Here is a 230,123-nt window from a genome sequence, read left to right as displayed (position 1 = left end):
AGCCGGATAGACAAAACATATTCTAGGACCTTGCCGTTTATTATTTTATAAAATAATAAACTCGAAGCAATGGAGTTTGATCTGTGAGAAAGCGTGCGGCGGCCCGGCAAGACGATGTCCTAAGTGTGCTGAAGGGCTGTGACAGGCCGATGACCGCATATCAGATACTTGAGCGGTTGCAGATTGGTGAGCCAGACATCGCACCCCCTACAGTGTATCGCACGCTCTCGGCTTTGACCGATCAAGGGCGTGCGCACCGTCTGGAATCCATCAAGGCCTTTGTGCCCTGCCGATGCAGTCACGTGGAAAGTGTGCCTGTCCTGGCCATTTGCGAAGACTGCGGATTGGTCGAAGAACATGACGGAAGCGAACTGCTGCCGCAACTGACCGCCCTGACCGACCAGAGTGCCTTTCAGGCGGATCGGCACATCGTTGAAATTCATGGGCATTGCGAAGCCTGCACTGCCTGATCTTCTCACATTCAATCAGATCGGATTCATCATGAAACAATCACTATCGCTCATCGCTCTTGTCGCCGCAGTTCCGGCACTTGCTGAAGACTCGCGCCAACTTGACGCCCATGAACATGGCGTTGGCGAGCTAAATATCGCGATCGATGGAACGACGGTGGCGATGGAATTCCATGCGCCTGGCGCAGATATCGTTGGGTTTGAATACGCTGCCGAAAGTGATGCCGATCTTGCCACGATTGATGCGGCAATCGCAACACTGGGCGCGCCGCTCGATCTTTTTGAAATGCCTGACGCAGCCAGCTGCAGTGTTACCGAAGCGCAAGCAAAACTCGAAAGTGAAGAGGATCATGACAAACACGGTGAAGAGCATGCTGAGGATGAGCACGACGACCATGGGGAAGAGAATCACGCAGAGCATGATGACGAAGCGGGCCATACCGAGTTCCACGCGGAGTACATGCTAACCTGCGATAACCCGGATGCACTGACCGAGGTTACCTTCGCCTATTTCAGTTTGTTCCCAAATGCCAAAGAAGTTGAGGTGCAGCTTATCACAGAATCCGGCGCGCAGGTATTCGAAGTGGAGCGTGATACGCCGATCCTGGAATTGGGGAGCTAGCGGCAGGTGACAGATACGATTCTTGCCCTTTCCGATGTTGGCTACCGCTGGTCGGGTCGCACGACTTTCTCGCTAAGCGTGCTTGAACTGACTGTTGCAGTGGGTGAGTCAGTTTTGCTACTGGGCGAGAGCGGTTCGGGCAAGTCGACACTTCTGTCACTGATCTGCGGCACCATTCAGCCTGATCGTGGGCTCGTGAGTGTTGCTGGCACAGACATCACAGAATTGCCGCGCGGTGCGCGTGATCGGTTCCGTGCCGAAATGATTGGGGTAATCTTTCAGCAGTTCAATCTGCTCCCTTTTGGAACTGTTATGGACAATATCCTGCTGCCGCTGCGGTTCGCGCCAGAAAGACGCAAACGTTTGGGTGATGCGACGATGGAAGCCGCGAGATCTATGCACAGCACTTAGTCTTCCGCGTGACGTTCTACATGCAAAGGCCAACACACTGAGTGTAGGCCAACAACAGCGTGTTGCAGTCGCCCGTGCCCTGATCGGGCAACCACCTCTGATCATCGCGGATGAACCAACTTCGGCACTTGATGCCAATAGTCAGGCCGCCTTTCTTGATCTGCTGTTTGCACAGACACAGGCGCACAAGACCTCGCTCTTGATGGTCAGCCATGATCCGCGTCTGGGCGAGCGCTTTGGTAGGGTGATCCGCATGGAAGACATTGCCCAGATTGAAAGGGTTGCGGCATGACCCTGCGGCTTGCCATCGCCTCGCTTCTTGCGCGCGCGCTGACTGTAGGCATGACAATCCTCGCAATCGCTTTGTCAGTGGCACTGTTTCTTGGCGTTGAAAAAGTGCGGACCGGGGCCAAGGCCAGTTTCGCCGATACCATCTCCGGAACAGACCTGATCGTCGGTGCGCGTTCGGGATCCGTGCAGTTGCTTCTCTATTCGGTTTTTCGCATCGGCAATGCGACCAATAACGTCACTTGGGAAAGCTATCAGGACATCGCCGGACGACCGGAAGTCGATTGGATCGTTCCGATCTCTCTGGGCGACAGCCATCGCCAATTCCGGGTGATGGGTACGACCCGGGCCTTCTTTGAGCATTACAAGTATCGGCAGGGCAGAGCGCTGGAGGTATCTGAGGGTGTCCTTATGGATGACCTTTTTGATACTGTGATCGGCACCGATGTCGCCGCGACACTAGGCTATGATATTGATGACCCGATTATCGTCGCCCATGGGCTCGCGTCCTTTACCGAACACAAAGATCAGCCGTTTCGCGTGACGGGCATCCTGGAAAAAACCGGCACACCAGTGGACCGCACAGTGATCGTCAGTATGGAAGCCATCGAGGCGATTCATGTCGACTGGCAGAGCGGTGCACAGATCCCCGGTCAATCGACACCGGTAGATTTGGTGCGTCAGATGGACCTGACACCCAAAGCGATTACAGCCGCGCTGGTTGGCGTTGAAAGCCCTCTTCAGACCTTTGCCCTGCAGCGCGCTATCAACGAATACCCGCAAGAGCCATTGCTTGCAATCCTACCCGGTGTCGCCTTGCAAGAGCTTTGGGGCATCGTCGGGATCGCCGAAAATGCGCTCTTGGCGGTCTCGGCTATGGTCGTCGTGACTGCGCTGATCGGCATGATGGCCACGATCTTTTCCAGCCTTAGTGAACGCCGCCGCGAGATGGCGATCTTTCGGGCCATGGGCGCCCGCCCCGCTACGATCCTTGGCATGCTGGTCCTTGAAGCCATGGTGATGGCCACGGTCGGGGCTTTGCTTGGATTGGTGCTGCTTTACATTGGGCTGATCATCGCGCAGCCCGTTGTTGATAGCGCCTTCGGCCTGTGGTTGCCGATCGATGCGCCAACAATACGGGAAGTCTGGCTGATCATCGGCGTTGTCTGCGCTGGCGCAATCGTGAGCCTGATGCCCGCATTTCGGGCTTACAAAATGTCTATTGCCGATGGTATGATGGTGAAAACATGACGCTAGGATTGAGGTCTCTGAAATGATGAATCGTAGATCAACATTGATGCTTTTGTCGGGTTCAGTGGTCGCACCAAACGTGGCGTTTGCAGCAACTCCGCGCGAGATCATATGGGACGACCTCATCCCTCCGGGTGTGCCATATTCGGAAATCATCGGCGAAGGTGAAATGAACCAAACCAATGATACCTGGAACCCGATCTACGATGCCAACGGGATCAAGCTGAACGAAGAGCTGAACGGCGCGTATATCAAAATGCCCGGGTTCATCATTCCGTTTGATATCAGCGCAGAGGGTGTGACGGAATTCATGCTTGTGCCTTACGTCGGAGCCTGCATCCACGTACCGCCCCCGCCTGCCAACCAGCTTGTCATGGTGAAAGCGGCAAACCCCTGGCCGGGTGATCAGCTTTGGGATGCTGTCTGGGTCACCGGGGTGATGCGCATACAACTGCAGTCGACCGATCTTGGCCAGACGGGTTATACCATCACCGCTGATGAAATGGAGGTCTATGTATGGTGAGGCGATGTCTTGACCGCCGCGCGGTTCTGGCTGGCATGGCAGCAACAACACTTGTGCCCGGAATAGCGCAAGCCGAAGACTATATTAACCTCGGCTGGGATGACCTGCTGCCGGAAAATGAAACAGCCATCCCCGACGTGTTGCGCCAAATAATTGACCATGACAGTGCCCCACTCTCCAGCCAACAGCCTGCATCCAGCGGCGTCAGGACAGATTGGAACGGTCAAGTGGTTCGTCTCCCGGGATTTATTGTCCCCATCAACTACAAGGGCACCGGGGTCACCGCTTTTATCCTCGTGCCTTATGTCGGCGCCTGCGTGCATGTGCCGCCCCCTCCCGCCAATCAACTTGTCTTCGTCACAACAGAGGATCCTTATGAAAGCGATGGGCTGTTCGAACCGGTTAACGTGATTGGCATGTTCGGTGTCTCATCGATCTCAACCCATCTTGCAGAGATTGGCTATGCTTTGTCAGCGGACAGGATCGAACCGTATCGGGCTTAGCAAGGGAGCCGGTTCATTGGAAAAGTAATGTCGCGCTGAGTTCAGCTGGCGCACTTGACTGGTTTCCAAATCATCTCAGGTAGACATTCGCTGCATCACAACAATTTGGTGGATTTGGGTTCGCTGCCGTCGAGTGCTGCAAGGATACCCTGTGTCCAGGTTGGATTTGCGAACGGCGCTACCGTTCACCAACAAGCCTCAGATGTCGATTTTCGGCTATACACGAATGGCCGCTTCTCCCGCTGCGCTGAGTTCTTCGCTAATGCTGCATTTTTTACGCTGCGAGAAAATGTAATTCACAAGTTGGGCTCCCTACTGATATTCGCCCACATAAAAAATACCATGCTGGACGGTGGCGCGGCTAACTGCTGCGATGTCGGAACATTCCAAACAAAGGAATTTCCAGCATGGTAAAGAAAACAACACGTATTTCGCGGTTTGCGGCGGCAGTTGAAGATCAGCCTGTCGTCGGGCTTGATGTTCACAAGAAGACCTATTCGGTTGCGCTATTTTCAAAAGAAGACGGATTGGTAGAGAGCTACACCTGTTCAGCTGGTGAAACTACGCTGGCCCACCAACTGGCAGAGTTGGGCATCAACATCGAGCATATCGTGTATGAGTCTGGTCCAACGGGCTTCGCGCTGTCGCGGATTTTGACGGATGCAGGTTTCGATGTTTCCGTCATTGCGCCTCACGCATTCCACGTGGATACGCGGCGGCGGCCAAGAATGACTTCTGTGGATGGCTCCTGCATTGCAAGACATTTTTGACGTTTATTGCGGCGTTTAATCAGTACAGTCGTCTGTCCGGCCTGTTCATGTGGTGATCTGCCACTGGCCTTGATGATTTCCGCAAGCGAGGTTCCAATCGGCTTCACGGCCTTCGAGGGCCAACGTCATTCCCGGAGTGTCCTCGCTCTTGGTTGACTTAGTCCGCATCATCACGTCATGCGCCTTGCATCTCTGGCAGGTGTCCCGATCAGGTGACCGGCTGCCGGTAATTCTCCTGTCTCGTCAACATTGCCCAGATCACGCGCGCGGTTTTGTTTGCCATGGCAACTGTTGCAAGTCGAACCGGCTTTCCAGCGAGCATCCTCGCTGTCCAGATATCGACTTTCTCGGGATGGAGTTTTGCCATCAATGCGCGCGATGTCATGCCAACGATAAGAAGTTTCCTGAGGTAATGATCACCTTTCTTGGTAATCCGCCCAAGCCTCTCTTTGCCGCCACTGGACTTGTTGAGCGGGGTTAAGCCCAGCCAAGCGGCCAGATCTCGTCCGGTTTTGAACTGTTTGGCGTCGCCGACGGTCGCCACGATGGCCGACGCCGTAATTGGACCAATCCCAGGCACCTGCATCAGTCGGCGTGCGTTGGCATCTCGCCGAGCATGGCTCTCGATCAACTTGGAAAAGCCTTCAATTCGGGCGCTGAGCCCAAGGAGTTGATAACACAAGGTGCCGAGAACCCCGTTCGCCAGTTCGGGAATTTTAGGTTGATCACCGTCCAGGTGGCTTTTGGAAAAGCGGGCCACAGCCTCAACCCCGGTTGGGAGAACATAGCCAAACTCACGCAGCATCCCCCGTATCATGTTTGAGACCTGGGTTCTCTGGCGGACGATGAGTTCGCGCGTGCGGTGGGCGGTCAAAAGAGCTGGCTGGTCTTCGGTCTTGATCTCAACAAATCTCATCGTCGGGCGGCCAACCGCTTCGCAGATTGCCTCTGCATCCACTGCGTCGGTCTTTCCGCGTTTGACATATGGCTTGACGTAAGTTGCTGGCATCAAACGGACATCGTGCCCTAACTTGCGAAGTTCACGGCCCCAATGATGGGCCGAACCGCAGGCTTCCATACCGACCACACAAGGCGGTAGGCCCTCAAAGAACTCTAACAGTTTTGCGCGTTTGATCTTCTTGTTGAAGACCTTGTCGCCAGTCACAGAAACTCCGTGAACCTGAAAAACATTCTTGGCCAGATCCAGTCCTATGGTTTTTACTTGCATTGGGTGGCTCCTCTCAAAAGCAGATTTCGACACCTGCATTATGGCGCATTGCGACGCCGGGTGGAGCAGGAGCCATCCACTTCATCCGCTTTTGGATAACTGCACGAAGAATACGTATCTGCCACAAATGACCGCTTCCCGCCCACGCTACTGTTCGCTGGGTTCGCGAGGCGCATACCGAACTGGTGCTTCGCCCCGCATGACAGCCATTATCACCGCGCGCAATGAATGGCTGATTTGGGTCAGGAATGTTTGACGTTTGGGCCAACAATACCTGATGCGGCACTCTGTTAGCATTGAGAAATCGGGGGCATCGGGTCAAAGATGCGCGACGTTCCACACCAGGGCTTAGTTAGCGCAACCCACTATGGTGGCGGCCATGTCGCTTATGAGTTGAGGGTACAGATTCGGGCCGATGGCGATGTTCACCCCAAGCGGGTCGATCACGGCGAAATGGGCGTTCTGATCTGCGAAGACTGTTTTGAGCAGGTCGGGGTTGAACTGCGGCTCGGCAAAGACGCAGGCGACATTGCGGTCCTGAATGATGCCTTGAATTTCCGCGATCCGCGCAGCACTTGGCGAGGCCGCGTCCCCAAGCGAGATTGCACCGGCAGAGGCAACATCAAAGCGGGTTTCGAAATATTGATAGGCATCGTGGAACACGATGAAATTTGTCCCTTTGAACGCGGCAAGCTGCGCACGGGTATCGGCGATCAACTGGTCCAGCTCGGCTTGGGCCATCTTGGCATTGGCATGATAGGTTTTCGCATTCTCGCTATCTATATCTGATAAAGCATTCGCGATTGCCTCAACCCAGATTTTGGCGTTTTCCGGATCAAGCCATGCGTGAGGGTCATCGCTGTGATCAGCCCCGTGGTCGTCATGGTCATGATCGTCGTGATGATCATGGTCAGCCGTCTGGCGAAACGGCAATTGCCGCGTCCCTTTGAGGTGCAATAAGGCCAGATGCCCGGCATTTGGCGCAAGCTGTGTCATGGACCTGTCCAGCCATGGGGTCAGCTCCGGCCCGATCCAGATCACCAGATCAGCATTTTGCAAAATGCGCGCCTCTGACGGGCGCATGGCGTAGCCATGGGGGCTGGCGCCCGGCGACATGATAAGCTGAGGTTCGTCGACCCCATCCATCACGCGGGCAACAAGGGAATGTACGGGCGGAATATCCGTTGCAACGCGCGGGGCTTCGGAAAATGCCGGGGTGGTGAACATCAGGATGAGGAAGGCAAACAGGTGTCTGGTCATTGTATCGCACTGTAATGTTATAACAGTTGCCTGTCGTATATATAATGTTATATTATATCAAGTGGCATTCTTCACATTATGACAGGCATCGGGCATGACAGGCATCGGTTTTGAACAACACAATCACGCGGTCTGCGTGGAATCGGCCCTGAAAGCGGCTGATATGCGGTGTGCCGAAAAGAGTTTGCAGTTTACCCCCACCCGTCGGCGCGTGTTGGAGATCTTGTTGGACGAACATAAGGCAATGGGGGCCTATGACATTCTTGCAAGGCTCAATTCCGAAGGTATGGGGTCACAACCACCCGTTGTGTATCGCGCGTTGGACTTTCTGGTGCCGAACGGCTTCGTCCACAAGATCGAGAAGCTGAATGCCTATATAGCTTGTTCCCGCCCGGGCGAGGTGCATTCCCCTGCGTTCATGATCTGCCGTGTCTGCGATGCGGTGGCCGAAGCACAGGTGCCGCCGCAAGGTGGGCTTGCGGCGACGGCAAAGGATGTGGGGTTTCAAATTGAACAAACGGTCATTGAGGCCGAGGGCCTTTGCCCATCCTGTCAGGATGGCAAAGCTGCATGACATTGATCGAAGCCAAAGACCTGACGGTTAAAATGGGCGGGCGCACGACGCTCAGCCATGTGGATTTCACTATTGATGAGGGTGAGATCGTTACCGTTGTGGGTCCTAACGGGTCCGGCAAAACGACATTATTGCGCGCCTTGATTGGTGCGGTGCGCACCGAAAGCGGGCAAGTGACGCGGGCCAAAGGCTTAAGCATTGGATATGTGCCGCAAAGTCTGCATATCGATCCGACGCTGCCCCTGACGGTAGAGCGGTTTTTATCCCTGCCGCAACACCGTGCCCCTGACGAGATTACCGCAGCTCTGGCGCAGGCAGGGGCCGAAGGGCTGGAGCAACGGCAAATGTCGGCCCTGTCCGGTGGACAATTCCAAAGGGCTTTGCTGGCGCGCGCATTGTTGAACAAACCCAAGCTGCTTATTCTGGATGAGCCGACAACCGGGCTGGATCAGCCGGGCTCTGCCGCGTTTTATCGCCAGATCGAACAGGTGCGCAGCACGCTTGGCTATGCCGTGCTTATGGTCAGCCATGAGCTGCATGTGGTGATGAGCGCCTCTGACAGAGTGGTCTGTCTGAACGGCCATGTCTGCTGCCACGGCACGCCGGATGTGGTGGCCTCGGCCCCTGAATATCGGGCACTGTTTGGATCGGGGACAATGGGGGCACTGGCGCTCTATCGGCATGACCACGATCACCACCATGACCATGAAGCGGCCGAATGATGCTGGACGATTTTCTCATACGCGCCATGTTGGCGGGTGTTGGGGTTGCCCTTGCGGCGGCCCCTTTGGGATGTTTTGTCGTCTGGCGACGCATGGCCTATTTTGGCGACGCAACAGCCCATGCTGCCATTCTGGGGATTGCACTGTCGCTGGCATTGTCGATGTCAGTCTTTGTGGGGGCGCTTGCAGTGTCGCTGATTATGGCGCTTGTGATCTCGGGGCTGAGCGGACGAGGCTTTGCCATGGATACACTGTTGGGCGTGTTGGCCCATTCTGCTTTGGCGATCGGTCTGGTTGCGACCTCGTTTCTGCAAGGCGTGCGACTGGACCTGATGGCCTATCTTTTTGGCGATATTCTTGCGGTTGGGCATACGGATCTTGCGATTGTCTGGGCGGGTGCGGGGCTGGTCTTTGCGCTTGTGGCCTGGCGGTGGTCGGCGTTGCTGACATCGACGCTGAACGAGGATCTGGCCTATGCCAGCGGGATTGATCCAAAGCGCGAACGGATCGTGTTGACCGTGTGTCTGGCTGTTGTGGTAGCAGTGGCTATCAAGATTGTGGGCGTTCTGCTGATTGCCGCCATGCTGGTTATCCCGGCAGCTGCGGCCCGACCTTTGAGCAAAACGCCAGAAATGATGGCATGTTTCGCAGCCGCGATAGGGGCTTTCTCGGCGGTGTCGGGCTTGCAGATGTCTTACCTTTACGACACGCCTGCGGGACCAAGCATTGTCTGTATGACCGCAGCGGTCTTTGCGCTGTCAAACTTGTACAGGGCCGTCAAACCCGCTTGAGCGCGCTAGTGTGAAATGTTGTGCATCTTTGACTTGATGCCACGGGTTTTCTGAATTTACCTGCGTATGTCTATCAGACGATATTGGCCCAAACGTCAAGAAACGCATCAAAGATGGAAAGTATAAAAGCAAGATCATTCGCTGCTTAAAACGCTACATCATCCGGGAAATTTACAACCAGTTCTGTGTCTCAAAATCGCTGCAGAAAGCGGCTTTACGAATATAAAAACCTCAATGCACTCGCCGAAACCATCAATGGCCTATTCAAAGTTAAGGTCATCTCCCTGTTCTCTATGCTGTGCTTACGGTGGAAAATGCGGGACATAACTGCCGTTTTACCCATAGGCTCCTACATCTGCTTTGGACACTTGCTTCAGTAGAAAAGCTTTATAGACGGGTAGCGCATTAAGCCATTTGTCATGATGGCTGCAGCTTGCTTATTCCGGCGAAATTTGAACTTTCGGTCGTAAACCCTTAAGTTAGCTATCAATCAAAAAAATATCTGAGCGGTTTCTAAATGCTACGTCTTATTAAATCCCTCTGGGGGGCTTTCCTGGCCCCTATGCTTCAGCGCCCAAGGCAGTTGCAGATGGCAGCCCTTTGTCATCGTGGCAAAGGCAATAACAAAGAATACCTTTTGGTGACCAGCAGAGATACGGGGCGCTGGATCATTCCGAAGGGGTGGCCGGTCCGCGGTCTTAAATCGAACGAGACAGCTTTGCGCGAAGCATGGGAAGAAGCCGGGGTGAGAAATAGCGAAGCCGCAGCAGACCCTATCGGCAGCTACAGCTACAATAAAAGACGGGGCAATGGCTTTGAGGTGCCTGTCACAACGCTGGTATATTCCGTTGCGGTCAACGACCTGTCAGAGGATTTTCCCGAAGCCCATGAACGCACCCGAAAATGGGTAAGCGCGGATACAGCAGCTGAGTTGGTCAACGAGGCAGAACTGAAATCAATTTTCCGCGCCCAGTAAGTCGCGCAGTAAGCAAAGTCACCTTTTCACATGAACGGTTGATTTCTCGTCCATGAGAGCATTAAAGCTCTCCCCCAAACGGGGGGGATGACTTAATGACCGAACAGCAAGGTGATCCACGCCATCTGGAAACGCTCGACCGCGATCTGGCGCGCTTTTCCAATCTAGAGATGGCCACCGGCATGGTGGCACGCCCAATGGTGGGGATGGGCATATCGCTTGTCTTTGTCCTGCTGGCCGGCATTGCCGCGATGCTGTTCTTTGGCCAAGAAAACAACACGCTGATCGTTGTCCTTGCCGCCTGTCTTGGAGCCTATATGGCGTTGAATATCGGCGCGAATGATGTGGCCAATAATATGGGGCCTGCCGTTGGCGCGAATGCGTTGTCTATGGGCGGCGCCATTGCTATTGCGGTGATCTTTGAAAGTGCTGGCGCGTTGATTGCAGGGGGCGATGTTGTCTCCACCATCGCAAAGGGCATTATCGCGCCTGAAAGCATGGGCACCGCGTCGGTCTTCATCTGGGCGATGATGGCGGCACTGTTATCTGCGGCACTTTGGGTCAATCTCGCAACGTGGATCGGTGCGCCGGTCTCCACCACACACTCCGTTGTTGGCGGCGTTATGGGGGCCGGTATTGCTGCGGCTGGGTTTGCAGCTGTGAATTGGCCGACAATGGGCAAGATTGCCGCCAGCTGGGTGATTTCACCGGTTCTGGGGGGTGTTATTGCGGCCTTGTTCCTTTGGCTCATCAAATCGCGCATCATTTACCGCGACGACAAGATCGCCGCTGCCCGCACTTGGGTGCCTGTTCTTGTCGGCATCATGGCGGGGGCTTTTGCATCCTATCTTGCCCTGAAGGGGCTGAAGAAAATCATCAAGATTGACCTGCCTATGGCGTTGATGATCGGTGCCGCTATCGGCGTGCTGGTTTGGTTCGTGATGATCCCGTTGATCCGCAAGCAATCTGAAGGGCTGGAAAACCGCAACAAATCTTTGAAAGTGCTGTTTGGTATTCCACTTGTTGTGTCCGCCGCATTGCTCAGTTTTGCGCATGGCGCGAATGATGTGGCAAACGCCGTTGGACCGCTTGCGGCGATTGTACAGGCCTCACAATCGGGCGACTTCACCCATGCCGTGTCGATTCCGTTCTGGGTCATGGTGATCGGAGCCTTCGGCATTTCGTTTGGCCTGTTCCTGTTTGGCCCAAAGCTGATCCGAATGGTCGGGGGGCAGATCACAAAGCTGAACCCGATGCGGGCCTATTGTGTGGCGTTGTCTGCAGCGATCACTGTGATCGTCGCAAGCTGGCTTGGTCTGCCGGTCAGCTCGACACATATTGCGGTGGGTGCTGTGTTCGGTGTTGGCTTCTTTCGGGAATGGGATGCAGAACGGCGTATTCGCAATGCACGCCTTACGATGCCCGATCGTGCAAACTACGCACCGGAAGAGCGTCGTCGTCGCAAACTGGTGCGACGGTCTCATTTCATGACGATCATCGCGGCTTGGATCATTACCGTTCCAGCGGCCGCGATTTTATCGGGCGTCATTTTCTTCTTGATAAGCACGGCCATCGGGTAAGCGCGAGATCGAGAGGTATCCACCCATCAGCGGCAGTAAGTGATCCTACGGGACGTGATCCTCCAACGAGAATTCGTAGAACAGCGCCGCCTGCACTTCCTGCTTATTTGGAGCCAATCATCATCCAAAACGGCTGTTAGACACTGCTCAAGCGGTCCGGGAAAGATCATTTACCTGCGTTGTCCCCATAATACTGCAATTAGAGGCACATGGGGGGAAACAGATCAAGAGGTGGTCATTGCTGTCACAGGACCAGGGACTTGAGAAACTCCGCTTCTCTGCGGCCGGGTGCGGGCCATTAGGCCCGATGACGCCTAGCACCTTATTCTGGCTTACGTCCTGTCCACACAACAATGGAGACACCAAACAACAAGAGAACACCTTTGATTATAGAAAAGCTCGCATCGCTCCACCCCAAAAGCGCGCCTCCGCGGATCAACACGGCAATGATTGCGACACCCACAATTGTACCCAATATGTTTGGCTTGCCGATTTTCAGCATTGTCCCGCCCAGCAGGACTGCGGTCAGGCCATCGAGGAACAGAGACTGCGCGATAGACGGTTGGCCCGAGGACAGTTGCACGGCCAACAGTATTCCTGCCGCTCCGCTGCACAGGGATGCGAATATACACAGCAGAATTGTAATGCGCGCGGTTGGGATGCCTGCCTCTCGTGCGGCGCGGGAATTTGTTGCCATGGCAAAGATATAGTGGCCTAACGTCAGGCGTTCCTGCACGTACCAGCAGAGCACGATCAGCGCGGTGATCAGGATCACAAGCAATGAAATGATGCCAAATTTGACATCAAACAGCACTTGCAGATAGCCGACTTGATTTATCCCCATAGATGACCCTTTGCCAATCGCTGCAGCCAGTGCAGAGGCCATGCCTCCAGTGGCGATGGTTGTGACAAGAGACGGCAGACCTAGCTTTGCGATCAAGACACCATTGAACAAGCCAATGACAAAAGCCGCCAGCATCGCCAACCCCGTGGCGACCCCCCAGGAATAGCCGGCAATCACCAGCCCCGCAGTGATCATGTTCGCCAAAGCCGCAACAGCAACAAAACTGACGTCCATCTCGCCGATAGCAAAGATCCAGGTTAGCCCCAGAAACATAAATGCCGAAATGGCGAAAGACAGGATCATGCCTTCGAGATTGGTGGCTGTCAGGAAGCTGTCCGACAGCCCCGTAAACACCAGAAAGGCAATCATCAGGATAGCTGGCAGCCCGAAGGTGCTGAAGGCGCGTTCCAAGCTCATCCAGTCACCAAACGGCGCGGAGATTTCAGATATGTCAGGATGCGCGGATCAAACGCGACGATAGAAGTAATCAAAACGAGGCTCACGACCGCGTCGCTGTAGTAATAAGGCACAGACATCAGGGTAAAGCCGTTCAAGAGCATCGTCATGATGAGCGACCCCACCAGCGTTGCGGGAATGGATGCGCGTCCCATAAGCGCAGCACCTAGGTAAACAGATGTGTAGGCTGGTAGCAGGATTTGCCCGCCAGCGGTTACACGGCTGGACCCGATGCCAGAGATTTGAATCAACATCGCAAGACCAACAAGCGCACCGCAAATTGCAAAGCCTGCAATCATCATCCGGTTCACGGAAATACCTGAGTAGCGCGTCGCGACCGGGTTTTCTCCTGCTGCATAGAAGGCTTGTCCAAAGCGCGTCATATGAAGCAGGAACCCGGTTACGAGCGCCGTCATCAGTAACAAAAAGATAGGCACTTTCATCCCAAGAAGTTTTGTGTAGTTCAGTGCTACAATGCCTGAAGAAAAGAAGTTCTTCGAAAAGTCTGCACCACCGTTGTAAACGAAGGCCATGCCGTAGGCGATGGAACCCACGGCGATTGTTGTGACCACATCCGGCAAGCGACCATAGCCCACAAGCAAACCATTAATTGCCCCACAGACAATACCGACGCCCACGCAGGCAAAGACTGCAATCCACAGGTTGCCATAGACAAACAACGCAAAGCCGAGGGTCATCGCCGATAGCGACGCGACCCCAGCCAGTGACAGGTCGAATTTACGCAGCACAATCACGAAGGTCAGGCCCATGGCGACAATGCCCGAGATCGCCATTGCGCTGAGGATACCTCCGAGATTACGGACGGACAGATAGTTGGGCGTAAGACTTTGGAACACAATCGCTATCAGTGTGACCAACCCGATCAGCGTGAGAATTCTGAGGCTCAATACCTTCTTCATGCTGCCGTTCCCATCAGCCCGGCTGACAGAACCGTATCGCGCGCGACATCGCGCGAGGGTGGCATTGTCATCTGGCCACGATAGAGCGATGTAACCCGATCCGAGACACCAAAGGCCTCGTCACAATCCGACGACATGACGATTATGGCAGCCATTTTGCTGAGTTCGCGCATCAAGCGGTAAATCGTAGCGCGTGCGCCAACATCAACGCCGACTGTTGGTTCGACAAAAATGTAGATGTCGCTTTGGGAATAAAGGCCCTTGGCGATGACGATCTTCTGCTGGTTGCCGCCGGAAAATTCTTGTGCGGGTCGGTTCGGCGACGGAGGCGAAAGCTCTACCTTGCCCGATAGGTCTTTTGTGTCGAGCAAGGCCTGTCGCAAGCGTCGAACCCCAAAGCTTGAGGCGCGATCATGATTGGCAAGTGTGGTGTTGAATGTGACGTCATCCGTCAGGACTAACCCTTCTGTGCGGCGATCACCGGGCACCAGGAAGATTCCCGCATTCAAGGCGTCGGAAGGGTTGGCGAAGGTCTGCAGATCTCCCTTCAGACGTATCTCACCCAGATCAGGTTTAAGCGCCCCAAAGAGAGTTTTTCCTAGCTCGTCAATGCCCGAGCCGACGAGCCCGTAAAACCCGAGGATTTCCCCTTTGCGTGCCTCAAAACTGATGTCTTGAAACGCGCCCGTCAGGCTAAGTCCAGAAACACTTAGCAACACATCGCCAGCCTTATCTAAGGCCTTCGGTGGGAACAGTGCGCCCATCTCTTCATTCAGCATCAGCTGCGGAATCGAAACGTCAGTGTCTCGGGCAGCATCGGACGTCATTGTCGTGATGTTCTTGCCGCCGCGAAAGACGGTAAAGCGGTCTGCAATCTCGAAAACTTCTTCAAGGCGGTGCGTAATGTAGATGATCGCAACACCTACGTCTTTCAGGACGCGCATCATCTTAAACAACTGTTCTTTCTCTACCCGTGTCAGGGTTGAGGTTGGTTCATCAAGGATGAGGACTTTGGCATCTTCCTGTTTGAGCGCGTGCAGAACCGCGATGATCTCCTTCTCGACACTGGTAAGGTCCTGCACCTTCACGTCGAGGTCTATTGGCACCGGCAGACGTTTCAGCAACTCGCCCGCTTTTTCGCGCATCGCAGTGCGGTCAATGCGGCGGAACAAGCCGAAGCGCTTGGACTCGTTTCCCAGGAAAATATTCTCGTAGCCTGTCAGATCACCAACCAACTCTGGGTGTTGCTGGACGGATGCGATACCTGCTTCGATTGCATCAGCGGGGCTTTGGATTGATACCGGCTGACCTGCAATCTCGATAATCCCTGCATCCGCCTGATAGAGACCAGATAGGATCTTGATCAACGTGGACTTCCCGGCCCCGTTTACGCCCAGAAGAGCATGGATTTCTCCATGCTCTACGCTGAAATCCACGTTGTCCAAGGCCGTCACGGGACCGAAGCGTTTTTCGATCCCGCGCATGTTCAGAACGGTTGTCATATTGACCTCAGCTTACAACGCGCGAGTCCAGCCCAGCTCCGCTGCGACACCGACCTTATCATAGTTGTCAGCCTCTGGCCCGGACGCATCCAACAGTGCCTTGTCGACCGCATAGACCGGGTTGATGACCATACGCGGCACAGCCTCACCCTGAAGGTGCTGATGGGCGAACGCAAGCAGGTCATAGGCCTGAGCGTAAAAGGATTGTGCACAGGTAAAGGCGAATGGCCCGCCCGAGCGCAGAACCTCAAACGCCGCTGGGCCGCCGTCGGTGCCTGTGGTAAAAACCTTGTCCCCAAGACCGGCGGCGAGCACGGCAAGCGATGCTTCCATCGCGGCATTGTCCCATGCACACCAGATGGCATCAAGATCAGGATGTGCCGCAAGGAAACCATCAGCCGCAGAGCGCGGCGTGATCTTACCTGTTGGATCAAACGCCCATGTCGCGACGATCTCAATGTCAGGGTAGCGTTTCAGCACCGCACGGCGGCCCAAATCCCGCGCGCCCCATGCTTCGTTGATGGGCAGTTCCATCACTGCGATCTTGCCTTTGCCACCAAGGCGGTTGGCCATGTATTCCATGGTAATTTCGCCCATGCCGAAATTATTGTGGAACCCGGCCGTCACAGCCGTCGCATTTGGAACGTAGCTGTCCATCAGGAAAATGGGAACGCCAGACTTGGCGGCGGCATCCACTGCATTGGACACCCCGACCGGGTCCACGGGGAGAATAATGAGCGCGTCAGGCTTTGAGGCTGCAAGCGCTGCAATCTGGTCGTTCTGTTTCTTCAGATCAAAGCTTGCATCCGCGATGGTGAGTTCACCACCGAAATCCTCGATGCCCTGATTGAGACCACCGATCTGGCCCGAAAACGAGTCCTGTCCCGAGAAGGGTGTGGAGAAGGCGAACTTCATATCAGCCGCATTCTTGGTCTGCGCGCGCGCAATGCCAGGCGTGAATAGCCCCACGCCGCCTGCGGATGCAGCAGCGGTAGCAACAGATGCAGCCGTCAGAAATGTTCTGCGGCTTACCCTCATCGCTTCGGCCGTTTCTAGTGTATCAGTCATATTTTCCTCCCTTGGTATTTTGCTTATTCGCCCGACAAGGCGGCCTTTAGTCCCCGAATGCCGATTGCGCTGTGGTTTTTGTCGCGCATAGCCTCTCCTCCAAAGAGATAAATGGCCTCAGGTTTGGTCTTTTCCGGCGCAATATTTCTGGCCCACTCATAGGCATTGGACGGGTTGTCAGCCTTGAATTCGTATGTCCCCAAAAACCGGCCATCGATTTATTCGTCACCCCTGAAATTCAATGTCTTGAAAAAGAGATCAACAAATGATCTTTTTTTTGTCAAATACATTTTGCATTTGTAAACCGGAAAAGAGGGTCGCTTTGAAGCTACGACAAGAGGCCATTACGCGACTTGACCGTTTACGCACGCCTGATGTGGTCATCTTGGGCGGCGGCGTGAATGGTGTCGCGATCCTGCGCGATTTAGCCTTGAACGATGTGTCAGCAGTTCTTATCGAACGTGGTGATTTTTGCCGTGGGGCAAGCGGGGCCTCCAGCCGCATGGCCCATGGAGGGCTCCGCTATCTGGAGAACCGCGAGTTCGACCTGGTCCGGAATGCGCTGGAAGAACGCGACTTGTTGCTAAAACACGCCCCGCACGCCGTCGCCCCACAGGAATTTCTTTTGCCGGTAGAGCATCGGTTGCGTGGCACATTTGGTGCCGCCATGCATTTCCTCGGGTTGGGCCGAGGAAAACCCCAACCCTCTGCGCTTGGCATGAAAGCGGCGCTGATGATGTATGATCGGTTCCGAAGCTCATCTGCCTTGGAAAGTCATCATACGACCCTATCGCGCGCTGGTTTGCCTGAAGGTACGCAGGCGCGCTTTGGCGCATCGCTAAGTTACTTTGATGGGAAATTCACCAATCCAGAGGCCTTTGTGTTTGAGATGCTTGAAGAGGCAATCCAGACCACGTCGCAGGTGACGGCCCTAAACCATGTCGACTTTGACATGGGTCAGGACGGCACGTTTATGCTGAAAGGCGATGGTGTGACCGCAAGTATTGTTCCCAAAGTGATCATCAACGCGACGGGTGCATGGCTTGATAAAACGAACGCGCTATTGGGTGTGCCAACGGATTATGTCACTGCGGTAAAAGGTGCGCAGATTGTGCTCGGACGACCGGATTTATTGCAACGGCTCGCGGGTCGCGCGCTTTATTTTCCAGATCTGCAAGGCCGATTTGTGATCTGTGCGCCTCTTGGTCAAACGGTGCTGGTCGGCACCAGTGAAGTGGTTGTACCGGATGCGTCAGACACGTCGATTGCGCCTGATGAAATCGAATACCTTCTTGGCGCGATGAATACGATATTTGACGATCTGAAGTTTGGGCAAGAGGATGTTCTTGTCGCGACAACCGGTGCGCGGCCCTTGCAAAAGGTGACTGGCACAAACGTCACTGCAGCCCCGCGTGGCCATGCGATCCACGTTGATAAAACACCAGCCGAACAGCCGCTGGTTTCGTTGGCAGGCGGGAAATGGACAACCTTTAGAAGCTTCGCAGAGCAGGCTTCGGATCAGGCCCTGCAGCAACTTTCCAAGGAAAGGCAGGTGACGACCCGGCACCGGGACTATCCTGGGAAGCCAACAGCGGCTCCGGCAACTGATCCGCGATCCCGACAGCTTGCAGAGAGATACGGCGCGCGTTGGCAAATCGTTGCGGATTTTTGTGCCAGGGAGGCTGACACCCCTGTAGAGAATGCGCCCGCTTATTCACGTCGTGAAATGATCTGGCAGATCCATGCCCGCGGCGCGCTCTTTCTCGATGATCTTATCTTGCGCCGGACCCGTTTGGCGATTGAGCACCCGATAGATGACGCGCTGCTGCAGGAGTTGGCACAGATTATGGCGCAAGCACTAGGCCAAACCACAGCCTGGGCCACCGAGGAAGTTCGCCGACTTTCGGCAATGCCAACAATCAACTACCGTCGCGCTGTCTTGCTTGCGGTGGAAAACCGCAAAGCTATCATTGCGCGATGACCGCCAAACCTCATCGCCCTTTGCTAAAATAAGCTGCGCGCAATACGCAGCCATCAGGCGCGAGAATCCTGTGTTCAAATTGGAAAGCAGTATTCGCTACCACACAGAGGCTTTGTATTCACTCTACAACGGCAAAAGGTTCCAGAACTTCAACCCGGATTCTTTCAACCCGTGCAAATCGTTCGCTTGGGTCGTCAGTGACAATCCAGGTATGCGCAGTCTTTGCAGTCATGCGCGTTTCATCGGGCCGGATGCCCTGCCAGTCAAAGCCAACGGTCAACTCATAGCGACCAGCGTCAAGCTTGGTGTAGGAAATGGGCCCAATCACATGGCGTGTTGCGGGCAGACTGGACACCGGACCCGCCACCCATGCAGCAATGCCTTCATAGCTGCTGATGGTGTCACCGTCCGCAGAAAACTTGATGTCCAATTCGGGCGCTAGTATTTCCTTGAACGGTTCCGAGTTCCTACTTGGATGCTCCACAAGATGGATCCAATGGGCCACTAAGGCGGTCAGCCTGTTCTTTACATAGGTATCTTCAAATGCCGCCACCTCAGCAGGACCAACCGGCGTGATGGTCATGTCGGTGAACTTCGGCAGCGTATCGCCGTCGCCATAGGCCAAGGTCGCTTCATAGCCCATGCGTTGTGCGACAAGGCTATCCGTCATTCCGAGGTTTGCGTAGATGATCTCGGCCGTTAGTCCAAGGGTGCCATCATCATTCACGGTTACAGCCATGTTTTGCAAATCATGCGCATTCTGCCAGCTCGTTGGGAACTGTTTCACGGCGGCTTCGTATTCCGCATGTCCGTTTGCGGTGCCCGACGGTGAGGTAACAGAGAAGTCTTCAGCAAGAATATCGAGCTGGTTTTCGATCCCAACATCAGCATTTTCGTAGTATTGATACCACCGAAGCAATTGTGTCATGACCGCTTTCTCATGGTAGGAATTCTGGATGTCGGCGTCTGTCACTTCGGCCATCACTGACGTTGTGGCCGCAAGGCTCGTGCTAAATATGATCGTCTTAAAAGTATGTGGCATGATACGCCTCCGGCAGAGCTTTGGATTTATAAATGAGTATGTGCTCACCTACCATTCATTCGCAAACATGTATACAGGATTAGGCTCGGTGAAGAGGATACTATATGGCCCGCCCTAAGACTGGTGACAAACCGAGAGACATTCGCGAAGCGACGGTTGCAGAGATAGCAGCCGTTGGCTCTACTGCTGTCTCCGTCAACAAGATTGCCAAGCGAGCGGGCCTTAGCGTTGGTACAATCTATCGTTATCACAAGACCAAAGACGATCTGCTTTTCGCCATCTTTTTAGAGATCAAACACGACATTCACCACGAAATGATGAACGCAGCATCCGAAAAGACTGGCGCAACCAATCGCCTGCGTGCCATGTGGTTTGCCTTGGTGGACTATGGTTTCAGTGCACCTTCGGATTTCCAGCTTGTTGAAATGATGAGTGCAGAAATCCGACCTGAATTCCAAGGCAACGCCGCGTTGCAGGCGCTACAGTCCGAAGTGCTGGCAGAAATCCAGGCTGGTATCGATCAAGACGTGTTGGCGGATGTGCCTGTACGCACCATTGAGACGGTTTTAGCATCGCCTTCAATTACGCTCGCTCGCCGCGCATCGCTGAGCGGAAATCTTCCGGGAGAAGATGAAGTTCAGCAAATCTTTGATCTCATCTGGCGTGGTGTTTCTCGACGCTAGGTCGTTTGACCTGAACGGGATGCTGGTTGACCTATGATGATGAGTTGGATTCAGAGAGTGAATACTCATTAAATACTTAACCGCGCTATCTAAGAAGGTTAGGTTATTACTGCATCCAATGATGGCGCATGCGCAAATTTGTGAATCTCGCGATTGCCAACCCGGACACGAAAATCGTTCGCGGTGTTCGCGAAGGGGCCGTTTTACAATAACATCTACTTCGACATGTCAGCCATTGCAGAGTTCTACGCCAACTCGCCACGCAGCGAAGAACTGGTTTGGAATGATTGCATTAGAAAATGCCGTGACATGAAAGTCAAAGGTGGCTGCCGTTTAACACTATTCCAGCTCTTCCTCGGGTGGGTCGGCGATGATGCGGCCAGCGGACAGGTCCACGGTGGGCACGACGTCTTTGGTAAAGGGCAGCAGAACCGCACCTTTCAGCTTGGGGCCCCGAAGTTCCAGAATATCACCGGCGCCATGGTTCAGAACCGCGGCAACCTTGCCAAGCGCTGTGCCGCCTGTGTCCAGCACCTCAAGCCCGATCAGATCGGTATGATAGAACTCATCATCCGGCAGGGCAGGCAGTTGGTCGCGGTCGGTCAGTAATTTCACGCCGCGCAGCGCGTCGGCCTCATCCTTGAACCGAACACCGGACAGGCGCGCGGCGAAGCCATTCTTGATGGTGCGGGTAATTTTAAGCGTGTATTCTTTGCCCGCCTCGTCATAAAGCGGGCTATAGGTCGCAATATCCTCGGGGGTTGCGCAAAAGGATTTCAGACGTATCTCGCCCTTTACGCCAAAAGATCCGGCGATGGCGCCGACGACAATGCGATCTGTTTTACTCATGGTGCTTTCGCTCCGATACAAAGCCCGCGGGCGTTGATGGTGCCACCGGCATTATCACAGCGACCGCCATTCAGCGTGCGCTCTACCTTTATGCCGCCCCAGAATGCCAGTCCGCACAGGACAAATGTGATCGTGCGACGGATCATACGACCTCCAGATGTAGGACGGACGCACGGGTTTCCCAGTGGGCTGTTTCCAATTCGGGCGTGTCAGTCTGCGCTTCGGGCCAGCCCACACAGAGATATCCAGTCAGCGCCCAGCCTTGTGGCACACCCAGATCCCGCGCCAGCGCAACCGGGTCTAGGATCGACACCCACCCGACCCCCAGCCCTTCGGCCCGCGCGGCCAGCCAGAACAGCGTGATCGCCGCGACGACCGAGTAATGCCGCATCTCAGGCATGGACGCGACCCCAAGGCCCGCACCCTTATCGGTGGTCTCGTCACAGAAAACCGCCAGCTGCACCGGGGCTTCCTGCATCCCGGACAGTTTCAGGTTTGCATAGGTTTTTGCCTGATCGCCATCATAAGAGGCCAGCGCCTGCGCGTTGGCATCCTGAAAATTGGCCACTGCCTTGGCGCGTGCATCGGGGCTATCTACGCGGATCAGCCGCCATGGTTCTGACAGGCCGACCGACGGCGCATAGGAAAATGCGTCGAGGCACCGCATCAGCAGTGCCTCGGGAACCGGGTCGGTGCGGAACCGGCGCACATCGCGCCGCCACCGCATCAATTCGGTCAACTCGCTGCGAAACGCGGGCGAGAACTCACGCATGGGCGGGCTCAGGGGCAGATTACTCTGCCGCCTGTTCCTCGCTTGCTTCTTCTGCCGGGGCTTCCTCGGCGGGTGCAGCTTCTTCAGCAGGAGCGTTTGCAGCTTCCTCAAGGGCCGCGGCCTTGGCGGCCTTTTCCTCGGCGCGGTCGGTGGCTTTCTGGCCTGGAACGCCTTTTTTAAGGTTGGCACGCTCTTTCTTGGGCAGAACGCCAGCGGCTTCCAACATGCGCGAAATCCGGTCTGTTGGTTGCGCACCCTGAGACAGCCAGTGCTGCACACGTTCCATATTCATCTTGACGCGGTCTTCGCTGTCTTTGGGCAGAAGCGGATTATAGGTGCCCAGCTTTTCAACATAACGCCCATCCCGTGGCATGCGGCTGTCAGCAGCCACAATGCGATAAAAGGGACGCTTTTTAGAGCCGCCGCGGGCGAGTCTGATTTTCATAGCCATGTGAGTTTCTCCTTCAAAAATGGCGGGAGGCGGGGTGAGCCCCGCCCTACGGTTTGAGTTTCTTGTGGTTCTGGATGACTTCCCGAATGATGAAATTCAGGAAGGATTTGGCGAAATCAGGGTCAAGATCGGCGCGTTTAGCCAGATCTTCGAGGCGCGCAATCTGCTTTGCCTCGCGGTCAGGGTCGGATGGCGGCAAATCATGCGCAGCCTTCAGTTTGCCCACAGCCTGCGTGTGCTTGAACCGCTCGCCCAGCGTATAGACAAGGATCGCGTCCAGCCGGTCAATGCTGTCGCGGTGATCCTTCAGCAGCTCAGCGGCTTTTTGGGTCGTATTGGTCATGCGGCCTCCGGGGCGGGATGGCGGTAGATAAGACAAGGGCTGGTCGTCTCGGGCTTTGGGGCGTTTGGGTCTTGCACAGCGCCAAGCCGTTCGGCCAGCCGGATCGATGCCGCATTCTCGGGTGCGATGTAGCTGACGGCAGTATCCCAGTCTAAGGTTTTGTAGGCGTGTGCAATACATGCTTCAGCGGCTTCGCGCGCAATGCCTTTGCCTTCATCCCCGGCATTGAAAATCACCCAACCGATTTCCCGTTCAGCCCAACCATGGGGGAACCAATGGCCGACGATGCCCAAAGCCTTGTCATCGCCTTTGTGTGTGACGACGAACATCCCGAACTGGTTGATCATCCAATGTCCGATATTCGTCGCGAAATGTCGCCAAGCGGTTTTTGGAGTCATAGGGCCGCCTGTAAACTCTGCCCGGTCGCTACAGAAATACGTCACAAAGACATCTGCATCGGACGGTTTGAAACCACGCAGGATCAGGCGCTGTGTTTCAAGCACCGGGGTTTGGAGGGTTATGCTCATGCAACACCCCTGTGACGATAGACCAGCGTATCTTCGTAGCTTTCGCCGTCTGGCAGCGGTGCGTCAGGGTCGTGCTGCGCGCCAAGCCGTTCGGCAATCGCGATGGAGGCTGTGTTTCTGGGGTCGATATAGCTGACAACCGTATCCCAGCCGAGCGTCTCGAAGACATAGCGTTGTGCAGCTTTCGCGGCCTCCGTTGCAAGGCCAATCCCCCGTGCAGCTTTCACAAAGAGCCATCCAAGTTCCCGTTCAGGGTCGCCATATTCATGGTTGAGCGCGATGAACCCGGCCAGTGACCCGTCTGCCTTTTGATCAACGCTCCAGGTGCCGTGGCCGTAGAACGTCCAGCAGGCGACGCATTGGCAAAAGTCCAGCCACGCTTCCCTGCGTGAAAACGGCCCGCCCATATGGCCATCCACGTCATCGGCCAAAAGGGTCGCAAATGCGTCAAAGTCTGCAACCCGCGGGGCGCGGAGGATCAGACGATCTGTTTCGAGGGTCGGTATTTCAAGCGTTACGGTCACAGGCCCAGCTCCTGTGGGCTGGGATGGCGGTACAAATGCTCCGTGCCCATCTCAATATTCTCATATGTCTTTTCCAACACGGCACCCAAGCGCTCTGCCAGTGCGATAGATCGCGTGTTGCCGGGCACGATATTGCTCGTCAATGTGGTGAAACCCATATTGGTGTAAGCATAGTTGCGCACAGCCAAAGCGGCCTCTGTTGCGTATCCATAGCCTTCTGCCTGCGCAAACATTACCCAGCCTAGCTCGGGTTCAGGCCAACCTTCAGGGTTCCACAGACCGACAAAGCCAAGCTGTTCGCTCGTGTCCTTGGCCATGACGGTCCAAAAGCCGTAGCCACGAAGATGCCAATGGCCAATCGTCGACGCAAACCAACGCCACGCCTGATCTCGAGGCAGGGTGCCGCCAAACCCATGTGCACGCTCCTCGTCCGTAAAGAAGGTCGCAACCTTCTCAAAATCAGAAGCCTCTGGGCCTCGCAACGTCAGCCGCTCGGTATGAAGGGTCGGTGCCTTCATTTCTTCTTGCCAAACCCGCTTAGACCCGGCGGGAGCTGCATCCCACCGCCGAGGCCCGGCAAGCCGCCTGGCATACCCGCACCCATTTTCTTGGCAGCTTCCTCCATCGCGGCGGGGTCGTTCATGTCGGGCATACCGCCCTTGCCGAACATGCCGCGCATGGCTTGTTTCAGCATCCCGCCTTTGCCCATTTTGCCCATCTTCTTCATCATGTCGCTCATCTGGCGATGCATTTTCAGAAGTTTGTTGAGATCACTGACCTCCATCCCGGCACCGGCAGCGATACGTTTCTTGCGGGACGCCTGCAAAAGCTGCGGGTTGGCGCGTTCACGTTTCGTCATGGACTGAATCAGGGCAATCTGCTGCTTGAGCAGTTTGTCGTTCAGGCCGGCTTCTTCAGCTTTGCCCGCCATTTTCTTCATGCCGGGCAGCATGCCCATCATGCCTTCCATGCCACCCATCTTGAGCATCTGATCAAGCTGCATCTTCAGGTCGTTCATATTGAACTGACCCTTTTGGAAGCGCTTCATCATCTTTTCGGCCTGTTCGGCCTCGATGGTTTCCTGCGCTTTTTCGACCAGCGTAACGATGTCGCCCATGCCAAGGATGCGACCCGCGATGCGGTCGGGCTCAAACGTCTCAAGCGCGTCCATCTTTTCGCCCAAGCCAACGAACTTGATCGGCTTGCCGGTCACAGCGCGCATCGACAGCGCCGCACCGCCACGCCCGTCGCCATCCATCCGGGTGAGGACCACGCCGGAGATGCCGATCTTGTTGTCAAACTCTTCCGCGACCTCGACCGCGACCTGACCCGTCAGGCCGTCAACGACCAGAAGCGTTTCGCGCGGTTGCACAATATCGCGGACATCCTCGACCTCTTGCATAAGCATCTGGTCGATCTGCAAGCGGCCTGCGGTATCGAGCATGTAGACGTCATAACCGCCCAAAGTCGCTTGCTGTTTGGCGCGTTTGGCGATGTCGGTGGGCTTCTCGCCCTTCACAATAGGAAGGGTATCGACACCAATCTGAGTGCCGAGAATAGCAAGCTGTTCCATTGCGGCGGGGCGGTTGACGTCAAGCGAGGCCATCAGAACGCGCTTCTTTTCGCGCTCTGTCAGGCGTTTGGCCAGCTTGCCGGTTGTTGTCGTCTTACCAGAGCCTTGCAGACCGACCATCAGGATCGGCGCAGGCGGGTTGTCGATCTTCAGCGCACCGGGTTCGTCATTGTCACCGGCAAGAACGTGTTTCAGCTCGTCATGGACGATCTTGATGACCTGCTGACCGGGGGTCACGGATTTGGTGACGTTCTGACCCGTCGCCTTTTCCTGAACCGCTTTGACGAAATCACGTGCGACGGGCAGCGAAACATCAGCCTCAAGCAGGGCCACGCGGACCTCGCGCAGGGCGGTTTTCACGTCATCGTCAGATAGCGCGCCTTGCTTGGTCAGCTTGTCGAAGACGCCAGAGAGGCGTTCGGATAGGTTTTCAAACATGGCTCTCTCGTCCCTTCTGTTTCACTTTGATCTACATAGGTGCAGACCGCTCAAACGACAATTTCCCCCACGGGTGCAACGCACTGGTGGAGGTCGATCCCTGCATGGCGCAAGGACCGGAAGACTGATGCTTCCGGATGTTGAGAGGCGTTTAGGGGGCTGGCGTGTGGGAGTCAAGCCAGGTGTTGATGTCATCAACAAGGTGTTTGCGTTTGACGTCGGATGTATAGAGATAGGTCAGCGGGTGTAGGCCCACGCTTTCGCCAGTCAGGCGTAGGGCCACTCGGAAGGTCTCTGCGGTACTTTCGGTGTGACTGCAAGAGGCCATGTTGCCTTTGCAAAATGGCCTCTTGCACGTCAGCAAGATTATGCGTGACAGAGCTGTAGCCCCGGATCGACCGGCTGCGGATGGTGCATTCACTGTGATTGCGATCAAGGATCACCTGCGAACGGCGCATGATCACGAAACTGATCCCGAGAATGGCCAACCCAAACAGCCCGAATGGCAGGCTGAGATCGTCGTTAGAGCTACGGGGCGCAATGCCGATGCCAATAAAGGCGAGACCAAAGATGATCATGAAAGTGCTGATGAGCCAAGGATTGTTTTCGATGACCATTTGTTCGGGAGTGTTTCGGGTTATTTTCATGGGGCCAGTTTGAGCGGTAAATTGGGCGGTTTTTGGGAGAATACTCCGCAATTTTGGCAACAGCTTCGACCCTTTGACGCTTTATTAGCAAATTCCGCCTAGCCTGAGATGTGATTAGTATAAGGGTCTGATCATATGGCGACGATAAACGGTACATCAGGCAACGATAATCTTTCGGGCACATCTGATGACGATGACATTGATGCGCTGGAAGGTGACGATACAGTCGTTGCGGGCTCTGGCGACGATACCGTCAGTGGCGGTGATGGGAATGACACGATCTACGGAGATGACGTCAGTAACGACGTTGTCGGCCATGATACACTGCATGGCGGCGATGGGGATGATATCCTATATGGCGGGCGTGGAAGTGATCTACTGCATGGTGGTGCTGGCGCGGATTATCTGGATGGTCATTTCGGATATGACACAGTCGACTACCGGGACTCGTCAGAGGGCGTAACGGTTGATCTTTCCTCAAATTTAGGCTCTGGCGGCGATGCGGAAGGCGATACATTCCGCCATGTCGATGGCATTCTTGGATCGGGCCATGATGATACGCTGATTGGCAACGACTCTTTCACAATCAACACGCTTGAAGGTGGGGCAGGTAATGACATCCTCGATGGGCGCGGGGATGATGACATTCTGGATGGTGGAGCCGATAATGACCGACTGACCGGCGGGGAAGGTAATGATACGTTGACCGGTGGGGCCGGTGAAGACGTCTTTATTTTTGAAACAGGCAGTGGTGATGACGAAATCACTGATTTCGCCCTAGGTCAGGACCTTCTGGATACTTCTGAGCTGACAGGCGCAATGGGTGGGCTTGTCACTGCGTATGATGTCACGGTCGTTACAAACCCTGATATGACGCAGACGCTGATCTTTCCTGAAGGGGAAAGTGTGACTGTATCACCGGACACTGTTGATATAACCAATTCCGAAACTCAAATAGCGTCGCTTGTGGCCATGGGCGTTCCCCCCTGTTTTGCCTATGGCACACATATTCTGACCGATACAGGCGAGGTTGCGGTCGAAGATTTGCAGGTGGGCGACATGATCATGACGCAGGATCGTGGCTTGCAACCCTTGCGCTGGATCGGACGACGCAAACAGGTCTTTGACGACCCGGAATGCCCTCACAAACCTGTTCTGTTTCCACCGGGATGCCTGGGTCATGGGGTGCCAAAGCGTGGGTTGGCGGTATCGCCGCAACACCGGATGATCTTGTCGGGGGATGTGGTGCATCAGCATCTTGGTTCCTGCGAAGTGCTGGTGCCTGCAAAGGCGTTGAACGGATATCAAGGCACACGTCGAATGCGTGGCAAACGCGCCGTGACATATTTTGCGCTTCTGTTTGATCGCCATGAAATCGTCTTTGCCGAAGGTGCTGCGACCGAAAGTTTTCGACCGGGGCCTGTGGCTATGCAAAGCTTTACGCCAGATGTGCAGAAACAGATTCAGCGCATATATCCGCGCTTGCAACAGGACCCGATTGGTGGTCTGGGTCCCGCTGCCCGCCCCATGTTGGGCTGCAAACAGGCGGAAAAGCTGATCACACGGCTTCGAGAACATGTTTTGCAGGAACCGCTACTGGCCTGATCGCGTAATAAGCAACGCATTGCACAGACAGACCGGCCACCCTTGCATTATTGAACAAAATGACCTTGGATGAGGGTAACTTGTTTTTAGGTGCACAGAGCATGAACATAGACAATTGGGACGAAATCCGCACGGCCTACCAAGTGGCTCGGTTGCGAACTGTATCAGGGGCAGCGGATGTGTTGGGGGTCCATCATGCGACTGTGATCCGGCACATAGACTCGCTTGAGAAAAAGCTTGGTGCAAAATTATTTCAGCGCCATGCACGCGGTTACACGCCAACCGAGGCCGGTGAGGATTTGCTGACAGTTGCAGGTGCCACCGAGGATCAATTGACCCAGCTTGCAGGTCGTATCCATGGGCGTGGGGCCAAAATCTCGGGTGATCTGATCGTCACCTGTCTGCCGCAGATGTCACCTTTGATGGCGCGGGTGTTGACCAAATATCAGACCGAGCACCCTGAAATCCGCGCTCAGCTTATAGTTGATACCCGCCCCTTACGGCTGGAATATGGCGAGGCCCACGTTGCGTTGCGTGCTGGCGCGCCGGGGGATGAGCTTGACAATATCGTCGCGGAACTCGGGCAACTGCCAATGGGTCTTTTCGCCCACCGCGATTATATCTTCCGCCATGGGCCATTGAATGGGATCGAAGATATTCCCAATCATCGCTTTTGTCGGGTGATCAGTCTGGATGTGCGCGCACCGTTCATGAAGTGGATCGGCGAAATGGTCCCGGAAGAAAATGTGGTCTATAAATGTTCGGACACCAATACGGTTCAAGACGCCGTTTTGGCCGGTGCCGGTATCGGGTTTTTACCTGCCTATATCGGTCACGAACATGAGAATATGGTCGAGGTAATGCCGCCCGAGCAAAGCTGGTACTCAACCTTCTGGTGCGTCACCCATGTTGATCTGCATCGAACCGCCAAGGTGCATTCCTTCGTGACATTCCTGAAGCAAGAGGCAAAGAGCTGGCCGGATCTGTGAAGATGCATCGCGGGTGTTTATCAAAATTGCGCCGATAGAAAACACGCCAAACCGCCCCGCCAACCGCTTGGCGTTGGGGGAAGGGCGTTACATCTCATACTGGATATAGGCTGCCGGGGCATCTTGCCCCACGCTTAACCAAGATAGGCGGGCCCGCCGAGTTTGCGATCCCCATGGGGTTGCCCCCATACCTGAAACCGGGTCTTTAAGCCGGTGTTTTGCGCAAGATGATCAGGCGGTTCCTCGGCCCGATATGAGCTGGTGGCTCGGGGGCTGTCTTGAGAACCGGATCTCTGCTTGGGATGGTGAGGGTCTCTCACCGTTTGGACGTCCGAGGCGGGATATACGCCCGATTGGTTAAGAAGCCGTAGGACCACCGTGCGGTGGTCGGTCATACGACACTTCCTCAATGCCGAATGTCAGGCGGCACCCTGCGTGATCACGAAATCAGCGGCATAGCTATTTTCGAGGACAGTTTTTGCGTTTGGAAGATCATTCTCTGCAACGCGGCGCTGGGCAGTCTCGGGCGAAAACCGAAGGTCCAGCCAGCGCTGCGTCAGTCGCCGCTCAAGTTCCGGTAACGGGGTTTGGATCATGACAGTAAAGTTGAAATAACCCTTGATGTCTGACCAAGGATCTTGATTGAGAAGAAGATAGTTTCCTTCAACAAGGATGATCGGCGTTGTGCGCGCGATCAGACGCGCACTTCCACGAGAGATTTCGAGCGCTCTGTCAAAGACGGGAACGGCAATCTCGGGCTCTTCATTGGATGCAAGCCTGCTTAACATCGACGCCAGACCGCCGACATCAAACGTGGCAGGCGCCCCTTTGCGATCTGTAAGGCCCAGATCATCCAGAACTGCATTATCATAATGAAAGCCGTCCATCGGCAAGACAGCCGCGCGGTTGAGATGATCCTTGTTCAGACAGGCCGCAAGTTGGTCGCTGACAGTCGATTTACCGCTACCGGGTGCGCCTGCGATGCCGATCAGAACACGGCCCGCGCCCGACATATCTATGAGACGGGTAAGAAGATCATCTATCTTGGGGTCATTTTGCATATTTAGGGTCTATTTTACGAACACTTGCGTCTGGGTCGAGCGCCCCTTGGCATCAATAACGGTTATTTTCAGAAACCCAGGTCCCCGAGACAGGATTTCGGCCTGCCTGTCCCATCGATCTGTCTCAAGCGGTGCGCCATTAGCCAGCCATGTGAAAGGGGCAACGCCGTCACGGATTTGAACATACAGGCTTTGTCCGTCTGCGGTGACTTCGGCCCCATCCGGCGGGAAAGCGATTTTCGGGTGATCTATGCTTTGATCAGACGTAACACGGCTTCTGAAATTACGTAAAGGACGGGGCAGATCCGCATTGCCAAGCAGCAAGGCATCTGGTGGCGCGACGGGCAGCGGCTCGACTGCGGGCTTCAGACGTTCAAACGCCTTGAACAGGATCGGGGCCGCCAGATCGCCCCCAAATGCACCGGGAACCGGGGTGCCATCGGCGCGACCCATCCAGACGCCAATGACATGACGGCCATCATATCCGATAGCCCATGCATCGCGATGTCCGTAGGATGTGCCGGTTTTATAGGCAAGCCCGCTGCGCCGGGCATTGGCAGGCGGGGCAATGCCCGACAGGATGTCGGTCACATACCAAGCGGATTTCTTATGAAGGATGCGATTTTGCGCCTTGTTAGAGTCTAGTTCTGTTGTCAAAACCTTGCCTTGCCCCCCTTGGGCCAGGCCTGCGTAAAGCTGCACAAGATCCTGCAGGCTAAGCCCCAGCCCACCAAGGGCAATCGCAAGGCCGAGCTGATCGCCGGGGATTTGTGGATCAGCGCCCGATTTACGCAAAACGGCGGCCAGATTAGACGGGCCGATCCGATCCAGAAGGCTAACCACTGGCAGGTTCAGCGAGATTTGCAGCGCCTCGCGAATACGAAGCTGTCCCCGGAATTCGCCATCAAAGTTTTGCGGTGCGTAGCGACCAAACTGCGTGGGGCGGTCATCAATCAGCGTTTCAGGGTGGGCGAGACCTCGGTCAAAGGCCATGCCGTAGATCAGAGGTTTCAGTGTAGAGCCCGGGGATCTTATGGCCTGCGTCATGTCAATGAACCCCGCACGGTGATCCGCTTTGTAAAAAGGCGACCCGACCGAGGCGAGGATTTCACCGGTCTGGTGGTCTGCCACCATGATCGCGGCAGACAGGGCCTTTCCCTGGCCGCGAATGGCCTGCTTGGCGAGAACCTCCATTTTCAACTGAAGGGTGCGGTCCAACGTGCTGGAATGGGTTTGCGCAAGAACATCGCCTGTTAGGCGGTCCGACAGATGCGGGGCGATTTTGGGGAAGGGTTTGCGGCTTACAGGGGACAGCTCAGAGATGGCGGATTGGGCCGTATCAGAGTCTAATATGCCCATATTTGCCAATCGCGACAGGATACGGTCGCGGGATTCGCGGGCCATTTCCGGGTAACGGTCCGGGCGACGGGTTTCAGGCGATTGCGGCAAAGCGACCAGTAGCGCAGATTGCGCAGGGGTCAGGCGGCGCGGTTCCTTACCGAAATAGGCGCGACTGGCAGCGCGGATGCCCTCAAGATTGCCGCCATAGGGTGCGCGGCGCAGATAAATGGACAGGATCGTCTCTTTGCTGAGGTGGCGTTCCAGCGCCAAAGCGACCCGCATTTGCCGCAGCTTACCATTCCAATGGCCGGTCCCGCTTTCCTCTAGCAAGCGGGCGACCTGCATAGTCAGGGTGGAGCCGCCTGACACGACACGCCCATTCCAGACAGCCTGCGCAAAGGCACGCAGCAGCGCGATGCTATCCACGCCGGAATGCCGGTAGAACCGCTTATCCTCAAACGCGATGAGCATTTCCAGAAAACGCGGATCGACAGAGGCGACAGAGGCTTCCAGCCGCCAACGCCCATCGGCCACCTGATAGGCGCGCAGCAATGCGTTGTTGCGATCCAGCACCTCAACGCTGGTTTCCGCAGTGACCGGAGGCAGAACCGTGGCATCAATCCAACGATCAAACCCATCCCGGCCAAGTGCTGCAAAATAGAGCGCAGCACCAAGGCCAAAGAAGGTCCGCGCCCTGATCATGGGGTGACAGTCACCCGCCCCGTTTCCGTGCGCGCCCGGTAGGATGGACGGTACATATCCTCGACGGTGGCGGCGGGATGATGGTAGCTGCCGGGGGCAATGGCGCGGGCGATATAGGCCAGTTGAAAACTGTCCTTGCCGTAGTGATCAACTGCCGCAAGAAACCTGTCCTGACGGAATTCGGTATGCCGCGTATTTTTACTCGGCTTTATCCAATCCAGCGATTTGACGTCACCGGTGCGCAGCAGGTTTGGATTGTCTATCTCGATACCAGCAGGCAGCGGATCGTTGACCATAAGGCGGCCTTCGGCGTTCTCAAACGGTTTGACAGTGATGACGGTGACGAAGCGGTCGCCGGAAGAGATCTGGTCCAGATCGATGGCTGCGCCTTCAAGCGAATAATAGGCACGCTTGATGCTGTAGCCATTGCCACCGGCAGGTTCCGGTTCATTCGGGACACCGAATGTGGACAGGGTGATGACCGTGTCACTGTCACCCTCGTTCTTGATCGCAACAGGTTGCACAGCATCCTGCTGCAAGACCTGAACCAATTGACCGTCAACCGGATTGCCATTGAGGGTCAGTTGTGCCGCCCCGCGGTCAATCAGTGAGTTCGCGGCAAGCAGGGACCAGACCGATTCCTGCGTGGACATGCCACGCACCTCGCCCACAGATGGGGCGACTTTGACGGACAGATCATCCAGATCAATGGCGGTTGATCCGGATTCTGACGCCAGGGTCAGAACGGCGGTCGCATCGCGCAGGTTTGTGCCATAATCCGAGCGCCATTTCCGGCTATTGCTGGTGGTTCTGATCTTGCTGGCAGCCTTGCGGAACATGGCATCTGCCCGGGTCACATCGCCATAAGAGGCCAACGCTGCGCCAAGTTGCGCCAGCGCCATGGGGGTCGAAAATCTATTCGCCCGGACATCAGCATAGTAGCGCAGATCGCCAATTGCGGCCTTTCCTTCGCGCGCCAGAACCATCATCGCGTAGGCCAGCCCTTCGCCGCCTTTCTCAAAATCAGGGGCGTTATTGACCTGATTGGTCAGGTTATCCAGCGCAAGCTGGAATGCAATGTCCGGCACCGCATGACCCTGCGCACGGGCGCGGCTTAGGAAATCGGTGACGTAGGAATCGAGCCACAAATCACCCCGATCAGGGCGCCAGAGGCCGAACGCACCGTTCGAAGACTGATTGTTCAGGACGCGCTCAACGGCTTCTGACACGCGTTTGGCGATGTTCTTGCGTTCCTCAAGGCCGGTCGCGCGGGCGACTTGATCTAGATACAGAAGCGGCATCGCGCGGGAGGTCGTCTGTTCCGTACAGCCGTAGGGATACTGATCCAGTGCCAGAAGCAGACCCGGCGCATCAAAGCGGGCCAAAGGACCGGCAGACAAAGTTGCGCTGGCGGTTCCGGCATAAAATCCGGCAAAGACATTTTCGTCCAGCGTGAACGTGTCACCCGCAGCCAGATCAAACTGGCTGCGCCGCTGGATGACCGGATCATTCCGTTGCACCGGTAGGTTCAGGGTTTTCTTGAGCACTATGCCATCAGGCGTGGTCAGATTAACCTGCACGGTGGCAAGGCCTGTCTCGGTTGCTGTGATTGGAACGGTTATGACAGCCTTCTTCTGCGGCTCCAGCGTGATCGTTTCGGGCGCAGCAGTCTGAAGGGTGATCCCCTGGGCCGAGACATTCAGCGGCATCTCACCGGTGGGGCCTTTGGCGTGAATGATTTCCAGCAATAACTGGCTGGTGTCACCGGGTGCCAGAAAGCGCGGCAGGGTCGCGGTCACAACGACCGGGTCGCGGACCAGCACGTCTGTTGTTGCCTCGCCCACGGCCTTGTCGGACCAGACCACGGCCATCAGGCGCACAGTGCCGTTAAATTGGGGCAGGTCAAAACTGGTCCGCGCGTAGCCATCATCACCGACGGTCAGCGGGGCTTTGACGTAGGCCACCAGCTCTTCGGTCGGGGGCGGGGCCTTTGTCTCGGTTTGCTTGGGCGCACCGCCACCGGATCTAACGGATCCCAATGTGCCTGTCGTGCCATCGATCAGGCGTCCATAGACATCACGCAGACCAACGCCCAACTTGCGCTGGCCGAAATAGTGATCAGAGGCAGAAGGTGCCTCGAACCCGGTCAGGTTCAGAATGCCGAGATCAACAGCGGCGATCATCGCATAGGCGGTATCGCCGGGGTTTAGACCGTCAACTTTCAGCGCGACCCCCATCGGGCCACGCGGCGCGACTTCCTCGGCGACATCGAATTGTGCGGACAGCTTGCGATCACCGGGATCGACGGGCGCATAGGACAAGCCCAGCGCACGGGACGGATTCTGCCCGGCCTGCGCATCCATGGGCCGCAGAACAGACGCTGTGACATAGACGCCCGCGCCCCAACCATCAGTGACAGGCAGGGTGATCAGGTTTTCGCCTTCCTTGACCTCAACTGCTTTCATATCGACCAGCTTGTTGGACAGCACCGTAACCAATGCCGTTCCCGCATGGCGGGGTACAACGCGCAGGGTTGCTGTTTCGCCGGGCTTGTAGCTGGCTTTGTCGAGTGACGCTTCCAGAAGGTCCGGTGTCGCGGTTGCATCTGCAGAGGCATACCATCCCGCATAGAAGCTTTGCGAGCTGGCGACATAGGTGCCATCTATGCGTTCGACCTTGATCTCGTATTCGCCCCATTCAATGGGCGCGCTGACAACCAAAGGATTATCTGTACCAAGGGCGACTTCGCCCGAGGCAACACGGGACCGGGTGGTGATCGCGTCCCAATCCCGTCTGCCAAAACGATAATACCACTGATAGCGTGTCTCGACGCGGTTGATCGTCCAGCGTACTTTCATGTCCTGCCGCGTGAGATCGGGACTGATGGCGATCACCTCGAAAGAAGCTTCAGCACCTTCAGGAACAACATCCTCAAAGAGAGGTTTAACGCCAATCATGGGTGTGTCGGTGACGACCTGTTTGGTTAACCGGCGCTCTACCGGACGGTTCGAGCCTTCGGAAACGCTTGCAATAATTTCCGCCTGAAGCGGTTGCATGACCTCGGTGAGTTCGGGCAAGCTCATTGCAACGCTGGCATTGCCTTGCGCATCGGTGCGAAGATTGCCCTGCAGCCCACCGCGCGTTGTGCGGAAAGGCTGGTCGTAGCGTCCAAACCTGTAGCCGGGATAGGTGTCCAGATTGGTGGCTGCACGCAAAATGACCTGGCCGTCAATCGGCAGATCAGCACCCGGTGCGCCAAAGAGGTAACGCGCCGTGACATCCAGCCTTGGCAGTTCTTCTGACAAGCGTAATGGCCCATCTGGCAGGGAAAGCTCCACGTCGATACGCTCAGGCAGGAAGTCTTCGACCAGCACATCGGTTCTGGCAAGGGCCGCAGCTTCAACATCGGCGTAGATCGCGATGTTCCACGTTCCGCGTGGAACGCCACCGGACAAAGGCAGGGTGAACATACGTCCCCCCGCGCCCTGATCTTCCATCACGACGCGGGTGTATTCCACGCCGTCGGGGCGGGTCAGGATTGCAGTCAGCGGTAAATCAGACAGCGCGGCGGCCTGTCCGTCACGCGCAAGCGCCAAGGCATTGATCGTTTCGCCCGCACGGTAGGCACCGCGTTCCGTCGTCAGGAAGACATCAATGGGCGGGGCGGGTGGATGCCCTTCGACGCCACGGTCGGACAAATCGAATTCCGGGTCCGTCATACTGAGGAATGCAAAATCATCACCCTGCTTGACCGTCAACAGACCAGGCGCGGCAGCGCCTGTGCCAAGGGAAAGGCCGGGGGTGAATTGGGCGTAGCCGTCGGCATTGGTTTCGACTGTTCCAAGCACGGCATTTGCACGGGACAGCAGCGAAACCTCAACACCTTCTCGGGCACCTGCGTCGGAGAGGCCGCGCACGAAAACATGCAAGCCATCGATACCTCTCATGGTGGTGACACCAAGGTCGCTGATCACAAACCACTGAGTTGCTGGCTGCCCGTTATAACGGTCCTCGCCCTGCACAGAGGCTTGAAGCACATAGACGCCCGGTTTCAAATCCCCAACAATTTCGCCAATGGGAAGACGTGTGGTGACATCCTCATTCAGCGTCGTTTCGACCTGCCCGGTCCCTTCCCAAATGCGTGTGCCAATTCCGGAGGTGAAACGATCTTCGTCGTAGGCACTTAAAGGACGGCCGAAATAGTCGTCCTGCATGGCCCGCAGGATGTTGCGATCCGTCACGCGGTAAAGCGACAAACCCAGATCGGCGGTATTGACCGTGATAACAGGAAGCGCCGGTGCGCCAGAGGAGGGCAGGATATAGGCCCGGCCCGGAAACCGGACGCTGGGACTGCGGTCACGAATATACTGAACCAGCTCTTTCGATTCATTCAGTATTTCGCCATCAGCATCAGGAAGGCCTTCACGTAGCGTGAGTGTATAACGCTCGCCATGCTGCAACCCGGCTATGCATAGTTTGCGGTAGGATGCTTCAACACTGATGCCTTGGATCGACGATTGAACGTAGTCCGAATAATCGACGGTCTTGGATAACGGGGCGCTGAATTCAACACAATAGCGCGGGTCAAGCGTGTCACTCTCCACATCCGTATTTGCAATTGACAGCCCGTAAAGACCGATCGCACGTTTGAGTTCTTCAGATGTATCATTGCGCGGAACGATAGAGTTTGCCAGCCGGAGCGCTGGGATCATCTGACGGCCACGATTAACTTTCTCCAACCTGTAGGCCAGCGTTTTCAGTGCGAAGGATTGCTCAAACCGTCTCTCAGCGCGCAAATAGGCGTTTACGGCTGCACTCACCGCCTTTGCGCGGTTCGTTCCCCGGTTAACCCGACCAAGTGCTTGTGCATATTGCCTCCACAGGCCAGAGGTATCGGAAAGGGTCAGCGCCCGTGCTGTCAGGTTCAAAACCCCTCTTCGGTTATTCTTATTCCGCTCAATCTCGATTGATTTTGCATATTGATCTGCGGTGAATTCGCCTGCTGTGTGACGGTCAGCGAGTGTTGCAGCCTGTTGCAACGCTGCTTCAAAATCGCTGTCGGGCAAGAAAGACAGTTCTGCCCGCCGGGTTGTGGCAAGCGTTTGCACACTGGTGGTTGTATCGGTCACACGGGCGGAAATCGCGCCCTCGTAGGGCTCTGTTTCTGTGACACCGGATTTCAGGAAGCAAGCGTTGGCACGGCTGTTGAATGTAAAGGCCTTGCAGCTTTGGTTGTCCAGACAGGCACGCTGGCAGGCATCCAGAGTTGTGTCGAAAATATTGCTCAGATCGTTGCCGGAAAAATCAAAATTCTTGGTAACGCTCAGACGGCGTTCGGGTATCAGCGTGTCTGCTGTTACCGCCGATGCCAAACTAAAAAAAACAGATAGTAAAATTGCAAATATGCGAAACATCTAAAAGCCCCTCATTCAAATAGATGTGAGTAACGTTACACAAGCTTGTGAGTCTCACAACAATATTATTGTTGAAGGAGATTTTTATCTAATTGATTTGCATTACTTTTACGGCAATATTCTCTTAAAGCTCAGCCGTATGGCATCGCTGGCGTCAGAGACAGAAGCTCATTCGAATAATCCGCTTTTGGCTGGGTAAAGAACGCTTCTGACGCGCTTGCCTCAATGATCTGACCGCTGCGCAATACCGTGACATCATCCGACATTTGCCGCACCACGGCCAGGTTATGGCTGATGAACAGGATCGTCAGGTGGAACTTGGATTGCAGATCTTTGAGCAGGTTCAGCACCTGCGCCTGAATGGATACATCAAGCGCCGAAGTCGGTTCGTCACAGATCAAAAACCGTGGTCGCGCAAGTAAGCCACGGGCAACCGCGATGCGCTGGCGCTGGCCGCCTGAAAACTGATGCGGATAACGGTCGATGCTTGCGGGGTCCATATCCACCAGCTCCAGCATGGCCGCAGCAAGGGCGCGCCGTTTGAAGGCGTCACTTTCAAGCCCATAAAGCGCCAGTGGTTCAGCAAGAATGTCGCCTATACGGTGGCGCGCGTTGAGCGAGGAATAGGGGTCCTGAAACACCATCTGGATCAATCGCCGCGCCGCATGATGGCGCGCGCGCTGCTTTGCAGGGGGCAGCGGGGCGTCACCTAGCATCATCGCGCCAGCAGTCGGTTGCAGCAGACCGGTAATAGCCTTTGCCAATGTGGATTTGCCCGACCCGCTTTCGCCCACAAGGCCCATGACCGAACCGGGGCGCACATGCAGCGAGACGTTGTCCAGCGCGACATAAGGGTCCGGCCTGTGAAACAGGCTGGTACGGGTGCCTGCGAATTTTACGGTGAGGTCGCTGATCTCAAGGCCAAGACCGCCTTGTTGCACACCTTTCAATAGCCAGTCTTCGGCATCAATTCCGGTCGTGAGCGCCGGGGCAGAAGGTGTGTCATCTTCTTCCAGCGGCATCAGGAAACGATCGAGCTTGCGGTCCAGCCTGGGAACTGCGGCCATCAGGGCTTGTGTATAGGGATGTTCCGGCGCGCCAAGGACTTGCTGTGTCTCACCTGTCTCCATCACTTTGCCGTCGCGCAGGACCGTGACGGTATCAGTGATTTGCGCAATGACACCGATATCATGGGTGATCAGGATGAAGGCAATGTTACGCGTGTCCGCAAGACGGCGGATCAGGTCAAGAACCTGAGACTGCACCGCCACGTCCAAAGCGGTGGTCGGTTCGTCCGCTATGATCAGCTCGGGCTCTGTGCACAAGGCCAGCGCGATGACAACACGTTGACGCATACCGCCCGAGAACTGGTGGGGATAGGCGCTGATACGGCTTGCGGCATTTTTGATCCCGATCTCTTCAAGCAGGTCAACCGCGCGGTTGCGGGCCTCTGAGGTGCTGACATCGTTATGGGCCTGTATCGTTTCAATCAGCTGATCCTCGATCGTCATCAATGGGTTCAGGCTGGTTTGTGGATCCTGAAAGATCATCGAAATCCGGTCGCCCCGGATATCATGGGCCTGATCTGGTGTCAGGTCGCGCAGGTCCGTATCACCCAGATGCAAAGCCCCGTCAGCGACATATCCGGGCGGTTGCAGCAGGCCGATAACAGCTGCGCCGATGGTGGATTTGCCCGCACCGCTTTCACCCACAAGTCCGTGAATTTCACCCGGTTTGACCTGCATCGAAACGCCATCAATCGCTGTGAAATCCCCATGGCGGGACGGGAATTTGACTGTAAGGTTCTCGACCCGCAGCATCAGCGCAACCTCGGGTTGAAGACGTCGCGCAGGAAATCCCCAAGGATGTTAATCGATACAACCAGGGCCACAAGAAACAGGGTTGGCACCCAGAGTATCCACCACTCGCCCGACAACAAGAACTGCATGCCGATGCGGATCAGCGTGCCAAGGGACGGGCTGTCGGCGGGCAGGCCGATGCCCAGAAAGGACAGCGTTGCCTCCAGCAGAATGGCCGAGGCCAGATCGACGGTCATGATCACCAGAAGCGGGCCAAGGATATTGGGCAGGATATGCCAGAACATCACGCGCAGCGGGTGCTGTCCCATGATCATCGCGGCCTGCACATATTCCTTGTTCCGTTCCACAAAAGTGCTGGCGCGGGCGGTGCGGGCGAAATTCACCCAAAGCGACAGAGCAATAGCAAGGGTCAGCACGACAATGCGCAGGTTTTCCAGCATGGATGTTGGCAGCAGGCCCCGTGCAATGCCGTCGATCAGAAGCGCCGTGAGGATGGCGGGTAAGGCAAGTTGTACATCAGCGATGCGCATAACAATGGCATCAAACCTGCCGCCGTAATAACCCGCCGCAAGACCCAAGCCCACGCCAAGGATGGTGGCAATGATCATGGCGGACAAGCCAATCAACAGGGACAGGCGCGCACCGTATAAAATAGCCGAGACCATGTCGCGCCCCTGATCATCTGTACCTAACAGAAAACGCTGGTCGCTGCCGGCCTCCCAGGATGGGGGCAGAAGGCCGTCGATCAGGCTGAAACTGGTCAGATCATATGGGTTCGACTGCGCAATCCATGGCGCGAATAGCGCGCCGCCCAAGATCAGCACAGCGACAATTGCCGCAACAATCGCTGCTGGGTTGTGGCGGAAAGCGTAAAAGCCGTCGCTGTCCCAGAAACGCGCCAACATCAGGCAGCTTCTTTCACGCGCAGGCGCGGGTCAATGGCAAGGTAGAGCATATCAACAATCAGGTTTACCAGCACAAAGAAGAACGCAATAACGATCAGGTAGACCCCCATAACAGGGATATCCACGAAGCGGATGGATTCGAGAAACAGCAGCCCCATGCCGGGCCATTGAAAGACGCTTTCGGTGACGATGGAAAACGCAATGACGCCCCCGAATTGCAGCCCGATAATGGTGATCACCGGGATCATTGTATTGGCCAGCGCATGGCGAAAATGCAGGCGATGATACGGAATGCCGCGCGCTGTGGCGAACCGGATATAGTCGGACCGTAAGACCTCCATCATTTCCGCCCGCACAAGACGCATGGTCAGCGTCAACTGATAAACGCCCAACGTGAGCGCAGGCAAAAATAGTGCACGCCAGCCGTCAACGGTTAGCAGGGACGTGGTCCAGCCGCCTAAATCGACAGTCCCACCGCGCCCGAAGGTCGGAAGCCAGCCAAGCTGCACGCCAAACAGAAAAATAAGCATAATGCCGATGACAAAGGTAGGGATCGAGACACCCACAAGCGTTATCAGCAGAACGGATTGGGTCAGAAAGCCGCGCGGTCTGAGTGCTGTGTAAACACCAGTCGGAATACCGACGATCAGAGAGATGATCAGCGCGACTGTGCCAAGCTCCAGTGTTGCAGGGATGCGGCTGGCGATCATCTCGCCCACGGGTTGCCTTGTGCGGTAAGAAAAGCCGAAATCGCCCTGCAACATATCGCCCGAAAAGCGGGCGAATTGCACGATGAACGCATCGTTCAGACCTAACTCTTCCCGCAGGCGCTCCCGATCCTGAACCGAGGTTTCCACCCCGGTCATCTGGCTGACGGGATCCCCGACAAAACGGAACAGAGAAAATGACAACAGGGCGACGGCAATCATCACAAAGATCGACTGAAACAGCCGTTTCAGGATGAAATAGACCATCGCCCCTGCCTTTTCTGAAGGGTGATCAGTTGACTGTCACCCAGCGCAGCATCAGGAAGTTGTCCGCGCGTTGCGTCAACTCGATACTATCTTTCATCGCCCAGATCAGGGGTTGCGTGTAAAGCGGGACATAGGCCACTTCGTCCTGAGTGATTGAGACAACCTCATCAATCAACGCCTGACGCGCTGCTGGGTTCAGTTCCTGCTGGATTTCGGGCAGAAGCTCATCGACACGCGTGTTGGAGTAGTTTCCAAAGTTCCATGAACCCAGCTTGGCCGCGTCATCCTGACTGTGCATCAGGAAGCGGATCGGATGTTCAGCATCAAAGGTTCCAGGGGACCAACCCAACAGATACATATCGAAGTCATCGGCACGCAGTTCTTCCCAGTAATTGCGCACGGGCACTGTTGTCAGCTCGGCCTTCAGGCCAACGGCGGCAAACATCGAAGCCGCAGCACGACACAGCGCTTCGTCGTTGATGTAGCGGTCATTGGTGCATTTTAGACCAAAGGAGAACCCGTCGGGGTAGCCTGCTTCGGTCAACAATTCCTTGGCGCGGTCGGGGTCATAGGCGGGGCGGTCGGCATTTGCTTCGGAAAATCCCGAAATGCCTTCCGGGACCAGTTGCGATGCAGGTTCAATCATGCCGCGCATGACAACCCGGTCAATGGCATCGATGTTGATCGCATGAGCCGCCGCCAGACGGACACGCGGGTCGGTGAATGGATTTTCGTCGGTGACATCGGATGAATACAACAGCTTCTCATGCTCATGCCCGAAGCCAAACATGATCACGCGGGTTTCTTCACCTTTAAGAACCGTAAAGCCTTCACGGCCTTCGACTTGCGCCACGTCCTGCAACGGCACGGGCTCGATAAAATCGATCTCGCCCGATAGCAAAGCCGCAAGGCCGGTCGCGGCGTTGCCGATGGGCGTCAGGATCGCCTCGGTCACGTTGTGTTCCGCCGTGTCCCACCAATCGGCGTTGGGTTTCAGGCGCGTCTCTACCCCCGGATCGCGGGCCGAGACCATGAAAGGTCCGGTGCCGTTCGTATTGCGGGTGGCGAAATTCTCGGCATCGCGGGCAGGCAGGGCGGCATCGTTGGACGTGGCCCAGTCACTGTCGAGGATCATGAAATTGGCAATGCTGTCCGGAAACAACAGGTTTGGTGTCGAGGTTACGAAGTCGATTGTAAAATCATCCACAACCCGCACTTCGGTGACGGGCGCGAACCATGACCGCACGTCTGAGACCTCATCTGCGGCGCGGGTATAGGAGAACATCACATCCTCAGCCGTGAAATCCGCGCCATCGTGAAATTTCACACCTTCGCGCAGGTTGAAACGCCAGCCATTGTCACCGTCCAGCGGTTCCCATGAGACGGCGAGAGATGGCTCGATGGACATATCCTTGCCGCGTCGCACGAGGCCTTCGTAGACATTGTTCAGAAAGGACAGAACAGGTGCCGAGCTGACCGCATGGGGGTCCATGGTCTGCGGATCAGCCGTGGCAGCCCAGCGGAAGGTCTCTGCATTGGCAGCCATTGCGCCAACGGCCAGCAGGCCCGCAAGGGTCGTTGTGTATAAGTACTTTGAAAAAGAAGCCATGTTGCATCCCCCTATGAACATCAGTTTGAGTAACAGTGTCGAGCATGGGCGACGGTGTCAATGTGGGCCGGCGTGATTACAGCCGATCCCGATGTTTGACCATACCAACAAAGCCATGATGACATTGACGCGAATTGCCCTTCATTTCGCATAACCGTTGCGTCAGATTGTCAGAGGACACAGATCATTTGCGGAGCAGCCCATGACCATCGTTATCCATCACAACCCGTCTTGCGGCACGTCTCGCAATGTTCTGTCAATGATTGAAGCCTCAGGTGTGACGCCAACGGTTATCAACTATCTGGACACCGGGTGGACCCGCCCTCAATTGCTGGCCCTGTTTGCGGCGGCCGATCTGACACCGCGACAGGCGCTCCGCACATCCAAGTCCCCCGCCGAGGAGTTGGGGTTGCTTGATCCCCAAGTCAGCGATGAGGCCCTTCTGGATGCGATGCTTGAACATCCGGTGCTGGTCAACCGACCTATTGTTTGTTCCCGGAATGGGGTGCGCATGTGCAGGCCAAGCGAAGTGGTGTTGGATCTGCTTGATCCGCTGCCGCCCGGTCCGTTGGAAAAGGAAGATGGCACCTTACTGATTGATGCGGAGGGACGGCGCGTTGGCTGACACACCCAATATCGACGACCGCCATTTTCAGGACATCGACCGCGACAGATTGCTGGGCTTCAAAACCAGCGCTCACGCACCGCGCATCCTTTTGCTTTACGGGTCTCTACGGGAGCGATCTTTCAGCCGCTTGATGACAGAAGAGGCCGCACGGGTTTTGGCCCGCTTTGGGGCCGAGACGCGCATATTTGACCCGTCCGGGCTGCCCCTGCTGGACGATGCCGACGCATCGCATCCCAAAGTGCAAGCGCTGCGGGATCTGGTGATGTGGTCCGAAGGCATGGTCTGGTGTTCGCCGGAACGCCATGGCGCGATGACCGGGATCATGAAATCACAGATCGACTGGATCCCCCTGTCGCTTGGTGGCGTGCGCCCGACCCAAGGTAAAACGCTTGCGGTCATGCAGGTCTGTGGTGGCTCTCAAAGTTTCAATACTGTGAACCAGCTTCGTATTCTGGGCCGCTGGATGCGTCTTTTGACTATTCCAAACCAGTCTTCGACGCCCAAAGCGTTTCTGGAATTTGACGAAGATGGCCGTATGAAGCCCTCGCCATTTTATGACCGCATGGTCGATGTGATGGAGGAGTTGATGAAGTTCACTTTGTTGACCCGCGACAACACAGATTATCTGCTAGACCGGTATAGTGAACGCAAGGAAAGTGCAGCGGAGCTTTCAAAGCGGGTTAATCAGAAAGCAATTTGAGCCTTGAAACTCAACGCCAGAATTTTGAGCATTAAATATAAAATTCACGGCAACATAAGAAGCCGTGAATTTCATGATGTAAGGCAAACGCGGCTACGTTAGATTATATCGAAATTGACCGAACCTTCTTCGATAAGCGTATTTTTATCACCGTAGACCGCGTATTCCAGTTCATAAGAACCTGCATCAAATGACCGGCCACCAAGTAGATCAGTGCCACCATTACCGTCGCCGAACAATGCATAAGGCTCAATCCTTTCGGTGACAGTGTGCCCCTCAAGCGTCAGAACGACATAGGCAATGTCATTATCATCTGACTGCCCGCGGGCTGCGATTGTAGTCGCTTCTGATAGATCGTCCGCATCGATCTTCATATTGTCTACAAGCTTTTTGCTTTCAACATCCGTCTTCGCGTCGAAGAAAGAAAACTCCAACGCGTCAGACCCATCATCGGGTTGGACAGCATCCTTGTCAGCGACCACTTCGAACGAATATTCGGTTTCTGCAACCAGCGTTCCCGTTCCCTTTTCACCCGTGAATGCCTTGACGGTCATAACGTGTTTGCCCTCAGCAATTTCACCTGGGTTCAGCAGTTTCTTGCTATCCCCAAATAGCGCATAAGGCAGGTGGTTTTCGACCTTGGGCGGGCCACCGTCGATTGAGAAGGTGACACTACCGACCGTCGGATCGTCAACAAGCGCTTCGATGGAGAACCCCGCTTCAATTTGCGCAAGCGAAATCTCGGTTCCGCCTTCGAGCTTTCCAACTGAGATATTGCTGTTCGTGTCCACGATCGAGAGAGTGATGTCTTCGCTCACCTCTTCAACAGGCGCGGGCGTCGGTGCGGGCTCCGGTTTAGCTTCCTCCGTCACGGGTTCAGGCGTGGGGGTTGGCTTAGGCTCTGCTGGTGCAGGATCAACGCGATCAACAACCGGGTCAGAGTCCGGAACTGTGTAATTAGGCCCGTTCGGTGTAGAGATACTAACGGGTTTTCCATCAAACTTCTCGTTGCCGTAAACAAGGATATCGGAAGAGTCAAATTTTTGCCCGGCGCTTTGGTCAGTAATAAGCTGGATATCACTGCCACCAGACCCCGTTTTCAGGATCTTGTTCGATGAGATAACGAAGTTTTCGACCTCGGCACCTGTGTCGGATGCCCAGAACTGAATTGGCTTATAGGCCGACTTGATGACGTTATCCGCAATGGTGATATCATTGAAGAACTGGTCGCGATTTTTTCCACCATGGATGTAGGTCAGGAAGCTTACGCCATCCAGAGTATTATCGGTCACTTCCAGGCCAGACCCGTTCCGCAATTTCACACCGCCGCCCGCATTGTCAGGCCAACCGGCAACGTAATTATCCGTAATCTCGCCGTCACGGAAGTTGTGCATATAGATCGCGTGATCGCGGTGATACTCTTCCGATGTATTGGCGGAAATCCAGTTCCCATCAATCTGTAGACGGTCGTCCTGAACCGCCTTGATACCGGTTTGCAAGTAGCCGGAGTCGTTTACATCCACGCTCGCATCATGCGCTTGCACAGCCGACAGAAGAGCTTTGATCTCATCGCTATATTCAGGCCGGTCAAGCGTGGCTTTATTGATCCCACCAATCAGGTTGCCAGTGATCTGCGTATCTTCGGTGTCGTAAGTCTTGATGGCGGCGATACCCGCTGGCCCGTCTTCATCCGTTTTGTTGGCAAGAAAGACGTTATCTTCGACCTTAAATGTTCCGTTCGCACCGTAAAAATGCAGCGTGTCCGAGACAGACTTTTTGCCCTGCCCGTTCCACTCAACATCCTTGGCGTTCGGTGTCGCGTTCACGAAAGCATTTTGTGACACTTCAATGTTATCGACCTTACCATTGAAAGAGACCGTCACGTTGTCAAAAATAAAGCCGCTGATCTTTGCTTCATCTATACGTTCACCAGACCAGCCACCGTTTGTGACCTTTACCGGTAAATCATCCTCTGGCGATTTGAATACAGCACCACCTATATTTTCAGCGCGCATATTCGTATCATCTGTGATGATTATATCGCGAGATATAAGATAGACGCCGTCTTCGAAAACCAGCTCTTGCCCTTTTTCGGCGCTGACACGAAGCGCTTCTTCTATTTTGTCACTTTGATCAACTTTACTATTGGCAACAATGCCAAACTCTGATGCGTACATTATAATTCCTCTACACCCTCGATACTAACATTCTAAAACAATCCAGCTCTAAAATTTGCACACGCTTAGATCATTTTTCGGATGTTATTTACGTAATATTATTTTTGATGCACCTTCTAATATAGCGAGTCAAATAAATAGGAAATAAACCGCTTATGGGGGCTAATAACGCGGGTTAATATGTTAACTTTTCGGGTATTTCTGAAACTGTACTAGATTGATAACTGTTTATATTTATTGGGGTTTTAATAAATATGCCATTTTTCTCAGCAGAAATGATGTAAAAACTGCCTCTGACCATAATATGGGGTCTTTCAGCATAAGTGACTACGGTCAAGCTGCATTGGTTTGACGTTTGAGGTCTGCTTCGCAGTGCGTAAAACTAGGGCAGTGATATGAGTGATCTCTACTGGCAGAGCGACGATCAAATGACCAAACTTGAGCCTTCTTTTCCGAAATCCCACGGCGATCCTTGGATCGGTGATAAGCGCGTTCTTTCCGGAATTATCTTCACCAATCGCGATGGCTTGCGCTGGCGCGATGCCCCTTCGGGATACGGATTGCACAAGACCCTCTATAGCGTTGGAAGCGGTGGAGCGAGAAAGGTATCTTCGCACGAATGCTGCTCGAATTGGCGGATCGTGGGTTATGATGCGGATTGGTATCGTGAAGCGCTTGAAAACTGAGGTATCAAGCCCTGCATCCCATCGCGCGGGGCGCAAGGTTCCCAACCCATATGACGAGCCCCGCTATGAAAAAGGCCCGGTCTGGGGCAGGAATGCTTGACACTTGGGCCAATACTGCCTGACAGATGTATGCGGCCGGGTGAAGAAAACCCGTGGCATCGCGCCATTGATGCACGACGTTCCGCACTCCTTCTAATGTTCTTCGGTACACAAACATCTGGAAATCTGAGCGCTGCAAAGAAGCTGTATTAATCCCCTTGGACCTTATTTGTACGCCATAGGGTGAACAGACCCGCACCAACCACAATGCAGACGCCAAGTGCTACATTCAGTTTCAGTTTTTCGCCGAACACCGCGAGGCCCAGAATGGCTGCAAAGACCAGTTGCAGATAGGCGAAGGGCTGAACCGCGCTTGCCTCTGCCACCTCGTAGCATTTGATCAGCAGGTAATGCCCGCCAGCGCCTGTTACACACAGGATAGCCATCCAAACCCAGTCACTTGCTATCATAGGTTCCCAATACCACACACCGATCAGTGTCATCGTCACAGACCCCATCACGCCAGTCCAGAAAAAGCTGGTCGCCGTATTATCCTTTCGCGACACATAGCGGGTCAGAAGCGCGTAGATGGCAAACATCAGGGCAGATGCCAAAGCGATAAGCGCATAAGGTGAAAAGACGGCTATGCCGGGTTGCAGGATAATCAGGATGCCGACAAAACCTGCCGCGATTGCAGCCCAGCGCCGCCAGCCAACCGCCTCGCCCAAGACGGGGCCAGACAGGGCAGCCACCAGCAAGGGGTAGCACGCAAAAATCGCATGGCTTTCCACGAGACCAAGCAACGTGAAGGCCAGAACCATGATACAGACCTCCAATGCCAGTAAGACACCGCGAAATCCTTGCAACAGAGGTTGTGTTGTTGATGCCGCCGCCCGGATGCCACCCGCCTGACGTCCTGCCACGGCAATAACGAAGGCCGCAAAGAACCAGTAACGGATCATGACCACCATCAATACGTTATATTCTCCGGCCAGATGGCGCGAGATACCATCCTGCATGGCGAACACGAATGTCGTTGCTACCATCAGTTTGATGCCGAGTTTTGTATTATTGCCTGTCATGCAAGAACGCCCCGGCTCATATGGCGTTTGCGGCCAAAGCCCGGACATCTGGTCACTGCAAACCCGGCGTCACTTAAAGCGCGGCGGATATAGCCCGCCGCCGTATAGGTCGCGAATGTTCCACCGGGGTTCGTGTGATCTGCAACTTGGGCCAGTAGGTCAGCACCCCACATCTGCGGGTTTTTGGCCGGGGAAAAACCGTCCAGAAACCACGCGTCTGCCGATCCAATCCATTGCGGCAGCGTCTCTCGGACATCGCCAATAATGACCTCTGCCTGCAGATCATCTGTCTCAATGTGATAACTTCCGTTGGCCCAAGCCGTCAGCAAAGCATTACTGTCCAGTTCGGGGAACGCCGACAGGGCCACCTTCATATCGTCAAACCCCATTGGAAACGCCTCGAAACTGGTGAAGCGCAGTTTGCCACCCGCGTTGCTGGCCCGAAAGGCTTGCAGCGCAGTCAGCATATTCAGGCCAGTGCCAAATCCTAGTTCAGCAATATGAAACCCCGGCAGAAATCGGGCGGGTAGGTCGTTACCGTCCAGAAATACGTGCCGCGTCTCAGCCAACCCGTTATCAAGCGAGAAATACGGGTCATCAAACGCAAGGGACACGGGCACGACCCTGTCGCGCCATCCTACCTTTGCCTGCTGGTCGTCCATCGCCGATTGTCCTACATAGCCCGAACGCGACAATGATGACGGGGAAAGCACTTGTCCACGGTGGATGTGACAGTTTTTGGTGGCGGGATTTTTGGCCTATCGGTGGCATGGTCGCTATTATTGAAAGGTGCATCGGTACAGGTGGTGGAAAAATACGCTATCGGTGCCGGAGCCAGTGGTGGATTAGTGGGCGCGCTGGCGCCCCATATCCCCGAGAATTGGAATGACAAGAAACAGTTTCAGTTTGAAAGCCTGTCCATGTCCGAAAAATTCTGGCGCGGCGTGGAAGATGCCTCGGGCTTGCCCACCGGCTATGCCCGTTTAGGACGGCTGCAACCGATCCCGGATGCTCATGCGCTGACCTTGGCCCAAAATCGCGCTGGGGGGGCAAAAGCGCATTGGAAAGGATTGGCGGATTGGCGGGTCGAACCAACCGGTCAGTCGCACGGGTGGGAGCCCACCTCGCCCACAGGGCAGGTGATCCACGATACGCTCAGTGCGCGACTGCATCCACGTCAGGCCACTCAGGCGCTTGCCAAGGCGATCAGGGCAAAGGGTGGAGAAATTGTTCTGGGTGAGGCTGCAGCGCAAGGTATTACATTGCTTGCCACAGGGTATGAAGGGCTTATGAAGATGGCGTCCGACATGAACCAACCCGTTGGTAATGGCGTAAAGGGTCAGGCCTTGCTGCTGGCTTTTGATGCGCGGGACAAACCGCAGCTTTTTGCAGATGGGTTGCACGTTGTTCCCCATGGGGACGGGACCACGGCCATTGGGTCCACCAGTGAGCGGGAGTTTGATGACCCGCTCAGCACTGATGCTCAGCTTGATGATATCCATGCCCGTGTCGTGAAAGCTTTCCCGATCTTGCAAGATGCACCAGTGCTAGAGCGCTGGGCCGGTGTTCGCCCCCGCGCCAAAAGCCGTGCGCCCATGCTGGGGCACTATCCGGGCAGGCCAGATACATTCATTGCGAATGGTGGTTTCAAGATCGGCTTTGGCATGGCCCCTAAAGTTGGGCAAGTCATGGCCGAGCTTATCCTTGATGGCAAAGATATGATCCCCGAAAGTTTCCGTGTTCAGGCATCTTTGCGGTAGCTATTCCATCTTGATCGCGCCGGGTTCCACCGCCAGCATGTAACCCTTGCGCGCAATATTCTTGATCAGGAGTTCCGACATCATCTGATTACCCAAATGGTCGCGCAGACGTTTGATCCGTGTCGCACCAGACGCCTCATCACATTCAACCTCGGGTTTACCAGTAATCATCGCCTCGATCTCAAGACCGGATAGAATATCATCATCAAGCCGCGCTTCTGCCAGAACGGACAAGGTCTCCAACGCCGCAGCGGTCAGTTTGAACTCCATATCATTGATCTGAACCAGACGTTCCTCGCGCGAAAGGATCAGCGAAGATATCTGAATGCCGGTCTTTTCAATCTGTGACATGCGGCGGCTGAGCGTCACGAGAAAAACCACGAATACCAATGTGGCAATCAACAAGGCGCTGGCAAAAATCATCAACACGAAAATAATGAAGCGATATGACGCCAGCGTGTCCGAGAAAGCCGTACCGGATTGAGCCAGTATTTCAAGAAGGCGGATGTCCCCTTCGCCCGTCAAGGCATCATTCTCTATGAAGATCTGCTCGACCCTTGCGTTGAAAGCATTCGCATCTGGCAGGTTCATGAAAAGGACCAGTGCCGTTGCAATCAAAACAAGAACAATCGCGATCACGCCTATGACAATAACCTGTCCGGGTGATGTAATTTTAGAAACGGAGGAAATAGGACCCTGCACTTGTTTTCCTTCTTTCCAGACCGGTTTCATCAAAAACTGAAATAATGTTCAACAAGCTCCACCCGGCATTGGCAAGACGTTGGGCAATCACATTTGCTGCAGCCCGTCGTGATCCACAGGCATTATCAGGCAATTGCATAACACCATAATGCAGCCTCAGCGGGTCGTCCTGTTTTGCCTTGTAGTCAGCGTAGCAGGCAGCATGAGCGGGTGCGCTTAATAGCGTCAAGGCCACTATGATAATAGTAAGTGTATATTTCATGCGCACATGATTGGCGGTTGTCCGCCAGATATTCAATGTCGGATCGCTTGCTATTGGATAACAAACGCCCGTCATTGCCTAGCAAACGTGAGAGGACACATGTTTGACGCATGAAGTTCTCAATCCCCAAGCCACGGAGAGCACCCATGAGACGTATATTTATGTCAATCCTGCTAAGCGGCGTTCTGGCCGTAAGCACTCTGACCACCGCCGCCCCGGCGCGGGCAGATGAAGATGTTGGAAAAGTCATTGCCGGTATCGCTGGGCTTTATATTCTGAAGGAAAGTCTGAAAAATCGAAACCAGACCACGCGAAACGATAGTACGGTAATCATTGTACCGGGGCACCGGTACAGTCGGCATCAATACCGCCACCAGTATCGACAACCCCAGTTCAACTACATCATCCGCCCCGGAAATCGTAAGCAACGAAGCCACAGGGTTCGACCGCATCACGAGCAGCTTGTGAAGATTGCGCCTCAGCACTGTCTGTACGGTCAGTGGACCCATCGCGGTACGCGTCAGGTTTATGGTGCAAACTGTATGCGCAACAATGCGCAATACAGATTGCCTCAAACATGTCTACGTCAGGCCCGTGTAAACTCAGGTCCACGCAGGTTTTATGAAGCGCATTGTCTCCGCCAGCATGGGTGGCGTGCCTGAGCCTTTTTAAAACTGAGCAGTGGGATGGGGTGGCCTTTCGGGGCCGCCCCGTTTCTTTGCTTGCATCCGCAGTATGCTTCATGCCTTCTGGGTCTATGATCTCTGCCCCCGACTTTTCATTTGAAACAGCGCTCATGGCGAAGGGTCTGTCCGATATTGCCGGCGTGGATGAGGTCGGGCGTGGCCCGCTTGCAGGACCGGTTGTCGCGGCAGCAGTTGTACTGGACCCTGAAAATATTCCCGATGGGTTGAACGACTCCAAAAAGCTGAGCGCAAAGCGCCGCGAGGCGCTGTATGAGAAAATCATTGCAAGCGCGCGGATCAGTATTGCCGAAGCCAGCGTAGCAGAGATTGACCAGATCAATATCTACCATGCATCTCATCTTGCGATGTGTCGGGCCGTATCGGGGCTTGGGCAAAGGGTCGGCCATGTTCTGGTAGATGGCAATGCAATTCCGAAAGACATGACGCTACCTGCGAGCTGTATCATTAAGGGTGACGGCAAGTCTTTGTCGATTGCGGCGGCTTCGATCATTGCCAAAGTCACCCGAGACAGATTGATGGTGGATTTGGCGCAACAGCACCCCGGCTACGAATGGGACAAAAATGCGGGTTATCCGACCAAGCGTCACATTTCTGCACTAAGCGAGATCGGTATTACCCCACATCATCGTGTTTCATTCAGGCCCGTCCACAATATCTTGTATCAAGGATGATTTATAAGGTATTGAAATAAAAAGAATTTGACGCGGAATCCTCTTTGACTCATCCTAAGTGCAACAAGATACAAAGCGCATAAGCGCAGCTTTTGGGGCAAGAATGGGAAAGATAACGAAGGTGGCAGCCGCAGCGCTTCCACTGAATACGATACTTGACGGCGACTGTATTGAAGCGATGAACAGCCTGCCAGAGGCGTCTATTGATCTGATATTTGCAGACCCGCCTTATAACCTGCAGCTGCGCGGTGATCTGCATCGCCCGGACAATTCCAAGGTGGATGCAGTTGACGATGCCTGGGATCAATTCGCCAGCTTCAAGGTATATGATGACTTCACCCAAAAATGGTTGGACGCAGCGCGGCGATTGCTGAAGCCCAACGGTGCGATCTGGGTTATTGGCAGCTATCACAACATCTTCCGCGTTGGCTCGGCCATGCAAAATGCGGGTTTCTGGATGCTGAATGATGTGGTTTGGCGCAAGTCAAATCCAATGCCAAATTTCCGTGGCAAACGCTTTACCAATGCTCATGAAACACTGATCTGGGCGTCGAAATCCGAAAACAGCAAATACACCTTCAATTACGAGGCATTGAAAGCTTTGAATGAAGGGGTGCAGATGCGGTCAGACTGGGTTCTGCCGATTTGCACAGGGCATGAACGGTTAAAGAATGAAGATGGCGACAAGGCCCATCCGACCCAGAAACCGGAAAGCCTTCTGCACCGCGTATTGGTCGCAACAACCAATCCGGGCGATATCGTGCTGGACCCGTTCTTTGGCACTGGTACGACCGGCGCTGTTGCCAAAAAATTGGGGCGCGATTTTATCGGGATCGAACGGGAAGAAGCTTATCGCAAAGTTGCTGAAAAACGGCTGAAATCCGTGCGCAAGTTTGACCGATCCTCGCTTGAAGTAACGCAATCCAAACGTGCTGAGCCCCGTGTTGCCTTTGGTCAACTGGTTGAGCGTGGGATGCTTTCCCCCGGGGAACAACTTTGGTCCCTGAACGGGCGTCACAAGGCCAAAGTGCGCGCTGATGGCACATTGATTGGCGATGATGTGAAGGGCTCAATCCACCAGGTCGGCGCTGCGCTGGAAGGCGCACCCAGTTGCAATGGCTGGACCTATTGGTGCTTCAAGCGCGATGGGCAGAAAGTTCCGATTGATTTGCTGCGCCAACAGATCCGCGCCGAGATGAATTAGATATATACAGTTACCGCCTGTGCCTGTGGCCTAACCACAGCACATAACTGCCCCGCCCTTACCAAAGTGGCGGGGCTTTTTTATGTGGACGAATGTCAACTCCGCTAGGACTTCTGTTTTCGCAGTGGGATCGTCTGAAGCCTACGGAGATGCTTCCCAGCAAGTTCCACGATTTCCAGAGACCTGATTTTTCCAACTAGTGGGAAAGCTCCAATTTTCGATGGGTCCGATTTTTCCACAACCGGTTGCTCGACATTGGTCGCAACGGTCATGTGCGGGCGAAATGGGTGATCAGGATGCAGTTCATGCCGATGGGGACCGTCGTAGAGTTGTCCATGTAATTTACTCAATGTTTGCCCACCCATCGAGGCAAGCAAAAGTAGTTTATATGCTTTTTCAAAGGGATCGTATGTGACTTCATATGTGGAGAACTCTGCTACAAACTCGGTTACTTGCTCAGCAACACTTTCACAGAGCGACAGGAATTTTGATCTCTGCACGTTCCTCAAACCGAAGACCAATGTTACGTGGGGCTGAACGAGTTCAGCCCTTTCTGGTTCATGTTCAGACCGAAATTGCGCAATCCTGTCAGCAACGCCCGCCTCAAATTCCGGATATGTCAGCACATAAATCATGCCGTAACGGTCGGCTATCTGACTTTGGAGTTCAATAGTATTTGCCTTTACACAGCCGCTGCCGTTCGAAAGGCTCGAACGCTGCCGGCTCTGAGATCAAAACAATACTGTTCACCGGCCTTGCGTAAGTCTTTTCTTATTCATGCCTATCTGATTGAGAGGTCACCAAGTACCGTTTTCGGTACGCGCCGGTTGATGGGGATGGTGGTTCCAGCGCCAAACGCCAAAGCTTGATTGCGAGCTTGCGGGCAACGGCAACAATGGCCTTCTGCCCGATCCCATGCTTCGCAAAATGTCGATTGTACAGTTCCTTGGCTTCCGGGTCGCGCCAAGTCCATTGCCATGCCGCTTCCACCAGAATGCCGCGCAGGCGCTTCTGGCCAACCGGCCTGATTCTGGCGTGGGCAGCGCTGTCGCCACTTTGGCTGACGACAGGGGCCAGACCGAGATATGAAGTCACCTCCTCTGGTCTGTTGAACCGCTCTGGCGAGAACAGTTCGGCCAGAAAGTTGGAGGCGGCTGTCTCCCCCACTCCGACGATGGATATCAGCCGCTCAAAGGGTACAGAATACATTTGCTTGGTTGCAGTCCGGATCTCCGCACGCAGCATTTTGTCTTCCGACAGCAGAAACAGGTACTCGCGCACCATTGAGGCAAACGCAATGTGATGCTGAGGCGGCAAATCCAGCGCAGTTAGGTCGGCGGATGCCGCTAGTGACCACTTCTGGATGCTGTGCGGTTCATCAATACCAGACGCCAGTAGAAAGCACTTGATCTTCTGTTTGATCTTGCCCCGGCTTTCCGTGATCCTTTTGCGCCGTCGTACTAAGGCACGATAGCCCTCTTGTTCAACGGTCAGGACTGCAATGGGGCGAAGCAAACCACGGGCATAGTAGGTTGCCAGCTTCACCGCATCCAAGCGGATGAAGTGGATGGCTCCTGCTCCACCCGGCGTCGCAATGCGCCATAATGCAGGTGTCGAAATCTGCTTTTGAGAGGAGCCACCCAATGCAAGTAAAAACCATAGGACTGGATCTGGCCAAGAATGTTTTTCAGGTTCACGGAGTTTCTGTGACTGGCGACAAGGTCTTCAACAAGAAGATCAAACGCGCAAAACTGTTAGAGTTCTTTGAGGGCCTACCGCCTTGTGTGGTCGGTATGGAAGCCTGCGGTTCGGCCCATCATTGGGGCCGTGAACTTCGCAAGTTAGGGCACGATGTCCGTTTGATGCCAGCAACTTACGTCAAGCCATATGTCAAACGCGGAAAGACCGACGCAGTGGATGCAGAGGCAATCTGCGAAGCGGTTGGCCGCCCGACGATGAGATTTGTTGAGATCAAGACCGAAGACCAGCCAGCTCTTTTGACCGCCCACCGCACGCGCGAACTCATCGTCCGCCAGAGAACCCAGGTCTCAAACATGATACGGGGGATGCTGCGTGAGTTTGGCTATGTTCTCCCAACCGGGGTTGAGGCTGTGGCCCGCTTTTCCAAAAGCCACCTGGACGGTGATCAACCTAAAATTCCCGAACTGGCGAACGGGGTTCTCGGCACCTTGTGTTATCAACTCCTTGGGCTCAGCGCCCGAATTGAAGGCTTTTCCAAGTTGATCGAGAGCCATGCTCGGCGAGATGCCAACGCACGCCGACTGATGCAGGTGCCTGGGATTGGTCCAATTACGGCGTCGGCCATCGTGGCGACCGTCGGCGACGCCAAACAGTTCAAAACCGGACGAGATCTGGCCGCTTGGCTGGGCTTAACCCCGCTCAACAAGTCCAGTGGCGGCAAAGAGAGGCTTGGGCGGATTACCAAGAAAGGTGATCATTACCTCAGGAAACTTCTTATCGTTGGCATGACATCGCGCGCATTGATGGCAAAACTCCATCCCGAGAAAGTCGATATCTGGACAGCGAGGATGCTCGCTGGAAAGCCGGTTCGACTTGCAACAGTTGCCATGGCAAACAAAACCGCGCGCGTGATCTGGGCAATGTTGACGAGACAGGAGAATTACCGGCAGCCGGTCACCTGATCGGGACACCTGCCAGAGATGCAAGGCGCATGACGTGATGATGCGGACTAAGTCAACCAAGAGCGAGGACACTCCGGGAATGACGTTGGCCCTCGAAGGCCGTGAAGCCGATTGGAACCTCGCTTGCGGAAATCATCAAGGCCAGTGGCAGATCACCACATGAACAGGCCGGACAGACGACTGTACTGATTAAACGCCGCAATAAACGTCAAAAATGTCTTGCAATGCAGGAGCCATCCACAGACGGTCAATCACGGCTGATCCGAGAAAATATCCAAAGCTGTATTCACTAATGGCAATCAAGAAAACGTCTGCAATAGGTACTTCAAGGACCTTGCGACAAAGCGCAGCATTCTACAGTTTGGGCTCTTTTAAGACCTTTGCCGCGATCCGCTTGAAGGTCAGCTTTGACCGATTTTTTAGAAATTGGATCAGTGTTGTGATGTGAAGGTCAAAGTTATCTGACGTTCGACATTCCTGCAGTTTCTCGGCACAGCGGATTCCAGGCCAGAGCCGTTCGGCGTTTAGGTCAAGACTGTTTGACGGACCGGCGCTCATGAACACTGGAAAAGGAAGATCACGCCAGAAATGCCAGACATTTGCCAGATATGATCAACCGGATCATAGCACAGCCTGGGCAATAATCATCACAACCCCGGCGCTGATGACATATCCGAAATCAACCGCCATGGCGTAGTTGGATTTTTTACAAAACCCTCCGTTTGAGACCACGAAGAGACCCGCCGCGAAAATCGCAAATATTGCCGTGATCAGCGCGTTCGCTGTGGCGGTAAGACCTACAACGATACTCAGCGCAAGCAGAGCCAACATTTGCGCCGCCATCGCAAAGGCAGGCATTTTGTCCGCCGTATTCATCTCTACGCCAGAGCCTTCGGCCCATTTCTTGCCAAACAGGATCGGGGAATAGACCAGCCACCCCAGCAAGAAGGCAGCAATCGTCCCGACAATCACCGCCAGCCAATTCAAATTTGAAAATTCCATATCAGTCGCTCCCGGTTGTTCCCGGCAGCTATTCTACAAGATTTTCAAAAAACCACGACCTTCCCATGTCAAACCAATTGATTTGACGCGGTCGACCCCCTTACAATTCACCCCATGCTGATGCACTCTGCGTATCACTCACCGAAAGGACAGCTATGCAAGGGCTAAGCATCGGGCGGGTTCAATCGCCGCGTATCATTCGTATCGGGGGCGGCGTCGCCGCAGAGACGGCAGAGGTTTTGCAGCAGCTTGGTTTGTCACGTCCGCTGATTGTGACCGATAAAAACCTGGCTTCGCTTGGTCATGTCACGACTGTCACTGATGTGCTGGATCAGGCTGGGCTGGCTTGGGTGTTGTTTGACGGCGTTGTCGAGGATCCAACGGATACATGCGTTGATGCGGGGCTTGCAGTTTTGGCAGGCAGCGATTGCGATTGCATCATCGGTCTAGGGGGCGGCAGTCCTATGGATACGGCCAAGGCGGTCTCGTTCGTGGCGGTCAACAAAGGCCATGTGCGCGACTACAAGGCGCCAGTGCAGATTGATCATTGTGGCTTGCCGTTGATTCTGATCCCCACGACAGGCGGCACCGGGTCCGAGTTGACACGCTGGTGCGTGATCACAGACACGGATCGGGTCGAGAAATACAACCTGTCCGGTCTGGCCTGTGTGGCGACAGCCGCGCTGATCGACTGGACTTTCACTGTGACCAAACCATGGCGGATCACGGCTGACACTGCCGTCGATAGCCTGACCCACGCCATTGAAGCCTATGTTAGCCGCCGCGCTTTTGCCTATACCGACGCTTTCGCCCTGTCGGCTATGCCACTGATTGCAGATAACGTGCGCGATGCCTGTTCTGATCCCGAAAACGGCACGGCGCGCGAGGCATTGATGCTAGCCGCATCACAGGCAGGCATGGCGTTCTCAAACGCTTCTGTCGCGTTAGTGCATGGGATGAGCCGCCCCATCGGCGCGCATTTTCATGTGGCCCATGGGCTCTCCAACGCGATGCTTTTACCTGCTGTCACGGCATTTTCCGTGGATCACGCCCCTGACCGCTATGCGACTTGCGCGCGGGTCATGGGGTGGGCCGCGACGTCTGACAGCGATACGGTCGCTTGCGGCAAACTGGTCGATGGTCTGCGCAAGCTCAACGAAGACCTAAAGGTTCCGATGATGGGTGAGCAAGGCCATGACAAAGCACAGTTCTTCGAGGCGCGGCAGGTGATGGCCGAGCAGGCCCTTGCCTCTGGCTCGCCCCAGAACAATCCGAAAGTGCCTACAGTAGAAGAGATCATTGGGCTTTACGGTGAGGTTTGGTAGCACGGGCGCACCAACACTTACCCGCGCTTGCCAAATATCAGACCCGAGAGATGCTGCAGGCCTTCCCAACAGCGTTGCTGGCGGATCGTGCGGTCATCGCTTTTCTTGGGGATTTCGCCCCAATCTGTCAGAATCTGCATAGGTAGCATGACCTGCACCCCAGCATCATGCTGCCATTCTGGCCCATAGCCTGCAAAGAAATCGTTCATGTCTTTCTGAAACCAGTCAGATCCTTTGGCATCCTGCCCATCGGGGAAGAAATACCTGCCGAGTCGAACGAAGAACCTTGCCAAATCATGCCCAATCGGTTCCGTTCGGGCGTCACGAAAATCAAGGCCGTAGATGGTTTTGGGACTGATGATCAGGTTATGCAGATTTAGATCGCCATGCATCGCAGCGGCGCGCGCAGGCTGGCCGCGCCGGGTTTCGGCCAGATCGATTGCCTGTTCGCTGTAGCGCAGAAAGCGTGAACGCCCGGGCACGTCCAGATGCCTGCCTTTGACCCGTGTGCGCATGGATTGAATGTAGTTTATCATGGTGGTCGGGTTCAAAGTCGCAGGCTCACGCTCTGACCGGCTGTGGAACAGGCCAATCCATTCCCCTGATCTGCGCAGAAGTGTTGCCCGCTTTTCAGTCGAGGACCCCAACAGAAGATGATCATGCAGCTTCTTTCCCGGTGCGCATTTCATCAAAACGCACTGCGTCGCCTGATCAACGGCCAAGAGCTGTGGCACCTGAAACGCGTCTTGGCCAGCCATCAGATCAAACGCCCGTTGGTGGCCTTTAGTATTCTCAATGAAACCCTCTGGGCTGTCTGGTCTGAATTCCTGTTTGAAGATCAGATCGGGCAAGTCGCGGGCTTTCAGGCGTAAAACAATGCGAGGCATTCCCAATTGCATCTGGGCTTTCAATATCTCAACCGCATATCGACCTGATGGCAGGTCAAGCTCTGCCGCAATACGCAGCCAAGAACGGTTCGCCCGTTCGACAAACTGGGTGACATCGGTTTCGGTCATTGGATCATTATGGCGTATGAACCCGCTTGGTTGCGTTTTTTGCAAATTGGCGTAAACCGCCGGGGATGACAAATCCGCCGAAATCGCCCCCCAAGTCTCACGGTCGTCTGTCGATGAGCGCATCATTGCAACCGCGTGATCTGATGGCTGAGACCCCGCGCTTGAAAGGCGCGTGGACAGCGAAGGTGATTACGTTGTTTCCCGAAGCTTTTCCGGGTGTGCTGGGGGTGTCTTTGACTGGCAAAGCCCTTCAGGAAGGCCTGTGGGCGCTTCAAACTATCGACCTGCGCCCGTTTGGGGTTGGCAAACACCGGAATGTGGATGACACGCCCTATGGTGGCGGTGCAGGTATGGTGTTGCGCCCGGATGTGGTGGCAGCAGCGCTGGATCAGGCCGCTATTGGCGAGGGGGATCACGCAAAATGGCCGCTGGTCTACCTGTCCCCAAGGGGACAGCCGTTTTCGCAAGCGATGGCAAAAAACTGGGCGCAGGCGGACGGAATCACGATGCTTTGTGGTCGCTTCGAGGGCGTGGACCAACGTGTGCTTGATCATTACGGGATCGAAGAAGTGTCATTGGGGGATTTCGTTCTGACCGGTGGTGAGATCGCGGCGCAGGCGATGATTGATGCGACAGTGCGCCTGCTACCTTCGGTGTTGGGCAATGCGGCATCGATTGAGGATGAAAGCTTCTCAGACGGGCTGCTGGAGCATCCCCAGTATACTCGACCCGCGGATTGGCGCGGGATGACGGTGCCAGAGGTTCTGACCTCGGGCGATCACGGCAAGGTGGATAAATGGCGGCAAGACATGTCAGAGGCCTTAACGCAAGCGCAGCGGCCGGATTTGTGGGAGGCCTGGAAGAAGCGAAACCGGTGATGGATGGCATAGAACAAACCCTTATTGATGCCAAACCCACTTGATCCAAATCCCGATCCCTCCTATACCCCGTCAATCTGGAATCAGAATACTGACCGGAGCCTTTGTTTTATTGAACATCTGATGCGCTTTCTTCGGTGCGATGGGCGGATGAAAAGCAACGGCAGCCAAAGCAACGACGACCTGATCTCTGGCGGGCACTGCGGTGGACCCGGAAGAAGACCAAGAGCTCTGAGGACGCGAGAAACATTCACCGGGCAAACCGGGATCATATGAAGGAGCGCGTCAGATGGACCTGATCGCACAATTGGAAGCGGAACAAATCGCCGCTTTGGGGAAAGACATCCCCGATTTCAAAGCGGGTGACACCATCCGCGTCGGTTACAAAGTAACCGAAGGCACCCGGAGCCGGGTTCAGAATTACGAAGGCGTCTGTATCGCACGCAACAATGGCACTGGCATTGCTGGCAGCTTCTGTGTGCGCAAGATTTCCTTCGGTGAAGGTGTGGAACGTGTCTTCCCGCTACACTCTACCAATATCGACAGCATCACTGTTGTGCGCCGGGGCCGTGTGCGCCGCGCCAAGCTGTATTACCTGCGGTCACGTCGTGGTAAGTCCGCGCGTATTGCAGAAGTTACGAATTACAAAGCCCCTAAATCCAAAGGCGCAGCGTCATGAAAAAAGATACACATCCCGAATACCACATCATCAATGTCAAAATGACCAATGGCGATGTCGTTCAGATGAAATCCACATGGGGCGCCGAGGGCGACCAGTTGGCTCTGGACATTGACCCGTCCGTACATCCGGCATGGACTGGTGGTAACCAGAAGCTGATGGATACGGGCGGTCGCGTCTCGAAGTTCAAAAACAAGTACGAAGGCTTGGGCTTTTAAGATTTTTAAAAGACAATCTTTTTCGAATTTGGAAACGCCACCCTGTCAAAGGGTGGCGTTTTTTATAAAGCACCATAATAACTGAGTATCTGCCGCTTTCCCGAAATAGACACTATTCCGCAGAAAAATGGTCGATAGCCAATCGACCGCTTCCCCTCGCAAGAGAGCCGCTCTATAGTCTAATGGCTTCCGCAGAGAGAGCATGACACAGGGTGAAGGACGGGAATGGCCGCGCATATTATTGTTTTTGGCAATGAAAAAGGTGGATCAGGTAAATCCACCAATTGCATGCATGTGACAACGGCCCTTGTACGTATGGGGTTTACGGTCGGTGCGCTTGATCTGGACCTGCGGCAACGCAGCTTTTCGCGCTACTGTGAAAACAGGGCCGAATACGCCACGAAGAACAAATTGAAGCTGGCGATTCCCAAGATTGTTGACTTGCCCGAAATCGACAAGGCCGACCTTGCCCCGGGTGAAAATATGTATGACCGCCGCCTGTCCGAAGCTGTTGCCAGCATGGAAGGCAAGTTTGATTTCATCGTCATCGATTGTCCTGGATCGCACACGCGTCTAAGCCAGGTTGCACATTCGCTGGGCGATACGTTGATCACGCCGTTGAATGATAGCTTCATTGATTTTGACCTTTTGGCCCGGTTAGAGCCTGAAACACAGGAAATCCTTGGGCCATCAGTCTATGCCGAGATGGTGTGGCAGGCGCGTCAGTTGCGGTCTCAGGCAGGTTTGACGCCCATTGACTGGATTGTCGTGCGTAACCGCGTTGGTACCCAGCGGATGCACAACAAGAAGAAGATCACCGACGCGGTGGAGCGTCTGGCAAAACGCATTGGCTTCCGCGTAGCGCCGGGATTTTCCGAGCGCGTTATTTTCCGCGAACTCTTCCCCCGTGGCCTGACCCTGTTGGATCTTGGGGATGTCGGGGTGAAAAATCTCAACATTTCAAATGTCGCTGCACGTCAGGAAGTGCGGGAGCTTATGAAAGCGTTGAACTTGCCGGGCGTAACGGTCGATTTCTGAGTAGTAGAGTCTAACCACCTGTAAGTGTGGGATGACATGATACTTTCAACATCTGCGTTGAAGTGGCCCGTTATCCGTATGATCCGATCTTGGGCGCACCCTGTTCAATCAGCATAAGCCTTCAGGGCGGCTTGAATGCCATCGTCCCAGATCAATTTCAGCCAGTGGGAAAACGCATCAGAAAAACGCGGGTGATCTGCCAGGTCGCCGTAGGTATGACGCATTTCGAGCCAGGCAAGTGGTCGTGATTTCGCGCGCAATGCCGTGTCTGACAGGTGATCCCAAAACGGATCATTTGGGTCAATCACCGTGCCGTCTTCGCGGGTTCCAGCGCACATCCGCGCCCAGAGTGCTTCGACAAGGGCTAATCCTTCGACCGACCCCCCGGTAGCCAAGGCATCACGCAGAATTGGCAGGACAAAGCCGGGATGCCGTGACGACCCATCAAAGGCAACACGGCGCGTGGTGTCCCGAATTTTGGGGTTCGCAAATCGTCTTTCGATCAAGGCGAGGTAGTCTAGCGGGGCCATCCCATCCACTGCATCAACATGGGGCAGAAATTCTTTGGTCTGAACCTTGTGAAAGAACGCGGCGACAGTTGGATCGGCCATGCAATCGGCGATTGTTTCCAGGCCCAAGACTTCGCCCGCATTGGCCAATACTTGATGACCGGCATTCAGGATGCGGATCTTCATACTCTCATAGGCATGTACATTGTCAGTTATCGTGGCACCGGCCTGTTCCCAAGGCGGGCGACCTGCGCAAAACTGATCTTCGATGACCCATTGGCGGTAGTTTTCATGGGTCACGGGCGCGGCGTCCTCAATTCCCAGATTTCGGACAAAGGACAGCTCGGCTTCGCCTGTTGCGGGAACAATGCAGTCAACCATTGCATTGGGGAAACACGCGGTCCCGTCGATCCATTGCGCAAGATCGGGATCTATCAATCGCGCCAAACCCACGATGGTACGCCGCAAAACATCACCGTTGTTTTGAAGGTTGTCGCAGCATTGCCCTGTAAAAGGCGGATGCCCGGCATCCCGTCTTACGCGGTACGCCGCGATCATGGCGCCAAATGCCGTGACGGGGCGGTCGGGGTTCGCAATGTCATGCACAATGTCAGGGTGGTCGACATCAAGGCCCCCTGCCTCTGATTGGTAATAGCCGCCTTCGGTAACTGTCAGAGATACGATCCGGATACGCGGGTCGGACATTGCAGCGATCAGCGGTGCATTTTCGGGGTGAATCTCGACAAAACCAATCATTGATCCGATGACCTCGACCGAGGCACTGTCTGGGTCCAATTCAATGAGTGTGGTCAGGTAGTCCTGTTGCACCAGACGATCCCGCATCACCGCATCGCCTGACCGCACCCCCGCACCGATGATGGCCCAGTCATACGCCAGGCCCTGCTGCATGAGCCTATGCAAATACCACGCCTGATGGGCACGGTGGAAGTTGCCCAAACCTATGTGGACGATCCCTGGCGTCAGTTTTGAACGGTCGTAGGACGGGGTCGATACACCGCTTGGTAGATCGGCAAGTATTGCATTAGACAGCTTTACCCGGAGTTTGTCGTCTGTTTGATATGTCATCAGCTCATCCAGTTTCCGCCATCGACGTTGTAGGTCTGAGCCACGATGTAAGCAGCGTCATCACTTGCCAGGAAGACCGCCATACCGGTCAGGTCTTCTGCCCGCCCCATCCGTCCAAAGGGGACAGCCTCACCAACCTCTTTCCTCTTTTGTCCCGGGGCCTTGCCTTCGTATTTTGCGAAGAAGGCATCGACGCCGTCCCAATGTTCACCATCAACAACGCCGGGCGCGATGGCATTCACGTTGATGCCGTGCTGGATCAGGTTCAGCCCAGCCGATTGGGTCAATGAGATGACGGCCGCCTTGCTGGCGCAATAGACCGCGACAAGGCTTTCCCCTCTGCGCCCGGCTTGAGACGCCATGTTAATGATGCGGCCCTTTACGCCTTTCGCAATCATGTGTTTGGCAACCGCCTGCATCATAAAAAGCGTGCCGCCAACGTTGAGATCAAAGACGCGGGCATAGTCGTCCCGTGTTATGTCGCTGATCGGGGCTGCCGAGAAGATTGCCGCATTGTTGATCAGGATATCAATCTGACCAAAGGCCTCTATTGTGGTCGCCACGCCCGCATCAATGCTGGCCTGATCGGCCACATCCATTTGCACAGCAATAGCGCCTTCGCCAATTTCCAAGGCGGCGACCTTGGCACCTGCCTCATCGATATCCGCAATCGCGACCCGTGCGCCTTCGGCCACATAGGCCTTGGCAAAGGCCAACCCGATGCCACGTGCTGCTCCGGTAATTAGTGCAGATTTTCCAGCCAGTCTGCTCAATCTATCCGCAGCCCCTCGGCATCAAAACGGTGAATTTCATTCGCCCGTGGGGTCAAGTGGATCGTATCGCCGTGCTTGAGGCTGACATCGCCAATGGCGCGCACGGTCAGCATCTCTGCCAGACCTGTATTGTGGATATGAAAGAACGTGTCAGAGCCAAGATGTTCGGCCACGCCAACGGTGCCCTGCCACTGCCCACCGCTCTCGACAACGTCGATGTGTTCAGGACGAACGCCAATGGTATGAGCATTATGTTTTGTCGCTTCATCGCCCGTTATCAGGTTCATTTTAGGCGACCCTATGAACCCTGCAACGAAGGTGTTGCGCGGGGTGCGATACAGCTCAAGCGGCGTGCCGACCTGCTCGATCACACCGGCCTGTAGCACGACGATTTTATCCGCCATGGTCATCGCCTCGACCTGATCATGGGTCACATAGACCATCGTGGTCTCTAAGCGTTTATGCAGCTCGCTGATCTCGAGACGCATACCGACGCGCAACGCAGCGTCGAGGTTCGACAATGGCTCGTCAAACAGGAACGCCGCCGGTTCACGGACAATCGCGCGGCCAATGGCGACCCGCTGACGCTGACCGCCGGAAAGTTGCCCGGGGCGACGGTCCAGATAATCGGTCAAGTTCAACACGGATGCGGCACTCTCAACCCGCTTGTTGATCTCGGCCTGATCCAGTTTGGCCATTCGCAATGGGAAGGCGATGTTTTTGCGCACTGACATATGCGGATAGAGCGCATAAGACTGGAACACCATCGCAAGGCCGCGTTTGGCGGGCACTACATCTGTGGCGTCCTTGCCGTCGATCTCGATATGGCCGGTCGTGATATCCTCAAGCCCTGCGATCAAACGCAGAAGGGTGGATTTGCCACAGCCTGACGGGCCGACGAAGACGGTAAATTCGCCATCCTGAATGGTGAGGTCCAGCGGAGGAATGACCTGCACATCGCCGAAGCTCTTTGTCACCTGTTTGAGTTGGATTTGTCCCATTGATCAGGTTCCTTATTTCACAGCGCCAAACGTCAGGCCGCGGACAAGTTGTTTCTGGCTAAACCAGCCAAGGATGAGGATTGGTGCAATCGCCATGGTCGAAGCCGCGCTAAGTTTCGCGAAGAACAGTCCCTCGGGGCTGGAATAGCTGGCGATAAACGCCGTCAGCGGGGCTGCGTTGGCCGCCGTCAGGTTCAGCGTCCAGAAGGCTTCGTTCCACGCGAGGATGAAGTTGAGAAGAATGGTGGACGCGATGCCAGGGATAGCCATTGGCGTCAGCACATAAAGAATTTCTTCCTTTAGCGTGGCACCATCCATTCGGGCGGCTTCCAAAATCTCGCCGGGAATTTCCTTGAAATAGGTGTAGAGCATCCAGACAATAATCGGCAGGTTGATCAACATCAGCACAACCATCAGGCCGCCGCGGGTGTCGAGCAGTTTGTATTCTACGAAGATCAAAGAGATCGGGTAAAGCACGCCGACTGCAGGCAGCATCTTGGTCGAAAGCATCCACAGTAGAATGTCCTTGGTCCGCTTGGACGGCACGAAGGCCATGGACCACGCAGCCGGGATCGCCACAAGGATGCCAAGTATTGTAGACCCACCGGCAAGAATGACCGAATTCCAAAGGAATTTCATGTAATCAGACCGGTTTTGCACGACTGCGTAGTTCTCCAGTGTCCAGTCAAAGGCGAAGAACAAGGGTGGGTTGTTGATCGCCTGTGCCTCGGTCTTGAAGCTGGTCAGGATCGTCCAGTAGATCGGAAAGAAGATGATCAAACCGATTGTCCATGCGGCGGCGGTGGTGATGATCTTGCGTTGTGTTGTGACAGCACGTGCCATGTGATCTATCCCCTCATGCGTCCAGGTTCTTGCCGACGATGCGCATCAGGAAGATGGCAACGATATTGGCAAGTATGATGGCGTAGACACCGCCCGCAGACCCCAGCCCGATGTTTTGACTGTCGATAACCCGCTGGAAAATCAGGTAGGTCAGAGTGCGGGTGCCGAACGCTCCGCCGGTGGTCACGAATATCTCTGCGAAGATCGAAAGAAGAAAGATCGTCTGGATCAGGATCACGATTGTGATGGCCCGCGCCAAATGCGGCAGCACAATGTACCAGAACCGTTTGAGCGCAGGCGCGCCATCCATTTCGGCGGCTTCCAGTTGTTCGCTGTCCAGCGACTGGATTGCTGTCAACAGAATGAGGGTCGCGAATGGCAGCCACTGCCAAGACACGATTATAACGATAGAACTGAGCGACGCGTCTTGCAGCCAAGCCACGGGTTCGGCTCCGACGAACCGCCAAAGATGTGCGAAGATGCCATTCACCGGGTCCATCAGCATGTTTTTCCAAACCAGCGCAGACACGGTAGGCATCACAAAGAACGGTGCGATCACAAGGATGCGGACGACACCTTGGCCCCACATCGGTTGATCCAGCAGCATCGCCAAAAGGATGCCCAGCACCACGGTGATGATCAGTACGCCCCCCACCATCACAAGGGTTGTTTGTACCGATGGCCAGAAAGAACTGGACGAAATGAACCGGCTATAGTTCGTAAAACCAACCCAATCGAGGCCACGCTCAATGCTGTCGCCCCGCAGCGGCAGGTATTTCGTGAACGAAAACCACAGCGTCATGATCAGGGGCACCAGCATCCAACCCAAAAGCAGGACCACGGCAGGTGCCATCATGATGCGGGCGGCGGATCTGGATGCTTTGGTAGCCATTGGATGGTCCTCTCCTGTGGACGGGCGTGCCGTCTGAGATGGTATCAAAGGTCATTAAGTCTGTCGTGGTGTCAGGGGGCGATGACTGCCTCGCCCCCTGACGGGAGGAGCTTAGCGGTAGCCAGCTGCTTCCATGGCTTCGTTTGTAATCGCCTGAGCTTTCTCAAGCGCCTCTTCGATGCTCTGCTGACCCGCGTAAGCGGCAGAGAATTCCTGACTTACTTCGGTCGCAATGCCTGCAAACTCTGGGATTGCTGCAAACTGAATGCCAACATATGGGCTCGGCTCGACCGTCGAGTCGGTTGGGTCAGCGGACAAGATCGAATCCAGCGTCATCTTGGCGAACGGAACCGCCTGATACTCTGGGTTCTCATAAAGAGATGTCCGTGCGCCCGGAGGTACATTGGCCCAGCCTTCATTTTCAGCAACCAGTTCGATATATCCAGTGGATGTTGCCCACTCAATGAACTGCTTGGCTTCTGCTTCCTGTTGCGTACCCGCCGGGATTGCCAACGCCCATGCCCACAGCCAGTTGGAGCGTTTGCCAAGGCCCGTGTCAGGTGCCAGTGCAAAGCCTACGCTGTCAGCGACGGTGGAGTCGGTGGGGTTGGTTACGAAGCTTGCGGCAACTGTTGCGTCGATCCACATGCCGCATTTGCCCTGTTGGAACAGGGACAGGTTTTCGTTGAAACCGTTGGTTGCATAGCCAGCCGGGCCAGAGGCATCCATCATGTCTTTATAGAAGTTCAGCGTATTGGCCCACTGTTCCGTATCGAACTGCGCGTTCCACTCCATGTCGAACCAACGTGCACCAAAGGAGTTGGACATCGCGGTGATGAATGCACCACCTTCGCCCCAACCAGCCTTACCGCGCAAGCAGATGCCGTTGATCTCGTTGTCGCGGTCGGTCATTGCTGCGGCCGCCTCAGCGATAAATTCCCAAGTAGGGGCGTCTGGCATCTCTAGACCTGCAGCTTCCATCAGGTCCGTGCGGTACATGATCATGGAGCTTTCGCCGTAGAACGGGGCTGCATAAAGAGTACCCTCATGGGACAGACCACCTGCCATTGCGGGCAGAATATCGTCAACGTCATATTCCGCGGATAGATCGTCCAACGGGACCAACCAACCGTTGGAGCCCCAGATCGGAGTTTCGTACATGCCGATAGTCATGATGTCGAACGCACCACCTTTGGTGGTGATGTCAGTCGTGACACGCTGGCGCAGCACGTTTTCTTCCAGTGTCACCCACTCGACGGCAATGCCTGTCTCTTCGGTGAATTTGTCGGTGTAGCCTTGCATGCGGATCATGTCGCCGTTGTTTACGGTGGCTATAGTGATCGTCGCGGAATGGCCGTCTGCGAATGCACTACCTGCTGTAATCAACGAAAGTGCAGTCGCAGCACAAAGTGTGCTTTTCAAAGACATCCGGTTTCCTCCCTAGTTGGATGTTACACCCAAGGCTAGCCGGATACGCGACGCGGCGTCAATAAAAAATTTACGCGCGTAAATTTTTGACCTTCATGCAGAGTCACGCAAGATCAGCTTCCCTTCCAATCGCGTGCTTTTCCAAGGAGATACCTGCCCCTCAATGGCCGTAAAAAGGGTATCAGCCGCAGTCTGGGATACTGCATCGTAGTTGTGAGAAATCGTGGTTAAGGGCGGGCAAGTGTAGCGCGAATGCGGATGTCCGTCCTGTCCCGCAACCCGAATCGCGCAGTCATCACCACGCCCGACACGGACGCCCTGCTCGTAGCAGGCAGTCAGCAAACCTATCGCCAAGCGGTCGTTACTGCATAGGATCGTATTGGTCGAAAATCGCCCCTGTTCCAGCGCGTCGTGCCCCCCAAACGTCCAATTTCCTCAAACCCCCAGCCTTCACCGTCAACCGAGATGACGTATGGCGTATGGCCAAAGGCTTCCATCGCATTGAGATAACTTTGACGGCGGCGGTGCGCGTTTGGGTTTGCAGGTGTTTTCATCTCGAAAAAGCAGGGTGGTTCCCCCGTCCGGCACAGATAGTCGGTTATATGGGCTGTGAATTGAAAGTTGTCAGACCCCACAAATGCCAAGCCAATTTCGTCAACGCTACTGTCAAAGATCAAAGTGGGCACATCTGCACAAAACTTTTCCAGTGCCCGCAGATCCGATGCGCGCCCCAAGGGTGCCAACAGCACACCCGCGGGTTTTAGCGACCGCAATGTATCGAGAACCTCGACCTCCAACGCTGGATCCCCATGAGAGCTAAACAGCGTCGGACGATACCCTGCGGCAATACATCTTTGTTCAAGGTTCCGCGCGATCTCTGCAAAATAGGGATCCGACAATAGTGGCACCACAACTCCAACATTTTTTGTCAGTTTTCGGTTCTGGTTCATGGCATAGATGTTGGGCCGATAATCATGTAGCTCCAACGCAGCTTCGATACGGGTGCGCGTACTGGGCCTGACACTGCTTGGATCGTTGAAATACTTCGACACTGTCGGACGGGATATGCCACTAACGCGAGCAAACTCTTCCATGTTTCGAATTTTCTTACCCGTCATCTTTGTCCGCTCCGCCATCTTTACGCGCCAAACTTAAAGTTTCTGCAGTGATATATTTTCTTGTCGCGCGCAAAAAATCAACTTTTCATTGTGAGTTCTGGATTTCGTTCGCCCGGTCCTGTGTTTTTGCCACTGCCGATAAAAATTCAAATGTCGCCTGAACGCCGACGCCCGCACGATCACACGCGAAGAACATGAAGGAAGACGCAGGCAATGGCTGCTCTGTCTCCGAAGCCGAGGTTGCGATAAGGGGTAGTAATCGAAGTCGGTCTGACCGATTTGCCGCAAGTGCAAAACAACAGATTCAAGGCGCGCTGTGAGCCCAATTTGACCAATGCTGCGTGATGAACCAATGTCTGGTTTGACGCTCTAGCGTGCCAGGTTGGGATAATAAATGGTCGAGAAACTCTCCGAAAAGGAAACCGCTCTTCTTCAAGCAGTTGCGTTCTGGTTAAGTGAAGAAATGCTGTCGCGCCTCGTTGACGTGTCACCCGCGCCTGACCTTTTGCACGACTTGGCTCAAAGCAACTATGAGATAAGCTGCAGCGCCTTAGAACGATTGGGTCTGCTTGCGTCTGAAGGCCGATATTGGCGGGTATTGCAGCCAAACGACGACCAACCCACCTTAGGTAATTCACATAAGCGCAGCGACCTTGATCACCTTCTTGATGGGTTCGCTTGCCACTCTCACTACGTCAACGAACTGTATCAACACCACGAGGCTGTGACCCCTACTGGACATGCATTAAACGAAGTTTGTGCTGCTATGGCCGTATGCGGATACATGGAAGCGACGTCTAAGAAAACGTTTGAATGGACCGACGACTTTGGCCCTTGGTTGGTGCGCCACGGGGCATGGGACTTAGATGAGTTTGAGCCCGCGTCGCAAGAAGAAGTGAACGGTGCACTGGCGACCATCCCTGACAAAGCGAGGGAAAGGCTGTCTGGGTCTCTAGGCCGCCACAAACCACACTTTGTGCGATGCTTCTTTGCCCAATGGATCGATGGCAAATGGGAAGAGCGAGAATGGCGATACGCGCCAAACGATGACTGGGACCTCAATCTGGCCGCTGGAATTTACGCTCAGCTGCACAGCTAACGACTGCGGACATTGGCGCAGACGCAGCGAATTGGCGCTTCGTCCCACGCAGCCGAAGTTACGATAAGGCCAAGCTATTGGCGCTGATGACTAATTTCATCATTGAGAATACACAAATGGTAATATCACTATTTCTTCATCTTCAGGCGTGATTTTGTCAGGCCAAGCAAGACACGCGAATAGACTGTATGAAATCCACGCAGGGCATAAAAGAGCGGATCCAATTGGGCCTTGCCTGTTTTCTCATGTAGTTTTGGCAACAGAGCTGATCCGAAATAGACGCGAGTGAATTCCGTATTGTCGGAGTGTGGCTCGACCATCAACCATGTGCGTATTCGACCATTCGCTACTGCCATGATCATTTGATTTTCTTCGCGGGTTTCGACTGTCCAAAACGCAAGCGTATCACTCCGTCCGTTGGCCAAGTCTTCGACCTGCGCCTTTGTAGATGGACGCGACCCAAACCAACCCAATAGTTTGCGTTCAATTCGGAATGCTGGGGTGTTGAAGAAAACAGATATCATCTCTTCCAATGACACCGGTCTTGGCACGTCTGCATAATAGCAATCTGTGAAGCAACCTTCTCGGCTCGCATAAGATTCAAGCAGACCATTGCGAGGAATATCCGCTGATCGAACTGAAAACATCGAAATGTCCCTTTTTGATGCAATTGAGTTTAGCACTCGTTGGAGCGTAATTTTCCACTCCATCGGATTGTGCCTTGTGGAATGGAATGCCGGTTTCATACGGATGCCGGTAAGAGACCTATTGTAGCCAAGACAAATGACATCAAGAACAAGGTCCATTGCGGCATCTGCACGATTGAACCCAGTTGAAGAATGCCATAACCGAGAAACAGAACAATAAAGCTGAACGATATAGCCAGAGGATATGCGCTGATCATCATAGCGTCCGCACCTGAGCGTGCTGCCAGATAGAACGCGATCGAATTGAGCGCTATGACAACTGAAACTATATGCCAAACGACTGTCCATATCGACTTGGCAACAGGGTGCATCGCGCTTTTCAGAAGCGGAACATGGAGTTCTTTGCCGCCAAGCAAAACGTGAATTAGGAACGTTACTGCGGACACAGCCGCAGCTGCGATCAGCCAATAGTTCATGGGAATTTCCTTTCCATACTCAACCGTATGGTTGCAGGAAATTGCGCAAGGCCATACGTCTGCGTATGTTTGACGCATGAAAACAATGTCACGACTATCACCCGAAGATTGGATCAATGCTGGCTTTCGTGCCTTAGCAAAGGGTGGTGCTTCAGCCATTCGGGTCGAGGCTCTGGGCCGAGAGTTAGGCACGAGCAAAGGCTCATTCTACTGGCACTTTAAAGATGTCCAAGCATTGAAGTTAGCTATGCTTGAGACATGGGCGGACGTTGCGACGATCAAAATCAGTGCGACAGTTGATGCCCTTGCCTTGCCGTCAGCAGACGCACTTAAAACTCTCGTCGGTTACATCTCACAAGTGCCGGGAGACGTATACGGCGGGGCGGGGATTGAACCTGCTATCCGCGATTGGTCACGATTTGACGACGATGTCCTGCAAGTTGTTACTCAAATTGACCGAGATAGAATTTCTTATGTGACAGAGCTCTTTCAGCGGTCTGGACAGGACAAGGAATACGCATATGAGTGTGCGGAACTGTTCTACGCAACATTTGTTGGCTTTGAGCATTTGCGGATGAACTTTGATGTAAACATCGAACAGACAATGTTAAAATTGCTGGACAAATTGTTGCCGGAACCTGCTTAGACGTACCCAGCCTTAGATCATATCGCCGGTTTGCTCCGTAGTGATAAGTTCCAGCTATCGCGCTCCAGATCCCGGTAAGGGAAAAGGGCGCGATAGTTGGTTGTAGCAAAGACGTTAGCAGCGGCATGCTTTGTCTGAATTCACAGCTGCTATTATTGCCTACTCGATGAATGTTCGTGCCAGACGCGCCTGCAATGGCTGAGCGAGATAGCTCAACGCGGTCCGTTCACCTGTGTTGACGAACAAATCAGCCGGCATTCCCGGGATGAGGTTTAGCTCTGCAATGGCGCTTGGCTGGATGTCGTCCAATTTGATCCGGGCGGTGTAGAAAGCTTTACCAGTACGGTCATCTTCAAGGCTATCTGCAGAGATATCGACGATCATGCCATTGGCTTCAGGGATGTCGCCCTGATCAAATGCCGATAAGCGCACACGGGCTGATTGGCCAATATACAGCTTTTCGATATCCGCGGTGTTAACCTTTGCCTCAACCACCAGCGGCTCGTCATCAGGTACAATATCCAGAATAGGCGTGCCTGGGCGCACAACACCACCTGCGGTAAACACCGTCATTCCGACAACCCGCCCACTGACGGGTGCAGTGATGATGATCCGCTTCAACCGTTCGGCCGCCCCGATATATTGTGGCTCAAGGGTGGCCAGCAAAGATTCGACCTGTGCAAGCTCGGTGGAGAGTGCTTCTGCACGTTGCTTTTGCTGGCGCAGGCCAGTGAGCTTCAACTCACTGATTTGGTTATTTGCTTGTGCTTCTTGGGTTCTAAGAGAGGCATCAACACCATTCAGGCGCTCAATCTCGACGCGGCGTACATTGACTTGCGTCATCGCAACCAACCCTTTGGCCAGCAAAGCCTCAAGATTGCCAAGCTCTTGCCGGGTAATGTCAAGCTGACGCGCATTAGATGCGCGCTGCTCATCAAACCCTGCGATCTGCCGCTCCAGTCCGGTAATTTGCTGGTCTTGTATAATGCGCTCAGAGTCTCGTGCCCGCATCTCAGCGTTAAAAAGCTGTTCCTGTGTCGTGAAAGCGGCGCTCCACTTGTCTTGCGCCAGCGGTACGCGGAGCATCTTGGCGACATCATCCACTTCAAAGCTGTCAGCTTCACCGATTTGCGCCAGCAGGCGCGCGCGGCGGACCATAACGTCAGCAACCTGGCTGGTGAGCACATCCAGATTGACGTCCAAGTCGGTACTGTCCAGCTCTACCAACGTTTCGCCTGCGTTGACCATTTGACCATTGCTGACAAGGATGTTGCGCACAATGCCGCCTTCAAGATGTTCGACGGTCTTGCGGTTGCCTTCGACCACCAAGGAGGCCGGGGCTACGACTGCGCCGTCAAGTTTGGACGAAGCGGCCCAGTAGGCAGAGCCACCCACAAAAAGTGCGACAGTGAAGACGCCCAGAAACACATAGCGCTTAATCCCGGAGCCTGCGGATTGGTTTTGAATCCGGTTGTAATCTTCGAGACGCAAAGCGGGTTTTTGGGGGCGGGTTTGAACGAGATTTGTCATCAGATCGCTCCTTCCTGAGCGTGTGGCCGTGCAGAAGGGGCGGCAGGTGCCGCCACCTGTGGGCGTTTCGCTGCCACATTGGGTTGAGTGCGCGGGCGCAGGATGTCTTCCTTGTTGCCAAAGCCGGTTTGTTTGCCTTTGTGCAATGTCAGGACTTTGTTGACCACTTCCAGCGTGCTGGGGCGATGCGTCATCACGAAGGTGATCGCGCCACGTTCACGGGCCGTGTCGATGGCTTTGCGTAGGGCTTGTTCCCCTTGATGGTCGAGGTCCGAGTTCGGCTCGTCCAGCACCAGAATGAAAGGGTCGTTGTAAAGCGCACGGGCCAAGGCAATGCGTTGCCGCTGACCCCCTGAAAGATGGAAGTGGTCGCCGATCTGCGTGGTGTACCCGTCGGGCAAGCTGCTGATCAACCCGTGCACATCCGCGTCCAATGCCGCTTGCAATACCTTTGCGTCATCAATGGCTGTAGAGAAGCGCGCGATGTTGTCGCGGATTGTACCGTCGAACAGCTCCACATCTTGTGGCAGGTAGCCTACCATTTGACCAAGTGCTTCGGGGTCCCATTTCGACATCGGGTTGCCGTCAAGGCGGATACTGCCTTGCTGCGGCATCCAGACACCCGCCAACATCTTGGCAAGTGTCGATTTACCAGACCCGCTATGGCCGATGACTGCAACCACATCGCCCGCAGAGAGAGAGAATGTGATCCCGCCAATCGTTGCGTTCTGCGCCATCGGAGGGCCAGCTTTCGCGATATCTGCATCCAACGAAATCTGCGGCCTTGGAAGATGTAGGCGTGCCGGTAATTGTGGGAAGTCTTTATCAAGGGCCGTCAGGTTTTTATAAGAGCCACGTGCGGCCAGAAATGTGCGCCATTGGCCGATCAGTTGATCAATTGGAGCCAGTGCGCGGGCCAGAACGATTGTTGCGGCGATCATGACACCTGCAGTTGCCTCGCCACTGATGGCAAGGGCGGCGCCCAGCCCCAGCATGCCGGATTGCAACCCCATGCGGATTGTCTTGGACATGACAGAGAAGCCGGAAATTCGATCACCGACCCGCAGTTTCAAATGGTGGGCATCGTGTTGCAGAGCTGTCCAGCGCCGGGCGAGATCACCAGTCATACCCATTGCGTGGACAAGCTCCGCGTTTCGTTCACTGGTCGTGAACAAAGCGTCGGACCTGCTGCGCGCATGCGATGCGTCCTGCATCACATCCGAGGCGCGCGAATTGTTAATCAGGGCCAAAATTGTAAGCGTTACCGCACCAGCGAGGCCGAGAGCGCCGAGGTAAGGGTGCAAGATATAGAGAACGCCGAGGTAAAGCGGGATCCAGGGTGCATCGAAGAAAGCTGTCAGGGTTGGCCCGGAGATGAAGTCGCGCAGGCCATTGACGTCAGCTGCGGGGCTAAGGCCGGAGAGGGCTTTGCCATATAGGCGGCGGCGCATCGCGGATTTGAGGATAGGCTCACCGATCTTCAACTCGAACCGGGCACCGAGGCGCCCCAGAATGCGGGTGCGCATCAGATCGAGCAGGCCGGTGACGGCGAAGACGCCAAGCAGCAGTAAGCTAAGCGCGATGAGGGTATCCATGTTTTGGCTGGTGAGCACGCGGTCATAGACTTGCAGCATATAGAGCGGACCGGCGAGCATGAGAGCGTTGAGGATGAGGCTAAAGAGGGCCACGGCGGTAAATCCAGGTCTGAGCGAGGCCCAGGCGGATTTGACAGAGGATTTTTTCTGAAACATGGGGGGTGATCTCTTTTTCAGGGTGAAGGGGCGGCAGGTCTGGCCCGCCGCCCCGGTTGGTTTTGGATCAAACGAGGAAGTCGTCTTCGGTCAGCAGCGTGCTATCGACACCTTCGAAGCGCACGGAGGCGTCGGAGGAGAAAGACAGCACCGCATCAGCGCCGTCTTGCGTGAGCGCGGAGGACAGATCAAAGTCAGAACCGAAGTCGTTGAGTTGCAGACGGTCCACACCGACTTCAAAGTTGGTGATGACATCGGCACCGATGTCGCCCGCAGTGAAGACAAATACGTCCGCGCCTTGGCCACCGTCGAGGGTGTCATCGCCGCCCTCACCATTCAGCAAGTCGTCGCCAGCACCACCGCTTAGTGTGTTGTCCAGATCAGAGCCGATAATCACGTCACCATCGTCAGAGCCGATGACGTTCTCGATCGAGCTGAGAACATCGGTTTCGATCTGGTTTTCGATCACGTCGAGACCCAGAACGCCGGTGCCTGTGGCATCAGGGCTTGCGTCAAGTGTCGCACCAGCATCAACCAGCGTGTCCTGAACAACAGGGCCGTTTGCACCTGCAGGCGCATTGTGCAGGTGGATGGCCGAGACAACACCCGGGATCGGGGTTTGCAGATCAGCCTCATTCAGACCAACCACGCTTAGTTCGCTGGAGTAGCTCACTTCGCCTGTTTCCAGGTTCTGCGTAATCACGACAGAGCCCTCGCCTGTGGCTTCGCTGTCAGACAGCGGGCCCGGCTCCTGTGCGGCATCCAAACCACCCGACAGGGTGACGGTACGAATACCAGCTTCGGTCACGTCGCTGTCGACCAGCAATTGACCGCGTATTTCGCCACCCACGAAGTCTGACGTGTGGATATTGAAATACAGGTTCCCGGCAACTGCTTGCTCGACGAATTGAGCACCGTCTTGGATGTTGGAGCCGAATTGAGCCGGGGCATTGACGAGTTGGTTTTCAACACGAACGGTGAAGCCCGTGTCGCGTGTCGCCGTTCCGTTTCCATTTGGTCCAAGGTTGACGTTGACCGCAACATCAAGGTCAGAGAAGTCGGCTGTATCGAACCCTTCGCCACCCTCGATGAAGTCATTGCCAATACCACCGACAATCACGTTGTCGCCTTGACCAGTGATCAGAACGTCATCGCCTGCGCCACCGTCGACGACACCATTGATCTGGCCAAGGTCGACAACAACGTCGTCTCCGGCACTCAGCAACACGTTGCCGTTCACGACACCTTCGTCATCGTTCACGAAAGTCACGGAGCCTGCGTCAGTTGCGTCGATTGCATTGACGGTCCCGCGGATTTCACCTTCGTTGATGATCGCACCCAGGACATTCAGACCGCTGTCAACGCGAATACCCGCTGCGGCGTCGCTGTCCTCGGACCCGGCGATCAGGCCGTCGTTTTGCACCAGACCAGCGAAGCTGTTATCTTCCGACCCGCTGTAAAGACGCAGACCGTCACCGATCTGATTACCTTCTGCGGCATCGCCACGACCTTGGATGGTGCCTTCGTTAAAGACTGCAGCCGAGACAACGTCACCGACAACATCACCCGTTTGAAGCGATACGCCAGAGCCATTGTTGCCCTCGCCTGCATCAACCAGACCTCTGTTTGTGAAAGTGTAGTTATCTGCAGTTGCGTCCGCGTAGACGGTGCCGTTGCGCTGGTTGCCCGTTCCCAGGATCTCGCCTTCGTTCAGGACTTCAAGGCCTTCACCGTCGATGTTCAGCGCGCGGCTGTCGGAAGACACAACACCACGGTTTACGAAAGAGCCGCCCGTGTGATCGCCCGTGCCAAAATAGACACCGTTGTTGACGCCGGCAAAGACGCCGCCTTCTTCGTTGACCAGCTCACCTTGGAAGTTGACACCGTTCACTGCGCGGAATGCACCTGTTGGGCCAACTGCGCTATCGGAGGTGACAGTGCCGGAGTTCGTGATCGTGCCGTCGAATTGGCCTGGTGCAAAGCCGCCTTCTGGCAGACGCACGCCTTCGAGACGGATGCCGTCACCAGCCGTGCCACCAGCAGGGGATGCCTGACCGCGACCTGCGATCGTGCCAGCGTTGGTCAGCGCGACCTCGCCATTGCCGTCTTCGGCAAGTGACAATGTGACACCTGAGCCTTCATTGTGCTCGCCCGCGTCGATTGTGCCGTTTGCGAGGTTGTTGATCGAGAAGTCAGTGGCCGTGTCGTCGGAATAGACAGTGCCGTTGCGCTGATCGCCCGTGCCGAGAATATCGCCACCATTGACGAGATCAACACCAGAGCCGTCAATATTGACGGCGCGGCTACCCGATTGGATTGTGCCGAAGTTCAGGATGTCCAGATCATGCTCGGCATTGCCAATGTAGAGGCCGTTACGTGCGCCTTCGATTGTCCCGGTCGAGGTATTAAGGATACGGCCTTCAGCACCAACGCCGTCGGCCACGCGGATACCGCCAGCTGTGCCTTGGTTGCTGTCTGATGTGACCAGACCGCTGTTAACGATATCCGTTTCAGAGATCGTGCCTTCAGCGCCGTTGTTGATGCGGATACCGTCGCCAGCGCCAGGCGTGTTCGCAGCAGCTTGGCCACGACCTTGAATGGTTGCGCCTGCACCGTTGAAGATGGTGTTGGACACGCGGTCGCCAACTTCATCACCAACCTGCAAAGAGATACCAGCGCCTGAGTTACCTTCGCCGGAATCGATAATCGCGCCTGCGAAGTTCGAGATCGAAACATCCTCAGCAGCAGCATCGCTGTAGATTGTGCCGTTGCGTTGGTCGCCTGTTCCTACGATGTTGCCAAAGTTGCGGACGCTAATGCCTTCACCTTGGATATCAACCGCACGGCTGTCTGACGAGATGACACCACCGCGGAAGTTGTCGAGCGTGCCCGAGCTATTCGGCCCGGCAAATTGCACACCGTTATACTCGCCCGCGATCTCGCCAAAGTTGCGGATGTCGGCGCTACCGGTCACCTGAACGCCTGTTGCCAGCACGTCGGTGTCGGAATTGGCTTCGATCAAACCGGAGCGGAAGTTAAAGATCTGTGCGTCTTCGCCTGTTACCTGCACGGCGGCAGCAGCGTTGTTTGTTTCAACTTCGCCGAAGTTCAGGAAGCGGGCAAAGTTATTGTCCAACAAAAACGCCGGGGTGTTGTCGACCAATGTGCTTTGGAAAAAGCTGTTGGTCAGTGTTTGTCCATCTCGGACGGTCTCTTGGGCCAGTGACGAAGACGTCAGCAGTCTGGCACGCAAGGTTGAAAGGATTTCGGTCAGCATGGGTAGCTCCATTCTTTGGTTGTGTGAGGCGGACCCCGAGGGAGGTTGGGGACGCTGAACACACAAAGACGCATTGACCGTTGGTTTAGAAATTCTTGCTGCGAATGGCGGCTATAGGTATCGCAAATACTCACGGATTTCGTGATTTAGGCATAAATATTATAGATAATTTTCAGTTACTTAAGTGACCACCATACATGCAGAGATCTTATTCGCTTACGGCTCATCACATCAAAGTCACCGTGCTTGATCGAAAATATGATAACCGTTCATACTTCCGCTCGGAAATGCAGGAGAACAGAAAGAGAGGATTCGGTTTAGCTGCAAAGCAGTATGGCCTCCGCAAAGCAGAAAGGCGGCGACAGGGCTGTAAATACGGGTATTAAGTTGCCGGTAGAAGTCAGGCTATGTGGCACAGGGGGCGCGTAATCCGACCATATCTTTATTACAGGTCGCGACGGTCCCTCCGGGAGGATTCTGACTTACAGCATTGTGCAAGGCGGATATGATTTCCGGATGCGGAAATTGAGGGCGGGTCAATACACCTAATTCGCGCATGTTCCCTTCGTCATCAAATGGAATGAAGGTAAGGCCGAACCCGTCACGTCTGAATTGCTCGGCGGCAATAGCATTGACTATTGTGCAAGCATCGCTTTGTGCAACATGGCGACAGACGGTCTCAAAGCGGGCTGTTTTCACGTCGATGCCAGTGGATTCGGCTGCGGCGGATGAAGAGGACGGCAAATCCTGTTCGAGATCATACCCAAACGAAATATCGAAACGAATAAGTTGCTTTGCGGGCACTTGATGAGCCCAGATGCTTTTGCTGGACGCCAACGGGTGGCCGGTACGCACACTGAGATAAAGAGGTTCGAACCAAAGCGACAGAAAGTCCATTGGACGTTCTGAGCCTTCAAATATCTGGTCGAAGCTCTTTTGGGCAATGAATGTCATATCGACGGTCCGATCCTCAACCATCTTAGCTAAGGCTACGGGGTAATCCTCCACGACGACTATTTTGCGGTCTGCCGCAATTTGACTGAACAAGTTCTTGAAGTAGCGAAAAAGGTAGGCCGCCAAAGTAGGTGTCATACCCAGTCGCAGTGGTAAATTCTCACTTGTCCGATATTTGCGGGCGATGTCGCCGATATGGTCAACGGTTTCGATAACCAGCTTCGCGTTCTGAAGAATATCCTGGCCGAAAGCTGTTAGATGTACGCCATCCCTGTCGCGTTGAAAGATGGAAACACCCAACTCGGCTTCGAGTTTCTTGATTTGGTTGGAGAGGGCTGGCTGGCTAACAGATGCAGCCTCAGCTGCACGTGTGAAATTCTGATGCTCCGCAACCGCGATGACATATTGCAGGTCTCTCAAATTCATTCGCGACACCAACCCATTTTGTTGTTCCGTTGCTGACGTTGCCCTGCCAATCACATCCTCTGTAGAGGCACGGGTATTCGGGAAAGAAGCCTGTCGAACGGCACTGAATCAACAGAATTCCACGTTTATCGCCTCTTTGTGATGCGCTGTGTATATCCCGCCAGTCTATTGGAAAGCCGCTTTTGCAAAGCTGGTGGTGTTATCCGATTGCCGCAGTTTGGACGAAGGGCAGCTTTGCTGCTTTTCTCAAATGTGGGTCAATGTCGTGACGTGAAGGTCAAAGTTATCTGACGTTCAACAACTTCGCACATATCCCAACTACTCCGCAGCGATGCTATCTTCTACTTTCTCGACCCGCACTGCAGAGAATTTGAACTCCGGGATTTTGCCGTAGGGGTCCAGCGCGGAATTTGTCAGGATATTTGCCGCTGCCTCCACATAAGCAAATGGCAGAAACACGTTGTCCTCTGACACGGCGCGATCCGCGCGGGCCATGACTGTCACTGTCCCGCGCCGGGTTGTAAGGCGGATTAGGCCACCGGGTTCAACCCCCATTTTGCGCAAGGTACGCGGGTGAAGTGAGCAATTCGCTTCCGGTTCAAGCCCATCCAGCACCGTAGCCCGGCGGGTCATAGAGCCTGTGTGCCAATGCTCCAACTGCCTGCCAGTGATCAGGATGAAAGGATATTCGTCATCCGGGCTTTCATCAGGGGCGATCACATTGGCGGGTGTGAAGCGTGCGCGGCCTTCGGGGCGGGGGAAGCCATCGCCGAACACAATAGGTTGGCCGGGATCGTCAGGCGTGAGTGATGGATAGGTAACAGCCCCTTTTTCCAGACGGTCCCAGGTAATGTTGTCGAGCGAGTTCATGTTCATCTTCATTTCGGCAAATACCTCGCGCGGATGCGTGTAGGTCCAACCAAGGCCAAGCCGCTTTGCCAGTTCCGTCTCGATCCACCAATCTTCGCGTGCTTCACCGGGCGGCGGCACTGCTGGGCGGCCCATTTGTACCTGTCTGTTGGTATTGGTGACGGTTCCCGTCTTTTCGGCCCATGCGCTTGCGGGCAGGATTACATCAGCGTAATTTGCGGTTTCCGTCAGAAAAATATCCTGCACCACAAGATGATCCAGTTTCGCCAGAGCGGCCCGTGCATGATCCACGTCAGGGTCCGACATGGCGGGGTTTTCGCCTAGAATATACATGCCCTTAATGTCGCCCGCATGGATTGCATCCATGATTTCAACAACAGTCAGGCCCTTTTCGGCGCTGAAATCGCCCGTCTGCCAAACATCCGTAAAGGCTGAGCGAACGCCATCGTCCATGACGCTTTGGTAATCCGGTAGAAACATCGGGATCAGCCCAGCGTCACTGGCCCCTTGCACATTGTTTTGACCGCGCAATGGATGCAGCCCCGCGCCGGGACGCCCGACATGGCCACACATCAATGCCAAAGAGATCAGGCAGCGCGAATTATCCGTTCCATGGATATGCTGCGACACACCCATGCCCCAGAAGATCATCCCGGCCTTTGCTGTGGCGAAGTCGCGGGCGACGGCCCGCAAGGTATCTGCCTCAATCCCGCATATCTCGGCCATTTTCTCGGGTGTGAAATCGGCCAGATGCGCCTTCATCGCGTCCCAATTCTCGGTATAGCCTTCGATGTATTGACGGTCGTAAAGCTCTTCTTCGACGATCACATTCATGATCGCGTTAAGCATCGAAACATCGGCGCCGGGGCGGAATTGCAGCATATGTTTCGCGTGGCGTTTCAGGCCTTGCCCGCGCGGGTCCATCACGATCAGTTTGCCGCCACGCTTGGCAAATTGTTTGAAATAGGTGGCAGCAACCGGGTGGTTCTCGGTCGGGTTTGCCCCAATCACAATCGCCACATCCGCGTTTTCGATCTCGTTAAATGTCGCCGTCACGGCGCCTGAGCCAACATTTTCCATCAGCGCCGCAACAGATGACGCATGGCACAGCCGTGTGCAGTGGTCCACGTTGTTATGCCCAAACCCCTGACGGATCAGCTTTTGGAACAGATATGCCTCTTCGTTGGAACATTTGGCAGACCCAAAACCGGCAATTTCGCGCCCGCGATCCTTCAGACCAGCGGCGGCGAAATCCAGCGCTTCGTCCCATGACGCCTCACGGAAATGGGTCGACAGATTGCCCGGGTCTACATTCAGGCCCTTAGCGGGTGCATCTTTGCGGCGGATCAGCGGTTTGGTCAAGCGGTGCTTGTGATCAATATAGTCAAACCCGAACCGTCCCTTGACGCAAAGACGGCTTTCGTTGGCCGGGCCTTCAATCCCGTCCACCCAGGCGATCTTGTCGTCTTTGATTTTGAACGACAGCTGGCACCCTACACCACAATAGGGGCATACGCTTTCCACTTCGCGATCATAGGCCTTTAGATCGCCGACCTGCGCTTCATTCACTGCGGTTGCTGGCATCAAAGCGCCCGTGGGGCAGGCCTGCACACATTCACCGCATGCCACACAAGAGGACGCACCCATCGGGTCATCGATATCAAATACCGGATAAGCATCATGCCCCCGGCCTGCCATGCCGATCACATCATTGACCTGCACCTCACGACAGGCCCGCACGCATAGGCCGCATTGGATGCAGGCATCCAGATTGACCGACATCGCAACATGGGAATTGTCCAGAAGCGGCACACGCTCCATCTCTAGGGTGGGCAGACGGCTCTCTGTCACGCCTTGCGCTTCGGCCATGTTCCATAGGTGGGACGACTTGTCATGAGCCGCGTCACGGTCGGGCTGGTCCGCGACAAGCATCTCCATCACCATTTTGCGCGCCGTCACTTCGCGTGTGCCTTGGGATGTGACCTTCATGCCCTCTGATGGTTCCCGAATGCAGGACGCAGCAAGCACGCGTTCACCCTCAATAGAAACCATGCAGGCACGGCAATTGCCGTCTGATCGGTATCCCGTCGCATCCTTGTGGCACAGATGAGGAATGGTCGTGCCAAGTCTTTTGGCAACTTCCCAGATCGTTTCCCCGGCAGAGGCTTCGACCTCGTCGCCATCAAGCTCAAACCGGACTGTATCAGACATATCTGTGTCTCCCTTTGAGGCAGAATAGACCATGCGCAACATCTTGAACGAGGCCCAGCCGCGACATCTTTGCCCGGATTCGCGTCAGCACTGTTTCCCATCGGCACCAATTGGTCCTGATCCCGGTCAAAATATACGCGCAGCGGCCAAGCAGTTGTGACATATGGTGATTTCACATAAACCCGAAAGCAAGAGGACTATGGTATGACACATCTCTGGGTTCGGGCCGAACAACGTGACCATGAACAGCGGGTCGGGCTTACCCCTGAAGGGGCAAAAGCGCTGATAGATGCCGGCGTAAACGTCACTGTTGAACGAAGCACATCCCGTGCCATTCCTATTGATGGCTATGCCGAAGCAGGTTGTGAAATCGTGCCCGAGAATACCTGGCCTGACGCGCCGGATGGTACCATCATTTTCGGTCTGAAAGAACTGCCAGACGATGGCAGGTCTTTAAAACACCGCCACATCATGTTCGGTCATGCTTATAAGGGACAGCCATCCGGGCAAGTGCTTTTGAAACGGTTCAAAGCCGGGGGTGGCACGCTTTTGGATCTTGAATATCTGGTGGATGAGGCAGGCCAACGCGTGGCGGCTTTTGGCTATTGGGCAGGTTATGCAGGTGCCGCTGTTGCGTTGAAATGCTGGATCGCACAACAGAAAGGCGACCTTGCCGGACCGGTTGGGACTTGCGCGTCATCCTCTCATATGCTGGCCGATCTGCAAGAACAGCTTGTGCGGATTGGTACGCAACGCCCGACCGCCTTGATCATCGGCGCGCTGGGCCGGGTCGGCACAGGGGCTGCGGATTTATGCCAGGCAATGGGTGTCGCTACGACGAAATGGGATATGGCCGAGACCGCCCATGGCGGACCGTTCCCTGAAATTCTGACCCATGATATCTTTCTCAACTGCATTCTTGCGCGGCCTGGTACGCCGGTTTTCGTTCTGGTTGCTGCCAAGACGGCCATGCGCAGGTTGTCTGTCATTGGTGATATTGCCTGTGATCCCGAAAGCGATTTTTCCCCCATCAAAGTTTATGATCGCGTGACAAGCTGGGATGCGCCTGCGCTACGCGTGCATGAGACACCGCCGCTTGACGTGATGGCCATCGATAACCTGCCATCTCTTTTGCCAACGGAATCTTCCGAGGATTTTGCGGCACAACTCTTGCCATCTCTGCTTCAACTCGACAGGCTTGACCAAGGCGTTTGGGAGCGGGCAAAAGCAACGTTCGAGCAGCATATCGAGAGGGTTTAAGATGACAATTCACTGGTGCGGCACTGGCCTGTCGGCGATCCCCGGATTGCGAGAGCTTATCGAGGCCGGTCAGGATGTTACGGTCTGGAACCGGACCGTTGAAAAAGCCGAAGCGGCAGTAGGTGATCTGACCGACCGGATCATGCCGCTTGATATGGACGTACTGGCCAAAGCGCTTGCCCCCAACAACATTGTTGTGTCCATGCTGCCGGGCGAGTTTCACGTCCCGCTTGCAAAGCTGTGTATCGAGAAGAGAGCGCATTTCATCAGTTCCAGCTATATCTCGCCCGAAATGCGGTCGCTGGACCAAGAGGCCGAACTGGCCGGTGTCCGGCTGATCAATGAGGTTGGGCTAGATCCTGGCATTGACCATCTGATGGCCCACTGGCTGGTGGCTGATTACCGGGCCTCCGCAGCCTATGCTGCGGATAATGCGATCTCGTTTACGTCCTATTGCGGTGGCATCCCGAAGACCCCCAATGCGTTTCGGTATAAATTCAGTTGGTCGCCGCTGGGGGTTCTAAAAGCCTTGCGCACTCCGTCACGGTCGATACAGGCGTTTTCCGAGCTGAATATGAAGCTTCCATGGCAGGCAACCCGGACCTACACGGCCCCCTTGCCGCAGCCTGAAGAATTTGAGGTCTATCCCAACCGGGATGCAATCCCGTTCATCAAGGAATACCGTTTTGGTGAACATTGGCGCGTGAAGGAATTTGTGCGTGGGACGCTCAGGCTCAATGGGTGGAAAGACGCATGGGCAGATACCTTTGAAGAGCTTGAGGGTGAAATAAGTGAGGCGCGCCTGAAAGAGCTGTCAGATGAGCTATGGGCCAAATACGCCTATGAGGAAGGTGAAGCTGATCGCGTGGTTATGTGCGTCAACTTTAAAGCGGAAAGCGAAGGCCATCCTGTCTATAACAAGACATACATGATGGACGCTTGGGGCGACGTCCGCGGTAGCGCTATGGCGCGGCTTGTTTCCGGCACAGTCGCTCTGGCCGTGAAAGCTATGCTGGCACGTGAGTTCCCGGCTGGGGTGAGCGCTGCGACTTATGATCCAAAGCTCGTGACCCGCTGGCTGGACGACATGAACAGGCTTGCCCAGGATGTCGAGATCGTGGACCATATGCATTAGGTTGGTGCCAGGCGCTATCTTTCGATATCTGAATCCGGGTGGATCACAACAACGTCGTCGATGACGTCGTCCTCTTTGGTTTGCTCGGAATCCGTAGGGTCTGCGACCTCTTCAACTTCTTCCGCCATCTCGGTAACAGTTGCTGTCTTGTCTTCCACCGCGCCGACAATAAGTGGCAGCATCTCGGTGCCAGAGGGCAGGGCGGGCTCACTTTGGGGTGGCTCACGCCAGCTAAGCGTGTCGAAGCTGGTGCAGTTTTCACAAACTGGTGCCCAAGCGGACTGGATATGCTGGCAATTGTCACATACCCATTGCGGCCCGCGTGAGGCGGTCAGTGCCTTGGCCAGCCAGCCGCGCACAACGGCATCGTCAGAGCCCTCCCCGCGTTCAATTGCAGCCATAATTGTCATTGACCGTGCTGTGGGTGTTGTCTCAACCAAATCACCCAAAGAACGCCGTGCTTCAGGGAAGTCTTCGGCCGCAATGTTCAGCTCAGCCAGAAGCATTTTTGTCTCTGGGTGGTCAGGGGCCAGTTTCGTCAGCAGAGTAAAGCGCTTGATCCGGGCTGTGGCGTTTTCATCCGGAACAATTTCCGCGAAAGCAGCAGCAAGGTCAGGATGCGGAGAGACCTCCCAAGCTTTCTTTATAACACGCGTGGCATAGCGGTCTTTCTTCTGCTCGATATAGGTGCGGGCTGCCATCACGGCAGCCGGTACAAGATCAGGCGACAAACGGTTTGCTTCAATCGCGGTTTCGCGGGCTTCGATGGTTTTGCCATCGGCAAGAATGTCTTTCGCCTCGGACAAGGCAAGAACCGCATCGCGTCTGCGATGGACATCGCGTGGCAAGGCCCCGTGCTTCAGCTTGGCGTTCAGCGTTTTGCGGGCTCCGACCCAATCCGACTTATCTGCCTGTAATCGCAGCAGCACGTCCTGCGTTTCCTCGTGACGTGGCTTCAGGGCAAAGGCTTTCTCGGCCAGCTTCAAGGCGACATCTGTATCGCCCTCGGCCAGCTTTTGCTTCATGATGCCGCGCACACCAACAAAACGCGTTCGGTCGTCCTGCAAAAGCCGTTTATAGACTTCCTGTGCCTTCTTCCCATCACCTGCAATTTCAGCTGCCTGAGCGGTGATCAGGTTGGTCAGCTCTGGCCGTTTGAGGTATTTCTCGGCTTTCGCCGCCTTGGACATGGCAGTACGCCCTTCACCTGACGCCAGCGCCATCAGGCCATCGGCCAATGCCTCAAACCCTTTGCGCTCACGATTGCGGTCAAAATAGCGCGACACAGCAGTTTCGTCCCCGTTGAGGAAATGAAACACTGCAAATAGAAAGTTCAGGATTTTCAGGGTCAGCCAGAACCCGAAAAGCAGCACTGCAAGGCCGACAATCGTAACAAGCGGGCTAAGCGTGAATTCAGTATTGGCGACCGATATGCGCACCCCGCCACTTGTTTCCAGCAGATAGCCAAGCCCAAAGGCCAATGCGACAATCACCGCAACAAAAATCAGTATCTTGACCAAAGACCAAAGCATGTAATGTCCTTAATTCGCGCTCAACGCATTTGATATAGTTTCGAATGCGGCCAAGGCATCCTGACGCCCTTGCGCTTGATCGCGCCAGGCTTCCAGCTTGGCCTTACCTGCGTCTGGCAAAGCACCTAATGTCGTCAGCGCGGTGGACAAATCGCCTTGCCGCACTGCCGCCTCGGCCCGCGATAAAACCGCGTCCGGATCGTCACCTTCGCGGGGCTCAAGAGAGCGTGCGCCTAATTGATCCTGCAAGAACAGTTTAAAGCGATCAGCAGTTCCATCCCCGGCAGTTTCCCGTAGAGACGCTGATAGAGCGTCTCGTGCTAAATCAGGGAATTCGCCTTGCAGGCGGGACAGGCTGGGAACACCCGATGCAGCCTGATCTGACAGTACAGCGGGGACGTCGATGGCACCTGCAACTTCGCTGAGCGGTTCTTCAAACGGCTTGCCTGTTTCCAATGCGGCGCTCACGGCATTCAAGGCACCACGCGCCGATGCCTTGGCAGCTGCTTCCGCTGCAGTTTCCTGTTGTGTTTTGGCCAGATCAATCTGTTCTTGCGCGAAACTCGCAACCTTATCGATATCCGCTTGCAGTGTTTCCAGCTCTTGTCGTTGAGCATCCAGTAATGCCTGCAGGTCAGCGTCCGGTGCGGCAGCCGTGACGGGAGGCGTTTCCGAAAGCTCTGTTACTTTTTGGGTAAGTGCTTCGATCTCGGTTGTGGCCGCAGCGCGGTCTTGACTGGCTTGCGCCAACTCGGATTCAAGGGTTGTAATACGGGCAGATTGATCCGCAAGCTGTTGTTTGACCTCTTTGCTGATCTCTGTGTCAGTGCTGCTGTTGCGCCAGCCGTCCGGCAAAACAAACAAGGCTAAGCCAAAGCCGATTGTTGCTGCCAAAACCCCACCAAGCACCGTGCCAAGAAACCCGCTGGATTTCGTCTGAGCAGGGGGCGCCGGGCTGGCAATGGGGGGCTCGGGTTCGGGTGCTTCTTCTTCAATTGGGTCTTGTTCGTCTATATCGCTATGCGTTTCATTCAGATCATCACCCTGATCAGCCGCATCTTCTTCATGCTCATTCTCGTAATATTCATCTTGCGCCGTATCAGTCGCCTGATAATCGGCCGCATCAAATTCTTCCAGCTCAGCAATTTCGGTTGAAGTCTCTTCTTCGTCAACGTCCAGAGTCTTCTCGGGATCATCAATATCGGGCTGATCTTCGGTGTCATCTGGCGTATCTTCATTGACCAATAGAAGAACATCACGCTCGTCAGTGGTTTCGGCTTCACCACTTTTGGGATCGGTCACATCTTCTTTCTCAGCCTTAGCCTTAGATTTTGATCCAGATGGCTTTTTCCGTGACGTGGCCAAATTGCCTGTTCCTTCCGTTGGGGTGGAATAGCGGGTGAGTCGGCTCCCGCTACCGTCTCATGCCCGATCTTAGCGCAAGGGTCCACTGGCCCTCAAGCAAGTCAGCGCTTCAAGAGCTGCGATATTTCCGCCAACATGCTGTTCGTATTGGGCGCAGCACTGACATAGGTTGACGAATAGAGCGACGAGGATGTCGCCGCCTGCACGGTCGGGCTGAGACAAACGGCAATCCGGGGGGCTGTCATATCTGGGATGATTTGTGCTTCAAACAACCGGGCCGTGCGGGGCGAAAAAAGCGGGATGATCACAGGATTTTGCCTCGATAACAGTGTTACTGCGCCTTGGTTCAATGACGCAGGCACCTGATCATAGATGATTGCTTCGCGCAGATTTATGGAATGTCGCGTCAAATCGCCTGCGACATGCATCCCTCTGGCATATAAAAAGTGCCCTTTTGGGGCATCCCGTTGCAAGAGGTCAGCAAGATCATCAATAGCCCCCCCAGCAGATACAGCCCGAAATCCGTGTTCCATTGCAGCTTTCGCGGTTCTGTCACCAACGCAATAGGCTGTCAGGTCGCGCCTGGGGCAGAGCTTTGCAAAACTGCGCACGCCATTCTCAGACGTGAAGGCCAGGGCTGTTATGCCCTCAAGGTCGATAGCCACATCAAGCGTTTTGATACGCAGGATGGGCGAAATGACACAAGACACCTGATCCCCCAAGGCTTCGTGGATCTGGCGCTCAAACCGTTGCGACTGGATGTCAGGGCGGATCAGAAGCACCTTCATGGCACCGGGCTCGGGATTGTCTGGGTCATGTCTGGGTGTTACCTGCGCATACAGCGCTAAGCAACAGGCACGCCCGATGCACAAAAGGTTGACCATTCTCGGACTGGAGAGCAGCTGCGACGACACTGCCGCCGCTGTCGTGCGCCATGACGAGGGCGCGCCAGCGGAAATCCTGTCCTCTCAGGTATTCGGTCAGATCGACCTGCATGCCGATTTCGGCGGCGTCGTGCCCGAAATTGCCGCCCGCGCCCATGCAGAAAAGCTGGACCATGTGGTCGAAGATGCCTTGCGTGTCGCAGGCGTGACGTTGCAGGACATTGACGCCATTGCGGTAACAGCAGGTCCGGGCCTGATTGGTGGCGTGCTGTCCGGCGTTATGTGCGCCAAAGGACTGGCGGCGGGGGCGGGGTTGCCGCTGATTGGTGTGAACCACTTGGCAGGTCACGCGCTGACACCGCGCTTGACGGATCAGTTAGAGTTTCCCTACCTGATGTTGTTGGTTTCGGGCGGACACTGCCAGTTTCTGATCGCGCATAGCGCGACCGAGTTTCAGCGTCTTGGCGGCACCATCGATGATGCGCCTGGTGAGGCGTTTGACAAGGTTGCCAAGCTGCTGGCCTTGCCTCAACCCGGTGGTCCCAATGTCGAGCAGGCGGCCCTGTCAGGCGACGCGACCCGCTTCAAGCTGCCGCGTCCCTTACTGGACCGGGAAGGCTGCGACATGTCCTTCTCGGGCCTCAAAACGGCCGTTTTGCGCGAACGTGACAAGCTAATTGCGGCTCAGGGTGGATTATATCAGCAGGACCAAAATGACCTGTCAGCCAGCTTTCAGGTCGCTGTTGCAGATGTATTGACTGAGAAAACCCGCCGTGCTTTGGCACAATATATGGCCCAATCCCCGACACGTCCGGCGATTGCGGTGGCCGGTGGCGTTGCGGCGAATAAAACCATCCGTGCTGCCTTGACCGGGCTGGCACAGGCGGAAAATGTGTCCTTCATTGCACCGCCCTTGGCTCTGTGTACGGACAATGCCGCGATGATCGCGTGGGTCGGCATAGAGCGCTTTCGCTTGAACCTTATCGATGACATGACCTTGGCCGCGCGTCCCAGATGGCCACTGGACATGACTGCCCCCGCTATGCTGGGATCGGGCAAAAGAGGTGCAAAAGCATGACGAAAATCATTGTGGCCGGGGCCGGGGCCTTTGGCACTGCATTGGCGATTACCCTCAACCGCGCTGGGCGCGATGTAACGCTTGTGGGGCGCGAAGTTGAGAAAATGGCAAAGTCTCGGATCAACCCGCGACTGTCTGGTGTAGGTCTTCCACGCACATTGGAGGTGACGGATACTCTGTCGGTCGGTCCAGATGATCTGCTGCTGCTTGCTGTTCCCATGCAGGTTTTGACGGCCTACCTGGCAGACAAGGCGCTGCGCCCGAAAGCGGCCATTGCGTGCTGCAAAGGTATTGATCTGGAAACCGGCCGTGGACCTACAGCTATTATATCTGATATGCTGCAAACCCCATCTGCTATTCTGTCCGGTCCCAGCTTTGCATCTGATCTGTCCAAAGGCCTGCCCACCGCGCTGACACTGGCGACGACCGACAGCACATTGGGGGAAAGCCTGCAAAATGAGCTGTCGACCGAAACGATGCGCCTTTATCTTTCGGATGACCCTATCGGTGCCGAACTTGGCGGGGCTTTGAAGAATGTCATTGCCATTGCTTGTGGCATTTGTATTGGGGCGGGTCTTGGCGAAAGCGCGCGTGCGGCCCTGATGACCCGCGGATATGCCGAGATGCAGCGTATGGCTTTGGCCCTTGGAGCAAAACCAGAAACGCTTGCGGGGCTGTCAGGCTTTGGCGATCTGGCGTTGACCTGTACCTCGACCCAATCACGCAACTTCAGCTTTGGTCTGGCGCTTGGTACGGATGTCGTTCCACCCGAGATGACAACGGAAGGCCGTGCGACCTCTCAGGCGATTGTTAAACTTGCCGATCAAATGTCGATTGATATGCCAATCGCCAAAGCTGTTGCAGGCATGGTAGACGATGCTATCACGTTGCCAGTTGCGCTGGATCAGTTGATGACCCGCCCCCTAAGAAAGGAATAAACCATGCGCGTTGCCGTTATCTGTCAAGACAAGCCGGACCACCTTGAGGTGCGCAAAGCAAACCGTGACGCCCATAAGGCGCACATCAAGGAGAGCGGCCTTGTTGAAATGGCAGGGCCATTTCTGAACGGCGGTGGTGATATGTGTGGATCGCTTATTATTCTGACGGTCGACACTTTGGATCAGGCGCAGGACTGGGCTGCAAATGATCCTTATGCCAAGGCTGGTCTGTTCGCCGATGTACAACTGCAAATCTGGGACAAGGTCGTAGGGTAATGGCATATTGGTTGTTTAAATCGGAATCTTCGGTCTGGTCATGGGATCAGCAAGTTGCCAAGGGCGATGAAGGCGAAGAATGGGACGGCGTGCGCAACTATCAGGCCCGCAACTTCATGCGTCAGATGAAACTGGGGGATCGGGGTTTTTTCTATCACTCGCAGTTGGAAAAAGCGATTGTCGGGATCGTTGAGGTCTGCGCCGAGGCACATCCCGACAGCACCACAGATGACGACCGATGGGAGTGCGTGGATATAAAAGCCATAGAGCCTTTGCCAACTCACGTGACACTTAGCATGGTCAAGGCGGATGAGCGGTTACAGAATATGGCCCTTGTCAAAAGCTCACGGCTTTCGGTGCAGCCGGTAGAAGAGGACGCCTGGAAAATAATCTGTCAGATGGGCGGTTTGTGAGGGTGCGTTTCAACAAAGCTGCGTATGTCTGGCACTGATTGCCCGGCCTGTTATCCAGCTTTTCTAACGTTTATTTGAGGGTTGAAGAGCCTTCACGCCGAAGATGAAAGCGCACAGGATCATGACGGTTCTCAGGCTGAACTGAAAGAAGATCGGTACTTCGACAAAGCTTGTCAGGATTACCATCATGACCAACGCGAACAAGAGCGAGGCTTCTGCGGCATTTGTGCGCAATGCCCAGATGCCGGTCAGAATTGCCGCGCCGTACAGGATGAAGATCTGCAGTGCGATGCCGAACAGCCCGATCTCGACTGTGTTGGACAGATAGGTGTTATGAAAGTTGAAACCACTTCGACTTTCGATGCCAAACATGAACCAAAGCGCCTCGGCGGGTTGATGACCTTTCACCCAGAACGCCTGATATCCGATGCCAAACAGCGGTCGTTCATAAATAAAGTCGAGCGCGATTTCCCAAAGCTCGGTCCGGCCCGTGAGCGTAATATCCTTGCCGGTCGTATCAAGCAGAAGCGCTACAAGGAAATCGTAGTTGGCAATAGCAAGCAGTCCAATCAGCAGTGCAACAATCAGTGCAAAGATAAACGCTGCTGCTCTTTGTACGGGGGTCAGTCGGTACATCAGGGTAACGGTCAGCAGGATCATCATAACAGGCGGAACGCTTAGCAACGCGCCCGCAGATTGTGCGCGGATCAAAAGCATCATGCCAAGCGGGATCCCCAAAACTGCCAGCAGGCGCAGCCGTGGCGTAGCGCGGCTGTCCAGCATTTGTGCGAAGGAAATTATCACAAAAGTCGCAGACGCCCCGGCAAGGGCGTTTTTGCTGCCAAAGATACCCAACCACGCACCCGTATCGGCGCGGACATTGCCGATCAGAACGCTCGCGATCATGGCGATGGCGAATAGTGCAAACAGTGCCTGACAGAAACTACGTGCTGACACCCGGTTGGCAATGATGATTGCGATGACCACGGTGATCAGAAGCTGTAACCCAAACCTGAACGACACTGCCGGATATTGCGACCACAGGAAACTGACAACGCAAAAGAGCGGCAGCAACAAGACATACCAGTAACGCAGGCACTGCGTTGCAGCCAAGGCTGGACGGCGCACAATCATCAGACAGCCAAATGCAAGAAAGGCAAGCGCACCCATTGTCCCAACGGCAGGAATGAAAACCAGTGCCGTCAAAGCCAGAACGCCAAGCACGCCATCGGGCGAGACGGTGACTATCGTTCTGTTGGAATAACCCTCTATAGAGGTCATAACGGGCAATGCCCTTTCTGGATATGGATTATGCACCTTTCAGGCTATCATATCACTTTAAACTGCACAGCAGCGAGTCCGGAAATTGGCAATCTTCGCCCAAACCCGTGAAGGCTATCCAGTCGATTTGCATAGAAAGATCATCGGTTGGTTTCTTGAAGGGGCCCATCCAGTCGGTAAATGTATCACTGCCCCAGAAACTGGCGTAGATTTTTTGGGGGTTTGTCGGCATCGGGCTTCCCGGCTTTGTCTTATGAACAGACGTGCCGTTCACAAACCATTCGATACTGTCTTCTGTCCAGACGAAAGCATAAGTGATGAAATCTGCGTCAGAGCGTTTGGGCAATTTCACTGTCTGCCCATTGGTGGGTTTGCCTGACACATAGGTATTGACCTGCACAGCGCTGGTATCACGGGTCAGGACTTCAAAATCAATCTCATCATGTGGCTTGCCGTGATGCGGACCGATATATGTGAAGAACGCGGCATTCAGGCCAGAACCGCTTGGTGTTTTGAATCGTACCTCATAAGTGCCGTACCCGTAAGTATGGCGCGATTGAATCTCGCCGCAAACATAATCTGTTTTCTCGGTCTTGGTGTCGGAAAATGTCAGCGTCAGATGGCTATTGTCAAAAGTAGTAGCTCTTTTGGACCATTCGCAGTTCTGCCAATTCCCATTGATCCATCCGTCCGAGATGCCCCAAAGCCCACGGTTAAAGACATCGAAATCATCGAAGAAAGTTTTGCCTGCGGGGATGTCCTCGGCCTGCGCGGCAGAGCCTAGCAAAGCGACGCACAGCGCAACACATTTTAGACTTATGTGAATAGGAATCGACAGTCGCATAGCTCACCCGAAACGCTGTGTTTTCGAAAACTGCCTACATCTGCATCACTTCGAATACGAGTGCGTTCGTAAATCCGGGCACAGCTCGGCATATCCTCGCCAGATGAGAAGTCTGCTGGGTTAATCAGCTTGGTGCGATTGCATGTTCTGCTATGTGTATCCTTGCGAAACATGGAAACGCACCGATGCCCACGACACCTCAACAACATGATGCGCCTGTCGTCTCTGTTATAATGGCGAATTACAACGGCGCGTCTTATGTTGAGACTTGCCTGCAATCCGTTCTGGCGCAGTCGGTTGAGCGCATCGAAGTGCTGTTTTCCGATGATGCGTCGTCCGATAGCAGCGTCAAGATCGCTGAGCAGATTGCGGCTGACGATCCGCGTGTTCGCATTATTCAGGCGCCCTCGAATGGTGGTCCTGCGGCGGCGCGTAACAGAGCCCTTGAGATGGCGTCTGGCGACTGGATTGCGATTGTGGATTCTGATGACATCATTCACCCGCTTCGGTTTGAGCGGATGATTGCGGCCGCTGAAAAACTGGCAACGGACGGCGTGGCGGATGATCTGATCTATTTTGACGGGGAATCCGGGCGGACATTGTTGGGGGATGCCTCGCCTTCTGAACCGTTTGAGCTTAGTCCTGCAATGTTTGTCGATACACGCAATGGCAATGAGCCGCCATTTGGGTATCTGAAACCACTGCTACGGCGCAAACAGGTCGGTGCGTTGCGATACCGCGAAGACATCTGCATTGGTGAAGACCACGATTTCTACATGCGTTATCTGCTGGAAGGCGGGCGGCTGCATATGTTGAACCGATCTTACTATCTGTATCGCCGTCATGCGAATTCGGTCTCGCACAGGCTCAGCCCTGAACATGTCGCATCGATGATCCGTGTTCAGGCGGATCTTCAGGCGCAATACCCGGAAATGGGACGTGATCTAGTGTCGTTTCTTGATGCGCGTGCGGCAATGCTGGGCCGGTCGCTGGCGTTTGAAACGCTTGTGCAACATCTCAAAGGCCGTCGTATTGCAAGTGCTCTTTGGCTGATCCTGCGAAAGCCTATGCTTCTACGTGACCTCGCCCGCGCGACGCGTGAACATTTTGACAAGCGGTACAAGACGCATGATACGCAGAACGCGCAAAGTGACCTGGCCATACTTGCCAAGGGGCATGGCTTGGACGGTTTCCCATATGGCGCCAAGGCTGCGCATTCGCTTCAAAGTTCTGATATGAGGCCCTGAATGTCTGAGGAACTGGTTCACGTGCGCACCCCCACCTACAAGCGTCCTGACGATCTGAAAAGATGTTTGAAAAGCTTGCAATCGCAAAGCCATGCGAAATGGGTCTGTGATGTCTATGATGATGATCCTGACGGCTCTGCCAGACATACAATCGCTGAGCTGGGCGATGACCGAATTTCATTTAATCAAAACACCCCGCAGAATTTTGCATCGAAGAATATTGACCAATGCTTCACGCAGGCCAATCCACGTGATGCGGATTACTTTTGTGTGGTTGAAGATGATAACTTCATCCTGCCGACCTTTATGGAAGACAACATCCGGCTTTGCCATGAACATCAGGTCGAGATCGTTTTTCGGAACCAATTCATGGAATATGCCAGCGGGACCGAAGCTGCACACCTGAGTGAGTTTGGCCTGCTTGATCAAAAGCTGGTTGAGCGGCGCTATGACCCTGATCTGTTTCGCATGACACTTGTATCAGACATCGGCGTGTCAAATGGCGGGCTGTTCTGGTCACGCAATGCGACGTCTGATCTGGAAATCCATTTTGAGTGTAGCGCGACGTTGCAGGAATACATGCGAACCTTTGCAATTCATGAGCCAATCTACGTTGCCATGAAACCTCTGGCTGTCTGGGCACAAAACGGAGATGGCACCTTACGTGATCTGGGCGCAAAGGCAGGTTATCTGCGCAGCGAGTTGTCGCTGAAACGCTCCATAGGGATTTTGCAACGCCATGCCTGGGCCAAGGCACAATCCGATGACAAGTTGGGCTTTCTGCACCATCCCGCCTTCGCGAGCCCTACGAAAACCCGTGCGATGGGGCTTGTGAAATCTCATATTCAATTGAAGGTCGGAAATGCGTTGCCCTTACCGGAAAAGATGCGGCTTGTATTTCGTGGTGCCCTTATCCGGCTGCTCGGCCGTCCGGAATCTGGGCTGCGCCCATTTATAGAAGCTCAGGACAGCTATTTATGAGTTTCAGTGGCGGGCTCTACATTTGATGCTGCACGGGTAGAGGTAGGTTTAGGTGCTTTTTGGTGCCCGGTAGGTAAGCCATCAGAAGTACCAGGATGAAATACACGATTTGAAGGGCGACCAAGGTTACAATGACACGCAGTGCAATTACACCAATACTTGCGCCATCAAAGAAGGACCATAGGCCCATGGCTAAGGCAGATATTATCATGAAGAATATGAATACGAGCAGACGCACCACACCATATGACGCAGTTTTGCACTCAGCACATGAGAACCGCGCCCCTTATACCCCTTTTATGACATTTTTTATGAACCCTCGCGCGCCTTTGAGTCAATGTGTTTCCTATTTGCGATGAGCTTATGAAAACGCTTTTTACTGCTAGGCATTCGCATTGCGGGACTCTCGGTCAGAGTGTGGGCACAAACAGGGACTAATTGTATGGCCAGATTATTTGTATTTGCCTTTGATCTAACGGAATCTTCCCAGATTCGGCGTATTCAGGGCCTGTTTGCGCTTGGGCATAAGGTTAGTTCCGCTGCTTTCCGGCGCTCCAACATGAACGAGGATTTTACCCCGGACTGGCCCAATATCGAATTGGGTTACGTTGAAAACCAGAGCTTCGGCAAACGGTTGCCAAAGATGATTCTGGCGCTGTTTAGGGTTTTGAAAGCTCCGGGACCGCTGAAAGAAGCCGACGTTATCATTGCGCGGAACTTCGACCTTTTACTCATTGCGTGGGCCGCTCGGCTTTTGCTTGGTCGCAGTAAAACGTCTTTGGTTTACGAATGTCTTGATATTCATGGCTTGTTCACCCGATCAGATGCCATTGGCGCAATCATGCGTTGGTGTGAGCGGCGATTGCTGTCTCGGGTGCAGCTTTTGATCGTCTCTTCGCCCGGCTTCGTAGAGAACTACTTCAAAGCCATCCAAGGTTATCATGGCCCTGTCTCAATGATCGAAAACAAACTCTGGTTTGACGGCACGCCGCTGCCCCGTCCTGATGCGCCCGCCAGCCGCAATCTGAACGCGCCTTTGGTATTGGGGTGGGTCGGCTCAATTCGATGTGCGCACAGTCTGCGTATTCTGATGGAGACAGCGGATATCATGGGTGATCGGTTGCAAATCCATATACATGGCAATGTACATCACCACGCGCTGGATGGTTTTAACGATGCCGTTAAAACACGTGAAAACGTCCATTATCACGGGCCATATACGTATCCCAACGATCTGGCCTTGATCTATTCTAGTTGTGATTTGGTTTGGGCGCAGGATCTTTGGCAACGCGGCGCCAATTCGGACTGGTTGCTTCCAAATCGCATCTACGAGGCCAGTTGGTTCGGTTGCCCCTCTGTTGCCGTTATCGATACACAAACCGGGCGCAGAGTTCATGACGCAGGCCTTGGCATTACCATTGTAACGCCGACTGCGCAGGATTTGGTGAAAAACCTTCAAAACCTGAACCCGGACAAGATTGCCGCTTTGTCGCGATCAATATTAGCTATGGACGATACACAGTTTATGTTGCGCCCGCAGGATATAAATGCTGCGCTTGCAAAGGTGCTTCCAAATCCCGAAACTACGGCTGCTGAATTGCCTAATTGATGGGCAAAAATCACCTATAGAAAAATGGCTGCTACGACTCGGTTCGCAATCGTTTTGAAGGTAAAAGCGTGCCTAAACAAAATTCGCGTTAATTTGAAATTGTAACAGTTGCAAGGGCTTCAACACATATTTTACCTGCTAATCTGAAAGTCCTATGCGATATTTTGCCTATATTGTTACGAAGCTGTCATCACTCAAAATACGCATGTGAATCCCCTGCATCGCGGCGCAGATTATGCACATATATTCGACAAAATGCCTAAATCGCTAGTATTGAGTACGCGATTTCCCGCCACTGCACTGCCAGATCAATATATTATGCTGCAAATGCAAATCTGATTGCCATAAGTGAGGCTAACGAAATTATATCGATTAGCGGGGGCGCAACATGTCGATGACGAATAGTGGTACTGCAATTTCTTTTGATGCAGAAAATATACCATATACACTTCAGGAAACTACCGTTTCATCGTCGGGCAGCGAAGATTTTCGTGCTGTGGGTGGTCGATTCAAAAGAGGGCTTGATATAACGCTCGCCATCTTCGGCCTTATTGCTCTGGCACCTCTCTTGACCGTCTTTGCGTTGGCTGTGAAAGCAACTTCACGTGGCCCAGCGCTTTATGGGCATACCCGGGTGGGCTTGGGCGGTAAAACCTTCAAGTGCTGGAAATTCCGCTCGATGGTTACGAACGGGGATGAGGTTTTGGAGCAGCATTTCCAGACTCACCCCCAGGATCGGCTTGAGTGGCAGACAAATCGTAAACTGAAACATGATCCGCGTGTTACGAAACTGGGGGCCACGCTGCGCGCGTATAGTATCGATGAGCTACCGCAACTTCTGAATGTGCTGCGGGGGAATATGAGCTTTGTGGGTCCACGGCCTGTTGTTATGGACGAGTTGGACGAACATTATGGTCCTGACAAAGCGCTTTATCTGACGACCCGCCCCGGTATTACAGGCCTGTGGCAGATCAGTGGTCGTAGTGACACAAGCTACGAGACGCGCGTATCGCTTGATGCGGAATATGTGAGGCAATGGTCGTTCTGGCAGGATTGCTTGATTCTGATGAAAACATTTCCTGCTGTGATCGCTGCAAAAGGCTCATACTGAACGGTTTGTGAGACGCCAATTATTATATTGGGAAGGTGAAACATACCAGCGCTATGGCACCCGCTGCCATAGTCCCCAACCTGCATGAGCCGGAATGACGCAATCACCTTATCCTACTGCGACACAACCTAAAGAGCCGTATCGACCGCACTTATCCAAGGGCAGGTCCAGTGCTGCGATTTTCGGCGTTCTCTGGTCTTCATTGCATACTCTGATCCCGACGGTCAGCTCTGGGGTTGTGTTCTTTGTTGCAGCCTATTTTCTTTCCCCATCGGATTTGGGGTTGGTCGGATTGGCAAGCGCGGTGGTTTTGGTCGCTATCGCGTTCTCGCCTCTGGCATTTGGTGAGGCCCTGATCCAGCGCGAGGCAATGACAAAAGAGCATGTCGATAGCGTTTTCTGGCTGACCACGATATTCGGCGTGGTCGCCTCACTACCGTTCATTTTTGGCGCAGGGTTGATCGCTTCATATATGGAGGAACCCGCACTTGTTGCACTGCTTCCGGTTCTGGCCCTGCGCATTCCGCTGGAGCTGATGGCAGCCGTGCCAAATGCACTGATTATCAGGTCTATGCAGTTTAAGCTGATCGCGCTGAGAACATCCGTTGCCACAATGATCAGCGTCACCATTTCGCTATCAATGTTGTTTTTGGGCTATGGTTACTGGGCGCTGGTGATCAGTCAGGTTACGGCCAGTTTGGTGATCTGCGTCATGGCCTTTTGGGTTGCCAAATGGCGTCCCAGCTTATCATTCAGCATACCTGCCCTGAAACAGCTTGCGAATTACGGCATCTTTGCTTCGGGCAACCGGATGCTCGATACGATGAAGCTTGATCACATCATTCTTGGTGTGCTGGCCGGAACCGAGATGCTTGGCCTTTATTTCTTCGCGCAACGCTGTTTTTTCATGTTGATCCAACTGGTATCAGGTGCGCTGTCTTCGGTATCGCATGCACTGTTGTCTTCTCTTCAAGATGACAGAGCGAAGATGCGACGGGCGTTCATGATTGCCTCTTTCGCCTCTACCACAGTCAGCATGCCAATGTTCGCGGGGACTGCGTTGATTATCGACGATCTTCTGGCCCTGCTTCTGGACCCGAAATGGGCGGCGGCCGCTACTGCGATCCAGGCATTTTGCGCGGTCGGAATATTGGCTAGTATCGGGGTCGTGCAAAGCGCGCTGATCAAAAGTCGTGGACGCGCCAATTGGTGGTTCTACTATCAATTGATGCAACAGGTTACGACCTTGATTGCCATAGCCCTGACCTACAGCTACGGGCTGGGGGTGATGGTTTTTGCGGTGGTTATGAAATCATTCCTACTGTGGCCGGTTTCGGTCTGGATGACGACACGTCTTCTGGACAGCAGCATTCGCGTTTATCTTGGCGAGCTGCGCAACCCTGTAATTGCTACGTTGATTATGTGTCTGGCGGCACTTGGCCTGCCTTATATTTTTCCGGCTATGCAGCCCGGCCCGTTTCTACTGTTGCAGATCGTGGTCTGCATTCTGGTCTATACCCCTGTCACATTTGCCCTGTCACATAGCCGCATCAGCGATATTCGTCAGGCCCTGCATAAAAAAGGAAACCCCGCAAAATGAAATTGACCTATTTTCAGGGCGATCCGCCTAATTTCGGGGATGAATTGAACAAAACCATGTGGGACCATTTTCTGCCCGACGGGTTTCTTGACGATGATGACACGACCCTCTTTGTTGGTATCGGATCAATGATCCAGAACATCTATCCTGCCAAGGCTCGTAAACTGATCGTTGGTTCCGGGTATGGGGGCTATACGCCGCTGCCTGATATCAACGACGGTATGTGGGATTTCAGCTTTGTGCGTGGTCCGCAAACAGCAGAGATGCTTGGTCTTGACCCCAGCCTTGCCATTGCAGATTCTGCAATTCTGCTGCGGGAAACGCCCTTGCCAAAGCCTGCCAGCAATATCGGTGTGGGCTTCATGCCCCATTACGAAAGTATTGAACGCGGCGACTGGCAAGAAGTATGCGAATTAGCAGGCGTTTATTTCATTGATCCATCTCATTCCCCCGAAAAGGTCATCTCGGAAATACTTGGGGCCGATCTGATTATTACCGAGGCCATGCATGGTGCTATCGTGTCCGACGCGTTGCGCACGCCCTGGATTGGCGTGCGGACAATGAACCAGGTCCATCGGTTCAAATGGTACGATTTCACAAGATCACTGCAAATCGACTATCGGCCTGCTCTTCTGTTTCCGTCTAACTGTCGCGAAGCTTGGGCTGCCACAACAGGCCGCTCCGGGTCTGGCCCAAAGGCGCGCGCTGTTTTGGGGGGATCCCTTGCAAAACCTTTCAATGTGGCGTGTCAGCATTTTGCAGCCCGCAGTATGCAAAAACTGGCAAAAACCGAACCTCAACTTAGCACGGATAGTCAGATAAAGCGCGCAACCGAACGGGCGCTTGAGGCTATCGACCGAACGGTAAAAACTTATACGCAAGGCGCTGCCGCAGTCTAAGCAGTATCGGTAGATACAACAGAATTACAGTCAGGATACGGCGCTTAAAACGCCGTCAATATCTTTGCAAAGCCTGTCCCACGCCGTTTCGCAATTCGGCAGATAGGTTTCGCGAAACCAGCTATGCGATTTTGCGCAGAGATGCCCTAACCGATCCGTATCTTTGAGCAAGGCAAAGGTATCATCTGCCAGTCGGGAGAGCCGTGTAGAGACCAGCAGATTATCGGGTATCAGCGTGTCTAACCCAAAGCATGTCTCGCTGGCCACCGGCGACATTGCGGCCAACGCACCAATAATGCGTGGCGTTTCCAGATGGCTGGACTTCTGGGAATGCACATTCAGGCAACACCGCGATTGTGCGGCGATGTCTTCGAACACAACATCGCGGTGCGGTGAAAGCCGCAAGCCTCGGGCCGCGAGGCTATCCAGAACCCCCTGTCGTCGTTTGGTTATTCCACCCACAAAACATACGTCATAGGGGCGTTCGTGAAGCGGCATTGCCGGGGGCAAATCATCGGGATGAACGCCAACGCTAAACCCGAAAACCGGCAAGCTAAGGCGTTGTTTCAAAACATGTGTTTGTGGTGGGAAATAATCCAGAAGCACGTCATAAAGGTCCAGCTTTTCAGCAAGCAAGGTGTTTTTGCGACGCAAAGCTCTGCGCCCATGACGGTCTGCGCCCAGCCAGCCACCAAGAGCTTCGATGATCGAAAAATTCAGGTACACATATCTGCATCCGGGCCGGCGTATGTGGCGTTTGAAATTTTCACCGATGACAAACACAAGCGCGCCATCCTGATAAGGCGCCTCATCTATCTCGGAGCAGACGATCAGCTCAGATTGCAGGCCGTAAGAATGTTTCAGCGCACGATGAATGAACAGCGCGACGTTTTGCACGTGATCGAAGCTCACCGTTTGTATAATGAGATAGGTCTTCCCCATAAGCGACTGCCAACCCGGACATATCCGGCCCTCAAATCAAATCTGCACCCACTCCATTCCCGAGGAAAACCTTACGAGTTTGGACAAATCCAGCAAAGCATTTGCAAACATATTTCGATCAAGGAATTGGCACATCGCCTGTTTCTTGCCGATAAGATGTGCCGAAGTGGCGGGTAATGGCCGATGCGTGTGCAATCTATGTACGGCCTTTTTGCCAAACTGTAAAAATCAGTTAGGTCAAACGCAGAAGTTTCGTCGGCGAATCTTTCGCTCGTTTCCACGTGAAGCCGCGCAAAATTGCGAGACTAACAAGGTGCTTAGCAATGAAACATGACGCCTCAGAAACGGGCCAGGACGGCCCTCTTATCGTTATCCCTTGCCTGAACGAAGCTGATCATATTGAAGGCCTTCTGCATCAGTTGACACAGGCGCAAGCCTCAATCGGCGGGAAGATTGTTGTTGTAGATGGCGGCAGTACAGATGGAACGCAGTCCATCGTTGAAGCGATTGCGCAGACAAACTCTGCGGTCAGGCTGCTGCATAACCCTGACAAAATCCAAAGTGCCGGGATCAATTTGGCGGTGGAAACCTATGGTGATTTTTCCACCCATCTAATCCGTGTCGACGCCCATTGCAGATATCCGGACAAATTTTGCGAACACCTGTTAGAAGAGGCTGCGGTGATTGATGCAGAAAGCATCGTTGTCAGTATGATTGCTGAAGGTGAACCCGTAGTTCAACGCATCAACGCTGCTGCTCAGAATTCACCGGTTGGTAATGGCGGTTCTAAGCATAGGATGCGGGCCACCGGCCAATACGTTGATCACGGGCATCATGCGCTGATAAACCTCGCTGCGTTCCGGGCTGTGGGCGGCTATGATCCATCTTTTACGCATAACGAAGACGCTGAGCTTGATCATCGCCTGCGACAGGCGGGGTATCGCATCTGGCTGACTGCTAAAACCACTGTCACCTACTATCCGCGCAAGTCGCTTAGCGCTTTGGCACGACAGTATTTCAATTATGGCAAAGGCCGTGCACAGAACCTGCTAAAACACCGCATTATGCCGCGGCTGCGGCAGGCCAAGGTCATGCTGGTTGCCCCTGTTCTCGCGCTATCATTTCTAGCTGGCCTGCATTGGATATTCGCCGTGCCGGCACTTCTTTGGGTCGCATATTGCCTGATCGCGGGGGCCAAGATGTCGCTTCTGGCCCGCGATCCTTATCTGCTTCTCTCTGGCATCTCGGCCATGCTGATGCATGCTGCATGGTCTCTGGGCTTCTGGCGCAAACTAATGTCCGGCTCGGGCCTGTTTCAGGTAGGGCGCGCGCAATGATACCAAATGCAATCGATATATGTGTTTGCACCTTCCGCAGGCCGCAATTGCTTGATACGCTGAAGTCCTTGCGTGACTTGCGCAAACCGGACGGATTTACTGTATCGATTATTGTCATCGACAATGACGTCAAGCCAACGGCTCAGGCATTGGTCGAGAGTTTTGCCAAGACTTCCCCACTTCCCGTTCGCTATATCCATTGTCCTGCTGGAAATATATCAATCGCACGTAATGGTGGGCTGAATCACAGTATTGCGCGCTACTTCGCGTTCATTGATGATGACGAGGTTGCCACGCCGGATTGGCTGCATCATCTGCTGAAAACTGCACGGGCTGAAAAAGCCGATGTGACCCTTGGCCCTGTGCAGGCGGTTTACCACGCAGATATGGCTGGATGGATGCGCGATCTTGCAATCCATTCTACCAAACCGGTCTGGGTGAATGGTCAGCTACAAACCGGATATACGTGCAACGTCCTCATAGATCGCAGTAACCCCGTTGTGCAGGGGCTGCGCTTTGATCTGGCTCTTGGCCAATCCGGTGGCGAGGATACCAAGTTCTTCGCCGAGATATTCAACGCTGGTGGCAAGATTGCTTATGCTGAAGATGCGCTGATCTACGAAGATGTTCCTGCCAGCCGCGCCTCTTTCAGATGGTTGGCGCGGCGGCGTTTTCGCATGGGTCAGACCCATGCGCGTCTGCTGAACGGCCCGCGCAATATTCCGTTGGCTTTGGCAAAGGCTCTCTATTGCGTCGGTGCTGCTGCGATAAATGTATTCAGCTCTGGTCGTCGCAACGCTGCAATTCTGCGCGCGATGCTGCATGTCGGGGTCGTTTTTGGCTTAACTGGCATGCAGGAACAGCGCCATTATGGGGATGGGTTGGCGCCGGTGCAAAAACAATGAAAAAGATCAATATGTGCTGTGATCTTGATGGAGGCTTCGGAGGCCCATGAAAGACCTCGGTATAAGAATACGTGATGCAGATTATGGCTCGCCTCGCCAAGGCGACTCCGCGACGCTTGGCAAATTGCTGGCGGCTATGCGACGGCAATATTTTCCTCTTTTAGTCTGTACGGTGATCGGACTAGCGCTTGGGGTGGTGCATTACGCAACAAGCCCCAAGGAATACCACGCATTCGCCAAGGTGCTGGTTGATGACCGGCTCAGTGGGTTGGCTGAAGGCGTCACTGCGGCCACACCGATGTTGCAGAATGACACCGCGCTGCTGAACGAGATACAGGTTCTGGGTTCGCTGGAATTGGCGATGGAAGTCACGCGACAGTTAGAGCTTCACAAGAACGAAAACTATCTGAACCCGCCGTCTTCACTGGCGGGCAGGGTTATCTCGACCATAAAGGGTACGATCAAAGGATTGCTTCCAACACCGGAGTTGCCGGATGACGCGGCCTTGTCGCCACAAGAACAAGAATTCAACCAGATACAATCCACCGCATTGTCGCTACAAAAAGATATCAAAATCCAACGAGTCGGTGAAAGCTTCTCGATCGACATCTTCTTTGAGTCAGCAGACCGGCAACTCGTGGCGACCGTCGTCAATGCCTATGCCGAGGCGTATCTGGCAGATGGTGTGAATGCCAATCTCGATGCGTCTAACCGCACTGCCGAGTGGATGCGTGTGCGGCTGGAAGAGTTACAGGAAAGTGCAAATGAAGCCACCCGTGAAGCCGAGAACTTCAAGGCTGAGAACGGGGTCCGTGACACTCAAGGCCTGCGTGAACGTGAACAGCGGGCCGAGACACTGAACGGATTGCTCAGATCATTTTCGCAGCGCTACGAACAGATCGCCATTCAGGGCTCTCTGCCTGTTTCAAACGGTCGAATTCTTAGTAAAGCCGTTATCCCCAAAGATCCCTCAGCCCCCAAGGCTTGGCAAGTGATTGCCATTGCCACGTTGTTGGGTCTGATCGTTGGGTATATGATTGCCATATATCGCGAATATCGCGAACGCTTCTTTCGCACTGGCGAAGACGTGGTTGATCATCTTGGTTATCCCTTCCTCGGCTATTTGCCAGCGTTCAGAATAAGTGAGCTGCGGCGCCTCAAACTACCCAAATTAGGTACGGATAAACCCGATAAGAAGGTTACTCTTGCATTATCTGCAAAGCTACCGGGTATAGCAGTCGTTAAGGCTGGCAAACTCTTTACAGGCAGTCGTGGAGAGCGGCTTCCAAAGCATTTCGCGCCACATTTATTCCTTCCGGTGCTCCAACCTTATTCGCAATATAGTGAGACCTTGCGCAATATCCACGCCACCCTTGACCTGCGGCTGCCCGATGCGTCGTGCCGTGTCATCGGTATGTCTTCCATGCTGCCCGCCGAAGGTAAAACCACGCTTTCGGCCAATTTCGCCAACATGGCCGCCAAGCTGGGTCAGCGGACCTTGCTGATTGATGGCGACCTGCGCCGCCCATCGCTGAGTAGCACATTAGGCTGCGGTAGCGGGCCAGGCATTGTCGAAGTGCTTGAAGGCAAAGCCCCTATGTCAGAGGCTACCCGAAGGCTTCCTTATACAGGGTTGGAAGTTTGCCCATGCGCTTTGTATGCCAACCGGACGCATCCAAGCGAGATACTTTATCAGCGAAACATGACTATCCTTATTTCAGAACTGCGGAAACACTATGACTACGTGATTATCGACTTGCCGCCTCTGGGACCAACCGTTGATGCCAAAGTCCTTCTGGACCGGCTCGATAAAATCATCTTTGTCTGCGAATGGGGCGTGACCCCACGACATCTGGTGCGTCAATATTTGGCGCGGGAGCCGGAGCTTGCCAAAAAAGTTCTTGGCATTGCTTTGAATAAGGTGAATGTCAAAAAACTGTCCAGATACGGTGTCTCGGGAAGTACAGAAGCTTATATGCAGGAATACAGCCGAGAATACGCCTGACAAAAAGCTTGCCGCTTGGTCTTTACAGACCAAAGCGTTCTTTAGGAAATCCGGCACTGGTAAACCGGTCCCAGACCTTGTCGAGCAGGAACTTGTCATTCACCGACAGGCAGTTCATTTTGAAATACCAGTATAGATATTGGTCATACCCGCTATGCCGCAAACCGGCCTTTTCCAAGGCTTCGGGAAAATCAGACGTCCGCGTCACCGTTTCGGCAAAATGATGGAAATCTGATTTCCCGAACAGAATGGCCGGTTTGCGGTGCATGAAACCTTCCAATGCGACCGTTGAATTTATCGACACGCTTACACAGCTGGTACTCAGCATGTCGTGAATATTGTCCTGCGTAACCGTCAGTTGATCATGTATCTCTGCAAATTCCAAAAGACTTTCTGCATCTTTGAGCGTGATCAAATCGGGATGCGGCTTCACAAGAACTGGTCTATCGCCTGCCCCGTCCAGAACGGCTTTCAGCATTTTCATATCTGTGAATTCGGTCGCGCCAGATGCAATGGGATAACTCCCCTGAAAAAACACGGCGATGGCACCAGCGGGGAAAATCGTTTTTTCAAGAGGCTGCTCACACCGAGAGTAGCGCGCCTGAACATAGCGTTTATATAGATTGCCAAAGAATATTTCGGCTTTGTTATGCGGTACGTTATTGGGGTCATAGTTGCATGACGCAATCTGACCATGAAACCGGACGCCGCGCGGGTCGAGATGCCAGAAGCCCCTGAGATACGCCATACCCGCGTTCAGCACGTTCGGCATCACCAAGCTGCGGTCGTCGATGATATGAAGGTTCCCATCATTGAATCGGTCATCCTGAACTGACCGCGTGGCTGGTTTAATATCCTTGTCGATTGCCTTGGTCAGGCTTTCAATTTTGTGCTCAGCCGCCATGTCACGGATGATGCCGTAAAGCTTGAGGTATCTGGAATGCAAGTCGCGTGAAATGTCCTTTTTCTTCAGATGAAAAATGATCTTTGGCATTTAGTAGTCCTTAAGGGATATGCAGCAATAGTAGAATGGGTGAAAGCACCCGTCTTGGGCAACCCATCACGCCATTTTTGATCTGCCGAACTGCATCTATAATGTGCTATCAAGAAGAGTTTTGTGACAGTTTTTGTCGGTTTCTCTTGAGGCTACAGTAAAACTGCCACAAATAGGGTGGAAGCCAAGGCCATAAGTTCAGGAGTTCGCGTGTCTCTCTTTCTTATCGTTGCTCTGCCCTTTTTGGGCGCGTTGCTGCCGGGCCTAATGAATTCCGCCGGACGGCAAGCCTGTGCGGGTGTCACATTTACCGTCACTTTGGCTGCTTTGATCGGCCTTCTGACCAACCTGCCGTCAGTCATTGCAGGTGAGGTCGTCATGGTCGGGTTCAATTGGCTACCATCCCTTGGTCTGAATTTCACACTGATGCTGGACGGGTTGGGCTTTTTCTTTGCCGGCCTGATACTGGGTATTGGCCTGCTGATCATCACCTATGCGCGCTTCTATCTGGCTCGCGAGGATAATATGGGTGAGTTCTTCACCTATTTGCTGTTGTTCCAGGGCGCGATGGTGGGCATCGTTCTTAGTGACAATATTCTCCTTCTGCTCATTTTCTGGGAACTGACATCCCTGTCGTCCTTCCTGCTGATCGGCTACTGGAAACATCTGCCCGAGGGCCGTCAAGGCGCGCGGATGGCGTTGACTGTGACAGGCATGGGCGGTCTGGCGATGATCGGTGGTATGCTGATCCTTGGCCAAATCGTTGGAAGCTATGACCTGAGCGTGATCCTGCAAAATCGCGAGCTTATTCAGGACTCTCCGCTTTACTTGCCTGCGCTGATCCTGATCCTATTGGGCTGTTTCACCAAATCCGCGCAGTTCCCGTTTCACTTCTGGTTGCCCCATGCAATGGCCGCGCCGACGCCCGTGTCGGCTTATCTGCACTCGGCCACAATGGTGAAGGCCGGGATTTTTCTTATGGCGCGCATGTGGCCTGTCTTATCGGGCACATCGGAATGGTTCGTGATCGTGACGACTGCTGGTCTGATCACAATGGTGCTGGGCGCGGTGATCGCGCTGTTCAAGCATGACCTGAAAGCGCTGTTGGCGTTCTCAACGGTAAGCCATCTGGGTCTGATCACCATGCTTCTTGGAACGGGTACGGCCTTTGGGGCGATGGCTGCTGTGTTCCACATTCTAAACCATGCCACCTTCAAGGCCGCATTGTTTATGTCCGCAGGGATCATTGATCATGAGACCCATACCCGCGACATTCGCCGCCTTGGGGGTTTGCGACATTTGATGCCGTTCACCTTTGGTATTGCAACTCTGGCGGCGCTGTCGATGGCGGGTATTCCGCTGCTCAACGGGTTTTTGTCGAAAGAGATGATGCTCGAAGAGGCGACCCACACTGTGCTGTTCGGGACATGGTGGCTGGTGCCCGCTCTGGCTACGTTCGGGTCGCTGTTCTCGGCTGCATATTGCTTCCGATTGATCGGTCATGTCTTCCTTGGCCCCGTGCGAGACGACTACCCTGCCAAACCCCATGATCCACCTGCCGGGCTTTGGCTGCCACCGGCATTTTTGGTGGTGCTGGTTGTGGCAATCGGTGTCGCGCCGTTTTTGGCAGAGCCTTTCGTCAAGCTTGTAACAGCTTCGGTTCTGGGTGAGGCAGGCGACGTGCCGAAAAGCTATTTCAAGATCTGGCATGGGTTGGTGCCGGCCCTGTATCTGTCGGTCATCGCAGTTATTGGCGGCTTGATCGTGCTTGCCGCATTCCGCCCGTTGCTGCGCGCTTGGGATGCCGCCCCGCGCCCAGAGGCAAAGGTTATATTCGAGGCCATCATTGCGGGTGCAGTGGCAGTCTCGCAACGTATTATTCATACGCTGCATGACGGCGCATTTTCCCGCTATGCAGCGATTGCAACGGTGACGATCATTGCGGCAGGGTTTCACGCATGGACCACTGGCACCGTCGGCGAAGCGACCCGTGCCTTGCAAATCCCCGGACCTGTCCCGATCGCTGGTTGGCTGATGTTGGTGGCGGCAACTTGCGGGTTGGTCTTCTTGCATCGCAATCGGCTTTTATCCCTGATCCTGATCGGGATTGTCGGGCTAATGGTCTCGGTTGGTTTTGTGTTCTTCAGCGCGCCTGATCTGGCGATGACACAGATTACGGTTGAGGTGGTTACGATCATCCTTCTGCTTCTGGCGTTGAACTTTCTGCCAAACCGGACACCTGTCGAGAGCACCGTTTTGCGTCGCACCAGCGATACCTTTATCGCAGTCGCGGGCGGGTTAGCTGCAATGGCGCTGTCTTATCATTACTTGCTGCGTGACGCAGTTGCGCCGCCGATCTCAGAATTCCACCTTGCCAATTCCTACAAGGGTGGCGGCGGAACCAACGTGGTGAACGTCATTCTGGTGGATTTCCGGGGTTTTGATACCTATGGCGAAATCATCGTTCTGGGCATCGCCGCGCTGTTGATATACGCGCTAACAGAGACATTGCTGTCCGGACCCGTGCGTGCGCGGCTCTTGAACCGGCTACCTGATCAGGCCCGTGCGGGTGATATGCATCCTACCATGATGGTGGTGCTGACGCGGGTGATCATGCCTGTGGTTCTGATGGTCGGTTTTTATGTCTTCCTGCGCGGCCATAATGAGCCCGGTGGCGGATTTATCGCCGGGCTGATCGTCTCAATTGCTGTGGTCATGCAATATATGGCCAGTGGCTTTGCCTGGGCATCTGCGCGGCTACGTTATCCTTATCATGGGGTTATAGGGGCGGGTGTTCTTGTGGCAGGGCTGACAGGCATCGGGTCGTGGTTTGTAAGCAAGCCGTTCCTGACCTCGGATTTCACTTATGTCCGCATTCCACCTTTCGAGAAGTTCGAATTGGCGACGGCGGCGGCGTTTGATCTTGGTGTCTTTCTTGCAGTTGTCGGTGCGGTCATGTTGTCGCTCGAGAGTTTTTCGCGCCTTGCCCGTCGCGCCCATGTACCTGACAGCGACCATCCGATGGATATCGACCCATCCCGCGACGATCCGACGGCCAATACTATGCAGGAGGGCGTGTAATATGGAAATGCTCGTTGCATCTGCCATAGGTCTCCTGACCGCTGCGGGTCTGTATCTGGTGCTGCGTTTGCGAAGCTTCCCGGTCATTATGGGGATTTCTCTGCTGACCTATGCCGTTAACGTCTTCCTGTTCGCGTCAGGGCGATTGACCATAGGCGCACCGCCAATCCTGAATGATGGTGTAACCAGTTATACCGATCCATTACCGCAGGCCTTGGTTCTGACGGCAATTGTGATCTCGTTCGGGATGACAGCCGTGGTGGTGATGATTGCGCTTGGGGCCTATCTGGGCTCGGATGACGACCATGTGGACGATCCTGCCGAGGATGCAGAGGCGGCCGAGCCGGAGGACGCAACATGACCCATTGGATCGTCCTGCCTGTTGTTTTGCCTGCCATCCTTGCGCCGTTTATCGTTCTGGCCGCGCGCTATCATATTGGCATCCAACGCGTGTTTTCGGTTGTGGGTGTCCTTGCGCTGATCGCGATTGCAGCAGGTCTTGCATGGCAGGCGTCTGACGGGACGGTCACGCTTTATCAGCTTGGTGATTGGGCCGCGCCTTTTGGTATTGTATTGGTGGGCGATAGGCTGTCGACGCTGATGGTATTGCTGACATCTTTGCTGGCGTTCTTTGTGCTGCTTTATGCGATTGGGTCCGGATGGGACGAACGTGGGCGGCATTTCCATGCGCTGTTTCAGTTCCAGCTCATGGGTATTATGGGTGCGTTTCTGACAGGGGATTTATTCAATCTGTTTGTGTTCTTCGAAGTGTTGCTTATCGCGTCCTACGGTTTGATGATCCATTCTGGCGGCACAATACGTTTGCGCGCGGGCGTGCAATATGTGTTGTTCAACCTGCTGGGCTCGACGCTGTTTCTGTTCGCCTTGGGGTCTATCTATGCGGAAACAGGCACGCTTAACATGGCTGATCTGGCGCAACGGGTGACGCTGATTGACCCCTCCGCCAGCGTTGGCATCCGCGTTGCATCGGTTCTGCTGCTTCTGGTTTTTGCGATCAAGGCCGCCGTAGTGCCTTTGCATTTCTGGCTGCCTTCCAGCTATGCCGAGGCGCCAGCCCCTGTTGCGGCGCTGTTTGCAATCATGACAAAAGTTGGCGCTTACGCGATCATCCGCGTCTATACCATGATCTTCCCCCCTGATCTGGAGGTCACGCTGGGCCTGCACGGGCTGTGGCTTTTACCCGCTGCGCTGATCTCTTTGGGCGTTGGCATGGTCGGCGTACTGGCAGCAAAGCATCTGGACCGTTTGGTGGCTTTTTCGGTCATTGGCTCGATGGGTATGGTGATGGTGGCGATCGCGCTGTTCACCCCTTCTGGCATTGCAGCGGCGCTTTATTACATCGTACATTCGACATTGGCTGCTGCTGCGCTTTTCCTGATCGTTGATCTTGTCCGCGCAGGACGGGACAACCTGAACCTGACCACCGAACCACCCGTCGCAGGCGCAACATTGACTGCAGCTTTGTTCTTTGTAGGGGCCATTGCCATGACCGGCTTGCCGCCGTTTTCGGGCTTCGTGGGTAAGCTGTTGATCCTAGATGCCGCCTTCGCGTCGCCGCTCGTGATCTGGACCTGGGCCGTCATCTTGTGCGCCAGCCTGATCAGCGTAGTGGGCTTTGCCCGCGCTGGCAGCACAGTCTTCTGGAAAGCGCATAGCGTCGAAGCGCCCAAGCAGATGGCCCCACGCCCAGCCATACTGTCTTACGTAGCTGTTGGGGGTCTTTTGACATTGCTGATCGCGCATACAGTCTTTGCGGGTCAGGCCCATGCCTACATGACGGCCATGTCTGCACAGCTTTTCTCGCCAGAACCCTATATCTCGACTGTGCTTGAAACACCGGGCAAGCTTAGCACCCCAAAGGAGGCACATTGACATGATCAAAACCGCATTCCGCTGGTTGCTGCCGCACCCGTTCCTGACGGTCCTTCTGGCTGTGGTCTGGACCTTACTGCAAAATAACGTCTCAGCAGGCATGGTGGTGTTTGGCTTGATCCTGGGGATCATCATCCCATGGGGGACCGCCGCATGGTGGCCCGAAAGTCCCCGTAGTTTTCGTTTGGGTCGGATGATTAGCTACAGTGTCATGGTACTTTGGGACATTATGGTTGCCAATGTGCAGGTCGCCTGGATTGTGTTGACCGTCCCCAACTCTAAACTGCAGCCTGCATGGATTATCATCCCCCTTGATCTGCGATTGCCAGAAGCAATCACCGTGCTGGCCGGAACTATTACGCTGACACCGGGTACGGTTTCTGCCGATCTGTCGAATGAAGGGCATAGCCTTCTGGTTCATGTTTTGCACACAGATGATCCTGATGGGGTCAGGGACGAAATAAAAGAGCGCTACGAACGCAGATTGAAGGAGATTTTTGTATGAGCTTCGCCGCTGAATTTATGAACATCTCACTGGTCATCGCCTTTGTTGTCGTAGGGCTTGGTCAAATCATGTCGATGATCCGGCTGGTAATCGGGCCGGATACGGGCGACCGAATTCTTGCGCTGGATACGATGGTCATCAATGCCATCGGCCTGATCGTACTGCTGGGTATATCGCAAGGCACGCGTATCTATTTCGAGGCCTCACTGATCATCGCCATGCTTGGGTTTGTGTCGACTGTCGCCTATGCGCGCTTTGTGCTTCGGGGGGATATTATCGAATGATTATTGCCTCTGTCGCCATTGCTCTTTGCCTGCTGATCGGCGCGTTCTTTGTACTGGTCGGTGCCATTGGCCTTTTGAAGTTCAACGACTCGATGACGCGCCTGCATGCACCAACCAAAGTTGGCACAGTGGGGATTGGGGCGCTGTTGCTGGCCTCAATGATCCATTCCTATACGTTTGGGGAAGGCTCATTGCATGAATTGTTGATCATGGCATTCCTGTTTGTAACGGCCCCGATCTCGGCGCATTTCATGGCGAAGGTAAACATCCATCGCAGGGCCTGTGATACCCCACCTTCCCCGCCCCGTGACGAGACATGGTCTACGCTTGATGTTCCCGAAGCAGATCGTGAATTTGTGGAAACGAAATAGACGCGAGCATTTGCAGAAAGAATAGAAAAGGCGGCGCTTCAATAAAGAAACGCCGCCTTTGTTTTAGCTGCATATGACTTAGGCGAGATCGAAGCGATCTGCGTTCATTACCTTGACCCAGGCCGCAACGAAATCGTCAACGAATTTCCCTTGCATGTCGCTTTGGGCATAAACCTCAGCGATAGCGCGCAATTGAGAATTTGACCCAAAGACCAGATCAACACGCGTACCCGTCCATTTGACATCACCGCTTTTACGATCACGCCCTTCAAACGCATCTTCTGCGTCCGAGGTGGCTTTCCACTCCGTCCCCATATCAAGCAGGTTTGTGAAGAAGTCGTTGGTCAGCGCGCCTTCGCGATGCGTGAAGACACCATGCTTGCTTTGCCCGACATTCGCGCCAAGCACACGCATGCCGCCAACAAGCACTGTCATTTCTGGTGCAGTCAGCGTCAGCAATTGTGCGCGGTCAACCAGCAACTCTTCCGCTGACAAGGTGTAGTCCGCCTTGAGATAATTGCGGAAGCCATCTGCAGCAGGTTCGAGCACGTCAAAAGATTCGACATCCGTTTGTTCCTGCGTTGCATCCGTGCGGCCCGGTGTGAAGGGGACTTTCACAGTTTGGCCAGCAGTCTTTGCCGCTTGCTCAATCCCAACACTGCCACCAAGAACAATAAGGTCCGCAAGCGAAACGACCTTATCGCCGGATTGCGCATCATTAAAATCCTTCTGGATGCTTTCAAATGCGCCAATCACCTTGGCCAATTGTGCAGGTTGGTTGACTTCCCAATCTTTTTGAGGCGCCAGACGGATACGTGCGCCATTAGCACCGCCACGCTTATCCGATCCGCGATAGGTCGCCGCAGAAGCCCAAGCAGTCGACACAAGTTCAGAATTTGAAAGGCCAGAGGCGACAATCTTATCTTTCAGACCCGCGATATCCTTTGCATCAACCACCTCATGCTTGACCTCTGGAACAGGATCCTGCCAGATCAGCACTTCTTCTGGGACCTCTTCGCCCAAATAACAGGCAAGAGGCCCCATATCGCGGTGGGTCAGTTTGAACCAGGCCCGGGCGAATGCATCTGCGAATTCGTCCGGGTTGGCATGGAAGTGGCGTGCGATTTTTTCATAGGCCGGGTCCATACGCATCGCCATGTCTGCCGTTGTCATCATGAGCGGAACATGTCCGTTTCCATCAACCTGAGGCGCCTGATCCTTTTCAGCCAGAGCTTTGGGTTGCCATTGATTGGCACCAGCCGGGCTTTTGGTCAGTTCCCAGTCATAGCCGAACAGAACGTCGAAATAGCTCATATCCCATTTCGTCGGAGTTGGCGTCCAAGGCCCCTCGATACCGCTTGTGATCGCGTCCACGCCACTGCCAGAGGCATGCGTGCTCAGCCAGCCCAACCCCATTGCTTCCATTGGGGCCCCTTCAGGCTCAGGGCCAACCAGCGCTGCATCACCGGCACCATGGGCCTTACCGAAGGTATGGCCACCAGCAACAAGCGCTACGGTTTCCTCGTCATTCATCGCCATGCGGGCAAAGGTTTCGCGGATATCACGGCCCGAAGCAACCGGGTCCGGGTTGCCATTTGGCCCTTCCGGATTCACGTAGATCAAGCCCATCTGCACAGCGGCCAGTGGGTTTTCAAGCTCCCGATCACCTGAATAACGCTTGTCGTCTAACCAAACATCTTCGGTGCCCCAGTAGATATCTTCTTCAGGTTCCCAAATGTCGGCGCGACCGCCGCCGAAGCCGAACGTCTTAAAGCCCATGGATTCCAGCGCGACATTCCCTGTCAGGATCATCAGGTCAGCCCATGAAATCTGATTGCCGTATTTCTGTTTGATTGACCAAAGCAATCTGCGCGCCTTGTCGAGATTACCGTTATCAGGCCAGGAATTAAGCGGCGCAAAGCGCTGCGTGCCAGATGTTGCCCCACCGCGACCATCGGCGGTCCGGTAAGTGCCGGCGCTATGCCATGCCATGCGGATGAAAAACGGGCCGTAGTGACCGTAATCAGCTGGCCACCACTCCTGCGAATCTGTCATCAGCGCATGAAGGTCTTTTTTGAGCGCATCAAGGTCAAGCTTCTGGAATTCTTTGGCATACTCAAAAGTCTCACCCATCGGGTTGGACAAGGCCGAGTTCTGATGCAGGATTTTCAGGTTCAACTGGTTCGGCCACCAGTCACGGTTTGAGCGGACCCCGAATTTGGTATGTAGGGTCATTCCCCCCATAACAGGGCATTGGCTGGCGTTTGGGGTGTCATTTCCGTCCATGGTTTTCTCCAATTTTGGCTGAGATATGGCAGTGGTCTATAGCTGAAATTCGGCAACGCATGCGGAGACGACCTGCATATGATACTTACGGCTCCTGTATGGCGTTGAGTGTAAACTATCAGAGTCGTTCCATTGGTTTAAGTTGCATTTATTAATCGCGCTGATAACTTCAGGTTATGACAAACCTGACCTTTAAACAGCTCCGCTATTTCGAAGCGCTTGCGCGTCATGGCCATTTTGGCCATGCAGCAGACACCTGCGCGATTTCTCAGCCCGCCTTGTCAGTGCAGATCAAGGAGTTAGAGGAGTCACTGGGTACAGTGCTGTTTGAACGTGGCCCAAAGCAGGTTCGCCTGACCGCCTTTGGCGAAGACTTTGCCTTGCGGGTTCGTGACATTTTGCAGTCGGTCGATGAGTTGGAAGAACTGGCACGTGCCGCGCGGGATGGGCTAGTTGGGCGGCTGCGTATCGGTGTTATTCCTACGATCGCGCCTTATCTTTTGCCTGCGCTTATTGGCAACCTTACGCGAATGCACGCAGAGTTGGACGTCCACATCCGCGAGACCGTGACGCCCCGCTTGATCCAAGAGCTTTCAGAGGGCAGGCTTGATACGGCAATCGTTGCATTACCTGTGTCTGAGCCCTCGCTGACCGAAGTTGCATTGTTTGACGAAGACCTTGTGTTGGTTCGCGCTAGTGAGGATGCCGGAAAACCCGTGCCCAGTGCAGACGCGCTGCGCAATATGCGGCTACTTCTGTTGGAGGAAGGGCATTGCTTCCGCGATCAAGCGCTGTCCTTTTGCAATATCGGTGCTGCGCGCCCACGAAATGGTCTTGATGGCAGCTCGCTGTCGACACTCGTTCAATTGGTTGGTGCCGGTATCGGCGTGACGTTGATACCGGAGATGGCAGTTGCTGTCGAAACCCGCTCCGCGCCCGTGTCCTTGGGGCGTTTCAAGGCCCCTCAACCCACAAGAACCGTCGGGATGATATGGCGTAAAACCAGCCCGCTGGCCGGGCAGCTGATGCAGATTTCCGAGATTGTCCGCCAATCAGCCGACACGTTACGCGAAGCAGAAATCCGGGAGTCATATTCGTCGGTAATTGGCAGGGTATAAAACGTATAAGCTGTTATGGCCTCAATACTGAGGACCTTACCTTTAGCGCAAAGTGACACTATGCACACAGAGCAACCTGATTTGACCCGTTTATTATCAGGCACATAGTTCAGAGCGACTAAAATTCCGTCATGGTTACGCCCTATCCACCCCTATAGTTTTATGTTACGCAATCAATAGAACAAAGTCCTGCCTTATATGACGCAAAAAAATCCCTATCAGACGTTCGAGTCCCGTGCATTCTGGCGCAGCGCTGTGGCTGAAGTGGGGTTGTTTGGGCTGTCTTCCTTGTGGCGATCCAAATGGACGTTGCCAGGCGATGTCCGCTTCTCGACCTATGGGTCGTGCTTCGCACAGCACATTAGCAAAGCAGTGATGCGTCACGGTTTGAACTGGGTCAATGCTGAGCCTGCGCCAGGCAAAACCTCTGCGGCTTTGGCAAAGAAATTCAATTACGACGTCTATTCCTCCCGAACCGGGAATATCTATACAGCCGATCTGCTGCATCTCTGGTGTACACTTGCGCTGCATCCCGATCAGGTATCACAGGTGGATTTGGCGCTTGAGGATGGCTTTCGCAGTTTTCTCAATCCGCAGGTCGAACCGCATGGATTTGTGGATGAGGCTGACGCAAGACTGTGTCTTTTGAGCACAGTGAACTGCTTTCGCAACTCTATCATAGAGGCGGATGTGTTTGTGTTTACGCTCGGCCTGACGGAAGGTTGGCGAAACATCAAAACAAAGCAACCATATGCGATGTGCCCCGGCACATCTGTTGGAGAGTTTGACGCAGAACGGCACGAATTCCACAATGCGACCTACCCGGAGGTTCACAAAAGCCTCACGGAATGCCTTGAAATATTGTGGAGCTTAAATCCAGAATTGAAAGTGTTGTTCACGGTGTCGCCAGTGCCTTTGGTGGCAACAGCAGCACCGGATCATGTTCTGGTGTCGACAACCTATTCAAAGAGCACATTAAGAGCTGTCGCTGGCGATCTTGCGTCGGCGCACCTGTCCGTCGACTATTTCCCAAGCTATGAAATCATTGCATCTCCGCCCTCGCGTGCGACTTTCTTTGAGCCGAATATGCGGTCCGTGTCGCAGGCTGGCGTAAATCTTGTTATGGAACATTTCTTTTCTGGCCTTGATACCAGTGGCAAAGCGCGCGGCTTCTTATCGCGAAGTGACCGGGCTTTGGCGCAGGAAACGGCGCTGGCGGAAATGGAACAGGAAGAGCTTGTATGCGAAGAGATTATTCTGGACAGTTTTAAAAATGGGTAGCACGCCAAAACTCTTTATTATTGGAGACAGTCATTCTCGCGCTCTTAAGGCTGGTGCGGATGCGCTGGGGGTCAGCTGCCACGACATTTCGTTTTCCGGCAATATCTGGAGCAGCGGCAATATCAGGTATAACGGGCGCAGAGGTATTTTTGTGCGTAAATTCCGCAGCATAAATACGCAACTGGATGAGCTGAGAGAAAAAATGGGCGTTGCCGATCTGTCAAATACAGGGCTGCCGGTTCTTGCCAGCATTGGGTATCATCTGGGCAGGCTTGCTCCGCCTCTGTCATGGAACGGTCATAAGATACACTCTGGCGAATTCTCTGAAAAGAATGGTGATCTGTATATATCCAAAAGTTTCATGACGGATTACATACAAGAACATCGGGGACATCTGTTCAAACTTTTGCGGCAAATGGCAAGACATGGGGAGGTGACAGTGGTTGCCCCGCCTGTAACTAATCAAAAATCGAATTATGCAGATATCCGATCTATAATCGCCAGCATAATTGAAGATCTGGGGGTGACAGTCTACGATCCGATGATCGAACTTGGTGGACCTGACGGTTTTCTGGCCCCAAGCCTGATTGCAGAGGATGGCCAGCATGGAAATGAGGCTTACGGCATACATGTCATGCGACACTATCTGGGATATGATACTCAGGACAATGCAATGGGCGCAGCTCAATGAAGGTAGTTTTCACCCAGCGTAAGCGTTGATTGAGGCAGCAGATTTCGCGCGCCGCTTGCATAAGGGCGTCAGCTTTAAACAAACAAACAAACTTAAAAGGGCATAATCAGTCATGGAAAGAAAGCGTGATCAGGTGCGTCGGCGGATGCTTGAGACAATGCCTAAAAACGGTGTTTGCGCGGAAATCGGGGTGTGGGAAGGCAGGTTCAGCGAAGAAATCCTGAATGTAACAAGCCCCAAAACATTGCATCTGATCGACCCTTGGGAATATATGCCAGAATTCTCCAACACCGGGTTTGGTCGGAAAAAGAATGCTGGTCGAATGGTCAATATGCATGATGTGGTCGCTGAGAAGTTCAAAGATGAAGACCGTATTGTCATCCATCGCATGACGTCTGAACTGGGGCTAGGGCAGCTCGAAAATAACAGTCTGGATTGGCTGTATATAGACGGAAACCACAACTACCCGTTCATCTCTGCGGACCTTCGGTTGGCTTTGGAAAAGGTCAAACCAGACGGTGTGATCGCAGGAGATGACTATTACTGGAACAAGGACGCAGGTGCGCCGGTCAAACAGGCTGTCACCGAATTTCTGGAAGAGCTTGGCGAAAAGGCCGAGTTCTCTCTGATGGGTCAGCAATACATCATCCGATTGAAGACGTGATAAACCTGAGTGTTTCTTTGCTGCAGTTCTTCAGGCTCAAAAATAAACGTGCGGATGGCCTGTAAGCCGGATTCTGTCCAAGGGACGATTGCCCCTTTGGATGATCATTCATCTTGACCCCCGATTGCTCGGGGACCTCTAGCTGCCAACCCGGACCGTCTGGGGCCAAAGCTGCCCTGGGCATGCGCCCGCGAGATCCCTATTTGGCATTGCTCCCGGTGGGGCTTGCCGTGCCGCTTTTGTTGCCAAAAGCGCGGTGGGCTCTTACTCCACCGTTTCACCCTAACCCCTGCACGCAAGGGCGGTCTGTTTTCTGTGGCGCTTTCCCTCGGGTTGCCCCGGCCGGGCGTTACCCGGCACCGTCGCTTCATGGAGTCCGGACTTTCCTCCGTGTATGAAACCTTGCGGTTTCATCCAAGGCGATCATCCAGCCATCCGCACTGGCTTGATTTAAGCGATGGCCCTTAGCTTCGCAAGCCCCGCCGCCCGCGCCATATCCGTAGGCGTCAGAGGTTGGCCCGCCAAAGCAGGCGCAAAGCGCAGGCGAAATGCGGAAAGCAGTACATCCAAGGGCATATCGGTGTGATACCCGAAGGTGGCAAGATCATCGCAAAACCGCGCTTGATCCACCTCCAACCCGGCGACGTCTTGAGGCCAGACCGATAAGCCTTGCCGCGCCAGCCTGCGCCAGTCAAACCGTCCACCCGGATCAATCTTGCGGCCCGGCGCCATATCCGAATGGCCGATAACCCGATCAGGCGCGACACCCCACCGCGTCATTATACCGTCGAGCAATATCTCCAGACTATCCATAAGCGGGGCTGCGAATGGGGACAGGCCATCATTCGCCAACTCAATCCCGATGGAGCACGAGTTGACATCGTCAACACCCCTCCAAACACCTTGCCCGGCGTGCCAGGCCCGCATATCTTCATGCACCATGTCAAAGACAAGGCCATTTTCTGCGATAAGGTAATGCGCGGACACTTCGGATGCCTTGTCACACAAAACCTTCCGCGCAGCCTCAGCGCTTTTCATGGCGGTGTAGTGGATCACAACCATATCGGGGCGTACCCCGTCACGGCGCGACCCCAAATTGGGTGAGGGGGACGAAACCAGCGTTAGCCCCTGTTAATATTACGGTACTGGTTCGGATTCCAGCCGCACGCAAATCCATCACCATCCGGGTCAATTCCCAGCTTGTCCTTCCGAGGACCGCCAGCCTTCAAAAACGCATCCTGCGCCTGATCAGCTGACCGATAGACGGCACAGTTCTGTTCGGCCTTGGAGCGGTTGAAGAGACCACGACGATATTTCTTTTCTCCAACCGGATGGGATGTTGTCAGGGCAAATTCGATCGGGGTTGGAATTTTACTGGACGGGCGCGATGGTAGTGCCTTCGGAGCGATGACTTCGTATTGCGCGCTTTGTGCTGCCCGGCGTTGAGCATCCGACTCAATCGTTTGACGATTGGACACCGCTTCAAAATCCTGCTCATCCGAGATAGCAGCATTATTCAAGTTCGGTCGGGGTGCATTCGAAACCGCTGCTGATCCTGATGGTCGCACGGCCGCGACTGCGGCAGACGCTGTTGCTTCTGCATCGCTCAGAGGTGGAGCCGTTGTCGCACGGGTTTGCTGTCCGCTTAGCTGCGCATTGCGTGCACGCTGCTGATCTACATAACGATCATAGTTTTGAAACCCAACACCTTTGGGCTTATCTGGTGGCGGCGGACTACAGGCAGCAAGAGCTGCCAAAGCTAGAATTGATACGATGACACGCATTGGACTGCTTTCGATTTATTTTCGTGCAAGGTGTTTTACCACCATTTTGCGGGCTTTGCTACAAATCCTGCGGCCTGCTCCAATGCATAAGCATGGTTCAGCAAATCCGCTTCTTCCCAAGGGCGACCAATCAGTTGCAATCCAAGCGGAAGCCCTTGTTTATCAAGGCCTGCCGGGATTGCGATGCCGGGTAGCCCCGCCAAATTAACTGTGACCGTAAAGACATCGTTCAAGTACATTTGAACTGGATCGGCGTCTTTCATCTCACCCAAACCAAAGGCAGCTGATGGTGTTGCCGGCGTTAGGATGGCGTCAACGCCGGTGGCGAACACGTCCTCAAAATCCTTTTTGATCAGGGTACGAACTTTCCGTGCGCGATTATAATAAGCGTCGTAAAATCCTGCCGACAGCACATAGGTTCCGATCATGACCCGGCGCTTGACCTCATCGCCAAAGCCTTCGGCGCGGGTCTTTTCGTACATCTCGGTGATGCCATCGCCCTGGCTCAGCTTGGCACGGTGGCCAAAACGCACACCGTCATAGCGGGCAAGGTTCGAAGATGCCTCTGCCGGGGCCACCACATAATAGGCTGGCAGTGCGTATTTCGTATGGGGCAAAGAGATGTCGACGATCTCGGCGCCGGCATCGCGCATCATGGCCGTGCCATCAGCCCAAAGTTTTTCTATCTCGTCCGGCATTCCATCCATACGGTATTCTTTTGGGATGCCGATCTTCTTGCCACGAATGTCACCCGTTAACGCGGCCTCAAAATCAGGAACTGCCAGCTCGGCCGATGTGCTGTCTTTCGGATCATGCCCAGCCATGGCTTCAAGCATGATGGCGGCATCCCGTACCGATTTGGTCATAGGCCCGGCCTGATCCAAGGACGAGGCAAAAGCCACCACGCCCCAGCGCGAACAGCGCCCGTAGGTCGGCTTCATGCCCGTAATACCCACGAAAGCTGCTGGTTGACGGATTGACCCGCCGGTATCAGTGCCGGTTGCAGCCAAACAAAGATCAGCAGCCACGGCCGAGGCTGATCCGCCCGATGACCCTCCCGGCGTCAGAGGTGCGTCATCATTGCCCCGCCGCCAAGGGTTGACGACATCGCCATATACCGAGGTCTCGTTGGAAGAGCCCATAGCGAATTCGTCCATATTCAGCTTGCCCAGCATGACTGACCCGGCATCCCAAAGCTGTGACGTAATCGTGCTTTCATATTCTGGCTTGAATCCTTCCAAAATTCGCGAAGCTGCTTGCGAAGGCACACCTTTCGTACAGAACAAATCCTTGATCCCCACAGGGATCCCGCACATCGCTGGCGCGGTCCCGGCTTTTAATCGTGTATCCGCCGCGCGGGCCTGATCCATGGCAATCTCGGGTGTGTTATGCACAAAGGCATTCAACGCCCCAGCGGCCTCGATGGCACCCAGACAGGCTTTGGTCAGTTCTACCGCAGTTACGTCACCTGCGCGCATCGCGTCGCGTGCTTCGGCGATGCCCAGCTTGTTCAGATCGCTCATTCCACCACCTTTGGCACAGCAAAGAAGCCTTCACGCGCTTCTGGCGCATTGCTTAACACAGCGGCTTGCTGCCCGCCGTCGGTCACTACATCCTCGCGCCGCTTCAGCCGCATGGGTGTGACCGAAGTCATCGGGTCAACGCCCTCGACATCCACTTCGTTCAATTGCTCCATAAAGCTCAAAATCCCGCTCAGCTCGCTTGCGAGTTTGGGCAGGTCTCCGTCATCTACAGCAATCCGCGCAAGCTTTGCCACACGGCGCGCGGTTTCGGTATCAATTGACATCGGCAAAAGTCTCCATTCCACTTGCTCGCCCGTTTACCTGCCCACAAAGCGACCTTCAAGCGCAACTCTGCCTATCATTGTTTCATAAATACTCCGGGGGTTTGGGGGCAGGCCCCCAATCAGGGATCACATGCGCGCAACGCGCTCAATTTGACACCATATGCCTACGGCGAACTTCAATCATCCCCCCCAGCATCACTGCGTTCAGGATATGCCACAGAAAATGTGTCCCCAACGGGAATTGGCTGCAAACAGGCGCGTCAATCATGCGCATCACAATCGACAGGCTAAGTATCGCAGCTCCTGCCGCCAAGCCACTTGCAAGGGCAGGCAGTCGCCGCCAAAGCGCTGCGGCATAGAGAAAGATCAGCATCGCCACCGGCGCGTAGGCGGCTGAGCTGCCAAAACCCAACGCATCAAAAACCGCACTGACCGCAATTGCATAAGGGAAAAACAGCGCGGTCAGCCCAAGCGCAGGCCAGCGCGACAACCCCCAGAAATCCCTGTTGGCCAGGTAGATATAGCTCAGCACAAAGATGGCAATCGGGATTACATCGGCAAGCGAAGCCCATGCGGTCGCAACCGTATGAAAGGTAAAACTGCCAAGCCCGATCACAAACAGAACTCCACAAAGCCACCGCCCTGCCGGGTCGCGCACTCTGCGTATCATAAAAAGTGCCACGACAAGGAAGGCCAGATTGGTCAACGCATTGATAGGTTCTGCCCAGAACTCGGGCGACAGCCGCTCACAATAGGCATCAATCTGACGGCTCCAGCCCATATCTCAGCGCCTTGCAGCAAAGAAGTCGCGCAGGATCGCCTGACAGGCGTCTTCCGCGATGCCGTCATAGATTTCAGGGCTGTGGTGCGCCTGCGGGTGTGTGAACACCTTGGCTCCGTGGGCAACACCGCCCGATTTTGGATCATGCGCCCCAAAGTAAACCCGTGCAATCCGTGCCGTAGCAATAGCGCCTGCGCACATCGCGCAAGGCTCCAGCGTCACGTAAAGGTCATGGCCCGTCAATCGTTCAGAGCCTATGGCTGCGCAGGCTGCACGGATTGCCAGCATTTCGGCATGGGCTGACGGGTCGTTCAGTTCTCGTGTGCGGTTTCCGGCGCGCGCAATGATCTGCCCCTTGGGCGAGACCACGACCGCGCCCACGGGCACCTCGTCGCGTTCGCCGGCGGCGCGGGCCTCTTGCAAGGCTGCTTCCATATGGCTTGTAAATGACATTCGGGCCTTTCTCTTTCCACGCCAAAAAGCTAGGGCTCTGTCATGTCAGAAACCACCCCAAAAGGCGACCGGATCGCCAAAGTGCTGGCCCGCTCAGGCGTTGCGTCGCGGCGAGGGGCGGAGGCGATGATTGGTGAAGGCCGGGTCTCGGTCAATGGCAAGGTGATCGACAGCCCCGCATTGAACGTCACCGATGCTGACGCAATCACGGTGGATGGCAAGCCGATAGCGCCGCCTGAACCGGCGCGGTTATGGCGCTATTACAAACCTCTGGGGCTTGTCACATCCGAGAAAGACGAAAAAGGCCGCGACACCGTTTTTGCAAATCTGCCCGAGGATATGCCCCGCGTCATCAGCGTTGGACGGCTGGACATCAACTCGGAAGGGCTGCTTTTGCTGACCAATGATGGCGGGATCAAGCGTAAGCTGGAATTGCCGTCTACGGGTTGGTTGCGCAAGTACCGTGTGCGGGTCAACGGTGTGCCCACCGATGATATGCTCGCGCCACTGCGCCGCGGAATCGTGGCAGATGGTGAGAAATTTCAAGCCATGGAGGTCTCGCTTGACCGTCAACAAGGCGCAAATGCCTGGCTGACCGTTGGCTTGCGCGAAGGCAAAAACCGCGAAATCCGTCGCGCGATGGAAGAAGTCGGGCTGAAGGTCAACCGTTTGATCCGGATTTCTTATGGGCCCTTTCGGTTGGATGATCTGAAACCGGGCGCGGTCGAAGAGATCAAGGCGCGGGTCATCCGGGATCAGTTGGGGATGCAAGGTCCGAATGAGAAACCCCGCCTGAAGAAAAAGCCAAAACCGCGCCGCCGCCGCTAGGAACCTTGCCTTGCCTACGCAGGTTATGTCATTGATCGTGCAATGAATTATAAGGCGAGGGACAAATGGCCGAACTCTTTACCGCAGAAAACCTGGGAAATCTGCTTATGCTGTGTTTCCTGCAAGCCGTTCTTGGCTTCGATAACCTTCTTTATATCTCTATCGAAAGTCAGCGCGCGCCCGTAGCCCAGCAAAAGGCGGTCCGCTTTTGGGGAATTATCATCGCAGTTGCGCTTAGGATTATACTTTTGTTCCTGATGGTTAGCTTGCTGGGCACCTTGACTGAACCGTTCTGGGTCTTCGACTGGGAAGGCGTAATTACCGGAGGCGTGAATTTCGCCACCTGTGTATTTGTCTTTGGTGGCATATTCATCATGTACACGGCCGTGAAAGAGATTTCTCATATGCTGTCGGTCGAACATCTGGGCCATGATATCGAGGGTAAATCGGGAAAATCCGCAGCGCAGGTGGTCATGCTGATCGTCTTCATGAACTTGATCTTTTCGTTCGATTCTGTGCTTTCAGCCATCGCGATTACAGAAGTTTTTCCGGTGCTGGCGGCAGCGATTTTAATCTCCGGGATTGCGATGCTCGTCCTTGCCGATGGGGTCACGGAATTTCTGCAAAAGAACCGAATGTATGAGGTGCTGGGCCTGTTTATCCTGCTGATTGTGGGCGTTGTTCTGTTGGGCGAGGCCGGGGTTGCGGCGTCACATGCAGCCCATGATGAAGCTTTGGCGATTCACATATTTGGGTATCCGCTCATCCCGATGTCGAAATCGACATTCTATTTCTCGGTCATCGTTTTATTCGCCGTTGAGATCATCCAATCAGGCTATAGCCGCAAGTTGTCTGTTGAACGGGCTGCAACACAGAAAATAGGGCCGCATTAATGGGCATTTCTGGTAAGTTGTCTGTTGGATGGCTATATCTGGCATGAAAGCGTTCTGAAATGGGGTGAATATGTCAGCGAGCTGGCTTCAGAAATTCGCATATGGGGTCTTGTTCGTTCTGATCTTATTGGCCTCAATAGGTATGGTGTAATGGCCCAGCGATTTGGGGGCGCTCATAGTCCCGGCTCATCTCCGCCAATAGCAGGAAAGCGCGCGCAGAAAGGCCGCACGCGTGCCAATCTGCTACCGATTGCGGCTTTGCCATTGTTGTTTACAGCATTTGGCGGCGGTCCTGTGGCGCTGGCGTTGAACCTGTCTGCTTTTGCGGCGATAGCATTTGCCGCCTGGCTGACGCGCGAAGGTCTGGAAGCAGAAGACGCTTATGCGGCGCGCACGATCTCGCGCCGTCCTGTGATACCGCGCAAACTGCTTGGCAGCCTGTTCATCGGCGTTGGCGTCGGTATGGCGACCTTTGACGGTGGTCTTATCAATGGGGTTCTTTACGGTGTGATTGCGGCGGCGCTTCATGCATTTTCCTTCGGGTTGGACCCGATGTCGAACAAGAATGTTGAAGGGGTCGATAATTTTCAATCCGACCGGGTGGCCAAAGCCGTAGATGAAGCCGAAAAACACCTCAGCGCCATGCTGGACGCCATCAAAACCTCTGGCGATAGGGTGATGATTGCCCGCGTTGAAAAGTTTCAGGCAACGGCGCGTACAATGTTTCGCAGCATAGAAAAAGACCCGCGCGATCTGACCGCTGCACGGCGGTATCTGGGCGTTTATCTTCTGGGCGCGAAGGATGCGACCACCAAGTTTTCCGAACTCTATGCGCGCACCCGAGATCAAGAAGCCCGGGATGATTACACGGCCCTTTTGGATGATCTGGAAGCTGGATTTACCACAAAGACCGACAAATTACTGAGTGATGATCGTACAGATCTTGATATTGAAATAGACGTGTTGCGGGATCGATTGCAGCGCGAAGGCATAAGACCTGAATAACAAGGAGACATAGCTCATGTCCGATACAGTCCGCGAAAAAGCGACCGCAACGATCAGCATGCTGGAAGAAGTCACGTCGGTTGAGCTCAAAGAGCCCTCGACCGAACTGGTGCCTTTGGCAGAGGCACAAATGCCGGTGGCCACAGAAATTCGCAAACGGATGGATGAGATCGATGTCACTGACACAAATTCCATCGTATCCTTCGGATCAAATGCGCAAGCGGGGCTACAAGAAATCAGTCAATCCATGCTGGCTGACGTAAAGAACAAGGATGTGGGGCCAGCAGGCAACAGCCTGCGTAGCATTGTCAGCACGATCCGTGGCTTCTCGGTCGAGGAACTGGACCCGAACCGCAAGCAATCCTGGTGGGACAAGCTGCTTGGTCGTGCAAAACCCGTTGCAGAATTCTTGGCAAAATACGAGGACGTACAGGGTCAGATTGATAAGATTACCGACAATTTGCTGGAACATGAGCACACGCTTTTGAAAGACATCAAATCATTGGACGTGCTTTACGACCGGACGCTGGAATTCTATGATGAGCTCGCGCTCTACATCGCGGCAGGTGAGGAAAAAGTCAGCCAGCTTGATGCAACCGAAATCCCCGCAAAACAAACCGAAGTTGATGCTGCCCCCGAGGATGCAAAGATCATGCGTGCGCAGGAATTGCGCGACTTACGCGCGGCGCGCGATGATTTGGAACGCCGTGTCCATGATCTGAAACTGACCCGTCAGGTAACAATGCAATCCCTGCCATCGATCCGCTTGGTGCAGGAAAACGACAAGTCGCTTGTGACGAAGATCAGCTCGACCTTGGTAAATACTGTGCCGCTCTGGGAAACCCAACTTGCGCAAGCCCTGACAATTCAGCGTTCTTCTGCTGCGGCAGAGGCGGTCAGGGATGCCAATGACCTGACCAATGAATTGCTAACCGCAAATGCCGAAAACCTGCGCAGCGCGAACAAAACCATCCGCGAAGAAATGGAGCGGGGCGTTTTTGACATCGAAGCCGTGAAACAAGCAAATGCAGACCTGATCGGCACGATCGAGGAAAGCCTTCAGATTGCAGATGAAGGCAAGCGCAAGCGCGCAGATGCGGAAGTTGAGCTACAGAAAATGGAAGTTGAGCTGCGCGAAACGCTTGCCTCCGCCAAAAGTAACAAGCCTGCAAAAGCGGACGCCTAACCGGGACATGGCGGGATGGTACAGCATAGGTATGGCTGCTTTAGCGGCATTAGCTCTGTCTGGCTGCGATGTCGCGCAACCTAGCCAAACGCCTGCGCCGAAAGTTGCTGCTCCGCCAGCCCCGCCCAAAATCATCGAACCCTCAAAGCGGTCACGTGAACTGGCCTCCTATTATACCGAGGTACAGCGCAGCCTGCTAAGTCAGGGGCTAATGCGTGTTGATGGGGGCGGTCCGGATACTCCGTTTTCCAAACGCCTTCTGGTGCGCAATTTCATCCAGATCGGGGTGTTCAACGAATTCACACTCGTGGATGGTCGCTACACCAACAAACGCTCCGAAGGGCGGGTGCAGCGCTGGTTGGGACCGGTCAATATCTCTTTGGATTTCGGCAAGGCTGTCCCGCCTGAGATACGCAAGAAAGACACTAAAACGGTTACAGAATATGCCAAACGGCTTGCAGACATCTCGGGGGCAGACATCAATATTGCGCGGGCAAAAGGCAACTTCCATGTTGCAGTGCTAACGGTCGATGAGATCGAAGCCTACGGCCCAACCCTTGCGCGCATTGTGCCGGGGCTTGGAAAAAACATTGCCGATCAGATCACAGATATGCCGCGGGATATTTATTGCGCCGTTTACGCGTTCTCGGATATGGACAAGCCGGACGCGTTTCTGTCTGCCGTGGCAATCGTGCGGGCAGAACATCCGGACCTTCTGCGCAAAAGCTGCTTTCACGAAGAAATTGCGCAAGGGCTTGGGCTTAGTAATGATAGTCCCGAGGCCCGCCCGTCGATCTTCAACGATGACGACGAATTCGCGCTGCTGACCCGCCATGATGAGCTGCTGCTGAAAATACTCTATGACGACCGCCTCCCCCTTGGCGCAAGCCCATCCGAGGCGCGTCCAGTGGTTGAAACAATTGCATCTGAACTTCTGGGGGGTGAAAGCTGACCCCATGCCAAACTCAAGACGGAGAGAACCAAAATGGGTATTTTAGATTTTCTAAAGGGCGAACTTATCGACGTCATCCATTGGACGGATGATACGCGTGATACCATGGTTTGGCGTTTTGAGCGTCATGATTACGCAATCAAATACGGGGCCAAGCTAACCGTTCGTGAAGGTCAGGCAGCGGTGTTCGTGCATGAGGGTCAGCTCGCGGATGTGTTCACGCCAGGGCTTTATATGCTTGAGACGAACAACATGCCCATTATGACGACGCTCCAGCATTGGGATCACGGGTTTCAGAGCCCGTTCAAATCCGAGATATATTTCGTCAACACCACACGGTTCAATGATCTGAAATGGGGGACCAAGAACCCGATCATGGTGCGTGACCCGGAATTTGGCCCCCTGCGTCTGCGGGCCTTTGGAACGTATTCGGTGCGTGTCACAGACCCCGGTATGTTCCTGCGTGAAATTGTCGGCACGGACGGCGAATTCACGATGGATGAAATCAGCTTTCAGTTGCGCAACATCATTGTGCAGGAATTTTCTCGCGCGATTGCGGCCTCGGGTATCCCGGCGTTGGATATGGCCGCGAATACCGGAGATCTGGGCAAATTGATTGCCGAAGCGATCAATCCGGTTGTTACCAAATACGGCGTAGCTTTGCCCGAGCTTTATATCGAAAACATCTCTCTGCCGTCCGAAGTTGAAGCCGCCATGGACAAGCGTACCTCTATCGGCATTGTCGGTGATCTCAACAAATACACTCAATATTCAGCCGCCGAGGCGATGACCGTAGCGGCCAATAACCTGGGCGGTAATTCCGGTATGGATGCTGGGCTTGGCATGGGTATGGGGATGGCAATGGCCAATCAAATGGGACAGGCCGGGCCTTGGGGCGGGCGCCCCGCAGCTGTACCGCCACCGCCGCCGGTTGAACATGTCTGGCACATCGCAGAAAATGGCGCCACAAAAGGCCCGTTTTCCAAAGCTGCCCTTGGGCGTATGGCGACTGAGGGCACGCTTGCCCGTGAAACGATGGTATGGACTGCCGGGCAAGATGGCTGGATGAAAGCAGAAGACGTGACCGAGCTGGCGCAGCTATTCACTATTTTGCCACCTCCGCCACCACCCCCTGCACCGGGGGCATAACAGAACGATATGACGGACGCTCTGCCTGAAGAGCATAGATTTCCCTGCGACAATTGCGGGTCCGATTTGCGCTTTGACCCAAGCGTGGGGAAACTGGTGTGCGATCATTGCGGCAATACCGAAGCCGTGCTGGGCACCATACATGCGGATGCCCTGATCAAAGAGCTGGATTTCGAGAAAGCGCTTGCCGATGATCTGTCCGAGATTGAAGCGCAGGACACACGCGTTTCATCCTGCCCAAACTGCGGCGCGGTGATCGAGTTCCTTGAGCATTCCCACGCGACCCAGTGCCCATTCTGCGCAACCCCGGTTGTCACGGGCACTGGGAAACAACGCCAGATCAAACCAAGGGCGGTTCTGCCCTTTGCGCTGGATGAGGGCGAGGCACGAAAAGCCATGACCACATGGTTAGGCAGCCTGTGGTTCGCCCCGAACGGATTGAAAGACTACGCCCGGAAGGGCCGGAAGCTTGACGGTATCTATGCGCCATATTGGACCTATGATGCCGATACGCGGACCCGGTATAGTGGGGAGCGTGGCACGATCTACTACGAGACTCGCACCGTTGCGCGGAACGGTAAGCAGGAACGAATACAAGTTGCAAAAACGCGCTGGCGCTCTGTCTCGGGGCGGGTTGCGCGGCAGTTCGATGACGTGCTTGTGCTTGGTGCGACTTCCCTGCCAAAAACCTATACTGATGCCTTGACGCCGTGGGATCTGTCGGAACTTGCGCCATATTTACCTGAATATCTGGCAGGCTTTCGTGCAGAAGGATATACGGTTCCTTTAGAAGACGGATTTCGAGAGGCACGACATTATATGGACAGGATGATAACCCGCGATATCAAGTTTAATATCGGCGGTGATAAGCAGCGTATTCATCAGGCAACAACGGATGTCAGCGACATCACCTTCAAGCATATCCTGCTACCAATCTGGCTGGCGGCTTACAAATACAAAGGTAAAAGCTATCGCTTTGTGGTGAATGGGCAAACTGGTGCCGTCAAAGGTGAACGACCCTATTCTGCTATCAAGATCGCAATCGCCGTTGTATTGGGCCTGATCGTCGCGGCTGCGGTTGGTTATATTATGGCGCAGAACCAATGATCCTGTGTTGTGGTGAAGCGCTGATCGATATGCTGCCGCGCCGCAGTGTCGAGGGCGAAGACGCTTTCGCGCCTTATCCGGGCGGAGCCGTATTCAACACAGCGATTGCCTTGGGCCGACTTGGGGTGAAACCTGGCTTCTTTTCAGGGCTGTCCACCGATCTGTTTGGTCAGCTTCTTGAGGACCATCTTGCCAAGGCCGGTGTAAATACATCACTGGCGGCGCGGAGTGATCGCCCCACCACTCTTGCCTTTGTCAGACTGACAGATGGGCAGGCCAGCTATGCGTTCTATGATGAAAACACTGCCGGACGGATGCTTGCCTCTGATGATCTGCCCGATCTGGACGCTGGCATCGACGCTTTGTTCTTCGGCGGCATTTCACTGGTGGGTGATCCTTGCGGCGCAACCTATGCTGAGTTGATGCATCAGGTGGCATCGTCCCGCGTGACGATGATCGACCCGAACATCCGACCTTCGTTCATTAAGGATGAACAGGCTTACAGGGCCCGCATTCAGGACATGATGGGCATTGCCGATATTGTAAAACTGTCGGACGAAGACCTTATTTGGCTTGAAGGGGACGGATCAATCAGCGCGCTGTCGCGCAAATTGATTGATCTTGGCACAAAGGTTGTTCTGATTACGGAAGGGGCCAAAGGGGCAACTGCGTTCACGGACTCTGGCGAAGTTTTCGTTCCGGCGGAGAACGTCACAGTCGTGGATACGGTCGGGGCCGGTGATACATTCAATGCGGGTTTTATGGCATCGCTGCAAATGCAGGACCTGCTGAAAAAGCCTGCCATTGCTACCCTGTCTGACGATGCTATTCGCAAAGCCCTGTCCATGGGTGTTCGTGCGGCTGCCATCACGGTGTCGCGCGCCGGGGCCAACCCGCCCTTCGCCTCAGAGCTATTATAATATGAGAGCGTTGGTTCAACGTGTCCGGCGCGCAAGCGTGGAGGTACACGGCCAACGCGTGGGTGAGATCGAACAGGGTCTTCTGATCCTTGTTTGCGCCATGCACGGCGACACGGATGACATCACCACAGCATTGGCTAGAAAAATTGCCAAACTTCGCATCTTTAAAGATGACGTTGGCAAGATGAACCGCTCCCTTCTGGATACAGGCGGGGCTGCGCTTGTTGTCAGTCAATTCACGCTGGCTGCCGATACATCACGTGGCAACAGACCGGGCTTCTCGACGGCTGCTGATCCCAAGGAAGGGCAGCGGTTATACGAATATTTTGCCGATGTGCTGCGCGGTCTGGATATCAAAACCGAGACAGGCCAGTTTGGTGCTGATATGGCGGTCAGCCTTGTTAATGATGGACCGGTCACGATTTGGATGGATTCCGCTGATTGATCGGTAAATTACGACAATATATTACATTTATTTGAACTGTTTCGCGGATTGGCGGCTTTTACTGCCAATAGGTTATCAAAATACAACTATCCATTCATCTCTTCTTTCGAATTTGACAAAAATGTGTTTTGAGTTTGTTCAGTATTTGAAAAAAACAATGATGGTTAAGCAAAATGCCCAAGACAGGATGGTTTTCAACCCGTGGTTCCGACATCATCGATGATGAAGGAAATGTTGTAAAAATTACCGGTGTAAACTGGTTCGGGGGTGAAACTGCCCGGTATTCACCCGATGGTCTGTTCGCACGCAATTGGCAGGACATGATGGATCAGATGGTGGATGAAGGTTTCAACACTATTCGTCTGCCGTTCTCAAATGATGCATTGCGGGATGGGGCAACGCCAACTGACATCAACTACCAGATCAATCCTGATCTCGCCGGTTTGTCATCTGTCGAGGTGATGGACAAGATTGTCGGGTATGCCGAAGAAATCGGCATGCGGATTATTCTTGATAACCACCGCAACGCCGCCGGTGATGGCGCATCGGGCAACGGTCTTTGGTATGGCGAAGGCTATACCCAACAGGAATGGATTGACGACTGGGTCGCGCTGGCCGAGCGTTACAAAGACAATCCAACCGTCGTAGGTTTCGATTTGTCGAACGAGCCGCATAGCGCCAGCTGGGGCAGCGGGGATGCTGCAACCGATTGGCGTCTGGGCGCGGAGGCTGCAATTGCTGCAATTCATAATATAAACCCCGAGGTCCTGGTGATCGTAGAAGGTATCGGCGGGGATTATTGGTGGGGTGGGAACCTCAAAGGTGTTGCCGATAACCCAATCCGACTGACGCAGACAGACAAACTGGTCTATTCGCCCCACGCATACCCTAACTCGATCTACAGCCAACCCTGGTTCTCGGACCCGAATTTCCCTGACAACCTACAGGAAGTCTGGGACAGAAATTTCGGTTATATCGCCAAGGAAGGCATTGCCCCCGTTCTGGTGGGTGAGTTCGGGTCGAAATTTGAAGATCCGAAAGACATCGCATGGGTTCAAGAATTCATCCCATATCTGGAAGAAAACGGGCTTAGCTTCACCTACTGGTCCTGGAACCCGAATTCCGGTGATACGGGTGGTATTCTGGCCGATGACTGGAACACTGTGAACCGCAATAAGGTGGACGCAATATCGCCCGCACTTGGGGGTCAGTTACCTGCCGTGGAAGCTAGCGCTGCTCCAATTGAAGGGACAGTGGGTGATGATGTTCTCAACGGAACAGAAGGTGATGACATTATCGAAGGCTTCCAAGGTAACGATGAGCTGAACGGTCTTGGGGGTGATGATCGCCTTGAAGGTGCGAATGGGACTGACATCCTGAATGGTGGTGCAGGTAATGATGAGCTTTCAGGCGGTAATGGCGAGGACCGACTAGAGGGCGACGCGGGCAATGATATTCTGGAAGGCGGCAACGATGATGACCGGCTTGACGGAGGTGTGGGCAATGACCAGCTTTCTGGTGGTAATGACAATGACCGTCTTTATGGTCGATCCGGGAATGACACGCTTACAGGCGGCAATGGCAACGACAGGCTTTATGGCGGCTCTGGCACCGATATTCTTGAAGGTGGCATCGGCGATGACTATTTGCGCGACGAAAGCGGCCAGACTACGTTCAGTGGTGGCATTGGAATTGATACGGTGTCCTACTATGGTCATACATCTGGCGTAACAGTTGACCTTCTGACTGGTGCGAATTCCAACGCGGATACATATAGCAATATTGAAAATCTGATGGGGTCAGACATTGCAGATGACACGTTGCGCGGCGACAATAATGACAACCGGCTTCGTGGTGCAGGTGGCAATGACACGCTTGAAGGCCGAGACGGGAATGACCGGCTGGAAGGCGAGGACGGCAACGACCGACTGGACGGTGGTGCAGGTGAGGATCGGCTCTATGGCGGTTCGGGAAATGATATTCTTGAAGGTGGCATCGGCGATGACTATTTGCGCGACGAAAGTGGGCGGGATACGTTTAACGGCGGCCTTGGGAACGATACTGTGTCTTATTGGGGCCACAAAGCCGGTGTGACTGCCGATCTTTTAACCGGTGCTAACTCCAGCGCGGATACTTATAGCAGTATTGAAAATCTGCTGGGGTCAGACATTGCAGATGACACTTTGCGTGGCGACAATAATGACAACCGGCTTCGTGGTGCAGGTGGCAACGACACGCTTGAAGGCCGAGATGGGAATGACCGACTGGAAGGTGGCAAAGGTAACGACCGGCTGGAAGGCGGAGCAGGTGAAGATCGGCTCTATGGCGGCTCTGGCACCGATATTCTTGAAGGTGGCGCGGGCGATGATTACCTGCGCGACGAAAGTGGCCGCGATACGTTCAATGGTGGTGACGGAATTGATACCGCGTCCTACTGGGGCCATAAATCTGGCGTAACAGTCGACCTTCTGACCGGTGCTAATTCCAGCGCCGATACCTACGTTAGTATCGAGAACCTCTATGGCTCAAACAGGGCTGATGATACCCTGCGCGGGGACAATGGGGCAAACATACTGCGCGGTGCAAAAGGCGATGACACGCTTGAGGGTCGCGGCGGCGCAGATATATTCGTGTATGATACGAATGGCGGACAGGATGTCATCGAAGACTTTCTTGTTGCTGACGATGACAGGCTGCGGCTGAACGATGGCAATTGGACCGGTACACTCAGCGCACAACAGGTTCTTGACACGTATGGCCGTCAGGAGGGCGGGAATTATGTTCTCGATTTCGGGGATGGAAACAGCATCACCCTGAACGGCAACATCGATATCAATTCCTTGGCAGGGCAGATTGATTTCTTCTGATCCTGACGACTTTGCACAGCCATATCTCTTGTGATCAAACACATCACGCGGTAGCCCTTTCATAAGTATTGAAAGGGCTACGCTATGGAAACTCTATCGGAAAACGCATGTTTCGGGGGCGTCCAAGGCGTCTATTCTCACGCTTCGACTGCCTGCGCCTGCGACATGACGTTTGGCCTGTTTCTACCAGCCGAAGCGCAGGACGGTCCGGTCCCGGTTCTGTGGTATCTCTCTGGCCTGACCTGCACCCATGAAAACGCGATGGTGAAAGCCGGTGCGCAATGCTGGGCGGCGGAACATGGCATCGCGCTGGTCTTTCCCGACACCTCGCCGCGTGGTGACGCTGTGGCTGATGACGAGGCTTTTGATCTGGGCCAAGGTGCCGGCTTTTACGTCAACGCCACGCAGGCCCCGTGGGCCCCGCATTTTCAGATGTATGACTACATCACCCGCGAACTCAGCACTGTAATATTTAACAATTTTGCAATTGATGAAACACGTGAAAGCATCACCGGCCATTCCATGGGCGGACATGGGGCGCTGACCATCGCCATGACTCACCCTGGCCGGTTTGCCAGTGTGTCGGCGTTTTCACCGATTTGCCATCCCACGAAATCTGACTGGGGCCGCAAACAACTGAGCGCATATCTGGGTACGGATGAAAGTAAATGGGCAGAATATGATGCAACCCTCTTGATGCAGGATAAAGGTTTCGATGGCCCGGTCCTGATTGATATGGGAACAACGGATCAGTTCCTTGATCTGCTGATGCCCGAAGCCTTGGCCAAAGCTATGGCAACGCGCCGTCAGCAAGCCATTTTCAGGATGCAGCCGGGCTATGATCATTCCTATTTCTTTGTATCCACCTTCATGGAAGATCATATCGCCTTCCACGCTGAAGCTCTTTACGGGCTTAACACATGACCATTCAGGCTGTTATCTTTGACATCGGTAATGTCCTGATCGAATGGCAGCCCGAGCGGCATTATGATGCGGTCATCGGTGAAGACCGCCGTAAGGCCATGTTTGCCGAAGTTGATCTGCACGGCATGAACGACGTGATCGATATGGGCGGCCCCTTCAGGGAAACCATCTATGAAACCGCTGAAGTTTACCCAAAGTGGCGCGCCGAGATCCGCATGTGGCATGACGAATGGATCAAGATGGCCAGTCCCGCGATCCCACAGTCTTTGAACCTGCTGCGCGCGCTGCGCGAAAAAGGCGTTCCGGTCTTTGCGCTTTCCAATTTCGGTATTGAAAGCTTCGCCTACGCTGAAACCCAATACCCGTTTCTGGGGGAATTCGACCGCCGCTATATCTCGGGTCATATGCAAGTCATCAAACCAGACCCTGCGATTTACGAGATGGTTGAGCAGGATTGCGGATTACCGCCCGAAAGCCTGCTCTTTGCTGATGACCGGGTGGACAACATAACCGCAGCACAGGCGCGGGGATGGCAGGCGCATCTCTTTGAAGGGTCGGATGGCTGGGCAGAAGCTTTGGTTGATCACGGTTTGCTCAGTAAGGCCGATGCAGGGCTTTGAGGTTATAGGTTTTGAAGCCTGCGATCCGCTTTTGGACTGGGCGGGTCTGACAGGCGCGCTGGAAGCCGGGCATAGATTGCCCAAAGCGCAGGTGAATGATGGCTTTCTCTACCGGGGGGACGACACGTTATTGCCGCGCGCGGCGTGGATCACCGGCCTTGGCCAACTGGTCAAGACTGTCACGGTCTTCCCGCAAAATGCCGCGAAGGGCCTGCCTAATGTCAATGGTGCGGTCTGCCTGTTCTCTGACGAGACTGGCCAGCTTGAGGCAATGATCGATTTTCATCTGGTGACGAAATGGAAAACCGCCGCAGATTCTGCTTCTATCGGCGAAACGACTTGCGCCGCCCAATGTGCAAAACATCCTGCTTGTCGGTGCCGGAACTGTGAGCAGCACGATGATCGATGCCTATCGCAGCGCGTTTCCGCAGGCAGATTTCACAGTTTGGAACCGCACATCGGACAAGGCAGCACAACTCGCGCAGGCCCGTGGTTTGACCCACACCACTAACCTGCCCGAAGCCGTAGCGCAGGCTGATATCATCTGCACCGCCACCATGTCTCGGGAAGCTGTCATCAAGGGCGACTGGTTGCGTCCCGGCCAGCATCTGGACCTGATCGGCGCCTACCGCCCCGATATGCGCGAGGTAGATACCACCGCCCTGACCCGTGCGCGCCTTTTCGTCGATAGTTTCGACACGACCCTTGATCATATAGGCGAGTTGAAAATACCACTAAGAGCGGGCGAGATCAGCCGCGACGATGTAATCGCTGATTTTTACCAACCCGATCTCTTCCGACGCCACACGGCCGAGGAAATCACAATCGCCAAAAATGGCGGCGGCGCGCATCTGGATCTGATAACCAGCCGCTATATCCTGAATACATGGAGAAACCGATGATCACCGACACGCAAATAGAAGCGTTCCAACGCGATGGCGCGGTTATGGTGCCTGGTGTATTCGCCGACTGGGTTGATGTGATCGCAGACGGTATCGCCCGAAATATGGCAGAGCCGGGCGAATATGCCTCCGAGAATTCTGTGACAGAAGGGCGCTTTTTCGACGATTATTGCAACTGGACCCGCATCCCTGAATTCGGGCGGATCGTGCGCGAAAGCCCTGCGGCCAAACTTGCCGCGCGGGCCATGGGGTCTGAAACCGCGCAGTTCTTTCATGACCATGTACTGGTCAAGGAACCCGGTACGCCCAAACCCACCCCATGGCATCAGGACGCGCCATATTATTTCGTTGAAGGCCAGCAAACCGTCAGCCTGTGGATTCCCATCGACCCGGTCGAGCAGGCCAGCCTGCGCTTTATCGCGGGGTCTCATAAATGGGACAAGATGGTCCGCCCGGTTAGTTGGGCCGATGACAGTGATTTCTATGACGGTCCACAGGATTGGACCCCGGTGCCTGACCCGGATGCAAATCCCGCTGATTTGCGCGTATTGGAATGGCCGATGCAACCGGGCGACGTGGTACTGTTTGATTATCGCACTGCCCATGGGGCACGTGGAAATTTTGCCCAACACCGCAGGCGCGCGTTGTCTTTGCGTTGGGTCGGCGATGATGCAAGATACGTAGAGCGTCCGGGCAGGACGTCTCCGCCGTTTCCCGGCCATGGCATGGCGCAGGGCCAACGGCTACGCGAAGACTGGTTCCCGGTCTTTACGCCCTAAGCAAGCTGATGCGCTGCGGCCCAAGGTTTTTCACGCACAGGCAGGTGTACAATCGCGCTGAATGCCCCAACGCCGATGCCAACCCACCATACAAACGTATAGTCGCCTGTGATGTCATAAAGCTGCCCGCCTAGCCAGACGCCAAGGAACGACCCAAGCTGGTGAGAAAAGAACACGATCCCGTAAAGCGTCCCCATGTACCGTAACCCGTAGATATGGGCGACAAGCCCGCTGGTCAGGGGCACAGTGGCCAGCCACAATGATCCCATGGCAAGGCTGAACAGAATGACTGTAGCGGGTGTCATCGGGGTCAGAATAAACAGCGCTGCCACAATCGTGCGCGCCGTATAGATGCCCGCCAGCAGGTACTTCTTGCTATAGCGTTTGCCCAGATACCCCGCCAGAATTGTACCGCCGATATTGGCAAGCCCGATCAGCGCAATGGACATGGCCCCAAGGGCCGAGGTTGTGGTGATCCCCATCCCCGCCAGAAACCCGCCGGGCGCAATGGGGCCGCATACCTCGGTCACAAAGGCCGGAAAATGCGCCGTGATAAAGGCCAGTTGATAGCCACAGGAAAAGAAGCCCAGAAAGATCATCATATAGGATGGATCCTTGAAGGCGCGCTTCAGGACGACCCCCATGCTCTCTTCAAGCTCTGTTTTGTTTGCAGTGATCGGTGCGCGCATCATCGGCAGCGCGAAAAGCGATGCCAGCATGATACCTGCGAAAATCAGAAACACCGTCTGCCATGTGAAAAAGCCCAGAAGCAGCTCGGCCAAAGGTGCGCCGAACACCTGCCCGGCGGATCCGGCAGCGGTGGCAATACCCAGCGCCATGGACCGGTTCTCGTCCGAGGCAGCGCGGCCCACGATGGCAAGGATCACACCGAACCCGGTGCCGGCAATCCCGAACCCCACTAGGATTTCCAGAAACTGGTGCGCGCCGGGGGTCGTGGCAAAAGATGACAAAACCAACCCCGCCGCATAAAGCAGCGCGCCCGCGATAATCGCCTTTCGGTCCCCCAGTTTTTCTGCAATCGCGCCAAAGATCGGCTGACCAATCCCCCAGGCCAGATTCTGAATGGCAATCGCCAGCGAGAATTCCGCACGGGGCCAGCCGAATTCCTGCGCTATAGGGATCTGGAACACGCCGAAACTTGCCCGGATCGCGAAGCCCAGCATCATGATTATGCAACCGCCCACCAGAACGGGGGTAATCAGGGATGCGTTTTTGCTTGTCATCCCGTCACGCTGGGTCAAAATCGGTGCAGGGTCAATTCATGAATTATGGACTGTCAGATCAGCTTTCCTTATGGCTGATGCAATCGTAAACACGAAACCCATGACCCGTACGTTATCTGACATCTATGAAGCCAAAGTTCAGGCCGGGGCCCTAACCCCGGACGACGCCCAGCGCGAGGCTTTGCCATTTTTCGAAGACATACAAACAGCCCTGTCAGCCCGACCTGCGAAGAAAGGTCTGTTCAGCAGCCTGTTTTCGGAAGACGTGCCCCCTATACGCGGGCTCTATCTGTGGGGCGGTGTCGGGCGTGGCAAGTCGATGCTGATGGATTTGTTCTTCGATCATGTCGAGGAGCCCAAAAAGCGCCGCGTGCATTTTCATGTCTTCATGCAAGAGGTTCATACGGCTTTGCACGAGGCCCGCAAAACCGAAGTGGATGACGCTATCCTGCCTGTTGCTGAAGGAATAATCAGTCAGGTACGGCTGCTATGTTTCGACGAGATGCAGATCACTGACATTACTGACGCAATGATTGTCGGGCGGCTGTTTGAGCAATTGTTCAACGCCGGTGTGGTGGTGGTCACGACCTCAAACCGCGTGCCGGATGACCTTTATAAAGATGGTCTGAACCGCAATCTGTTCCTGCCCTTTATAGCCCTGATCAAGGATCGGCTGGTCGTTCACGAACTGATCGCACACACTGATTACAGGCAGGACCGTCTTGCCGGGGAACAGGTTTACTTTGCCCCGGCAGATGCAAAAGCCCGCGCGCAGATTGATATCATCTGGAACGCGCTGACCGGTGGCTCGGACGCGCCGTTGACCCTGACCGTCAAAGGACGGCAAGTGGTCCTGCCCGCGTTCCATAATGGTGCCGCCCGCGCCAGTTTTTTTGATCTGTGCGGCAAGCCCCTTGGTCCGGCAGATTATCTGGCCGTAGCAGATGCGGTCAGGGTTCTGGTGCTGGAAAACATCCCTTGCCTGTCACGCAACAATTTCAACGAGGCAAAACGGTTTGTCACCCTGATTGATGCGCTATATGAGGCCAAAACGCGCCTGATATGTTCAGCAGCGGATGTGCCCAAGCGGTTATATCTGGAAGGCGAAGGCGCGTTCGAGTTTGAGCGAACCGCATCGCGCCTTATGGAAATGCAGGCCGAAGGTTGGGGGGACCATTAGAATGCACTTTATAAACTCCCTTAAGACCTCCTTTGCTGTGGTCGCTGCAGTAAGTGCTTTGTTATCGCCTGCTATCGCGCAGAGCAATTCGGAAGACGACTATGTACCCCCACCCCCGTGGATAACGCTTCCAGATACGCCTACGGATCGCAGCGCTTTCCTAATTCCGCGCGACAAATTGACGACGCAGGCAACAACACCTTACAGCCTCATAAGACTTATGGATGAAAACCATCCGCAATGGTCCAAATACAGTGAGGTCATTGAGGCTCACCCAGATGCGATGTCCTGTCTGGAAGACAGCGAACAGACAAAAGCCGTAGTGGATATGCTGGCGTTTGATTGGCAAAAGCCAGAGAGTCCACGGGCCCTGTCAGTCTGCCTGTTCCGTGTGATTACAACGCTGGAAAATCCTGTCTTGATGGCCGACTGGTTCCGGCATCACGAATTTCAAGTCAATGTGTTCACAACCCAGTTGACAACATATGGCAATGACCAACGCGATTTCCCCGGTCACGGTTTTGATGCGTATTGGACGCCTGAGCAATATTATGGGCATAGACCCCATTGGTTTCAGACCCTGACCGGGTTTTCTGGTGCATACAGTTTTGCATTCCATGTGCGGTTCTCCGGCTTGAACATGGACAACGTCAACTTAATACAAATCATACCAAACAGCGAATAGGGGTTCCTAATGCCAAAGTTGAGACTTGCAGTGAATTACGCCTAGAATATGGGGCCATAGGTCTGGCCCATGACGCTTGCATGGCCTGACGCCCCATGCCACGCTTGGCGTATGATTTCATTGGATGATTTTGCCCCACTTTCCCCGGCCGAGGAAAAATTGGTCGCGGCCTGTCACACGCCTGATCGTATTATCATCGGCGATGGTGATCTGCCGGTAAAGGCCAGCCCGGACCGAACTATCCGATCTGACCTGATCCGACTGCTTTTGCTCAGCGATCATGTGGCGTTGCATGACAAAGGTATCCGCCTGCGTGGGGCATGGATTACTGGCTCGCTGGACTTGCAGGGATGTGACTGCGACCGGGATATCTCCCTGTCTCAGTGCTATCTTGGTGATCCGATCAACATGGTGAACGCGCGGCTCAGGGGGCTACATATCTCAGGCTGCCACATGAGCGATCTGTCTGCCGATAACGCCGCGTTTTCCGGGTCTGTCTACATCAGGGGGGCCACCCATGTGGTTGGCGAAATCAGCCTTGCGGGCGCGCGTATCACCGGGGATTTGCAAGTTTGCGACGCAATCCTCGAAAGCCCAGCACAAGACGCCATCTTCGCGCCATCGCTTCGGGTGGAAGGCTCTGCCTTTCTTGGCAATTACCCTTATGCGGACGGGGTCACAAATCTGGTATCGCAAGGGCTGCTGTTCTTTTCCTCAACGCGGGTCGAGCATGATTTCTTTCTGACCAATACGTCCGTCAGCCTGGCCGAGAATGGTGTCGGGTCGCTGGTTTTTGGCGCGACCGAGGAACATGGCCATGACATGGCGCTCAGTCTTGCGCGGGCGCGTATCGGTGGTATTCTGTTTTTACAGGACAACCAGATTTCGCGCGGTATCGTGAACCTTGCCGGGGCGGATGTTGGCCGCCTGAAGGACGAACCTGTCGGCCCCGGTGCAGCCTACCCTGTGCGGCTTGATGGCTTTCGCTACACCGATTTTTCCCGCCACGCCGACACGAATATCAAGGCCCGACTGGATTGGCTCGAACGGCGCCCGGAAGATACGCAATTCACCGCCCAACCCTATGAGCAACTGGCCAGCGTTCTAATCAATATGGGGCATCGCAATGATGCCCGCACGGTTTTGATGAACAAAGAAAAACGCCTGCGTGCAGAACACCGCAGACTTCTGGATGTCCGTGGCAGCAGTCGGGTTCGGCGTTTTGGATCCTGGTTGTTGGATATCATGCTGCGCTGGACCATCGGGTATGGCTACCGCCCCGGCCGCGCGGTTGTCGTTGCATTGATTTTAATCGCAGGACTGGGTGTTTTCTTTGAGCAGGCCTGGCGGGCCGGTGACATGACCCCGAATGCAGCACCAATTCTGGTCTCGACAGATTGGGTCGCGGCCACGAAAAGCCATCCGGACAATCCCGGTGCATTCTGGGCATCCGAAGGGCAGGGCGGTCAGGATTGGGAGACGTTCAACGCAATAGCATATGCGGCTGATCTGGCTATCCCGCTGGTGTCACTGGGGCAGGAAAGCGCATGGGCGCCCTCCACATCCCGCTCGCCATGGGGCAAAACAGGATGGTGGATCAGATGGTTCGCAAAAGCGATAGGCTGGATCGTGACGGCCTTGGGTGCGGCTGCAATCACAGGCGTAATCCGCAAGGAATAGCTGTGAAACGTCGGATGGTTTTGATGCGGTTCTGCAAGCTAGAGGTTCGATTTTTCATGAGAGTCGGCGAGCCGTCCGCCTTGTTATCCTGAGGTTAGCAATATCGGCTTGAGTTTTGCGAGCTTGCGGCTCTTTTGTGCGGTCGGGTTGAACTCTGATGCTGTGCATTGCCGGATGAAGTGGTGAATTCACAAGTCTATGACGATTTCGTACTTCTCGCGATCATGTGCTGTCCTTACGTTTGGAATTGGGGACTGAAAGGGCGGGCGTTCTGGCTGTTTATATGCCTGTTCTTTGAAGGCTGTGCCTTGATGGTCTTTAGTCAGATGAATGTTCTGTTCCTCGCCCTGCCATCCCTGATTGTGTTCTCACTGTTCACGCAGATGGCCGAAGGCGCGACCTATTCTGTTGTCCCGTTCATCAACAAAAAAGCGTTGGGTGCTGTGGCCGGCGTGGTCGGGGCTGGCGGGAATGCAGGTGCGGTTCTTGCAGGCTTCTTGTTCAAGAACGTCATCGATTGGTCTGAGGCCTTCTTCATTCTCGGCGTTGTCGTGACCTGCGCATCCTTCCTGGCTTTCTTTGTCCGGTTCTCGACCCGGCAGGAAGACGAAGAGCGTGCCAACTTTGCCGCCGCCAATATCGAGACTCTGCGGGCGCGGGCAGAAAAGGCGAATGCAGCTCTTGAAGAAGTGCTGACTGCAATCGCCCAGAAGAACGGTGCACGGGCCGCTGAATAAGCATTGCATAAGGCGGGCCACCCGGTGGTCCGTCCCACCCCTCATCTTGGAGAATACAAGTGGGACAAGATCTAAGAGACTGGAATATCGAGGACGACAGTTACTGGTCCTCCACAGGCAGGGCGATTGCCACACGCAACCTTTGGATATCAATCCCGTCGTTGCTGTGCGGCTTTGCGGTTTGGCTTTACTGGGGCATCATTACCGTTCAGATGGTCAACCTCGACTTTGGCTTCGCGAAATCTGACCTCTTTACCCTAGGTGCAATCGCCGGCCTAACCGGTGCAACGCTCCGCATCCCGTCAACCTTCTTCATCCGTATCGCAGGCGGGCGAAATACCATCGTTTTCACCACTGCGTTGCTGATGATCCCGGCGGTCGGAACAGGTTTGGCACTGCAAGATCCTGACACACCGCTGTGGTACTTCCAAATCTTGGCCTTCTTGTCCGGTATCGGCGGCGGCAACTTCTCCTCTTCAATGTCAAACATTAGTTTCTTCTATCCAAAGAAGATCCAAGGCTATGCATTGGGGATGAGCGCGGGGCTGGGCAACTTCGGTGTAACCACTATGCAGATCCTGATTCCTCTGGCGATGACAATGGGCTTGTTCGGAGGTGAAAGCCGCACGCTGGTCAACACATCCGGGACCTTGATCGGCAAAATTCCGGCTGGGACCGAGACATATATTCAGAACGCGGGCCTGATATGGTTGGTGTTCTTGGTCCCCCTCACCATCGTCGGTTGGATCGGGATAAACAACATTCGCGATGAACATGTCTCACCGGATATTCCCAATCCACTGGGTGCTTTCGCAACCATCACCGGCATGCTGTTGATTGGCTTTCTGACTGCAGCCTTCGGCCTTTGGTTGTTGTTGCCCGGCACTGAGGCTGGTTTGCCAACATCCGGCATCGGCCTGTCGAAGTGGCTGGTCCTGCCCATCGTGATCGGGCTGACCGTTCTGGGTCTGAAAATGATCCCCGGTGCCGTCGGCCAGAACCTGAGCCGTCAGTACCAGATTTTCGGCAACAAGCACACTTGGGCCATGACTGTCATCTACACCATGACCTTTGGCTCGTTCATTGGTTACTCCGCCGCGCTGGCGCTGACCATCAAAGTGCTCTTTGGCTTCAGTCACCTCGAAGTGGGCGGCCTGATGACCCACGACACTGTGAACCCTAACGGTCCGTCGGCTCTGATGTTTGCATGGATGGGGCCATTTATCGGTGCGTTGATCCGACCCATCGGTGGTATGATGGCTGACAAACTGGGCGGAGCCCGTGTGACACAATGGATTTCCATCGTGATGGTCGCTTCTGCACTGGGTGTCGCATACTTCATCCAGCAAGCCTATTCTTCTGCGACACCAGAGCAGTATTTCTATCCATTCCTGGGTCTGTTCCTGATCTTGTTCGCGGCAACCGGTATCGGCAACGGATCAACCTTCCGTACCATCGCCGTCGTCTTCAACAAAGAGCAGGCTGGCCCTGCACTGGGTTGGACAGCAGCGGTCGCAGCCTACGGCGCATTCATTATCCCGAAAGTGTTCGGCGAACAGCTGGGCGCGGGACACCCTGAATACGCCCTATACGGCTTTGCCGTCTTCTACGCCGTCTGTATCGCAATCAACTGGTGGTTCTATCTACGGCCCAACGCCTACGTCGAGAACCCTTAAACCTCACGCCTGCCTGCCCCGGCACGCGTCCGGGGCAGGATCACTCTCACAGGAGAAAAGACATGAGCCACCTGCTCGATAAACTGAACTTTCTGGAATCCAAAAACCTTGAGACGTTTTCCGATGGTTTCGGCAAGACAACAAATGAGGGTCGCGATTGGGAAGACACCTATCGCAACCGCTGGCGCCACGACAAAGTTGTGCGCTCGACCCACGGAGTGAACTGCACAGGCTCATGCAGCTGGAAGATCTATGTCAAATCCGGGATCGTGACCTAGGAAACTCAACAAACAGATTACCCGCGCACCCGCGCTGATCTGCCCAACCACGAACCACGTGGCTGTGCCCGTGGGGCAAGCTATAGCTGGTATCTTTATTCCGCCAACCGCGTGAAGAACCCGCTGGTCCGTGGTCGCTTGATGAAGGTCTGGCGCAAGATGCGCGAAACGATGGAGCCGATTGAGGCTTGGACCAAGTTGCAAGCCGATCCAATCCTGCGCGCATCATATGTCGAAACCCGCGGCAAGGGTGGTTTTGTCCGCGCCACGTGGGATGAAGCGACCGAGATCACGGCGGCGGCCAATGCGTACACCGCCAAAACATACGGCCCTGACCGCGTCTTCGGCTTCTCGCCAATCCCTGCGATGTCGATGGTATCCTACGCCGCTGGCTCGCGTTACCTCAGCTTGCTGGGTGGCGTTTGCATGTCCTTCTACGACTGGTACTGCGACCTGCCACCAGCCTCTCCCATGACATGGGGTGAACAGACGGACGTGCCCGAAAGTGCGGATTGGTATAATTCTGGTTATCTGCTGCTTTGGGGCTCGAACGTGCCACAGACACGGACACCAGACGCGCATTTCTACACCGAAGCCCGCTATAAAGGTACCAAATCCGCCGTGATCTGCCCGGATTATTCCGAGGCCGCGAAATTCGGCGACGTCTGGCTGAACGCCAAGCAGGGGACTGATGCCGCGCTTGCCATGGCCTTCGGCCACGTGATCCTGCGCGAATTCCACCTTGACCGGCAGTCCGAGTATTTTGAGGATTACACTCGCAAGTATTCCGACTTCCCGATGCTGGTGAAGTTGGAAGAAAAAGACGGTAAGCTGATCCCCGGCCGCTTCCTGCGCGCTGACGATCTGGACGGCAAACTGGGTGAAGACAACAACCCGGAATGGAAGACTGTCGCCTTTGATGGCAAGTCGGGCAGCCTTGTCGCGCCAAATGGATCGATCGGGTATCGCTGGGGCGAATACGGTGAATGGAACCTCGAAGAGAAGGCGAACGCAGCCGAGACAGAGCTGAAAATGTCTTTCGTTCTGGAAGAGGACCATGACGAGGTGGTCGGCGTTGATTTCCCATATTTCGGCGGTGAAGCCTACGGACAGTTCGAGACTGACGCCGATCACCCAGACGTTCTGACCCGCAACATCCCGGTCAAGAAGGTCAAGACCGCCGATGGCGAGATCGCCGTGGCAACTGTGTTTGACCTGTTCTGCGCCAATTACGGCCTTGATCGAGGTCTTGGCGGTGACTGGGTCACTTCCGACTATACCGATGAGATGCCGGGCACACCTGCGTGGGCCGAGAAGATCACAGGCGTCCCTGCCGACAAGATCGCCCATGTCGCCCGTGAATTTGCAGATAACGCCGAGAAAACCAAAGGCAAGTCGATGATCATCATCGGGGCTGCGATGAACCACTGGTTCCACATGGATATGAACTATCGTGGGGTCATCAACATGCTGGTCATGTGCGGCTGCGTCGGACAATCCGGCGGTGGCTGGGCACATTATGTAGGCCACAGAAAAGCTGCGTCCGCAGACGGGTTGGCAGCCGCTGGCCTTTGCGCTCGATTGGAACCGTCCACCGAGGCACATGAACTCTACCTCTGCGTGGTATGCCCACACAGATCAGTGGCGCTATGAGACATTAAAAGCCGATGAAATCCTGTCGCCCACAGCGCCAGAGGGTGATTGGGACATCAGCCTGATTGACTACAACATCCGGGCCGAGCGTATGGGCTGGTTGCCCTCTGCGCCACAGCTGAAAACCAACCCGCTTGAGGTGGCGAAGGCCGCGAAAGAAGCTGGCAAGGAAATCCCGGCCTATGTTGCCGAGAACCTGAAATCCGGTGATCTGGAAATGTCTTGCGAGGACCCGGACAACCCTGCCAACTGGCCGCGCAACCTGTTCGTGTGGCGCTCTAACCTGTTGGGGTCCTCGGGCAAAGGCTACGAATATTTCCTTAAGCACCTACTGGGCACCGATAACGGTGTCATGGGCAAGGACTTAGGCGAAGATGGCGCACAACTGCCAAAAGAGGCCAAGTGGCATGAAGATGCACCGCGCGGCAAACTGGACCTTCTGGTGACCATCGATTTTCGTATGTCCACCACTGCGGTCTATTCCGACATCGTTCTGCCAACTGCGTCTTGGTACGAAAAAGACGACATGAACACGTCTGATATGCACCCGTTCATCCACCCGCTGCAAGCAGCTGTTGATCCGGCGTATGAAAGCAAGTCGGATTGGGAGATCTTCAAGTCCATCGCTAAAAAGTTCCAGGAAATTGTACCCGGCTATCTGGACAAGGAGACTGATATCGTCGCCTTGCCGATCCTGCACGATACACCTGCCGAGATTGCCCGGGATCAGGTTAAAGACTGGAAGAAAGGCGAATGTGACCTCATTCCCGGCAAGACGGCCCCGGCCTACATTGCCGTCGAGCGGGATTACACCGCGATCTATGACCGCTTCACCGCCCTTGGGCCGATGATGGACAAGCTAGGCAATGGCGGCAAGGGCATCACTTGGAATACGCAGGAAGAGATCGATAATCTGGGCGCGTTGAATGGTGTGCAACTGGATGGTGCGGCGGCAGGCCGGCCCAAGATCGAAAGTGCGATTGATGCCTGCGAAGTCATTTTGATGCTCGCCCCCGAGACGAACGGCAATGTCGCTGTGAAAGCGTGGGAAGCGCTGGAAAAAGCAACAGGGCGCGAACATGCGCACCTCGCCGAAGGTGAACACGGGAACAAAATCCGGTTCCATGACATCGCCGCACAGCCACGCAAAATCATCTCTAGCCCGACGTGGTCGGGCATCGAAAGCGAGAAGGTCAGCTATAATGCGGGCTATACGAACGTGCACGAGTTGATCCCATGGCGGACCCTGACCGGGCGACAATAGCTCTATCAAGATCACCTTTGGATGCTGGCCTTTGGTGAAGGCTTTATGTCCTATCGTCCGCCGATTGATCTGAAAACGATCACCAAGGACGTGCAGGATGATGGCGACAACCTAGTGTTGAACTTCAACACACCGCACCAGAAATGGGGTATACATTCGACCTATACCGACAACCTGTTGATGCTGACGCTTAACCGGGGTGGGCCGGTGGTCTGGATATCCGAGGTGGATGCGAAAACTGCCGGTATCGCCGACAACGATTGGATCGAGGTCTACAACACCAACGGCGCTTTGACGGCGCGCGCGGTGGTGTCCCAGCGGATCAAGGAAGGCACGACCTTCATGTATCACGCACAAGAAAAGATCGTGAATACACCCGGCTCTGAAAAGACAGGGCACCGCGGCGGTATTCATAACTCAGTTACCCGCACCGTGCTGAAACCAACCCACATGATTGGTGGCTACGCTCAGCAGTCTTACGGCTTCAACTACTACGGCACCGTGGGCGCAAACCGGGATGAATTCGTGGTTATCCGCAAGATGAAGAAAGTCGACTGGCTCGACAAAGAAGAGAGCTGGAAAGCACCTGCACAGGAGGCAGAGACATGAGAATCCGCGCACAAATAGGCATGGTGCTGAACCTCGATAAATGCATCGGGTGCCATACCTGTTCTGTCACGTGCAAAAACGTCTGGACGAGCCGGGACGGCGTTGAATACGCATGGTTCAACAACGTGGAAACCAAACCCGGTCTTGGCTATCCGACTGATTGGGAAAACCAAGAGCGTTGGAAAGGTGGATGGGAACGGACCAAGGCGGGTAAACTGCAGCCCAAGCAGGGCAGCAAATGGCGTATCTTGTCCAACATCTTTGCCAACCCTGCGATGCCGGAAATTGACGACTATTATGAGCCGTTTGATTTCGACTATGACCACCTGAAGTCTGCACCAGAAATGGAGGCGTTCCCGACGGCACGCCCCCGGTCCAAGATCACCGGCGAGCGGATCGAGAAGATCGAAAAGGGCCCAAACTGGGAAGAAATCCTTGGCGGTGAATTCTCGAAGCGGTCGGAAGACTACAACTTTGAAGGCATCCAGAAGGAAATCTACGGCGAATACGAGAATACATTCATGATGTATTTGCCCCGTTTGTGCGAGCACTGCCTGAACCCGGCCCGCGCGTCATCCTGCCCTTCGGGTGCGATCTATAAGCGCGAAGAAGACGGCATCGTTTTGATCGACCAGGAAAAGTGTCGCGGTTGGCGCATGTGTGTGTCAGGCTGCCCGTACAAGAAAATCTACTACAACTGGGAATCCGGCAAATCCGAGAAATGCACGCTGTGCTACCCTCGGATCGAAAGCGGCAATCCAACGGTCTGTTCGGAAACCTGCGTCGGGCGCATCCGGTACTTGGGCGTCATGCTTTATGATGCCGACAAGATAGAAGATGCGGCGAATATGGAGGATGAACAGGACCTTTATGATGCCCAATTGGGGGTGTTTCTTGATCCCAACGATCCTGTTGTGATCGAAACAGCCCGCGCCGACGGTATCCCGGTGGATTGGATCAAAGCGGCGCAAGAAAGCCCGATTTGGAAAATGGCGATGGAGTGGAAAGTCGCCTTTCCTCTGCACCCTGAATACCGGACCTTGCCGATGGTGTGGTATATCCCGCCGTTGTCCCCAATCCAGAACGCCGCCGAGGCGGGTGCCATTGGCACCAGCGAAGGCATGCCAGACGTCAAAGACCTGCGTATCCCGGTCAAATATCTTGCCAACATGCTGACCGCAGGCGACGAAGCCCCCGTGGTCACGGCGTTGGAACGGATGCTGGCGATGCGATCCTACATGCGCTCGAAAACCATCGAGGGCGTGATCAACGAAGGTATCGCCGCGCGCGTCGGTCTATCGGGCCGCGTGATTGAGGACATGTATAAGATCATGGCCCTTGCCGATTACGAAGACCGCTTTGTCATTCCGACAACGCACCGTGAGCAGGTCGAAGAAGCCTATGACCTGCGCGGCGGCTGCGGCTTTACCGATACCAACGGATGTGGTGGCGGATCTTCCAAAGGCTCTCTCTTCGGTGGCTCAAAAAAACCCTGAAAATGCCAACGGAAGCAATGTGATATGGACTGCACTTTGAAAGCATTCTCGCTCTTGCTGAGTTACCCGACACGCGAGCTGCAGCATGCCATGCCCGAGATAGGCGCCGTCATCGCCTCGGACACGCGATTGACAGCAGCAGCGCGTCGGGCGTTGCGCCCGCTGGTGGAGGAGCTGAGCGGGCGTGACATCTACGATCTCGAAGAACAGTTTGTGCTGCTCTTCGACCGGTCGCGGACCCTGTCGCTCAACCTCTTTGAACACGTGCACGGTGAAAGCCGTGACCGGGGTGGGGCGATGGTGTCGCTAGTGGAAACCTACCGCGAAAGCGGGTTCGATCCAATCACATCAGAGTTGCCCGATTACCTACCCGTCTTGCTGGAATTCCTTGCCACACGGTCCCCAGAGGTGGCGCAGGAAACCTTGGCGGATGCTGCCCATATCTTGGAAGCACTGAACGCCCGCTTGGTGCGCCGTGAGAGTGCCTATGGTGCCGTGTTCGCCAGCCTGCTTCAACTGGCCGGTGTGAAAGCTGACCAAGAAGCCTTGGCAGAGATGTTGGCACAACCTGACGACGACCCGACTGATTTGGAAGCCCTCGATGAGGTTTGGGAAGAGAGCGAAGTGCTTTTTGGCCCGGACCCGAATGCAGGCTGTCCACAGGCGCGCGAAATGCTTGCCCAGATGGATCTTCCCATGAACCCTGCGCCCCAGCACGCAGCAGAATAAGGAGACACCGAAATGTTTGCGAATTTCGATATCGACTTCATCATCTTCGGCATTATGCCATATGCGGCGCTGACCATCTTGGTTATCGGCTCTATCGCGCGGTATGACCGGGATCAGTACACGTGGAAAAGTTCTTCAAGCCAGCTCTTGCGTCGCAAGCAATTGATGTGGGGGTCTATCCTGTTCCATGTGGGGATCATCACGATCTTCTTTGGGCACTTAGTTGGCCTGTTCACGCCGGTCTGGGTGCTAGACGCACTTGGCGTACCTTACGCGCTGAAACAATGGATGGCCGTGATCATTGGCGGTCCTGCGGGGATTGCCGCATTGGTTGGGGGCGCGTTGCTTTTGCATCGGCGCCTGACAGATGCGCGGATCCGGGCGAACTCCAGTTGGTCTGACATCGCCATTATGGTGTTGATCTGGCTGCAGCTGGCAATCGGCCTGCTGACCATCACGCAGACGCTCCAGCATATGGATGGGTCCGAGATGGTACGCTTTATGTCGTGGTCCCAAAGTATCATCACCTGGAACCTAAACGCGTGGGTCACCGTCGTTGATGTCCACTGGCTTTATAAGCTGCACATCTTCCTTGGCTTGCTTATCACAGCGGTCTTCCCGTTCACGCGGTTGGTGCACATGGTGTCAGGTTTTGCAGCGCCGGTGAAATACCTGACACGGCCCGGATATCAGATCGTGCGGTCACGTCGCGGCAAGGCACTGCCGAAGCGCAGCGCGCCTAAGTCGACACCAGCGGAGTAAGTCAGATGAATTCAGCATTTTTCCCCGACTTGATCGTTAACGGTGAGACTGTTCCGCACACAACAGTAGCGACCGAGACCCAAAACCATGATGCACCGGCTGGAAAGCCGGGCATTGCCTGGCGCAAGGCGGCTAATGCCGTCGCGATCTGCACCTTGTTGTTGCAAGAAGCGCATGCACGCGCCTTGGTTGCTGAACCGCAGGAAGTGGCACCGGGCAAGTTTGAAACAAATGAGGAGGCCCAGATCAGGGGTCTTCTTGAAAGCGTCGTCGATCCGACGACGCCAGAAGACGACGCGATCTACGCGGAGTGGGAGAAAGACCCAAGCCGTTTTCGCGCACCACCTTTGTGGGAGGTATCGCACATCCTATGCGCCTGTGATCCCCGTGATGAAAAAGCCAAAAATGATGCCATGCACCGGGCGGAGGCTTTGATTCCCATTGTAGGCAAGGACGTCAAAACCTTTGCTGTGATTGCATCGCGTGAAAGCGACTGTGGGTCCAAAGCATCTGGCGGCACCTTGGGCCAGCTTGCGCCGGGCGACACCGTGCCAGAGTTCGAAACAATCCTGCGCAATCTCGATGAAGGCGAAATCACTCTGCAACCGATCCTGACGCGGCATGGTTGGCACATCGTGCGCATGAATGCCGTCGCTTTGGGGGCAGTGCTACCATTTGAAACGGTGAAACCGAAAATCGCAGAAGCCATGGAAAAGGCATCCTGGGCCCAGCAGGCCCGGACATTCGTCCAGAAACTGGTCGCATCTGCCGAGATCACCGGCGCGGACCTCCAACCTGCCTAACTCCAAGGAGGGAAAGATAATCGGCAAACATGTTTGGTATTGCCAAGTTGTTCAGCCTAGGATTGACTTGTAAGAGTGTAGCATGAAAATCCCATGTGATATGCTGCGGCTGAAGGGTTTTGCTACCCTAGTGAAATCATTGCCTGTACCGTCTGGAAGTACTATCGCTTTGGTCAATACTTCGCACAATTCATCCGCCGTGATCGTCCGCAACCCAACAAGATAAATTGGCCTTTGGATGAAGTCATTATTACGAGCTACGGTAAGAAGCATTGGTTGTGGCGTGCTAATAGTGCAGACAGCTATGTGCTTGATATTATTGTTTAAATGCAGCGAAACGCAAAGGCTACAATATACTTCTTGCGACGATTGATCAGTTAATTTGGTGACCCGTGAGTTGTCATTACAGGCAAATTGCGCAGCTATATTGGCCTATCAGTGCGCTTGCATTCCAAGCCAACCATCGCGCGCACAAAGGTTTGAGCAACGCCATCGAAGTCTCGCATAGGTCCACCGTAAACAGGAGGAGATTATTGGCAAATTTAAATCACACCGGCAGACCCAGAGGTTTCTATCTGCGCACGATCAGATCAACTTCATCTTCCGCCCTTGCCGTTATCAAATCACAGCACACTCGTATCGCCATGCCCGCAACGATGCCTTCAGCCTATGGACAGAATACACCGCCGAAATAGCTGCTTAAACATCCGTGACAACAATCGTGCGACCGGCCACCAATAACTTGGCAATACCCCATGAAGCGCTAGCCACTGTCTTGGATCTCTCGTTGTCAGGCAGGTGACTGACCCGCGACTGGATGAGCTGATCTGCAGGCGTGGCCAGCCGAGCATGATCGTTAGCGACAACGGAACTGAAATGACATCGCAAGCTGTTTTTGAGATGGCGCTAGGATACGGGGGCCAATTGGCACTACATCGCACCCGGAAAACCGACGCAGAATGCCTTTGTAGAGCCATTCAACGGCAGGCTGAGGAACGAATGCCCAATGAACACATCTTTGGCAATCTCGCTTAAGCACGGAAGATCATAGAAAACTGGAGGATTGATTATAACAAAGAATGACCACACACATCATTTGACAGGCTGGCTCCTGCCACCTACCCAAGCAGTATTTTTCGACCGAGGGCTTCGTCTACGCACAGATGTGTCACGAGACCGCCTTGGATCGCGCCCAAGGTTGCTTCTGCCCTGTCTTCCCCGCAGACTACCAATAGTTTCTTGCGCGCGTTGCGCAGATCATCCAGCTTTGCAGCGATTAGCCGGTCGTCGGGAGGCACCGCGATACCGTCCCCATGCGTATTGATAAACCGGCAGCAAATAATTCCCACACCGTCATGCGCGCGGGCGACGTCCAGTTCTTCCTGTGTGGCCATGCCTGCGGCTTTGAGGTGGGTGTCGCCAGATACATTGCCGATTGATGCTACGGTCATGTCCAGTTGTGACAACCGCGCCAGCTGTTCTTTGATCGTGACTTCATTGCGAAATACCTCTGCCATGTCCGATGTGGCCACGATACCGGGTGCATGTAGTGTAAAACACTTCGCGCCCAGTTTACCTGCGATCTGGATCGCACAGTTTTCTGAGGCCGGAACGCGGCTTGAGTTCATTGATCCGATAAGCTGGCACACTTCGACGCCTTCGGTGGATGACCGGGGCATGACATCGGATACAGCCATAATCGTTTCGCCCCAAGCAACGCCAACCCTGTCGCCCGGCGCGATGATATCAAGCAAGGCTGCCGCACCAACACGCCCCACCTGAGGCAGCAAACTTTGCCTTGATTGAGGCCCGTCGCGGGTGTCTGCCGTTGCGACATAGACATCCTGGAGATTGAATTTGTCGCGCAAATCCCGGGCAAGATGAGATGACGCTAGATGTTTCCCGTCGACGCGGATTTCGACGATCCCCCGATCCCGACTTTCGCGCAGCATATTGACGATCGTCGCACGCGACACCTGCATCCGTTTGGCGATCTCGCTTTGGGTCAGGCCCTCTCCGTAATAAAGCAACGCGATATTGGCCAGAAGCGTCTCTTTGTCGGCGCGGGTGCGGTTGGGTTGGGTGTTTTGAACCATAGGTCAACCTTTGATCTGTTTTTGGCCTGACTGCCCATAGTTTTTTGTGAACCAATTGTAACAGCGGTCGATCTCTTCTTGTGGCAGTTCATCTACGGGACCGTGTAGCTGCGCCAGATGCGTCGTCATTGCGGCTTCTTCCAGATACATCGCAAAGGATGTCGCCTGCGTCGCCGATTTGCCCATTGTAAACACGCCATGCGCCTTGACCAAGGTGGCCCAACCATCACCTGCGGCCTTAAGGATCGCTTTGCCCGTATCCACATCGCCGGGTGTTGCGTAGCGCGAACAGGGGACGTCGCGTCCCAACATATGCGTTATGGGTGTCATCACCGCAGGGATCCGCGCGCCGCGTGCCGCAAAGCTACTGGCATAAGGCGAATGCGTATGGGTGATCCCGAAAACATCGGCACGGTGTTTGTAGATGTAAAGATGGATGCCGGTATCGACCGAAGGCTTCATAGCTCCCTCAACCACTGTGCCTTCCATATCTACGACCACCATCGTATCCGGGGTCAGCTTGTTGAATTTAACGCCGGAGGGTTTGATCACAATCAACCCGGTTTCAGGGTCACGCCCGGACACATTTCCACCAGAGCCAACCACAAGGCCATTTGCGGGGAGTTCATGGTTCTGTTCACAGACTTCAGCTTTGAGAGCTTCGAGCATTACAGCTCCTCCGGTTTGCCGTGGGGGTAGACCACGATTTTCAGGGATTTCTCGGCCTCGACCAGCATTTTGAACGCCGCTGCGCTGTCGGCGATGTCAAAGTGATTGGTGACAGCGCGTTTGGCGTCGATCCGGCCCGCTTCGAGAAGGCGAAAATAGCTATAGGTGTCGGTATGGTCCGAGGAATATTTGGATGTGACGGTGATCTCATCGAAATAGGCTTTGTTCCCGTCGCGCACCCAGTTTTTGCCTGGCGCAAGCGGTGCGCCGAGGTGCAACGTGCCGCCAACCTCGACCAAAGCCTCGGCCTGCGCCCAAGCTGCGGCAAAGGGGGCAATCACAATCACCGTGTCAGCCAAACGCCCGTTATTGAGCGCCCGCATGGATGCGACGGCGTCTTCTGATTTTGGGTTAATTGTATGGGTCGCGCCAAATTCACGGGCTTTTTCCAGCCGCCAATCGGAAAAATCGAGGGCGACAACTTTGCCAGCCCCAAAGAGTGGTGCCATGTGGACAAATCCTTGCCCCATAAAGCCCGCCCCAACAACGGCGACCGTATCGCCGGGTATGATATTGCAGTGTTTGAGGCCACCAACGACGCAGGACCAAGGCTCAATCGTAATTGCCTCGGCGTTGGACATGTTGTCGGGAATGCGATGCACGTCCATCCGCAGGTGCTGCGCTGTCACGCGATAGTATTCGCACACGCCACCGGGATCGAGTTTCATCTGGCTGTAGAACGGATCACGGGTAAAGCGGCCCTCGTAGCGACAAATGCGATTGCACACGGCCAACATGGTGGTTCACGAATAATCGCTCGCCGATTTTGTAGTCGGTTACGTTTGCGCCGACCTCGACCACTTCGCCGACCGGTTCATGGCCCAAAACCTTTGGTTCTGATTTCTTGTACCACGCCATCGCCTCACCACCGCATAGACCGCAAGCGAGGGTTTTGAGCAAAATGTCATCCGGCCCGATCTCAGGCACCGGGCGTTGTTCGATACGAATGTCATCCAGCGCGTGGTAGACGGCGGCGGTCATCATGTTGCTCATGCGGTAGTCCTCATCGCGGCCCAGATGGCGCGGCTTGCGTCGATGGCTTTCAGGTAGATGTCGAAGTGTTTGGTATAGGCGCGATGCGCGGATGCGTTCGGGGTGTATGTGCTGAACGCCTCGACCCGCGCGCCCATGAGCGGATCGCTGACGCCCGCTGCGGCACCACCCAGCAATGCAGCACCCCATAGCCCATGATCCTCGGCCGCGTTGGCCAAAACCGTCACGCCCAAAATATCCGCAATGATTTGGCACCAAAGCGCGTTGCGCGCGCCGCCACCGGTCAACACGACCTGTGCCGGCGCAGGCGCACCACTGGCCACAAGACAATGCCGCAGGCTGTAGCCTGTTCCTTCCATCACAGCCCGCGCCAGATCGGCCTTTGAGGTGCCGGCGCGTAAGCCGTGGAACGACCCCGCTGCGTCAGGTGCGACGAAGGGCGCGCGTTCCCCGGTCAGAAACGGCAGAAACAGAACCCCATTTGCCCCGGGCGCGACATCTTTTGCCGCCTCGTTGATCTTCGCGGCAACCTCGCCCGCATCAATCCCGCCAAAGCTGTTGGGGTGCAGGGCGGCAAACCAGTCAAAGGCCGAAGCCCCGGATTGCGGGGCAAGAACGCGGATCCAATCTTGCGTCACGGCGTGATGTACCGTCGCGGCCAATGGCGGGCCATCGAAGGGCTCGGACGGGAACAGGTAGGCAAGAACCGCCGTTGTGCCAAGGATCAAACACATATCTCCGGGCGCATTCAGCCCAAGGGCGGTCATCATGGACGCCAGGTCCAACGCACCGCGTGCGACGGGTACCGGAGGCAGGCCCAAGTCTGCAGTTAACGGACCAGCAAGGGCATCGGCTGTGGTGTGTTTTGGGAGCTTTCCTGACAAATCGGGAAGTCCGAGAGCGGCAAAGACTTGTGGCGCGTAGCGGCCTGTTTCCAAGTCGAGGAAAGGAATGGTCGCATCGCTGATGTCCGTTCCGATTTGCCCGGTCAGCTTCCAGACGATCCAGTCCTTGGCAAAAAGGATATGCGCGATCTTGGCGAAATTCTCGGGCTCATGATCCTGCACCCACCTTAGGGCCGATCCGGCAGTTCCCGGCCAGTTGGCGGTGCGGCAGTAGCGCGAGATTTCATCGCTTGTGCCATCTTTCGCCCATTCAGTTACGTAGTCACTGGCACGCGCATCGTTCCAAAGTATTGCATTGCGGATTGGCTTCTTGTCTGCGTCCAGCATCCACAGCCCATCACCTTGGCCACATACACCAATCCCGACAACCTGTTCGGGATCTATTTGGTCCGCAATCTCACGGATACATGCAGCAACGGCATCCCAGATTTCATCCATCGCCAATTCGGAAAACCCATCTGCGATGCGTAGAACAGTCAGACTATTTCGCGCCACAGTAACCTGTTGGCCCGACAACGTATATGCTGCGGCCTTTACTGTTGTGGTCCCTGCATCAATGCCAATTAGAAGCTGCTCCGGCACTTAGTATCCTCCCAAATACAGATTTGACACATGGCATACAAATTGTCATATGTTAAGCATGATTTCGCGCCGAGCCTTGGACTGGCATGAAAGATGTGATTACTTCAGGCGTCTGGAATAAGGCGTCACCCTAGGGAGGAAATAATGAAAAACACGTTGAAGATCGTGGCCGTACTGGCTGCATCCGTGTCAATGGCCAGCGCGGCAGCGGCTGATGGACACGCGACACTTGAAGGCAAAACAGTTGGTGTCGCCGTTGTTGGCACCCAGCACTTTTGGGACCGCGAGGCGTTTAACGGTGCCGTGAGCACTGTCGAAGAACTTGGCGGAACAGTGGTTCCCGTTGATGGTGGTCGTGACAATCAGGTTCATGCTGACAATCATGATATCTTGCTGAACCAAGGCGTCGATGCGGTTATCTCGATCCTTGGCGATGATGCGGTTGAGCCAAAGTTCGAAGCACTGAAAAACGCGGGCATTCCCGTTTTCACAGTCGATCACCAGTCACCCCATGCGGTGAATAACACCACTTCTGACAACTACTACATGGGCACCACAATTGGCCGTTACATGGCTGACGCCATTGGTGGTGAAGGTAAGGTCGCAGTGTTCAACGCCTTTGAGGGTGCGTTGCGCATTTGCGGCATTCGCGCGGGTCTGTGGAAATACGTCTTGCAGGATTATCCGGGCATCGAGATTGTCCAACCTGAGCTGGCCGAGGAATTCGCCAATGCGCCTGAAGATGCTCGCAAGAAGACACTTGATCTGCTGAGCCAATATCCAGAAGGAACACTGGACGCGATCCATGTGGGCTGCTGGGACCAACCTGCCATCGGCATCGTCCAGGCGCTTGAAGAGGCCGGGCGCACAGATGTCTTGGTCACTGCCCTTGATGGTGGACCGGATACGCTTGAAATCATGGCGGAAGATGGATCCCCCTTTGTGGCAAACGTGGCGCAACAGCCCAACCTGATCGGCTCTACAGCCGCACAGAACGTCGCTGCGCATTTTGCGGGTGAAACGCTCTTGCCGCAGACATTTGTGGATGTATTCCCGGTAAATGGCCAAGAAGAAGCGAAAGCAGCTTACGAGGCGCTTGGCTACGGTACACTTGACTAAAATCTTCGTTGAAAAGGCCAGCGGGTCAATGCGGGCCTTTTCACATGACCTTCTGACAAATCCATAACAGAAAGCCCTGCCGTGGCAGACGCCCTTTTGCACATGCACGACATCACCAAGTCGTTCCCCGGTGTATTGGCGCTGGATGAGGTGGAACTGAAGGTTCTGCCCGGTGAAATCCACGGTTTGGTGGGTGAAAACGGGGCCGGGAAATCAACGATCATCAAAGTTTTGGCGGGTGTCTATAAGCCGGATGGTGGCACGGTGTCCGTGAACGGACAGCACGTGTCCGATCTTACGCCGCGCACCATACACGCAGCGGGCGTCCGGTTCATTCATCAGGAATTGCATCTGGTTCAGCATTTTACCGTGACTGAATCCGTTTTCATGGGGCAGGAAATCGCAGGTATCACAGGTCTGTCACGCCGCGACATGCAGCGCCGGGCCGAGGCGTTTTTTCGTGATGCATTAGGCACTGAGCTGTCGGGTAGAACCCTGATCCGTGACCTGGGTATCGCCGAGCGCAAGCTTGTTCAGATCGCCCGCGCTTTGATCGACGGGCAAGCCACGCTTGTCGTGTTTGACGAACCAACCGCACCGCTGTCCAGCGGCGAAACAGAAAAGCTGTTCACGGCGATCACGAAACTGAAAGAACGCGGCATCGCGATGATCTATGTGTCGCATTATCTGGCCGAGATTACCGATATCTGCGACCGCGTGACGGTCCTGCGCAACGGGAAAAATATCTGCGTCTTTGACGAAATCCGCCTCGAGACTGCTGATGATATGGTGACAGCAATGGTCGGCCGTGAGCTCGAAGCGCTGTTCCCCGATGGGACGCACCACCCGACCGCCGAGATGCTCCAAGTCGAAAACCTTTCAAGCGACGCTTTTGACGACGTGTCGTTCGACGTCAAGGCTGGTGAGATTGTCGGCATTGCGGGGCTCATCGGCTCTGGCCGGGAAGAGCTGATCGACACGCTTTATGGTCTCAAAAAAGCAGCCGTAGGGACGCTGCATTTCAACGGCCAGCCCTTGCGGATGGCAGCCCCCAAAGATGCCGTAGCGGCCGGGATCGTTCTTGTGCCGCGCGACCGGAGACATGATGGGCTTGTGCTGAGTATGTCCGTCAGCGACAACGTGAACCTTGCTTCGCTTGATGAAATATCAACGGCGTTGATCGAGCAGCGCAAGGCTGGTCAGAAAAAGGCCGAGCTTGTGGCAGAGCAACTCGACATCCGTCCCAGAGATCCTGCAGTGATTTCGCGCAACCTGAGCGGCGGCAACCAACAGAAGGTCGTCTTGGGACGCTGGCTCACCCGTGGGGCGAAACTGTTTATGCTGGATGAACCCACCGTTGGCGTCGATGTCGGTGCCAAGGTTGAGATTTACACGCTTGTCGAAAAGCTTGCCGCTGATGGGGCCGCAGTTTTGGTATCCTCGTCGGACCCCGGTGAGCTTGTTGGCCTTTGCGACCGCATCCTTGTGATGTTGCGCGGTCAGATCATTGCCGAGATCAGCACAGAGGGCCTTGGGGTCGATCATCTGGTTGCGCTGACCACAGGGGGGCAAGCGGCATGATTGTTGCACAGTCGCCGTTGCGCCGTGTTTTAGATGCGCTACCGATTACCGTGTTTGTGCTTTTGTTTGTTTACTTAAGTTTTACGGCGGCGAATTTTCTAAGCTTCACTACATTCGAATTGATCCTCAAACAGGCCATTCCAACTGTGATCGTCAGCCTGGGCCTTGCGACTGTTATCATTGCAGGCGGTGACGATGTGGTGTCCGGCGGCATTGATCTGTCAATTCCGGCGACGGCGATCATCTGCGCGGCAATCATTGCGGATCAAGTGACAAACCAACAGACGCCCTATCTTTGGGGGCTGATCCTTGCGCTTGGTGCCGCAGCCATCGTCGGCGCAATCAATGCATCGCTTGTGGTTTGGGTTCGGATGACACCGCTTTTGGCAACGCTTGCGACTTCTGTGGCTGTGGTAGGTGTTACCAAGGTCATAACCGAGAGCCGCAGGATCGGCGTGAGCGATCCCGTGATCATCTATATCCGGGATGGCAAAATCGCAGGCATTGCCGCCGGGGTCGTTCTGACGGCAATTGTTGCACTTGCCTTCTGGCATGTGGTGCACCGGACCAAGTGGGGTATGAACCTGCAAGCCACCGGTGGCAGTCGGGATGCAGCCGAAATCAGCGGGATTGCGACAAATCGATTTGTCGTACAATCCTTCCTGCTGGCGGCCTTTGCAGGCTGGATTGCAAGCTCGTTTGTACTGGCGCGCGGGTCAGGTTCATCCCCCGGATCCGAAGAAAATCTTTTGCTGGAAATGGTTCTTGCGACATTTCTTGGTGCGGCTTTCTCACCCCGCCGTGTCGTCACCGTCTGGGGCGCAATCCTTGGGGCGATATTGGTGTCCGCCTTATCGGTTGGTTTTATCTCCATTGGTGTCGATGTGTTTTGGACCGGATGTATCAAAGGCGCGCTGATCTTGCTTGTCGTTGCCTCAGCCGCAGCAGGGCGCGAGCAATGAAAAATATCCTCGCCCGCAATGGTTTCCTGATCATCATTGCTGTCTTTTTCGTCTTTTTCTCACTCTACAACCCGGCGTTCCTGACGCTGGGCAATCAGCTCAATATGATCGAAGGCTCCGCAATCCTGCTGATCCTTGCCCTTGGCATGACGCTGATCGTGGCAATGGGCGGAATTGATTTATCCATCGGGATTGCCTTTGACATGGGGGCCGCCTTTGCCGTGGTGGCGCTGAAAGAATATGACGCCGGCTGGCAGGTGGCTTGCCTTGTCGGTGTTCTTGGCGGTGCCAGTGTCGGAGTTCTGAATGCCTTTTTGATCGTTGGCCTGAAAGTCAGCCCCTTCATGGCGACCTTGGGCACATTCTTTATTGGTTCCTCTGTCCAGAGGATTTTTACCAATGGAGGCGGTCCAATATCGCACCGCAGGATGCCGCAAGAATACCGTGATCTTGCAGTGGGCGACATCTTTGGCATCCCTACAGAGATCATCATCGCAGTTGTCGTTCTCGTTCTTTATTTTATCTTCCTTGAGCGCTCGATCCTCGGCAAACGCATTCATGCGATTGGCTTGCAGCGCTCTGCCGCCAATGTCGCAGGCATTCCCGTGCGCAAGTATATGTTCGTGGCGTTCATCATCGCCTCTGCGACCTGCGCGATTGGAGGCTTGATCGGGTCTGCAAATATCCGAATGTTCACCCCGCTCGCCGGGTTTTCATACTTGCTTGATGCGATTGCCGCCGTGTTCATTGGCGCATCTATCCATCCCAAAGGTCGGCCAAATGTGATAGGCACATTGATTGGCGTTTTGTTCCTTGGGATGATCGGCAACGGGCTGAATCTAATGGGGTTGAATTTCAATCTCAAGGATGCCCTGTCAGGTTTAATTCTCGTAGGGGCGTTGGCCCTTGCCGTCGGGCAGAGAAGACTGCGCTAAGCAGCTTTTGGTCGAACGAGACCCAAAAAGCCTACCATCCGCTCAACGGATGCCATGCTTTGTTTTTTGGGAGGAAAGACATGAATTTACGACCAGACCCGACGTTTCACGCATCAGCCAAACTTGCCATGCAAGCACCGGTAGAGAACTATGCCTTTACGGTCATGCTCAGCCCTGATGGATCGCAATCCGATGGGATCGCTGTCGTCGACTTAAATCCAAAATCCGACACTTATGGCCAGATCGTGCATCAAGTGATCGTTCCGACCAAGGGGGATGAGTTTCACCATTTTGGCTGGAACGCCTGTTCTTCATCGCTATCCCCTTTGACCGGCCATGCGTTTCTTGAGCGGCGCTATTTGATTGTGCCGGGGATCCGGTCTTCGCGCGTCTATGTGATCGATGTCAAAGAACCGCTAAAGGCCAAAATTCACAAGATCATTGAGCCCGAGGAAATCTTTGCAAAGACCGGCTATTCGCGCCCACATACGATCCATTGCGGCCCCGAAGGCATCTATGTCTCGACCCTTGGCGGGGCAGGGGAGGACGGCACCGACGGCCCGCCCGGTATCTTCATCATGGATTGCGAAACTTTCGAGGTGATCGGCCGCTACGAGATGGATCGCGGCAAACAAGACAAGCACTACGATTTCTGGTGGAATCTGCCGCAAGATTACATGGTCAGCTCTGAATGGGGTCTGCCGCCGCAGTTCGAGAATGGCGTGGTCCCAGAGGATTTGCTGTCCAACAAGTACGGCCATTCGATCCATTTCTGGGATCTGCGCAAACGTAAGAACGTACAAACCATCGACTTTGGCGAAAACTACCAGATGGCGTTAGAAATTCGCCCTGCCCATGATCCTACGAAGTCTTATGGGTTTTGTGGCGTTGTGGTGGACACGACCAATCTGCAAGGCGCGATCTTTACATGGTGGCGCGGCGACGATGGAACGTGGCAGGCAAAGAAAACCATCAGCATCGATCCCCGCCCCGAGAAGGCCGAGAACCTACCACCACTGCTGCAAGGATTCGAGGCAGTGCCCCCGTTGGTCACAGACATCGACCTGAGCCTCGACGACAAGTATCTTTACGTCGCCTGCTGGGGTTTGGGTGAGATGCACCAATATGATGTCTCTGACCCGATGAACCCCGTGCTGGCGGGCAAGGTCGAGCTGGGCGGTATCGCGAAAGGCACAAACCACCCCAACGGCAAACCCTTTGTGTATGGCCCGCAAATGGTCGAGGTCAGTCGAGACGGCAAGCGTGTCTATTGGACCAACTCGCTTTATTCCACATGGGACGATCAGTTCTACCCCGATGACGAAGGTGGGCAGATGGTCATGGCCCGAGTTGGTGAGGATGGCAGTTTTGCGCTTGATCCGGATTTCTACATCGACTTTCCAAAAGGCTATCGCAGCCACCAGATCAGGCTTGAAGGGGGGACTGTTCGACCGACAGTTTCTGTTATCCGAATGTCTAAGTGATCTCGGAGCTCAACACGTTGGCGGCCCTGTGGTGGGCCGTCATCTTGTCCGGCCTCTACCATGGGCTGAACCCCGGCATGGGTTGGCCCCTTGCTGTTTCCGCCGCTCTGATGGAGCAAAAGCGCAGTGCCTTGCCAAAAGCGCTGGCGCTGCTGTCGCTTGGCCATTTCCTTGCCATGCTGGCGATCCTCTTGCCGTTTTCGCTGATGCTCGTTCTTGTGATGTGGGAGATCGAAATCCGCGTGGGTGCAGGCCTTTTGGTGATTGCGATGGGGGTCTATCTTCTGATCAACCGCAGACATCCCAAAATCCTCGCACGGGTTCATCCTGCACGTCTGACGCTGTGGTCCTTTCTTGCCGCAAACGCCCATGGCGCAGGTCTTATGCTGGTGCCGCTTTTTCTGGGGATATGCGCCGTTGATGCCGATACCGGTCATAAGGCCGCAGAAACACTTATGCGTGGCAATGTCCTTACGGCTTTTGGCGTTGCATTGGTTCACACAGCGGCAATGAGCCTTGCAGGTGGTATCATCGCCCTGGTGATTTACCTGTGGCTGGGGCTACGGTTTCTCTCGAAGACGTGGTTCAACCTTGATGTCTTTTGGGCCGTCAGCCTGATTTTGGTTGGCGCATTCGGTATCTATGCCGCGATCACAGGTCTGCTCTGGTAGGGGGCAGGATCGTACGTTAGCGAAACCAGCCGTTTGTTAAATGCGCAGCGAATGCTACCGAAGAGCCCAAAATGATCAATGCTGCACGGCGCACGAATGTCAGCTATTCGGCTTCTACGGCCAGTCGTCTGACCAACACCAAGATCAGTATCACTGCAATGAACAGAAACACCGCACCGACAATCCATGCGATAGGTGTAGAGTAAATTTCAGCGACAGTTCCAGCCAAAACCAGACCCAATGCGGCCCCCAACTGTTGTATCAGCGATCTCAGAGACAGCATGGTCGACCGCTGACGGTCTTCTACACAGCGATGCAGAATGCTGCTGGCCGGCGTTTCGCTGACACCAAGGATCACAGAATACAGGACGAATACCGTCACAAAGCCGATGATACTGCCTTGCAACGCCAATGCGATCTGAACGCCTGCCAAGCAAGCAAAGGTCGCCGCCAGCGTCATGGCGTGCCACCGCTTGAAGATCCGGCTGATGTGCGGAGACAGAGATGCGCCGAAAGCGATGAAGAAGAAATAGGTCGCAGTCACGACACCGATGACGGTGTTTGCATAACCCTCGTCCAACATGGGTTTTGCATGGGTCGGCCAGATCACCTCGACAGGGTTGGTTGCCATCAGAAAGAACGCCAACGCTGCCAGAAGTATCGACAGAGCGGGATGTTTCAGAGCCAAAAGGCTCGCGTCCTTTATCACCGTTGGGACATTAGCGAAGCCGTGCATGAGAGCAGTGACGTTCATCGGGCGCGGTTTTTCGACAATGGCCAACATCGTGAAAACAAACACGCCCAACATCACACCGAAGCTTGCCACGTAGGACACATCATAGATGCTGAACCCAAGGCTTTTCGCGACCCCGCCCAAAATATCGGGCAGAAGACCTCCCAAGACGGCGCCAATGGCCAACCCTACGGCATTGGCCCATTGCGCTTTGGCCAGTGCGGGCTGGACATCCACATTAGGCGCGGTGGCCTTGAAAGTTTCGACAAACCACGCATCAAGCGTGCCCGATCGAAGCGCGCGTCCAAAACCGATGAATGCAAATGAAAGCGCCAGAACATGGAAATCACGCGTCGAGAGAAAGAGCACGAGCGAAATCAAACTGGCGACGACCGCCGTCAAAAAGACCGGCTTGCGGCCAATGCTGTCGGCGAGGCCACCAAACGGCAGTTCCATCGCCATCGTCGTGAGCGAGTAGATCCCGAAGAGAAGCGAGATTTGAAAGAGGTCCATGCCGCGGTCTGTCAATGCCAGAGCAACAACGGCGACTGTCAGTCCCATCGCAAAACGGTCAAGGAACTGGTGTATCTGAAACACGCGAATGTGCCGTCGCGCTGACGGGTTCAGTGCTGAGAAAGAGAACTCGATTTCGGTGGCCATCGTTGCAGCATCGTCGTTGGTGTCGACATGCACAATACATTAAGCGAGCCAGAACCTATGCCACGCACCGTAGCGGACGTTCGCAAGCGGTGCGAAGGTCTGCTCCGTCTCGCATCTTACCAGTTCATGTCCCGCGCAGCCAAAGTCATATCTAGTTTCTTTTTGGGGTCGGTAGATGGTCGGGTGTGACACGGAAAACACCTCAGCCAGATCGCTAATCGAATAGTCCCCCGTACCATGCATTCGGCAAAGCTCTTTTTGCTGCTTGTCGGACAGCTTTGGCTGTTTACCCCGCAACTTCCCTTTAGAGCGGGCAGGCCATGCCTTCGCGGACCGCAGCAATTGCCTGAGCCAGCCCTCTACCGGAGCGGACCCCCTATCACGGGTCACTGATCCACGATTTGCGGGGGTTTATGTACCGTGATTTTGGGCAAGGGCCCCTGCCATTTCCGTATACGCACAAGGGCCGTATGTGCGATGTTGCCCTGGCTTAGCCCAGTGCTGCCTTTGTCGATTGTCAGCATGTTGGGGTTGCCGTGAATACAGGCCAGTTTGCCATTAATTATCTGCAGGTCAAGCCATGCACCTGTTGGCAATGAGATACAGTCGGATCGTATCGCATCAACAATTTGCACCCCCACCAGACAGGCTCCACGCGCGTTTTCTATCACAATGACATCCCCTGATGTGACACCGTATTTCTTGGCGGTATCGGAATGTAGCATACAGGTTTCGCGCCCGGCAGTTTTTGTCGCAAGCGAGGTTGGTCCGTTGTCATTCTGCGCATGAAGGCGTGTGTCGGGCTGGCCTGAGATCAGATGGAATTGGTCAGGATCAGCGTCACCCAACCACTCGATAGGCGTTTGCCAGCTTGGGCTGGCCGGGCAGTCGGGCAGCTGCATGTCAGCAATAGCTTGGCTGGCAAGCTCGATGAGACCGCTGGCGGTATTCAGGGGGCTCTCGTTTGGCGCAGCGACAAAATCTTGCAACTGGACACGCAGGTCCGCCGTATCTGGGATGTCGAATATGCCTGCAGCCTTAAACGTGTCGAAATCAGGAAGCTGAAATCCGTGCTTATCTGCGACGCTGGCGCAATCCTGCCAGAGCGCATCTTGCCAATCCTCTACGCTGCGTCCTTCGGTAAAGGCCTCATGCGTCCCCATGCGCTGTGCTAAATCTGCGAAAATCCTGTAATCATCGTGGGCCTTGCCCACGGGTGTGATAGCCGCAGACATATAAACCAACGCAGTATCGCGGCGGTTGATCATGATGTCATTGCGTTCCAAAGCAGAGGTTGTGGGTAGCACGATATCCGCGCGGCGGGCAGTCGCGGTCCAGCTGTGATCCATTACCACGACAGTCTCTGGTCGCTGCCACAGCTGGTCGAGGCGGGCAAGGTCTTGGTGGTGATGAAAGGGGTTGCCACCGGACCACCAGATCATCTTGGTGTCGGGGTAGGTGCGATACTCACCATTATAGGTGTAAGCGCCACCGGGGTTTTCCAGCATATCAGCAAGCCGCGCGACAGGAATGTAGTCATCGACGGGATTGTGGCCTTGTGGAACGGACGGCCAATCAATCAGGCGATGCGGTCTCGCCAACTGGCTCGGTCGAGCCATATCCAAAAGCGAACCCGGTGCCGGGCTGTCCGATTTGACCCAGAACACAAGCCAACGCCAGCCCCGTCCAAAGCACGATCTCGCCGTGATCAGACCTTTGCATGGACCACGCTAGATTGATCATTGTCTTTGAGCGCGCCATGCGCCGTGCAAGATCGCGAATGGTTTGTGCGGGGATGTCGCAAATTCCGGCGGCCCAAACTGCGGTCTTGGGCGTCCCATCGGAGCCCATAACATAGGCTTCAAAGACGTCTGCCCCATGGGTGCAGCGGCTCAGGAATGCGCGATCTGCGTGGCCATTGACAAAAAGCTCATGTGCCAGTCCAAGCATTAACGCAATATCGGTGCCGGGACGTGGAGCTATCCATTCGGTGTCCATGTGATTGGCTGTATCGGAGCGCAGCGGTGAAATGTTCACGACGCGGCATCCGTTGGCCTGTGCTTTATCCATCCAATCCTGTGTCTGATGCATCGTCGTGCCAGACGATGCCACCTGTGCAGCCCGTTTGGAAATGCCCCCAAATGCCAGCAGCAATTCGCAATGCTCAGCCACCAGAGGCCAGCTTGTCATGTGGTCCTGAAAAGCCCGGTTCGTATATCCGATGAGATGGGGCAGAATGACCTCTGCGGCGGCATGTGAATATGTGTTTGCGGAACCGACATAGCCCCCAATGGTGTTCAGAAATCGCCGCAACTGCGATTGCGCATGATGAAACCGCCCGGCTGCTGCCCAGCCATAGGACCCCGCGAACAGGCCGTTGTTTCCGTGCGTGTTGATCACGCGGCGCAGTTCTTCGGCTGTGATATCAAGCGCTTCATCCCACGGGACTTCGACAAAACCGGCGTCACCGCTGCGGTGCCGATCCCGCTTTGACATCCAGCCTTCGCGGATGGCCGGACGCATGATCCGGGCGTTGCGATCTTGCATCGCCGCCAGCCAGCTTTCACCAATACGCGAGGGGTGTGGATCGCGTGGCAATGGGCGCAGTTTTACATCTGCACCAGAGTTTTCAATCTCGTAGGTTCCCCAGTGCGCCGCTGTGTATTTTTTTCTCATACAAATGGCTCCTACCGCCACCAAAGGACTTTTCAAATGGCATACAATTTGACATATGTAATGTCGAGATCAAGATATCTGTCTGGGAGTATGACGCGAATGCTGCAAAACGAGAAGACAACTGAAGACATCGCGTTGGGAATTCGTCGGCGGGTCTTTGAGCATGCCATGCGCAACAATGGCGGGTATCTGTCTCAGGCCTGTTCCGCCGCTGAACAATTGGCATGGCTTTATAATGAAGAGCTTAATCTTGGCGCTCCGACATTGCCGATGATCCCCAAGCCGTTTGAAGGTGTGCCAAGTGCGGACAACACCGACTATCACACCGGTGCAGGCTATAACGGCCCGTTTGAACCTGACCTCGACCGTTTGTTCATCGCGCCTGCGCATTATGCGCTGGTAGCTTATGCCACCCTGATCGAAGTCGGGCGCATGGCACCTGAAGGTTTGGAGATGTTCAACAAGGATGGGTCTTCGGTCGAGATGATCGGGGCAGAGCATTCGCCGGGCATGGAAGTTCATAACGGCACTTTGGGTATCGGCCTTTCAACGGCAGCGGGTCTTGCGTGGGGTCGCAAGCAGCGTGGTGAGACAGGCAAAGTCTGGGTCTACATGTCCGATGGCGAGGTGCAGGAAGGTCAGACATGGGAAGCCATCCAATGCTGCGCACACCACAAGATCGATAACGTGAAAGCGATCATGGATGTGAACCGGCAACAATGCGACGGCGCGATGAATTCGGTCATGGAGGTCGGAGATATCGCCACAAAGATGGAAAATTTCGGGGCGAAGGTCGTCTGGGCTGACGCACATAACCTTGACGAAATCCGTGAGGCTGCAAGAACGCCGCACCGCGGCAAGCCGCTGATCATTCTTGCAAACTCATCACCCTACCGTGGCATGCCAACGCTGATGGAACGCTTCCCACGCCTTCATTACGTGCGGTTCAAGTCTGAGAATGAACGCGCGCGCTATAACAAAGAAATCGCCAAATCGCTCAAGGTTGATCCCGTTGATTACGAAGGAGCGCACTAATGGTTGGTCTGAAGGAGCACGCGATATGCTAGAAATGGTCAGCCGCCCGTATGAACGCGCATTTGAGAAATATGCCCTTGCCAATCCAGATGTACTTTGCCTGTCAGCGGATCTGACCTCGTCCTGCGAGATTGACAAATTCCGCGACAAGCATCCCGAACAGTTCCTGTCGCTTGGTATGGCCGAGCAAAACATGATGAGCTTTGCCGGGGGCCTTGGGCTTGCGGGGTATCGGCCGTTTATTCACACCTTTGGAGTTTTTACCTACCGGCGCCCTTACGACCAATTGATGGCCTCGATCGCTTATCCACGGCGCAAGGTCCGGATCATGGGCTTTTTACCTGGCATCACAACCCCCGGTGGGATGACGCACCAGGCGATTGAAGACATCAGCGTCATGCGCTCGATGCCAAACATGACCATCCTAGAGACAGGGGACGCGACCGAGGTGGAAAGTATCTGTGAAGCTGCCGACAGCATCGACGGTCCTGTTTACTGCCGTGTGCTGCGGGGACAGATGCCCCGACTGTTCGACACACCAATTGTGGTTGGCCAAATGCGCAAGTTGTCTTTGGGCGGTGATATTCTGATCGTCACAGCAGGTATCACAACCGAAGAAGCAATGCGTGCCACAAAAGCACTTGAAAGTGCCGGTGTTTCGGTACGCCATTTGCATCTGAACACAATCAAACCGTTCAATGCAGAAGCCATGCTGGATCACATTAACAGCGTCAAAGGCGGTGTGGTCACGCTCGAAAACCATGTCACGGAAGGCGGCATCGGTTCATTGATGGCCGAGATTATGGCAGATAACGGTGTGGGTAAAAAACTCAAACGCTTGGGACTGAAAGATACCTATGCTCATGGTGGCAGCCGCGCGTATCTTATGCGGTATTACGGCTTAGATGCGTTGGCCTTAACCAGAGGAATCGAAGATCTCATCGGGCAAAAACTGGGCATTACCGAGGAAGACCTCTCCGCCGCCCGCGTGGACGCGGTTCATTCCCTTGCGAAGGCAGAGGGGTTGTGATCCGACAGGTCATGCGCAAGATCCGATGCTACGGTGTGAAACGTCAGGTGATTTTGACCTTCACGTCACGACATTGACCCAAAAATGAGAGCGGCTGCTATTTGTATGGATCGTGGTGAAATTTTGTAATTATCCGATTTTGTTCTTTAATCTGTCAATGCGTGTTCACTGTACTTTCTTCGCTTTGCGTCTGAGGTTGCCTTTGTTCTCTTCGAACTCATTGGTTCATGATGGGGTTAGCTGCGTGTCTGTCGGCAAGGTGGAAACCGCAATTGGCCGGTTTAGGCTGTTGCTACAGAATCGTTGCCGTGTTTCACGCCCTCCCTTGAACATCCCGCATGGGAGCTCTGATTTAGGTATCCTCGACTTTTTCGGTGGCCATCAGGTCGCTTGGAATTCAGTTTCGCCGCGCATCATTGCGCGCATGATGATGGCTATCCGACACCTAGTGCTACCGGCGTCGGTTCGTCGATTATCTAAGCAACGATGCCCCTTGCAAAACCGCCATTGGACGATAGCCAATCTACCAGTACAGATCGCCAGGCGGCGACGATTGGATCGGAGATTTCGGCCATGAAAACATCATGCGGTTTTGCAACCGCCCCTTCGTATCTGCATCACAGATGGATGCTGCGATGTAGGAAAATATGTGGAAGGTGGTTGGCCCGGAAGACCAACTCTGGATTCTGGGCAACTTTGCCTTTGGCTCTAAGGCCAAGGACAGCGCTTAGCCAATCAACAGACTTTTTCAACAGTATCTCCGCATAATGTACTGCCCCTAGTTTGAATTTTGCCAAGCTGGTACTTGGATCTGCTAAAGCTAGTCTGTTTGTAAGCCGTCGAACGCTCATCGACAATGCTTGCCCTTCTAGCGCCTTTCCACAAACCGAAGGAATTCGCACCGCTCATGTAACCAGACATTTTCTTTGTAATCATGTGGCCGCCCAGGCCAGGAAGTTTCTAAAGCAGTCACTGAACTCGTCGGGCTTGTTGAAGAACGGCGCATGCTGCCCGTCGACTATGTCGCAAGGGCCACCTGTCCAGATTCTTCCGTACTCGAGACTGGCGATGTATTCATGATCCAAAAACGGGTCGTCGGATCCATTGAGGATCGCAAAAGGAATGAGACCATCGCGAAGCATGCGCATTTGCCGCGGCCAATCCACGACTCCGAGCTTGGTAATCATGTAGTATCGGGTCCGGCCATCCGTGCGTGAAATGTTTCGGTGCATGAACGCGCTGTCAGGTGAAAGGGGGCAGTGGCAGAACTTGCATAGGTATGTTGTTCTGCGCAGGTGAAATATTGCTTTCCAGCCAAAATCAGGTGGCTTGACGCGTCATAGCCGCGTGCGAAATCTTCTGGCACCACGTTCAGAGGTGCCGTTCCGGTGATGCAAAGTCCCGAAAACGCGTTAGGGTTGCGCGCAGTCAGTTCCAGGCCGACATACCCACCGAGAGACCATCCCAGAATAGTCGCATTCTGCGCTTCAGACCTGGCGAGTACGTCTTCGGCAACGTCGGCATAGGCAGCGATATTGTAGGCGGTTTCAGGGTTCGCATTGTCCGACACCCCATGTCCCGGAAGGTCAAACGTGATTAGCCGATGGGTGTCTCTGAAAGCGTCAAAAAACTTGGTATAGGCTTCTTTGCATGCCGAGTTGCCGTGTATGGCAAGAATGACAGGATTGTCCCCACCCGTATCACTCACAGAGATTTTGCCATGGCGCGTATGTATGAACGTCTCGGGTGCACCCAGCAAGGCTTCGCGTGCGGCTTTTCCGCGGTGCTGCCGGATGCGCGCGACAAGAGCCGTGCGCACCGTGGTGACACCTTCGCGCAACTCCTGAATTACGCCCCAGATCCCGCCGGGTACAGGATCATCACCACAATGATGAGCAGGGCGATCAGGATGTCCCGCCAGGGCCCGAAATCGGCCATCGCCTCTGACAGCAAGACGATGACAAAGGACGCGGTGACCGGGCCCCAGATCGTCCCGATCCCGCCAACCAAAAGGATCGACAGGACCAGGGTCAATGAACCCAGTCCGAAGATATCCGGGGACGCCACGCGCACATAGGACGCATAGAACCCACCCGCAATTCCGGTAAAAAGACCGCTGCCAGCAAGTGTGATTGCGCGCGTCCTTGCTACCGGAACACCTCTGGAGATGGCGGCGTATTTCGCGTCTCGCAAAGCAACAATTGCGCGGCCCCATTTGGAGCGTGTTGTCGCATGCAGAAATGCGCAAGCTGCGATCAGCAGAACAAGGGCGGCATAGTAATATCCGATCCGGCCATCCTTGGTGAACCGGTAGTCCCCGATGCTGAGGGCCGGGAGTGTCACCATGCCGGATGTTCCACCGGTGACCGACGATTGGCTTATGATGATCTGGTAGACCAATTTTGAAAACGCAATGGTTACCAGAATGACATAGATGCCATCAAGCCTCAGAACTGGGAGCGAGATCACGATTGCCACCATAACGGCAACAGGTCCAGCCGCCAGCACCGCGATCCACGGGTTCACACCAAACGTCTTGGCGAGGATGGCGTAGGTGTAGATGCCCACGGCAAAGAGCGCAACATGGGCAAAATTGAACAAACCGCCGTAACCCAGGCTCAAATCCCAGCTTGCTGCCACAACGGCGAAGACAAAAACCAACACCATGAGGTGACGCGTATAGCTGGCGTCAGAAATCCACGGAAGACCGATCAGCCCAGCAAGGACGATCAGCGTTGGAATGAGCCCGTTTGATTTATGAAATGGGGGATCGTAGCGCATTCACAAGGTCCTCTGGTGATGTCCAAAGAGGCCTGATGGTTTCATAAACAAGACGACGATCATCATCGCAAAGAGAACCGCTGGCGTCCAATAGAGCCCCACGAAGTAGTTCGAAAATGACTCAACCAGCCCGATGATGAAGGCCGCGTAAATGGGACTGGTGAAGCGCGCGATCCCTCCGAAGATCACGACGATCAACGCTTTCATCAAGGGATCGCTGCCCATGGTTGGTGTCATGAAACGAACGCCGCCCAGGAAGATACCCGCGAGAGCGGCCATGGCCGCAGAAATGCCGAAAGCCAAAGCAAAGAGCCGGGGAACATCAAGTCCCATCAATTCAGCAGCTTCCCTGTTTTGGGAAACCGCGCGCATCGCGCCCCCGGCTTTGTGCGTCCTAGAAACCAGCCCAACCCGGCCAGGGTCGCGGCAACCAAGGCGATGAGCACGAGGTCATTTACCGGAAAGCTGAACAAGCCCAGATCAATCCCGCCGTGGGCGATGCGGCCAAGTTGCTTTGAACGCGGCCCCCAGATCAGGTTGATAGCGCTTTCGATGATGGCCGCACCGGCAAGCGTTGTGATCACCGAAGAGGTCACGATGTCGGCACGTCGCTCAAAAGGGCGCACCAGCGCCAGATGGAACAGGATGCCGAAGAAGAACATTGAAACGGTCGCCCCGATTGTGCCAATGGTAAGCCCGAGACTGGCCGCCTGACTATCGGCGAGCGACCATCCGACATACGCGCCTAGTGCGATAAATGCTCCGTGCGCGAAGTTGAAGATGCCAAGAGTTGTCCAGATCGCGGCCAGACCCGCAGCCATTAGAGCATAGATAGCACCAAGAACGACGCCACCCGCCGCCACTGCCAAAAACGTCTCGATCTCCATCATGAGGTTACCCCGCCAAACAGCATCGCCATGAGGGTGTCGTGGTCTGGTATATCATTGCGCTCAAGCACATTGGAAATCCGGCCATGATCAAAGAGGTAGAGGCGGTCAATCAATTCGGAGAGGAACGAGACATCCTGATCAATCACGATCAGGGGCACCGACATCGCCTTTATGGATTTGATTGCCGTGCAAAGCTCGGTGCGCAGTTTGGGAGACAGGCCAAGGGTGGGTTCATTAAGTATGAGCAATCTGGGTTCCGCGAGAAGGCCAGTAGCGATGGACACCATTTGCCTTTCGCCGCCGGACAGAAACCGGATTTTGTGGGTGTGGCGTTCGGCCAATCTTGGAAAGAGCGTATCAATTTGTTTGAACCGCTCTATCGTCTGCGATCTCGAAACTCTTCCGGCTGCGGTTAAGGATACAGAAATACCAGAAAGTGCGTCGAGTCCGTAGAATCTGATTAATTAGGGTACAGCGACATAAGCGTTGCCCCCGGTCAATGGAAAGCGCTCACAAACGCCGGCGTGGCCGCGAAGTACTGGTCTCAGGAGAGTGGCAAATGGGAGTTGAAAGCGGAGAGTAACGGGGCGTGATTAAGCCCTGCTGCGGCCCAAGAGAAGAAGGATTAAACCGACCACAATTCCCGCGCCGCCGCCTAGGATGGTTGTGACCGTGGCGACGTCTTCAGCAGGTGCGTCGGGTTGCGACGTTCTTAGAAATACTAAAAACCCAAATGCGATGAGCCCTAGAACAACTAAACCACTACCGGCTTATGCCGGTAGGTTTCCGTTTGGAGTGAAGCTCCAGATACTTAAGTATGACATCGTCGGTCACATTGCCCGAGGTGGTCGAAAAATATCCACGGGCCCAAAACCGCCTGCCCCAGTATCGCTTTCGCAAGTCCGGAAATTCCATCTGGATTTTGCGCGACAGGCGGCCCTTGATCCGCTGCATCACCGTCGACAACGCCAGATGCGGCGGGATCGATACAAACATATGCACGTGATCGCTCGACAGCACACCTTTCTCGATATCGACCCCCATCTCAGCGCAAGTCTGGTAGATGATCTCGCGCAGGCGCAACCGCATGTCGCCCTTCAACACCTTGAACCGATATTTGGTCACCCAAACAATATGATATCGGTGATAGAATTTGGTATGACTGCCAGTATAATAGGCCATGACCCTTCTCCCTGTTTTTGGCTTTCACCCAAGGGCGAGCCAAAAACAGGGAGAAGGGTCATCAGGATTTAGCTGAAGCGAACCGGCTGAAAGCCGGTGGATTTAAACCTAAGAATTGGAAATTAACAAAATACCATTACGTTTCATTGGTTTTCCCGTTCGCTTCACAACGTATATGTAAAACCCGGATGTTGATGGATGTCAAACCAGTTCAACGCAGCCATTCTACATCATTAGACCTTGCCGTAATCGGTTATCAGCCCTGCGTGACAAAATTCAAATGTTCCACGTCAGCTTTACTTATACTTGGTGGGGAAGATAGATGTAATTAAGACAACATTTGGCGCTTTGGCCCTGTCTTTGATGGCGACGGTCGCACATGAACTATTTTGATCCGTTGACTTCTGGGATGGGGGGCTCCTTTGTTGTTCTCAACCAGCAAGGGAACAATGCGATGGAACTTCAGGCATTCTTGATTTTCGCGACGACACAGGCCGTCGTGATCGCGTCGCCCGGTCCATCCGCGATCCTCGTGGCGTCGCAAGGCGCGACAAACGGCTGGCGCAGGACCGTTTTCCAAATGTTCGGGATGATGGTCGCAACGGCGATCTACTTCGTTATGTCGGCGACGGGGCTGGCCGCTCTCATCCTCGCGTCCAACCTTGTCTTCCAAATCATCAAGTGGGTTGGCGTCGGCTACCTTATCTATCTCGGCCTTACCGCCTTACTCAGCCGCTCGGGTGGGCTCTCTGTCAGGCGGACGGGTAAAGTGAGGTCCCGGAAGGCTCTCTTCTCGCAAGGCTTTGTCGTAGAGTTCGCCAATCCCAAGGTACTTCTCTTCTTCGCGGCAATCCTCCCGCAGTTCCTCGACACCGCCGCGCCGATTGCACCGCAGATGATCATCATGGGGCTGACGGGGGCTGCGATGCAGTTTGTGATTTACTCTGCCTATGCGAAGCTGGGGGACACGCTTGCCAATGGCGGCCTGCGCGCCTGGATTGTCGGTCTGATCAACAGAACGGCCGGAGCGGCCCTTATCTTCGCGGGCATTAAGATGGCGAGCGTCACCGCCGAACGATAGGGTGCGGGCCAGCGGCACGTCGAGCTGGAAGCCCCCAAGGACACAGGTTGTGCCAAAACTCAACCGTTTGTGTCACCGGCGATAACCACCGATTTAGGTGAAAAACTCGACCTACTACATCTTGTGTTTGGTCAAGGCGCGCCTTCCCAAACCGCTGTAATCGCGGTCAAAGGCAGTGTTTTTGGCGGGTGGACGAGGTCGTGTTTGCGCCTTTGGTCGTTGCGGAACCAGATGTCCCGCCAAAGATCGCTGCCGAAGCCTCATCCGTATTGGAGACGATTGATCTTATCAAAGGCGATGTGACTGTCCGCTTGTCTGCAACGACCTCTGCGCAGCGGATTGCCGAACTGGCGGCTGCGCTGTGATCCATCCATCCCATGGGGTGAAGATCTTTGTGGCAACAAAGCCGGTGGACTTCCGCAAAGGTCATGACGGGTTGGCGGCTCTCGTTCAGTTCCGCGTGATCGTTACGCGCCGCCCGCGCTATGCATGCCGCAAATGCGAGGGCAGCTTTGTTCAGGCCCCTGCAGTGCCGCGTCTTATCGAAGGTGGCATGCCAACTGAGGCAACTGTTGCCACTGTTCTGGTCTCCAAGTTTGCCGATCACCAGCCACTGTTCCGCCAGTCACAAATCTATGCCCGTCAGGGTGTCGATATCGAACGGTCGACCTTGGTCTCATGGGTCGGTAAAGCAGCGCATGAACTGGTGCCGGTCTACGACGCCTTGCTCAGACATCTCAAAACATCGACCAAACTCTTCATGGATGAGACCCCGGCGCCGGTGCTCGATCCGGGGCGGGGTAAGGTGAAGAAAGGGTACTTTTGGGCACTGGCCCGGGATGATCGAGCCTGGAACGGGCCAGAACCGCCAGGTGTTGCGTTTACCTATGCACCGGGACGATCCGGCAAGTACGCATCCCAAATCTTGCAAGGCTTTGAAGGAACCCTGCAAGTGGACGGCTATGCAGGATATAACCGTGTGCTTGACCCACGGGACAATGCGCCAATCCAACTGGCCTACTGCTGGGCGCATGCCCGTCGGAAGCTCTATGAACTGACCGAGAACAACGTCGCCCCCATCGCCGAGGCGGGCCTCAAGCAGATCGCGGCACTCTATCGGATAGAGAGCAAGGCCCGCGGTCTGACAGCACAGGACCGCCTTGCCATGCGACAAGACCGATCAGCGCCGAAGATTGCAGCGTTCAAGGATTGGTTGGATGCTGCAAGCGCGCAAGTGTCCGCTAAATCCCCCACCGGTGAGGCACTGAAGTACATCGCCAAATATTGGGACGGCTTGATCCTGTTCCTTAGCGATGGCCGCATCGAGATGGACAGCAACGCCGTCGAGCGCACCATCCGTCCGATTGCCCTACAGCGCAAGAATGCACTCTTTGCAGGTCATGACGCCGGTGCACAAAACTGGGCCGTCATCGCGTCGCTCATTGAGACGTGCAAACTCAACAAAGTCGAACCCCACAGCTACCTGACCGGTGTGCTCACGGCCATCGTCAATGGACATAAGCAGAAAGACATCGATCAACTGCTGCCGTGGAACTGGGTGGACGGAAAAAACCGCTTACACTCTTCCATCGTTAAGCGCTTGTTTACTTTGTTTGGTGAATGTTCGGTTAAGACATTCCATTCATTGCGAGCGGGCAGATATGACGAAGATTGCGTTTGAAACAGAACTTTCCCAAGAACGCCGTGCGCGCTTGGCGGCAGAACGTCTACTGGATCAAAAACAGGCAGAGCTGACCGAGGCAAATCGTAAATTGTCGCAGCATGCTTTGTCTCTGTCAGATCAGATCGTTGATCAACGCAAGGTTGTCCAGCAGTTGGAGGGCCAGAATTCTCAGGTGTCCCAGGATCTGGAGACTGCCAATTATAAGGTAGTTGCAGCAGAACGCCTGCTTTGGGACGCGCTGGAAACAATGCCGGACGGATTTGCTTTGTTCGACAGGGATTTACACCTGATCGCAGCGAATACGCCTTACCTGAACGTCTTTGACGGGGCAGACCTTATCAAACCAGGGGTTAGCTACGAAAGTATTCTCAATCTGAGTTTGGACGAAGGTATTATCGACCTGCAAGGCAAGGATGAAACCGACTGGTACGACTTCATGCTCGCCCGCTGGTCAGAGCGCCGGATTGCGCCCACCACATTGCGTTTCTGGAACGGGATGTATGTCAAGATGATCGATCGCCGGACCTCAGATGGGGGTGGTGTCGCTTGTTCTCAATATCACCGACACAATTCTGAAAGAGGCAGAGCTGCGTGAAGCCCGTGATAAGGCACAAGCTGCTGATCGCGCAAAATCGGCATTCCTTGCCAAGATGAGCCATGAACTGCGTACACCGATGAATGGTGTGGTTGGTATGGCCGGCTTGCTTCTTGAAAGTGATCTGGATGAGGATAATAGGCTCTATGCAAGCACCATACAGTCCTCAAGTGAGGCTCTACTAGAGATTATCAATAATGTTTTGGACTTCTCCAAAATTGAAGCGGATAGATTGATACTCAAACCAAAAGCCTTCGATCTGGAACGTCTGGTCCAAGAGGTCGCCCTACTGGTGGAGCCTATGGTGTTGCAGAAAGATATCTCTTTCAACGTGGATTATGACCAATTCCTGCCAACCGAATTTTATGGCGATACTGGCCGTATCCGACAGATTTTGATCAATCTGGTTGGCAACGCGGTCAAATTCACTGAACGCGGTCATGTGTTGATCCGCGTCGTGGGGCTGAGCACGGCCGCTGATAAGTACCGGATTCACTGCACTGTTGAGGATAGCGGTATTGGCATTGACCCTGAGAAGGTCGACCATATTTTTGGTGAGTTCAACCAGGTCGAGGAAGATGCGAACAGGGCCTATGAAGGCACAGGGCTTGGTTTGGCGATCACGCGGAAATTGATCGAACACATGGGGGGCGAGGTCTGGGTTGAAAGCGAAAAGGGCGTCGGTTCTTGTTTTGGCTTTATGATCACATTGCCAATCATTAGCGAGCAAAGAATCCCGCCCTTTGATCTACCGGATCATCTGACGCATGCACTGGTGCTGGACGCTAACCGCTTGCAGCAGACGACACTGATCCGGCAACTTGAAATGCTGGGGTTGTCTGTACAGGGCTGCGCAACCACTGAAGATGCTCTTGCCTGTCTGCGAGATCGGCAAGCAAGTGTTGTTTTTGCTGCGGCCAATCCTGCCGATGATCATGCATTGGGGTTTCGTCAAATCTGCGCAACATCTTTCCCGAACCTGCCCATTGTTACGATGACACAAGGAGACGCCAAGCCTGATGACGGTAGCCTGGTCCTCAAAAAACCCGTGTTGCGGCATGAGCTTCTGGATCTACTGAACGGGCTACCGTTGAACGTGTCGCCACCGCCGCTGATCCTGCGGGGCAGCAGCACTCTGCGTGTGCTGGCTGCGGAGGATAACAAGACCAATCAGCTTGTCTTCACCAAGATGCTAAAGGGTCTGAATCTGGATATAGAGATGGTTAGCAATGGCCATGACGCCATCGCCGCGTTTCAAGAAAAGCGACCGGACTTGATTTTTATGGACATCTCGATGCCTGGGCTTGATGGGATGGAGGCTACAAAAGCGATCCGCACGGTCGAGACGACATTGGGTCTGCCTCGCACGCCCATCATAGCTATGACGGCCCATGCGATGGAGGGTGACAAGGAACGCATCCTTGACTGTGGTATTGATCATTACCTGACCAAGCCCCTTAACAAAGAACAGCTGCTGCAATATCTCTTCAACCACGCGCCGGAAGGGTACGAGTTGCATTTGCAACCAGATCAGGCGGTGTCCTGAAGGGATATGAACTGCGGTGATAACCGCATCTGCCCCGTCTCTATACCCCGCCAGTTTCGTATTGGACCAGCCAGGCGTTTCACCGCGGCAGGGTGATCTGCGTTCAAGCAGCCGTATTTCACCAGGAACGCAGCGGTCACACATTCCGCTGCGCGTGTAGCGCCGTCAGTGATCTTTACTGAAATCCCAAGCCCACGATCCGGAATAATCGCCACAAAAACGCCCTCTGCGCCGGTCTTGATCACGGCTTTGCCGTCCATGGCGCGCATGAGTTCCGTGCAAGCGCGACCTTCGCCTGCGACCAGCTCTGGATATGTGCGCATGGCATCGATCAACTGACGGGCCGCGCGAGCCCGCGCATCATCCCCTTGTACAGCCATCCGCGCCATGGCCCGTGCAAGCCCCGTCATCGTCGTGGCAAAGTTCGGGGCAGAGCAGCCATCAATGCCGTATCCCGGCGATATCTCTCCGGTAATGTCTTCAAAGGTCTCTCGAACAGCCTTTTGAATAGGGTGGTCCAGATCGATATATTCCGGTCCCGCGCCCAAATGCTTACCAAGCGTCAGAAATCCTGCATGCTTGCCCGAGCAATTGTTATGTATCTGGCAGGCTTCTTCCCCGCTGCGGATCAAAGCTTCGCGCGCATCTTTGTCTGATGGTGTCTGTGCACCGCAGCGCAATGCATCATCATCAAACCCCAGATCAGTCAGCCAGCGGGTCACACGATCAGTATGGATGTGTGCGCCCTGATGGGATGCACAGGATAAAGCCAGATGCGCCGGGGTTAATCCGAACCATGCTGCCGCACCGCTTTCAATCAGCGGAAGAGCCTGCAACATTTTGCACGATGATCGGGGTAAAATGACCTGATCGGGGTTACCCCAGGCCTCGACAATATTGCCTGCCACATCGCACACAACCGCATGACCTGTATGCTGAGATTCAAGAAATGGCCCCCTCCAGACTTCCACCATTGGGTTCGGGTTTGTCATCACATTCTCCTGCAAGGGCGAAAAATCGCTAAGGGGCCTTTCCTAAGTCATGCATATTGAGTAAAAAAATTGCAATTGGGATCGTAGAAGATTGTATCGTGGGAAAAAGAGCCTCAATGGTCATTTCCACATACGTAAGAGGCCAGAGCAAGCGGGAGCTACGAAAGAATATGAAAATAATGCTGAAGAGCATGATCGCAGTCGCAACCATATTGTTGGCGGTAGGATCAGCAATTGCGCAGGATACGTCCACAAATAGGGTTGCCGCTAACACTGACTGGAGTGTTTTTGTAGAGGAAAACCCAAAACAGTGTTGGATCGTCAGCGCGCCGAAAGAGACGTTGAACACTCAGGATGGTCAGCCCAAGACGGTAAATCGCGGGGAGATTCTGATGTTCGTCAGTTTTTGGCCCGAAACGAACAAGCTGGGCGAAGTCTCCTTTACCAGCGGTTATCCGTTTCCAAATGGTGCAACAGCGTCGCTGACGATCGGTAGTCGCCGATTTGAAATGTTCACATCCGGCGAAACTGCATGGGCTGCCTCTGAAGCAGAGGATGATCAAATCATCGCTGCTATGAAAGGAGGATCGCAGGCGATTATCACTGGCCAGTCCGGGCGTGGTACAGACACGAAAGACACGTTCTCGTTGCTTGGATTTACGGCTGCTTATGATGATGCAACCAAGCGGTGCGGCTCCTGACAACATGAATACCTTAGTTGCGGGTTTGATTTTTCCCGCAACTGGTGTATCTCGCGGTCTTCGCAATATGTGAGACTGACATGACCGCTACGGCGCCTATTACCCAGGATTTGATAACCATCCCGCGCAAATTGCCGGAGGATGGCCTTATCAATCTTGTGGGCCTCACCCGTAATCAGCTGCGTGATGTGCTGATCGCTGCCGGTACGCCTGAGAAGCAGGCGAAGATGCGCGTCGGCCAGATCTGGCAGTGGATCTATCAGAAAGGTGTTCGCGATTTTGACGCGATGACCAATCTGGCGAAAGATTACCGTGTAATGCTGGCAGGCAATTTCGAAATTACCTTGCCAGAGGTCGTAACGCGACAACTTAGCGAAGATGGCACGCGGAAATACCTTGTTCGCATTTCCGGCGGGCATGAGGTTGAGGTCGTGTATATCCCTGAAGAATCGCGCGGTACGCTGTGTATTTCCAGTCAGGTCGGTTGCACGCTCACATGTTCTTTTTGTCATACGGGCACACAGAAACTGGTGCGCAATCTAACCGCCGGGGAAATCATCGGTCAGGTCATGCTTGTCCGTGATGATCTGGGTGAATGGCCAGAACCGGGGCGCAACCCCAAGGACGAGACGCGTCTTTTGTCGAATATCGTTCTGATGGGTATGGGCGAGCCGCTTTATAATTTTGAGAATGTGCGCGACGCGATGAAAATTGCGATGGATCCGGAAGGTATCAGCCTTAGTCGTCGTCGGATTACGCTGTCGACTTCTGGTGTCGTACCCGAAATTTTCCGCACAGCAGAAGAAATCGGCTGTCTACTGGCGGTTTCTTTCCATGCAACAACGGATGAGGTGCGTGACAGACTGGTGCCGATCAACAAGCGTTGGAATATTGCCGAGCTTTTGGAAGCCTTGCGGACCTACCCTGAGGTTTCCAACAGTGAACGTATCACCTTTGAATACGTTATGCTGAAAGATGTGAATGATAGCGATGATGATGCGCGTCGATTGGTGCAGTTGATCAAAGGTATTCCGGCGAAAATCAATCTGATCCCGTTCAATGAATGGCCGGGCGCGCCATATCAGCGGTCATCGAACAACCGTATCAGGGCCTTTGCTGATATTATCTATAAAGCCGGATATGCCTCGCCCATACGTACACCGCGCGGGGAAGACATCATGGCTGCTTGCGGGCAGCTTAAATCAGCGACGGAACGGGCGCGAAAATCCAAAAAGCAGATTGATGCGGAAGCCGGGCTTTCATAAAAAGAGGCGGTGAAAATTTTCACCGCCCTTTGGATCTTACGAGATAGCTTGAGGTGTGACACAAGCCGCAAGGCAGGCCTGTCATATCAACAGCACCTGCGTCCCAACTTTCGCTTTTCCGAAAACTTCGGCAATGTGTTCATTGTATAGCCCAATACAACCGTTCGAAGACCGACGACCAATCTTGCGGGTATCATGGGTTCCGTGAATACGGTAGTAGGTCCATTGCAGATAAAGCGCGTGCGTCCCAAGGGGATTATCCGGGCCTGCACCTACAAAATCAGGCCATTCGGGATTGCGCCTTTTCATAGCGGGTGTCGGGCTCCAGGTTGGGCCTTCGACCTTGCGAACAACTTTCGTTCGCCCGCGGCGCGTCAGGTCTTCTGACATTGGTACGCTGGACGGGTACAGCTTGTATTCGCCGCTTTCCGTCCACATGTGCAATGCTCGGCTATCAATATCCACAAGAATCGCGCCATTCCTCAGGTTACTAAAGTATGGCTGCCACTCAAGAGACCGGAAGCTGGATATATTGCGCCGCACCACTTCTGTCAGATCACGTTCAACTTGGCCTGCGCCTGTGGTTTGCGCCAAAGCCGGCGCTGCAAGACCGCTTGTTGCGGCAGCGGCAGTCAGCAAGAATTTACGACGGTCAACGCCTTTATCTTTAGAATGCGTCATTAACCCTCTCCTTCTTTCAAAATTCGGACCCATTAATATGTCTTGCGGGCCGCAGTCGCAAATCAAACATTCCTGCGAGCGATTAATTCTTGCTACAATATTTGAACCGTCCCGCAGATCAGTTTAAAAGAGCAGTCGAACCAAAACTGGATAACATACCGATGTCACGACTTTTTTCACTCATGATCGCCGCTGTTTTGCTTTTATCAGCCTGTGGAACACCGCCACCAAGTGTTGGGCCTGATGGTAAACCCCTTAACCGCGTCTACCGAATCAAAGCCTCTGATACGGATGATATTCAGTTTCGTGTGCTCGACTCGGTCAATGCCTTAAGAGCATCTGCAGGTGCTGCAGAACTGAAACTAGATAGCGCTCTGAACGCTGCCGCCGAGACACATTCGCGGGATATGTCCGTTCAAAACAGGCCTTGGCACTTCGGATCGGATGGCTCTTCGCCTATCGATCGTGTCAAACGTGTTGGCTATACGGGCACGCTGGTTGGTGAAAATATCTCGGAAACCTACGAGAACGAATCCGAGACTCTGGCTGCTTGGATGAAACAGCCTGACACGCGCAATGTGGTCTTGTCCCCGAAAGCCCGTAAGCTGGGGTTTGCATGGTTTCAGGAGCGTAATGGCAAAATCTGGTGGACTATGGTAACCGGCAGCTAGGCAGCGTGGGCCCGTTTTGTCAGAACGGGCCTAATCACGGGCGTAAGCGTCTTCATATCTGATGATATCATCTTCGCCGAAATACGTGCCTGTTTGTACCTCAATCAGCACCATGGGAACCTTACCGGGGTTTTCCATGCGATGGACTGCACCTAATGGGATATAGACAGATTGGTTTTCCTCAACCAGCTTGACCGTGTCGTCAATCGTAACTTTGGCTGTTCCAGCAACCACGATCCAATGTTCTGCGCGGTGTTCGTGCGATTGCAAGGATAGCCGCCCACCCGGGTTAACGACGATGCGCTTGACCTGAAACTTCTCACCCAGCGCAAGGCTTTCGAACCATCCCCAAGGCCTGTAATCCCGCGGTAAAACCTCGGCCTGCGTTACTTGCTTGGCTTTCAGTTCCGCTACCACTTGTTTGACATCTTGGGCGCGGGACTTATCGGCAATCAACACTGCATCCGGCATCGCAACGGCAATGATGTTGTTCAATCCAAGGCCCACCAGCTGCTGCCCCTCGGCTTCCGCGCGCAGCAGCGTGTTTTGACACTCAATCGATGTGACTGGGCCTTGAGCCCTTACACCATTGCCGTCACCACCAGTTTCGCGCCACACGGCTTCCCAATCGCCAAGATCGGACCAATCCCCAGAAAACGGCACAACGGACAAGTTTGCCGCTTTTTCCATAACCGCGTAATCGATGGAAACTGCTTCGGCTTGCGCCCATGGGGTCGCAGCAAGGCGTAGGAAGTTCAAATCTGCCTGCGCCTCATCCACAGAGGCTTGTATCGGGTCTAACAAGGCACCTGCGTGATCCTTGAAAGCCTGAATAATAGTCTGGACCGAGAACAGAAAAATCCCAGCGTTCCACAGGAATGTGCCAACCTCAAGCATTTGGGCAGCGCGCGCCGCATCAGGCTTTTCCACAAACCGTTTCAAGGGAACGACATCTTGAACATCGCCAGAGACATCCAACTCAAGATACCCGTATCCTGTCTCTGGGCGCGTTGGTGATATGCCAAACGTCACCAGTTGACCCGCCTGCGCAGCTGGAATTGCCAGATCAACTGCGGCCTGAAACGCCCCGCGATCCAGAATGACATGATCCGACGGGGCTACCAGCATCAGAGCATCCGGTGCCGTCTTCGCAAGGTATAATGCCGTCGCCAAGACAGCGGGTGCGGTGTTGCGCGCTTCAGGCTCAATCAGGATAGCATCGGCTGTTAACCCAACATCGCCAAGCTGCTCGGTCACTATGAAACGGTAGTCAGAGTTGGTCACAACAATCGGTGCGGCATATCCAGAACCGGACAAGCGCTTGGCGGACGCTTGGAACAGGCTTTCATCCCCGGTGACGGCTGCAAACTGCTTGGGGTAGCTTTTCCGGGATAGGGGCCAAAGCCGTGTTCCCGATCCACCACAAAGCAGAACCGGATGGATAACGCTGTCAGAATTCACCATGTAACTACAATCCTTTATACAAACTCAGGCCGTTTGGTCTGATTCTTCTTATTATGTTCAGTGGCGAAGAACATGCAATTTCCTGTTTCTTTCAGCGGTTGAAGCTCTGGCTTGCGACAAGTAGAACATCTGCAAAGAGGTCATACCAATGTCGATACCTAAACCTGTTGTGCTGTGTATTCTGGATGGGTGGGGCCTGTCCGATACGAAAGAAGGTAATGCGCCTCGCCTGGCCCAAACGCCGACATTTGACCGGATCATGGCAACATGCCCCAATGCGACGTTGACGACCCACGGCCCTGATGTGGGTCTGCCAAGCGGACAGATGGGCAATTCAGAGGTCGGTCACACGAATATCGGTGCAGGCCGGGTCGTTGCAATGGATTTGGGGCAGATTGATCTGGCGATTGAAAACGGCTCCTTCTTCAAAAATGAGGCGCTGAAGGATTTCATCGCAACGTTGAAAAGCACTGGCGGTTCGGCGCATCTGCTTGCCGTGGTCTCTGACGGTGGTGTGCATGGGCACTTGGCTCATTGCAGTGCAGCGGCCAAAGCTATCACTGATGCAGGTGTTCCCGTGGTCATTCACGCTATCACCGATGGTCGTGATGTCGCGCCAAAATCTGCAAAAGATTACGTCAAACAGCTTGAAGATACCTTGCCAGAGGGCGCAAAGATCGTGACGCTGTCCGGGCGCTACTATGCCATGGACCGCGATAATCGCTGGGACAGGGTCGAAAAAGCTTACTGCACGATGGTCAATGCAGATGGAGAAACAGCCAAAACCACGCATGAGGCGATTTCACAAGCTTATGCCAAAGACCAGACTGATGAGTTCATTCTACCCACTGTTCTGGCCGGCTATTCCGGGATGAAAGACGGTGATGGCATCTTTTGTCTGAATTTCCGGGCCGACCGTGCGCGTGAAATTCTGGCGGCACTGGCCCAACCAGATTTTACGGCGTTCGATGTTTCAAATCGCCCGGAACTTGCTGCGTGTCTCGGCATGGTCGACTATTCAACAGATCATAATGCTTACATGACTACCGTTTTTCCCAAACAGAAAATTATAAATACGCTGGGGTCTTGGGTTGCGCGGTATGGTTTGCGTCAGTTTCGTTTGGCAGAGACGGAGAAATATCCGCATGTCACTTTCTTCCTGAATGGCGGTAAAGAAGACCCTGAAAAAGGCGAAGATCGCTATATGGCCCAAAGCCCAAAAGTCGCTACTTATGATCTGCAGCCTGAAATGTCGGCGCCGGAAGTGACCGAACATCTGGTTGGCGCAATCAAGGATGGCTACGATCTGATCATAGTGAATTATGCCAATCCCGATATGGTCGGTCATACTGGTGATATAGCTGCAGCAATCACAGCTTGCGAGACTGTTGATCGGGGTCTGGCAAAGGCGATTTCAGCGTTAGAACAAGCAGGCGGTGCGATGATCGTCACAGCAGATCATGGTAATTGCGAAACCATGATAGATTCTGACACGGGTGGGCCGCACACTGCGCATACAACGAACCCTGTCCCCGTTATTCTTATCGGCGGGTCGCATGGGGCTAAGCTGAAATCAGGCAGATTGGCAGACCTTGCGCCGACGATTTTACAATTGATGAACTTACCCAAACCTGATGAGATGACCGGCGTGTCTTTGATTGACGAATGAAAGCTAGCAAGGCACTACAGGCTCTAACATTAGGTTTTTTGGCCATACAGGGTCTTGTGGGTCCAACATTTGCGCAATCAGATCCTGTGACTACTGCAAGACGCGCCAGCCAGATGTTGACCGAAGCCGCGAAAGCCTTGACCGAAGCTGAGAAATCCTCAGATCAGGTTGCAGCGTTGACCCAAACTCTGCGCGCCTATGAGGAAGGCCTGGCCGCATTACGTGAAGCACTGCGCCGCGCCGCGATACGCGAACGTTCTATCGCGCTGGTTTTTGAGGCCAAGCGCGATAACATTGCACGCCTGTTAGGTGTTTTGCAAAGTATCGGCAGCTCACCGGCCCCCTTGCTGATGATGCATCCCTCCGGCCCGCTTGGAACTGCGCGGTCCGGAATGATCCTGTCTGATGTCACCCCAGCCCTTCAGGCAGAAGCGGAGCAATTGCGGTTACAGCTTGAAGAGATGCAAATCTTGCAGACGTTACAAAACAATGCCGCAATCTCGCTCACCAATGCGCTGGCCGAAGTGCAGTCCGCACGTGTTGCATTGACCAAGGCTATCGCAGACCGCACCGATCTGCCGCGCAGTTTTACGGCTGACCCTGATCAGATGCGTGCGTTAATTGAAAACAGTGACACATTGGATGGTTTTGCAGATGGGCTGGCTAGCCTTGGCGTAGATGAAACCGCAAATCTGGCGGATTTCGAAACGCAGAAAGGCAAATTGCTGCTGCCTGCGCCCGGAATTCTTTTGCGGGGTTTCAATGAGGCGGACCCGGCTGGTATTGAACGGCCAGGCCTGCTTTGGGCCACCCGTGCCCGTACCTTGGTGACGGCCCCCTGGACTGCAACGATCCGCTATAGCGGGCCGCTTCTGGAATACGGAAATGTGATTATCCTAGAGCCAGGACAAGGCTATCTTCTGATTCTCGCTGGTATGGCAAAAGCATTCGTCAGCCCTGGCGAGATCGTCAATAAAGGGGCTCCAATCGGCCTGATGGGTGGTTTAATACCAGATGCGGAAAGTTTTTTAATAGATGCGGCTAAAGGTAGTGGCGGCAATCAGCAAGAGTCGCTTTATATAGAGCTAAGACAGAATAACACACCCGTGGACCCAACTGCGTGGTTCATACGGAACAAAGAATGAGGAACGCATGAAAAATTTTATGATGGCAGCATTGCTCGGGACCGCGGCCGGTGTGTTGGTAACAACCCAGATCGCAGGCCCCTTGCTTGCTCAGGAAACCGAGAGCAAATCCACAGTTTATGAGCAGCTGGACCTTTTCGGGGACATATTCGAGCGTATCCGCGCCCAATATGTCGAGGAAGTCGATGAGGCCGAACTGATCGAGGCTGCGATTAACGGTATGCTAACCTCGCTCGACCCCCATTCGTCCTACCTTCCGCCGAAAGACTTCGACGCTATGCAAACCCAAACTAGTGGCGAGTTTGGTGGTCTTGGTATCGAGGTGACGCAGGAAGATGGCTACGTCAAAGTTGTTGCGCCAATGGATGGCACCCCGGCAGATCAGGCCGGTATGGAAGCAGGCGATTTCATCACGGCGGTAGATGGCCAAAGTGTTCTGGGCCTCAACCTTGATGAAGCTGTTGCCATGATGCGCGGCCCGGTTGGGTCCGAGATTCTTCTGACGGTCATTCGTGAAGGCGCAGATGAACCATTTGAGGTTTCGATCATCCGCGACACGATCAAGGTAACTGCTGTGCGGTCACGTCTGGAAGGTGACAGTGTGGTTTTGCGGGTCACAACCTTCAATCGCCAGACCTATCCGAACCTCAAAGACGGACTTGCCAAAGAAATTGAAAAAGCAGGTGGGATTGACAAGATAAACGGCGTTGTCATTGACCTGCGTAACAATCCTGGTGGCTTGCTGACTGAAGCAATTCAAGTCAGCGATGCTTTCCTGGATAAAGGCGAAATCGTCTCAACCCGTGGTCGCAATTCGCGCAATAACGAGCGCTACAATGCAACCGAAGGTGATCTGAGCAGCGGCAAACCTATAGTTGTACTTATCAATGGTGGGTCAGCATCTGCTTCCGAGATCGTAGCCGGGGCCTTGCAAGATCACCGTCGCGCGGTGGTAATAGGCGAGAAAAGCTTCGGCAAAGGCTCTGTTCAAACTGTTGTACCTGTACGTGGTGACGGCGCGATGCGTCTGACGACCTCGCGCTATTACACACCATCAGGCCGGTCCATTCAGGCGCTTGGTGTGTCTCCTGACATCATCGTAAAACAACCGCGAAACTTACCTACTGACGAAGAGGCTGAAGATCAGGATCAGCCGGGACGTTCAGAAGCCGATTTGCGTGGATCGCTTAACAACGACTCAATCTCAGAGGATGAGCGCAAGATTATTGAGGAAGAGCGCGCACGCGCAGAGGAATCTGCCAAACTGCGTGATGAGGATTACCAGCTTGCTTATGCACTGGACGTGCTTAAAGGCCTCAGCGCTTTGGCACCCGGCGATCAATAGAGGCGATGACACCGGAAGACATCGCCAAGCTGCCCTATCGTACCTGCGTTGGCGTTATGCTTGTCAACGCAGGCGGCGATGTGTTCACAGGCAAACGCATCGATAATCCGGGCAATGCCTGGCAAATGCCCCAAGGGGGCATTGACCTTGGTGAGGCACCGCGCGATGCAGCCTTGCGCGAATTGGGTGAAGAAACCGGGGTTGGCCCTGAAAAAGTGTCTATATTGGCTGAAACCGATGATTGGATACCCTACGATTTGCCTCATGATCTTGTCCCTAAACTATGGAAGGGACGTTACCGTGGGCAAGAACAGAAATGGTTTCTGCTGCAGTTTCATGGGGCGGATACGGATGTGAATATAGCGACCGAGCATCCTGAGTTTTCTGAATGGAAATGGATGCCCATAGATGATCTGCTTGGCAATATTGTGCCATTCAAGCGTCACGTTTACGAGAAGGTGATCGCCTCTTTTCAATCTGTGCTAAGTCCTCGGGTATGATGATCAAAACCCAAATCGCCGCCGCCATTACACTTGCCCTGTCCACAACACAGGTCTTTGCGTTGTCATGTCTCGCGCCGGATGTCGCTTTTACGTTCAAGCAGGCATCTGACTCAGACAAGAAATACGCGATATTCCACGGAACATTCGCGGTTAAGGGCGATCTGCCGAAAGATCAGAAGGAAGACACAACTGTACCTGCGAAATTTTCTGGAAAATTGCTGACTTCTGGTGGTTTCGATCAGGAATTGAATGCGCCGGTTGATGTCGAACTGGTTTGCGCGGGCCCGTGGTGTGGCCAGATAAATCCTAAATCGGATTATCTGGCCTTTATTGAACGCCGCGATGATAAACTCGTCTTCGTTGTAGATCCTTGCTACAGCTTGGCATTTGCAAAACCATCTGCCACTGATCTGAGGCGGGTCGTGCAATGCGCAACCGGCAGTGCCTGCGAATCCGCAACAAATTAGAGCCTATTCCGCAGGAACGGCCTGATCCTGCAGACTTAAAGGTGCCGGCAGGTGGATCAACATTTCTTTCGGGCAGACCTGAACGAAGTTTGAAAGTTCGTCGCCCCAATTCTGCAATATGAATGCGGCTTTCTGACTTCCTGTTTCCGAGAGATGTTGCTCAACCAAGCCTTTGAGCTGCGCCTGCCAATGATCGACTGTCACAGGGCATGTCACTAATGTCTCCATATTCATTAGTTTCGAAGACGCGCCAGCCGGATCATACAGATAGGCCATACCACCCGTCATGCCTGCGCCGAAATTCGCGCCAATAGAGCCCAATATAACCGCGACACCGCCGGTCATATACTCGCATCCGTTGGTTCCACAGCCCTCAATGACGACTTTTGCACCAGAGTTCCGGACCCCGAACCGCTCACCTGCGCGACCGGCGGCAAACAAATGCCCGTCAGTTGCACCATAGAGCACCGTGTTCCCGATAATCGTATTTTCATCGGCCGTCAGAGGGCTTTCTTGCGCTGGGCGCACCACGATCCGCCCGCCAGAAAGCCCTTTGCCAACGTAATCATTCGCATCGCCAAAGACTTCCAGCTTCAATCCCGGCGCAGCAAAAGCGCCAAGCGACTGCCCTGCGGACCCCACCAGCTTTACGGTCAGATGATCAGGCTGCAAATCGTTGCGCATGCCGAACCGTTGAACAATATGGCTGGACGCCCGGGTGCCAATGGTGCGCAGCGTATTCTGCACTGCATAAGACAGCTGCATTTTCTCGCCTTCTTTGAAGAACTGCTGAGCGTCCTTTACGATCTCTGCATCCAGCGTATCAGGCACAGAATTGCGCTCTTTTTCCCTGTTATAGACGATGTTTTCAGCTCCATCGACAGTGATCAAAAGCGGATTGAGATCCAGATCATCCAAATGTGCGGAACCTCGGCTTACCTGATTTAGTAAATCGGCCCGCCCAATTACATCATCCAGAGACCGCGCTCCTATCGAGGCCAGAATTTCCCTTACTTCCTGCGCATAGAAAGTGATCAGGTTGACAACCTTATCTGCTGTGCCGGTAAATCTGGCGCGCAGCCTCTCGTCCTGCGTGCAGACACCAACGGGGCATGTATTGCTCTGACATTGGCGCACCATGATGCATCCCATTGCAATCAGTGCGGCTGTGCCGATGCCGTATTCTTCAGCCCCCATCATCGCTGCCATCACAATGTCGCGCCCGGTTCTCAGACCGCCATCCGTTCGTAGCGTAACCCGGTCCCGCAGATTGTTCATTGCCAGAACTTGATGCGCTTCAGTCAAACCCATTTCCCAGGGAAGGCCTGCATATTTAATCGATGTTGCGGGCGATGCCCCTGTACCACCATTATGTCCTGAAATCAGGATCACATCTGCCTTGGCCTTGGCCACGCCAGCGGCAATTGTTCCGACACCAGATGCCGCCACCAATTTTACTGTAACCTTACAGCGCGGGTTAATCTGTTTAAGATCGTAGATCAGCTGCGCTAAATCCTCGATTGAGTAGATATCATGATGTGGTGGCGGGCTGATCAGCGTTACGCCTTTGGTCGAGTGCCGCAGCCGCGCAATCAGGTCTGTCACCTTCATGCCGGGCAATTGCCCACCCTCGCCGGGCTTAGCCCCTTGGGCAACCTTGATCTCCAGTTCTTCGCAGTGGTTGAGATATTCCGCCGTTACGCCAAAGCGCCCCGACGCGACCTGCTTGATCTTGGCGGACGGATTGTCCCCGTTTGGTTCCGGCACGAAATGGGCAGGGTCTTCGCCACCTTCGCCACTGTCGGACTTCGCCCCAATCCGGTTCATCGCCACATTCAATGTCTTGTGTGCCTCTGGCGAGAGCGCGCCTAAAGACATCCCCGGCGTCACGAAACGCTTCCGAATGGACGTAATAGACTCTACTTCGTCTACCGAAATAGGTGCGCCCATCGGTTTAATTTCAAGCAGATCACGTAAATGAATCGGTGGGTTCGCTTTCATCGTTTGCGAATACTGCTTCCAAAGATCATAACTGGCGCGCGTGCAGGCTGCTTGCAGCATATGCATTGTCTGGGCTTCCCAAGCGTGCTTCTCGCCAGAGCGACGCGCCTTATAAAACCCACCAATCGGCAGCACATCTTGCCCGTCACGCCAACCGGTCGTGTGAACTTCCATTACCTTCTTCTGGATGCCGGATATACCTATCCCCGAAATCCGGCTATGCATACCGGGGAAGAATTCGGCCACCATTGCGCGGCTCAGTCCGACAGCCTCAAAGTTCAATCCGCCGCGATAGGAAGAGATCACCGAAATCCCCATTTTAGCCATGATCTTCAGCAAACCCTGATCAATCGCGTTACGGTACCGCGCGACCGCTTGGGTCAAGCCGCAGTCCAAAAGGCCTCTCTCAATCCGGTCAGCAAGGGAATCTTCTGCAAGATAGGCGTTCACAGTGGTCGCGCCGCAGCCGATCAGAACTGCGAAATAATGCGGATCGATACATTCTGCGGATCGCACATTTAGCGAACAGAAAGTCCGTAGCCCTTTTCGCGTTAACCAACTATGTACGGCAGAGGTCGCCAAAATCATTGGCATACCTACTCTTTCTTCCGACTGAGCCTGATCTGTAAGTACAATGTGCCCCGCGCCAGAACGCACAGCGTCCTCCGCCTCTGCCCGAATACGCTCTAACTCGGTACGCAGCACGCCTTCCCACGGGAAAGTACAATCTATTGTAACCATATCAGCGTTGAATTGATCACATACTTTATCGAACTGTGCGTTGCCTAAAAACGGGCTGTCCAGAACCAGAATCTCGGTCTGGCTCAGAATCCTCATCCAACACGTTTTTGAGATTGCCGAACCGTGTCTTCAGGCTCATCACCCGGTATTCGCGCAAGCTGTCGATTGGCGGGTTCGTGACCTGACTGAAATTTTGCCGGAAGAAGTGGCTCAGAGGCCGGTACTTCTTTGACAGTACAGCGCTTGGCGTGTCGTCGCCCATAGACGCAAGTGTCTCTTTTCCGTCCTCAGCCATCGGTGCCAGAATTTGCTCTAGCTCTTCAATTGTATAGCCAGCGGCAATTTGACGTTTGCGGAGCTCTGGTCCTGAAAACAGAGCCTTTTCTTCGGAATTTTGCGCGATCTCTTCCAGATCGGTGATCTTTCCGACCCATTCTCCAAAGGGCAGGGCCGCAGACATTTTGTTTTTCAACTCAGTGTCATGGAACAGTTTTCCCTTGCCCATATGCACACCAATCATCTGGCCGGGGCCTAACGCACCTTTCTCACGCACAGTCGCTTCTTTGGTTGGCACCATCCCGGCCTCGGACCCGGCGATCAATAGCCCATCACCTGTTACGACGTAGCGCATGGGTCGCAAGCCGTTTCGGTCAAGCCCCGCACAGACCCAGCGCCCATCAGTCATAGCCAATGCAGCGGGTCCGTCCCAAGGCTCCATCACAGAATTGCAGTAGGAATACATATCCTGCCATTTTTGCGGCATCTCTACCGCTTGCTTGGACCAGCTTTCAGGCACCAGCATGGTTTTCGCCATCGGGGCTGAGCGTCCGGCACGTACCAAAACCTCAAATACAGAGTTCTAATGCAGCTGAATCCGACGATCCCGTCGCCACAATCGGTTTGATATCTTCTGCCATCTCACCGAATGCGCCAGAGGCCATACGAATCTCGTGACTCTTCATCCAGTTGAGGTTGCCTTTCAGCGTGTTGATCTCGCCGTTATGGGCCAGCATCCGAAAGGGTTGAGCCAACCACCATTGCGGGAACGTGTTTGTTGAATAGCGTTGGTGATAGATTGCAAAAGCGCTCTCGAAACGCGTGTCCATCAGGTCGGGATAAAATTCGGCCACATCCTGAGCCAGCATCATCCCCTTATAGATGATCGACCGGCAGGACAGAGAGCATACGTAAAGCTGCGGCACCTGTGCAACGATTGCTCCCTTTTCGATCCGGCGGCGGATCACGTATAATTCCCGCTCAAAGGTTTCTTCGTCGACATCCTTGATGTTGGAGATCAGAATTTGCTCAATCTCTGGCCGGGTCGCATTTGCTTTATCGCCCAGAACAGCAGTGTTCACGGGCACGTGCCGCCACCCATATATGCCATACCCCATGCGCAGAACTTCGGTCTCAATAATGGTCCTGCACGTTTCCTGAGCGCCAAAATCCGTCCGGGGCAAGAAAATCTGGCCGACCGCAATAAGTTTGTCAGGATCAGGTTTGTGCCCCGTCCGTTCAATCTGGTCGTAGAAAAACGGCACCGGGATTTGCACATGAATGCCTGCCCCATCGCCGGTCTTACCATCCGCATCAACGGCGCCCCGATGCCAAACAGCTTTCAGGGCATCGATGCCGTTCTCAACAACCTTGCGCGAAGCTTTGCCATCGATTGATACCACAAGACCTACACCGCAAGAGGCATGCTCATCCTCCGCCCGGTACAGGCTGTTGGTGGCCATCCACTCACGGCGGGCATGCTCTTCTTTAACCCAGCTATCGTCATATTTGGTCATGGCGGTCTACTCCGGTCTTAGGTGTTTTCGTGTGGTGGTTGGCATTATGGGTCTGGGCATCGGTTGTAAAATTTAGTACCAAACAAAAAACTACTATCGTCGTTCCGGTTGATGTTTTCGGCTTTGATACGTGAAAAGCAGTCAGCATCATCTTTTCTGCAATCCGAAATCACCCGTTCGGACAATCCCAAAAAGGCAACAAACGATAGCCTCGTATCACCTTCCAAGCCACCACCCAAATCAATCGGTTGGCACTGCAATTCAACAACTGCTATAGCTGGCCCCTTCTCTGAATCCGGCTCGGTGTTGTCGTGTGCACTTGGGTGGATCAAGCTAACCTGCTGCTCTTCACTAGGCACCTGACCTGTCAAGCTCGTCGTCTTTTCCCCCGAGGCAACATCCAACTTCCATTCAGCATCCATAACCTCGTAACCAGACATCGTCATACAGGCTGAAAGTTTCCCCGAGAAGTTTGTCGCAAAATCCTCGGCTTCAGTAAGTTTTGAAACCGCCTGTAAAGCGTTAGCGGTTCCTACCTGTAAGCTATTTGTGCTTTCCGAGCATTCAACCTCAATGCGGTTGACCTCTATTCCTTTGCGTACCGTTCGATAGCATTCCCCATAAGGATAGTATTTCTCGATCTTTCCATCAGACCCGATATCCACGTCAAATCGGGGTTCTTGGCTTTCCAATCTAAACCCGACATCTTCCGCCTTGAATTCCACCTTAAACGCGACTTTCCCGGGCCCCGAGCACTGCGAATGATCCGTGATCACCTCGTAGGGGGCGGAAAAAATATTGTGCTTTGGGGCATCTTGAGCAACAGCCATGCCTATCCCAGCAAGGGCTGAAAACAGCAAGCCTAATAGGGTTCTCATCAAAATCATCACCTATTCTGCCGCAACCGCAGCAGCTTGGTTAATCTGATCCAAAATGGCCTCCGCCGCCTCGCACCCGTCGCGGATCGCCCAGACAACAAGGCTGGCACCGCGTTGGATGTCGCCGCAGGCATAGACGCCCTGCAGGCTTGTCGCATGGGTCTCGAAATCCGCCTTGATGGTGCCCCAACGTGTCACTTCCAATTCGGGCACATCCCATAGTGCGGGCAATTCTTCTGGTTCAAAGCCCAATGCTTTGATCACCAGGTCCGCCCCTTCGATATAGTCCGAGCCTTCGATGACTTCCGGGGCCTGACGACCCGTCGCATCCGGTGCGCCAAGGCGCATTTTCTGGACCATCACACCGTCAATCACATCGCCGGTAAAGCCCTTAGGTGCGGACAGCCAAACGAATTCCACGCCTTCTTCCTCGGCATTCGCAACTTCGCGCTGCGATCCGGGCATGTTGGCCTTGTCCCGGCGGTACAGGCATTTGACGGATGTTGCGCCTTGCCGCACAGCGGTGCGCACGCAATCCATTGCCGTGTCACCACCGCCAATGACAACGACCCGCTTTCCGTCGGCATTCAGCTCACCATTGTCGAACTCTGGAACAGTATCGCCAAAGCTTTTGCGGTTTGAGGCTGTCAGATAATCAATCGCTCGCACAACACCTTTTGCGCCAACGCCGGGCGCAGGCAGGTCCCGCGATTTGTAAACACCTGTTGCAATCAGAATAGCGTCATGGGTTTTCTGTAAGTCGGTAAACGAAATATCTTCGCCTACATTGCAATTCATCTTGAAGGTCACACCGCCTTTTTCCAGCTGGTCGATGCGCTTCATCACAACATCTTTTTCCAGTTTGAAACCTGGAATGCCATATGTCAGAAGGCCGCCCGCGCGGTCATAACGATCATAAACAGTGACCTGTACGCCCTGCTTGCGCAAAATATCTGCTGCGGCCAGCCCACCTGGTCCCGCGCCGATAATGCCAACAGATTCCCTGCGCTCACTGTGTGGCGCGATGGGCTTTACCCAGCCTTCTTCCCAAGCGGTATCTGTTATGTATTTCTCGATTGCCCCGATTGTCACCGTACCATGGCCGGACTGTTCAATCACGCAATTGCCTTCACATAACCGATCCTGTGGGCAAATGCGGCCGCAGATCTCGGGAAAAGTGTTGGTCGCCTGACTGATCTCGTAGGCTTCCTGCAAACGGCCCTCGGCAGTCAGCCGAAGCCAATCCGGGATGTTATTGTGCAGCGGACAGTGAGACTGGCAATAAGGCACACCGCATTGACTGCAACGCGCAGCTTGGACTTTAGCTTTTTCGCGGGCGTAATCGGCGTAAATTTCATTAAAGTCATCTGCGCGCAGATCAGGTGGGCGCTTGTTCGGCATGTCCCGTTCCACCGTCACGAATTGCAACATTTGTTGCTTAGTCATTTGAAACCTCTCCGACTGGTCCGAGACGGTTGAATACCTTGCAATGAAGTGGAATAAAAGTCAAATTTACTGACCTATTTATAAATAATATTGACCGCAACGGTCTCAAATTCTTCGCATTCTAGATTAATATGTCACTATTATTTACCTAATTGATGCCTTCTCTTTTATTTTCATCTCACTAGATTGGCAAAAAAATGATTCGAGGCAGCAGGCGCTATGTCGCTTTTCCATCTTGTTCTTGTAGCGATCATTCAAGGTCTGACTGAATTTCTGCCTGTCTCGTCTTCAGGCCATTTAATATTACTCCCAAAGCTGACCGGGTTGCAGGATCAAGGGCAGGCCATTGATATTGCCGTGCATGTTGGAACTCTTTTCGCAGTTATTCTGTACTTCTGGACGGATGTAAAAATTGCAGCCGCAGGGGTGCCGCGTTTAATCAAAGGCAAAGTAGATACACAAGGTGCATGGCTGGCGATGTGCCTTGGCGTTGCGACCATCCCTGTAATCTTCTTTGGCGGTATTCTGAAGCTTACAGGCGCTGATGAGTTATTGCGGTCCACAGCTCTGATTGGCTGGACAATGCTGATCTTCGGGCTTGTGCTTTATTGGACAGATCAAAAGGGTGGGGTGGATCGGTCTTCTGCTCAATGGTCGATAAAGGACGCATTTGTCATGGGCGTCTGGCAAGCTATTGCTCTGATTCCAGGAACATCACGATCTGGTGCCACGATTTCCGGTGCGCGGGCGTTGGGCTATGCACGTGAAGATGCAGCGAAGCTGTCTATGCTTATGTCAATCCCAACCATCCTGATCTCAGGACTGTTTCTTGGGGCAGAGGTCATGTCAAGCGCCGACGCGCAACTGGCACGTGATGGTTTGATTGCTGCGGCTCTGTCTTTCATTGCAGCTTTGCTTGCCCTGACGCTTATGATGCGGTTGCTGAAATCCGTCAGCTTCACACCCTACGTGATCTACAGGATCATTTTAGGGGTTGTCCTGCTTGGCTACGCGTATAGTTAATCGACGCGAAGATTCTCGGCGGATTCCTTGATCGCATCGTATTGACCGGATGGACGGAAACGCCACAAATAAGATGGCAATACCGCCTCTAACGCTGTTGGTTTGATGCCAAGATCTGCAAATGTCTTCACCTTATCCGAAACGACATTGTCTATCTCAAGGTTCCGCACCTGATCCCGTGTCACGGGACCATTGATCAGGCCCAGTGATACGGCTTTCAGGACATCAAACCCCAACCCCATAATATTGGCTGCCCAGAACGGTATATTTATGATTAACCGATTGCGGCGAATGACTTTTAGCATCTGGTGCATCAAGGCCCGGAAGGTCTCGACATCTGGGCCGCCCAGCTCATAAACGCCTGGTTCTGCATGTCCGGTTGCACCAAGAACTGCAGCCTGAGCCACATCATCCACATAAACAGGCTGGAACCTTGTATCCGCACCAACCACAGGCAGAACGGGGCCAAAGCGAGACATAGAGGCAAACCGATTGAAAAACCCGTCTTCCGGCCCAAACACAATGGAGGGACGCAGGATCACCGCATTCGGGAAATGCTTCAAAACACCTTCTTCACCAAGGGCTTTGGTCTGCTGATACAGGCTTTCGCTGTCTATATTCGCCCCAATGGCAGAGATATGGACAACCTGCGCAACGCCGGTTTCAGATGCAATCCGGGCAATCCGTTCTGCGCCTTCATGTTGAACGGCATCAAAACTGTTCTTTCCTACGGGCGTCAGAATACCAACGCAGTTCACCACTGCATCACATCCCAGCATCGCGGCCTGTACGCTTACATCATCGCGGATATTGCAGAATATCGGTTCGACCTGTCCGACTGTGCCATAAGGTTTTACAAAAATTGCTTCATTTGGGCGGCGAACAGCTACGCGAACACGATGGCCTTCTTTCGCAAGCCGACGCACGATGTATCGCCCGATAAAACCAGATCCACCATAAACCGTGACAAGTTTCGACATTCTGCTGTCCTTCACCTAAGCCATACACGGTTTAACCCGGCGCCCACGTCACAGACAAGGTGCAATTCGTCGCTGCATGGTCGATGCAAATTTGAGATTAACGACAAACCGAATCCCGTTGACAGGATGTGTCGGCCAGACTATCCAACGCGCTCACGACACCTGCCCAGGTGGCGGAATTGGTAGACGCGCTAGCTTCAGGTGCTAGTGTCCGTATGGACGTGGAGGTTCGAGTCCTCTTCTGGGCACCATTACTTCCCAAGAATGTACTCTGTTCTTCCATTGTTTTCCCTTTGACCTCCTTTTGTGCTGGCTGGGGAAAGCCACGGTAAGCCCGTGACCCATACGAAGACGTTGCTGTTACTATCTGATTACTATCTTCTTCAGGCATGGCAACGATCATTAAAACCGAATTTGGATGGCAGGCTCAGGTCGCGCGGCGCGTGAATGGAAAGCCTTTCCGTAAAGCAAAAACCTTTCGTACGAAGCGGGAAGCTCAGGTTTGGGCCCGAGAGACCGAGGTCGATATCGTCAAAGGCACTGATAGCGAAGAAACCTTGCTTCACCTTTTTCGGCGATATCAAAATGAGCGCTCTAGATATAAGAAAGGTGGTCATTGGGAGATAATCAGGTTGGAAAGGTTTGCTGAGGATGACGCAAACGGTACGCCTGTCTGACGTCAGCGGTTTCTGGACAGATTTGAGGATTTGAACAATTGAGGATTTCTGGTTCATCTTATCGATTAGGAGATCGAGATGACGAAGAAACCGACAACATCGAAAGATGCCGCCGACAAGGTGGTAAAGAACATCCGCCGCAAGACGCGCCAGGCGTATTCACCGGAAGAGAAGATCCGCATCGTTTTGGCTGGTCTGCGTGGCGAAGAGAGCATTGCAGGTTTCGCTGCGCGCGCCGGGACCAGACCAGGATCATGCGGGTTTGGCAACACCGCTTACGGTCTCAATGGCGGTATTGAGACTGGTTTTCAGCTCGGTTGAGTTCAGCACATCTCCCGCCTCAATATCTGCCTCACCCTCTGCCACATCGGCAAAGAAGGCTTCTTCTTCTGCCAGATATTGTTGCACAGCCACGTTGGTGAGATACGATTTTGAGCGGTTGGTAATCGTCGCCAGCCGGTCCAGACGTTCTTTTACCTCTGGCGAAGTGTTAAAGGTTACAGTCGCGCGATTGGCCACAATGTCAGCTCCTGATGAAGATTTATTCATATGTATACATCATAGCACATCTCCGTACAGATGCCAGCACCGGCGCGCTTGGACCAAAACCCATACTGCATAAGAAACCCCCGCCGCAGTTGCGCCGGGGGTGTGCTCAGAACAGGCTGAGCTGTGTGTCGTCTGGGTCTGCGATCTGATACACTCTACGGGCCATGGCCAGCGTGTGCTTGCCCTGAAACAGGGGTGGCTCGGTGTGGGTGTTATGGATCTCCCACGAGCCCCAGATCTTGAGCCCTGCGCCTTGCTGCGAGACATGGAGGCTGCCAGGGCCTGCGCTGCCGCCAAAGATGCCGAGAACGGCCTCCAGGGCGGTGAGAAGCTCTGCGTCCGTCATCCCGACCGCAATCTGCGCTGCATACCGGTCTGGCAAGCTGCGTGTGGCGATTTTGAAGACTGCTTCCTTATCTGCCATGCGCAGCGGTTTGCGTGAGCGTCCCATCAGTATTCACTGGCCAGCATGATGGTGAGCACGCGATGCGTGAGATCACCATTGGCCGGATCGGGTGAATGGTACTTCAGGGACAGATCAAAATAGTCGATCTTCCAGAACAGCTTCTCGCCGTGCAGGGTGAACGCGCCGAAGTCATGTTCGCCGTGGGGGTCATTGTCTTCGGTGAAGGCCTCAAAGCAGGCTACGGCCTGATATATCTCAGACAACGCGTGCTGCTTTTTATCCCGGAGTCCGGCGGTCAGAACCACTGAAGCGTGGGGGCATTGCCCGCGGCGCAAGTCGTCATTGAGGCGGCGGATACGCTTGGTGCGGAAATCCTTGTCGATCTTCCAGTTGGGCGTGCCTTCCACACCGCAGGCATCGCAGCTGACGCTATCAAAGACGCATTTGAGCTCCCAATCACGGGTCAGCAGACTCCATGCAGCCCAGGCATCCCGCACCACGTCAGTGGCCCCGCAATGGGGGCAAAGCGGGTAGGCCCCCACCAGCTCATCAATTGCTATTTGTCTTGGTCTCATCTCATGTCTCCTGTCGCTGGGTGGCGTCTGAAAGGGGTTCAGGCGCACCCGACGACGGGAGACGGCAGACAAGCCAAGGTGATCAGAGCATCGTCAAAGAACAGAAAAGAACGAAGTTTTGCAGCTTAGCCCAGAGCGCGGGCCAGGGCGGGCGTTGGGCCATTGAGGATCTGCTTGGCCAGGGCCACCGCTTCAAAGAGGATCGTGGTGCGGGGCTCAGCGTCCCAGAAGCGCCGTCGTTTGGGCAACCGGGTATAGAGATCAGGATATTGCACAGCCAGGGCCTGCGCCTCGGCGTATTTGTTGGGAAAGGTCTGTATCCGCTCAACCTGCACATCCAGCAGCGTATGGACATCTTCGCCCACCTTCTGCACGGCGGCAATCACCGCATGGGTCCTGGCACTCTTTTTGGTGTCCTTGGTGATCTGTTCCGAGATCACCACCTGCGGTGTGAACCGCTTGATCCAGTCCGAGACAACCGGGCGGCCAATGCCGGAGACTGGCTGGCTTTCTTCGAGATGCCCCAATCGGCCAGCCGCTCACCCACGAAGAACGCATAGCCGATCTTGCCGCTGGCCACGGCGATGGACAGCACCCTAAGCCGTTCCATAAGCCTCATCTGATGCTGCTAACCGCTCGGACAACCGGGCCAGATGCTGACCCCGGTTGGCGCTGTGCAGCCAGGTCTCGGGGGTCTCCGGCAGGGACGGCAAGCGCTCCCGCAGGCTGTCTCTGGCTTCGGCCAGCAGTTCATTGAACAGGCTTTGAAACGAACGGTTATAGAGCACAGACAGGGTGCAGAGCTGGATCAGGGTGGGCACCCGTTTGCCGGTCTCCAGATCAGAGAAGGTGCCCTGATGGATATTGAGTAAATGCGCGCAATCACGCTGGGTGAGGCCGGATCGTTTACGCACCAGCCCCAGATCAACAGAGAAATCTGTTTTAGACATATGATTATTGTTACGGCTTATAAAGCAGGTATCACTTTAACGGTTGGACCCTCTGTTCCATAGGTGGCACCATATGCCCGCTGTCTATATGTGTCGTCTGCTTTTGAGACAGCAAAACCACCAAGCGGTAGGGATTCCTGAGCCCGCGAAAGGGAGATCCCTTTCGCCGCAGACCCGACCGCTTTGGTGGTGGCTCAAAGCAGCCTACACCCTTTCTATTCCTTCGTACCGAACAGGATATCAGCATCCCAGATACCAATGCTAGATAGCCCCGGATACGGTTGGCACATACCAAGGCCTCTGCGTGATGACGGATGAGAAAGTGCGGTCTTGCAGGGGATTGGCATAGTGAGACAGTGCGCAACTTGACCACAGAAAAAGGCCCCGATCTTCATCAGGGGCCTTTTGTGCGTGTGTAGTTGTGCGGCTTGTTATGAAATCAAATCATCATATGGAACGGCGACAAGAAACACGTCATCGAAGTCATTGGCTTCATCATAGCCGTCCTGTGTGTCATCAGCGCGTAGGATCACCGTCGCTTTGTCTCCCGCACCAGCCACGTAGCCTTCGCCATTTTCCATTGCGAGAGCTAACAGCTCATCAATGTTTTCTTGCGTGCCGTTCCAGAACCCTTGAATACTACCAAGGTGTTTCATTGTTGAGTTCCCGTCGGTCAGCCCCCATATCACATGCTGTACTTCGGAATGGGTATAGTTCCGACCTGTGCCATCGCCATTATCCTGTTCCGTGAAGCCTTGGTTTATGACCCAGTTGATGATGTCGATGTTTTCCGCGAGATTATTGGTAAACTCACCACCAGATAGAGCGTCTTCCTTTGCGGCGAATACGGACATCTGCACATCACGATCCGCATGAAAATCAGCAGTTCGATCAAGATTGTATACTTCATCATATTTTAAGCCGGCTAATTTAGCATCACCACCTGTGATCGTGACATCATATCCGATTCCAACCCGATATCCGCCAAAATTCGCGACCGCACTTTCCGAGAGGCTTTCTACGGGGGAGGCGGACACATCAATGTTATTTAACAGATCATCATAGCTCGTCTCCCATACCGTAATGGCACCGCCATCGATGGTCGAAATAACATAATGATCTCCGTTGGCGCGACCATGCTGGGTCAGGATTTCTTCGGCGGTAATGTCTGCGTCACCAAAGAGTGAGGCTGTATCAAGAAATTTCAACATATCGCCTTCACTGGCGTCGAAATCCCTGATCCGGTCTTTTCCAATACTGCCTGAAAACGCAAAGTTATCTGCGCCTGCGCCGCCAGTGAGTTGATCGCTTCCTTCGCCGCCATCGATCCAATCGTCTCCAGCTCCGCCGCTTAACCTGTCGTTGCCGCCACGTCCTTGCAATTTGTCATTTCCACCGGCACCACTGAGTGAGTTCGCCACGTCACTGCCGTAGAAAAAGTCGTCTGCCGATTTAGATCCTTGCAAACTCTCGATGCTGTCATAGATGTCACCTTTGGAGTTCGATCCATCGGCCAAATCGACGGTTACACCAACCGTGCTGTCATAGAGGGAGACGAGGTCAACACCGTCGCCGCCAATAAAGGTGTTGGTTCCGGAACCGTCCCGGAAATAATCTTTGCCATCACCGCCATCGAGAATGTCATCACCATCGCCTCCGTATAATCTGTCATTACCAGCACCACCGCTCAATGTGTCTGATTCAGCTGAGCCATAAAGGGAGTCATTTCCTTCGAATGCTTGCAACAGAACGCTTTCAGTACTGCCTCTGGCATCCAGGCGGTTCGCCCTATCGTCGCCAAACGCGCCGCGAAGATTGTTTTGGGTGAGGTTGATGTCTGTAAAGGTTTTACCTTCTGTAGCGCCATATGATACAGTTGTGCCACTTTCAAGTTGTAGGTCATAGCCCAGTTCCGTTTCGACCGTTCGCCAACCATCCTTGAGATATGTGAGTGCGACGTCACCAACACCTTCGACAACTGTTTCGCCATTTCTGATATATGACGCCCGACCATAAAGAGAGTTTTCGAAGACGGTTATATCATCGTTCGTATTGGCGTAATCTGTGCCGTCTTCGTATGTAAGATTGATCTGGGTGAAGCCTAAGCTGTCGAGCGTTTGTAATTCACCGTCTTGTGTTTCTGCATCCTGATTTGTGTCCTGCCAGACCCGGAAGGAAGACCAGGCTGCATCAGCGCTAGTAAGCAGGCCGTCGCCATTCGTATCGAAAATCCGATTGCCGTCATCATCAACGGCTTCGGCCAGCGCTTGAAGGTCTGTCCGCGCTACGTCCGACCATTTACCGAAGGAAAGTTCGCGCGCCTGATCAATGACATCATCACCGTCACCAATTGTTCCATCAGCATTCAGATCGATAACCAGAAAACCATCATCAGCAGACGCCCAGGATGTTTGTTCGCGATATCCATCGCCATCAACATCGAAATAAATGTCTTGTCCAAAATTAATTTCGATACCGTCATTATCAAGGTCAAGAACAACCGGGATATTTGCGCCAGTGCTGTCACCGGTATAAGTTACGCCACCACCATCATAAGTATAACCGCCACCGCCGGGTGAAGGTGTTGTGTTACCACCGGCCATGTCGCTCAAAGATGGTGATCCGCCGCCACCGCCAACACGCCCACTGTCAGCACCGCCGCCTCCACCACCTCCGCCGCTTGGAGACTCCGCAGGGCTATCATTATCGCCGCCACCGGTATATGGTGGAGGATCAGGGAGGTTGCCACCATTTGGTGTGTTATTGCGGTATTCTTCGGTCTCAATCCGTTGAGATATCCGTTCTTCGAGAGAGGGAAGATCAGGATTATCTTCCCTCATAAGCTCTTCCTCATATATCTCTTCAAGGCGTTGTATCGGAAGACTATCATCGACTATTAGTTCAGCGCCAAGAACTTCAATTGTTCTGTCTGTTTTAATTTCGCCAGTCTTACTAACAATGGTTTCGTAGGATATTGATGATGTAAGGTCGAGCTTCCCCCTACAGAGATAGGCGTATCTGGCACGTCAACAGTAGCGGTTGCTTTAGCCGGAACACCATAGGTTGTGACGTGCTTGACTGATCCGTCTGGCAAGGTTTCGGTCGTAGTCTCGTAGCTTAAACCGACAGTGGCTTTCAAAGTACCTGCTTTTCCGAGGTCATATTTTTTTCCTCCTGTTACAGATAGTGAAATACCGTCAAGCCTGTCGTCCTCAGTGCGCTCGAATGCCGTATCAATTGTATTATCTTTAAATGTAGTGGTTCCAGTTACCTTAATGCTGTCTGGGATTTCGGTTACCGTTCCACTCACTTCCCTACCAGGAATTTTAAGGGAGAAGGACGCCCCATTTTCGCTCTTTTTTAAAGTTATAGGGCCAGAATCAACAGAAAAATTTGCAACGCCGGAAAAATATCGCCCATTTTACTCACTTTCACATGTTAATAGGTTTTTCGCTTCATTTTTTGATGGTTTCCATTCCAAAGGGATTTGTAAAACCTTATAGACAATCTCTGACTGGCAATCTATTTTTACGTTTTCAAAAGCTGAAAGTGGTATAAACGTAAACTTTATCCAAGTTTTTGTTTCGTCAAAACGTCTACCATCAATAAATATATCTGACAGCTCTAACGCATTAGAGATTTTTTCCATATTAAAGTTCAACTCATCCGCAAGGGGAAAGACCTTAACTTGCTCTATATCGTCAATTGCAAAAACAACCGTGTCATATTCGCGTAGGTCTTCAGACGAAAAGTCTACGTCCAAGTCTTCAAATTTAGGATCAGAAACAAGCTTTTCTACAACCTCATTCGGGATGTTCCATAGGATGTACCTTAAATCTCTATCAAGCTCATCTGATCTTTTGAGCGTGTCGCCCGCTACAGCTTGGTAGCTAAGCATACACAATATTAACGCTATCATCCGCATCATTTCATTGTCTCCGATCATGGGGTGCACTGAGAACGTACTCAGGCATGGGTTTTCGTGTAGGCTGTAAGTAGCAAAATATCGAAGTATATAAAATGCACGATTTGTAATTGAAAATTGAAGTGTAAGCGTGGCAGGCTTTCAGGGACTAATATCATATTTTGTAAACTTAATGAAAATAAAAGGAGAGGAACAATTGACTAAATTCACTGTGTAATACTTTACCCATTTTTTAATTACCTTCACATTTTGTTATGTCTTTGAGTTTATTTTCAGTCGATTCCCATTTAAGCGGAATTTGAAGGATTTTATATGCAATTTCCGACTGACAATCTGTTCCCTTGTTTTCAAAAATTGAATGAGGAACAAACGTAAATTTAATCCAGGTATTTGTTTCATTGAATAGCCTGGTTTCAAGTAAAAATTGCGACTGATCTATAGCGTCAGCGATTTCATTTAGGTCAAACCCCAATTCATCCGTAAGTGGAAATTCGTTGAGCTGTTCAATATCTTTTATTGCGAAAATCACCGTATCATATTGGCGTAAATCATCGGATTTAAACTCTGCGTCTAAATCCTCAAATTTAGGATCAGCAGCAAGGTTTTCTACAACCTCATTCGGAATGTTCCACAAGACATATCGTAAGTCTCTACCGAGTTCGTCTGTTCTTTTGAGCACGTCCCCCGCCACAGCTTGGTGGCTAAGCATACATAATATTAACGCTATCATCCGCATCATTTATTTTCTCCAACCGAGGTTTTAACTGGAAGCAAATTTCTTGTAGGCTTTGTTTGTGCACCATAAGTAGCAAGTAGTAAAATACTGTACTGCCGGAAATACGTGATTTGTATCTAAAAGGGCGAAAAATATATCTAATTTATTTTTAGTATGCAAAATCATATTTTGTATAAATATGGCAACTATAGACAACTAACTAAACGTACATTTGTTTAAAATATATTCGATTGGCGCTACGATCATCAAGGATCATGTCGTTCGTCAAGCGTCAAATCTGGTAAGTAGGGAAATCCTTACCTTGGAGGCTTTTTGCATTCATTTTAGGAAACAGTACTGCTGATTGCAGTCAATTAGCCCTCTCAAGTGTATACTGGGAGATCGAATCTTTTTGAAACTCTGGAATGCCCGTGCGCATTGCGCCCCCTCAGCGACCACCTAGCCAGCCTTGCCGGTGTCCCTCATCCTTAGCGGATGCCCCCACCACATCCGCACATCACTACCCTTGGTCTTGGCTATGGCCGCTACGGCGACCGGCCTTTTGGTATGCGCCTGCCAGATCGTCTGCTGCACCTGTACATCATCGGAAAGACCGGCACGGGTAAGTCTACATTGCTCTTTAACATGGCCCGGCAGGATGCAGCGCAGGGGCTCGGGTTTTGTCTGATCGACCCGCATGGCGATCTGGCGGGGGATCTCGCGCGGTCGGTCGCGCAGGGTGATGCGCAGAAGGTGCATGTCTGGAACGTCGCTGATCCGACCAGCCCCTATGGGTACAACCCGCTCACCAAGACCTCGCCCGCCTTGCGGCCCTTGGTGGCCTCGGGCCTGATCGAGGCCCTGAAAAAGCAATGGGCCGACGCGTGGGGCGTGCGGATGGAGCATCTGTTGCGCTATGCCATTCTGGCGCTGCTGGAGACCACCGCGCCTGATCTGCGTCAGATCATCCCGCTCTATCTGGATAAGGCGTTCCGAGACACGGTGCTGCCCCAGATCAGAGACACGCAGGTGCGTCAATTCTGGACCGACGAGTTCCCCCGCATGAACTACAAAACCGCCGTGGATGGGGTGGCCCCGATTGCCAATAAGCTGGGCGCGTTTCTGGCCCATCCGGTGATCCGCACAGCACTGTGTACGCCGCAGAAACCGCTACGCTTGCGGTCCATTATGGATAACGGGCAGGGCTTGATTGTGAACCTGACCAAGGGGCAGTTGGGGGGTGATCTGGCGAATGTGCTGGGGGGCTTGCTTGTCTCGGCGCTCACCAATGCGGCGTTCAGCCGTCAGGGTCAAGACGAACAGGCCCGTCGTCCATTCATGATTTACGTGGATGAATTCCATTCCCTGACCACCGCAGCCTTTGCCGAGACATTATCTGAAACGCGTAAATATGGCATCGGATTAACACTGGCGCAGCAGCATACCGCGCAGACATCCCCCGAGGTGTTCGCTGCCATTATAGGCAATGTGGGGAGCCTGCTCTGTTTCCGGGTGGGCGCACTGGATGCGCCGCTGCTGTCCCGGCAATTGGCAGACATCCCGGCGGACAGTCTCACCAACCTGCCAAACCACCATGCCTACCCGGGCCGGGGCAGTATTAGAACAGGTGACGCCCCTGAAGCATATGAACAATTTCAGAAACTGTCTGACTTGCTTGAAACGTTGACTGACCGGAAATCCAGGTTTGATTCAGGCGGCAGCTCTCGATGCAGACGCAGCAGCTCCTAAGAGAGGTGCAAGTAAATGATAGGGCATTTCGAATACTGATCCGAACGCTGAACGTCTCGTTCGCTCATTTACAATCAGATCAGTGTGCACATATGCTATAGTGGGAGAGGATTCGTTGATATGTATTGTGTCCAACTTAACGTGAGTTCACGACGCATCTCCAACCGATCACTTCGCTGATAAGCCCGCACCACCTCGCTATCCACCACATGCCCCAACGCTGCTTCCTTCACCTCAAACGGCGTGGTGGTTTGCTCTTCTACCCACGTCCGAAAGGTCGCCCGGAAGCCATGCGGTCGCGCCGAATACCCTTCACGCTCCATGAATCGAGACATCGCCGCGTCAGATAGAGCTTTGCCACGTAATGATGGAAACAGCAGTTCTTGATCACTAGACGCTTTGGCTAGTGCAATCACCCGTAGCGCTTCATCTGTCAGCGGCACCCGATGTTCTTGACCCGTCTTGGTGCGTTCAGGCGGTAATGTCCAGATGTCATTATTAATCTCATCATAGGTGGCAAACCGCACTTCGCTGGTGCGGGCAGCGGTAAGAATGAGAAATCGCAAGGCATACGCTGATATGATTTCCTTGGTGCATAACCATTGGTAAAAGGCAGGGGCTTCTTGATACGGCAAGGACGGAATATGTTTGGCTTCATGTCGTTGTTTACCCAATAAGGCGCGGGCTTTCATGGTGGCTTGCAGATCAACATCAAGCCCCAAGGCAGCGGCGTGTTTGAGCGTTAGGTTGAGGCGATTAAGTACCTTCCGGGCGGTCACAGCCTTTTCATGCCAGATTGGCTCTAATACGCGCTTCAACTCATGCTGATCTATATCCTCAATAGCTTTCTTGCCGATCTTGGGAATAGCATGAACTTTCAAGGGAAACAGCCAGCGTCCGGCTTTGCCATCCCCTTTAAGCTCCGCTTGTCGTGCCTTGAAACAGCTATCAATCGCGTCGGCGACGTTGAGGCGATGCATACGTTGCTTGGCGCTGTGTTTAGCCTGAATAGGGTCAACACCATCTCGAAGCGCTTTGCGGGCCTGCGCAGCTTTTTCACGCGCTTCCGAGATAGAGACGTCTGGCCACCGCCCCAGATCCATTTCCCGGCGTTTGCTGTCAGTATACAGGCGTTGTATCCATTTGCCCGCATTCTTGCTACGTTTGATCAACCAGAGGCCTTGTCCGTCGGCATACTTGCCCGCCGCAAGGTTTTTGGCTTTCATCTGATTGAGCGTGTTATAGATCACCAGCCCACCTTTTATAGCCCACCTTTCAAATAGCGAAAGTATGTTCAGCTATGATTTTCAATGTAGAGCGTGATTTCCAAATAGCTGATACAGAACATATATTTAGTTTCTCTATGTTCTACTATGGAAATGTTGAGCGGTGCCTCTCCTGGGCACCAAAACCCCCCATTATTTGTTTACATAGATATTTTATGAAGCTGTAGTTATGCGACAGTGGATAGCTTTCTGTAGGCTTCGGCGACCAGTATTATTCGGTCTGGACGACCTTAAGAAACGCGTCTCCGAACCTTTCTGCGCGTTTTTCACCCAGAAGTCTTTGCATTGCCTGTAAATCATTGGGCCGACGTTCTGCAATCTTTGCCAGCAGCGTGGCCGAGCAGGTCAGGGGTTTGTCATGTCCATACGCGCCACGGGTCAACTCGGCCTGCGCTTCAAGAAGTCGGTCATAGATCGTCCCTGTATCACGACCTGCAAGTTTGCGTCGGGCAGGGTGCTGCGCATCCGGAGCGCTGCCATTGATGACCTCAAGAAAAGACTGCCCAAAATTTTCCAGCTTTTTCGCACCAACGCCATTGATGCGGGCAAAAGCGTCAAGATCGACAGGCCGGGTTTCGGCCATTTCAATAAGCGTTCGGTCATTGAAAATCACATAGGCAGGCACGCGCGCGGTTTCGGCCAGAGCGCGGCGCTTGGCTTTCAGCGCAGAAAGAAGCGGCGCGTCTTCCTCGCTGACCAGCGTGCGGACGGTCGGCCGGCCGGTGGCTTTCTGGATCGTATCGCGCCGCAAGGTGATCTTTGCCTCATCCCGTAGGATTGGGCGCGCCATCTCGGTCATGCGTAAAGCGCCATGTCGGGCAGGGTCGGGACGGATCAGATCATGACCCATCATTTGGCGGAACACAGCGTTCCATTGCGCTTTGTCCAAGCTTTTGCCCACCCCAAAGGTCGGCAATTCATCATGGCCACGCTGGCGTATTTTGTCGGTTTCAACACCGCGCAGAATATCTGTCAGGTGCCCGGCCCCAAAATATTCACCTGTTCGCAGAATGGCGGACAGCGCTTTACGAACAGCCTCGGTCCCGTCGAATGTCTCGACGGGCTTATCGCAAAGATCACAATTTCCGCAGGAAATATCGGTCTCACCAAAATAGCCAAGCAGATTCTCACGGCGACATTTCAAAGCTTCAGCCAAGCCCAAAAGCGCATTGAGGCGCGCGTGATCCGCAGATTTACGCGCATCCGGCGCTGGGCTCTCGTCGATCTGTTGGCGGCGGAACCTAATATCGTCCGACCCGTAAAGCGTCAGAGTTTCAGCCGCCGCACCATCGCGGCCCGCGCGGCCAATTTCCTGATAGTAGCTTTCAATTGATTTTGGCAGATCGGCATGGGCCACCCAGCGGATATCTGGTTTGTCCACGCCCATGCCAAAAGCGATTGTGGCGGTGACGATCAGCCCGTCCTCGCGGCTAAAGCGGTTTTCGACAATGCGTCGATCATCAGGGTCCATACCGCCGTGGTAATGGCATGCGTTATGCCCATCATCACTAAGAGCCCGTGCGAGTGTTTCGGTCTTGGCGCGCGTGCCACAATAGACTATACCCGACTGCCCGCGACGTGCGCTGGTAAAGTCCAGAATTTGGCGGCGAGGCCCATTTTTAGGCTGAAAGGCAAGGTGAATATTGGGGCGGTCAAAGCCTTGTAGAAAGGTCTTTGGTGTCGCGCCGTCAAATAACCGCGTTATGATTTCGGTCCGCGTTTCGGCATCAGCCGTTGCCGTGAAGGCCGCAAGAGGCACATCAAGCGTCTTGCGCAATGCGCCGATGCGCAGGTAGTCCGGTCTGAAGTCGTGCCCCCATTGGCTGACACAATGGGCCTCATCCACGGCAATCAGTGACACGTTGCTGCGCCTCAGAAGGTCTTGAGTGCCCGAAGATGCCAATCTTTCCGGCGCAATATAGAGAAGTTTTAGCTGCCCCGCATGCAGGGCTGCAAAAACTTCGTCCGTTTCCTCTGGCGTATTGCCCGACGTCAGCGTGCCAGCTACCACGCCTGCAGTTTTCAAAGCGCGGACCTGATCGCGCATCAAAGCTATAAGTGGTGAGACCACGACAGTCACACCATCGCGTGCCAAAGCTGGCAATTGAAAACACAGAGATTTGCCACCACCCGTGGGCATGATAGCCAGCGTATTCTGTCCTTCGCAAACCGCCTGTACGATCTCGGCCTGTCCGGGACGGAAGGTGTCAAAACCGAAGACTGTGGACAACAATTGCGTCGGGTCAAACATTCAGTATTTGGCCTGTTGGGTGGTGTTTCATGCTCTTGAATTTTATGTACCATCACATATTAGCGATAGGTGAACAACCGCCGAGAGCCACAATATCTTGCGGCCATTCTTGAGAATGACTTGCAACTGGCAAGGAATTGCATACATACCTCACGCAGCGCAAATTGCGCTTCTAATGATCCTGAATATAGGAGGTCTGATCATGACCTTTCTCAAGACCACTGCCTTTGCCTTGTTCACTGTTGCGAGCACGTCGATGGCTATTGCACAAGACGTAACCCTGCGATTTCAGCATTTCGTCTCGCCCAAATCGGCCAATCCGACCTATTTCATGCAGCCATGGGCGGATAAGATCGAAAAGGATAGCGGTGGTCGTATCAAAGTGGAATTGTATCCATTCATGCAGCTTGGAGGCAAAGCACCCTCTCAGTATGATCTGATCCGCGATGGGGCAATTGATGGTGGCTGGGTGATCCCAGGCTATCAGCCGGGTCGTTTTCCCGAAGCGGAAGCTATGGAACTGCCATTCATGACCACCAAGAAGGGTGAAGAGGCCAGTCGCGCTGCGTGGATGTTCACGCAAAAGCATCTTATGGACGATTTTGCCGATGTGCATCTGATCGCCGCCCATATGCATGGACCGGGGCTGGTGCATAAGAAAGGCCCGGCCATTGCGGCGATTGAGGATTTCAAAGGGCTCAAACTGCGTGGCCCGTCCCGTCCGGCGACATTGCTTCTGAAAAAACTAGGCGCAACACCGGTTGGGATGCCTGTCCCCGCCTTCCCGGAAGCCCTGTCGAAAGGTGTGGTTGATGGTGGCGTTATCACTTGGGAAATGTCCCCATCCCTGAAGCTGGATGAATTGACTGACAGCCATACAGATGTGGCCGGGGATCAGGCGCTTTATAATCTTTACTTCATCTGGGCAATGAACAAGGCGAAATATGAAAGCCTGCCCGATGACCTGAAAGCCGTGATTGACGCAAATTCCGGACTTGAAGCCTCGGGATGGGCAGGGCGCGCCCATGACGAGGGTGATGTCGGCGGCAAGGCGCAGATGGCAGACGCCGGAAACGAGATCGGCGTGATCTCAGAAGATGAGACCGCGCAGATCAAGGCGCTTGGCGATGAGGTGATCACCGAATGGATTGCTGAGGCGACAGCAAAAGGTCTTGATGGTGCTGGTCTGGTTGAAGACGCTCGTGCAGCTGTTGCTGGAACTTTGAAGTAAGCGTTTTCAGGTTTGCGGGGCGCGAGGCCCTGCAGACCTCAAGACCATTATCCGGGTATCCCCGTATTTACGACTGTCGAGTAACTCAAATCCGTCTGGGGCGGGTTTCTGCTGATTTTCTTCCCAGATGATCAATGCATCATCGGCAAGCCAGTTACCGTCACATGCAGCTTCCAAAGCTTGTTCCCCAAGCTCTTTTCCGTAAGGCGGGTCAAGAAAGACAAGATCGAATGACAGTGTCTGGTTTGTTCCGATGCGCGTGGCGTCCCTGTTGATCAGGGCCGTGTCCTCTTGCGCGTGAAGCTTGGCAATATTGCTTCGGATCAAGTTTTGCGCGGCCCGACCACTATCAACAAATGTCACATGGGCTGCCCCGCGCGAGAGTGCCTCTAACCCTAGGGCGCCTGTACCAGCAAACAGGTCGAGAACGCGCATATCCGTGACAGGGTCATTAAAACGTCCTCCAAGCAAGATATTGAACAGGTTTTCACGCACCCGATCCGTTGTGGGGCGCAGATGAGCGGTTTTATCCCCTTTGCCGACGACGCTGAGTGCTGTGCCTCGATATTTACCGGCGATGATCCTCACTTTTGCAGCAGTGCTTTCAGGTCGGTCGTTGGATCAGCGATTATAGATGGGTCAGGATTTTTGCCCGCTTCGATCAGACGTTTCCCGACCATATAAGCACGCGGGTCATTCATGGCATCAACGGCCAGAAGTGTTTGTCCAGCGAAGTACCAATGTGACGCAGCTTGGTTATCGCCGCGTCTGCGGACCACCCGATCATAGCCTGTGTTCAGCCCTGCAATCTGAAGCTTTACATCATACTGGTCGGACCAGAACCAAGGTTGCGGGTAATATTCTTCACCAGCGCCAAGCATGTTGCGCGCGACCAACTCGGCCTGATCAATAGCGTTCTGGACACTTTCAAGCCTTATGCGTTCTCCTTTCCAGGGAAAGGACGCGCAATCCCCCGCAGCCCAGATCAAAGGGTCCGAGGTTTGACCGAACGCATTAGTTTTGACCCCGTTGCCGATATCCAAACCGGCGCTTTTGGCAAGCGTGTCTTCCGGCGCAACACCTACACCTGCGATCACAAAATCAAACGTATGTTTAGTTCCATCTGTCAGAATGGCACCGGTCACACGATGCTGGCCCGTTAGCTGTTGCAGACCTAAGCCTTCCAGTATCTCGACCCCATGCGCGGCGTGAAGCGCGCGGAAGTAATCGGATGTTTCAGGTGCCGCTACGCGTTGTAAAATCCGGTCCGCCATTTCAATGAGCGTGACCTTGACGCCCAGCTTGGTTGCAACGGCAGCGGCTTCCAAACCAATATAGCCGCCGCCAACAATCAGGACGTGTTTACCGGGTGAAAACTCTGCTGCCATTTGATCAACATCGGCCAAGGTCCGCACGACATGGACCCCCGGCAAGTCGCCACCAATAGCCGAAGGCAAGCGCCTTGGGCTGGCACCTGTGGTCAACGCAAGTTGATCGTATTTCAAAATGTCATTCCCAATTCGAATGATCTGAGACTGCCTGTCGATATGGTCTATCGTCTGGCCAAGACGCAGATTGATCTTCTGGTCGGCATAAAATTGCTCTGGACGTAGATACAACCGTTCAGCATCCATCTCGCCCAGAAGGTAAGCTTTGGATAAGGGGGGACGCTGATAGGGTAGTACGGATTCCTGCCCAATCAATGTGATATCGCCATCATACCCTTCAGCTCGCAATTTTGCTGTCAAAGATGCGCCTGCCTGACCGGCACCAATGACAATAATATGAGACATGGGGTTATTCTCTCGACTGGTCAGTTGCTCTGGTGGAGCCTATATGAAAGGGGCTGTGAAACTCAATTAAGGAAAATAGACAATGGCAATTTCAGTAGGTGAAACTCTACCGGACGCAAAGATGATACGTCTGGGCGGCGATGGTCCGGAAGAAGTCGACCTCGGTGATCTGACGAAAGGTAAGAAAGTCGTAATCTTTGCGGTGCCGGGTGCTTTCACCCCGACTTGTCATTCGGCGCATGTCCCAAGCTTTATTCGGACAAAGGATCAGTTCGATGCGAAGGGCGTCGATGAGATTATCTGCGTGTCGGTGAATGATCCGTTCGTCATGAACGCCTGGGGTGAAGCAACTGGGGCTGCCGAGGCTGGTTTGACCATGCTATCCGACGCGCAAAGTGATTTCACAACGGCAATTGGTATGAATTTTGACGCACCACCGGTTGGTCTGATGGCTCGATCCAAGCGCTATGCGATGCTGGTTGAGGACGGGGTGGTCAAGGTTCTAAAAGAGGAGTCCAACCCGGGCGAATGCGAAGTTTCCGCAGGCGAGACCTTGCTGGACGCGCTTTAAAACTCAGCCTTTGGCCAAAGCGTCCATTTTCTGCGCCAAGGTAATATCCAGCCCTGACAGCCCTTTTGCATCATGTGTTGTCAGGGTGACATCTACCTTGCTGTAGACATTGAACCATTCGGGGTGGTGGTTCATTTTCTCTGCGTGAAGCGCTGCGCGGGTCATGAAACCAAAAGCCTCGATGAAATTTTTGAATTTATAGGATTTGAAAATCGCATCTCGGGCTTCGTCTAGGCTCCAGCCATTTTTCAACAAATCTGTCAGATCGGTTTTGCGGTCTGCATCAGAAAGCTTCTCAGTCATAGGTCTGCATCCTCTATTTTCTTGAAAGGGCCATAGTCCGTCAGGACTTCGATTTCCTCGTCAATTGCTGCGCGTTCCGCATCCAGATATTGCGCAATCGCATTGCGAAAGCCTTCATCGGCAACCCAATGCAGCGAATGCGTCGTCACAGGTAGATAGCCACGTGCCAATTTGTGGCTACCCTGAGCGCCGGCTTCTACGCGGGTCATACCGTGACGAATGGCATAGTCTATGGATTGATAGTAGCATAACTCAAAGTGCAGGCAGGGATGGTCTTCGATGCATCCCCAATAGCGCCCGAAAAGGGCTGCCCGTCCGATGAAATTTAGCGCCCCTGCAATATAGCGCCCGTTACGTTTGGCCATCAGCAGTAGCATGTCATTACGCAGATCAGCTTGTGCTTCGTCAAAGAAACGTCTGGTCAGATAAGGCGTGCCCCATTTTCGTGCGCCAGTGTCTTGATAAAACTGCCAGAACGCATCCCAATGTTCTGGCTCTATCTGATCGCCGGTCAAGGCATGAATGGTGCCCCCAAACCTGTGCGCAGTTGCGCGTTCCTTGCGGATGTTTTTGCGCTTGCGGGCAGAAAGGGACGCCAGAAAGCCATCAAAGTCTTCATACTCCGCGTTTGACCAATGAAACTGCTGACTGCTTCGTGGCATAAGGCCAAGCTTGGTGCCTGCCTCAGCCTCTGCTTGCGTGCAGAAGGTGATGTGCAATGAAGACAGGTTGTTGTCTGCTGCGATTTGAACCGCTCCTTGTACAAGCGCGGTTGTGCCGATGCTTTCATAACCGGAACGCGTCAGAAAACGACGTCCCGTTGCAGGGGTGAATGGCACGGTCATTTGCAGTTTTGGGTAGTACCGCCCGCCTGCGCGTTCATAAGCATGTGCCCAGTTGTGATCGAAGATATACTCGCCCTGACTGTGGTTTTTGGCATAGAGCGGCGCGACAGCAATGACCTGATCATCTGCTCTGGCCACAAGGTATTGCGGTTGCCAGCCTGTGCCAGCCCCGACGGACCCGGATTGCTCTAGCGCCCGCAGAAACCTGTACGTGGTAAACGGATCATAAGGCCGTCCATCAACAGCCTCCGGACAGGCACAGGCGTCCCAATCAGCAGCGTCTATCTGGGCCAGGCTGCCAAGCATTGAAATTTCGACCTGAGTTTCGCTCATACCATCCATACCGTTTGCTCCTTGGTAAATGGTATGGCAGGTCTTCCGGTCAAGCGGGCAGGTATCCTTCAAAGGTGATATTGTCGGCGATTTCCAGCGCTCTGGCCGCTGCAGTCTCAGATCTTATGGTCCAGCACAGGATGCTTGCACCTGCGGCTTTCAGCTCGGCAATACGGGGGCGGGGTAAATCCGGTGCTTCATGGGAGATGAAGCTTGCGCCAACACTGTCATAGTCGGGTATGGCGCGCAGTTTATCCAGCACAACCGCAGGCAATGGCCAAAGCTCCGGATCATAAGCGCTTGTCACCAAACCACGTGGTATATCGGGTGCTAATTCTTGCATCTTCTTCATAGAATGAGGATTGAATGACATAACGGCAACCGGACCGGAATAGTTGCTTAGCGCCTCCACAACAGCTTGTTCTAGCGCGCCGATTGAAGGCCCCATGGCCCCGTCCTGATCTTTCAGCTCGATCAGGATAGGGACCTGGCCATTTATCACCTCTAGGATGGCTGGAAGCTGATTGATTTTATCCGTACTGTCTTTCAGAATTGTTCGCCCCAGCTCTTCCGCTGTGCGCAATCTTACGGGGCCTTTTTGATCGGTCAGCCTGCTGAGTTCGTAGTCATGAAAAACCACGGGCTTGTCATCCGCTGAAAGTTGAAGGTCCAACTCTATGGCATAACCCGCCTCAACAGCGGCTATGAAAGAAGAGCGCCCGTTTTCAACCAGACCGTGTGCACGGTCATGAAGGCCCCTGTGTGCTATCGGGGTTTGCAGAAACTCTTGCGGTAATGTCATGATTTGATCTGGAAAATACCTTCGATTTCCACTGAGACACCAAGCGGCAGGGCCGCGGCGCTAACCGCTGCACGGGCGTGGCGACCGGCATCCCCCAGTGCTTCTACCAGAAAATCCGAAGCTCCGTTAATGACCTGAGGTTGTTCTTTGAAATCAGGGGTCGAATTGACAAAACCCGTCAATTTGACAACTCGTACCAATCTGTCCAGATCTCCACCACATGCTGCTTTAACCTGTGCCAGAAGGTTGATCGCGCAGACTTTAGCGGCGTTGGCACCAGCCTGCACATCTGCGTCTTGTCCCAATTTTCCGGTGAGCAGGCCATTATCATCCTTTGGAATTTGGCCTGATACATAAAGCAGATCACCAACCTGTACACTTGGTACGTAATTTGCAGCGGGCGCTGGGGCATCCGACAGAGTGACGCCAAGTTCATTTAGGCGGGTTTCAAAAATTCCAGGCATAATAATCTCCAGAAAAGCAGTATCCTTGGATAGCTAGTTAGTGCAGCTACGAAGCTACGGCAAACTGAAACTCAGGTTTCGCGGAACGCTCTGTTGAAATAGTCGGTTAGTGGTTTGAGCAGGTAAGCGATGGGGGATCGGTCCGCAGTTTTGATGAACGCGTCTACCGGCATACCTGGGACAAGGACCACCCCCCGAGCCGTGCCATTTCACCTTCCTTCAGGGTCATTTCAATCCGGTAGAAACTGCGCCCACTGGCTTCATCCAAGAACGCATCGCCCGAGATATTGCTGACTGTTCCGAACACTTCCGGCGTTGTTCGCGCGTCGAATGTGGCAAAGCGCAACGTCACATCCTGCCCCAGAAAAACCTCGTCTACATGGATTGGGTCCACTTCGCCGGTAATGACAAGGGGGCGGTCCTGTGGAACAAGATACAAAAGCGGATCAGCTGGCCGTATAACTGCCCTTTCCGCAAAAACCGTTAACCCAAATATAAGGCCGGATACGGGCGCGGTTATATCCAGACGTGATAGCCTTTCCTGCAGGCTCAATCGCTGTTCGCGTAGTTCGAATTCACGATATTGCAGGTCGCGCAGTTGGGTTATTGCTTCTTCCTTACGCTGCGTGTCGAGGCGTAGGATTTCCAGATCGATCTCGGTAATGCGACCTTCGCTTTCAGCTTGCGAGGCAACGAGCTCGCCCATTGTACCCTGCAGGCGGGCATCTTCGCGCTGAAGCGCAAGAACGCGGCTGGCCTGTGCCAAACCTTTGCTCAGCAAGTCTTCCTGAGCGACCAACTCTTCCTTCAAAAGTGCCAACTGGGTCGTCATAGCAGTTTGTTGTGCACGGATACCATCGACCTGATTTTTGATCTGGGATTTGCGTTTTTCCAATTGTTCAATCGCTTGTTCACCCGAAAAGATGCGAGTTTTAAAAAGGCGTTCCTGCCCTTCAATCAACTGCTGAACTTGTGGTCTGTATTTCGCCTGTTCCACTAAAAGTGGATCAACTATTATTTTATCAGCACCGTCGCGTTCTGCTTCAAGCCTGCCACGACGGGCTATGATTTCGAATAACTGTCCTTCGACAATAAGGAATTCGGATCGTAGCCGTGTTTCATCAAGCTTGATCAGAACATCGCCTTTTTGGACGGTATCGCCCTCGCGCACATTTACGCTTGCAACAACTCCGCCATCGGGATGCTGGACAATCTGACGGTTCTGTTCCAGTTCAATCTTACCGGTTGCAACAATTGCGCCTGAGATGCTTGCAAAAACGCTCCAACTGCCAAAGCCGCCGACAAGTATGAACGTGGCTATCAGACCTATGACAACAGGTGTGCGTGCTGGCCAATCCTGCGTGTTTCCAGTTTTGCCATCGTTAAACAGCCATTGTTTTCCGGCATTGAATGTATCAACGCACCACGAAAGCAAATCTCGGAAGATATTTCCGATGTTCATGTCACACCTCCAGGGCCTGGCGTTTGGGCAAGTTTGGCGTGGTTTTTGACAGTGCTTTTGAGCACTTCATCTCTGGGGCCGAATGCGCGTCTCATGCCGCCTTCAAGAACCAGAAGAAGTTCACATTCCTGAATGATTGATGGGCGGTGGGCCATGATGATGATGGACTTGCCTGCGGCTTTCATCGCGCGAATAGCCGTGTTCAACGCACTTGAACCATCATTGTCCAAATTGGCGTTTGGCTCATCAAGAACGAGGATCACGGGATCACCGTAAAGCGCGCGGGCCAAACCGATACGCTGCAATTCACCCCCTGACAGACGCCCACGCGCCGAGGAAACGGGCGTGTCGTATCCTTGCGGTTGACGCAGGATAAGCTCATGCGCAGCGGCCTTTTTGGCGGCTTCAACAATTGCCTTAGGGTCAGCATTAGGGGACAGGCGCGCGATATTTTCGCCAATGGTACCGTCGAACAGGAATACTTTTTGGGGAAGGTAGCCAATATGCATCCCCAAAACATCAGCATCATATTGATCAAGCGCTGCCTTATCCAACCTGATCTTGCCACCAACAGCAGGCCAAACACCGGTGATAGCTTTCGCAAGTGTCGACTTACCAGCACCAGACGGCCCGATCACACCCAAGGCCTGCCCGGGTCGCAATTCAAAAGAGACCATGCGCAGAGTTGCTTGTTTTTCGCCGGGGGGAATAATCGTGATCTGTTCGGCTTCCAGTAATGCTTTGGGTTTTGGCAGCGGAGTCCGCGGCTTCAGCTCTGCAACTTCAGTCAACAGTTTCTTAAGGCTATCCCAGCCCGTCATCGCTCGCTGCACAAGTGCCCATTGTCCGATGGCCATCTCAATTGGTGCAAGCGCCCGCCCCATCAATATGGACCCTGCGATCATTGCACCGGCCGTCATCTGGTTTTGCAGGACTAGATACGCCCCAAGGCCTAGCATGGCTGATTGCAGAAACAGTCGCAGAGTTTTGGTTGTTGCGCTGATAGACCCACCGCGATCGCTTTTCAGCAGGTTCTGTTGCAACGCTTTTGAGCGCATGACTTGCCAGCGATCGAAAGCAGCGGAGCGCATTCCCATGCCCTGAATAACTTCGGCCTCTTCAACCATCTCGTCACTAAGTCGGTTGGCCTGTAATGAACTGATGCCGGCCTCTAGTTGGGGCTGTCGGGTCAGGCGTTGGTTTAAAACGGTCAGCAGGATCAAAATGGTACCACCAAACATAGCAAGGTACCCAAGCCAAGGATGGAAAATGAATATAGCTGCCAGAAAAAGCGGGGTCCACGGAATATCAAACACAGCCAGAAGCGCCGGGGATGCTAAGAGAGTCTGAACCGCTTCCAGATCGCGCAGCCCAGACTTTGTATCTGACTTATCCGGTGCCAGGTTTGATTTGCGAAGCATGGCTGAAAAGACACGCCGGTCGAGTTTATCCTGAAATCTTGCGCCGATCCGAGCGAGAATTCGCCCACGTGCATAATCCAGAATCCCCATCATCCCGTAAAGGAACACCACAAGAATCGACAATGCGATCAGTGTTTCTTCGGATCGGCTACCAAGAACCCGGTCATAAACCTGTAGCATATAAAGCGGGCCGGTCAGCATCAAAAGATTGACAAAAACGCTAAAAATAAAGGCCATCGAGAACAAGTGACGGCTTTCGCTACGTGCTGCAACAAGCTCTGCGCGCCCGGTATGAAGCGGATCCTGTCTCATAATATCAACTCGATTTTCATTTTGTACCGTATCGTGACTAGCAGTCGCGCCTATGTCACGCAAATCTCTTATTTTAACAAGTTTATGATATCGTTACTTATACACTTGGCCCCTCGTTGGCAGGGCTCTATATCACGACCTTAATGCTTTAATCTGGATGGGCTTGTTTTGAGTATCACTTGGGCATCTTCTACTGTTTTCGCGCGCATCGGCCTAAGCGCTGTTTTGATTGCGCTGCTTGCGGCCTGCACGCCGGCACCGATTGGGACGGGTGTAAAAGACCCTCATGAAGTGCAAAATCGTAAGATTCATAAACTGAACCGTAATGTTGACCGAAAATTCCTGCGACCGACTTCAACAGGATACGGCAAGGCTGTTCCTCAGCCTGTACGCACAGGCGTCAGTAATTTTGCGTCAAATCTCAGCCTGCCGGGCATGGTTGTAAATAATATCCTGCAGTTCCAGATTGAGGACGCGGGCACGAACACGATGCGTTTTCTATTTAATTCCACTTTTGGTCTGGCTGGCTTGCTGGATATCGCGACAGAGGCGGGCATCCCGGAAGAAACGACTGACTTTGGCGAAACCCTACATGTTTGGGGCGCAGGTGAGGGCAATTATGTCGAATTGCCGTTTCTAGGACCAAGCACAGAACGCGATGCGCTTGGTCGCGTGGTTGATACGGTTATCAACCCTTTGAATTTTGTCATTCCAAGTTCTAAACGGGGTGTTGTGACCGGATCACGGGTCGTGACACTGTTTGGTAATCGCTACGAGAGTTCTGACTTTGTAGATTCCGTACTATATGAAAGTGAAGACAGCTATGCGCAGGCCCGGCTTTTGTACCTTCAAAACCGACGGTTCAGATTGGGCGGCGATGAACAACGAGACTATTTTGACCCGTATGAGGATATCTATGGACAGGAATAATCAAATGGATCGCCGCGTGTTTATTTCAGGCGCAACAGGTTTAGCCGTCGCGGGGGCTGGCACACCATCGCTTGCGCTAAATGGAGGAGAAGCAGAGGCTTTAGTCAACAGCGCCGTGTCTCAGATCAATCAGATCATTGCATCAGGCAAATCAGAATCGGCCATGTTGCGGGATTTTGAGCGCGTCTTCACACGTTACGCGGATGTGCAGATCGTGGCATTAACCACGCTGGGGCCCGCGCGTCGGTCTGCGTCGAAAGCGCAGATACGGGCGTATATCTCTGCATTTCAGGTTTATTTCACACGTAAATACGGTCGCCGGTTCCGTGAATTTATCGGCGGACAAATTGATGTGCGCGGATCTCGCCCGGTCAAAAGCAATGTTGAGGTGAAATCTGTGGTTAAACTGCGCAATTCTTCGCCGTTTAACGTAGTCTGGCTGGTATCGGACCGAAGTGGAAGCCCGAAGATATTCAATATGATCATAGAAGGCGTGAACATGCTCACGTCGGAACGCACCGAAATAGGCGCAATGCTTGACCGACGTAAAGGCAACCTTGATCAGCTTACGGCAGACTTGAAAAAGCTGGGCTAGGCTTACTGTGGAACATCGAGCATCTTTGTTTAGGTGTTAGAGACCTTCGTTACGACCCGCACGAATGGCCGCTTTGCCGATTTTCTCAAACTTGGGTCAAAGTCATCTAACGTTCTACACTTATTGCCCGAATATCTGACCCAAAACATTTAATATGACATCCTCGGTCCGGTTGCGCCTAGGTTGTCTTCGTTGCTGTTGGGGTTGCTGCTGTACGGGTGCTTGCGCTTGAGCGGGTGCAGGTGGTGGCGCAACCTTTGGTGGCGCAGCTGGACGGATCATCGGCAATGGTGCAGGTGGTAAGCCCTCCGTAACGCGCACCATTGTCTCTTTCCAGATTTCTGCTGGCAGACCGCCGCCTGTCACACCTTTCAACGGTGTATTGTTATCGTAACCCATCCAGACACCCACGACATATTGCGCGGTAAATCCGATGAACCACGCATCCCGCGCTGCCTGTGTTGTACCTGTCTTGCCTGCAACTTCCCGGTCAGGAAGCTGCGCGCGTGTCCCCGTGCCAGAGGTAACGACGCGGCTCATCATATAGGTTAGCTGTTGTGCAGCATTTTCGCTGATTACGCGTTCCCCCATGCCGCCTTCTTGCCCAACCAGCGGGGCGTCATCGCCTTTAATGCGTAGCTCTGACAAGCCGTAGGGCGTGACACTACGCCCGCCATTGAGAATACCCGCAAAGGCCCCTGTCATTTCTAACAGAGTGCTTTCGGACGCGCCCAGCGCTAGCGCTGGGCCATCGGCAAGATTGCTTTCAATCCCGAAATCCAATGCAATTTTGCGCACATTTTCACGCCCGACCTCTTCGGATACTTTTACCGCCACGGTATTGATCGACTTGGCCAACGCATCGGTCAGGGTCATGGGGCCGCGGAAGTTTCGGTCATAGTTTGACGGCGACCATGGCCCTGAACCTGGGATATTAATAGTGACGGGTGTGTCTTCCACAACCGAGTCATACTGGAACCCAAGATCCATCGCTGTGGCGTAAACAAATGGTTTGAACGCCGACCCGGTTTGCCGTTTGGCTTGCGTTGCCCGGTTGAACGCACCAGGGACGGTCCTGTCGCGCCCACCGACCATCGCGCGCACGGCGCCATCGGCAGACATCACCACAATAGCGGCTTGCGCTTTGGACCCTTCGCGGACCTTGTTTTCGAAGATATAATCCAGCGCCTCTTCTGCAGCTTTTTGGAAGCGGGCGTCGAAAGTTGTTTTGATCACCACATCTTCGGTGGTTTCTTTGGTCAGGAAGGATGGTGCCGTATCCATCATCCAATCGGTGAAATAGCTTCCCGCCCGTGCTTGTGCAGCTTTCGATAATGTTGCCGGTTTGGACTTTGCGGATGCAGCCTCTGCGCTTGACAGATAATCCTGATCTTGCATCAGATTCAGCACAAGTGCTGCTCTGTTCTGAGCGCGCGACAGATTGTTGGTTGGTGCCGTACTTGTTGGTGCTTTTAATAAGCCAGCCAGCATTGCAGCTTCGGACGTGTTGACCTGTGCTGCTGATTTACTGAAGTAACGCTGGCTTGCGGCCTCAAAGCCACGTGCACCGGCCCCCAGATACGCACGGTTCAGGTAGATCGTCAGAATTTCATTCTTGGTGTATTTTACTTCCATCGCCAAGGAGAAGATCGCTTCCTTGATCTTGCGCAGTTTGGTCGTGCGACGACAATCCACCTCGTACTCGGTCTCGGTTTTCCATTTCTGGGGATCATAGGGCGTGCCAAGGCAAAGTAGCTTTGCCGTTTGTTGGGTGATTGTTGATCCGCCATGCCCCTGCAGAGGCCCGCGTCCTTCACGCAGGTTGATCTTGATGGCACTGGCAATACCGCGTGGCGAGATACCAAGATGGCGGTAGAACCGTTTGTCCTCAGTTGCAACAACAGCATTTTTCAAAACAGGCGCGACATTTTCAGCGCTTACAACGCCACCAAACTGGTCCCCGCGCCAGGCAAAAACAACGCCTTCACGGTCTAGCATAGTGACCGACCCTCGGGTCCGCCCATCCACCACATCTTCCAGGTCCGGGACTTGTGGGTAGGTATACGCCACTGCAATTGCAAGCGCCATGGCACCTATTGCACCAATGCGCCAAGTGATCCACCAGATAAGGCGAAACAACATCACAAATGGTGTCAGGATCAGCCCAAGCAAACCCTTTGGTTTCTTGCGCGCAACCTTATTGCGCCGCTTTGGCGCGGGTTTCTTGGCTTTAGGTTTAGGCTTAGCTGCCGCTGTTTTTGAATAGCGACGTTCCGCCACCAATGGGGACTTCTTTTTTCCAGAGTTTGCCATGGTACCTGTGTTTTAGAAACTGCTTATTGTTTTGATCAATATAGACTGTCGCGAGTCACTTGTAGAGCGAAACCCGCACTGATGCGATAATGATTTTGCACAATTTTTGTGCACAGACTATTTTTTGTGCAATAAATTAATCAAACGCTTTTAGAGATCACAGAAAATCCCTCCAGAATATTGCGCAGATGCAGCATTCGCATTGTTTTGCTGTCACCACAGCGCACAGCTGTAGGAGAAACAGAAGGGGATATCTGTGAAACTCATTATTGCAGCAATCAAGCCGTTCAAGTTGGAAGAGGTCCGCGAAGCCCTGACGGCTATCGGTGTTCGCGGCATGATGGTGACTGAAGTGAAGGGGTTCGGATCGCAATCCGGTCATACCGAGATTTACCGTGGTGCCGAATATGCCGTGAATTTTGTTCCGAAGGTGAAGCTGGAAATCGTTGTTTCAGCCGCGATGGCTGACCAAGTGGTCGAAACAATCGCGACAACGGCGAAAACCGACAAAATTGGCGATGGCAAGATTTTTGTTCTCGACGTCAATCAGGCTGTCCGCGTTCGTACTGGCGAAACAAATGAAGAGGCGCTGTAGGCGCGTTCCAAGGGGATTGAGTAATATGCAAATCAAGAAATTCCTTCCTGTATTGGCTGCCATGGCGATGATGCCAGGCATTGGCCTTGCGCAGGATGCTGACACAACGCCGGTGAACGCCGATATCGGGTTCATATTCACAACGTTCATGTTTTTGGTCACTGGTTTTCTGGTGTTCTGGATGGCAGCAGGCTTTGCCATGCTTGAGGCCGGTTTGGTGCGTTCGAAAAATGTGACGATGCAGCTGACGAAAAACATTTCACTGTTTTCGCTGGCAGCCATTTTCTATTATCTGATCGGTTACAATCTGATGTACCCTGGTGATGGGTGGACGATTGAAGGAATTATCGGTGCTTTTGGCACG

General features: G+C 54.1%; 208 protein-coding genes, 1 tRNA gene, 1 other RNA gene and 12 pseudogenes (1 of these 222 cut by a window edge). 113 read left to right on the top strand and 109 right to left on the bottom strand.

The genetic code is table 11. The features are described 5' to 3' along the window. Nucleotides 1-83: 83 nt before the first annotated feature. The 7 genes and pseudogenes from ACZ1HF_RS12395 (at nt 84) to ACZ1HF_RS12365 (ending at nt 4,838) form a co-directional block, all read left to right on the top strand. The gene (locus ACZ1HF_RS12395; RefSeq protein WP_472657803.1) at nt 84-470 is read left to right on the top strand and encodes a Fur family transcriptional regulator; all 387 of its coding nucleotides are present in this window, start codon (nt 84-86) and stop codon (nt 468-470) included. 31 nt (nt 471-501) lie between these two features. Then, nucleotides 502-1,092: a zinc uptake protein ZrgA gene (gene zrgA, locus ACZ1HF_RS12390; protein ID WP_472657802.1), complete on the top strand. Its 591-nt coding sequence runs from the start codon at nt 502-504 to the stop codon at nt 1,090-1,092. A 6-nt stretch (nt 1,093-1,098) separates the two neighbouring features. Continuing rightward, nucleotides 1,099-1,795, top strand: a pseudogene (locus tag ACZ1HF_RS12385) (ABC transporter ATP-binding protein). Next, nucleotides 1,792-3,042, top strand: a complete 1,251-nt coding sequence (locus ACZ1HF_RS12380; RefSeq protein WP_472657801.1) for an ABC transporter permease — start codon at nt 1,792-1,794, stop codon at nt 3,040-3,042. The pseudogene ACZ1HF_RS12385 and the gene ACZ1HF_RS12380 overlap by 4 nt, the downstream one beginning before the upstream one ends. A 22-nt stretch (nt 3,043-3,064) precedes the next feature. Then, nucleotides 3,065-3,565 (top strand): DUF3299 domain-containing protein, encoded by a 501-nt coding sequence (locus ACZ1HF_RS12375; protein ID WP_472657800.1) that lies wholly within the window; start codon nt 3,065-3,067, stop codon nt 3,563-3,565. Then, complete coding sequence (locus ACZ1HF_RS12370; RefSeq protein ID WP_472657799.1) at nt 3,559-4,068, top strand: DUF3299 domain-containing protein; 510 nt, start codon at nt 3,559-3,561, stop codon at nt 4,066-4,068. The genes ACZ1HF_RS12375 and ACZ1HF_RS12370 overlap by 7 nt, the downstream gene beginning before the upstream one ends. A 407-nt stretch (nt 4,069-4,475) precedes the next feature. Then, the gene (locus ACZ1HF_RS12365) at nt 4,476-4,838 is read left to right on the top strand and encodes a hypothetical protein (protein WP_472657798.1); all 363 of its coding nucleotides are present in this window, start codon (nt 4,476-4,478) and stop codon (nt 4,836-4,838) included. A 208-nt stretch (nt 4,839-5,046) separates the two neighbouring features. On the opposite strand, the gene ACZ1HF_RS12360 is transcribed toward ACZ1HF_RS12365, so the two are convergent. Further along, nucleotides 5,047-6,066, bottom strand: coding sequence for an IS110 family RNA-guided transposase (locus tag ACZ1HF_RS12360; protein ID WP_472655593.1), 1,020 nt, complete (start codon nt 6,064-6,066; stop codon nt 5,047-5,049). A gap of 348 nt (nt 6,067-6,414) precedes the next feature. Further along, nucleotides 6,415-7,326 carry a zinc ABC transporter substrate-binding protein gene (locus ACZ1HF_RS12355; protein ID WP_472657797.1) on the bottom strand — a complete coding sequence of 304 codons (912 nt, stop codon included), beginning with the start codon at nt 7,324-7,326 and terminating at the stop codon, nt 6,415-6,417. Nucleotides 7,327-7,420: 94 nt separating this feature from the next. Between ACZ1HF_RS12355 and ACZ1HF_RS12350 the strand changes: the two genes are divergently transcribed. The 5 genes from ACZ1HF_RS12350 to ACZ1HF_RS12330 all read left to right on the top strand — a co-directional run bounded on the left by ACZ1HF_RS12350 (nt 7,421) and on the right by ACZ1HF_RS12330 (nt 11,969). Next, nucleotides 7,421-7,900 (top strand): Fur family transcriptional regulator, encoded by a 480-nt coding sequence (locus tag ACZ1HF_RS12350; protein ID WP_472657796.1) that lies wholly within the window; start codon nt 7,421-7,423, stop codon nt 7,898-7,900. Continuing rightward, on the top strand, nt 7,897-8,622 hold the full coding sequence (locus ACZ1HF_RS12345) for a metal ABC transporter ATP-binding protein (protein WP_472657795.1): 726 nt from the start codon (nt 7,897-7,899) through the stop codon (nt 8,620-8,622). Before ACZ1HF_RS12350 ends, ACZ1HF_RS12345 begins: the two co-directional genes overlap by 4 nt. Continuing rightward, the gene (locus ACZ1HF_RS12340) at nt 8,622-9,413 is read left to right on the top strand and encodes an iron chelate uptake ABC transporter family permease subunit (protein ID WP_472659041.1); all 792 of its coding nucleotides are present in this window, start codon (nt 8,622-8,624) and stop codon (nt 9,411-9,413) included. The genes ACZ1HF_RS12345 and ACZ1HF_RS12340 overlap by 1 nt, the downstream gene beginning before the upstream one ends. 589 nt (nt 9,414-10,002) lie before the next feature. Next, nucleotides 10,003-10,389 carry an NUDIX hydrolase gene (locus ACZ1HF_RS12335; RefSeq protein WP_472657794.1) on the top strand — a complete coding sequence of 129 codons (387 nt, stop codon included), beginning with the start codon at nt 10,003-10,005 and terminating at the stop codon, nt 10,387-10,389. Between the two features lie 95 nt (nt 10,390-10,484). Beyond that, nucleotides 10,485-11,969, top strand: a complete 1,485-nt coding sequence (locus ACZ1HF_RS12330) for an inorganic phosphate transporter (protein WP_472657793.1) — start codon at nt 10,485-10,487, stop codon at nt 11,967-11,969. 322 nt (nt 11,970-12,291) lie between these two features. On the opposite strand, the gene ACZ1HF_RS12325 is transcribed toward ACZ1HF_RS12330, so the two are convergent. From ACZ1HF_RS12325 to ACZ1HF_RS12305, 5 genes are read right to left on the bottom strand one after another with little or no spacing between them, the layout of a single operon-like run. Next, complete coding sequence (locus ACZ1HF_RS12325; RefSeq protein WP_472657792.1) at nt 12,292-13,230, bottom strand: ABC transporter permease; 939 nt, start codon at nt 13,228-13,230, stop codon at nt 12,292-12,294. After that, the gene (locus ACZ1HF_RS12320) at nt 13,227-14,189 is read right to left on the bottom strand and encodes an ABC transporter permease (protein WP_472657791.1); all 963 of its coding nucleotides are present in this window, start codon (nt 14,187-14,189) and stop codon (nt 13,227-13,229) included. Before ACZ1HF_RS12320 ends, ACZ1HF_RS12325 begins: the two co-directional genes overlap by 4 nt. Further along, entirely contained in the window at nt 14,186-15,691 is a 1,506-nt protein-coding gene (locus tag ACZ1HF_RS12315) for a sugar ABC transporter ATP-binding protein (RefSeq protein ID WP_472657790.1), read from the bottom strand. Before ACZ1HF_RS12315 ends, ACZ1HF_RS12320 begins: the two co-directional genes overlap by 4 nt. A 12-nt stretch (nt 15,692-15,703) precedes the next feature. Then, a complete protein-coding gene (locus ACZ1HF_RS12310) occupies nt 15,704-16,759 on the bottom strand; it encodes a sugar ABC transporter substrate-binding protein (protein WP_472657789.1) in 1,056 nt (351 codons plus the stop codon). A 23-nt stretch (nt 16,760-16,782) separates the two neighbouring features. After that, nucleotides 16,783-16,962 carry a hypothetical protein gene (locus ACZ1HF_RS12305; RefSeq protein ID WP_472657788.1) on the bottom strand — a complete coding sequence of 60 codons (180 nt, stop codon included), beginning with the start codon at nt 16,960-16,962 and terminating at the stop codon, nt 16,783-16,785. A gap of 119 nt (nt 16,963-17,081) precedes the next feature. Here ACZ1HF_RS12305 and ACZ1HF_RS12300 point away from each other — a divergent pair, with 119 nt between their 5' ends. Beyond that, the gene (locus ACZ1HF_RS12300; protein ID WP_472657787.1) at nt 17,082-18,740 is read left to right on the top strand and encodes a glycerol-3-phosphate dehydrogenase/oxidase; all 1,659 of its coding nucleotides are present in this window, start codon (nt 17,082-17,084) and stop codon (nt 18,738-18,740) included. A 118-nt stretch (nt 18,741-18,858) separates the two neighbouring features. Here ACZ1HF_RS12300 and ACZ1HF_RS12295 read toward each other — a convergent pair whose 3' ends face one another. Then, nucleotides 18,859-19,782, bottom strand: coding sequence for a hypothetical protein (locus ACZ1HF_RS12295; protein ID WP_472657786.1), 924 nt, complete (start codon nt 19,780-19,782; stop codon nt 18,859-18,861). A gap of 104 nt (nt 19,783-19,886) precedes the next feature. On the opposite strand from ACZ1HF_RS12295, the gene ACZ1HF_RS12290 reads away from it, so the two are divergent. Further along, nucleotides 19,887-20,465, top strand: coding sequence for a TetR/AcrR family transcriptional regulator (locus ACZ1HF_RS12290; protein ID WP_472657785.1), 579 nt, complete (start codon nt 19,887-19,889; stop codon nt 20,463-20,465). Nucleotides 20,466-20,804: 339 nt separating this feature from the next. Here ACZ1HF_RS12290 and rimM read toward each other — a convergent pair whose 3' ends face one another. The 10 genes from rimM to ACZ1HF_RS12240 form a co-directional block, all read right to left on the bottom strand. Then, the gene (gene rimM, locus ACZ1HF_RS12285; RefSeq protein ID WP_472657784.1) at nt 20,805-21,314 is read right to left on the bottom strand and encodes a ribosome maturation factor RimM; all 510 of its coding nucleotides are present in this window, start codon (nt 21,312-21,314) and stop codon (nt 20,805-20,807) included. Beyond that, the gene (locus tag ACZ1HF_RS12280) at nt 21,311-21,460 is read right to left on the bottom strand and encodes a hypothetical protein (RefSeq protein WP_472657783.1); all 150 of its coding nucleotides are present in this window, start codon (nt 21,458-21,460) and stop codon (nt 21,311-21,313) included. The genes rimM and ACZ1HF_RS12280 overlap by 4 nt, the downstream gene beginning before the upstream one ends. Beyond that, nucleotides 21,457-22,086, bottom strand: a complete 630-nt coding sequence (bluB, locus tag ACZ1HF_RS12275; protein ID WP_472657782.1) for a 5,6-dimethylbenzimidazole synthase — start codon at nt 22,084-22,086, stop codon at nt 21,457-21,459. The genes ACZ1HF_RS12280 and bluB overlap by 4 nt, the downstream gene beginning before the upstream one ends. Nucleotides 22,087-22,105: 19 nt before the next feature. Then, entirely contained in the window at nt 22,106-22,537 is a 432-nt protein-coding gene (gene rpsP / locus ACZ1HF_RS12270) for a 30S ribosomal protein S16 (protein ID WP_472657781.1), read from the bottom strand. Between the two features lie 46 nt (nt 22,538-22,583). Then, nucleotides 22,584-22,880, bottom strand: coding sequence for a chorismate mutase (locus tag ACZ1HF_RS12265; RefSeq protein ID WP_472657780.1), 297 nt, complete (start codon nt 22,878-22,880; stop codon nt 22,584-22,586). Beyond that, nucleotides 22,877-23,407, bottom strand: a complete 531-nt coding sequence (locus ACZ1HF_RS12260; RefSeq protein ID WP_472657779.1) for a GNAT family N-acetyltransferase — start codon at nt 23,405-23,407, stop codon at nt 22,877-22,879. Before ACZ1HF_RS12260 ends, ACZ1HF_RS12265 begins: the two co-directional genes overlap by 4 nt. Continuing rightward, on the bottom strand, nt 23,404-23,931 hold the full coding sequence (locus tag ACZ1HF_RS12255) for a GNAT family N-acetyltransferase (protein ID WP_472657778.1): 528 nt from the start codon (nt 23,929-23,931) through the stop codon (nt 23,404-23,406). The genes ACZ1HF_RS12260 and ACZ1HF_RS12255 overlap by 4 nt, the downstream gene beginning before the upstream one ends. Further along, nucleotides 23,928-24,449 carry a GNAT family N-acetyltransferase gene (locus ACZ1HF_RS12250; protein WP_472657777.1) on the bottom strand — a complete coding sequence of 174 codons (522 nt, stop codon included), beginning with the start codon at nt 24,447-24,449 and terminating at the stop codon, nt 23,928-23,930. Before ACZ1HF_RS12250 ends, ACZ1HF_RS12255 begins: the two co-directional genes overlap by 4 nt. Further along, nucleotides 24,446-25,942 carry a signal recognition particle protein gene (gene ffh, locus ACZ1HF_RS12245; protein ID WP_472657776.1) on the bottom strand — a complete coding sequence of 499 codons (1,497 nt, stop codon included), beginning with the start codon at nt 25,940-25,942 and terminating at the stop codon, nt 24,446-24,448. The genes ACZ1HF_RS12250 and ffh overlap by 4 nt, the downstream gene beginning before the upstream one ends. 151 nt (nt 25,943-26,093) lie before the next feature. Then, a complete protein-coding gene (locus ACZ1HF_RS12240; protein ID WP_472657775.1) occupies nt 26,094-26,270 on the bottom strand; it encodes a hypothetical protein in 177 nt (58 codons plus the stop codon). A 40-nt stretch (nt 26,271-26,310) separates the two neighbouring features. Between ACZ1HF_RS12240 and ACZ1HF_RS12235 the strand changes: the two genes are divergently transcribed. From ACZ1HF_RS12235 to ACZ1HF_RS12225, 3 genes are all read left to right on the top strand, one after another. Then, on the top strand, nt 26,311-26,691 hold the full coding sequence (locus tag ACZ1HF_RS12235; RefSeq protein ID WP_472657774.1) for a hypothetical protein: 381 nt from the start codon (nt 26,311-26,313) through the stop codon (nt 26,689-26,691). Nucleotides 26,692-26,724: 33 nt separating this feature from the next. Beyond that, the gene (locus ACZ1HF_RS12230; protein ID WP_472657773.1) at nt 26,725-28,194 is read left to right on the top strand and encodes a Hint domain-containing protein; all 1,470 of its coding nucleotides are present in this window, start codon (nt 26,725-26,727) and stop codon (nt 28,192-28,194) included. 101 nt (nt 28,195-28,295) lie between these two features. Further along, nucleotides 28,296-29,183 carry a LysR family transcriptional regulator gene (locus tag ACZ1HF_RS12225; RefSeq protein ID WP_472657772.1) on the top strand — a complete coding sequence of 296 codons (888 nt, stop codon included), beginning with the start codon at nt 28,296-28,298 and terminating at the stop codon, nt 29,181-29,183. Nucleotides 29,184-29,602: 419 nt separating this feature from the next. On the opposite strand, the gene ACZ1HF_RS12220 is transcribed toward ACZ1HF_RS12225, so the two are convergent. The 7 genes from ACZ1HF_RS12220 to ACZ1HF_RS12190 all read right to left on the bottom strand — a co-directional run bounded on the left by ACZ1HF_RS12220 (nt 29,603) and on the right by ACZ1HF_RS12190 (nt 43,009). Then, nucleotides 29,603-30,244: a nucleoside triphosphate hydrolase gene (locus tag ACZ1HF_RS12220; RefSeq protein WP_472657771.1), complete on the bottom strand. Its 642-nt coding sequence runs from the start codon at nt 30,242-30,244 to the stop codon at nt 29,603-29,605. A 9-nt stretch (nt 30,245-30,253) separates the two neighbouring features. Next, nucleotides 30,254-32,287, bottom strand: coding sequence for a penicillin-binding protein 1C (gene pbpC / locus ACZ1HF_RS12215; protein ID WP_472657770.1), 2,034 nt, complete (start codon nt 32,285-32,287; stop codon nt 30,254-30,256). After that, entirely contained in the window at nt 32,284-37,701 is a 5,418-nt protein-coding gene (locus ACZ1HF_RS12210; RefSeq protein ID WP_472657769.1) for an alpha-2-macroglobulin family protein, read from the bottom strand. Before ACZ1HF_RS12210 ends, pbpC begins: the two co-directional genes overlap by 4 nt. A gap of 131 nt (nt 37,702-37,832) precedes the next feature. Continuing rightward, nucleotides 37,833-39,521: a dipeptide ABC transporter ATP-binding protein gene (locus ACZ1HF_RS12205; protein WP_472657768.1), complete on the bottom strand. Its 1,689-nt coding sequence runs from the start codon at nt 39,519-39,521 to the stop codon at nt 37,833-37,835. Next, the gene (locus ACZ1HF_RS12200; protein ID WP_472657767.1) at nt 39,521-40,426 is read right to left on the bottom strand and encodes an ABC transporter permease; all 906 of its coding nucleotides are present in this window, start codon (nt 40,424-40,426) and stop codon (nt 39,521-39,523) included. The genes ACZ1HF_RS12205 and ACZ1HF_RS12200 overlap by 1 nt, the downstream gene beginning before the upstream one ends. Beyond that, nucleotides 40,426-41,400, bottom strand: coding sequence for an ABC transporter permease (locus tag ACZ1HF_RS12195; RefSeq protein ID WP_472657766.1), 975 nt, complete (start codon nt 41,398-41,400; stop codon nt 40,426-40,428). The genes ACZ1HF_RS12200 and ACZ1HF_RS12195 overlap by 1 nt, the downstream gene beginning before the upstream one ends. A gap of 25 nt (nt 41,401-41,425) precedes the next feature. After that, a complete protein-coding gene (locus ACZ1HF_RS12190) occupies nt 41,426-43,009 on the bottom strand; it encodes an ABC transporter substrate-binding protein (protein WP_472657765.1) in 1,584 nt (527 codons plus the stop codon). 202 nt (nt 43,010-43,211) lie between these two features. Between ACZ1HF_RS12190 and arsC the strand changes: the two genes are divergently transcribed. Next, the gene (gene arsC / locus ACZ1HF_RS12185; protein ID WP_472657764.1) at nt 43,212-43,634 is read left to right on the top strand and encodes an arsenate reductase (glutaredoxin); all 423 of its coding nucleotides are present in this window, start codon (nt 43,212-43,214) and stop codon (nt 43,632-43,634) included. After that, nucleotides 43,627-44,337: an arsenical resistance protein ArsH gene (arsH, locus tag ACZ1HF_RS12180; protein WP_472657763.1), complete on the top strand. Its 711-nt coding sequence runs from the start codon at nt 43,627-43,629 to the stop codon at nt 44,335-44,337. Before arsC ends, arsH begins: the two co-directional genes overlap by 8 nt. A 98-nt stretch (nt 44,338-44,435) precedes the next feature. Here arsH and ACZ1HF_RS12175 read toward each other — a convergent pair whose 3' ends face one another. Then, complete coding sequence (locus tag ACZ1HF_RS12175) at nt 44,436-46,514, bottom strand: right-handed parallel beta-helix repeat-containing protein (protein WP_472657762.1); 2,079 nt, start codon at nt 46,512-46,514, stop codon at nt 44,436-44,438. Nucleotides 46,515-46,909: 395 nt separating this feature from the next. Between ACZ1HF_RS12175 and ACZ1HF_RS12170 the strand changes: the two are divergent. Then, nucleotides 46,910-47,151, top strand: a pseudogene (locus ACZ1HF_RS12170) (transposase); the annotation flags it as partial. Between the two features lie 297 nt (nt 47,152-47,448). Here ACZ1HF_RS12170 and ACZ1HF_RS12165 read toward each other — a convergent pair. After that, on the bottom strand, nt 47,449-48,321 hold the full coding sequence (locus tag ACZ1HF_RS12165; protein ID WP_472657761.1) for a DMT family transporter: 873 nt from the start codon (nt 48,319-48,321) through the stop codon (nt 47,449-47,451). Beyond that, nucleotides 48,318-48,983, bottom strand: a complete 666-nt coding sequence (gene mnmC2 / locus ACZ1HF_RS12160) for a tRNA (5-methylaminomethyl-2-thiouridine)(34)-methyltransferase MnmC2 (RefSeq protein ID WP_472657760.1) — start codon at nt 48,981-48,983, stop codon at nt 48,318-48,320. Before mnmC2 ends, ACZ1HF_RS12165 begins: the two co-directional genes overlap by 4 nt. A gap of 51 nt (nt 48,984-49,034) precedes the next feature. Here mnmC2 and ACZ1HF_RS12155 point away from each other — a divergent pair, with 51 nt between their 5' ends. Then, a complete protein-coding gene (locus ACZ1HF_RS12155; RefSeq protein WP_472657759.1) occupies nt 49,035-50,081 on the top strand; it encodes an NAD(P)/FAD-dependent oxidoreductase in 1,047 nt (348 codons plus the stop codon). On the opposite strand, the gene ACZ1HF_RS12150 is transcribed toward ACZ1HF_RS12155, so the two are convergent. From ACZ1HF_RS12150 to ACZ1HF_RS12140, 3 genes are all read right to left on the bottom strand, one after another. After that, nucleotides 50,082-50,783, bottom strand: a complete 702-nt coding sequence (locus tag ACZ1HF_RS12150) for a winged helix-turn-helix domain-containing protein (protein WP_472657758.1) — start codon at nt 50,781-50,783, stop codon at nt 50,082-50,084. Beyond that, a complete protein-coding gene (locus ACZ1HF_RS12145; RefSeq protein ID WP_472657757.1) occupies nt 50,755-51,045 on the bottom strand; it encodes a hypothetical protein in 291 nt (96 codons plus the stop codon). Before ACZ1HF_RS12145 ends, ACZ1HF_RS12150 begins: the two co-directional genes overlap by 29 nt. 173 nt (nt 51,046-51,218) lie before the next feature. After that, nucleotides 51,219-51,605: a hypothetical protein gene (locus ACZ1HF_RS12140; protein WP_472657756.1), complete on the bottom strand. Its 387-nt coding sequence runs from the start codon at nt 51,603-51,605 to the stop codon at nt 51,219-51,221. Nucleotides 51,606-51,787: 182 nt separating this feature from the next. Here ACZ1HF_RS12140 and ACZ1HF_RS12135 point away from each other — a divergent pair, with 182 nt between their 5' ends. Together ACZ1HF_RS12135 and ACZ1HF_RS12130 are read left to right on the top strand one after the other, a co-directional pair. Further along, nucleotides 51,788-52,423, top strand: coding sequence for a ribonuclease HII (locus ACZ1HF_RS12135; RefSeq protein WP_472657755.1), 636 nt, complete (start codon nt 51,788-51,790; stop codon nt 52,421-52,423). A 103-nt stretch (nt 52,424-52,526) separates the two neighbouring features. Next, entirely contained in the window at nt 52,527-53,627 is a 1,101-nt protein-coding gene (locus ACZ1HF_RS12130; protein ID WP_472657754.1) for a DNA methyltransferase, read from the top strand. A gap of 104 nt (nt 53,628-53,731) precedes the next feature. Here the strand turns inward: ACZ1HF_RS12130 and ACZ1HF_RS12125 are convergent, their stop codons facing one another. After that, complete coding sequence (locus ACZ1HF_RS12125) at nt 53,732-54,262, bottom strand: 2'-5' RNA ligase family protein (RefSeq protein WP_472657753.1); 531 nt, start codon at nt 54,260-54,262, stop codon at nt 53,732-53,734. Nucleotides 54,263-54,398: 136 nt separating this feature from the next. After that, the gene (locus tag ACZ1HF_RS12120; RefSeq protein WP_472657752.1) at nt 54,399-55,271 is read right to left on the bottom strand and encodes an IS110 family RNA-guided transposase; all 873 of its coding nucleotides are present in this window, start codon (nt 55,269-55,271) and stop codon (nt 54,399-54,401) included. On the opposite strand from ACZ1HF_RS12120, the gene ACZ1HF_RS12115 reads away from it, so the two are divergent. Further along, a complete protein-coding gene (locus tag ACZ1HF_RS12115) occupies nt 55,271-56,290 on the top strand; it encodes an IS110 family RNA-guided transposase (RefSeq protein ID WP_472655593.1) in 1,020 nt (339 codons plus the stop codon). The genes ACZ1HF_RS12120 and ACZ1HF_RS12115 overlap by 1 nt on opposite strands. 621 nt (nt 56,291-56,911) lie before the next feature. Here the strand turns inward: ACZ1HF_RS12115 and ACZ1HF_RS12110 are convergent. After that, nucleotides 56,912-57,292: a DUF1761 family protein gene (locus ACZ1HF_RS12110; RefSeq protein WP_472657751.1), complete on the bottom strand. Its 381-nt coding sequence runs from the start codon at nt 57,290-57,292 to the stop codon at nt 56,912-56,914. 155 nt (nt 57,293-57,447) lie between these two features. Between ACZ1HF_RS12110 and ACZ1HF_RS12105 the strand changes: the two genes are divergently transcribed. Beyond that, the gene (locus tag ACZ1HF_RS12105) at nt 57,448-58,617 is read left to right on the top strand and encodes an iron-containing alcohol dehydrogenase (protein WP_472657750.1); all 1,170 of its coding nucleotides are present in this window, start codon (nt 57,448-57,450) and stop codon (nt 58,615-58,617) included. 17 nt (nt 58,618-58,634) lie between these two features. On the opposite strand, the gene ACZ1HF_RS12100 is transcribed toward ACZ1HF_RS12105, so the two are convergent. Beyond that, nucleotides 58,635-59,759 (bottom strand): phosphotransferase, encoded by a 1,125-nt coding sequence (locus ACZ1HF_RS12100; protein ID WP_472657749.1) that lies wholly within the window; start codon nt 59,757-59,759, stop codon nt 58,635-58,637. Between ACZ1HF_RS12100 and trmD the strand changes: the two genes are divergently transcribed. The 4 genes from trmD (at nt 59,699) to ACZ1HF_RS12080 (ending at nt 62,446) form a co-directional block, all read left to right on the top strand. Further along, entirely contained in the window at nt 59,699-60,511 is an 813-nt protein-coding gene (gene trmD, locus ACZ1HF_RS12095; RefSeq protein ID WP_472657748.1) for a tRNA (guanosine(37)-N1)-methyltransferase TrmD, read from the top strand. The two genes, ACZ1HF_RS12100 and trmD, sit on opposite strands and share 61 nt — an antisense overlap. Nucleotides 60,512-60,800: 289 nt before the next feature. After that, on the top strand, nt 60,801-61,190 hold the full coding sequence (gene rplS / locus ACZ1HF_RS12090) for a 50S ribosomal protein L19 (protein ID WP_472657747.1): 390 nt from the start codon (nt 60,801-60,803) through the stop codon (nt 61,188-61,190). Continuing rightward, the gene (rpmE, locus tag ACZ1HF_RS12085; RefSeq protein WP_472657746.1) at nt 61,187-61,408 is read left to right on the top strand and encodes a 50S ribosomal protein L31; all 222 of its coding nucleotides are present in this window, start codon (nt 61,187-61,189) and stop codon (nt 61,406-61,408) included. Before rplS ends, rpmE begins: the two co-directional genes overlap by 4 nt. Nucleotides 61,409-61,633: 225 nt before the next feature. Then, on the top strand, nt 61,634-62,446 hold the full coding sequence (locus tag ACZ1HF_RS12080) for a division plane positioning ATPase MipZ (RefSeq protein ID WP_472657745.1): 813 nt from the start codon (nt 61,634-61,636) through the stop codon (nt 62,444-62,446). A 104-nt stretch (nt 62,447-62,550) separates the two neighbouring features. On the opposite strand, the gene ACZ1HF_RS12075 is transcribed toward ACZ1HF_RS12080, so the two are convergent. The 7 genes and pseudogenes from ACZ1HF_RS12075 to ACZ1HF_RS12045 form a co-directional block, all read right to left on the bottom strand. Further along, the gene (locus tag ACZ1HF_RS12075; RefSeq protein ID WP_472657744.1) at nt 62,551-64,041 is read right to left on the bottom strand and encodes a mannitol dehydrogenase family protein; all 1,491 of its coding nucleotides are present in this window, start codon (nt 64,039-64,041) and stop codon (nt 62,551-62,553) included. Further along, entirely contained in the window at nt 64,041-64,814 is a 774-nt protein-coding gene (locus ACZ1HF_RS12070; RefSeq protein WP_472657743.1) for an L-iditol 2-dehydrogenase, read from the bottom strand. Before ACZ1HF_RS12070 ends, ACZ1HF_RS12075 begins: the two co-directional genes overlap by 1 nt. After that, a complete protein-coding gene (locus ACZ1HF_RS12065) occupies nt 64,811-65,815 on the bottom strand; it encodes an ABC transporter ATP-binding protein (protein WP_472657742.1) in 1,005 nt (334 codons plus the stop codon). Before ACZ1HF_RS12065 ends, ACZ1HF_RS12070 begins: the two co-directional genes overlap by 4 nt. Before the next feature lie 12 nt (nt 65,816-65,827). Further along, nucleotides 65,828-66,658 (bottom strand): carbohydrate ABC transporter permease, encoded by an 831-nt coding sequence (locus ACZ1HF_RS12060; RefSeq protein WP_472657741.1) that lies wholly within the window; start codon nt 66,656-66,658, stop codon nt 65,828-65,830. A gap of 13 nt (nt 66,659-66,671) precedes the next feature. Further along, a complete protein-coding gene (locus ACZ1HF_RS12055; RefSeq protein ID WP_472657740.1) occupies nt 66,672-67,550 on the bottom strand; it encodes a carbohydrate ABC transporter permease in 879 nt (292 codons plus the stop codon). Between the two features lie 111 nt (nt 67,551-67,661). After that, nucleotides 67,662-68,978 (bottom strand): ABC transporter substrate-binding protein, encoded by a 1,317-nt coding sequence (locus tag ACZ1HF_RS12050; RefSeq protein WP_472657739.1) that lies wholly within the window; start codon nt 68,976-68,978, stop codon nt 67,662-67,664. Nucleotides 68,979-69,071: 93 nt separating this feature from the next. After that, nucleotides 69,072-70,096 (bottom strand): annotated as a pseudogene (locus tag ACZ1HF_RS12045) (LacI family DNA-binding transcriptional regulator). A 394-nt stretch (nt 70,097-70,490) separates the two neighbouring features. On the opposite strand from ACZ1HF_RS12045, the gene ACZ1HF_RS12040 reads away from it, so the two are divergent. Further along, nucleotides 70,491-71,195: a hypothetical protein gene (locus tag ACZ1HF_RS12040; RefSeq protein WP_472657738.1), complete on the top strand. Its 705-nt coding sequence runs from the start codon at nt 70,491-70,493 to the stop codon at nt 71,193-71,195. Nucleotides 71,196-71,323: 128 nt separating this feature from the next. Here ACZ1HF_RS12040 and ACZ1HF_RS12035 read toward each other — a convergent pair whose 3' ends face one another. Both ACZ1HF_RS12035 and ACZ1HF_RS12030 read right to left on the bottom strand, forming a co-directional pair. Next, the gene (locus ACZ1HF_RS12035; RefSeq protein WP_472657737.1) at nt 71,324-71,719 is read right to left on the bottom strand and encodes a hypothetical protein; all 396 of its coding nucleotides are present in this window, start codon (nt 71,717-71,719) and stop codon (nt 71,324-71,326) included. 218 nt (nt 71,720-71,937) lie between these two features. Then, the gene (locus ACZ1HF_RS12030) at nt 71,938-72,318 is read right to left on the bottom strand and encodes a hypothetical protein (RefSeq protein ID WP_472657736.1); all 381 of its coding nucleotides are present in this window, start codon (nt 72,316-72,318) and stop codon (nt 71,938-71,940) included. Between the two features lie 76 nt (nt 72,319-72,394). Between ACZ1HF_RS12030 and ACZ1HF_RS12025 the strand changes: the two genes are divergently transcribed. Continuing rightward, the gene (locus ACZ1HF_RS12025; protein ID WP_472657735.1) at nt 72,395-72,964 is read left to right on the top strand and encodes a TetR/AcrR family transcriptional regulator; all 570 of its coding nucleotides are present in this window, start codon (nt 72,395-72,397) and stop codon (nt 72,962-72,964) included. A gap of 159 nt (nt 72,965-73,123) precedes the next feature. On the opposite strand, the gene ACZ1HF_RS12020 is transcribed toward ACZ1HF_RS12025, so the two are convergent. The 5 genes from ACZ1HF_RS12020 to fdhF all read right to left on the bottom strand — a co-directional run bounded on the left by ACZ1HF_RS12020 (nt 73,124) and on the right by fdhF (nt 83,983). Further along, on the bottom strand, nt 73,124-74,494 hold the full coding sequence (locus tag ACZ1HF_RS12020; protein WP_472657734.1) for an HlyD family type I secretion periplasmic adaptor subunit: 1,371 nt from the start codon (nt 74,492-74,494) through the stop codon (nt 73,124-73,126). After that, on the bottom strand, nt 74,494-76,245 hold the full coding sequence (locus tag ACZ1HF_RS12015) for a type I secretion system permease/ATPase (RefSeq protein ID WP_472657733.1): 1,752 nt from the start codon (nt 76,243-76,245) through the stop codon (nt 74,494-74,496). Before ACZ1HF_RS12015 ends, ACZ1HF_RS12020 begins: the two co-directional genes overlap by 1 nt. A 67-nt stretch (nt 76,246-76,312) precedes the next feature. After that, nucleotides 76,313-79,522: a beta strand repeat-containing protein gene (locus tag ACZ1HF_RS12010; RefSeq protein WP_472657732.1), complete on the bottom strand. Its 3,210-nt coding sequence runs from the start codon at nt 79,520-79,522 to the stop codon at nt 76,313-76,315. A gap of 405 nt (nt 79,523-79,927) precedes the next feature. Continuing rightward, the gene (locus ACZ1HF_RS12005) at nt 79,928-80,902 is read right to left on the bottom strand and encodes a LysR family transcriptional regulator (protein ID WP_472657731.1); all 975 of its coding nucleotides are present in this window, start codon (nt 80,900-80,902) and stop codon (nt 79,928-79,930) included. Between the two features lie 318 nt (nt 80,903-81,220). Next, entirely contained in the window at nt 81,221-83,983 is a 2,763-nt protein-coding gene (gene fdhF, locus ACZ1HF_RS12000) for a formate dehydrogenase subunit alpha (RefSeq protein ID WP_472657730.1), read from the bottom strand. A 204-nt stretch (nt 83,984-84,187) separates the two neighbouring features. Here fdhF and ACZ1HF_RS11995 point away from each other — a divergent pair, with 204 nt between their 5' ends. After that, complete coding sequence (locus ACZ1HF_RS11995) at nt 84,188-85,243, top strand: saccharopine dehydrogenase (protein ID WP_472657729.1); 1,056 nt, start codon at nt 84,188-84,190, stop codon at nt 85,241-85,243. Nucleotide 85,244: 1 nt separating this feature from the next. Further along, nucleotides 85,245-86,378 (top strand): saccharopine dehydrogenase family protein, encoded by a 1,134-nt coding sequence (locus ACZ1HF_RS11990; protein WP_472657728.1) that lies wholly within the window; start codon nt 85,245-85,247, stop codon nt 86,376-86,378. Between the two features lie 14 nt (nt 86,379-86,392). Here ACZ1HF_RS11990 and ACZ1HF_RS11985 read toward each other — a convergent pair whose 3' ends face one another. The 3 genes from ACZ1HF_RS11985 to ACZ1HF_RS11975 all read right to left on the bottom strand — a co-directional run bounded on the left by ACZ1HF_RS11985 (nt 86,393) and on the right by ACZ1HF_RS11975 (nt 90,063). Then, nucleotides 86,393-87,910, bottom strand: a complete 1,518-nt coding sequence (locus tag ACZ1HF_RS11985) for a heme biosynthesis HemY N-terminal domain-containing protein (protein ID WP_472657727.1) — start codon at nt 87,908-87,910, stop codon at nt 86,393-86,395. A gap of 9 nt (nt 87,911-87,919) precedes the next feature. Beyond that, entirely contained in the window at nt 87,920-89,212 is a 1,293-nt protein-coding gene (locus tag ACZ1HF_RS11980) for a COG4223 family protein (protein WP_472657726.1), read from the bottom strand. A gap of 164 nt (nt 89,213-89,376) precedes the next feature. Further along, nucleotides 89,377-90,063 carry a uroporphyrinogen-III synthase gene (locus tag ACZ1HF_RS11975; protein ID WP_472657725.1) on the bottom strand — a complete coding sequence of 229 codons (687 nt, stop codon included), beginning with the start codon at nt 90,061-90,063 and terminating at the stop codon, nt 89,377-89,379. Between the two features lie 76 nt (nt 90,064-90,139). On the opposite strand from ACZ1HF_RS11975, the gene tsaD reads away from it, so the two are divergent. From tsaD to ACZ1HF_RS11955, 4 genes are read left to right on the top strand one after another with little or no spacing between them, the layout of a single operon-like run. Continuing rightward, complete coding sequence (tsaD, locus tag ACZ1HF_RS11970) at nt 90,140-91,237, top strand: tRNA (adenosine(37)-N6)-threonylcarbamoyltransferase complex transferase subunit TsaD (RefSeq protein WP_472657724.1); 1,098 nt, start codon at nt 90,140-90,142, stop codon at nt 91,235-91,237. Next, nucleotides 91,234-92,175: an NAD(P)H-dependent glycerol-3-phosphate dehydrogenase gene (locus ACZ1HF_RS11965; RefSeq protein ID WP_472657723.1), complete on the top strand. Its 942-nt coding sequence runs from the start codon at nt 91,234-91,236 to the stop codon at nt 92,173-92,175. Before tsaD ends, ACZ1HF_RS11965 begins: the two co-directional genes overlap by 4 nt. A gap of 3 nt (nt 92,176-92,178) precedes the next feature. Next, nucleotides 92,179-92,451: a YciI family protein gene (locus tag ACZ1HF_RS11960; protein ID WP_472657722.1), complete on the top strand. Its 273-nt coding sequence runs from the start codon at nt 92,179-92,181 to the stop codon at nt 92,449-92,451. Continuing rightward, nucleotides 92,451-92,864: an EVE domain-containing protein gene (locus tag ACZ1HF_RS11955; protein WP_472657721.1), complete on the top strand. Its 414-nt coding sequence runs from the start codon at nt 92,451-92,453 to the stop codon at nt 92,862-92,864. The genes ACZ1HF_RS11960 and ACZ1HF_RS11955 overlap by 1 nt, the downstream gene beginning before the upstream one ends. A gap of 63 nt (nt 92,865-92,927) precedes the next feature. Here ACZ1HF_RS11955 and ACZ1HF_RS11950 read toward each other — a convergent pair whose 3' ends face one another. Continuing rightward, entirely contained in the window at nt 92,928-94,145 is a 1,218-nt protein-coding gene (locus tag ACZ1HF_RS11950) for an O-antigen ligase family protein (protein ID WP_472657720.1), read from the bottom strand. Nucleotides 94,146-94,197: 52 nt separating this feature from the next. Then, on the bottom strand, nt 94,198-94,989 hold the full coding sequence (gene exoK, locus ACZ1HF_RS11945) for an endo-1,3-1,4-beta-glycanase ExoK (protein WP_472657719.1): 792 nt from the start codon (nt 94,987-94,989) through the stop codon (nt 94,198-94,200). A 185-nt stretch (nt 94,990-95,174) separates the two neighbouring features. Between exoK and ACZ1HF_RS11940 the strand changes: the two genes are divergently transcribed. The 6 genes from ACZ1HF_RS11940 to ACZ1HF_RS11915 all read left to right on the top strand — a co-directional run bounded on the left by ACZ1HF_RS11940 (nt 95,175) and on the right by ACZ1HF_RS11915 (nt 102,436). Next, the gene (locus ACZ1HF_RS11940; RefSeq protein WP_472657718.1) at nt 95,175-96,236 is read left to right on the top strand and encodes a glycosyltransferase family 2 protein; all 1,062 of its coding nucleotides are present in this window, start codon (nt 95,175-95,177) and stop codon (nt 96,234-96,236) included. Beyond that, entirely contained in the window at nt 96,237-97,217 is a 981-nt protein-coding gene (locus tag ACZ1HF_RS11935) for a glycosyltransferase family A protein (RefSeq protein WP_472657717.1), read from the top strand. Nucleotides 97,218-97,659: 442 nt separating this feature from the next. After that, nucleotides 97,660-98,826, top strand: a complete 1,167-nt coding sequence (locus ACZ1HF_RS11930) for a glycosyltransferase (protein WP_472657716.1) — start codon at nt 97,660-97,662, stop codon at nt 98,824-98,826. Nucleotides 98,827-99,214: 388 nt separating this feature from the next. After that, nucleotides 99,215-99,937, top strand: a complete 723-nt coding sequence (locus ACZ1HF_RS11925) for a sugar transferase (RefSeq protein ID WP_472657715.1) — start codon at nt 99,215-99,217, stop codon at nt 99,935-99,937. 94 nt (nt 99,938-100,031) lie between these two features. Continuing rightward, complete coding sequence (locus ACZ1HF_RS11920; RefSeq protein WP_472657714.1) at nt 100,032-101,537, top strand: lipopolysaccharide biosynthesis protein; 1,506 nt, start codon at nt 100,032-100,034, stop codon at nt 101,535-101,537. After that, nucleotides 101,534-102,436, top strand: coding sequence for a polysaccharide pyruvyl transferase family protein (locus ACZ1HF_RS11915; RefSeq protein ID WP_472657713.1), 903 nt, complete (start codon nt 101,534-101,536; stop codon nt 102,434-102,436). The genes ACZ1HF_RS11920 and ACZ1HF_RS11915 overlap by 4 nt, the downstream gene beginning before the upstream one ends. 30 nt (nt 102,437-102,466) lie before the next feature. Here the strand turns inward: ACZ1HF_RS11915 and ACZ1HF_RS11910 are convergent, their stop codons facing one another. Next, nucleotides 102,467-103,378, bottom strand: a complete 912-nt coding sequence (locus ACZ1HF_RS11910; protein WP_472657712.1) for a hypothetical protein — start codon at nt 103,376-103,378, stop codon at nt 102,467-102,469. A 323-nt stretch (nt 103,379-103,701) separates the two neighbouring features. Between ACZ1HF_RS11910 and ACZ1HF_RS11905 the strand changes: the two genes are divergently transcribed. From ACZ1HF_RS11905 to ACZ1HF_RS11895, 3 genes are read left to right on the top strand one after another with little or no spacing between them, the layout of a single operon-like run. Next, nucleotides 103,702-104,715, top strand: coding sequence for a glycosyltransferase family 2 protein (locus ACZ1HF_RS11905; protein ID WP_472657711.1), 1,014 nt, complete (start codon nt 103,702-103,704; stop codon nt 104,713-104,715). Next, nucleotides 104,712-105,620 carry a glycosyltransferase family 2 protein gene (locus ACZ1HF_RS11900; RefSeq protein ID WP_472657710.1) on the top strand — a complete coding sequence of 303 codons (909 nt, stop codon included), beginning with the start codon at nt 104,712-104,714 and terminating at the stop codon, nt 105,618-105,620. Before ACZ1HF_RS11905 ends, ACZ1HF_RS11900 begins: the two co-directional genes overlap by 4 nt. Nucleotides 105,621-105,666: 46 nt before the next feature. Then, nucleotides 105,667-107,625 carry a polysaccharide biosynthesis tyrosine autokinase gene (locus ACZ1HF_RS11895; RefSeq protein ID WP_472657709.1) on the top strand — a complete coding sequence of 653 codons (1,959 nt, stop codon included), beginning with the start codon at nt 105,667-105,669 and terminating at the stop codon, nt 107,623-107,625. A gap of 22 nt (nt 107,626-107,647) precedes the next feature. Here ACZ1HF_RS11895 and ACZ1HF_RS11890 read toward each other — a convergent pair whose 3' ends face one another. After that, a complete protein-coding gene (locus ACZ1HF_RS11890) occupies nt 107,648-108,619 on the bottom strand; it encodes a capsular polysaccharide export protein, LipB/KpsS family (RefSeq protein WP_472657708.1) in 972 nt (323 codons plus the stop codon). Nucleotides 108,620-108,829: 210 nt separating this feature from the next. Here ACZ1HF_RS11890 and ACZ1HF_RS11885 point away from each other — a divergent pair, with 210 nt between their 5' ends. Genes ACZ1HF_RS11885 through ACZ1HF_RS11860 form a run of 6 tightly spaced genes read left to right on the top strand, consistent with a single transcriptional unit; the run spans nt 108,830 to nt 114,753 of the window. Further along, entirely contained in the window at nt 108,830-111,700 is a 2,871-nt protein-coding gene (locus ACZ1HF_RS11885; RefSeq protein WP_472657707.1) for a monovalent cation/H+ antiporter subunit A, read from the top strand. Between the two features lies 1 nt (nt 111,701). Further along, nucleotides 111,702-112,061: a Na+/H+ antiporter subunit C gene (locus ACZ1HF_RS11880; protein WP_472657706.1), complete on the top strand. Its 360-nt coding sequence runs from the start codon at nt 111,702-111,704 to the stop codon at nt 112,059-112,061. Beyond that, nucleotides 112,058-113,593: a monovalent cation/H+ antiporter subunit D gene (locus tag ACZ1HF_RS11875; RefSeq protein ID WP_472657705.1), complete on the top strand. Its 1,536-nt coding sequence runs from the start codon at nt 112,058-112,060 to the stop codon at nt 113,591-113,593. Before ACZ1HF_RS11880 ends, ACZ1HF_RS11875 begins: the two co-directional genes overlap by 4 nt. A gap of 1 nt (nt 113,594) precedes the next feature. Then, nucleotides 113,595-114,098 carry a Na+/H+ antiporter subunit E gene (locus ACZ1HF_RS11870; RefSeq protein ID WP_472657704.1) on the top strand — a complete coding sequence of 168 codons (504 nt, stop codon included), beginning with the start codon at nt 113,595-113,597 and terminating at the stop codon, nt 114,096-114,098. Beyond that, nucleotides 114,095-114,382: a K+/H+ antiporter subunit F gene (locus ACZ1HF_RS11865; RefSeq protein WP_472657703.1), complete on the top strand. Its 288-nt coding sequence runs from the start codon at nt 114,095-114,097 to the stop codon at nt 114,380-114,382. Before ACZ1HF_RS11870 ends, ACZ1HF_RS11865 begins: the two co-directional genes overlap by 4 nt. Then, on the top strand, nt 114,379-114,753 hold the full coding sequence (locus ACZ1HF_RS11860; RefSeq protein WP_472657702.1) for a Na+/H+ antiporter subunit G: 375 nt from the start codon (nt 114,379-114,381) through the stop codon (nt 114,751-114,753). The genes ACZ1HF_RS11865 and ACZ1HF_RS11860 overlap by 4 nt, the downstream gene beginning before the upstream one ends. Before the next feature lie 78 nt (nt 114,754-114,831). Here ACZ1HF_RS11860 and katG read toward each other — a convergent pair whose 3' ends face one another. Continuing rightward, nucleotides 114,832-117,039, bottom strand: coding sequence for a catalase/peroxidase HPI (katG, locus tag ACZ1HF_RS11855; protein WP_472657701.1), 2,208 nt, complete (start codon nt 117,037-117,039; stop codon nt 114,832-114,834). A 176-nt stretch (nt 117,040-117,215) separates the two neighbouring features. Here katG and ACZ1HF_RS11850 point away from each other — a divergent pair, with 176 nt between their 5' ends. From ACZ1HF_RS11850 to ACZ1HF_RS11835, 4 genes are all read left to right on the top strand, one after another. Next, nucleotides 117,216-118,157: a LysR substrate-binding domain-containing protein gene (locus ACZ1HF_RS11850; protein WP_472657700.1), complete on the top strand. Its 942-nt coding sequence runs from the start codon at nt 117,216-117,218 to the stop codon at nt 118,155-118,157. A 198-nt stretch (nt 118,158-118,355) separates the two neighbouring features. Further along, nucleotides 118,356-119,438 carry a GSCFA domain-containing protein gene (locus ACZ1HF_RS11845; protein ID WP_472657699.1) on the top strand — a complete coding sequence of 361 codons (1,083 nt, stop codon included), beginning with the start codon at nt 118,356-118,358 and terminating at the stop codon, nt 119,436-119,438. Next, nucleotides 119,431-120,129, top strand: coding sequence for a hypothetical protein (locus ACZ1HF_RS11840; protein ID WP_472657698.1), 699 nt, complete (start codon nt 119,431-119,433; stop codon nt 120,127-120,129). The genes ACZ1HF_RS11845 and ACZ1HF_RS11840 overlap by 8 nt, the downstream gene beginning before the upstream one ends. 112 nt (nt 120,130-120,241) lie before the next feature. After that, complete coding sequence (locus tag ACZ1HF_RS11835; RefSeq protein WP_472657697.1) at nt 120,242-120,793, top strand: class I SAM-dependent methyltransferase; 552 nt, start codon at nt 120,242-120,244, stop codon at nt 120,791-120,793. Between the two features lie 46 nt (nt 120,794-120,839). Here ACZ1HF_RS11835 and rnpB read toward each other — a convergent pair. From rnpB to ACZ1HF_RS11800, 7 genes are all read right to left on the bottom strand, one after another. After that, nucleotides 120,840-121,232, bottom strand: an RNA gene (gene rnpB / locus ACZ1HF_RS11830) — RNase P RNA component class A. 11 nt (nt 121,233-121,243) lie between these two features. Further along, a complete protein-coding gene (locus tag ACZ1HF_RS11825; RefSeq protein ID WP_472657696.1) occupies nt 121,244-121,855 on the bottom strand; it encodes an N-acetylmuramoyl-L-alanine amidase in 612 nt (203 codons plus the stop codon). Between the two features lie 59 nt (nt 121,856-121,914). Beyond that, entirely contained in the window at nt 121,915-122,577 is a 663-nt protein-coding gene (locus tag ACZ1HF_RS11820; protein WP_472657695.1) for a hypothetical protein, read from the bottom strand. A 35-nt stretch (nt 122,578-122,612) separates the two neighbouring features. Next, nucleotides 122,613-124,100 (bottom strand): Asp-tRNA(Asn)/Glu-tRNA(Gln) amidotransferase subunit GatA, encoded by a 1,488-nt coding sequence (gene gatA, locus ACZ1HF_RS11815; RefSeq protein ID WP_472657694.1) that lies wholly within the window; start codon nt 124,098-124,100, stop codon nt 122,613-122,615. Beyond that, nucleotides 124,097-124,384: an Asp-tRNA(Asn)/Glu-tRNA(Gln) amidotransferase subunit GatC gene (gatC, locus tag ACZ1HF_RS11810; RefSeq protein WP_472657692.1), complete on the bottom strand. Its 288-nt coding sequence runs from the start codon at nt 124,382-124,384 to the stop codon at nt 124,097-124,099. Before gatC ends, gatA begins: the two co-directional genes overlap by 4 nt. 145 nt (nt 124,385-124,529) lie before the next feature. After that, complete coding sequence (locus tag ACZ1HF_RS11805; RefSeq protein ID WP_472657691.1) at nt 124,530-125,165, bottom strand: ceramidase domain-containing protein; 636 nt, start codon at nt 125,163-125,165, stop codon at nt 124,530-124,532. A 3-nt stretch (nt 125,166-125,168) separates the two neighbouring features. After that, the gene (locus ACZ1HF_RS11800) at nt 125,169-125,618 is read right to left on the bottom strand and encodes a nucleoside deaminase (protein ID WP_472657689.1); all 450 of its coding nucleotides are present in this window, start codon (nt 125,616-125,618) and stop codon (nt 125,169-125,171) included. A gap of 42 nt (nt 125,619-125,660) precedes the next feature. Here ACZ1HF_RS11800 and ACZ1HF_RS11795 point away from each other — a divergent pair, with 42 nt between their 5' ends. The 14 genes and pseudogenes from ACZ1HF_RS11795 (at nt 125,661) to ACZ1HF_RS11730 (ending at nt 140,195) form a co-directional block, all read left to right on the top strand. After that, complete coding sequence (locus tag ACZ1HF_RS11795; protein WP_472657688.1) at nt 125,661-126,446, top strand: pseudouridine synthase; 786 nt, start codon at nt 125,661-125,663, stop codon at nt 126,444-126,446. A gap of 65 nt (nt 126,447-126,511) precedes the next feature. Then, on the top strand, nt 126,512-127,339 hold the full coding sequence (locus ACZ1HF_RS11790) for a TerC family protein (protein WP_472657687.1): 828 nt from the start codon (nt 126,512-126,514) through the stop codon (nt 127,337-127,339). A gap of 150 nt (nt 127,340-127,489) precedes the next feature. Next, the gene (locus tag ACZ1HF_RS11785) at nt 127,490-128,344 is read left to right on the top strand and encodes a 5-bromo-4-chloroindolyl phosphate hydrolysis family protein (RefSeq protein ID WP_472659040.1); all 855 of its coding nucleotides are present in this window, start codon (nt 127,490-127,492) and stop codon (nt 128,342-128,344) included. 16 nt (nt 128,345-128,360) lie between these two features. Continuing rightward, a complete protein-coding gene (locus ACZ1HF_RS11780; protein ID WP_472657686.1) occupies nt 128,361-129,530 on the top strand; it encodes a toxic anion resistance protein in 1,170 nt (389 codons plus the stop codon). A gap of 31 nt (nt 129,531-129,561) precedes the next feature. After that, nucleotides 129,562-130,482, top strand: coding sequence for a DUF2927 domain-containing protein (locus ACZ1HF_RS11775; RefSeq protein WP_472657685.1), 921 nt, complete (start codon nt 129,562-129,564; stop codon nt 130,480-130,482). Nucleotides 130,483-130,515: 33 nt separating this feature from the next. Further along, nucleotides 130,516-131,631 carry an SPFH domain-containing protein gene (locus ACZ1HF_RS11770; RefSeq protein ID WP_472657683.1) on the top strand — a complete coding sequence of 372 codons (1,116 nt, stop codon included), beginning with the start codon at nt 130,516-130,518 and terminating at the stop codon, nt 131,629-131,631. A 9-nt stretch (nt 131,632-131,640) separates the two neighbouring features. Continuing rightward, a complete protein-coding gene (locus ACZ1HF_RS11765; protein ID WP_472657682.1) occupies nt 131,641-132,738 on the top strand; it encodes a primosomal protein N' (replication factor Y) - superfamily II helicase in 1,098 nt (365 codons plus the stop codon). Next, a complete protein-coding gene (locus ACZ1HF_RS11760; protein WP_472657681.1) occupies nt 132,735-133,658 on the top strand; it encodes a carbohydrate kinase family protein in 924 nt (307 codons plus the stop codon). The genes ACZ1HF_RS11765 and ACZ1HF_RS11760 overlap by 4 nt, the downstream gene beginning before the upstream one ends. 1 nt (nt 133,659) lies before the next feature. Further along, entirely contained in the window at nt 133,660-134,103 is a 444-nt protein-coding gene (dtd, locus tag ACZ1HF_RS11755) for a D-aminoacyl-tRNA deacylase (RefSeq protein WP_472657680.1), read from the top strand. A gap of 173 nt (nt 134,104-134,276) precedes the next feature. Then, a complete protein-coding gene (locus ACZ1HF_RS11750; protein WP_472657679.1) occupies nt 134,277-136,970 on the top strand; it encodes a cellulase family glycosylhydrolase in 2,694 nt (897 codons plus the stop codon). 84 nt (nt 136,971-137,054) lie between these two features. Further along, nucleotides 137,055-137,894 (top strand): S-formylglutathione hydrolase, encoded by an 840-nt coding sequence (gene fghA, locus ACZ1HF_RS11745; protein WP_472657678.1) that lies wholly within the window; start codon nt 137,055-137,057, stop codon nt 137,892-137,894. Then, nucleotides 137,891-138,514 (top strand): HAD family hydrolase, encoded by a 624-nt coding sequence (locus ACZ1HF_RS11740; RefSeq protein WP_472657676.1) that lies wholly within the window; start codon nt 137,891-137,893, stop codon nt 138,512-138,514. Before fghA ends, ACZ1HF_RS11740 begins: the two co-directional genes overlap by 4 nt. Further along, nucleotides 138,501-139,416 (top strand): annotated as a pseudogene (locus ACZ1HF_RS11735) (ornithine cyclodeaminase family protein). Before ACZ1HF_RS11740 ends, ACZ1HF_RS11735 begins: the two are co-directional and overlap by 14 nt. Then, a complete protein-coding gene (locus tag ACZ1HF_RS11730) occupies nt 139,401-140,195 on the top strand; it encodes a phytanoyl-CoA dioxygenase family protein (RefSeq protein ID WP_472657675.1) in 795 nt (264 codons plus the stop codon). Before ACZ1HF_RS11735 ends, ACZ1HF_RS11730 begins: the two are co-directional and overlap by 16 nt. On the opposite strand, the gene ACZ1HF_RS11725 is transcribed toward ACZ1HF_RS11730, so the two are convergent. Continuing rightward, nucleotides 140,192-141,439: an MFS transporter gene (locus ACZ1HF_RS11725; protein ID WP_472657674.1), complete on the bottom strand. Its 1,248-nt coding sequence runs from the start codon at nt 141,437-141,439 to the stop codon at nt 140,192-140,194. The two genes, ACZ1HF_RS11730 and ACZ1HF_RS11725, sit on opposite strands and share 4 nt — an antisense overlap. Before the next feature lie 100 nt (nt 141,440-141,539). Between ACZ1HF_RS11725 and zapE the strand changes: the two genes are divergently transcribed. The 12 genes and pseudogenes from zapE to ACZ1HF_RS11665 form a co-directional block, all read left to right on the top strand. After that, nucleotides 141,540-142,619, top strand: coding sequence for a cell division protein ZapE (gene zapE / locus ACZ1HF_RS11720; RefSeq protein WP_472657673.1), 1,080 nt, complete (start codon nt 141,540-141,542; stop codon nt 142,617-142,619). Nucleotide 142,620: 1 nt separating this feature from the next. Beyond that, the gene (locus ACZ1HF_RS11715; RefSeq protein WP_472657672.1) at nt 142,621-143,304 is read left to right on the top strand and encodes a hypothetical protein; all 684 of its coding nucleotides are present in this window, start codon (nt 142,621-142,623) and stop codon (nt 143,302-143,304) included. Nucleotides 143,305-143,373: 69 nt separating this feature from the next. Then, nucleotides 143,374-144,984: a hypothetical protein gene (locus ACZ1HF_RS11710; RefSeq protein WP_472657671.1), complete on the top strand. Its 1,611-nt coding sequence runs from the start codon at nt 143,374-143,376 to the stop codon at nt 144,982-144,984. A gap of 182 nt (nt 144,985-145,166) precedes the next feature. After that, complete coding sequence (locus tag ACZ1HF_RS11705) at nt 145,167-145,721, top strand: hypothetical protein (RefSeq protein ID WP_472657670.1); 555 nt, start codon at nt 145,167-145,169, stop codon at nt 145,719-145,721. Nucleotides 145,722-145,780: 59 nt separating this feature from the next. After that, a complete protein-coding gene (locus tag ACZ1HF_RS11700) occupies nt 145,781-147,397 on the top strand; it encodes an MFS transporter (RefSeq protein ID WP_472657669.1) in 1,617 nt (538 codons plus the stop codon). Nucleotides 147,398-147,459: 62 nt separating this feature from the next. Further along, a pseudogene (locus tag ACZ1HF_RS11695) lies at nt 147,460-151,201 on the top strand (nitrate reductase subunit alpha). After that, nucleotides 151,198-152,697, top strand: coding sequence for a nitrate reductase subunit beta (narH, locus tag ACZ1HF_RS11690; protein ID WP_472657668.1), 1,500 nt, complete (start codon nt 151,198-151,200; stop codon nt 152,695-152,697). The pseudogene ACZ1HF_RS11695 and the gene narH overlap by 4 nt, the downstream one beginning before the upstream one ends. Nucleotides 152,698-152,721: 24 nt before the next feature. After that, complete coding sequence (gene narJ, locus ACZ1HF_RS11685) at nt 152,722-153,426, top strand: nitrate reductase molybdenum cofactor assembly chaperone (protein ID WP_472657667.1); 705 nt, start codon at nt 152,722-152,724, stop codon at nt 153,424-153,426. 12 nt (nt 153,427-153,438) lie between these two features. Beyond that, nucleotides 153,439-154,188, top strand: coding sequence for a respiratory nitrate reductase subunit gamma (gene narI / locus ACZ1HF_RS11680; protein ID WP_472657666.1), 750 nt, complete (start codon nt 153,439-153,441; stop codon nt 154,186-154,188). Nucleotides 154,189-154,193: 5 nt separating this feature from the next. Next, complete coding sequence (locus ACZ1HF_RS11675; RefSeq protein ID WP_472657665.1) at nt 154,194-154,991, top strand: peptidylprolyl isomerase; 798 nt, start codon at nt 154,194-154,196, stop codon at nt 154,989-154,991. 135 nt (nt 154,992-155,126) lie between these two features. After that, nucleotides 155,127-155,694: pseudogene (locus ACZ1HF_RS11670) on the top strand (IS6 family transposase). A 225-nt stretch (nt 155,695-155,919) separates the two neighbouring features. Continuing rightward, nucleotides 155,920-156,042 (top strand): annotated as a pseudogene (locus ACZ1HF_RS11665) (integrase core domain-containing protein); the annotation flags it as partial. Between the two features lie 67 nt (nt 156,043-156,109). Here the strand turns inward: ACZ1HF_RS11665 and ACZ1HF_RS11660 are convergent. From ACZ1HF_RS11660 to ACZ1HF_RS11640, 5 genes are read right to left on the bottom strand one after another with little or no spacing between them, the layout of a single operon-like run. After that, complete coding sequence (locus tag ACZ1HF_RS11660) at nt 156,110-157,087, bottom strand: sugar-binding transcriptional regulator (RefSeq protein ID WP_472657664.1); 978 nt, start codon at nt 157,085-157,087, stop codon at nt 156,110-156,112. A gap of 3 nt (nt 157,088-157,090) precedes the next feature. Beyond that, on the bottom strand, nt 157,091-157,756 hold the full coding sequence (locus ACZ1HF_RS11655) for a class II aldolase/adducin family protein (protein ID WP_472657663.1): 666 nt from the start codon (nt 157,754-157,756) through the stop codon (nt 157,091-157,093). Then, nucleotides 157,756-158,544 carry a zinc-binding dehydrogenase gene (locus ACZ1HF_RS11650; protein ID WP_472657662.1) on the bottom strand — a complete coding sequence of 263 codons (789 nt, stop codon included), beginning with the start codon at nt 158,542-158,544 and terminating at the stop codon, nt 157,756-157,758. Before ACZ1HF_RS11650 ends, ACZ1HF_RS11655 begins: the two co-directional genes overlap by 1 nt. After that, on the bottom strand, nt 158,501-158,809 hold the full coding sequence (locus tag ACZ1HF_RS11645; RefSeq protein WP_472657661.1) for an alcohol dehydrogenase catalytic domain-containing protein: 309 nt from the start codon (nt 158,807-158,809) through the stop codon (nt 158,501-158,503). Before ACZ1HF_RS11645 ends, ACZ1HF_RS11650 begins: the two co-directional genes overlap by 44 nt. Next, nucleotides 158,806-160,296, bottom strand: coding sequence for an FGGY-family carbohydrate kinase (locus ACZ1HF_RS11640; RefSeq protein WP_472657660.1), 1,491 nt, complete (start codon nt 160,294-160,296; stop codon nt 158,806-158,808). Before ACZ1HF_RS11640 ends, ACZ1HF_RS11645 begins: the two co-directional genes overlap by 4 nt. Before the next feature lie 144 nt (nt 160,297-160,440). Between ACZ1HF_RS11640 and ACZ1HF_RS11635 the strand changes: the two genes are divergently transcribed. The 6 genes and pseudogenes from ACZ1HF_RS11635 (at nt 160,441) to ACZ1HF_RS11610 (ending at nt 167,048) form a co-directional block, all read left to right on the top strand. Beyond that, nucleotides 160,441-161,415 carry a sugar ABC transporter substrate-binding protein gene (locus ACZ1HF_RS11635; protein ID WP_472657659.1) on the top strand — a complete coding sequence of 325 codons (975 nt, stop codon included), beginning with the start codon at nt 160,441-160,443 and terminating at the stop codon, nt 161,413-161,415. A gap of 81 nt (nt 161,416-161,496) precedes the next feature. Then, nucleotides 161,497-162,996 (top strand): sugar ABC transporter ATP-binding protein, encoded by a 1,500-nt coding sequence (locus ACZ1HF_RS11630; protein WP_472657658.1) that lies wholly within the window; start codon nt 161,497-161,499, stop codon nt 162,994-162,996. Further along, complete coding sequence (locus ACZ1HF_RS11625) at nt 162,993-163,958, top strand: ABC transporter permease (protein ID WP_472657657.1); 966 nt, start codon at nt 162,993-162,995, stop codon at nt 163,956-163,958. Before ACZ1HF_RS11630 ends, ACZ1HF_RS11625 begins: the two co-directional genes overlap by 4 nt. Further along, nucleotides 163,955-164,893, top strand: coding sequence for an ABC transporter permease (locus ACZ1HF_RS11620; RefSeq protein ID WP_472657656.1), 939 nt, complete (start codon nt 163,955-163,957; stop codon nt 164,891-164,893). The genes ACZ1HF_RS11625 and ACZ1HF_RS11620 overlap by 4 nt, the downstream gene beginning before the upstream one ends. Before the next feature lie 80 nt (nt 164,894-164,973). Beyond that, nucleotides 164,974-166,373, top strand: a pseudogene (locus ACZ1HF_RS11615) (selenium-binding protein SBP56-related protein). After that, nucleotides 166,374-167,048 carry a hypothetical protein gene (locus ACZ1HF_RS11610; protein ID WP_472657655.1) on the top strand — a complete coding sequence of 225 codons (675 nt, stop codon included), beginning with the start codon at nt 166,374-166,376 and terminating at the stop codon, nt 167,046-167,048. Nucleotides 167,049-167,151: 103 nt separating this feature from the next. Here the strand turns inward: ACZ1HF_RS11610 and ACZ1HF_RS11605 are convergent, their stop codons facing one another. From ACZ1HF_RS11605 to ACZ1HF_RS11590, 4 genes are all read right to left on the bottom strand, one after another. Then, nucleotides 167,152-168,441 (bottom strand): MFS transporter, encoded by a 1,290-nt coding sequence (locus ACZ1HF_RS11605; RefSeq protein ID WP_472657654.1) that lies wholly within the window; start codon nt 168,439-168,441, stop codon nt 167,152-167,154. Between the two features lie 39 nt (nt 168,442-168,480). Continuing rightward, the gene (locus tag ACZ1HF_RS11600; protein WP_472659039.1) at nt 168,481-168,684 is read right to left on the bottom strand and encodes a hypothetical protein; all 204 of its coding nucleotides are present in this window, start codon (nt 168,682-168,684) and stop codon (nt 168,481-168,483) included. Between the two features lie 143 nt (nt 168,685-168,827). After that, nucleotides 168,828-170,060, bottom strand: coding sequence for a molybdopterin dinucleotide binding domain-containing protein (locus ACZ1HF_RS11595; RefSeq protein WP_472657653.1), 1,233 nt, complete (start codon nt 170,058-170,060; stop codon nt 168,828-168,830). Further along, nucleotides 170,017-171,117, bottom strand: coding sequence for a molybdopterin-dependent oxidoreductase (locus ACZ1HF_RS11590; RefSeq protein WP_472657652.1), 1,101 nt, complete (start codon nt 171,115-171,117; stop codon nt 170,017-170,019). The genes ACZ1HF_RS11595 and ACZ1HF_RS11590 overlap by 44 nt, the downstream gene beginning before the upstream one ends. Nucleotides 171,118-171,216: 99 nt before the next feature. On the opposite strand from ACZ1HF_RS11590, the gene ACZ1HF_RS11585 reads away from it, so the two are divergent. Beyond that, complete coding sequence (locus ACZ1HF_RS11585) at nt 171,217-172,152, top strand: transketolase (protein WP_472657651.1); 936 nt, start codon at nt 171,217-171,219, stop codon at nt 172,150-172,152. A gap of 25 nt (nt 172,153-172,177) precedes the next feature. Beyond that, nucleotides 172,178-173,182, top strand: a complete 1,005-nt coding sequence (locus tag ACZ1HF_RS11580) for a transketolase family protein (RefSeq protein WP_472657650.1) — start codon at nt 172,178-172,180, stop codon at nt 173,180-173,182. Nucleotides 173,183-174,114: 932 nt separating this feature from the next. Here the strand turns inward: ACZ1HF_RS11580 and ACZ1HF_RS11575 are convergent. Genes ACZ1HF_RS11575 through ACZ1HF_RS11550 form a run of 6 tightly spaced genes read right to left on the bottom strand, consistent with a single transcriptional unit; the run spans nt 174,115 to nt 177,194 of the window. After that, on the bottom strand, nt 174,115-174,369 hold the full coding sequence (locus ACZ1HF_RS11575) for a hypothetical protein (RefSeq protein ID WP_472657649.1): 255 nt from the start codon (nt 174,367-174,369) through the stop codon (nt 174,115-174,117). After that, a complete protein-coding gene (locus ACZ1HF_RS11570) occupies nt 174,366-175,001 on the bottom strand; it encodes an alpha/beta fold hydrolase (RefSeq protein ID WP_472657648.1) in 636 nt (211 codons plus the stop codon). Before ACZ1HF_RS11570 ends, ACZ1HF_RS11575 begins: the two co-directional genes overlap by 4 nt. Nucleotides 175,002-175,030: 29 nt before the next feature. Beyond that, nucleotides 175,031-175,963 (bottom strand): branched-chain amino acid ABC transporter permease, encoded by a 933-nt coding sequence (locus ACZ1HF_RS11565; protein ID WP_472657647.1) that lies wholly within the window; start codon nt 175,961-175,963, stop codon nt 175,031-175,033. Further along, a complete protein-coding gene (locus ACZ1HF_RS11560) occupies nt 175,964-176,335 on the bottom strand; it encodes a branched-chain amino acid ABC transporter permease (RefSeq protein WP_472657646.1) in 372 nt (123 codons plus the stop codon). It lies immediately after the preceding gene. After that, on the bottom strand, nt 176,296-176,853 hold the full coding sequence (locus ACZ1HF_RS11555; protein ID WP_472657645.1) for a branched-chain amino acid ABC transporter permease: 558 nt from the start codon (nt 176,851-176,853) through the stop codon (nt 176,296-176,298). Before ACZ1HF_RS11555 ends, ACZ1HF_RS11560 begins: the two co-directional genes overlap by 40 nt. Further along, nucleotides 176,850-177,194 (bottom strand): ATP-binding cassette domain-containing protein, encoded by a 345-nt coding sequence (locus tag ACZ1HF_RS11550; protein WP_472657643.1) that lies wholly within the window; start codon nt 177,192-177,194, stop codon nt 176,850-176,852. The genes ACZ1HF_RS11555 and ACZ1HF_RS11550 overlap by 4 nt, the downstream gene beginning before the upstream one ends. 147 nt (nt 177,195-177,341) lie before the next feature. Here ACZ1HF_RS11550 and ACZ1HF_RS11545 point away from each other — a divergent pair. Next, a pseudogene (locus tag ACZ1HF_RS11545) lies at nt 177,342-177,446 on the top strand (DNA polymerase III subunit chi); the annotation flags it as partial. Between the two features lie 169 nt (nt 177,447-177,615). Here the strand turns inward: ACZ1HF_RS11545 and tnpA are convergent. Then, the gene (gene tnpA, locus ACZ1HF_RS11540) at nt 177,616-178,035 is read right to left on the bottom strand and encodes an IS200/IS605 family transposase (protein ID WP_472657642.1); all 420 of its coding nucleotides are present in this window, start codon (nt 178,033-178,035) and stop codon (nt 177,616-177,618) included. Between the two features lie 379 nt (nt 178,036-178,414). On the opposite strand from tnpA, the gene ACZ1HF_RS11535 reads away from it, so the two are divergent. From ACZ1HF_RS11535 to ACZ1HF_RS11515, 5 genes and pseudogenes are all read left to right on the top strand, one after another. Beyond that, nucleotides 178,415-179,116 carry a LysE family translocator gene (locus ACZ1HF_RS11535; protein ID WP_472657641.1) on the top strand — a complete coding sequence of 234 codons (702 nt, stop codon included), beginning with the start codon at nt 178,415-178,417 and terminating at the stop codon, nt 179,114-179,116. A gap of 200 nt (nt 179,117-179,316) precedes the next feature. Further along, nucleotides 179,317-179,481 (top strand): hypothetical protein, encoded by a 165-nt coding sequence (locus ACZ1HF_RS11530; RefSeq protein WP_472657640.1) that lies wholly within the window; start codon nt 179,317-179,319, stop codon nt 179,479-179,481. Between the two features lie 86 nt (nt 179,482-179,567). Next, nucleotides 179,568-180,671: pseudogene (gene tnpC / locus ACZ1HF_RS11525) on the top strand (IS66 family transposase); the annotation flags it as partial. Nucleotides 180,672-180,777: 106 nt separating this feature from the next. After that, on the top strand, nt 180,778-181,395 hold the full coding sequence (locus tag ACZ1HF_RS11520) for a PAS-domain containing protein (RefSeq protein ID WP_472657639.1): 618 nt from the start codon (nt 180,778-180,780) through the stop codon (nt 181,393-181,395). Further along, nucleotides 181,340-182,941: a response regulator gene (locus ACZ1HF_RS11515; RefSeq protein ID WP_472657638.1), complete on the top strand. Its 1,602-nt coding sequence runs from the start codon at nt 181,340-181,342 to the stop codon at nt 182,939-182,941. The genes ACZ1HF_RS11520 and ACZ1HF_RS11515 overlap by 56 nt, the downstream gene beginning before the upstream one ends. Here the strand turns inward: ACZ1HF_RS11515 and ACZ1HF_RS11510 are convergent. Then, nucleotides 182,926-183,933, bottom strand: coding sequence for an asparaginase (locus tag ACZ1HF_RS11510; RefSeq protein WP_472657637.1), 1,008 nt, complete (start codon nt 183,931-183,933; stop codon nt 182,926-182,928). The genes ACZ1HF_RS11515 and ACZ1HF_RS11510 overlap by 16 nt on opposite strands. Nucleotides 183,934-184,103: 170 nt before the next feature. Here ACZ1HF_RS11510 and ACZ1HF_RS11505 point away from each other — a divergent pair, with 170 nt between their 5' ends. Together ACZ1HF_RS11505 and rlmN are read left to right on the top strand one after the other, a co-directional pair. Then, nucleotides 184,104-184,634, top strand: coding sequence for an invasion associated locus B family protein (locus ACZ1HF_RS11505; protein WP_472657636.1), 531 nt, complete (start codon nt 184,104-184,106; stop codon nt 184,632-184,634). An 80-nt stretch (nt 184,635-184,714) separates the two neighbouring features. After that, entirely contained in the window at nt 184,715-185,899 is a 1,185-nt protein-coding gene (gene rlmN, locus ACZ1HF_RS11500; RefSeq protein ID WP_472657635.1) for a dual-specificity RNA methyltransferase RlmN, read from the top strand. A gap of 81 nt (nt 185,900-185,980) precedes the next feature. On the opposite strand, the gene ACZ1HF_RS11495 is transcribed toward rlmN, so the two are convergent. Beyond that, nucleotides 185,981-186,580, bottom strand: coding sequence for a L,D-transpeptidase (locus ACZ1HF_RS11495; RefSeq protein WP_472657634.1), 600 nt, complete (start codon nt 186,578-186,580; stop codon nt 185,981-185,983). Between the two features lie 161 nt (nt 186,581-186,741). On the opposite strand from ACZ1HF_RS11495, the gene dalA reads away from it, so the two are divergent. Further along, nucleotides 186,742-187,251 carry a divisome-associated lipoprotein DalA gene (gene dalA / locus ACZ1HF_RS11490; protein ID WP_472657633.1) on the top strand — a complete coding sequence of 170 codons (510 nt, stop codon included), beginning with the start codon at nt 186,742-186,744 and terminating at the stop codon, nt 187,249-187,251. 30 nt (nt 187,252-187,281) lie between these two features. Here dalA and ACZ1HF_RS11485 read toward each other — a convergent pair whose 3' ends face one another. Continuing rightward, a complete protein-coding gene (locus tag ACZ1HF_RS11485; protein WP_472657632.1) occupies nt 187,282-188,715 on the bottom strand; it encodes a mannose-1-phosphate guanylyltransferase/mannose-6-phosphate isomerase in 1,434 nt (477 codons plus the stop codon). Between the two features lie 148 nt (nt 188,716-188,863). Between ACZ1HF_RS11485 and gpmI the strand changes: the two genes are divergently transcribed. The 5 genes from gpmI to ACZ1HF_RS11460 are packed head-to-tail and all read left to right on the top strand — an operon-like array spanning nt 188,864 to nt 193,844. Then, nucleotides 188,864-190,384: a 2,3-bisphosphoglycerate-independent phosphoglycerate mutase gene (gpmI, locus tag ACZ1HF_RS11480; RefSeq protein WP_472657630.1), complete on the top strand. Its 1,521-nt coding sequence runs from the start codon at nt 188,864-188,866 to the stop codon at nt 190,382-190,384. Beyond that, a complete protein-coding gene (locus ACZ1HF_RS11475; protein WP_472657629.1) occupies nt 190,381-191,529 on the top strand; it encodes a murein hydrolase activator EnvC family protein in 1,149 nt (382 codons plus the stop codon). Before gpmI ends, ACZ1HF_RS11475 begins: the two co-directional genes overlap by 4 nt. Nucleotides 191,530-191,536: 7 nt before the next feature. Then, nucleotides 191,537-192,874: a S41 family peptidase gene (locus ACZ1HF_RS11470; RefSeq protein ID WP_472657628.1), complete on the top strand. Its 1,338-nt coding sequence runs from the start codon at nt 191,537-191,539 to the stop codon at nt 192,872-192,874. Between the two features lie 5 nt (nt 192,875-192,879). Next, nucleotides 192,880-193,374, top strand: coding sequence for an RNA pyrophosphohydrolase (locus tag ACZ1HF_RS11465; protein ID WP_472657627.1), 495 nt, complete (start codon nt 192,880-192,882; stop codon nt 193,372-193,374). Beyond that, complete coding sequence (locus tag ACZ1HF_RS11460; protein ID WP_472657626.1) at nt 193,371-193,844, top strand: hypothetical protein; 474 nt, start codon at nt 193,371-193,373, stop codon at nt 193,842-193,844. The genes ACZ1HF_RS11465 and ACZ1HF_RS11460 overlap by 4 nt, the downstream gene beginning before the upstream one ends. Nucleotides 193,845-193,847: 3 nt before the next feature. On the opposite strand, the pseudogene gltB reads toward ACZ1HF_RS11460, so the two are convergent. The 3 genes and pseudogenes from gltB to ACZ1HF_RS11445 form a co-directional block, all read right to left on the bottom strand. Further along, nucleotides 193,848-198,379, bottom strand: a pseudogene (gene gltB / locus ACZ1HF_RS11455) (glutamate synthase large subunit). A gap of 44 nt (nt 198,380-198,423) precedes the next feature. Then, nucleotides 198,424-199,257: a hypothetical protein gene (locus ACZ1HF_RS11450; protein ID WP_472657625.1), complete on the bottom strand. Its 834-nt coding sequence runs from the start codon at nt 199,255-199,257 to the stop codon at nt 198,424-198,426. Between the two features lie 12 nt (nt 199,258-199,269). Continuing rightward, nucleotides 199,270-200,703, bottom strand: coding sequence for an NAD(P)-dependent oxidoreductase (locus ACZ1HF_RS11445; RefSeq protein ID WP_472657624.1), 1,434 nt, complete (start codon nt 200,701-200,703; stop codon nt 199,270-199,272). A gap of 219 nt (nt 200,704-200,922) precedes the next feature. On the opposite strand from ACZ1HF_RS11445, the gene ACZ1HF_RS11440 reads away from it, so the two are divergent. Then, nucleotides 200,923-201,726 carry an undecaprenyl-diphosphate phosphatase gene (locus ACZ1HF_RS11440; RefSeq protein WP_472657623.1) on the top strand — a complete coding sequence of 268 codons (804 nt, stop codon included), beginning with the start codon at nt 200,923-200,925 and terminating at the stop codon, nt 201,724-201,726. On the opposite strand, the gene ACZ1HF_RS11435 is transcribed toward ACZ1HF_RS11440, so the two are convergent. Further along, nucleotides 201,723-202,706 carry a complex I NDUFA9 subunit family protein gene (locus ACZ1HF_RS11435; protein ID WP_472657622.1) on the bottom strand — a complete coding sequence of 328 codons (984 nt, stop codon included), beginning with the start codon at nt 202,704-202,706 and terminating at the stop codon, nt 201,723-201,725. The genes ACZ1HF_RS11440 and ACZ1HF_RS11435 overlap by 4 nt on opposite strands. A 164-nt stretch (nt 202,707-202,870) precedes the next feature. On the opposite strand from ACZ1HF_RS11435, the gene ACZ1HF_RS11430 reads away from it, so the two are divergent. Further along, nucleotides 202,871-202,957 (top strand) — tRNA-Leu (locus tag ACZ1HF_RS11430). A gap of 132 nt (nt 202,958-203,089) precedes the next feature. Here the strand turns inward: ACZ1HF_RS11430 and ACZ1HF_RS11425 are convergent. The 10 genes from ACZ1HF_RS11425 to ACZ1HF_RS11380 form a co-directional block, all read right to left on the bottom strand. After that, nucleotides 203,090-203,440, bottom strand: coding sequence for a hypothetical protein (locus ACZ1HF_RS11425; RefSeq protein WP_472657621.1), 351 nt, complete (start codon nt 203,438-203,440; stop codon nt 203,090-203,092). A gap of 195 nt (nt 203,441-203,635) precedes the next feature. Next, nucleotides 203,636-203,902: a CopG family ribbon-helix-helix protein gene (locus ACZ1HF_RS11420; RefSeq protein ID WP_472657620.1), complete on the bottom strand. Its 267-nt coding sequence runs from the start codon at nt 203,900-203,902 to the stop codon at nt 203,636-203,638. Between the two features lie 136 nt (nt 203,903-204,038). Then, complete coding sequence (locus ACZ1HF_RS11415) at nt 204,039-204,383, bottom strand: hypothetical protein (RefSeq protein ID WP_472657619.1); 345 nt, start codon at nt 204,381-204,383, stop codon at nt 204,039-204,041. After that, nucleotides 204,383-204,913 carry a DUF3768 domain-containing protein gene (locus tag ACZ1HF_RS11410; protein ID WP_472657618.1) on the bottom strand — a complete coding sequence of 177 codons (531 nt, stop codon included), beginning with the start codon at nt 204,911-204,913 and terminating at the stop codon, nt 204,383-204,385. The genes ACZ1HF_RS11415 and ACZ1HF_RS11410 overlap by 1 nt, the downstream gene beginning before the upstream one ends. A 125-nt stretch (nt 204,914-205,038) precedes the next feature. Further along, a complete protein-coding gene (locus ACZ1HF_RS11405; protein ID WP_472657617.1) occupies nt 205,039-205,440 on the bottom strand; it encodes a hypothetical protein in 402 nt (133 codons plus the stop codon). A 69-nt stretch (nt 205,441-205,509) separates the two neighbouring features. Continuing rightward, on the bottom strand, nt 205,510-205,863 hold the full coding sequence (locus tag ACZ1HF_RS11400; RefSeq protein ID WP_472657616.1) for a helix-turn-helix transcriptional regulator: 354 nt from the start codon (nt 205,861-205,863) through the stop codon (nt 205,510-205,512). A 431-nt stretch (nt 205,864-206,294) separates the two neighbouring features. Continuing rightward, a complete protein-coding gene (locus tag ACZ1HF_RS11395; RefSeq protein WP_472657615.1) occupies nt 206,295-208,703 on the bottom strand; it encodes a calcium-binding protein in 2,409 nt (802 codons plus the stop codon). A 56-nt stretch (nt 208,704-208,759) separates the two neighbouring features. Further along, nucleotides 208,760-209,173, bottom strand: coding sequence for a hypothetical protein (locus tag ACZ1HF_RS11390; RefSeq protein ID WP_472657614.1), 414 nt, complete (start codon nt 209,171-209,173; stop codon nt 208,760-208,762). A gap of 111 nt (nt 209,174-209,284) precedes the next feature. Beyond that, nucleotides 209,285-209,791 (bottom strand): hypothetical protein, encoded by a 507-nt coding sequence (locus ACZ1HF_RS11385; RefSeq protein ID WP_472657613.1) that lies wholly within the window; start codon nt 209,789-209,791, stop codon nt 209,285-209,287. Nucleotides 209,792-210,020: 229 nt separating this feature from the next. After that, nucleotides 210,021-210,527 carry a hypothetical protein gene (locus ACZ1HF_RS11380; protein WP_472657612.1) on the bottom strand — a complete coding sequence of 169 codons (507 nt, stop codon included), beginning with the start codon at nt 210,525-210,527 and terminating at the stop codon, nt 210,021-210,023. A 471-nt stretch (nt 210,528-210,998) separates the two neighbouring features. On the opposite strand from ACZ1HF_RS11380, the gene ACZ1HF_RS11375 reads away from it, so the two are divergent. Next, nucleotides 210,999-212,252 (top strand): type IV secretory system conjugative DNA transfer family protein, encoded by a 1,254-nt coding sequence (locus ACZ1HF_RS11375; protein WP_472657610.1) that lies wholly within the window; start codon nt 210,999-211,001, stop codon nt 212,250-212,252. 95 nt (nt 212,253-212,347) lie between these two features. Here the strand turns inward: ACZ1HF_RS11375 and ACZ1HF_RS11370 are convergent, their stop codons facing one another. Both ACZ1HF_RS11370 and recQ read right to left on the bottom strand, forming a co-directional pair. Next, nucleotides 212,348-213,502 carry a tyrosine-type recombinase/integrase gene (locus tag ACZ1HF_RS11370; RefSeq protein ID WP_472657609.1) on the bottom strand — a complete coding sequence of 385 codons (1,155 nt, stop codon included), beginning with the start codon at nt 213,500-213,502 and terminating at the stop codon, nt 212,348-212,350. A 247-nt stretch (nt 213,503-213,749) separates the two neighbouring features. After that, nucleotides 213,750-215,789 (bottom strand): DNA helicase RecQ, encoded by a 2,040-nt coding sequence (recQ, locus tag ACZ1HF_RS11365; RefSeq protein ID WP_472657608.1) that lies wholly within the window; start codon nt 215,787-215,789, stop codon nt 213,750-213,752. A gap of 202 nt (nt 215,790-215,991) precedes the next feature. Between recQ and ACZ1HF_RS11360 the strand changes: the two genes are divergently transcribed. Continuing rightward, on the top strand, nt 215,992-217,020 hold the full coding sequence (locus tag ACZ1HF_RS11360) for a TRAP transporter substrate-binding protein (protein WP_472657607.1): 1,029 nt from the start codon (nt 215,992-215,994) through the stop codon (nt 217,018-217,020). A gap of 6 nt (nt 217,021-217,026) precedes the next feature. On the opposite strand, the gene rsmD is transcribed toward ACZ1HF_RS11360, so the two are convergent. Then, entirely contained in the window at nt 217,027-217,608 is a 582-nt protein-coding gene (rsmD, locus tag ACZ1HF_RS11355; RefSeq protein ID WP_472657606.1) for a 16S rRNA (guanine(966)-N(2))-methyltransferase RsmD, read from the bottom strand. Continuing rightward, a complete protein-coding gene (locus ACZ1HF_RS11350) occupies nt 217,605-218,813 on the bottom strand; it encodes an NAD(P)/FAD-dependent oxidoreductase (protein ID WP_472657605.1) in 1,209 nt (402 codons plus the stop codon). Before ACZ1HF_RS11350 ends, rsmD begins: the two co-directional genes overlap by 4 nt. Nucleotides 218,814-218,895: 82 nt before the next feature. Here ACZ1HF_RS11350 and ACZ1HF_RS11345 point away from each other — a divergent pair, with 82 nt between their 5' ends. Beyond that, a complete protein-coding gene (locus tag ACZ1HF_RS11345) occupies nt 218,896-219,384 on the top strand; it encodes a redoxin family protein (protein WP_472657604.1) in 489 nt (162 codons plus the stop codon). Nucleotides 219,385-219,387: 3 nt separating this feature from the next. Here ACZ1HF_RS11345 and ACZ1HF_RS11340 read toward each other — a convergent pair whose 3' ends face one another. From ACZ1HF_RS11340 to ACZ1HF_RS11315, 6 genes and pseudogenes are all read right to left on the bottom strand, one after another. Next, a complete protein-coding gene (locus ACZ1HF_RS11340; RefSeq protein ID WP_472657603.1) occupies nt 219,388-219,687 on the bottom strand; it encodes a 4a-hydroxytetrahydrobiopterin dehydratase in 300 nt (99 codons plus the stop codon). Next, nucleotides 219,684-220,865: a GNAT family N-acetyltransferase gene (locus ACZ1HF_RS11335; RefSeq protein WP_472659038.1), complete on the bottom strand. Its 1,182-nt coding sequence runs from the start codon at nt 220,863-220,865 to the stop codon at nt 219,684-219,686. Before ACZ1HF_RS11335 ends, ACZ1HF_RS11340 begins: the two co-directional genes overlap by 4 nt. Nucleotides 220,866-220,914: 49 nt before the next feature. Beyond that, complete coding sequence (locus ACZ1HF_RS11330) at nt 220,915-221,667, bottom strand: glycerophosphodiester phosphodiesterase family protein (protein ID WP_472657602.1); 753 nt, start codon at nt 221,665-221,667, stop codon at nt 220,915-220,917. Then, nucleotides 221,664-222,131, bottom strand: coding sequence for a RidA family protein (locus ACZ1HF_RS11325; RefSeq protein ID WP_472657601.1), 468 nt, complete (start codon nt 222,129-222,131; stop codon nt 221,664-221,666). The genes ACZ1HF_RS11330 and ACZ1HF_RS11325 overlap by 4 nt, the downstream gene beginning before the upstream one ends. A 71-nt stretch (nt 222,132-222,202) precedes the next feature. Next, nucleotides 222,203-223,521, bottom strand: a pseudogene (locus tag ACZ1HF_RS11320) (HlyD family type I secretion periplasmic adaptor subunit). A 68-nt stretch (nt 223,522-223,589) separates the two neighbouring features. Continuing rightward, nucleotides 223,590-225,326 carry a type I secretion system permease/ATPase gene (locus tag ACZ1HF_RS11315; protein WP_472657600.1) on the bottom strand — a complete coding sequence of 579 codons (1,737 nt, stop codon included), beginning with the start codon at nt 225,324-225,326 and terminating at the stop codon, nt 223,590-223,592. Between the two features lie 168 nt (nt 225,327-225,494). On the opposite strand from ACZ1HF_RS11315, the gene ACZ1HF_RS11310 reads away from it, so the two are divergent. Both ACZ1HF_RS11310 and ACZ1HF_RS11305 read left to right on the top strand, forming a co-directional pair. Then, entirely contained in the window at nt 225,495-226,256 is a 762-nt protein-coding gene (locus ACZ1HF_RS11310; RefSeq protein ID WP_472657599.1) for an MlaA family lipoprotein, read from the top strand. After that, a complete protein-coding gene (locus tag ACZ1HF_RS11305) occupies nt 226,243-226,851 on the top strand; it encodes an MlaC/ttg2D family ABC transporter substrate-binding protein (RefSeq protein WP_472657598.1) in 609 nt (202 codons plus the stop codon). Before ACZ1HF_RS11310 ends, ACZ1HF_RS11305 begins: the two co-directional genes overlap by 14 nt. A gap of 120 nt (nt 226,852-226,971) precedes the next feature. On the opposite strand, the gene ACZ1HF_RS11300 is transcribed toward ACZ1HF_RS11305, so the two are convergent. Beyond that, entirely contained in the window at nt 226,972-229,164 is a 2,193-nt protein-coding gene (locus ACZ1HF_RS11300; protein WP_472657597.1) for a transglycosylase domain-containing protein, read from the bottom strand. 256 nt (nt 229,165-229,420) lie between these two features. Between ACZ1HF_RS11300 and ACZ1HF_RS11295 the strand changes: the two genes are divergently transcribed. Continuing rightward, nucleotides 229,421-229,759, top strand: coding sequence for a P-II family nitrogen regulator (locus ACZ1HF_RS11295; RefSeq protein WP_472657596.1), 339 nt, complete (start codon nt 229,421-229,423; stop codon nt 229,757-229,759). A 25-nt stretch (nt 229,760-229,784) separates the two neighbouring features. Continuing rightward, nucleotides 229,785-230,123: the 5' end (the start) of an ammonium transporter gene (locus ACZ1HF_RS11290; protein WP_472657595.1), read on the top strand. It continues 1,002 nt past the right edge of the window; 339 of the gene's 1,341 nt are visible here — the first part of the coding sequence; the start codon lies at nt 229,785-229,787; the stop codon falls past the right edge of the window.

Source organism: Litoreibacter sp. GN1-5 (assembly GCF_055693805.1).
Note: the sequence above shows the minus strand (reverse complement) of the source record. Positions and strands in the feature narration are given on the sequence as shown.

Excerpts from the sequence above, each read along its gene's own strand:
- zrgA (WP_472657802.1), top strand. The coding sequence starts at position 502 with ATGAAACAATCACTATCGCTCATCGCTCTTGTCGCCGCAGTTCCGGCA.
- ACZ1HF_RS12380 (WP_472657801.1), top strand. The coding sequence starts at position 1,792 with ATGACCCTGCGGCTTGCCATCGCCTCGCTTCTTGCGCGCGCGCTGACT.
- ACZ1HF_RS12375 (WP_472657800.1), top strand. The coding sequence starts at position 3,065 with ATGATGAATCGTAGATCAACATTGATGCTTTTGTCGGGTTCAGTGGTC.
- ACZ1HF_RS12370 (WP_472657799.1), top strand. The coding sequence starts at position 3,559 with ATGGTGAGGCGATGTCTTGACCGCCGCGCGGTTCTGGCTGGCATGGCA.
- ACZ1HF_RS12365 (WP_472657798.1), top strand. The coding sequence starts at position 4,476 with ATGGTAAAGAAAACAACACGTATTTCGCGGTTTGCGGCGGCAGTTGAA.
- ACZ1HF_RS12360 (WP_472655593.1), bottom strand. The coding sequence starts at position 6,066 with ATGCAAGTAAAAACCATAGGACTGGATCTGGCCAAGAATGTTTTTCAG.
- ACZ1HF_RS12355 (WP_472657797.1), bottom strand. The coding sequence starts at position 7,326 with ATGACCAGACACCTGTTTGCCTTCCTCATCCTGATGTTCACCACCCCG.
- ACZ1HF_RS12350 (WP_472657796.1), top strand. The coding sequence starts at position 7,421 with ATGACAGGCATCGGTTTTGAACAACACAATCACGCGGTCTGCGTGGAA.
- ACZ1HF_RS12345 (WP_472657795.1), top strand. The coding sequence starts at position 7,897 with ATGACATTGATCGAAGCCAAAGACCTGACGGTTAAAATGGGCGGGCGC.
- ACZ1HF_RS12340 (WP_472659041.1), top strand. The coding sequence starts at position 8,622 with ATGCTGGACGATTTTCTCATACGCGCCATGTTGGCGGGTGTTGGGGTT.
- ACZ1HF_RS12335 (WP_472657794.1), top strand. The coding sequence starts at position 10,003 with ATGGCAGCCCTTTGTCATCGTGGCAAAGGCAATAACAAAGAATACCTT.
- ACZ1HF_RS12330 (WP_472657793.1), top strand. The coding sequence starts at position 10,485 with ATGACCGAACAGCAAGGTGATCCACGCCATCTGGAAACGCTCGACCGC.
- ACZ1HF_RS12325 (WP_472657792.1), bottom strand. The coding sequence starts at position 13,230 with ATGAGCTTGGAACGCGCCTTCAGCACCTTCGGGCTGCCAGCTATCCTG.
- ACZ1HF_RS12320 (WP_472657791.1), bottom strand. The coding sequence starts at position 14,189 with ATGAAGAAGGTATTGAGCCTCAGAATTCTCACGCTGATCGGGTTGGTC.
- ACZ1HF_RS12315 (WP_472657790.1), bottom strand. The coding sequence starts at position 15,691 with ATGACAACCGTTCTGAACATGCGCGGGATCGAAAAACGCTTCGGTCCC.
- ACZ1HF_RS12310 (WP_472657789.1), bottom strand. The coding sequence starts at position 16,759 with ATGACTGATACACTAGAAACGGCCGAAGCGATGAGGGTAAGCCGCAGA.
- ACZ1HF_RS12295 (WP_472657786.1), bottom strand. The coding sequence starts at position 19,782 with ATGCCACATACTTTTAAGACGATCATATTTAGCACGAGCCTTGCGGCC.
- ACZ1HF_RS12290 (WP_472657785.1), top strand. The coding sequence starts at position 19,887 with ATGGCCCGCCCTAAGACTGGTGACAAACCGAGAGACATTCGCGAAGCG.
- rimM (WP_472657784.1), bottom strand. The coding sequence starts at position 21,314 with ATGAGTAAAACAGATCGCATTGTCGTCGGCGCCATCGCCGGATCTTTT.
- ACZ1HF_RS12280 (WP_472657783.1), bottom strand. The coding sequence starts at position 21,460 with ATGATCCGTCGCACGATCACATTTGTCCTGTGCGGACTGGCATTCTGG.
- bluB (WP_472657782.1), bottom strand. The coding sequence starts at position 22,086 with ATGCGTGAGTTCTCGCCCGCGTTTCGCAGCGAGTTGACCGAATTGATG.
- rpsP (WP_472657781.1), bottom strand. The coding sequence starts at position 22,537 with ATGGCTATGAAAATCAGACTCGCCCGCGGCGGCTCTAAAAAGCGTCCC.
- ACZ1HF_RS12265 (WP_472657780.1), bottom strand. The coding sequence starts at position 22,880 with ATGACCAATACGACCCAAAAAGCCGCTGAGCTGCTGAAGGATCACCGC.
- ACZ1HF_RS12260 (WP_472657779.1), bottom strand. The coding sequence starts at position 23,407 with ATGAGCATAACCCTCCAAACCCCGGTGCTTGAAACACAGCGCCTGATC.
- ACZ1HF_RS12250 (WP_472657777.1), bottom strand. The coding sequence starts at position 24,449 with ATGAAGGCACCGACCCTTCATACCGAGCGGCTGACGTTGCGAGGCCCA.
- ffh (WP_472657776.1), bottom strand. The coding sequence starts at position 25,942 with ATGTTTGAAAACCTATCCGAACGCCTCTCTGGCGTCTTCGACAAGCTG.
- ACZ1HF_RS12240 (WP_472657775.1), bottom strand. The coding sequence starts at position 26,270 with ATGGCCTCTTGCAGTCACACCGAAAGTACCGCAGAGACCTTCCGAGTG.
- ACZ1HF_RS12235 (WP_472657774.1), top strand. The coding sequence starts at position 26,311 with ATGCGTGACAGAGCTGTAGCCCCGGATCGACCGGCTGCGGATGGTGCA.
- ACZ1HF_RS12230 (WP_472657773.1), top strand. The coding sequence starts at position 26,725 with ATGGCGACGATAAACGGTACATCAGGCAACGATAATCTTTCGGGCACA.
- ACZ1HF_RS12225 (WP_472657772.1), top strand. The coding sequence starts at position 28,296 with ATGAACATAGACAATTGGGACGAAATCCGCACGGCCTACCAAGTGGCT.
- ACZ1HF_RS12220 (WP_472657771.1), bottom strand. The coding sequence starts at position 30,244 with ATGCAAAATGACCCCAAGATAGATGATCTTCTTACCCGTCTCATAGAT.
- pbpC (WP_472657770.1), bottom strand. The coding sequence starts at position 32,287 with ATGATCAGGGCGCGGACCTTCTTTGGCCTTGGTGCTGCGCTCTATTTT.
- ACZ1HF_RS12210 (WP_472657769.1), bottom strand. The coding sequence starts at position 37,701 with ATGTTTCGCATATTTGCAATTTTACTATCTGTTTTTTTTAGTTTGGCA.
- ACZ1HF_RS12205 (WP_472657768.1), bottom strand. The coding sequence starts at position 39,521 with ATGCTGCGGGTCGAGAACCTTACAGTCAAATTCCCGTCCCGCCATGGG.
- ACZ1HF_RS12200 (WP_472657767.1), bottom strand. The coding sequence starts at position 40,426 with ATGTTGGCGCGTTTCTGGGACAGCGACGGCTTTTACGCTTTCCGCCAC.
- ACZ1HF_RS12195 (WP_472657766.1), bottom strand. The coding sequence starts at position 41,400 with ATGGTCTATTTCATCCTGAAACGGCTGTTTCAGTCGATCTTTGTGATG.
- ACZ1HF_RS12190 (WP_472657765.1), bottom strand. The coding sequence starts at position 43,009 with ATGGCTTCTTTTTCAAAGTACTTATACACAACGACCCTTGCGGGCCTG.
- arsC (WP_472657764.1), top strand. The coding sequence starts at position 43,212 with ATGACCATCGTTATCCATCACAACCCGTCTTGCGGCACGTCTCGCAAT.
- ACZ1HF_RS12175 (WP_472657762.1), bottom strand. The coding sequence starts at position 46,514 with ATGTACGCATCAGAGTTTGGCATTGTTGCCAATAGTAAAGTTGATCAA.
- ACZ1HF_RS12165 (WP_472657761.1), bottom strand. The coding sequence starts at position 48,321 with ATGACAGGCAATAATACAAAACTCGGCATCAAACTGATGGTAGCAACG.
- mnmC2 (WP_472657760.1), bottom strand. The coding sequence starts at position 48,983 with ATGGACGACCAGCAGGCAAAGGTAGGATGGCGCGACAGGGTCGTGCCC.
- ACZ1HF_RS12145 (WP_472657757.1), bottom strand. The coding sequence starts at position 51,045 with ATGAAATATACACTTACTATTATCATAGTGGCCTTGACGCTATTAAGC.
- ACZ1HF_RS12135 (WP_472657755.1), top strand. The coding sequence starts at position 51,788 with ATGCCTTCTGGGTCTATGATCTCTGCCCCCGACTTTTCATTTGAAACA.
- ACZ1HF_RS12130 (WP_472657754.1), top strand. The coding sequence starts at position 52,527 with ATGGGAAAGATAACGAAGGTGGCAGCCGCAGCGCTTCCACTGAATACG.
- ACZ1HF_RS12125 (WP_472657753.1), bottom strand. The coding sequence starts at position 54,262 with ATGATTTATGTGCTGACATATCCGGAATTTGAGGCGGGCGTTGCTGAC.
- ACZ1HF_RS12115 (WP_472655593.1), top strand. The coding sequence starts at position 55,271 with ATGCAAGTAAAAACCATAGGACTGGATCTGGCCAAGAATGTTTTTCAG.
- ACZ1HF_RS12110 (WP_472657751.1), bottom strand. The coding sequence starts at position 57,292 with ATGGAATTTTCAAATTTGAATTGGCTGGCGGTGATTGTCGGGACGATT.
- ACZ1HF_RS12105 (WP_472657750.1), top strand. The coding sequence starts at position 57,448 with ATGCAAGGGCTAAGCATCGGGCGGGTTCAATCGCCGCGTATCATTCGT.
- trmD (WP_472657748.1), top strand. The coding sequence starts at position 59,699 with ATGACAAATCCGCCGAAATCGCCCCCCAAGTCTCACGGTCGTCTGTCG.
- ACZ1HF_RS12100 (WP_472657749.1), bottom strand. The coding sequence starts at position 59,759 with ATGATGCGCTCATCGACAGACGACCGTGAGACTTGGGGGGCGATTTCG.
- rplS (WP_472657747.1), top strand. The coding sequence starts at position 60,801 with ATGGACCTGATCGCACAATTGGAAGCGGAACAAATCGCCGCTTTGGGG.
- rpmE (WP_472657746.1), top strand. The coding sequence starts at position 61,187 with ATGAAAAAAGATACACATCCCGAATACCACATCATCAATGTCAAAATG.
- ACZ1HF_RS12080 (WP_472657745.1), top strand. The coding sequence starts at position 61,634 with ATGGCCGCGCATATTATTGTTTTTGGCAATGAAAAAGGTGGATCAGGT.
- ACZ1HF_RS12075 (WP_472657744.1), bottom strand. The coding sequence starts at position 64,041 with ATGACATATCAAACAGACGACAAACTCCGGGTAAAGCTGTCTAATGCA.
- ACZ1HF_RS12065 (WP_472657742.1), bottom strand. The coding sequence starts at position 65,815 with ATGGGACAAATCCAACTCAAACAGGTGACAAAGAGCTTCGGCGATGTG.
- ACZ1HF_RS12060 (WP_472657741.1), bottom strand. The coding sequence starts at position 66,658 with ATGGCACGTGCTGTCACAACACAACGCAAGATCATCACCACCGCCGCC.
- ACZ1HF_RS12055 (WP_472657740.1), bottom strand. The coding sequence starts at position 67,550 with ATGGCTACCAAAGCATCCAGATCCGCCGCCCGCATCATGATGGCACCT.
- ACZ1HF_RS12050 (WP_472657739.1), bottom strand. The coding sequence starts at position 68,978 with ATGTCTTTGAAAAGCACACTTTGTGCTGCGACTGCACTTTCGTTGATT.
- ACZ1HF_RS12040 (WP_472657738.1), top strand. The coding sequence starts at position 70,491 with ATGGTCGAGAAACTCTCCGAAAAGGAAACCGCTCTTCTTCAAGCAGTT.
- ACZ1HF_RS12035 (WP_472657737.1), bottom strand. The coding sequence starts at position 71,719 with ATGATATCTGTTTTCTTCAACACCCCAGCATTCCGAATTGAACGCAAA.
- ACZ1HF_RS12030 (WP_472657736.1), bottom strand. The coding sequence starts at position 72,318 with ATGAACTATTGGCTGATCGCAGCTGCGGCTGTGTCCGCAGTAACGTTC.
- ACZ1HF_RS12025 (WP_472657735.1), top strand. The coding sequence starts at position 72,395 with ATGAAAACAATGTCACGACTATCACCCGAAGATTGGATCAATGCTGGC.
- ACZ1HF_RS12020 (WP_472657734.1), bottom strand. The coding sequence starts at position 74,494 with ATGACAAATCTCGTTCAAACCCGCCCCCAAAAACCCGCTTTGCGTCTC.
- ACZ1HF_RS12015 (WP_472657733.1), bottom strand. The coding sequence starts at position 76,245 with ATGTTTCAGAAAAAATCCTCTGTCAAATCCGCCTGGGCCTCGCTCAGA.
- ACZ1HF_RS12010 (WP_472657732.1), bottom strand. The coding sequence starts at position 79,522 with ATGCTGACCGAAATCCTTTCAACCTTGCGTGCCAGACTGCTGACGTCT.
- ACZ1HF_RS12005 (WP_472657731.1), bottom strand. The coding sequence starts at position 80,902 with ATGAATTTGAGAGACCTGCAATATGTCATCGCGGTTGCGGAGCATCAG.
- fdhF (WP_472657730.1), bottom strand. The coding sequence starts at position 83,983 with ATGTCTGATACAGTCCGGTTTGAGCTTGATGGCGACGAGGTCGAAGCC.
- ACZ1HF_RS11995 (WP_472657729.1), top strand. The coding sequence starts at position 84,188 with ATGACACATCTCTGGGTTCGGGCCGAACAACGTGACCATGAACAGCGG.
- ACZ1HF_RS11990 (WP_472657728.1), top strand. The coding sequence starts at position 85,245 with ATGACAATTCACTGGTGCGGCACTGGCCTGTCGGCGATCCCCGGATTG.
- ACZ1HF_RS11985 (WP_472657727.1), bottom strand. The coding sequence starts at position 87,910 with ATGCTTTGGTCTTTGGTCAAGATACTGATTTTTGTTGCGGTGATTGTC.
- ACZ1HF_RS11975 (WP_472657725.1), bottom strand. The coding sequence starts at position 90,063 with ATGAAGGTGCTTCTGATCCGCCCTGACATCCAGTCGCAACGGTTTGAG.
- tsaD (WP_472657724.1), top strand. The coding sequence starts at position 90,140 with ATGCACAAAAGGTTGACCATTCTCGGACTGGAGAGCAGCTGCGACGAC.
- ACZ1HF_RS11965 (WP_472657723.1), top strand. The coding sequence starts at position 91,234 with ATGACGAAAATCATTGTGGCCGGGGCCGGGGCCTTTGGCACTGCATTG.
- ACZ1HF_RS11960 (WP_472657722.1), top strand. The coding sequence starts at position 92,179 with ATGCGCGTTGCCGTTATCTGTCAAGACAAGCCGGACCACCTTGAGGTG.
- ACZ1HF_RS11955 (WP_472657721.1), top strand. The coding sequence starts at position 92,451 with ATGGCATATTGGTTGTTTAAATCGGAATCTTCGGTCTGGTCATGGGAT.
- ACZ1HF_RS11950 (WP_472657720.1), bottom strand. The coding sequence starts at position 94,145 with ATGACCTCTATAGAGGGTTATTCCAACAGAACGATAGTCACCGTCTCG.
- exoK (WP_472657719.1), bottom strand. The coding sequence starts at position 94,989 with ATGCGACTGTCGATTCCTATTCACATAAGTCTAAAATGTGTTGCGCTG.
- ACZ1HF_RS11940 (WP_472657718.1), top strand. The coding sequence starts at position 95,175 with ATGCCCACGACACCTCAACAACATGATGCGCCTGTCGTCTCTGTTATA.
- ACZ1HF_RS11935 (WP_472657717.1), top strand. The coding sequence starts at position 96,237 with ATGTCTGAGGAACTGGTTCACGTGCGCACCCCCACCTACAAGCGTCCT.
- ACZ1HF_RS11930 (WP_472657716.1), top strand. The coding sequence starts at position 97,660 with ATGGCCAGATTATTTGTATTTGCCTTTGATCTAACGGAATCTTCCCAG.
- ACZ1HF_RS11925 (WP_472657715.1), top strand. The coding sequence starts at position 99,215 with ATGTCGATGACGAATAGTGGTACTGCAATTTCTTTTGATGCAGAAAAT.
- ACZ1HF_RS11920 (WP_472657714.1), top strand. The coding sequence starts at position 100,032 with ATGACGCAATCACCTTATCCTACTGCGACACAACCTAAAGAGCCGTAT.
- ACZ1HF_RS11915 (WP_472657713.1), top strand. The coding sequence starts at position 101,534 with ATGAAATTGACCTATTTTCAGGGCGATCCGCCTAATTTCGGGGATGAA.
- ACZ1HF_RS11910 (WP_472657712.1), bottom strand. The coding sequence starts at position 103,378 with ATGGGGAAGACCTATCTCATTATACAAACGGTGAGCTTCGATCACGTG.
- ACZ1HF_RS11905 (WP_472657711.1), top strand. The coding sequence starts at position 103,702 with ATGAAACATGACGCCTCAGAAACGGGCCAGGACGGCCCTCTTATCGTT.
- ACZ1HF_RS11900 (WP_472657710.1), top strand. The coding sequence starts at position 104,712 with ATGATACCAAATGCAATCGATATATGTGTTTGCACCTTCCGCAGGCCG.
- ACZ1HF_RS11895 (WP_472657709.1), top strand. The coding sequence starts at position 105,667 with ATGAAAGACCTCGGTATAAGAATACGTGATGCAGATTATGGCTCGCCT.
- ACZ1HF_RS11890 (WP_472657708.1), bottom strand. The coding sequence starts at position 108,619 with ATGCCAAAGATCATTTTTCATCTGAAGAAAAAGGACATTTCACGCGAC.
- ACZ1HF_RS11880 (WP_472657706.1), top strand. The coding sequence starts at position 111,702 with ATGGAAATGCTCGTTGCATCTGCCATAGGTCTCCTGACCGCTGCGGGT.
- ACZ1HF_RS11875 (WP_472657705.1), top strand. The coding sequence starts at position 112,058 with ATGACCCATTGGATCGTCCTGCCTGTTGTTTTGCCTGCCATCCTTGCG.
- ACZ1HF_RS11870 (WP_472657704.1), top strand. The coding sequence starts at position 113,595 with ATGATCAAAACCGCATTCCGCTGGTTGCTGCCGCACCCGTTCCTGACG.
- ACZ1HF_RS11865 (WP_472657703.1), top strand. The coding sequence starts at position 114,095 with ATGAGCTTCGCCGCTGAATTTATGAACATCTCACTGGTCATCGCCTTT.
- ACZ1HF_RS11860 (WP_472657702.1), top strand. The coding sequence starts at position 114,379 with ATGATTATTGCCTCTGTCGCCATTGCTCTTTGCCTGCTGATCGGCGCG.
- katG (WP_472657701.1), bottom strand. The coding sequence starts at position 117,039 with ATGGACGGAAATGACACCCCAAACGCCAGCCAATGCCCTGTTATGGGG.
- ACZ1HF_RS11850 (WP_472657700.1), top strand. The coding sequence starts at position 117,216 with ATGACAAACCTGACCTTTAAACAGCTCCGCTATTTCGAAGCGCTTGCG.
- ACZ1HF_RS11845 (WP_472657699.1), top strand. The coding sequence starts at position 118,356 with ATGACGCAAAAAAATCCCTATCAGACGTTCGAGTCCCGTGCATTCTGG.
- ACZ1HF_RS11840 (WP_472657698.1), top strand. The coding sequence starts at position 119,431 with ATGGGTAGCACGCCAAAACTCTTTATTATTGGAGACAGTCATTCTCGC.
- ACZ1HF_RS11835 (WP_472657697.1), top strand. The coding sequence starts at position 120,242 with ATGGAAAGAAAGCGTGATCAGGTGCGTCGGCGGATGCTTGAGACAATG.
- ACZ1HF_RS11825 (WP_472657696.1), bottom strand. The coding sequence starts at position 121,855 with ATGGTTGTGATCCACTACACCGCCATGAAAAGCGCTGAGGCTGCGCGG.
- ACZ1HF_RS11820 (WP_472657695.1), bottom strand. The coding sequence starts at position 122,577 with ATGCGTGTCATCGTATCAATTCTAGCTTTGGCAGCTCTTGCTGCCTGT.
- gatA (WP_472657694.1), bottom strand. The coding sequence starts at position 124,100 with ATGAGCGATCTGAACAAGCTGGGCATCGCCGAAGCACGCGACGCGATG.
- gatC (WP_472657692.1), bottom strand. The coding sequence starts at position 124,384 with ATGTCAATTGATACCGAAACCGCGCGCCGTGTGGCAAAGCTTGCGCGG.
- ACZ1HF_RS11805 (WP_472657691.1), bottom strand. The coding sequence starts at position 125,165 with ATGGGCTGGAGCCGTCAGATTGATGCCTATTGTGAGCGGCTGTCGCCC.
- ACZ1HF_RS11800 (WP_472657689.1), bottom strand. The coding sequence starts at position 125,618 with ATGTCATTTACAAGCCATATGGAAGCAGCCTTGCAAGAGGCCCGCGCC.
- ACZ1HF_RS11795 (WP_472657688.1), top strand. The coding sequence starts at position 125,661 with ATGTCAGAAACCACCCCAAAAGGCGACCGGATCGCCAAAGTGCTGGCC.
- ACZ1HF_RS11790 (WP_472657687.1), top strand. The coding sequence starts at position 126,512 with ATGGCCGAACTCTTTACCGCAGAAAACCTGGGAAATCTGCTTATGCTG.
- ACZ1HF_RS11785 (WP_472659040.1), top strand. The coding sequence starts at position 127,490 with ATGGCCCAGCGATTTGGGGGCGCTCATAGTCCCGGCTCATCTCCGCCA.
- ACZ1HF_RS11780 (WP_472657686.1), top strand. The coding sequence starts at position 128,361 with ATGTCCGATACAGTCCGCGAAAAAGCGACCGCAACGATCAGCATGCTG.
- ACZ1HF_RS11775 (WP_472657685.1), top strand. The coding sequence starts at position 129,562 with ATGGCTGCTTTAGCGGCATTAGCTCTGTCTGGCTGCGATGTCGCGCAA.
- ACZ1HF_RS11770 (WP_472657683.1), top strand. The coding sequence starts at position 130,516 with ATGGGTATTTTAGATTTTCTAAAGGGCGAACTTATCGACGTCATCCAT.
- ACZ1HF_RS11765 (WP_472657682.1), top strand. The coding sequence starts at position 131,641 with ATGACGGACGCTCTGCCTGAAGAGCATAGATTTCCCTGCGACAATTGC.
- ACZ1HF_RS11760 (WP_472657681.1), top strand. The coding sequence starts at position 132,735 with ATGATCCTGTGTTGTGGTGAAGCGCTGATCGATATGCTGCCGCGCCGC.
- dtd (WP_472657680.1), top strand. The coding sequence starts at position 133,660 with ATGAGAGCGTTGGTTCAACGTGTCCGGCGCGCAAGCGTGGAGGTACAC.
- ACZ1HF_RS11750 (WP_472657679.1), top strand. The coding sequence starts at position 134,277 with ATGCCCAAGACAGGATGGTTTTCAACCCGTGGTTCCGACATCATCGAT.
- fghA (WP_472657678.1), top strand. The coding sequence starts at position 137,055 with ATGGAAACTCTATCGGAAAACGCATGTTTCGGGGGCGTCCAAGGCGTC.
- ACZ1HF_RS11740 (WP_472657676.1), top strand. The coding sequence starts at position 137,891 with ATGACCATTCAGGCTGTTATCTTTGACATCGGTAATGTCCTGATCGAA.
- ACZ1HF_RS11730 (WP_472657675.1), top strand. The coding sequence starts at position 139,401 with ATGGAGAAACCGATGATCACCGACACGCAAATAGAAGCGTTCCAACGC.
- ACZ1HF_RS11725 (WP_472657674.1), bottom strand. The coding sequence starts at position 141,439 with ATGACAAGCAAAAACGCATCCCTGATTACCCCCGTTCTGGTGGGCGGT.
- zapE (WP_472657673.1), top strand. The coding sequence starts at position 141,540 with ATGACCCGTACGTTATCTGACATCTATGAAGCCAAAGTTCAGGCCGGG.
- ACZ1HF_RS11715 (WP_472657672.1), top strand. The coding sequence starts at position 142,621 with ATGCACTTTATAAACTCCCTTAAGACCTCCTTTGCTGTGGTCGCTGCA.
- ACZ1HF_RS11710 (WP_472657671.1), top strand. The coding sequence starts at position 143,374 with ATGACGCTTGCATGGCCTGACGCCCCATGCCACGCTTGGCGTATGATT.
- narH (WP_472657668.1), top strand. The coding sequence starts at position 151,198 with ATGAGAATCCGCGCACAAATAGGCATGGTGCTGAACCTCGATAAATGC.
- narJ (WP_472657667.1), top strand. The coding sequence starts at position 152,722 with ATGGACTGCACTTTGAAAGCATTCTCGCTCTTGCTGAGTTACCCGACA.
- narI (WP_472657666.1), top strand. The coding sequence starts at position 153,439 with ATGTTTGCGAATTTCGATATCGACTTCATCATCTTCGGCATTATGCCA.
- ACZ1HF_RS11675 (WP_472657665.1), top strand. The coding sequence starts at position 154,194 with ATGAATTCAGCATTTTTCCCCGACTTGATCGTTAACGGTGAGACTGTT.
- ACZ1HF_RS11660 (WP_472657664.1), bottom strand. The coding sequence starts at position 157,087 with ATGGTTCAAAACACCCAACCCAACCGCACCCGCGCCGACAAAGAGACG.
- ACZ1HF_RS11655 (WP_472657663.1), bottom strand. The coding sequence starts at position 157,756 with ATGCTCGAAGCTCTCAAAGCTGAAGTCTGTGAACAGAACCATGAACTC.
- ACZ1HF_RS11645 (WP_472657661.1), bottom strand. The coding sequence starts at position 158,809 with ATGAGCAACATGATGACCGCCGCCGTCTACCACGCGCTGGATGACATT.
- ACZ1HF_RS11635 (WP_472657659.1), top strand. The coding sequence starts at position 160,441 with ATGAAAAACACGTTGAAGATCGTGGCCGTACTGGCTGCATCCGTGTCA.
- ACZ1HF_RS11625 (WP_472657657.1), top strand. The coding sequence starts at position 162,993 with ATGATTGTTGCACAGTCGCCGTTGCGCCGTGTTTTAGATGCGCTACCG.
- ACZ1HF_RS11620 (WP_472657656.1), top strand. The coding sequence starts at position 163,955 with ATGAAAAATATCCTCGCCCGCAATGGTTTCCTGATCATCATTGCTGTC.
- ACZ1HF_RS11605 (WP_472657654.1), bottom strand. The coding sequence starts at position 168,441 with ATGGCCACCGAAATCGAGTTCTCTTTCTCAGCACTGAACCCGTCAGCG.
- ACZ1HF_RS11600 (WP_472659039.1), bottom strand. The coding sequence starts at position 168,684 with ATGCATGGTACGGGGGACTATTCGATTAGCGATCTGGCTGAGGTGTTT.
- ACZ1HF_RS11595 (WP_472657653.1), bottom strand. The coding sequence starts at position 170,060 with ATGGCTCGACCGAGCCAGTTGGCGAGACCGCATCGCCTGATTGATTGG.
- ACZ1HF_RS11590 (WP_472657652.1), bottom strand. The coding sequence starts at position 171,117 with ATGAGAAAAAAATACACAGCGGCGCACTGGGGAACCTACGAGATTGAA.
- ACZ1HF_RS11585 (WP_472657651.1), top strand. The coding sequence starts at position 171,217 with ATGCTGCAAAACGAGAAGACAACTGAAGACATCGCGTTGGGAATTCGT.
- ACZ1HF_RS11580 (WP_472657650.1), top strand. The coding sequence starts at position 172,178 with ATGCTAGAAATGGTCAGCCGCCCGTATGAACGCGCATTTGAGAAATAT.
- ACZ1HF_RS11575 (WP_472657649.1), bottom strand. The coding sequence starts at position 174,369 with ATGATTACCAAGCTCGGAGTCGTGGATTGGCCGCGGCAAATGCGCATG.
- ACZ1HF_RS11565 (WP_472657647.1), bottom strand. The coding sequence starts at position 175,963 with ATGCGCTACGATCCCCCATTTCATAAATCAAACGGGCTCATTCCAACG.
- ACZ1HF_RS11560 (WP_472657646.1), bottom strand. The coding sequence starts at position 176,335 with ATGCGCGCGGTTTCCCAAAACAGGGAAGCTGCTGAATTGATGGGACTT.
- ACZ1HF_RS11555 (WP_472657645.1), bottom strand. The coding sequence starts at position 176,853 with ATGATGGAGATCGAGACGTTTTTGGCAGTGGCGGCGGGTGGCGTCGTT.
- tnpA (WP_472657642.1), bottom strand. The coding sequence starts at position 178,035 with ATGGCCTATTATACTGGCAGTCATACCAAATTCTATCACCGATATCAT.
- ACZ1HF_RS11535 (WP_472657641.1), top strand. The coding sequence starts at position 178,415 with ATGAACTATTTTGATCCGTTGACTTCTGGGATGGGGGGCTCCTTTGTT.
- ACZ1HF_RS11520 (WP_472657639.1), top strand. The coding sequence starts at position 180,778 with ATGACGAAGATTGCGTTTGAAACAGAACTTTCCCAAGAACGCCGTGCG.
- ACZ1HF_RS11510 (WP_472657637.1), bottom strand. The coding sequence starts at position 183,933 with ATGACAAACCCGAACCCAATGGTGGAAGTCTGGAGGGGGCCATTTCTT.
- ACZ1HF_RS11505 (WP_472657636.1), top strand. The coding sequence starts at position 184,104 with ATGAAAATAATGCTGAAGAGCATGATCGCAGTCGCAACCATATTGTTG.
- rlmN (WP_472657635.1), top strand. The coding sequence starts at position 184,715 with ATGACCGCTACGGCGCCTATTACCCAGGATTTGATAACCATCCCGCGC.
- ACZ1HF_RS11495 (WP_472657634.1), bottom strand. The coding sequence starts at position 186,580 with ATGACGCATTCTAAAGATAAAGGCGTTGACCGTCGTAAATTCTTGCTG.
- dalA (WP_472657633.1), top strand. The coding sequence starts at position 186,742 with ATGTCACGACTTTTTTCACTCATGATCGCCGCTGTTTTGCTTTTATCA.
- ACZ1HF_RS11485 (WP_472657632.1), bottom strand. The coding sequence starts at position 188,715 with ATGGTGAATTCTGACAGCGTTATCCATCCGGTTCTGCTTTGTGGTGGA.
- gpmI (WP_472657630.1), top strand. The coding sequence starts at position 188,864 with ATGTCGATACCTAAACCTGTTGTGCTGTGTATTCTGGATGGGTGGGGC.
- ACZ1HF_RS11475 (WP_472657629.1), top strand. The coding sequence starts at position 190,381 with ATGAAAGCTAGCAAGGCACTACAGGCTCTAACATTAGGTTTTTTGGCC.
- ACZ1HF_RS11470 (WP_472657628.1), top strand. The coding sequence starts at position 191,537 with ATGAAAAATTTTATGATGGCAGCATTGCTCGGGACCGCGGCCGGTGTG.
- ACZ1HF_RS11465 (WP_472657627.1), top strand. The coding sequence starts at position 192,880 with ATGACACCGGAAGACATCGCCAAGCTGCCCTATCGTACCTGCGTTGGC.
- ACZ1HF_RS11460 (WP_472657626.1), top strand. The coding sequence starts at position 193,371 with ATGATGATCAAAACCCAAATCGCCGCCGCCATTACACTTGCCCTGTCC.
- ACZ1HF_RS11450 (WP_472657625.1), bottom strand. The coding sequence starts at position 199,257 with ATGAGAACCCTATTAGGCTTGCTGTTTTCAGCCCTTGCTGGGATAGGC.
- ACZ1HF_RS11445 (WP_472657624.1), bottom strand. The coding sequence starts at position 200,703 with ATGACTAAGCAACAAATGTTGCAATTCGTGACGGTGGAACGGGACATG.
- ACZ1HF_RS11440 (WP_472657623.1), top strand. The coding sequence starts at position 200,923 with ATGTCGCTTTTCCATCTTGTTCTTGTAGCGATCATTCAAGGTCTGACT.
- ACZ1HF_RS11435 (WP_472657622.1), bottom strand. The coding sequence starts at position 202,706 with ATGTCGAAACTTGTCACGGTTTATGGTGGATCTGGTTTTATCGGGCGA.
- ACZ1HF_RS11425 (WP_472657621.1), bottom strand. The coding sequence starts at position 203,440 with ATGAACCAGAAATCCTCAATTGTTCAAATCCTCAAATCTGTCCAGAAA.
- ACZ1HF_RS11415 (WP_472657619.1), bottom strand. The coding sequence starts at position 204,383 with ATGGGACGCTCACGCAAACCGCTGCGCATGGCAGATAAGGAAGCAGTC.
- ACZ1HF_RS11410 (WP_472657618.1), bottom strand. The coding sequence starts at position 204,913 with ATGAGACCAAGACAAATAGCAATTGATGAGCTGGTGGGGGCCTACCCG.
- ACZ1HF_RS11400 (WP_472657616.1), bottom strand. The coding sequence starts at position 205,863 with ATGTCTAAAACAGATTTCTCTGTTGATCTGGGGCTGGTGCGTAAACGA.
- ACZ1HF_RS11395 (WP_472657615.1), bottom strand. The coding sequence starts at position 208,703 with ATGAGGGAAGATAATCCTGATCTTCCCTCTCTCGAAGAACGGATATCT.
- ACZ1HF_RS11385 (WP_472657613.1), bottom strand. The coding sequence starts at position 209,791 with ATGATGCGGATGATAGCGTTAATATTGTGTATGCTTAGCTACCAAGCT.
- ACZ1HF_RS11380 (WP_472657612.1), bottom strand. The coding sequence starts at position 210,527 with ATGATGCGGATGATAGCGTTAATATTATGTATGCTTAGCCACCAAGCT.
- ACZ1HF_RS11375 (WP_472657610.1), top strand. The coding sequence starts at position 210,999 with ATGCCCCCACCACATCCGCACATCACTACCCTTGGTCTTGGCTATGGC.
- recQ (WP_472657608.1), bottom strand. The coding sequence starts at position 215,789 with ATGTTTGACCCGACGCAATTGTTGTCCACAGTCTTCGGTTTTGACACC.
- ACZ1HF_RS11360 (WP_472657607.1), top strand. The coding sequence starts at position 215,992 with ATGACCTTTCTCAAGACCACTGCCTTTGCCTTGTTCACTGTTGCGAGC.
- ACZ1HF_RS11350 (WP_472657605.1), bottom strand. The coding sequence starts at position 218,813 with ATGTCTCATATTATTGTCATTGGTGCCGGTCAGGCAGGCGCATCTTTG.
- ACZ1HF_RS11345 (WP_472657604.1), top strand. The coding sequence starts at position 218,896 with ATGGCAATTTCAGTAGGTGAAACTCTACCGGACGCAAAGATGATACGT.
- ACZ1HF_RS11340 (WP_472657603.1), bottom strand. The coding sequence starts at position 219,687 with ATGACTGAGAAGCTTTCTGATGCAGACCGCAAAACCGATCTGACAGAT.
- ACZ1HF_RS11335 (WP_472659038.1), bottom strand. The coding sequence starts at position 220,865 with ATGAGCGAAACTCAGGTCGAAATTTCAATGCTTGGCAGCCTGGCCCAG.
- ACZ1HF_RS11330 (WP_472657602.1), bottom strand. The coding sequence starts at position 221,667 with ATGACATTACCGCAAGAGTTTCTGCAAACCCCGATAGCACACAGGGGC.
- ACZ1HF_RS11325 (WP_472657601.1), bottom strand. The coding sequence starts at position 222,131 with ATGCCTGGAATTTTTGAAACCCGCCTAAATGAACTTGGCGTCACTCTG.
- ACZ1HF_RS11315 (WP_472657600.1), bottom strand. The coding sequence starts at position 225,326 with ATGAGACAGGATCCGCTTCATACCGGGCGCGCAGAGCTTGTTGCAGCA.
- ACZ1HF_RS11305 (WP_472657598.1), top strand. The coding sequence starts at position 226,243 with ATGGACAGGAATAATCAAATGGATCGCCGCGTGTTTATTTCAGGCGCA.
- ACZ1HF_RS11300 (WP_472657597.1), bottom strand. The coding sequence starts at position 229,164 with ATGGCAAACTCTGGAAAAAAGAAGTCCCCATTGGTGGCGGAACGTCGC.